Raw genomic sequence first — 228,051 nt, forward strand, 5'->3', positions numbered from 1 at the left:
ACCGGCGGTACCATGAGCTGAAAGTCCAGCTTGCCCGCATCCGGGAGGAGCAGGACCAGACCAAGCAGAACGCTGCCATTGCCGCCATGGAGCAGAATATCCGCCAGTACGAGGCCGAGAACAAGACCGGCAACCCGGTGCTGGATACCCTGCTCACCGCCAAGACCATGGAATGCCAGCAGGAGAATATCACCATCACCAGCGTGGCGGACGGCAGGATGCTGGGCTTTCTCACCATCCGGGAGCTGTGCACCATCGTGGGCGTGGCGCTGGACAACGCCATTGCCGCCGTGCGCGCCGAGCCGGACCCCGAAAAGCGGCTCATCAAGGTGGCGGTGTACAGTCAGGGCGGCTTTGCCATGCTGCGGTTCGAGCATTATACAGAGGCCGCCCCGGCACTGGATGCGGACGGTCTGCCAAAGCAGGGGTCGGACCTGAAAAGCGTCCGCACCACCGTCGGGCAGCACGGCGGCAGCATGACGATGCACTGGGAAAACAACTGGTGCACCCTGCGGATCTTATTTCCGCTGCCCCAAAAGCAATAATATTTTTACGGCAGGCATCCCCTGCCGTTTTTTGTATTTAGCAAGGTGCACAAATGCAATGCGGTGATATTTGTGTATTAGCACAATAAAATTTGAAACCTTATTGTAACTTTTGCAAATTGTGTACCCAAAACGACAGATTGTGAACAAACTGAAAATTCTCCGTCAAGTTCTGGTATCATAAAATCAAGCTGGCAGGGGTGTCCCCTGCCGTTGTCCGATTCGACAAAACAAGGAGGAGAAAACTATGTTGTCCATCAATATGGATGACGTCATCAAGGTTCTCAACTCGATCAAATCGCAGTTGATCGGCTTTGGTGTCGTAGCAGTTCTGCTGATCGCAGTCATGATCGCCTGCCGTAAGCAGAGCAAGTCCAAAAAGTATCTGATCCGCTGGCAGGCGGGTCTGGGCATGGTGCTGGCGCTGGCTATCACCGTGAACCTGATCCTGACCGGCCCCATGTACTCCATGGTCACCCTTGCCACCGGCGGCGGCAAGGTCAGCGAGGAGAACGTGGCATCCGCTACCCAGCTGTGCGAGAACATTGCCGATGAGGGCATTGTTCTGCTGGATAACGACGGCACCCTGCCCATGGCCAAGAACAGCAAGCTGAACGTCTTTGGCTGGGCTTCCACCAACCCCTGCTACGGCGGCACTGGTTCCGGTGCACTGTCCGATGCTTATCCCACCGTCACCCTGCTGGAGGGCCTGAAGAATGCCGGCTTTGAGCTGAACACCGAGCTGAGCGACTTCTACACCTCCTACCGTGCAGACCGCCCGGAGGTGGGCATGTTCTCTCAGGACTGGACCCTGCCGGAGCCGGAGGCTGCACAGTACACCGACGAGATGATGAACAACGCCAAGGCTTTCTCTGATACCGCCATGGTCGTCATCACCCGCGTGGGCGGCGAAGGTGCTGACCTGCCCACCGATGTGTCTCAGGTCACCTACGACGCAGGCCACAGCTACAACGACTTTGAGCCCGGCGACCACTACCTGCAGCTGTCCAAGACCGAGAAGGACATGATCGATCTGGTCTGCAAGAACTTTGATAAGGTCGTTGTGGTCTACAACGGCGCCAACGCCATGGAGCTGGGCTGGGTCAAGGATTACAGCCAGATCAAGAGCGTTGTCTGGTGCGCAGGCACCGGTCAGAGCGGCTTCAACGCACTGGGCTCCATCCTCTGCGGTGATGTGAACCCCTCCGGCCGTACCATTGATACCTTTGTGTACGACCTGACCCAGACCCCCACCGCGAACAACTTTGGCAACTTCACCTACACCAACATGGACGAGTTCAAGGCCAGTTCCTTTGGTGCTGATACCATCCCCGCCTTTGTCAACTATGTTGAGGGCATCTATGTGGGCTACAAGTTCTACGAGACTGCTGCCGCAGAGGGCCTCATCGACTACGACAAGACTGTGGTGTATCCCTTCGGCCGTGGCCTGAGCTACACCACCTTCACCCAGACCCTGAACAGCGTTACCGAGGCTGACGGCACCATCACTGTGGATGTCACCGTCACCAACACCGGTTCTGCCTCCGGTAAGGAAGTCGTGGAGGTCTACTATAATCCTCCGTACACCAACGGCGGCATCGAGAAGGCTTCTGCAAACCTGATCGGCTTTGCAAAGACTTCCGAGCTGGCTCCCGGTGCTTCCGAGAACGTCACCGTTACCTTCAAGGCCGAGGATATGGCCTCCTACGATACCTACGGCAAGGGCTGCTATGTGCTGGAAAAGGGCGATTACGTCATCAGCATCAACGCCGATTCCCACACCGTTCTGGACTCCAAGGTCTACAACGTGGCTTCCGACATCGTCTACGACGCTTCCAACAAGCGTGAGAGCGATGTGGAGGTCGCCGACAACAAGTTCGACTTTGCCGAGGGCAATGTGACCTACCTGTCCCGCGCCGACGGCTTTGCGAACTACGCCGAGGCTACCGCTGCTCCCGCAGACTTTGAACTGCCGGCAGAGGCTAAGGCAACCTTCTACAACAACTCCAACTGGAACCCCGAGGACTTCAACAACGCCGACGATGTGGCTCCCACCACCGGTGCCAAGAACGGCCTGAAGCTGAAGGACATGGTGGGCGTGGATTACAACGACGCCCAGTGGGATACCTTCCTCGATCAGCTGACCGTATCCGATATGGACAGCCTGATCGCTCTGGGCGGCTACCAGTCCGTTGCCGTTTCCTCTATTGGTAAGGTTCAGGCCATCGACTGCGACGGCCCCGCCTCCATCAACAACAACTTCACCCAGCAGGGCTCCATCGGCTTCCCCTCCGCTGTGATGATCGCAGCTACCTGGAACACCGATCTGGCACACGACTTCGGCACCTCCATCGGCAAGATGGCGGACGACATGGACGTTTCCGGCTGGTACGCACCGGCTATGAACATCCACCGCTCCGCTTTCGCAGGCCGTAACTTCGAGTACTACTCTGAGGACGGCGTGCTGTCCGGCGCAATGGCTGCCAATGCCATCATGGGCTCTCAGGAGCAGGGCGTCTACGCCTTCATGAAGCACTTTGCTCTGAACGATCAGGAGACCAACCGCTGCGGTATGCTCTGCACTTGGTCCAACGAGCAGGCCATCCGCGAGATCTACCTCAAGCCCTTCGAGATCTCCGTCAAGGATGCAGACTGCCACGCGGTCATGTCTTCCTTCAACTACATCGGCACCCGCTGGACTGGCGGCTGCAAGGAGCTGCTGAAGAACGTCCTGCGCGGCGAGTGGGGCTTCGTGGGCTTCGTCGAGACAGACTACTTCGGCGTCTCCGGCTACATGACTGCTGACCAGTGCGTCCGCAACGGCAACGACCTGATGCTCTGCACCACCGGCAACGACTTCAACACCGTGACCGTGCTGACCAACAGCAGCAAGCAGGCCCTGCGCGAGTCCGCAAAGAACATCCTCTACACCGTGGTCAACAGCCGTGCATACGCAGAGGAGAACCTGAACCCCGGTATGGCAAAGTGGCAGATCGTCCTGATCGGTGCCGATGTTCTGGTGGCTCTGCTGTTCGTGACGCTGGAAGTCAAGACCCTCAAGGGCTACAAAAAGCGCAAGGAAGAGGAAGTCAACGCCTGATCTAGGGCAAGACGCTCTGAACGTTTGCAGCACCTGAACTGAAACCAGACCAAAGGCCCGCTGCGTAAAAACAGCGGGCCTTTTCTGGATTTGAAAAGGCAAAGAGGAAAATGCCATGAAACACACAGATATCATCAACAGCCTGAGCCTGGAACAAAAATGCGCCCTGCTGAGCGGCGGCACGGTGTTCACCACCCGGGCGCTGCCGGGCAAGGGCATCCCGGCCATTACCCTGTCGGACGGCCCCAACGGCGTGCGCAAGCAGGCGGGCGCTGCTGACCATCTGGGCCTGAACCCCAGTGTGCCCGCCACCTGCTTCCCCACCTCGGCCACCGTTGCCAACAGCTGGGACCCGGAGCTTGGCGAGGCTGTGGGCGCAGCCATGGGCGAAGAGGCAGCGGCACAGGGCGTGTCGGTGCTGCTGGGCCCCGGCCTGAACATCAAGCGCAGCCCCCTGTGCGGCCGCAACTTCGAGTATTTCTCGGAGGACCCCTACCTTGCCGGTAAGATGGCGGCGGCCTACGTCCGCGGCATCCAGAAAAACGGCATTGCCGCCTGCCCCAAGCACTTTGCCGTGAACAGTCAGGAGCTGCGCCGTATGGCGTCGGATTCCATCGTGGACGAGCGCACCCTGCGGGAGATCTACCTGACCGGCTTCGAGATGGTGGTCAAAGAGGCGCAGCCCAAGACCATCATGTCCGCCTATAACCTTGTCAACGGCACCTACGCCAACGAGAACGCCCACCTGCTCATGGACATCCTGCGCAGGGACTGGGGCTTTGACGGTGCAGTGGTCACCGACTGGGGCGGCAGCAACGACCACGCCCTCGGCGTAAAGAACGGCTCTACGCTGGAAATGCCCGCCCCCGGCGGGGACGCCATCCGGGAGCTGATGAAGGCAGTGCAGACCGGCAAGATCACCGAAGCGGACGTGGACGCCCGGCTGGAGGAACTGCTGGAACTGGTGTTCACCACCAAGGCGGCGGTGGACGCCGCACCCGGCAAGTTCGATGCCGACGCCCACCACGCATTGGCACGCCGGGCTGCTGCCCAGAGCATCGTGCTGCTGAAGAACGAAAACAGCCTGCTGCCCCTTGCAAAGGGGGAGAAGGTGGCGGTCATCGGCGACTTTGCCCAGACGCCTCGCTATCAGGGTGCAGGCTCCAGCGCCGTCAACTCCATCAAGGTGGATTCCTTCTTGGACTGCCTTGCCGAAAGCGGCCTGAACAGCGTCGGCTACGCCAAGGGCTTTGACCGGCAGGGCAAGCCCGACGAGGCGCTGAAGGCCGAGGCGGTGCTGCTGGCAAAGAACGCCGATGTGGTGCTGCTGTGCATGGGTCTGGACGAGATCAAGGAGAGCGAGGGCATCGACCGCGCCGACATGAAGCTGGCAGAGAACCAGCTGGAGCTGCTGGCGGCTGTGGCGGCGGCAAACCCCAACGTGGTGGTGCTGCTGAGTGCAGGCTCCTCGCTGGAAAGCGATTGGGTCAAGGACTGCAAGGCGCTGGTCTACGGCTGTCTGGGCGGTCAGGCCGGTGCGGGCGCACTGGTCGAGGTGCTCACCGGCGCGCAGAACCCCTGCGGTAAGCTGGCTGAGACTTGGGCGCGCAGCTACGCCGACACTCCCGCAAAGGATCATTTCGGCGGCGACGGCCCCACTGTGGAGTACCGCGAGGGTCTGTATGTGGGCTACCGCTACTACGACACCGCCGGTGTGCCCACCGCCTTCCCCTTCGGCTACGGCCTGAGCTATACCAGCTTTGCGTACAGTGACCTGAAAGCAGACGAAACCGGCGTGACCCTGACTGTCACCAACACCGGCAGCTGTGCAGGTGCCGAGGTGGTGCAGCTGTATGTGGCAAAGCCGGATGCAAAAGTTTTCCGCCCCGCCAAGGAGCTGAAGGGCTTTACCAAGGTGCAGCTGGAAGCCGGAGAGAGCAAGACCGTCACCATCCCGCTGGACGATAAGGCGTTCCGCTACTGGAACGTTGCCACCGACCGCTGGGAGGTGGAGGGCGGCAGCTATCAGCTGCTGGTGGGCGCTTCCAGCGCCGATATCCGCTTGACTGCCGCTGTCACGGTGGCGGGCACCGGCGCACCCGACCCCTACGCAGGCAAAGACCTTGCACATTACCGCACCGCACAGGTGCAGAATGTGCCGGACGCGGAATTTGAGGCGCTGCTGGGCCGTCCCATCCCGGAGAACAAGGTGCACATCGACCGCAACATGACGCTGGGCGAGATGGGGCACGGACGCAGCCCCATCGGCTGGCTGGCGGCTGCCGTGCTGGGCACCCTGCTGCGCCGCAGCATCAAAAAGGGCAAGCCCGACCTGAACATCCTGTTCCAGTACAATATGCCTCTGCGGGCGCTGGCCAAAATGACCAACGGCGCTATCAGCATGGGCATGGTGGACGGCATCGTGATGGAGCTGCAGGGCTTCTGGATCATCGGTCTTGTGCGGGTGATTTTTGAGGCTGTGAAGAACCTCGTGCTGAACAGCCGCATGGAAGAGCGCTTGAAAAACAGCTGAAAGGAAGCAGGCTATGAATTTCTGGAATAACTTCGCGGCAAAGCACCCCGCCGCTGCCAAGTGGGTGCGCGAGGGCGGTTTGTTCGTCATCGTGTCCAACCTCATCACGGTGTTCAAGTACCTGCTGCTGCAATTTCTGCCCAAGGCCTTTGCAAGCCTGCCGGTGGTGGATTTCGGCTGGCCGGGCATCGACATCACCCTGTTTGGCGAGACCTTCAAGTGGAACATCCTCGGCTACGATGCCGCCCACGGCGGTCTGCCCTACTTCTGCGCTTACATGATCGCCATGGTCATCGGCGAGTGCATCAACTTCCCCATCCAGCGCAATTTTGTGTTCCGCAGCAAGGGCAATCTGGCAAAGCAGATCGGCTGGTATGTGCTGGCCTTCTGCGTCATCACCTGCATCGTCAACTCCATCAACTGCATCTGGGTGGCGGTGGCAGGGCTGCTGGTACCGGACTTCATCTATAACATCGGCACCACCGTGCTCAACGGCGGCATCTCCATGGTCATCTTCTTCTTTGTGAATAAGATTATCTTCCCGGAGGGCGAAAAAGCCGCCAAATAATAAGCTATTCTCCTTCATTTTCTTCTTTTCATCATAAACCAGAAGGGCTGCTCCGTTCTCCGGGGCAGCCTTTTTGGTTTGGGGAGAGAACCCTCTCAGTCACGTCTGACGGCGTGCCAGCTCCCCCCTCGGGGAAGCTGGCATCGCGCAGCGATGACTGAGGGGGTGCCTGCCGCAGCCATCTTATTTTTGTTTTTCTGCACAAAATGTTCCGCGGGCAGGGTTTTCCTCTTGACAAGCGGGCAAATGTTTCGTACTATATTTAGTAGTATGGAATCAAAGACGCTGTACGCAGGTTTCAGTGTGACCCTGTACCCGTTTCAGGCAAAGCGTGCCTGTTTGATATAAAATGGAACCGTAAAGAGAAAAGCCGTATGCTTTTGCCCGTGCCGCCGGTTTTGGGTGGTGCGTATGGTTTTGGTGTCACTTTTTGCATTGAAAGCTCTTTCTATATCATTGCCCGTGTCCTGCTGCGCAGCGTCTCCTGCTTTTAATTTTGCATTGAATTGAAACAAAGGAGAGTGAACGCAATGACCGCGATCGGAGTGATCGTGGCCTTGATCGTTGCTGTTGTCGGTGTGGCTGCGGGCTATTTTATTGGTTACAACAACCGTAAAAAGACCGCCGAAGCCCAGATCGGCAGCGCCGAGGCCGAGGCTACCCGGCTGGTGAACGAGGCGATCAAGACCGCCGACCAGAAGCGCAAGGAAGCGGTTCTGGAAGCAAAGGACGAGGCTTTCCGTCTGAAAGCCGAGGTCGATGCCCAGAAGGCAGAGGCCGACAAGGAGATCAAGCAGCGCCGTGCGGAGATCAGCCGTCAGGAGAACCGCATCGACCAGAAGGAGACAGCGCTGGACCGCAAGACCGAAGCGCTGGAAAAGAAGGAAGAAGAGCTGAAAAAGCGCGCTGCCGAGGCCGAGGAGCGTCTGGCAGAGATCGACGCTCTGCGCGCCAAGGAGATGGAGCGTCTGGAAACGCTGGCCGGTTTGAGCCAGGAGGACGCCCGCGAAGTGCTGCTGCACAAGGTGGACGAGGAGCTGACCCACGAAAAGGCCGTGCGCGTTGCCGCCTACGAGACCGACCTGAAGGAAAACTGCGATAACATCGCCCGCAACCTCATCGGACAGGCCGTCAGCCGCTGCGCTGCCGACCATTGCAGCGAGACCACCGTCAGTGTGGTGCCGCTGCCCAGCGATGAGATGAAGGGCCGCATCATCGGCCGCGAGGGCCGCAACATCCGCGCACTGGAGACCGCTACCGGCGTGGATCTGATCATCGACGATACCCCGGAGGCCATTACCCTGTCCTCCTTCGACCAGACCCGCCGCGAGGTGGCTCGCATGACGCTGGAGCGCCTGATCGGCGATGGCCGTATCCACCCCGCCCGCATCGAGGAGACGGTGGAAAAGTGCCGCCACGATCTGGAACTGCAGATGAAGCGCGAGGGCGAGCGTGCAGTGATGGAGCTGGGCATCCACGGCCTGCACCCCGACCTGATCAAGCTGATCGGCCGGCTGAAGTACCGCACCAGCTTTGGCCAGAACGCCCTGACCCACAGCATGGAAGTGGCTTGGGTGGCCGGTCTGCTGGCAGGCGAGATGGGCGTGAACGTTACCATGGCACGCCGCGCCGGTCTGCTGCATGATATCGGCAAGGCACTGGATCACGAGATCGAGGGCAGCCACGTCCAGATCGGCGTGGACATCTGCCGCAAGTACAAGGAGAACACCCAGATCATCCACGCCATTGAGGCACACCACGGCGATGTGGAGCCCAAGACCCCGCTGGCCTTCATCATTCAGGCTGCCGACGCCATCAGCGCCGCCCGCCCGGGTGCCCGCCGCGAGAACGTGGAAAGCTACGTCAAGCGTCTGGAAAATCTGGAGGAGATCTCCTCCAGCTTCGAGGGCGTGGAGCAGGCCTTTGCCGTACAGGCAGGCCGCGAGGTGCGCATTCTGGTCAAGCCCGACGTCATCAGCGACGATCAGGTCATCCTGCTGGCACGCGCTATCGCCAAAAAGATCGAGGATACGCTGGATTACCCCGGCCAGATCAAGGTCAACGTTATCCGCGAGAGCCGCGCTGTGGAGTACGCAAAATAAAGCTTTTTCCGCAGGCTGCCGTGTTTTTTGCACGGCAGCCTGTTTTTTTGCGCCAAAACGATTGCAATTCCTGTTAAAAAAAGGTATCATGGATGCAGAAGAAAGCAAAAAGAACTGCGTCCGTGCGGACGCAGACCCGCAACGACCCCGGAACGGAAAGGAGCATCGTTCTATGAAAAACTGGAAGAAATTACTGGCCTGCCTGCTGGTCGGCTTGATGGCACTGACCGTGTTCACCGCCTGCGATGCCAGCGTAGGCGCACCGATGAGCCCCAAGCGCTCGAACGCCGAAAGCGCAAAGGCGCTGTGCGATAAATTCAAAATGATATACAACGTGGAAATGACTTACAACGAGGACCTGAGCGAAAAAGCTTACAGCATTGCGAACTGGGTCGCCGGCACCTCGGTGTCCTGCTCGACCAATGCTAATAAGACCGAACTTTACCGCGTCGGTAATGCAAATAATGAGGCACGAGCATTTTTGAAAGAGGAAAACTATGCCGCCGCGTTTGAAAACCTGAGCATGGGGACTTTTGGTCTGAACGATTTTGTTCCGGGCTTCGATATCAAAACCGCCGAGTGGTCGTCGAAGGACGATTCCATCACCTTTGTTCTGCCGAAGGACGGCACTTACCCCGAAGCCATGACCAAAGCCGCAAAGGGCAAGACCAAACTGGGCGTTGCCTATGTGGTAAAGGACGGCGTAAGCTACGCCGTGGTGCTGTTTGGGTGAATTTCATTACAACAAACAAAGCAGCCGCTGCACGAGAAAGTGCAGCGGCTGCTTTGTTTGTGCTGGGATACGATCAGCCCTTCAGGAAAGCCGGCAGGGGCTTGCCTTCCTTGAGCCACTGGTGATACTCGGCGGTGGCGGCAAATTCCACGTCACCGGCAGAGTTCAGAGCGGTCTCTACCGAGTCCTGCACCACGCCGATGATAAAGCCCACGCCTACCATCTGCATGGCGATGTCGTTGGAGATGCCAAACAGCGAGCAGGCCATGGGGATCAGCAGCAGGGAGCCGCCAGCCACGCCGGAAGCGCCGCAGGCGCCCAAAGCGCTCATGGCGCTCAGCACGATGGCGGCGGGCAAAGACACCTGAATGCCCAAGGTGTTAGCCGCTGCCAGCGTCATGATGGTAATGGTGATGGCGGCACCGTCCATGTTGATGGTAGCGCCCAGCGGGATGGACACGGAGTACATATCCTTGTCCAGACCCAGCTTTTCACACAGGGACATATTCACAGGGATGTTGGCGGCAGAGCTGCGGGTGAAGAAAGCGGTCAGGCCGGATTCCTTTAGGCAGCGGAATACCAGCGGGTACGGGTTGCGGCGCAGGTAAACGAACATGATAAAGGGGGAAACGATCAGCGCCATGAACAGCATGGTGCCCACCAGCAGCGCCAGCAGTTTGCCGTACTGGGTAAAGATGGCCAGACCGTTGCCGGAAACGTTGGTGTACACCAGACCCATGATGCCGAAGGGGGCCAGATTGATGATCCAGCGCACGATCTGAGAAACGGCATCGGCGGTGTTGGCCAGAAAGACCTTGGTGCTCTCTGCGCCGATCTTCTTCATGGCAATGCCGAACATACAGGCCCAGAACAGGATGCCGATGTAGTTGCCGTTCATCAGGGCGCTGACGGGGTTGGCCACAAAGTTGGTCAGCAGGGTGCTCAGCACCTCACCCAAGCCCTGCGGGATCACATCGGACTGTGCCGCATCGGCCAGTACCACCTTGACCGGGAACATAAAGCTGGTGATGACCGCAATGGCTGCCGCCAGAAAGGTGGTGAGCATATACAGCCAGATCACGGTGCCAAAGCGGCGGTCCAGCTTGGACGAGCCCTGTGCCAGTGCGCTTGCCACAATGACGAACACCAGCACCGGGGCAATGCCCTTCAGCGCACCGACGAACAGGCTGCCCAGCTCGCCGACCCAACCTGCGCCCGGCGCAACAAGCGCCAGCACCGAACCGACTGCCAGGCCGATCAGGATGCGCAGGATCAGGCTGGTCTGGTTGTATTTTGCTACAACCGCTTTCAAGGTTTTCATATCGTAACACTCCTCTTACACTGTACGCCTATCGCGTACATTTTCCTGTTTCTTGTGCGAGAACAGTTGTCATTATAGCATATACGGCAAAAAAGAGAAAGTGTTTTCAGGCATTTTACAGCCAAAACCGGCGTTTTTTGTAAGCTTTTGCAAAACTGCCCTGAAAACTGTACTTGTATAAAATACAGTTTTGCGGTTTTGACGAGGAACAGAACCCTCTCAGGGAAGTGCCCCTTCGGTCTGCATCCCCGGCTCCCCTGCCATACCGAATTTACATATAATGCAACTTTTACTTGCCAAACTATTGTCTTTTACTGGAAAGTATTGTATACTTATCACGTTAGAAGCAAGTATTGCTTGCCAAAATGCCCGTATATTTGAAAACAAACACTTGCCAATACAGACGAGAAAGAGAGGACACCCCTATGAACGAGGCCGTAACCAAGCGTTTCCTGCTTTACTTCCGCCTGATGCTGCTGGTCTGGATCCTGATTGCAAACGCCATCATCCACCTGACCGGCATGGAGTACAGCTGGCTGATCTTCCTGAGCAACATCATGATGTTCACGCTGGAGGGCGATGTGAAGGATCGCCTTGTCACTGTGGAGCTGGGCGGCCTTGTGGGTCTGGTGCTCACTGTGGCGGCGCTGCTGTCCATCAGTGCCCTGACCCCTGTTCTGGGCGATTTCCTCGGCTTTATCCTGCCGCTGGCCGTGGTGCTGTTCATCCTCATCATCCTGCACCCCTACGCACCCAAGGTGCTGAACAACGTGGGCTTTGCCTACCTGACCGTGGCCTGCATTGATATCCCCGCCCTGACCGCCCATCTGCCGCAGTTCTTTATCACCTTCATCGTGGGCTCTGTGCTCTTTAACGGTGTCTGCGTGCTGCTGATGAAGCCCGCTAAGGCGCTGGCTGTGCGCAGCGTGGAGAAGCAGGGTGCATAAAAAAGTATATTTCTGCCGTTATCTCTTGATTTTTTTGCTCTGGCGTGCTACAATCAGCGTAGTTTCATCCTGTCCAAAACATTGATGCGGACAAACTGAAGCCCCGCTTTTCATGCCGCAGAGAGGGCTGCCCCGGGTTTCCGGGTGCTGCAAGCAGCCTGCCATGACCCCGGCTTCTACCACCGCAGAGTGCAGAGGCGAACCTCTGCCGGGCGTGCCCGTTACAGCACTGCGAGGGGCGCGTTTCCCCGCTTAGGGGCGCGCAATTCGGGTGGAACCGTGGAACGCAGACATTTGATCGGCGCTTCATCCCGTGAGTTTTACGGGGTGAAGCGCTTTTTATTTTTGTTCAACACCACATTGTCAAAGGAGAATCTACTATGAAGATCATCTACAAGGACGGTCATGTGGACGAGTGCCCGCAGGATCAGGAGCTGCACGTTATCCGTCACACCGCTGCTCACGTTATGGCACAGGCCATCAAGCGCCTGTATCCGCAGGCTGATTTTGCCTTCGGCCCTGCCACCGAGAACGGCTTCTACTACGACGTCGATCTGGGCGACCAGAAGCTGAGCGACGAGGATCTGGCCAACATCGAAAAGGAGATGCGCAAGATCGTCAAGGAGAACCTGCCCATCAAGCCCTTCATCCTGCCCCGCGCCGAGGCCGTGAAGCTGATGGAGGAGCGTCAGGAGCACTACAAGATCGAGCACATGGCTGATCTGGCCGATGAGACCGAGTTCAGCTTCTTCCAGCAGGGCGAGTACGTGGATATGTGCATCGGACCCCACCTGACCTACACCAAGGCACTGAAGGCCTTCAAGATCACCCAGCAGTCCGGCGCATACTGGAAGAACGACAAGGAAAACAAGATGCTGACCCGTATCAACGGCGTGGCTTTCCACAATCAGGAAGAGCTGGATGCTTGGGAGAAGGAGCAGCAGGAGGCCCGCGAGCGCGATCACCGCAAGATCGGCAAGGAGATGGGCCTGTTCATGACCGATGATCTGGTGGGCCGCGGCCTGCCCATGTTCCTGCCCGCAGGCTACACCGTCTGGCAGGAGCTGGAGAACTATATCAAGGAGAAGGAGCGTGCACGCGGCTACCTGCACGTTATGACTCCCTGCATCGGCACTGTGAACCTGTATAAGACCTCCGGTCACTGGGATCACTACCGTGAGAACATGTTCCCCGCCATGGAGATGGAGGGCGAGAGCTATGTTCTGCGCCCGATGAACTGCCCCCACCACATGATGATCTACGCAAATCGTCCCCACTCCTACCGTGATCTGCCCATGCGCATCGGTGAGATCGCCCACGACTTCCGTTACGAGTCCTCCGGCACCCTGAAGGGCATCGAGCGCGGCCGTCACTTCTGCCAGAACGACGCCCACCTGTTCTGCACCCCGGAGCAGATCAAGAGCGAAGTGGCTGACGTGTGCAACCTGATCTTTGAGGTGTATAAGGACTTCAACATTACCGATTACCGCTGCGTGCTGAGCCTGCGCGACCCCGCCGACAAGAAGAAGTACCACGATGACGATGCCATGTGGAACCATGCAGAGCAGGCCCTGCGCGAAGTGCTGACCGAGCTGGGCATCCACTTCACCGAGGAGATCGGCGAGGCTGCCTTCTACGGCCCGAAGCTGGACGTGAACGTGAAGCCCGCCGTGGGTGCCGAGTACACCCTGTCCACCTGCCAGCTGGACTTCTGCCTGCCCGCAAAGTTCCACCTGACCTATGTGGACAAGGACGGCTCCGAAAAGACCCCTGTGGTGCTGCACCGCGCAATTCTGGGCTCTCTGGACCGCTTCATGGCCTACCTGATCGAGGAGACCAAGGGCAAGTTCCCCACCTGGCTGGCTCCCACGCAGGTCAAGGTGCTGCCCGTGTCCGAAAAGACGCTGGAGTACGCACAGGACGTGACCGAGAAGCTGTCTGACGCCGGTATCCGCGTTGTGCTGGACGACGACAACCAGAAGATCGGCTACAAGATCCGTGCCGCACAGCAGGTGGACCGCGTGCCCTATATGCTGGTGCTGGGCGCCAAGGAAGCCGAGGCCGGCAACATCTCCGTGCGCGACCGCAAGGGCGAGACCGCCGAGATGAGCCTTGAGGACTTCATCGCCAAGGTCACCACCGAGATCCGCACCCGCAGCCTGTAAGGTATAAATGATAAGTGCCCCGGAAACGCAGACAGGCGTTTCCGGGGCACTTTTTTTCACAGCAAAAGCCCCGCTCCCTTGTGCGCAGGAGCGGGGCTTTCGACTTACGGTTGAATCGAACAAAAAAAGGAAAAGGAAAAAGGAGAACGATCTATCTGTCACGCCGGGCGGCGGGGACTGTGTCGGAGCAGCCGGACTGCCGCCGCAGCGGGAACAGCGGAGAATTTAGTGGAGCGTTACTCCACATCCTGCAGAGCGGCGTAATCTTCCTCGCCGGTGCGGATCTTGACCACGCGGGTCACGTTGTAGACAAAGATCTTGCCGTCACCAATGTGGCCGGTGTACAATGCCTTCTTGGCAGCTTCCACCACAGCGTCCACGCTGATGCGGGAGACGATGACTTCCACCTTGATCTTGGGCAGCAGGGTGGTATCCACCGGCACGCCGCGGTACTTTTCCGGCGTACCCTTCTGGATGCCGCAGCCCATGACCTGCGTCACGGTCATACCGGTGACGCCCAGATCATTCAGGGCAGTCTTGAGCTGATCGAACTTTGCCAGCTTTGCAATGATGGACACCTTATGCATACCGGTGTCGTAGACGCCATCGTGGATCACAGGCTCACGCACCACCGGCACGGCAGCATCCATCTGCTTTGCGGTCGCCTTGGTGACGTCATCCTCACCCAGATCGGTGTTCTCGTTGGGGGTCATGGCAGCGGAGTTAGCATCCGAGATGGCAAAGCCTGCATAAGCGGAAGCCAGACCGTGCTCGTGGATGTCCAGACCGTCGATCTCCACCTCGGCGGGCACACGCAGGCCAAGGGTCTTGTCAATGAGCTTAAAGATGATGAACATCACGATCACAACGTAGGCATCCACGCAGACCAGACCCAGCAGCTGAGTGCCCAGCTGTGCCAGACCGCCGCCGTAGAACAGACCGGCATGGGCGGTGTTGGAGCCGGTGGAGAACAGACCCACCGCAATGGTGCCCCAGACGCCGTTTGCAAAGTGGACGGAAACAGCACCTACGGGGTCGTCCACCTTGGCGATCTTATCGAAGAATTCCACGCTCAGCACCACAAGGATACCGGCCACAAAGCCGATGAAGAAAGCGCCGAAGGGGGAGACGGTATCGCAGCCTGCGGTAATAGCCACAAGGCCAGCCAGAGAACCGTTCAGGGTCATGGAGACATCCGGCTTACCGTAGCGCAGCCAAGTGAAGATCATGGTCACGCAGGTAGCAACGGCTGCGGCAAGGTTGGTGTTGAAGCAGACCAGACCGGTCAGGGTCATGGTGGCATCGGTGGACAGGCTCAGGGAAGAGCCGCCGTTGAAGCCGAACCAGCAGAACCACAGGATGAACACGCCCAGAGCACCGGCGGTCAGGTTGTGGCCGGGGATGGCGTGGGGGTTGCCGTCCTTATCGTACTTGCCAATACGGGGGCCAAGCATCCAAGCGCCCAGCAGAGCGATGACGCCGCCCACGTTATGCACGGCTGCGGAACCTGCAAAATCGTGGAAACCCATGCTCTGCAGCCAGCCGCCGCCCCACATCCAGTGGCCGCAGATGGGGTACACCACCAGCGAGATGGCGGCGGAGTACACGCAGTAGGCCTTGAAGTTGGTGCGTTCGGCCATGGAGCCGGAGACGATAGTGGCTGCCGTGGCGCAGAACACGGTCTGGAACACGATGTACACCCACAGGGGGATATCCAGACCCAAGTGGCTGTAATCGCCCTGAATGAAGGGATCGAAACCGCCGATCAGTGCGCCGGTGCCGCCGAACATCAGGCCGAAGCCGATGAGCCAGTAGCAGGGCGTGCCGATGCAGAAATCCATCATGTTTTTCATCAGGATGTTGCCGGTATTCTTTGCCCGGGTGAAGCCGGCTTCGCACAGGGCGAATCCGGCCTGCATGAAGTACACTAGAAACGCTCCTACGAGCGTCCAGCAGGTGTTGACGGAGCTAAACATACTTTCCTACCTCCTACGGTCGTTTTTTGCACAGGGAGCCCTCTATTCTCTCCGTGCGGCAGTATCCCCGAAAACACAAAAGGCGCTGGCGGAATTGCTTCCGTCAGCGCCTTTGCTTTCGATGGCACGAGTATAGTCTCTTTGTGCAAACCTGTCAAGTATTCATCTCAAGGTTTTACGTTTTTCACAACACGGTGAAACTCTGCCCTGCTAAAGTTTGGCAAATCTTTTGCCTGTCAGCCGTTTTTGCCGTCCTTCGGGGAGCCGGACTTGTCCTTTTCCTTGGCGTTGGCCGGGCGGTGGCCGCCCTCCATCTCCCAGTGCAGCAGCATACTCATCAAAGCGCGCAGCGCAAAGGTAGCCGCCAGCGGCACCACCGACTCCAGATTTTGCAGCAAAAAAGTCTTGGCGATCTCTGCCGACATCAAAAATTCCAGCGCGGTGGTCAGACCGCTGCTCATTTCATGGTGGAAGTCCCGGTGGTCGTTGAAGAAGGTGGCGCGGACATAGTAGAAGGTAGCCTTGGCCAGACTGGTGATGATGATGAACAGACCCACCACCTCGGCAAGACCGGCGATCATGGGCACTGCAGTTTCCAGAAAAGCATCCAGCAGGTGGGTAAGGTTCAGGTTGAACAGGGTCAGTCCTTGCATGATCTCCTCCGCAGCTTACAGCAGGGTCTTGACGTAAGCGGCCAGCTCCTCGTCCTTGCAGGAGGCGAAGAACAGCTCAGAGAACTTGGCACCCGCCACAGCGCCCTTCAGCAGCTCCTGATCAATGCTCTTCAGGCACTCGATGAGGGGCTTGAAGGTGGCAGCGCGCACGCCGTCCAGAATCTTCTTGTTGCGCTGCTCAGGCACAACGCGCTCCTTGGGGTAGCCCTGACCGTGGCCGAAGCCGAACAGTTTCTCGAAGCAGTACTCAAGGTTCAGCTCGCCGCCCCAGCCGAAGCCCTTGGCAAAGGGCATGGCAACGGCGTTGCCGTCGTTGACGTGGGCAAAGGTGTAGGCATCCACGGGGTCCTCCACATGGCCGCAGATAACACCGGGGAAGCTGTTCAGTGCCAGCATAGCGCCCTCGCCGGTGCCGCAGCCGGTAACAACGTAGTCCGCAGCGCCGCTGTTCAGCAGGATAGCAGCCAGAATGCCGCACTGCACATAGGTCAGCTGTGCAGCATCGTCGGCGGCGTACATCCCGTAGTTGACCACCTCGTGGCCCATGGGCTCCACCACCTTTTTCAGGGCGGCTTCGATGATGCCGTTCTTGGCGGCCTGACTGTTCTCGTTGATAAGTGCGATCTTCATAACAATGGTTCTCCTTCTTATTTTTCCCTGCGGTGCGCAGGGATTATACAAAGTCCTCCCGCATGGGGGTAAAGAAATCCAGCATCACGCCGCCCTCCAGACAGACACAGCCGTGCATCACGCCGTTCTGCTTGAGCAGGGTGTCGCCGGGGCCTACCTCCCGGGTCTCGTCCCCGATGGTAAAGCGGTACCGCCCGGAGACGATATAGGTGATCTGGGTGTGGGGGTGGCAGTGCATGGCACCCACGCCGCCGGTCTCAAAGGTGTTTTCCACGCACATGGCGTCCTTGTTATACGCCAGCACGCGGCGCTGCACCCCGGGGCCGCAGGGTTCCGGGGAAATTTCGGCATGGGGCACCCAAGGGATATCCTGATGTGCTTTTTCCATTATAGCATAACATCCTTTCCCGTACAAACAAAAGGGGGACTGCCACACAACGCTGTGCGGCAGTCCCCGGGTTCAGAACTGCGGAGTGCCCTCAGCGTTTACTGGGGCTGCTTGCCGATGTAGGCCAGAATGCCGCCGTCCACATACAGGATCAGGCCGTTGACAAAGTCAGAAGCCTCAGATGCCAGGAACACAGCGGGTCCGCCCAGATCCTCGGCCTCGCCCCAGCGGCCTGCGGGGGTCTTGGCAACGATGAACTGGTCGAAGGGGTGACGGCTGCCGTCGGGCTGGATCTCGCGCAGCGGTGCGGTCTGCGGGGTAGCGATGTAGCCGGGTCCGATGCCGTTGCACTGGATATTGTAAGCGCCGTACTCGGAAGCGATGTTCTTGGTCAGCATCTTCAGGCCGCCCTTTGCTGCTGCATAAGCAGAAACGGTCTCACGGCCCAGTTCGCTCATCATGGAGCAGATGTTGATGATCTTGCCGCCGCCCTGTGCAATCATATCAGGGATGATGGCCTTTGCCACGATGAAGGGAGCGTTCAGGTCAACATCAATGACCTGACGGAACTGGGCAGCGCTCATCTCGGTCATGGGGATACGCTTGATGATACCGGCGTTGTTGACCAGAATGTTGATGTGGCCGACTTCCTCGGTGATCTTTGCCACCATTGCATTGACGGCATCCTCGTCGGTGACGTCGCAGACGTAGCCGTGAGCCTTGATGCCTGCCTCTGCATAGGAAGCCAGACCCTTGTCCACCAGCTCCTGCTTGATATCATTGAACACGATGGTAGCGCCGTTGGCTGCCATAGCCTTTGCAATTGCCATGCCGATGCCGTAGGATGCGCCGGTGATCAGCGCCACCTTGCCGGTCAGGTCAAAAGATTTGGGAGTGCACTGTGCCATAATAAAGTCCTCCTGTAAAAAATCGTATTCTACACGGCGCAAATTGCAGCCGTGCTGCTTTGCAAAGCGCGTCGTATCCGGCCGTGCCGGAGTGCGCTCTTACTTGTATACCAGTCTAGCATCCTTTGCAGGAAGTGTCAAGGCACATTCTTGTGAAGTTTTATTGTACTTTCTTTAGATTTCCGCTTTTCTGCCGAAAAACAACACGAAAAACCGTCGCTTTTCAGTGCAACGGCTTGTGCGGACCGCCGCACCTTGTCACGGTGCACAAGATATTCCGGCTTTCTTTGGGCTTGTTGACAAGTTTGGACGACCTTTGGCTTTTACCCCAGCTTTTTCTTCTGCTGGCGCGCCACAATGGGCATCAGCAGGGGGATGGGCACAAGGCGCTGGGCGCTGGTGCACAGCCGCATAAAGGCAGAGGGCACAATGATGGTCTTGCGGTGCATCATGCCCAGCAGAGCTTCCTCCACACACAGCTCCGGCGTGATGCCCCGCAGGGCAAACACCACCCCGGCGTGGTCGTTGAACTCGGTGTCCACCGGGCCGGGGCAGAGGGCGCAGACGTAGACGGGGCTGTGCATCTCCCGCAGCTCCTCGGCCACGCCGCGGGTCATGCTGACCACATAGGCTTTGCTGGCGTAGTAGCCCGCCATATAGGGCCCGCCGGGCAGCAGCCCCGCAGAGGATGCCACATTCAGGATGGTGCCGCCGCCCTGCGCGTGCATTTTGCGCACCACGGCGCGGAACAGCCGCGCCATGGCGGCAACATTCACTTGGATCATCTCTTCCTCGCGGGCTTCCTCCGTTTCCAGAATGCTGCCGCAGACGCCGAAACCGGCGTTGTTGATGAAGATGTCGATGTGTTCATCAGCCAGCACTTCGCACAGGCGGCTGCACTCTTCGGCGCGGGAGAGGTCGGCGGTCTCGATGCGGCATTCCGTGCCGTGGGCTGCGTGCAGCTCCTTGGCGAGAGCCTGCAAACGGTCGGCGCGGCGGGCAGTCAGGATGAGCCGACAGCCCATAGCGGCATACCGGCGGGCGAACTCCCGGCCGATGCCGGAACTTGCTCCGGTGATCCAGATGGTCTTTTGCATGGTGGTTCTCCTTTTTCTTCTCGCCCCCAGAACGGGGCTTTCTGTACTTGTTGCCCTTATTTTAGCATAGTTTGCCCGTGCTTTCTATGCAATTTTCGTAAACGATGCAAAAGAGAACCCGAAACGCCGCAGGCGTTTCGGGTTCTCTCATAAATATTACTTCAGCAGGTTATCGTTCTCGAAGTAGTCGATGCGCATGGCCTTGCGCACCTCGTCCAGCGTGGCGGCAGCGGTCTTTTCGGCGTAGGCGCTGCCCTCCTTCAGGATCTCCACCACCTCGGGCAGGCGCTGCTCCCACTCCTTGCGGCGGGTGCGGATAGGCTCCAGCTCAGCCTGCATGACGCTGTTCAGGAACTTTTTCACCTTCATATCGCCCAGACCGCCGCGCTGATAGTGCGCCTTCACCTCGTCCAGATTCTGGTACTCCGGCCAGAACTCGGCAAAGTGCTCGGGGCGGCAGAAGGCGTCCAGATAGATGAACACCGGGTTGCCCTCCACCTTGCCGGGGTCCTGCACGCGCAGGTGGTTGGGGTCGGTAAACATGGACTTGACCTTCTTCTCGATGTCCTCCGGCTCCTCGGACAGATAGATGCAGTTGCCAAGGCTCTTGCTCATCTTGGCCTTGCCGTCAATGCCGGGCAGACGCAGGCAGGCGGCGTTCTGGGGCAGAACGATCTGGGGCTCTACCAGCGTTTCGCCGTAGACGGAGTTGAACTTGTGCACGATCTCGCAGCACTGCTCGATCATGGGTTTCTGATCCTCACCGGCGGGCACGGTGGTAGCCTTGAAGGCGGTGATATCGGCAGCCTGACTGATGGGGTAGCAGAAGAAGCCCACCGGGATGCTGGCTTCGAAGTTGCGCATCTGGATCTCGCTCTTCACGGTGGGGTTGCGCTGCAGACGGCTGACGGTGACCAGATTCTGGTAGTAGAAGCTCAGCTCGGTCAGCTGGGGCACCATGGACTGGATGAAGATGTGCACCTTGTTGGGGTCCAGACCGCAGGCCAGATAGTCCAGCGCCACCTGCAGAATGTTCTGGCGCACCTTCTCGGGGTTGTCGGCGTTGTCGGTCAGTGCCTGCGCATCGGCGATCATGATAAAGATCTCGTCATATTCGCCGGTGTTCTGCAGCCGCACCCGCTCCTTCAGAGAGCCGACATAGTGGCCAACGTGCAGGCGGCCGGTGGGACGGTCGCCGGTCAGAATAACTTTTTTCATGATGTTCTCCTTTGTCAAGGATTTGACCCCCTCCGACAAGCCTTGCGGCATTGCCGGCTCCCCCAAGGGAGCGCCTTTTCGCCTTACTGCACCGTAAAGCTGCGTGGCAAGAGGTTCCTTTTATACTTTATAGTGTGTTAAGTATAGCCCCCCGGGGCGGTGCTGTCAACAAGGCCGCCGGAAAAAGAAAAAAGCGATGGAAAATTTCCATCGCTTTGCTGGCGCCTCTTGCCTGACTCGAACAGGCGACACCCTGATTAACAGTCAGGTGCTCTAACCGACTGAGCTAAAGAGGCATCTATATAAAACGGCACATGACCGTTTTACTACTATAAAATGGTGACCCGTACCGGAATCGAACCGATGTTAAAGGCGTGAGAGGCCTCTGTCTTAACCGCTTGACCAACGGGCCATACGTCCATTTTGCATCAGGTGTTCGCACCCGACTTGGCTATTTTAGCATACCGGGTGCCCTTTGTCAACAGCAAATTTTGATTTTGTTCGAAAAAAGTAAATTTTTCCACCGCAGCCCCGGACCGGCAGCAAACACCGCGCCCGCTGCCGTTCTATGCGGCCTTTTATAAAGGAACGATAAAATGGTGAAACCTGAATTCGGATAGTTGACAATGTGGTAAAATGTGGTACTCTTAGGGGGCAAAAACGCTTTTGAGGAGGGCTTATAATATGGCTATGAAAATAGATCGTCGTGCGTTTTTAAAGACTTCTGCCGCAATGGCAGTGGCGGTATCTATGACCGGACTGCTGGGCGGCTGCAGTGATGGTGACATTGGCACTGATCTGGGTGGTTTTACGGTTGATGTGGGTAAATGGAGCGCTGTCCCTCATGATCAGGGCATAGGTACCGGGAAATCCTGGTATGCAGATTTCGCAGTGACTGTGCGCGTTCATAATCTGGATGATTCCAATGGCTTCAGTTTCCCCGCAAAATCCGTGTTTGTGCTTAAGATCGACGGTCAGAAAGTCGCGCTGCAGGGTGGAGATCTGCTGAGCAATATCACGCTGGTCATGAAAAAGGGCGAGCGCAAAACGGGCATTCTGACCTTCCGTCTGGATGAGAGCCAGAAAAATCTCTATCAGGCAATGGAAGCTCAAACCGCAGATATCAAGCTTAGGGTTGGCGTTGATCCCACCGAGACCTATACCGGTGTTTATGAAGGCTATACCTTTAAGAAGGATTCCAAACTTGCATAATTGAACCTAAACAGCCCAATACAGGAGGTGCATTGCTATGATCGACCGCAGAACATTTCTCAAGCTCAGCGCCGGGGCACTGGTGCTGACCGCCGCAGGGGCTTTGACCGGCTGCGGGGATACCGTGATCGAAAAGACCAGCGGCGTGGCGAAGATCGGTGATGTCACCTTTATCTGCGCAATGCCGTTTCCGGGCGGCGGCTTGGGCGACGGCATAGTCAAGCAGCTGACCTACTTGACGCAGTTCACCATCCAGAACAACAGCGCCGAAAGGGTAGTTATCAAGCCGGAGGACATTACCTGCATCTTCCGGGAGGCGGACACCAAGGAAACGCTGTATTTCAAGCGGAAGGAACTGGTCGCAGAGCCGGGGCAGACGGCCGTCTACAATGGCTCGCAGGAGTTCTATCTGGAAACTAAGGAAGGTGTGCCGGAAAAGAACAGCACCGGCACTTATGAACTGCGTGTGCGCTACAATGGTCAAACCGCTGTATTCCTCTATGGAAATAACGGCAAAAATGTAACGGGCCGCGTAGAGTAAAACCGAATACATCCCGCCGCCGGGCACTCTTGGAAACAGGAGTGCCCGGTGGCTTTTTTGTTTTGTGCCGCGTTACCTGTTCTTTACATTGGGGCTGGCAGTGTGCACAAAGTTTTACGCACTTTTTGCACGTCCATGGTCGCGGCAAGGGGGACAAAGCGGTAGAATAAGGCCGTTCCCAAGGAAAACACAAAAAGACAGTGCCGGGCGGGAGCCCGGGTTTTTAATGGAGGAAATTCTATCATGAAAAAGATCTCTCGTCGTTCGTTCCTGACCGTTTGCGGTGCAGCTGCTGCGGCTGCTGCCCTGACCGCCTGCGGCGGCTCTGCTTCTTCCGCATCCAGCACCGCTGCTTCTGCTTCCACCACCGCTTCTTCCGCTGCCGGGCAGGCAGCCGGCACCCTGAGCGGCAACGTTGCGACCGGCGGTTCTACTTCCATGAAGAACGTCATTGCTGCCCTGACCGAGGGCTTTGCCGAGGTCGAGCCGGGCGTCACCGTCAGCTACGACCCCACCGGCTCCGGCGCAGGCATCACCGGCGCTACCGACAAGACGCTGGACATCGGCCTGTCCTCCCGCGCCCTGAAGGACGATGAAAAGTCTGCTGTGGACGGCACCATCGTGGCGCTGGACGGCATCGCCATCATCGTGAACAAGGACAGCAAGGTCGCTGACCTGACCGTGGAGCAGCTCAAGAAGATGTTCACCGGCGAGATCACCAACTGGAAGGAGGTCGGCGGCGATGACGGCGAGATCGTTCTGGTGGGCCGCGAGGCCGGTTCCGGCACCCGTGATGGCTTTGAGAGCATCGTGGACGTGAAGGACAGCTGCAAGTACGCACAGGAGCTGACCGCTACCGGCGCTGTCATCAGCGCTGTGGAGGCAAACCCGCTGGCCATCGGCTACGCTTCTCTGTCCGCCGTGGGCGACACCGTTGCCATGGTCACCGTGGAGGGTGTGGAGTGCAGCGAGGACACCGTCAAGGACGGCAGCTACAAGATCCAGCGTCCCTTCGTGTTCGTCACCAACAAGAGCGCTGCCCTGTCTGAGCAGGCACAAGCCTTTGTGGACTTTGCCACCAGCAAGGACGCTGCCGACCTCATCCGCACCGCAGGCGCTGTGCCCGTGAACGAGTAATTGCCGGGTGGTTTGCCGGGGAGTTTCCCCAGCGAATGATCCGAGGGTGGGACCCTGTTGCCGCAGGCAATAGGGCGGGAGCTGGAAGCCCCGAATTTCGCGGGGAAAGCTCCCCGGTGAACCGCCTGCCCTGCATCTGAACAAGAGAACTGCCGCGTCGGCCTGCCCTAAAAGGCTGGGCTGGTGCGGCTTTTTATAGGATCGCGTTATGAAAAATACAACCTCTTCTCTGCGCCGGGTACGGCTGCCCCGTACCCCCGCCGACTGGCTGGAAGCGGTGATGAATTTCATCTTCTTCCTGTGCGGAATGCTGGCGGTGTGCTGTGTGGTGCTCATCTCGGTGTACATGGTGGTCTCCGGCGTGCCGGCTATCCATAAGATCGGCATTTTCAAGTTCCTCTTCGGCACAAAATGGGCGTCCACCGCAGCAGAGCCGATGTTCGGCATCCTGCCCTTCATCCTGTCCAGCGTCTACGGCACGCTGGGCGCTACCATCCTCGGCGTGCCCATCGGCCTGCTGACGGCAGTGTTCCTCTCCAAGGCCGCAAATCCCAAACTGCGCACCGTGGTGGTCACCGCCATCGAGCTGCTGTCCGGCATCCCCAGCGTAGTGTTCGGCCTTTTGGGTATGCAGGTGCTGGTGCCCGCCGTGGCAAAGACCTTCGGCAAGGCCTCCGGTGCCTGCCTGCTCAGCGCCATTGTGGTGCTTTCCATCATGATCTTACCCAGCATCGTGTCCGTGTCGGTGACGGCGCTCAACGCCGTGCCGCCGGAGTATGAGCAGGGCAGTCTGGCGCTGGGCGCTACCGACGCCGAAACATGGTTCAAGATCAGCATCCCGGCGGCCAAAAGCGGCATTGCCGCAGGCGTTGTGCTGGGCATCGGCCGCGCCATCGGCGAGGCCATGGCCGTGATGATGGTGGCGGGCAACAGCCCCAATATGCCGGACAGCCTGTTCCGCAGCGTCACTTTGCTGACCACCGCCATTGCCAAGGAAATGAGCTACGCCGGCGGCTTGCAGCGGCAGGCACTGTTCAGCATCGCGCTGGTGCTGTTCGTGTTCATCATGCTCATCAACGTTGTGCTGAATGTGGTACTGAAGGGAGGAAACCGCGATGAATAACGGCTTTTCGTCCTCCCGCCGGGCATGGAACCGGGTAATGACCGTGCTGGTCTGGGCAAGCGCAGTACTGGTGATGATTCTGGTGGCCGGGATCATCGGCATGGTGCTGGTGCGGGGCATCCCCCACATCAGCTGGAACTTCCTTTCTACCACCGCCAGTGTGCTGAAAAAGACGGACGGCATCCTGCCCGCCATCCTCAACACGCTGTATGTCATTGTGTTGACATTACTCATCGTATTGCCGCTGGGCGTGGGTGCGGCGGTCTACCTGACCGAATACGCCTCCAACCGGCGGCTCATCGAGGTCATCGAGTTCACCAACGAAACGCTGGCGGGTATCCCCAGCATCATCTACGGCTTGGTGGGTATGCTGGTGTTCAGTCAGGCACTGGGCTTCCAGACCTGTCTTTTGTCCGGCAGTCTGACGTTGGTGGTGATGAACCTGCCCACCATCATCCGCACCACGCAGGAATCCCTCAAAACCGTGCCGCAGGGCTACCGCGAGGGTGCCATGGGTCTGGGTGCAGGCAAGTGGCACATCATCCGCACCATCGTGCTGCCTTGCAGCATTGACGGCATCGTCACCGGCTGCATTCTGGCGGTGGGACGCATCGTGGGCGAAAGCGCCGCGCTGCTGTTCACCGCCGGTGCGGCAGAGGTGATCGCCAAGAGTGTGTTCAAAGCCTACACCTCCAACGGTGCCACCCTGTCGGTGCTGCTGTACCTGCGCGCCTTTGAAGACGGCGATTTCACCTCCGCATGGGGCATCGGCGCAGTGCTGCTGGTGCTGGTGCTGCTCATCAATCTGGCAGCACGGCTGGCGAAAACAAAACTGAAACAGAAGCAGTAAAAATAAAGAGGTACTCTATGGAAAACACGAATGTGCCGGTGATATCGGCAAAGGATCTGAACCTCTGGTACGGCGACTTCAAGGCGCTGAAGAGCATTTCGCTGGACGTGGGCGAGCGGGAGATCACCGCACTCATCGGCCCCTCCGGCTGCGGAAAGTCCACCTTTTTAAAGACCCTGAACCGCATGAACGACCTTGTGCCGGGCGTGCGCATCGAGGGCGATGTACGGCTGAAGGGCGAGGATATCTTTGCCCGCGAGATGGAGCTGACCGACCTGCGCCGCCGCGTGGGTATGGTGTTCCAGAAGGCAAACCCCTTCCCCATGAGCATCTACGACAACATCACCTACGGCCCCAAGCTGCACGGCGTGCGCAATAAGGCCGAGCTGGACGAGCTGGTGGAAACCTCTCTGCGGGGCGCAGCCCTGTGGGACGAGGTGAAGGATCGCCTGAAAAAGAGCGCTCTTGGCCTGTCCGGCGGGCAGCAGCAGCGTCTTTGCATCGCCCGGGCATTGGCGGTCAAGCCCGAGGTGCTGCTGATGGACGAGCCCACCAGTGCACTGGACCCCGGCTCTACCATGAAGGTGGAGGAGCTGATGAACGAGCTGAAAAAGAACTACACCGTGGTCATCGTCACCCACAATATGCAGCAGGCGGCCCGTATCAGCGACCGCACCGCCTTCTTCCTGCTGGGTGAACTGGTGGAGGTTGGCCCCACGAACCAGATCTTCAGCACGCCCCGGGACAAGCGCACCGAGGACTACATCTCCGGCCGGTTCGGTTAATGCAGGGAGGAACAAAGCAATGAGCATTCGCAAACAATACGACAGCGATCTGGAAGCCCTCAAGACCGCACTGGTGGAGATGGGGCAGAACGCCGCCGAGGCCGTGGAGAACGCGCTGGAAGCGCTGTGCACCGCCGACACCGCAGCCGCCCAGAAGATCGTGCAGGGGGATGACCGCATCAACAACATGGAGCGGGACATCGAGCACCGCTGCATGACCTTGCTGCTGCGCCAGCAGCCGGTGGCGGGCGATCTGCGCCACATTTCCACCGCCATGAAGGTGGTCACCGATATCGAGCGCATGGGCGACCACGCCTCGGATATCGCCGAGATCATCCCGCATCTTGTCACCGTGCGCAAGGAGGGCGACCCCGCCGTCAGTCAGGCTATTGCCATGGGGCGTAAGGCCTACCAGATGATCTTAGACGCCATGGATGCCCTGACCGCCGAGGATGAGATCGCCGCCCGCCGCGTCATCGCCGCAGATGACGCCGTGGACTACGACTTCAACGCCATCAAGCACACACTGGCACAGGAGATCGCCGCCGACCCCGCCAAGGTGGACGCCGCGCTGGATCTGCTGATGGTCATCAAGTATCTGGAGCGCATCGGCGACCACGCCGTGAACGTAGCCGAGTGGGTGCAGTTCGTGCGCACCGGGCGCTATAAGGACGAAAGTATGTTCTGATACTCACCCAGCCCTTTTGGGCGCGTGTTTTCCTTATTTTCTTCTGGAAAAGGCTGTCTGCCGTTTGGCAGGCAGCCTTTTTCTGTGGAGATCCCTCTACAACGAAAATTGACTAAAAAATTTTTATCTTTTCTGCAATGTTTGCGGCAGGTCATTCGTATTCAAGGTATAAGAGCCCGGAAAGGGTTCCGCAGTTATCGTGCGGCGGGTGGTCCGGCTTCCCCCAGTCCCCCGCCTGCCGCACCGTTACGGAGGACAGATACAATGATGGCAAAGCTTGAACGCTCCCCGCAGCAAGCCCGCATGGAGGCCGTGAGCCGCGATGCACTGGTGCAGGCGGCGCTGCAGGAGATCACCCAAAATTATCGTGAGGCCAGCCTTTCCAATGTGGCAAGGGCTTATGGTGTTTCGCTGGCGTATGTCAGCGAGTGCGTGCGCGCTCAGACCGGGCGCACCTACAAGGAGCTGCTGCAAAAGCACCGCATGGAGACCGCCGCGCGGCTGCTGCGCCGCAGCGATCTGAACATTCAGCAGATCATTGCACAGGTGGGCTACGAGAACACCAGCTACTTCTACCGCCTGTTCCACGAGCGCTACGGCCTGAGCCCACGGGAGTACCGGCTGGTGCGCAACGGCGCCGCTCCCCGCCGCCCCACCGCATGAAGCCCTCTTTTGTTTTGCTTCCCCCGACCGTCGTGCTGTTGCCCCGCGCACGGCGGTCTGTTTTTGCCGCGAAATGGAGAAAAATCTGGTACTTTATGGAATATTGTGTTATACTAAAATAAATGTACCCCGCGCGGCAGGGCGCGGGCAAGAGAGGATGAGTGGATATGTTTCGCGGAGCGGTAAGAGCAGATATGGCACGGATTTTGGATATCTATGCCCGTGCGCGGGAATTCATGGCGAAAAACGGCAACCCCACCCAGTGGGGGGACAATTACCCAAGCCCGGAGCTGCTGGAAGAGGATATCGACACCAACCGGCTGTTCGTGTACATGGTAAACGGCCAGATGCAGGCGGTGTTTGCCTTTGTCCTTGGCGAGGATCCCACTTACAAGGTCATTGAGGACGGACAGTGGCTCAACGACACTTTGCCCTACGGTACGCTGCACCGGCTGGCTTCGGCGGGCGAGAGCAAGGGCATCGGCAAGGCGGTGGTGGAGTGGTGTCTGGAGCACTGCGAGAGCCTGCGCGCCGACACCCACGCCGACAACAAGGTGATGCAGCACCTGCTGGAAAGCGAGGGCTTTACCCGCTGCGGCATCATCCATGTGGAGGACGGCACCCCGCGCATCGCCTACCAGCGGTTGTCCCTGACCCAGAGCCAGCTGGGGTGAGCGGAAAAACAGTTTGATTTGGGAGATCGGAAACACCTGCGGGCGTTTCCGATCTCCTTTTTCATAGATGGAGCTGCCCTGCCGCGCCCTCTCCCGTGAAAATGCAATGCCGGAGCGTCCGCAGACGCTCCGGCATTGCGCTATTAAAAAAGAATTTTTCCGCTGAATATGCGCAAAGCGCACGCGGCGCGCATTTCTGATCCTCTCCCCCCCTTCTGTGCCTTGCCACCGGCGGCGAAGCAGTGTATAATAGCCTCAGAACGCTACAATGCCGGAAACCCCGGCAGATACAGGAGGAATTGCAGATGAATAAACCGGTACTGGTCGTCATGGCTGCCGGCATGGGCAGCCGTTACGGCGGCATGAAGCAGATCGACCCGGTGGGCCCCAACGGACAGGTCATTATGGACTATTCCCTCTACGACGCCCGCCGCGCCGGCTTTGAGACCGTGATCTTTGTCATCAAGCACGAGATCGAGGACGCCTTCAAGGCAGCCATCGGCGACCGCGTGGCCAAGGCGATGAAGGTGAAGTATGCCTTCCAGCAGCTGGAAGAGCTGCCCGCAGGCTTTGCCGTGCCGGAGGGACGTGTAAAGCCCTGGGGCACCTGCCATGCCGTGCTGGCTGCAAAGCCCCTGATTGACGGCCCCTTTGCGGTCATCAATGCGGACGACTACTACGGCCCGGAGGCGTTTCAGGTGATGTACGATTACCTGTCCACCCACGCCGATGATGATTTCTACCGCTACTGCATGGTCAGCTATCTGCTGAAGAACACCCTGTCTGAGAACGGCAGCGTGGCACGCGGCGTGTGCATCAAGAACGAGGACGGCACCCTGCAAAGCGTGACCGAGCGCACCCGCATCGAGCCCTGCGACGGCGGCGCACATTACACCGAGGACGGCGGCGAGAGCTGGGTGGACCTGCCCGGCGACACCCCTGTGAGCATGAACCTGTGGGGCTTCGGCAAGAGCTTTCTGGACGAGGCCGAGCAGCGCTTTGCGGGCTGGCTGACCGAGAATCTGCCGGTGAACCCCCTGAAGTGCGAGTATTTCCTGCCGCTGGTGGTGACCGAGCTGATCGAGGAGAACAAGGCAAAAATTCAGGTGCTGCGCAGTACGGATAAGTGGTTCGGCGTCACCTACCGGGAGGATAAGCCTTTGGTGGTGGAGGCCATTGCCCGCAAGACCGCCGAGGGCCAGTACCCCGAAAAGCTGTGGGAGTAAATGCTTCGCAATAGCGGAAAAATATTTAGATCATAGCAAAGTCGGGCAGCCTGCGGACTGCCCGACTTTGTGTTTTTATGGGGTGGAACGTATTCACAAAAACCGTTCCAGCTGGATGCGGTTATCCTCTTCAAAATCCTGCAGCCGCTGGGCAAGGCGCTTTGCGCCCGGGGCGGCGTTGGGGTAGTCCTTGCAGCTTTTTACGCAGTCCACCACCCCCATGCCGCTGCCCTGTGTGAGCATCTCGGCCAGATTGCGGGTGGATTTGTCCGTAAGGGTCTTGAGCCCGATGCCCATTTTCGTGTTCAGCTTTGCCATGGTGCTCTGCCCCTGTGCGCTGCCGCCGCAGGCTTCTATGGCGGTGTGCGCCTCCTGATTCAGCTGGTGGTAGATGTTGCGCTGGCGCAGCAGCTCCGCCTTGAACTGCACATCGCTGGTCATGGGTAAGATCTGTTCCAAGGTGTTCTTGCCCATCTCGGTGTTCTGCACCACAGCCTCCAGCAGGTTGAGGTTATCGTTTTTCTGGTTTTCCATACAAAAAAATCCCCCTTTGGCACCTAGTATGTGCCCGAAGGGGGATTTTATACGTTGTTTCTCAGCAGATCTTATTGCCGCCGGAGATCTGGATGCCGCGCAGCCGCTCGTCACAGATGGCGTACAGGCGCTGCCAGCAGTTGGCGGCGCTGTCCAGCTCGTCCAGCCCTGCCACCGCGACGCTCAGGGTAAAGGGCACCCGCTTCATCATGCCCATGGAGGTGATGCACTCGTGGGGCATTTCGGCGTAAATGTTCCGCATCTGCTCGGCCAGCTGGCCGCCGTCCATGTCCAGACAGCCCACCACAAAGGTGGTGCCGGTCAGGCGGCAGACGATCTGACTGCCCGGGATGTCGAAATACTTTTTCCACTGGTTTGCCACAAAGCAGATCAGCTGATCCATCACCGGCTGACCGTAGGTGTCCCGCAGCTGTGCGCCGTGATCCAGCGACACCAGCGCCACAGCGGCCCTGCGCCCCTGCTCTGCCCAGCGATCCAGCTCGGCGGCGATCACAGTTTCAAGGTAGCGGCGGTTGTACACGCCGGAAAGAAAATCGTGGTTCAGGTCCTCGCGGCACAGCTCCCGTTCGCGGGCGCTCATGCGCTCTTCCGGCAGCAGGTTGCCTGCCAGCGGGGCAGACATGGTGATCCGCCACAGCTTGCCGTCTGCCCGCACCGTGCGGTGCAGCACGCAGCTTACCCGGCCGTTGCACAGGCTATAACTCACCTGCAGGCCTTCGTCCTGCCAGCCGGTGTCCTGTGGCAGCTCGTCCAGCAATACCGTTTCAAACGCAGCCTGTGCGCCCTCGGCAAAGGTACGCAGATCCTGCTCTGTCCATTCTCTGTCCATCTGTAATTTCCCCATCATCAGTACGCGCCGCCGCTTCCGACGGGCGAAATTCCAATTTTCCCACAAATCCGGGAACTTACGGCTATTATACCATTGAAATACAGATTTTTCCAGCAAAACGCACAAATTTTTACGGCAGTTTTTACAATTCTGTCAAATTGCTAATTCTTTCACGTTTTGAACGTCTGCATTGCAGCGGCAGTACACGGCGCACTCGGCTTTGATCTGTGCGGCAAGGGTTTTGGAGTCAAAGCCGGCCTTTGCGCGCCATGCCCAGTTGCCGCCCAGCTTGCCCGGGGTGTTCAGGTGCGCTTCGGCGCCCAGACCCAGCCAGTCGTACATGGGAATGATGGCTCTGTCCGCCACCGAGCCCAGCGCCGCCCGCAGCAGCGCAGTGCGCGCGGCGGCAGTCTTGACAGCTGCCACCTCCTTGGCGGTGGGCTTGCAGGGGGTCAGGTGCAGATAGGCCGCAGCGGTGGCCTTTTCCTTTTCGGAAGCGCCGTTCTCCCACCAGTCGGTCAGGGTGGTGTTGTCGTGGGTGCCGGGGTAGACCACGCCGTTTTTAACGTGGTTATGGGGCAGATACTCGTTGTCCCCGCCGCCGAAGGCAAACTGCAGCACCTTCATGCCCGGGAAGGTGCTGTCGGCCAGCAGCTTGCGCACGCTGGGGAACAGCTCGCCCAAGTCCTCGGCAATGATGGGCAGCTTGCCCAGTGCGGCCTCCAGTGCATCGAACAGCTCCATGCCGGGGCCGTTCTCCCACTTGCCGGTGCGGGCGGTGGTGCTGGTGGCCGGGATGGCCCAATAGGTGTCGAAGCCGCGGAAGTGGTCGATGCGCAGCAGATCGTAGATGCCCAGTGCGTGGCGCACTCGCTGGATCCACCATGCGTAGCCGGTCTTTTTGTGGTACGCCCAGTCGTACAGGGGGTTGCCCCACAGCTGGCCGTCTGCGGAGAAGTAGTCCGGCGGACAGCCCGCCACCCGGGCAAAGCGGCCATCGGCGTCCAGCTCAAACAGCTTGCCGCCCACCCATGCGTCCACCGAGTCGGCAGAGACGTAGATGGGGATATCGCCTAGGATCTGCACGCCCTTCTCGTTGGCATAGGTTTTGACTGCCTGCCACTGGACGCTGAACTTGTACTGCACAAACTTCCAGAAGCCAATCTCCTCTTCGTTTGCGGCGGCAAAGGCAGCCAGTGCAGCCTTGTCGCGGCGGCGGTAGGGGGCATCCCACTCCACCCAGTTCTTCATCTTGTTGGCTACCTTCAGCGCCATGTACAGGGCATAGTCCTCCAGCCAGTCCTCGTTGGCAAGGGTGAAGGCGTAGTAGTCGTCGGGGTAGTAGTAGCTACAGCCGTGCAGCCCGGCGCACTGGCTGCGCCATGCGGCGTAGGCCTTGCGCAGCACCGCAAAGCGGCTGACGTACAAGGTGCCGTAGTCCACTTCCAGCGGGTTTTTGCCCCAGCTTTCCGCCTTGAGGTCTGCGGCGGTCAGCAGGCCCTCTTTTTCCAGCGCTTCCAAGTCCACAAAATAGGGGTTGCCCGCAAAGGCAGAGCAGCTCTGGTAGGGGCTGTCGCCGTAGCCGGTGGGGCTGAGTGGCAGCAGCTGCCAGATCGTTTGTCCTGCTGCAGACAGGAAATCCACAAATTGAAATGCCGCCTTGCCAAAGCAGCCGATCCCGTAAGGGCCGGGCAGACTGGATACCGGCATCAGAATACCACTTTCACGCATGATCCGTTACCTTCCTCGCTGTCAATTTTCGGGAATATTCGTTGTTTCCTATCATAACATAACTGTAAACTATTTTCCACAGGCAAAAATCGTGGTATACTGGTTTTTATGGGATACCCCCTCAGCTTCGCTGCGCTCAGCAGCTCCCCGGGGGGGGGAGCTGTCGCGCAGCGACTGAGGGGCTTTGAATCGGCGGAGCCGGAAAAAACGGTTAAAAGATCTTCACGCCGAACAGGCGTGAATCTTCAGTTTTTTCCGGTGGAGCCCACTTCTTTAGGATTGTCAAGGGCGTGCAGCCCTTGACCCGTTGCGGGGTGGGTGGAGTCCAGAGGTAGGGAGGGGGGAATCGGAACACCCCTCCCTACCTCTGGCCCAGCGGAGCGTCTTTGCACGCTGAAAACAAGCAGAAAGTCACCCCGCGGAGCGCAATGCACTCTTCCGGTTCTCTTTTGGTGTCAAAAGAGAACATCCCTCGGCAAAGACTCTTACCACTATTGTCAATCGTTCTATTTTACAGGAGGTACTCGCGCTATGCAGCGCACAGAAAAATATTTTGAGCAGGATGCTTTCCGCACCGGATGCGAAAGCGTCATCCTTGCCGCAGAGCCGGACGAAAAGACCGGCGGCGGGCGCATCGCGCTGGACGGCACGGTGTTCTACCCGGAGGGCGGCGGTCAGCCCGCCGACCGGGGCACTCTGACCCTGCCGGACGGCACGGTGCTGCGGGTGTCGGACGTCCACGAGCAGGCGGGCATCATCTGGCATACAGTGGATGCCCTGCCCGCTGCCGCCGCGCCCGGCGCAGCCGTTGCCGGCTGCATCGACTGGGACTGGCGCTTTGACAAAATGCAGCAGCACACCGGCGAGCATATCCTTTCCGGCATCCTGCACCAGATGTTCGGGGCGGAGAACGTGGGCTTCCATGTAGGCACCGAGGTGGTGCGCATGGACACCAGTGTGCCCATCAGCCCCGAGGGGCTGCGGCAGGCAGAGCTTGCCGCCAACCGCATCGTGTGGCAGGATGTGCCGGTGCTCATCAGCTACCCCACCCGGGAGGAGCTTGCCGCCCTTGTTTACCGCTCTAAAAAAGAGATCGAGGGGCAGGTGCGCATCGTGACCATCCCGGGCGCGGACGTCTGCGCCTGCTGCGGTACCCACACCCGCACCACCGGTCAGGTGGGGCAGATCAAGATCCTTGCCAGCGAGAACTACAAGGGCGGTGTGCGGCTGAGCGTGGTGTGCGGTGCCCGTGCGCTGGCGGCGGCGCAGGCCATGCGCGCCCGGCAGGCGGAGATCGGTGCACTGCTCTCTGCCAAGGCCGACCAGACCGCTGTGGCGGTGCACCGGGTCTACGATGAGTATACTGCACTCAAGTTTACACACTTTGGACTGTGCAGCCAGCTGTTTGACGCCCTTGCGCAGCTGACCGCACCCGATGCGGACGCCATCCGTACCCTGCCGGGGCTGGACCCGGACGGGCTGCATCGGCTGGCTGTCCGTCTGACCGAGGCCACCACCGGCCTGTGCGCCGCTCTGACCCCCACCGAAAAGGGCACCGGTTACTGCCTTGCCCGGCGGGACGGCGATGTGCGCGCCCTGACCAAAGCACTGAATGCCGCCCTGAACGGACGCGGCGGCGGCAAGCCCGGCATCTGTCAGGGCAGCTGCGCCGCCACCCCGGAGCAGGTGGAGAGATTTTTGAAGGAGAACAACAAACTATGAGAATGCGTTTCAAACCCTATGCCCACGACGAACTGATGGCCGCGGATTTCCATGTGCACGAGCCCCTCATCTGGGGCGGCAAATGGCACGGCCAGTATGCCCGCCCGGAGCAGCCCTTTATTCTGGAACTGGGCTGCGGCAAGGGCGGCTTCATCTCCCAGCTGGCCTGCGCCCACCCGGAAAACAACTATCTGGGCATCGACATCACCGACAAGGTGCTCATCCTTGCCAAGCGCAAGATCGAAGCCGCCTATCAGGCAGCGGGACGTCCCATCGACAACGTAAAGATCATGAGCACCGATATCGAGCGCATCAAGGGCGTTATCACCCCGGAGGATGAAGTCAGCCGCATCTACATCAACTTCTGCAACCCGTGGAGCAAGAACGACTCCTCCCACAAGCACCGCCTTACCTACCCGCGCCAGCTCATCGCCTACCGCGAGTTCCTGAAAGATGGCGGCGAGATCTACTTCAAGACCGACGACGATGATCTGTTCCGGGACAGCGTGGAGTACTTCCCCGCTTCCGGCTACGACATCGAGTGGATCACCTACGACCTGCACGAGAACGAGCCGGCGTGGAACATCCGCACCGAGCACGAGGGAATGTTCACCGAGATGGGCATCAAGATCAAGGCGCTTATTGCCCGCAAAAAGCCCGGTGCCGACAGCGTGACATGGGTAGACCCTAAGGTGCTCAAGCGGATGGCGCGGGAAGCTGCCGCCGAAGCCGCCGCACAGGAAGGCGAAGGAAATGTCTGACCCCTGTGAGCTGTGCCTGAATAATGTTCAGGACGAATACGGCAGCTACTACTGCGCGCAGGGCGCTGCGCTGGATGAGGACGAGATGGCGCGCTATCTTGCCCGCAATACCGCTGCCTGTCCCTTTTTTGAGCCGGGGGACGAATATAAGATCGTATCCAAACAGAACTGAAGAACGGAGGTGCTCATGGTTAGTTTTCTCACCGGGACTATGGTATGCGGGTTCTCGCTGTACCATATTCTGGCCTATTTCCTGGTCTATTCCTGCATGGGCTGGTGTCTGGAGGTCATCTATGCCGCCGCTACCACCGGCCAGCTGGTGAACCGGGGCTTTTTGAATGGCCCGGTCTGCCCCATCTACGGCTTTGGCATGATCATCGTGCTGTTTGTCCTTACGCCCTTGCAGCACAGCATCCTGCTGCTGTATATAGGCGGCGTCATCCTGCCCAGTGCGCTGGAGCTGGTGGGCGGCTGGGCGCTGTATAAGCTCTATCACACTCGTTGGTGGGATTACAGCGATTTCCCCTTTAACATCGGGGGCTATATCTGCTTGGAATTCTGCCTGCTGTGGGGCGTGGGCACGCTGGTGGTCATGCGCATCGTGCACCCGGTGGTGGCGGACCTTGTAGCCCTCATCCCGCCCTTTGTAGGGGTCATCCTCATGTGCTTTCTGTACGCCGTGTACGCGGTGGACGTGGTGGCTACCGCCATTGCCGCCTCTGCGCTGGCCGATACGCTGGACACCATGGAGCAGCTGGGCGACAGCATCCACGCCGTCAGCGATGCTATGACCCAGCTGCTGGGCACCACCACCCTGACCGCCGACCAGAAACTGGACGAGGGACGGCTGCAATTCAAGCTTGCCGCCGCCGAGGCGCGGGACGCCGCCGGGAAACGCCCCTCTGCCCGTGAGACCATGGCCGCCATCCGCGCCAAGGCCGCCGAAGCCAGCGAAGCCGCCCGCCGCGCCAGCGAGGACGCCCGACTGAACGCTGTCGAAGCCGCCAACGCCGCCCGTCTTGCTGCCAAAGGCACTGCCGAGCGTGCTGCTGAATTGTTGCAGCTGGAACAGCTGGCGGCAGAGCTGCAGCAGCGCAGCGAGGAGATGCAGGCGCAGCTGCTGCGCACGCCCCGCATCGTGGGCCCCCGCCGTATGCTGCGTGCCTACCCGAAACTCCGGCACGGCAAAAAGCTGCGCAGCCTGCCCATATTGCGGGAGATGCTGCACCGCGCCGGGCAGGACGACACCGCGCAGAACGACAACAAGAAAACCAAATGACTCCCAATGCCGCACCGGCACTGCCGTGTGTGGCATTTTTGTTGCACTTTGCTCGAATAATGTTGTTAGAAAGTGTGAAAAACCTATTTCAAAACGGCTTAAACCGTGTTATACTGATTACAAAGTATACCAATTGACCGCAATCGACTTGTCCGTATTGAATCTATCCAAATTGTGAGGAATCGTCATGTCAGAGGAACGGAAGACCAAAACAGATGCCGCCGCACCGGCATCTGCTGCGTTGGAGCGGATCGACCGCAAGGACGCATTTTTACAGGCCCTGCATACATTCCTGACCGCGCATCAGGGAACGGAATGGGCTGTCGCCGCTGTGGATATCCAGCACTTCAAGCTTTATAACGAGCTTTACGGCACCGAAAAGGGCGATGTTCTGCTGGAGACTATGGCAAACTGTCTGCTGGGCTACAGCAAGCAGACCGGCTATCCTGTGGGCTATTTTGGAAATGATGACTTTTTCCTGTGCCTGCCGGACGAAAAAGCCGAGCAGACCGCCGTGCTTGCCACGCTGCAGGCCTGCATGGCTGCCGGCAGACAGGATGTCACCTTCTTTGTGGTAATGGGCGTGTGCCCCGTGCAGGCAAACCCCGGTGCGGATGCCGCCACCCTGTGCAACTATGCCCAGATCGCCGGTGTAACGACGGACAGCGGCTACCTGCACCGCTTTGAGCCCACCATGCTCAACGAACTCAAGGAACAGCAGCTGCTGCTGGGTGAGCTGGAGCGCGCACTGGACAACCACGAATTCTGCTTCTTCCTGCAGCCCAAGTGTAACAGCATCACCCGCGCCATCGTGGGTATGGAAGCGCTGGTGCGCTGGAACCACCCCACCCGGGGCTGTGTTCCCCCCGCCGAGTTCATGCCGCTGCTGGAGCGCACCGGCCTTGTGACAAGGCTGGACCAGTACATCTGGGAATCTGTCTGCCAGACCCTGCAGAAGTGGCAGGAAAGCGGCAGCAACCTTGTGCCGGTGTCGGTGAACGTTTCGGTGCAGGATATCCTGAACTTGGATGTGCCGCAGATCTTTGCGGATCTGGTGGAAAAATATAAGCTGGAGCCAAAGCTCCTGCTGGCTGAGATCACCGAGACCATGGTGGCCGAGGACACTCAGATGGTGGAAAACGCCATTCAGGGACTGCACCGCAAGGGCTTCTCGGTGATGATGGACGATTTCGGCAGCGGGTATTCCTCGCTGAATATGCTCAAGGATACCAACGTCGATGCCATCAAGCTGGACATGAAGCTCATCGACATGAATCAGGAGAACCGCAGCAAGGGCGTGCAGATCGTGGAGTCGGTGGTGGATATGGCGCACCGGCTGAACCTGCCCATCATCGCCGAGGGCGTGGAGACCCCGGAGCAGGTGTCCATGCTGCAGGCGGCGGACTGCCTGTACTCGCAGGGCTACTATTTCTTCAAGCCCATGCCGGTGGAAAACGCCGAAAAACTGCTGGCAGATCCCACCAATCAGGATTACTGGGATCTGCGCCGCGACCTGATGCGCCGTGACCGCCGGGTGGAGAACCCGGGCACCGAAAAGACTGCGCTGGCCTTGCAGGCCTACCAGATCTTTACCGATAACGTGCTGGAGATCTCGCTGCTGAACCTTGCCACCGGTGCGTACCGGGTGATCAAGCGGGATGCCCGCCTGCTGGGTGCGGATCTGGAAAAGGAAGAGGATTTTGTCAATTACTGCGACCGTCTGGTGAACGAAAAGATCGTGCACGAGGAGGACGCAGACCTGTTCTTGGAGCAGACCGATCTGGAAGCTTTGCGCTCTGTGCTGTACCACGCCACCGCGCCGGAGTTCTACCGCTACCGCGAGAACGTGTCCGGCCAGTATATCTGGGTCACCACAGAGGTGCTGCCCTGCCGGGGCTGCTGCGCCCAGAACCCATGGGCGACCGTGCTGGTGCGCAACGACGCACAGGCCGACCAGCTCAGCGAGGAGCTGGACTTCTCTTACAGCCACGACACCCTGACCGGCCTTGCCAACCGCAGCCGGTACGAGGCCGACCTGCGGGAGCTGCCCAACAGCGGGTACGAATCCGTGGTGTGCACCTACATTGATGTGGTCGGGATGCACGAGGTGAACGAGCATCTGGGTCACCGCAGCGGCGACACCCTGCTGTGCTGTCTGGCAAACGCCGCCCGCAAGTTCTTTGCTACCAGCCGGGTATACCGCATCGGCAGCGATGAATTTATCATCCTCACTCCCAACGAGCCGCCCTACAGCGTGTGGAGCACCGCAGACCGGATGCGCGCCTTCCTGAAGGAAAAGGACTACGCCATCTCGGTGGGCATCCAGCAGACCACCGACCTGCGCCATGTGGACGAAGCCGTGGCCAAGGCCGAGGCTGCCATGCGGCAGGACCGGCAGACCTACTACGAGCACAACGGCCGCGCCCGCCAGCTGGAAGGCCTGAACGAAAAGATGGAGCGCACCCTGCAGGAAAAGCGGGACGCCGAGCACTTTTTGAAGGTGCTTGCCCCCAAATACAAGACGGTGATCGTGGTGGACCTGCAGGAGGACACCGTGCGCCCCGTTATTGTGCCGGACGACTTCCAGTCCGTTCTGGACACCTGCGGCGGCTCTTTCCGCGCTGCGTTGACCAACTACCGCGACACGTTGGTAGCGCCCGAGGACAGAGAAAACTTTGCAAAGTTGTTCGATTTTGGCCTTGTGCACAGCACCGTGTTCAGCAGCAACCTGCTGGAGCACCGCTACCGCAAGACGGACGGACGCAGCTTCTGCATCCGTGTGACCCCCTACTCCCGTAGCGGCTCCCATATCAACGAGGTGCTGTGGATCTTCGCAGATGAAGATGTAGAGTAAAATATTCTTGTATGCTATAAAAGCAGCCAGACCGTCCGGTCTGGCTGCTTTTCTTTAGCGTGCTCGCCCTCTCAGGCGCTAACGCGCCAGATTCCCCCTTTTGTCGCTGCGCGACATCTTCCCCCGGCGCGGGGGAAGTCTTTCCTCAAAGGGAGAGCCCTTGGCAGTCCACGCAAAGTTCATCTCTTTGCCAAGGCCTCTCCCTTTGGGAGAGGTGGCACGGCGTAAGCCGTGACGGAGAGGGCGAGGACGTTTACGGCGGAAAATCCCCTTCTGTGAAAAGGCAATTCTGGAAAATCCGCAGATTTTCCAGAATTGCAAAGTTATAAATAATTATTCCGCTGAAGATGCGCAGAGCAACGCGGAGCGCATTCCAAATCGTCCCGGCAGCAAGAAGTCGCTGTCTTGCAAATGCGCCGGGATGTGCTATAATAGAAATCACTTATTTCATACAATCTATGTGGGTATATGGGCGCGCCGCCCGCTGAACCTGCAAAGCAAGGAGCTTTTCTATGCAGCATCTGTTCCGAACCGTTTCTCCCGCCCTGCCGCACCCCTGCCTGCGGGCGCTGCGGGCGGCTTTTCCGCAGACCATCCCGGTGCTGGCGGGTTATTTTGTGCTGGGGCTGGGCTACGGCATCTATGTGCAGTCCTTGGGGCTGCCGGTGTGGATGCCCATGCTCATGGGCACTGTCGTGTACGGCGGCTCGCTGGAGTTCGTGCTGGCAAGTTTGCTGCTGGGCGCGTTCTCGCCGCTGTCGGCCTTTTTAATGGCGCTGATGATTCAGGCGCGGCACCTGTTCTACGGCCTTGCCATGCTGGAGCGCTATAAGGGCTACGGCTGGCGCAGCTTTTACATGATCTTTGCCATGAGCGACGAGACCTTTTCCATCACCTGCTCGGCAACGCCGCCGGAAGGGGTGGACAAGGGCTGGTTTATGTTCTTCATCACCCTGCTGGATCAGCTTTACTGGGTGGGCAGCGCCGGGCTTGGGGCTGCGCTGGGCACCGTACTGCCCTTCAGCACCGAGGGCGTGGATTTTGTCATGACCGCAATGTTCACGGTCATCTTCCTGAACCAGTGGGAAAAAGATCAGCAGCACGGCAGTGCCCTGATCGGGCTTGCCGTGCCGCTGGTGTGTCTGATTGTATTTGGCTCCGGCAGCTTTCTGCTGCCGTCCATGGCTGGCATTCTGGTGCTGCTGCTGGCTTTGCGCCGTCCGATGGAAAAAGCAGCCGGGGAGGTAGAAGAATGACAGCAGTTCAGATGGGGCTTACCATTGCGGTGTGCACCGCCGCCACCATGCTTACCCGTTTTTTGCCGTTTCTGATCTTTTCCAGCAAGGAGCAGCCGCCGCCGGAGGTGGTGCGGTATCTGGGGCGGGTGCTGCCCGCCGCCATCTTCGGGATGCTCATCGTTTATTGCCTGAAGGGCGTTACCCCGTTCTCCGGCAGCCACGGCATCCCGGAAGCCCTTGCGCTGCTGGCGACCATCGCACTGCACAAGTGGAAGCACCAGACCCTGCTCAGCGTGGCGGGGGGCACTTTTTGCTATGTACTGCTGGTGCAGCTGGTGTTCTGAAAAGCGGCTCAGTGATAGAAGGTGTCAAAGTTCACCTGACGGTAGAACCGCTGCTGCAGCTGGTCAAAGCTTTCGCAGTTCTGCGCCAGCAGCCACATACTTTTGGTCACCACGGCCTCGATGGTCATATCGTGGGCTTCCAAAAAGCGGAAGCGGTTGCGCACCCGCTTACCCACCTCGTACACGCCCACATCGCTGCCCTCGTAGGTGACCTGCGTGGTCATGATGAGCACCTTGTGGGTGGTTTCGTAATCGCCCAGCCCGGCGGCAAAGGCGTCCATCAGCTGCTGCGGGATGCCGCCCACGCCAAAGCTTTCTACGATGACGCAGTCGTACAGACGGAAGATCTCCGGGATGAGCGCCGGGGACATCCCCGGCGTCAGCTTGAGCAGGAACACCCGGCTGTCCAGCGTGCGGCTGAACTCCACCGGCCCGGTGGGCCACGGCGAGGGGATGTACCGCACCAGCCGGTCGCCCTGCACCAGCGCCAGCTCCGGGAAGTTGACCGACGCAAAGGCGTCGTAGCTGATGGTCTTGTTCTTTTTGGCGCGGGTGCCCGCGATGACGTGCCCGCCGAACACCACCATCACGCCCCGGCTGCCCGGGTCGATGGCGCAGACTACGCTGTCCCGCAGGTTTTTCTTGGCATCCGTGATCTCGTTGGAGATGGGCTGCTGTGCGCCGGTAAGGATGATGGGCTTATCCGCGTTCTGAATTAAATAGGAGAGCGCCGCCGCAGAATACGCCAGCGTATCCGTGCCATGGCAGATGATAAAGCCATCGTATAAGGCATAGTTTTCCTGAATAGCGCGTGCCATCATGAGCCAGTGCTCCTGCCCGAGGTCGGTGCTGTCGATGCTGCACAGCGCCAGCGTTTCCGGGCAGCACAGTTCCTTCAATTCCGGCAGGTGGGCAAGCAGTTCCTCGCTGCTAAGCACGGGCTTGAGCCCCTGCTGGGTGCGCACGCTGGCAATGGTGCCGCCGGTGGTGATGAAAAGCAGACGTTGTTTGGACATAAAGCAAAAGCCCCCTGTGGCAGAAATTTCAACATGACAACAGTATAGCACACGCCCCGGGGCTTGAACAGTGCCCGCTGCCCAAAAAGTTTTTGCGACCCGGTCACAGAAATCTGCGCGGTTTTTGTGTATAATAAGGCAAAAGAACCATGCAAAGGAGCAACACCATGTCCAATATCGTTATCGTAGGTTCCGGCCCGGCGGGGGTGTCCGCTGCCCTGTACGCCGTGCGCGCCGGGGTGCAGACCACCGTGCTGACCAAGGGCTCCGGGGCGCTGGCACGCGCCGAAACAATCGAAAATTATTACGGCTTCGCCCAGCCGGTCTCCGGGCCGGAGCTGGAACGCCGCAGCATCGAGAACGCCCGGCGGCTGGGGGTGCAGTTTGTGCAGACCGAAGCCGTGGGGCTGACATGGACCGACCGCCTGACTGTGGAAACGCTGGCGGGCGCGTACCCGGCAGACGCGGTCATTCTGGCAACGGGTGCTTCCCGCGCGGTGCCCCGCATCCCGGGGCTGACCGGGCTGGAAGGGCACGGCGTAAGCTGGTGCGCCGCCTGCGATGCCTTTTTCTACCGCGGCAAGGACGTGGCGGTGCTGGGCAGCGGCGAGTACGCCCTGCATGAGGTGCAGGCGCTTTTGCCGGTGGTAAAAAGCGTCACCCTGCTGACGAACGGCGCAGCCCTGACCGCAGATTTCCCGCCCGAGGTGGCCGTCTGCACCCAGAAGGTGGAAGCCATTCTGGGCGAACAGACCGTCACCGGCGTGCAGCTGGCGGGCGGCACGGTGCGGGAGGTGTCCGGTGTGTTCGTGGCGCTGGGCGTGGCGGGCAGCACCGCACTTGCCCGGAAGCTGGGCGCTGCCGTAGAGGGCAGCCGCATCGTGGTAGACGGCAAAATGCAGACCACCGTGCCCGGCCTGTACGCCGCCGGCGACTGCACCGGCGGGCTGCTGCAGGTGGCAAAAGCGGTCTATGAGGGCGCGCTGGCGGGTACGGAAGCCGCCAAGGCGCTGCGAAAGGGGTGAGCCGTATGGCAGAAACATCTCCGCACGCCCGGTGTCTGGCCTGTGCGTTCCCGTTCTGGGAGCAGCTGACCCCGGAAGAGCAGGAGCGGCTGTGCCGCTTTACCCGCCCGGTGCACTACGCCAAGGGTGCCCGGGTGCACAGCCCGCTGGAAAGCTGCGTGGGCATTCTGCTGCTGCGCAGCGGGCAGCTGCGCTCCTATCTGCTGTCCGAGGACGGCAGAGATGTGACGCTGTACCGCCTGTTCGGCGGGGAGGTGTGCATCCTGTCCGCCTCCTGCGTGATGGATGCGGTGAACATCGACCTTTACATCGACGCCGAGGAGGACACCGAAGCGCTGTGCATCAGCGCGGGCATCTTCCGGCAGCTGATGCAGGAGAACGTCTATGTGCGCTGCTACGCCTACCAGATGACGGCAGAGCGCTTTTCCGACACCATGTGGACGATGCAGCAGATCTTGTTCATGAGCGCCGACCGGCGGCTTGCCATTTTTCTGACCGATGAGCTTGCCAAGACCGGCGGCGAGGATGTCCGCATGACCCACGACCAGATGGCAAGGTACATGGGCTCTGCCCGCGAGGTGGTGAGCCGGATGCTCAAATACTTTGCGCAGGAGGGCTGGGTGCGGCTGTATCGCGGCGGCGTGCAGGTGCTGGATAAGAAAAAGCTGCAAGCGCTGGCAAGAGGAGAATAAGAGATAAAAAACAACACCGGAGCGTCCGAAGATGCTCCGGTGTTGTTTGGTTTATCCTCAGGAGATCGCGTCCACGTCCCACTTCATGCGGACGGCGTCGGCGCCGTCCAGCTTGATGTGCATGGCACCGGCGTTGTCCAGTACCTGCTCCGGCTTGCGGGCACCGCACAGAACGTGCAGCCCCGGGATCATGCGGGCGGTCATGGCGATGACCAGCTGCGCCATGGTGCAGTCGTACTTCTCGGTCAGATCGCCCCACTTTGCCAGCAGTTCCAGTGCCTGTGCCCGGCGGGTGGGCTGGAAGCAGGGGTTCGTGTTGCGGGTGCTGCCCTCCGGGTAGGTGGTGTCCATGGTCACCTTGCCGGTCAGAAGTCCCTGCTCCAGCGGGGAGTAGGCCTGCACCGAAACGCCCAGCTCCTTGCAGGTGGGCAGCAGCTGCTTTTCAATGCGGCGGGTCAGCAGGCTGTACTTTTCCTGAATGACGTCCAGCTGGCCGTACTTGCAGTAGCCCCGGATGATGTCGGAGGTGACGTTGGAAGCACCGATGGCGCGGATCTTGCCCTGCTCCTTCAGCTTCATCATGGCTTCCATGGTCTCTTCCAGCGGATACACGCCAAAATCCGGGCTCTGCCAGTGGGTGTACAGCACGTCCAGATGGTCGGTGTGCAGACGGCGCAGGCTGTCCTCCACGTCCTCGATGATGCTCTTGGCGGAGAGGTCGCGGTACACCTGCACTCCGTCCACTACCTTGTGCAGGATGGGGGTCTCGTGCCGCCACTCCAGGCCGCACTTGGTGGAAAGCACCACCTTGTCGCGGTCGATGTGCTTCATGGCCTCGCCCACCACTTCCTCGCTGTGGTACAGCCCGTAGATGGGTGCAGTGTCGATCCACTGGATGCCCTGCTCCACGGCGGTCTGGATGGCCTTTACGGACAGTGCGTCGTCGTTATCGCCCCACCATGCACCGCCGCCGATGGCCCATGTACCCATGCCCAGAAACGGCACTGCGATACCGCTTTTGCCAATGTTGATGTTCTGCATATACTTTACCCTCCGTGCCAGCAGTGTTCCCCGCAATGGGAACCCTCATTCTGATGTCTGGCATTCTATGTTGTATTCTTGGCTGCTATATAAAAAAGGCTGCGGAGCGCAGGTGCACTCCGCAGCGCTCTTTTATCAGATGTTGCCGAACTCGCTCAGCTGCAAGCTCTCGTTGTGGGTCTCGGCCCAGCGCACCGCCCAGTCGGAGGTGAACAGCAGCAGACGGTTGCCCTTCATGTCCTCCACAGCCTTGGTGTCGCTGGTCAGGTCAAGATCCCGCAGATTGTAGGTGTCGGGGTCGTTCTGCACCCAGCGCAGCTGCTCAAAGGGCAGCTGCTGCATGCGGATCTCCACGTTGTACTCGGTGTTCAGACGGTACTCCAGCACTTCCAGCTGCAGCACGCCGACCACGCCGACCACTACTTCCTCCATGCCGCCGCCCACTTCGCGGAAGATCTGGATGGCGCCTTCCTGCGCGATCTGCTCCATACCCTTCACGAACTGCTTGCGCTTCATGGTGTCCTTCTGCTCAATGCGGGCAAAGTGCTCCGGGGAGAAGGTGGGGATGCCCGCGAACTGGACCTTCTTTTTGCCGGTGCACAGGGTGTCGCCGATGGAGAAGATGCCCGGGTCAAACAGGCCGATGATGTCGCCGGCGTAGGCCTCGTCCACGATGGCGCGGTCCTGCGCCATCAGCTGGGTGCCGGTGGCCAGCTTGATGTTCTTGCCCTCCTGCACATGGTAGGCCTCCATGCCGCGCTCGAACTTGCCGGAGCAGATGCGCATAAAGGCAATGCGGTCGCGGTGGGCCTTGTTCATGTTGGCCTGAATTTTAAAGATGAAAGCGGAGAACTCGTCCCGGCAGGGGTCCACCGGCTCGCCGGTCAGGCTGTCCACGCGGGCCAGCGGGGCGGAGGTGAGCCGCAGGAAGTTTTCAAGGAAGGGCTCCACGCCGAAGTTGGTCAATGCAGAGCCGAAGAACACGGGGCTCAGCTCACCGCGCAGCACCTTGTCCAGATCAAACTCCTCGGCAGCGCCGTCCAGCAGTTCGATCTCGTCCACCAGCTGCTGGTGCAGGTAGGGGGTCAGCAGCTCGTCCAGTGCGGGGTCGCCCAGCTCGGCCTCGGTCTCGCTGACCTTCTTCACGCCGTTGGCGCGTCCATCGCTGGAAAAAGCCAGCACCTTGCGTGCGTTGCGGTCGAACACGCCCTTGAACTCCTTGCCGCAGCCGATGGGCCAGTTCATGGGGTAGGTCTTGATGCCCAGAATTTCCTCGATGTTCTCCATCAGCTCAAAGGGGTCGCGGGCTTCGCGGTCCATCTTGTTGATGAAGGTAAAAATGGGGATATGGCGCAGGGTGCACACCTTGAACAGCTTGATGGTCTGGGCCTCAACGCCCTTTGCGGCGTCGATGACCATGACGGCAGAGTCTGCCGCCATCAGGGTGCGGTAGGTATCCTCCGAGAAGTCCTGATGGCCGGGGGTATCCAGAATGTTCACGCACTTACCGGCGTAGTTGAACTGCAGCACCGAAGAGGTAACCGAGATACCACGCTGCTTTTCAATGTCCATCCAGTCGGACACGGCGTGCTTGGCGCTCTGCTTGCCCTTGACGGAGCCAGCCTGATTGATGGCTCCACCGTACAGCAGCAGCTTTTCGGTAAGGGTGGTCTTACCTGCGTCGGGGTGGCTGATGATGGCGAACGTCCTGCGGCGTTCGATCTCTTCACGATTTGTCATAGATGATATTTCTCCTGAAATGGATGGAACTTCTTCCGGCATCGCTGCGCGATGCCGGAAGAAGCATTTTTACACATACGCACCTTATTCTATACGAAAACGCGTGATAATGCAAGGGTTTTCGTTATTTTTTCAGGATCAGGCAGGGCAGAGGGGCAGTTTCGGCCCAATTGGCAAAATCACACACCAGAACGGTGAAACTTTTCAGTGGAAGTGCCCGCAGAAAACGCAGCACCGCCTGTTTTTCGTCCGAGCCGATGACCGCCCCGCTGTACAGGATGGCGCTCACGATGCCGCCGGGGCGCACCGCCTGCAGCGCCGCCTGCAAGGCGGGGATGCTGCTCTGCGCGGTGGAGAATACCGCATGGTCCGCCCCCGGCAGCCAGCCAAAGTTGAACATGACTGCATCGGCAGTGCCTGGCTGCACATACTGTAATAAGTCGGCGTGGCTGCCGCAGACAAGGTTGTACCGCTCGGCGGGCACATTTGCCTGTTCCAGCCGGATGTGGGTGGAGCGGATGGCTTCGGGCTGCACGTCAAAAGCCAGCACCCGCCCGGTGGGGGCAGTCAGATTGCACAGAAAGGCGGTGTCGCCGCCGTTGCCGCAGGTGGCGTCCACGCACAGCTGCGGGTGCACCAGCCGGGCGGCTAAAAAGTCCTGCACGAACTTGACCGCTGTTAAGTCCGGGGTGCGGCGGCGCACCAGCTGCCCGCCCTCGGCGGCAAAGCCGAATTTGCCCCAGAAAGCAAGCTCAGCGGCGTTTTCCGGCAGCGGGGCGGTAAACACGGTGGCGGCTTCCCGGTCATAGCCGCCAAAGCTGCGCAATACTTCTTTTAACAGGTAGGAGCCGTAGCCCTTGCGCCGCCACCGGGGCAGGATGCACAGGGCGGCAAGCTGTGCGCCCTTGGGGGCGGGAGAAAGGCAGCACTCTCCGATGCAGTCCTTTTCTTTATACAGGGCAAACCCCTGCTCAGTGCGGTGCAGTTCCATAAAAAGCTCCTCCTTGACGGGTCGATGTTCTTCCCTTACAATAGCAAGCGGAAACGCTGCTGTCAAGGGCAGAAAACAGGACCGCATTTCACATATTCTTCACGGCGCAAGCGATTCATTTTCACATTTGACAGTTACAATAGGGACAGTTCAAAGGAACAGATGTCCCTGCGGACCGGCCTTTGAGGGAAGGATGTAGTAACATGGAAAACGAGAACAAGTGGGAATACGATTATTCCGCTTCCAATAACGAGACCGGCTACCCCAACGTGGGCAGCAGCGGCATGAACACGGCGAACCAGTATAACGAGCCGGAAGCGCAGCCCGCGCGTCCGGCCGATACCGCCCCGGCAGATGGCGGCAGCGTGCCGCCCACCCCGCCGGAGCAGCCGCAGTACAGCGCCCCGGAGCAGCCGGAAAAGCCCCGCCGCAAGAAAAAGTTCAACGGCGGAAAACTGGCACGCAGCGCCGTGGCACTGGTGCTGGCAGCCGCCATGGGCTTTGCGGGCGGCTTTGTGGGCGCAAAATACGGCGGCGGCAGCAAGGTGGTCATCCAGCAGGTGGAGCGCCCTGCCAGCTCTGACAGCAGCACCGACAGCACCGGCAATTCCATCAGCGCCACCAGCGGCACCGGCCTGAGCACCGCACAGGTAGCCGAGATGGTCAGCCCCAGTGTGGTGGTCATCACCACTGAGCAGGTGGTCTACTCCCAGTGGTCGTGGTACGGCCAGAGCCAGGTGGAGAGCGGCGCGGGCAGCGGCGTCATCATCAGCTCGGACGGCTATATCCTCACCTGCGCCCATGTGGTGAGCGGCGCTTCCAACATCACCGTGAGCATCGGCGACAAGGATTACCCCGCTACGCTGGTGGGCGAGGATACCACCAGTGATATCGCCGTGGTCAAGGTCGATGCCACCGGCCTGACCCCCGCCACCGTGGGCAACAGCGACAGCCTGAAGGTGGGCGAAAGCGTCATGGCCGTGGGTAACCCCTTGGGTGAGCTGGGCGGCACCGTGACCAGCGGCATCGTCAGCGCACTGAACCGCAGCGTCAGCATTCAGGGCTCCAGCTCTGTCAACACCATGTCCCTGATCCAGATGGATGCCTCCGTCAGCCCCGGCAACTCCGGCGGCGGCCTGTTCAACATGAACGGCGAGCTGGTGGGCATCGTCAATGCAAAGTCCTCCGACAGCGATGCCGAGGGTCTGGGCTTTGCCATCCCGGTGAATGACGCCGTCAAGGTGGCACAGGAGCTGCTGGAAAACGGCTATGTGACCGGCCGTCCCTATCTGGGCATCAGCTACTATGCCGTGACCGATGCTCAGACCGCCGCCCAGCTGGGCGTGAACGCCTATGGTGTCTACATCGTGGAGGTAGTCAAGGGCGGCCCTGCCGACAAGGCGGGCTTGCAGGCCGGTGACCGCATCGTGAGCGTAGACGGCAGCGAGGTTGCCACCCAGAGCGACCTTGGCACCCTGATGCAGAACCACAAGGCCGGTGACGCCATCGAGATCACCGTCGCACGCGGCGGTCAGATGCAGACCGTTAACGTCACCCTTGGCGAAAAGGGCGCAGAGAATAACTGAAAATAGTAAAAAGGCTGTTGCACGGAATGTGCAGCAGCCTTTTTTGTTGTGAAAATACCCCTTCCGTCTGCTCACTACGTTCGCAGCCACCTTCCCCAAGGGAACGGCTTTTGTGCTGACGGGGAACTTTGCGGCATCGCCATAAGGCGTCCCCTTGGGGGAGCTGTCAAAGCCGTCAGGCTTTGACTGAGGGGGTTCCCTCCACGACCCCTCCCGTGAAAAAGTAAATCGGGAAAATCCGCAGATTTTCCCGATTTACAAATTACAAATAATTTTTCCGCTGATGATGCGCAGAGCAACGCGGCGCGCATTCAAATCGTCTTACACCGCACCAAAAATAGTGGCGCTATACGGCGCAAGGGTGGTTTTGTTTGTAAAAACGCGGCTTGCCCCCCGCCACAGGCTGGAAGAGGTGCCATCGCTCAGCAGCTTCCACTGCCCGGCGGGCAGTGAGACGGTGCAGGCGGTGTCGGTGGGATTATAAAAGACGCACAAAGCGCTCCATGCTGCGCCGTCGCCCCAGACGGCGGGCAGCATCCAGCCCACCAGCGGCTGCTCCAGCGCAAAGAACTGCAAAGCCTCCGGGGCGTGACGGTCGGTGCTGCCCAGCCGGGGAAAGGCTGCCCGCAGCGCCAGAAGCCCCCGGTAGTAGTCCACGAGGGCGTGGTACTGCTCGGCGCGGTTCCAGTCCAGCCGGTTCAGGGCGGGAGAAGAGCGGTAACTGTTGCCTACCCCCTTTTTGGTGCGGGCGAACTCCTCGCCCGCCTGCATGAAGGGCAGGCCGAAGCTGGTCAGGTAGATGCCCGCCGCCAGCCGGTTCTGCGCCAGTGCCACGGTGTCCCGGGCGGTGAACTCCGGTTTTTCGTAGCGGACGCAGAGCAGCTTGTCCCACAGGGTAAAGTTGTCGTGGGCGGAAACATAGCTCACGATCTGGCTGGGCGCGTGGGGCGGCAGACGGTCGCTGCGGCACCATGCCGCCACCGCTGCGCCGATATCCCAGAAGCTGCCGGGCTTGCCCTCCACATAGCCCGGCTCGCGGGCATCGAAGCAGCCGCCCTTGATGGCGTCCCGGGTGTCATCGCAGAAGATGCCCACCCGCTCGTTGAGCATGGCAAGGTTCGCCTTGTTGGCCTCGTACCGGTGCAGCTGGCTGGCACCGCCCTGCCACGGCTCGCCGTACAGCAGGATGTCCCGCCCGCCGGGCAGGCTGTCCAGCGCAGTGCGCACCGCGTTGATGCTCTCGGCATCGTACAGGCCCATCAGGTCGAACCGGAAGCCGTCGATGTGGTACTCCTTTGCCCAGTAGAGGATGGAGTCGATGAGGTACCGCCGCGCCATGGGGCGCTCGCTGGCAAACTCGTTGCCGCAGCCGCTGCCGTTGGAAAAGCTGCCGTCCGGGTTTTGCCGGAAAAAGTAGTACGGCACGGTGCTGTTCAGAGGATTTTCGGTGCGGTAGGTGTGGTTATACACCACGTCCATCACCACCCCGATGCCCGCCGCATGGAGGGCGGCGATCATCTCCCGGCACTCCCGGGTGCGCACCTCGCCCCGGGTGGGGTCGGTGGAGTAGCTGCCCTCCGGTACGTTGAAGTTGGTGGGGTCGTAGCCCCAGTTATATTGCCGCAGCAGGGGTTTTGCCTCGTCCACGCTGCCAAAATCAAAAATGGGCATCAGCTGGACGTATTTTACCCCCAACCGCTTGAGGTAGTTCAGGCAGGTGGGGTGGATGCCATCGCCGTGCAATGTGGTGCCCTGCTGGGTAAAGGCCATATATTTACCCCGCCACGCCGGGCGCACTCCGCTGGCGGCATCCTGCGAGAAGTCCCGCACGCTCACCTCCCACACGGCGCGCTGCGCCGGGGGGATATTGGGGCGCACATCCCGCTCCCACCCGGAGGGCGCGGTGCGGGCAAGGTCTACGATCATGCTGCGGACGCCGTTTACCCCCGCCGCCCGGGCGTAGGGGTCGCCGGTCTCGCGGGTGACGCCGTCCACGGTGACGGCAAAGGTGTAATAGCGGCCGTGCTGCTCCCCGGGCAGCCAGATGCTCCACACCCCCTGCGCTCCGCGCACAAGGGGCTTTGTGCCCAGCACAGCACCGCCGTCTCCCTTGTGGTATAAGGTCACAGTGACCGCCTCGGCGGTGGGTGCCCACAGCCGCAGACAGGTGCCGCCGGGGGTGTAGTCCGGCCCAAGGGGGCCGGTATAATAGTTTTCGCGGTGGAAGGGTACGTTTTCAAACAGTGTTTTCCACTGGGCAGGCGTTTTTGCAGCCATGGTCAGTTTCATTCCTTCTTATAAGATTCGTTATATTCAGTGTATCGGACAACAGGCTCTTTTTCAAGAGGGAATCGACTTTTACCATGGAAATCAATTTTCCTAATAAAGGCTTCCCCCGCCGCGCGGCTGTTTCCGCAGGAAACCAGCGCGGCAGCTGCCGTTTGCCGTTGCAACCCCTCCCCGTGAAAATGGGGTTCAGAAACGCCCGCAGGCGTTTCTGAACCCCGAAATTATAAATATTCTTTCCGCTGAAAATGCCCAGAGCAACGCGGCGGGCATTCCAAATCGTCTCATTCCAGATACATCCGCCGCAGCCGCATCAGGCGGGCGGGGGTCAGGCCGTATTCGGCTTCCAGATAGCTCTCGGCGCTGCCGTAGTCCTGCCGGATGGTGCGCAGCACAAAGGGCGCAGTCTCCGGGTCTACCCCGGCGGAAGTCTGCCAGCGCATCCGCTGCGCCGGGTCGGCGGCGATCTCCGCCGCATGGTCAGCCATGGCCTTTTCGATCTCGGCGGCGCGGCAGAGGTTGGTGCGGGCATAATCTGCGCAGATGGTCTCGTCCGAGGCACCCAGCGCCAGCAGGATCAGCATGGCAGCGACACCGGTGCGGTCCTTGCCCGCCGTGCAGTGGAACAGGATGGGCGTCTCGCCGGCTTCCAGCGCCCGGAACAGCTCCTTGAAGGCCTTGTTGCCGGTGAGCATCTGCCGGTACATCAGCTGGGTGAGGCTCATCCCGGCGGGGGCGCTCTGCACCAGCCGCTGGATGTCGTTTGGCGAAAAATCAATTTCCTGCCCGGTGGCATCCCGCAGGCCGCAGATTTGCACCAGCCGTGCGCCGTCCGGTACATAGTCCGGCAGCTTGGCGGCTTCTGCGCTGCTGCGCAGGTCAAGGATGAGCCGCAGCCCCAGCCCGTCCAGCCGGGCGCGGTCGGCTTCGGTGGTCAGCCGCCCGGTGGGGAAACCCCGGTAGATCTGCCCCCACTTTACGGTCTTGCCCTCGTCGGCGCGGTAACCGCCCAGCTCCCGGAAGTTGTTGCCGCCCGCAAAGGGCAGCTGGGTGCCCGGGACGGGATGCTCCGGGGCAGCCTTTGCGGCGGCGCTGGAAAGCACCGGCGCGGTGTAGAAGGGCTTTGCCGGCCGACCCCGGCGGGGTGGCAGGCTGGCGGTGCTGCCCAGAACCTCTAACAGGTAGCTGCGCAGCAGGTCGATATAGGCAGAGCTGGTGTCCCGCCGCTGCACCAGCGACACGCACAGCGGGGGCATATCTTCCAGCAGCACGTCCCGCACACGATCCAGCTCCCGGCGGGCGCCGGGCTCGTAGCGGGTCAGGCAGGTGCACAGCTGCTCCTGCACCAGATAGTAGGCCTGATAAAAGCTGGGGCCGATCTCGGCATTGGGTGCAAAGCCCGCCCGGGCGCAGGCCGCCCACAGCGGGCTGAACAGATCCTGCCGCAGGCTGGGCAGCAGCACCCGCTGCCCGCGCAGCTCTGCCAGCGGGATGCGCTCCTTTTCCCAGAAGGGATGTCCCCGGGGCACCAGCAGGCAGGCGGGGTCTGCGCGCAGGGTGGTGCGCGCCAGCACCGGCGCGGCGCAGCCAAGGTCGATGACCAGACCCGCGTCCAGCTCGCCCTGCTCTACTCCATCGGCCACGGCGTCGTTGTCCAGCAGACGGAACCGCATCTCCACATGGGGGTACTGCTGCCGGAACTTGTCCAGCTGGGTTTCCAGTCCAGGCAGATAGTCCGGCACCAGCGCCACGCTGATGCCGATGCGCACCGGCTGGGCAGACTGGATCTCAGCCCGCAGGGCGGCCTGCATCTGCTGGAACTGCTCCACCACCGGGGCGGCATGGCGCTGTAAGCTCATGCCCCGGTCGGTGAGCGCCAGCTTGTGGTGGGCACTGATAAACAGCGGCCCGCACATTTCGGCTTCCAGCGCAGAGATGCTCTGGCGCAGCGCCTGCCGCGACAGGAACAGCCGCTGTGCGGCGCGGGTATAATTCATTTCTTCGCACAGGGTCAAAAAGTAGTGCAGCTGGCGGATATCCATGGTCTCCTCCCGGGAAAGTTTGTTCTGGAAAAAGAATACCGCTTTTTCGTCGGAATGTAAAGAGAGGACAGCAAAATGGGTTCAACCCTCTCAGTCTGCTCCCCCAAAGGGAATTTTATTAGTGCTGACCGACAGATGCGTAAAAGCTCCCCCTGAGAGGAACGACTTCCCCCGCTCCGGGGGAAGATGTCACCGCAGGTGACAAAAGGGGGAATCTGGCATCGCGTAGCGATGACTGAGAGGGTTCTTCCCCTTCAAAAAAGGAACACCGGAACGCCCGCAGGTGTTCCGGTGCCCCGAAGTTTAAATAAGGAAAATCAGATCAGGCTCAGAGCCTCTTCGTCAGCCACCAGAATGAAGTCCGGGTGCAGCTGCAGGATGCTTGCGGGCACCTCGGGGGTGACGGGGCCGAAGAAAGCCTTTTTGACGATCTCGGCCTTGCCTACGCCGTTGACCACCATCAGCACCTTGCGTGCCTGCATGATGGTGCGGATGCCCATGGTATAAGCCTGCTTGGGCACCAGATCCACGTTGCCGTCAAAGAAGCGCTTGTTGGCCTCGATGGTCTCCTGGGCCAAGTCCACGCAGTGGGTGCCCAGATCAAAGGCATCGTGGGGCTCGTTGAAGCCGATGTGGCCGTCATGGCCGATACCCAGCAGCTGCAGATCCACGCCGCCCACGCGGCGGATGACCTCGTCGTAGCGCTTGCACTCGGCTTCGGCATCCAGATTGGTGCCGTCCGGCAGGTTGATGTGGGCGGGGTCGATGTTCACATGGTCGAACAGGTTGCGGTGCATAAAGCTCCAGTAGCTTTCCGGGTGCTCCTTGGGCAGGCCGCGGTACTCGTCCAGATTGACGGAGGTGACCTCAGAAAAATCCAGATCTCCCTCGTTGTACCGCTCCACCAGCTTCTCATAGATGCCAACGGGGGTGCCGCCGGTAGCCAGACCCAGCACACAGTTGGGCTTCATGATGACCTGCGCAGAAATGATGTTTGCTGCCTTGCGGGACATATCAGCGTAGTCCTTTGTACGAATGATCTTCACGATAAACGACCTCTCTTCTTCATTTACTCCTTGTGGGCGGTGCACAGCGGTACACGCCCGCATCTGGTTCAAGTTTATCACATTTGCCAACAGAAAGCCACAAAACGGCACAATTTTTCCGGTTTTCCGTTTCTTTTGGAAAAAGTGCCTTAAAAACCGGTTGAAGTATCGTTTTTTTGCACAAAGGCTGCGCGCAGGGGGTCAGTCCGCAAAGCCGGCCTTCTGCAGGGCGGTGAGCAGCAGCGGGATGAGCACCAGCTGTGCCACGATGCCCGGCACGGCGGTGAACAGCGCCCCGGACAAAAAGGCGCTGAAGGGGAAGCTGCCGCCGGTCAGCCCGGCCAGCACAAACCGCACGATGCCCCAGACGATGCGCCCGGACACCATGGCGGTCAGCAGTACGGCGTACAGCGCGGGCAGGGTGTGTTTTGCTTTGCGCCACAGCAGCCCGGACACCAGCCCGTAGGTGGCCAGCTCAAAGGCCATGGAGATGGCAACCGGGAACATGGGCGGCATGCCGAACAGCACCGAGCGCAGCAGCGGGGCGGCAAAGCCCACAGCCAGCCCCCACGGGCCGCCCAGCACAAAGCCGCACAGCAGCACCGGGAAGTGCATCGGGCAGAGCATATTGCCTACCTTGGGCACCTGACCGGTGAGCAGGGGCAGCACAAAGGCCAGCGCTAAAAACAGGGCGGTCAGCACCAGCTGCCGCACGGAGGGAGTGCTTTTGGTTTTCATAAGGGTTCCTCCTTTTTCAGTCGCAAAATAAAAAGGAGCCTGCCCCGGCATTCCATGCCAAAGGCAGACCCCTTCGTGGCGTCTGTTTCAAAAAAATATTGCTTGCTGGGATAAGCGACAGGCTGCTGCCCGCCCATGCCCGGCTTCCTGCCGGAACGATGGTCAAAAGTATAACAAACCATTTTGCCCCTGTCAAGCGGGGCGGAACGTCTGCAAAATAGACAAAAATCGGTCTATTCGCAAAAAAATTTCCCCGGGGCTGTACATTTTGCTGGAAGAAGCTTGACCTTTTTGCGCAGAATGGATAATATAAAATTGAAAAAAAGCGCGCTGCGGCAATCTTGACGCCGGGGCGCTGACGAGAGGCTTTTTTGAGCGCATGAATTCTGAGGTTCATACGGGAGGACCATCATGACAAATGCTGAAAAACTTACCCTGAAAAAGCACGCCTGCCACATCCGCATGGGCGTGATCGAAGGGACCCACAGTGCAGGCTGTGGTCATCCGGGCGGCAGTCTGAGCATCGCAGACGTGCTGTCTTATCTGTACTTTAAGGAATTGAACATCGACCCTGCCCAGCCCAGGATGGCCGACCGCGACCGTCTGGTGCTGTCCAAGGGTCATGCCGCCCCGGCGCTGTACGCAGCGCTGGCAGAGCGGGGCTTCTTCCCGGTGGAGGAGCTCAAAACCCTGCGTAAGATCGGCAGCCGCCTGCAGGGTCACCCCAACATGAACAGTGTGCCCGGCGTGGATATGTCCACCGGCAGTCTGGGTCAGGGCATCTCTGCCGCCTGCGGCATGGCACTGGGCGCAAAGCACGCCGGCTCTGCCGTGAACGTTTACGCCATTCTGGGCGATGGCGAGGTGGAAGAGGGCGAATGCTGGGAGGCCTTTATGTTTGCCGCCCACTACGGCCTTTCTAATCTGTGCGTGATGCTGGACCGCAACCATCTGCAGATCGACGGCACCACCGAGACTGTCATGAACAGCGCCCCGCTGGAGGACAAGCTCCGCGCCTTCAACTTCAATGTGGTCACCATCAACGGCCACGACTTCGACCAGATCGAGAGCGCCGTGCAGGCTTTCCACGCCGAGACCGAAAAGCCCACCTGCATCATTCTGGATACGGTCAAGGGCACCGGCGTTTCCTATATGACCAATTCCGTTGCATGGCACGGCAAGGGCCCCAACGATGAAGAGTATCAGGTGGCCATGAACGAGCTGAACGCCGCCTATGCCGCGCTGGAACAGGAGGAGAACTGAGATGGCAGACGTGAAAAAGATCGCGACCCGCGACAGCTACGGCAACACCCTGAAGGAGCTGGCCGCGGAAGGCCACGATGATCTGGTGGTGCTGGACGCCGATCTGGCCGCCGCTACCAAGACCGGTATGTTCCAGAAGGCATACCCGGACCGTCACTTTGACTGCGGCATCGCCGAGGGCAACATGGTAGGCGTGGCAGCAGGTCTGGCCACTATGGGCTATGTGCCCTTTGTTTCCAGCTTTGCCATGTTTGCAGCCGGCCGCGCCTTCGAGCAGGTGCGCAACTCTGTGGGCTACCCCCACCTGAACGTGAAGATCGGCGCCACCCACGGCGGCATCTCCGTGGGCGAGGACGGCGCTTCCCACCAGTGCTGCGAGGACTTTGCCCTGATGCGCAGCATCCCCGGCATGACCGTCATCTGCCCCGCCGATGATATCGAGGCACGCGCCGCTGTGCGCGCCGCTTACGCCATGGAAGGCCCCGTCTATCTGCGCTTCGGCCGTCTGGCTGTGCCCGTGTTCCACGATGAGGCCAACTATCACTTTGAGCTGGGCAAGGGCGAGCAGCTGACCGAGGGCAACGATATTGCCATCATCGCCACCGGCCTGATGGTCAACGAGGCACGCATGGCTGCCGAGCAGCTGGCTGCCGAGGGCATCCACGCCCGGGTCATCAACATCCACACCATCAAGCCCCTGGACGAGGAGATCGTCCTCAAGGCGGCAAAGGAGTGCGGCAAGGTCATCACTGCCGAGGAACACAACGTCATCGGCGGTCTGGGCGAAGCCGTCTGCGCCGTCCTCAGCGAGAAGCTGCCCACTCCCGTGCGCCGCGTGGGCGTGCAGGACGTGTTCGGCTGCTCCGGCCCTGCATGGGACCTGCTGAAGAAGTTCGGTCTGGACGCTGCCACCATCTGCAAGACTGCCCACGAGATGCTGGGCAAGTAAGCGCTTTTTACAGCAGTACGAATTCGATTTTTAAAGCCGCCGCACAAAACACTGTGCGGCGGCTTCTTTTTGTCCCAATAACTGTCCTCTGCACAAGGACAGCAGCGAAATGAAAGTCTGCGTTTTATATCGAAAAGAAAAACGTGCGACTTGATTTATAAAATAAATAAAGCCGCTCAAAAGTAAGAAATAAAAAAGAAATAACACGATTGTTCAAGTATGTTTGTTTAAAAGTGAAATATGCTCATGGACTGAAATTGTACAAAAATCATGGGATTTCTGGGGCGTTACGTTGGACAAACCGCAGAAATGAACGCACAGCGCGGACAAATTTTGCAAAACCCCTTTTCTTTTGCGGAAAGGAGCGGTATAATGCCGTCATAGCACAAGGGAGTGCATCGTTCCGGAAGGAGGAACGGACATCCCTTGTGTATTTTTAGAACGTGATGCTTTAGCAGAGTATAAAACTAAAGCAGTAAAGAGAGGGGAAATATCTATGAGATTCGATCGTCGTATTTCGCGCCGCAGCTTCCTGGCAGCTGCCGGTGCCACCTCTGCTGTGCTGGCTCTGACGGCCTGCGGCGGCTCTTCCAGCTCGGTGGCGGCTTCCTCCGCTTCCGGCACTGCCTCCTCTGCAGCTGGCACTGCACAGGGCGGCACCCTGAATATCATGCTGGAGACCGAGGTTCAGTCGCTGGACCCGCAGGTAGCCACCGACGGCACCTCCTTTGAGGTCATCGCAGACTACACCGACGGTCTGATGCAGATGGATGCAGACGGCGCAGCAGTTCCCGCCATTGCAGAGACCTACGACATCAGTGAGGACGGCAAGACCTACACCTTCCACCTGCGGGATGCCAAGTGGTCCAACGGCGAAGCCGTTACCGCTGCCGACTTCGTATTTGGCTGGCAGCGCGCCGTGGACCCCGCCACCGCTTCCGAGTATTCCTATATGCTGTCGGATATCGGTCAGGTGGTCAACGCTGCCGAGATCATTGCAGGCGAGAAGCCCGTCACCGATCTGGGCGTGACTGCTGTGGACGACAAGACGCTGGAAGTCCAGCTGAACGTTCCCGTCAGCTATTTCCTGAGCCTGATGTACTTCCCCACCTTCTATCCGGTCAACGAGGCGTTCTACAACACCTGCAAGGACACCTTCGGCACCAGCCCCGACACGGTGCTGTCCAACGGTGCGTTCAAGCTGACCGACTACCAGCCTGCCGCAACCGCCTTTACGCTGGAAAAGAACCCCGATTACTACGATGCCGGCAAGATCGCTCTGGACGGTCTGGCCTATCAGGTCATCAAGGACAGCCAGCAGGCACTGATGAGCTACCAGACCGGTGCTCTGGACATGACTTTGCTGAACGGCGAGCAGGTGGATCAGGTCAAGGATGACCCCGAGTTTACCAGCGTGGGTGCCGGTTACCTGTGGTACATCAGCCCCAACATCGGCAGTGTGCCGGAGCTGGCCAACGAGAACCTGCGCAAGGCCATCACCTTTGCACTGGATCGTGACGCCATTACCGGAGACGTGCTGAAGGACGGCTCTGCACCCTGCTACACCGTCGTTCCGCCGCAGTTCGCCACCGGCCCCGACGGCAGCGATTTCAGCGCCGACCAGACCAAGTTTGCAGAGTTCTGCGCTTATGATGCCGACAAGGCCAAGGAGTACTACGAGCAGGCCAAGAGCGAGCTGGGCAAGGACTCCTTCACCTTCAACATGGTAGTGGATGCCGACGATGCACCCCAGAAGGTGGCACAGGTCGTCAAGGAGCAGCTGGAGACCACGCTGGCAGGCTTTACCCTGAACCTGACCGTGGAACCCAAGAAGCAGCGCGTGCAGGATATGCAGGACGGCAACTTTGAGATCGGCCTGACCCGCTGGGGCCCCGACTACGCCGACCCCATGACCTATCTGGGTATGTGGGTGACCGGCAACTCCAACAACTACGGTCTGTGGAGCGATGCCGACTACGATGCCATCATTGACGAGTGCACCACCGGCGACCTGTGCACCGACCCCGAGGGCCGCTGGGCTGCCCTGTACGAGGCAGAGCAGATCGTTCTGGAGCAGGCGGTCATCTTCCCCCTGTACGGTCAGTGCAATGCCGAGATGGTCTCCTCTGCCGTTACCGGTGTAGCGTTCCACCCCGTGGCACTGAACCGCGTGTACAAGAACGCCGCTAAGAGCGAGTAAAACTGAAAGCACACTGAACAAGGCCGCACAGTGGCCCGCAAAAAGCCACTGTGCGCCTTTTTGGCATTGTGCCTGTCCGCGGCAGACAAACGACTGACCGCGAGATCCCGGAAGGAAAAAGGGGGTCCACCCGACGTGAAAAAATATACGCTCAAGCGAATCCTGACCTCGCTGTTCACGCTGCTGGCAATTCTGCTGGTGCTGTTCATCCTGATGCAGCTGATGCCCGGTTCGCCCTTCAATGATGAAAAGCTGACGCCCGATATGCGGGCAGCCCTGTATGCAAAGTACGGCCTTGACCAGCCCATCTATATCCAGTTCTTCCGCTATGTGGGCAATATGCTCCGGGGCGATCTGGGTGTCAGCTACAATATCTCCAAAAATACGCCCATCTCCCAGCTCATCCAGTCCCGTCTGCCCATCTCCATTCAGGTGGGCGGCATGGCGGTCACGCTGGGTGCCATCGCAGGTCTGGTGCTGGGCATTCTTGCCGCTTTGAAGCGGGATACCGTGGTGGACTCCATCGCCACCATCATCTCGGTCATCGGCGTATCGGTGCCGTCCTATGTGTTCGCGCTGGCGCTGAGCTACACCTTCGGCTTTAAGTTCCGCTGGTTCCCCATGCTGTTTTCCGCCAAGGACATCTTTGGCTCCAGCGTGCTGCCCAGTATCTCGCTTTCCATGTTCACCATGGCGTCCATTGCCCGCTTTACCCGCAGTGAGATGATCGAGGTGCTGGATTCGGATTATATGCTGCTGGCCGAGAGTAAGGGCATTTCCGGCCCGGCGCTGATCTTCCGCCACGCGCTGCGCAACGCCCTGATCCCCATCATCACGGTGCTGGCACCGCTGATCGTGGATTTGATGACCGGCTCGCTGGTGGTGGAAAAGATCTTTGCCATCCCCGGCGTGGGCAGCCTGCTGGTGACAGCCATCCAGTCCAACGATTACAACGTGGTCATTGGTCTGAGCTTTATTTACAGCGCCATGTACATTGGCATCATGCTGGTCGTTGACCTGCTGTACGGTATCATCGACCCGCGCATTCGTTTGGCAAAGGGGGACGACTAAATGGCAGAAAAAGCGATCCGGCTGGGCGGCGAATCCACCGCCGATGCCATTGTCAGCGCCGTGGATGCAATGTACACGGAGCACACCTTTGCGGAAAAGGATTTTGCCCTCAAGCACAACGAGGACGAGATCAGCGTGGATACCAACTTTGCGGCGCAGAACTTCTGGAAGGAAGCGCTCATCCGCTTTTTCAATAAGAAGAGCGCCGTGCTGGGGCTTGTCCTCATCGTGATCATCGTACTGCTGGCCGTTTTGGGCCCGGGCATGAACAGCTACACCTACTCCGGGCAGGATCTGAGCCAGAAAAACTTTGCGCCCCGCGTGCCGGGCATTGAGCAGTTCGGCATTCTGGACGGCAGCGAGAAGATGAGCACCACCACCGGCACCAAGGTGACCAACGCTTATCAGGAAAAAGACAAGCTGGACGTCTACTACTGGTTCGGCAGCGACCTGTACGGCCGCGACATCTGGACCCGTACATGGGAAGGTGCCCGGGTCTCCCTGATCATCGCGGTGGCGGCGGCGATCATTGATATGGTCATCGGCATGAGCTACGGCCTGATCTCCGGCTACTTCGGCGGCAGAGTGGATATGGTGATGCAGCGCTTTCTGGAGGTAGCCAACGGCATCCCCCGGCTGGTCATCGTCACGTTGCTGCTGCTGGTGCTACAGCCCGGCATGGTGACCATCATCTTTGCCCTGATGCTGACCGAATGGGTGGGCATGAGCCGCATTGCCCGCGCGGAGATGCTCAAGCTGAAGGATCAGGAGTTCGTTCTGGCCTCCCGCACGCTGGGCGCCGGCAGCTTCTTCATCATCTTCAAGGAAGTGCTGCCCAACATCATCGGACCCATCATCACGCAGGTCATGTTCAGTATCCCGACCGCTATCTTCACCGAGGCGTTCCTCTCCTTCGTGGGTCTGGGCATCCCGGTGCCGCAGTGTTCGCTGGGTTCTCTGATCAGCGAGCTGTACAACAGCTTCACCACCCACCCCTATCAGATCATCCCGCCCATTGTGGTCATGAGCCTGCTGATGCTCAGCTTCAACCTCGTGGCGGATGGTCTGCGCGAGGCGCTGGACCCCAAGATGAAGAGTATGTAAGGAGGAACACCCCATGCCTGAAGCAAAAAAAGAACAGGTCTTGTCGGTGCGAGACCTTGATATCACCTTTAAGACCACCGCAGGCCCGGTGCACGCCATCCGCGGTGTGAACATCGACCTGTACAAGGGCGAGACGGTCGCGCTGGTGGGCGAGTCCGGTTCCGGCAAGTCCGTCACCATGAAAGCCGCCATGGGCATTCTGGCCAAGAATGCCACTGTGAACAGCGGCAGCATCCGGTTCAGCTACCACCACGCCGACGGCAGCCCGGAGAGCGTAGACCTGCTGCAAAAGGATAAAAAGTGGATCCGCCGCCACATCAACGGCAAGCGCATCGCCATGGTGTTCCAGGACCCCATGACCAGCCTTGACCCCACCATGACCATCGGCAAGCAGATCATGGAGGGCATGCTCTGGCACTTCAAAATGCCCAAGGCGGAAGCCTACAAAAAGGCGCTGGAACTGCTGGAAGAGGTGGGCATCACCGATGCGGAAAAGCGGATGAAAAACTACCCGCACCAGCTGTCCGGCGGTATGCGCCAGCGCGTGGTCATTGCCATTGCGCTCTCCTGCGACCCCGACCTGCTCATCTGCGACGAGCCCACCACCGCGCTGGATGTGACCATTCAGGCCAAAATTCTGGAGCTGATCCGCCGCATCCAAAAGGAGCGCGGCATCTCGGTCATCTACATTACCCACGACCTTGGCGTTGTGGCAAAGGTGGCAGACTATGTGGACGTGATGTACGCCGGCAAGATCGTGGAGACCGGCACCATCGACGAGATCTTCTACGACCCCAAGCACCCCTATACATGGGGCCTGCTGTCGGCCATGCCCGACCTTGACACCGCCGACGACCGTCTGTATACCATTCCCGGCTCGCCGCCGAACCTGCTGCACGAGAAGCCCGGCGATGCCTTTGCACCCCGCAACCGCTTTGCGCTGAACATCGACGACGAGATCGACCCGCCCATGTTCAAGATCAGCGATACCCACTATGCGGCAACATGGCTGCTGGACCCCCGGGCCCCCAAGGTGGAGATGCCGCCGGAGCTCAAGGAGCGCATTGCCCGCATGAAAGCAGAAGCAAAAAAGATCGAGGAGGCGGAATAAATGGCAGCACAGAGCACGACCCCGCTGCTGAAGGTCGAAGGGCTGAAGCAGTATTTCCGCGTCAATAAGAATTTCACGGTCAAGGCGGTGGACGATGTCAGTTTTGAGATCTACCCCGGCGAGACCTACGGTCTGGTGGGCGAGTCCGGCTCGGGCAAATCCACCATCGGCCGCAGCATCATCCGCCTGTACGACCCCACTGCGGGCAAGATCACCTTTGACGGGCAGGATATCAGCGGCCGTCTGAGCCATGCGCAGAACAACACCCTGCGCACCCAGATGCAGATGATCTTTCAGGACCCTATGGCGTCCCTGAACCCCCGCAAAAAAGTGGAGGACATCATCGGCGAGGGTCTGGATATCCACCATCTGTGCAAAACGCAGGCAGAGCGCCGCGAAAAGGTGGAAAAGATCCTTGCTAAGGTCGGCCTTTCCCCGGAGCACGCCGAGCGCTACCCCCACCAGTTCTCCGGCGGTCAGCGTCAGCGCGTGGGCATTGCCCGCGCCCTCATCATGAACCCCAAGCTCATCATCGCGGACGAGTGCATCTCGGCGCTGGATGTGTCCATTCAGGCACAGGTAGTCAACCTGATGAAGGATATCCAGCAGGAGACCGGCACGGCTTATCTGTTCATCGCCCACGACCTGTCCATGGTCAAGTACATCTCCGACCGCATCGGTGTGCTGCATCTGGGGCATCTGCTGGAGACCGGCACCACCGAGGAGATCTTCGAGCACCCCATCCACCCCTACACCCGGAGCCTGCTGTCGGCCATTCCGCTGCCGAACCCGGTGGTGGAAAAGCGCCGCGTGGCTGAGACTTATGACTATGCCACTTCCGGCATCGACTATTCCAAGGGCACCCGCCACCATGTGGAGGGCAGCCACTACGTCAAGTGCACGGATGAAGAATTTGCCAAGTGGTGTAAATAAGACCGAATCCAAGACGAGCGCTGCAGGCGGCCTTTTATAGTGCCGCCGTGCAGCGCACCGCCAAGGAGCAAAAGAATGCCCGCCCACCGGGCCGTTCTGGAGAGTGAAAACTCCAGTAAGGCAGACAATGCAAGGAAAAACACGGCTTTCCCGCCGGTGTGCAAAAAGTGTGCAAAAATGTGCAGACGGGCAAAACAAAGCCCAATGGACAAATCAACCACCGGTTTTATGGCAGGGTTTAGGACATCCGAACAGACACCGTTTGATATAGAAATGAGGTTCACCATGAACAAACTGCTTTCCTGCCGCCTCAATATGGACACCAACCGGGTGGAAGCCCGGTTCGAGGATGGCACCACGCTTGCCATCGACTGCATCGCCGTGGAGGACGAGTATGGCAACACCCCGGCACAGCGGGCAGAGCTGGACTGGCTGCTCTACAATAAGCCCTTGGAGTATGCACAGCTTGTGCTGGGTGGTGAGATAGAGCATCATCTTTCCCTTGGCTGCGAGCATGGCAGACTGGAAGATTAAGCCCCCCATAAAGAACACGATGCCCACCGACCTATGGTTTTCGCCATAAGCTGGTGGGCATCTTTGGTTATATTGTTTTCTTATACTCCGGGAATCTATTCAAGCTGTGATTTTCACTCGTTGCAGATTTTTTCTATCGACTCTTGAAATTCTGTTTGTCGAAGCTCTGGCACTCCGCCATATTCACAGTTGAGATACTTATTCCGGATATTATTGGCCGCATACGTTCGCTTGCGGTAATCCGATATGCATCGTATTTTTTTATCTGACGGATTATCAGGATCCACACTCAAAATATAGGTTGCCTCTCGTGCAAAACTCGCTTCCATCAACATTGTATTATGCGTTGTCATAATCACTTGACCTTTGAGAATCGGCCGAATCTCTTCCAATAATTTCTGGAACAGCAAATCGTGAATGTTGGCTTCTGCCTCATCCAAAATAACTACTCCTCCCATGCAGGCTGTTAACAAATAGCACGATATATTCAACAATTGACAGTTACCGGCAGATTCTCTTTCAAAGTCAATCCGACGATAATTGCCTGCAATATATTTTTCCTCAATCAGTTTATAGTAGATTTCGTCATCATGAAATTCTTTTTTATAAAATATCTTGCGAACGCTAAGATCAACACTCGTAAATAGTTGTGTAAAAAAATCGCTTGCATAATCTAACTCTGTCTCTCTTCGAAGAGACAGATGACCTTGCAGTGGCCGCTTTAAAACTTGCAGCTTAGAACTTAGTCCTTCCCAGCTTTTGTTGCCCATCGAAACAGCACAAGACAAACCTCGAAATTCTCTTAGCACAGTATTGAAATTCTCTGTTACATTATCCCGTCCAAATGCATTGGATTTATCTTTCATCTCATAAAGTAAAATTGCTAAAAGAGAATGCTTTCCCCAATAACGTTTTGCTGTTTCCTTTACGTCTACCAAAAAATCCTTCCCATTGGTTCCTTGAATAACTGTATCATTAATCAGAATACCATCAGAACTACAGTCAAAATAAAGTCCTCTGCGCCGATTAAGAACATATTCTAAACGCTCATGCACAATTTCATCCTGTCCAAATTCTACCCGATAGCAGCCGTTGTTACCGTTAATGTTGAACTCATACTCTGCAACTATCGGATCTTCACAGTCAATCATTCGATAGTCTTTTATGATGGCAGACATATCCCTTAAACTATGTCGCATTTGCTCGCGCATCACTTTTTCCATCTTTTCATCTTGAAAGATAGCATCTCGAGTTAGAAGCCTTTCATAGGCATCACGTACATCCATGGTGCGAGTCAACTCCGGTAGCAAAACAAAAGCAGACATTAGATTAGACTTGCCCGCACCGTTTTCTCCGTAGAGTACCGCAAGATGCTTTGGGACGTTTCCTTTTTCTGTCAAGTCAAATACGATATGGTCAAACGAACGGAAGTTTTCCAGTGTTATCTTTGTAAACATTGCAGTTCCCTCCTTAAATCTTAGTATCTCACATTTCAGCCGGCTTTTCAAGACTTAAACCAACCCAATTGCAGAAACAATTTCAATATTAGAGAGGATAATTATCGAATTTTTGAAATATTTCCAAAAAGCCCTTGACAAAAGCGTAGTTTGACGCTACAATAGCATTCAGAGATGGCAGTCGAGCTAGCCGAGTGCTATCTTTCGGGCATGAAAAAAGACGCCCGGCAAGGCGTCTTCTTCTCCGACTCTTCCACAAAGATTGTCGGCTTGGTAGTGACATACCAGTGATATTATATCACAAAAAAAGCCTCCACGCAATCGGAATCCGTCGAAAAGAACGTGCCATTCAAAGGTGCACTATCTATGATGCACACTTTTGTGCTGGGCCATGTTTCTTCATTGTTCAGCCCTTTGTTTGCCGTATCCTCTCTGTTTATACAGATGGTACGTTTTTCTATACCAACTTGGGTGCATGCTTAGGTTGGTATCCGATTGGCATAAAGGAGGTTGATTTTATGTCAAAAAAGCTTTCATTAATGTTTGTTGGCTATTTTAGGGATTTGGATAAGGATGACCTTCCCAAAAAATCTGGTGTTTATCTGGTCTATGCTGGAAAGCCAGTATCAGATAAGATCGTGTCTCTACGTAAACTCTTTTACATCGGTGAGTCTAGTAATATCCATGACCGCATTGTGGAACATAACCGGGACAAAGATTGGAAGGATGGGCTAAAAGAAGGGGAGCTTCTATATTATGCATATGCCCTCGCACCGAAGGACGAGCGTTTATTGGAAGAGGCCGCTCTCATTTACTATTACAAACCGCCATATAATACAGAGTATGTAGACAACTATCCCTTTGAAAGGGTCGAACTCAATCTTTCTGGTCCTGGGAAATCAAAGACACCGTTTGAAATGGATTCATCAATTAAAGTCAGCTAATGTAAGTCGATATTTAAAATAGTCACAAGAAAAAGGGCTATCGCACGAATTTTGTTCGATGAGATAGCCCTTTTTCTTTACCGGCATCTCTATTTATTTCGGAAAAGGCAGCTACTGTTTGTTACTCGGGATTCTTTGGCAGGCGGTCGTACAGCACTACCGTGTCAGAGGTTTCAATCTGTACCCGCTCTTTCTTGAGCAAGGCGCGGGAACGCTGGTTTGTGCGGTAGTCGCGGTCACCCTTCTCAAAGGCAGAACAACACAGGAAGTCACACATAGCATCACCCACAGAGGATTCTTTGATAATAAAAACGAACGCTGTTGGTTCGTTTTGACTGGAAATTATATAATCCGCCTTAATTTTGGTGACGAATGGGTAAAGATTTGGCACGTATGAGAATAGTTCAAAGTCTTGTTCCAATACTTCTTTTAGCCGTACCAGTGCCAAAAGCCGTGGTTCGACCATCTCACGATACTGCATACCCTTTTGTATAGCTTTATAAGTAATTTTACCAGACAGAATCATGTCTACTATCTTCCGAGAATTATATCGCGGAAGTGAAATATCTTTCAAGTATTGAAATCCTGCAAGATGCGAAAATTCATCTGCTGAAAACGTCAGGTTAATCTCATATGATTTATTTCGACAACCATATGTGAGGATATACCGATAATTCATCAGGTCCTTCCAAACAGCGGCTGCTTGATACAAAACATTTTGCTGTTCGTCCTGCACCTTTTCACCTTCCCTCAAAAAAATAGAAGCCCTGCCGAAAGGCAAGGCTCCTATTAAGCGTTTTCTTTCGATTCATCGAATCTATTCGGCTTGTGGTTTCCGCTCAACCCACGGTCGGGCTCCACAGTCGGCTGATACCGAACCAGTCTACTGTTTCATCGCCAACGATAGCTGGTCAATGCCGCTATCCTCTAACCTTATTATATCACAAAAGCGGCCAAACGCAAGTACTTGTTCTCAAAAATTTCACGTCCCAAGCCGTTACACGCAAACAATTTCAAAGAACCTATTTAAATTATTTTCTTTATTTATGATTACTCAAGATGATCTATAGCATATTGTGCTTGTGACGAAGTAAACTGTTCGCCGTAACTAGAAGTTAGTTGGTCATAGATAGCCTTTTTCGACATATCCATCTTATAATAATACTGTTTTGCTTTTTCAAGAGCATTCGCATTCCAATCAACATCTGTCATATGGTCGATGGCATACTGCGCCGCATCTTCAGAAAATCCTTCACCATAAGAAGAAGTCAACTGATCATAAACTGCTTGTTTGGACATAAATAGCTGATTAGCATACTTTAATCCCTTTGTCAACGCATTTTGATATTCCTGCGATCCACTGTCAGAAACCGAGTCTTCATCCGAATTTTTCGTACTCGGTCCCCCTGTAGTCCACCCAGAGGGAGAATGTGGCACAGGATTTTCAGCTGCTGTAACATTCGCTTTTACTCGTTCCTGTTGTTCACTTTCTGAATATACCTCAACATAATCGTTTTTTCCAAAACTATCGTCAATATGAATATCATACCATTTCCCAGCACAATAAAAGTCTCCGATTGTAGTATTTCCAAAGCTGCTACTCAAGCTCCCATACGGATCGAACGTTCGATGATATATCTCTCTAAATTCTTTGAACGTTTTTATAATTTGTTTATCGGAGAGTTCATTAAGATTAACCCCATTTATACCATCGCATCTCAAACACCACGCCTGTCTTCCCCGCATATCCTCGGTTTGAATTGCTTCTGGATTTTGAATTTCACACTGTGTTGCTAAGCATTCAATAATTTTCCGTGAAAAATCCTCATATTTTACATTATCGCCAGATAATTTATATGCTTTTTGAGCAGTGTTGAAGGCATCTTGATATTTCTGTTGTTCAAATAGCTCTTCAGCCTGCGCCATCAATACTTGCGCCTGTTCATTGTTTTGTTTTTGAATAGCTTCCATATATCCTTTTGCTGTCTCATAATTGACGTCAGTTTCTATCACACCGGAAAAACTATTATAAGCCGATATTGTATCTCCCGCTGTTTGAAACTCAATGCCTTTTTCAAAGTTCTTCTTTGAAGTTTCTAATTCCAGCAAGCATTTTTCCGCATCAACAAATGTTGCCGTTTCCCCTATCATAGATCTGTAAATATCGAACTGTTGATTCACATAATCCTTTGTCACGTCACCTGTATTATATTGTTCAAGAATGGTTTCCAACACCGGAGCCAATCCATCCTCTACCATTTTTTCAGCAGAAGAATCACCAGAAACCTTTTTCTCATAGATTTGCTGTGCCTTTGCAGCATCACCAGTCTCAATTTCTTTAAGAACTTCTTCTGCCGGATTTCCACATCCTGTAAGCATAATCATACAAAAAGCAATGAGACCGCAATCACAAGCACTTTTGAACTCATCAATTTTCTCCTTTTAGCATTTCTTTAACATCTCTTACAAGCATACTGTAAGACTATTTCCATCATTTTATCACAGAAGCATTTCATTCTCAATATTTTTGTTCATTTGCCACAAAATTTGTTTTTGCACTCTGCATTTATTCGTCAGCAGCAAGAATTTACCTCCGATATGGCTTTTCATAAGTCCTACTATCACCGCTTTACCGCAATAAATTTCGCAAGACCATCTTGACGCACCTTGCAAACCATGATACTCTCTGTCACAAATCCCACTGAATCCGCAATAAAATGCGACGCAGTGAGGGTTTGTTCCCCATGAAGATTTTTACCGCCCCGCAACACACCCGATCTATTTTGCCGCCGTTTCACCCGACAAAATCATCGCTGCGCTGCGTGGGCGGTATTTTTCTTTTTCACAAATAAAATCTTATGTAGTTGTTTAATCTTCTAAAAATTGTTTTTAGTTGTTGACTGTACAACTGAAAAGTGTTATTCTTGTGCTTGAAAGAAGCAGGCTGTAGTGTCTGCACTGCGCCCGGCTTTCTTCATACTGAACCTTGAATCTTACATAAGCCGTCTGAACGAGATACTGCGCCATGACCTCACGCTTTCTGTGGGCGAGCCGGACAACGCCGCTGCAAAACAGGGGCAGGAACTGCGTTCGGTGTGAACGGTGACCATGAGCAGGGGCTTTGCCTTTTCACACGTTTTGCTCTGCAAAATTTTCAACGTGCATTGCGGTTCGAATTCTGAAATTTTCAGTGTTGCACGGAAAGGGCAAAAGCAAGTATCGACCTGTGGCCACAAATTTTCAATGCTTGAAAAATTGCTGTCCACTCAGTCATCCTTGTTGGGGCAAGCGCTTGTCGGGGCAAAGCCCCTCCATCTGCTGTCGCAGACCGCGCTGCCACTTGAAAGCCCCAATGGGGCTTTCATTGCTTCGCAACCGTGGCCCTTCCCCAAACCCTGCTCCAGCATTGCGCTGGTTTCAGCGCAAAAGCGGCGTGTCGCATTACATAGCCCTCTCCATCCCGGAGCGGGCATTTATCATTTTCACAGGAGGTCGAATATGACTGAAATGAAAAGTCCGAATGTACACGCACGAAAGAACCGCAATGACACGCCGCGAAAACGAAAGACACACATCATCAAAGTCCGAGTGACCGCAGAAGAAAAACTGCGGATCGCATACGCCTGCAAAGAACTCCACCTCACCCAATCCGAACTCGTCCGCCGCGTCCTGTACGGCGTGAACGTCAAGCACACCGTTGTGGTGGCGCAGGGCGGCGAGGATGCACTGGCGGCGCTTGCCGCCTTGTCTGCCCAGTGCAGCAAGGTAGGCAGCAACCTCAACCAGCTTGCACGGCACTTCAACTCCGGCGGCAAAGACACCGAGCAGCTCCGGGCGCAAATTCTGGAGGAACTGTCCGCATTCACGAACTTTCGGCTGAAAGCCGAAGAAACGGTTGGTGAACTGTATGGCAACCATCAAGCAATAATCCGGCTGCGCCGAATTGGCTGTAAAAAATCACTTCCGCGATTTTTTCTAATGTAAGCAGCCTGCGGCTGCAATCAGCATGACCTCGAAAAACTCTAACTATGCCGCCGCCGAAAGCTATCTCACCTTTCAGCACAACGAGTACACCGGCCTGCCCATTCTGGACGAGAAGGGCAGACCCAAGCTGCGGGATTCGTACCTGCTCGACACCCTTGAGTGCGGCGAATCCTCGTTTGCTATGGCCTGCCTGATTGCCAACCGCAAGTACGGCAAGAACGGCGGGCGGGAGGACGTGAAGACCCACCATATATGGCGACATCCGCCAAAGCGGATGCTAATATATTCGTGCATAGCACGCACCGCTGGCCATACGAAGTATATCATCAGCTTCGACCCGAAGGACGCAGTAGAGAACGACCTGACCATGGAGCGGGCGCAAGCCCTTGGCTTGCAGTTCTGCAAGGACAACTTCCCCGGTCATCCCGCCATCGTCTGCACCCACCCGGACGGTCACAACAGTGCGGGAAACATCCACGTCCACATCGTCATCGGCAGCTTGCGTGTCCGCACCGTGGAACGGCAGCCCTTCATGGACAATCCGTGCGACTGGGAAGCAGGCAAGAAGCACCGCTGCACTTCTGCCATGCTCCGGCACCTCCGTGTCGCAGTCATGGAAATGTGTGAGCAAGCCGACCTGAACCAGATCAACCTGCTGGAAGCCCAAGGCGACCATGTTTCGGAGCGCGAGTATTGGGCGCAGCGGCGCGGACAACGCCGTCTCGACCATGCCAACGCCAAACTCGCCGCCGAAGGGCAGCAGCCCACCCAGACCGTCTACCAGACCGAACTGGACAAGCTGCGAAAGCAGATCTACGCTTGCATTAAAAACGAACTCCGCGATAACTTTTTAAGAAAACTTCGTTTGCTTTCAATAGCTTTTCATAGTATTCACGATAAGAACTGCTCAATCGCCGCATAGCAGGGATAAAGACATCATTGTACCCGTTTTCTCGATTTAACTGTGCGAATAGTTCTTGAAGTCTGTAACCCGGAGTGTTTTTGTACGCGTCAGATGCTTTGACTTCCTTATACCGCTCAAACAGCTCCCTATTATCTTTCAGATATTGTTCAGGGTCTTGTATTGCAGCAGCAACACTTGCAGCAGCTTTTTTTGACACGTCAACAAGATCAATGGTTTTCGCAGCATCGTCGAGATATTCTTTCAAATCATCCGGGATAACAATATTCACACCGTCTAAAAAATCAATTATCGTTTCAAATGCATCTTGCTGTTCGTCTGTTGCAACCCTCTCATTCAGGTACGGTGCAAAATGGAGACTGATAAATTTCCCGAAATATCCCGGAAAACGGTCAAGCAATCTTGAAAGAATAGAGCGCTTCGTTTCGAGCTGGCTCAATTGCGCCCGGGCATCCTCCCAATTCTGGTTTCTCGCAAGCATGTGGAGTAATTGTTGTTTCGCTTGTATATCCGAAATTTCCAGTTCTTTCTTGTCGCATATAGTTTGAAAGGATAAATAGTCATTCTCTGCCAAAACCGTTTTAATGTCCGATACTGATATTCCAAGCCCGCGTAAAACTGCGATTTTGTTTAATTGGATGACATCATCCTCTGAAAACACCCTGTAACCATTTTCCATAATTTGAGGGCGAGTTAAGCCTTGTTCCTCATAATACTCAATCGCCTTTTTGGTAAGGCCACATCTCTTGCAGACTTCATTGATAAGCATATTATCACCTCGTATTATAAAAGAGTAGTATTTATAGACCGCTCTCCAGCGGTATGCTACAATGTTTAGGATGCTGTGGATTGGTAATTTTCACCTACCGTAAAGACGGTTTATTGGAGGCTCCAACCACAGCCTCTTTGTTGAAATGTTAATCAGTTAGATACCGCCAGACGGTTTATTTAGAACGAGGTTACAAGAGCAAAGAAGTCTGTGGTCCTGAACAGCATCGAAATAAATATGCCGGAGGTATCAAAATGGTTTGTGTTGGAATTGATGTTGCCAAGGATAAGCATGACTGCTGTATTCTTGATTCAGACGGAATGGTTCGTGCTGACTGCTTTACCATCCCCAACAACATGGATGGATTTAAGCAACTGCTTCAAACGATTCGAAACTGTACCCAAAAGTCAGACAAAATAAAAGTAGGACTTGAGGCTACCGGACATTACAGCTACAACATTCTTGGATTTCTTCTTGACAAGGACCTGGCCGTCTATGTCATGAATCCTTTGCACACCAACCTGTACCGAAAAAGTCTCAGCCTTCGCAAAACTAAAACCGATCGTGTGGATGCAAGAACGATTGCAACTATGCTATTGTCCGATGTAGACCTCAAGTCCTACACGGATACAGCATACCACAACGAAGAGTTAAAGTCACTAACAAGATACCGATTCGATAAGGTTCGTGAAAGAGCCAAGCTGAAGCAGTCAGTGTCCAGACTGGTCACGATTCTGTTTCCAGAACTGGAGAAGCTCGTTACCTCTCTCCATATTGCTTCGGTTTATGCGCTCCTCAGTGAATATCCCGGTGCAAAACAGATTTCAGAAATTCATCTCACCAAGCTGACAAATCTTCTTGCAACAGCGTCCAAGGGACGCTACGAAAAAGAAAAGGCCATCCAGATTCGAGAGGCCGCCAGAACTTCCATTGGTTCTGTCATGTCTGCCAAATCTCTAGAATTGAAGCACACCATTAAACTCATTAAGGAACTCACCTCCGAGATTGATGAAATTGAAGATTCGATTCAGCAAATCATGGATGAATTGCATCCACCGATTCTTTCTATTCCCGGAATGGGTGTTCATTCCGCTGCCATGATTCTTGCTGAAATCGGCGATTTCTCCAACTTTGATTCTCCTGACAAAGTCCTTGCTTACGCTGGCTGCTCTCCGTCTACATACCAGTCAGGCAAACTCACAAACTGCTATGCTCACATGGAAAAACGCGGTTCTCGCTATCTGCGATACGCTCTCTACAACGCAACCAAGTACGTCTGCCACTGGAATCCCGTCTTTGCTGAATACCTTGCCAAGAAACGTTCTGAAGGAAAACACTACAATGTTGCCCTGTCCCATGCCATGAAGAAACTCGTGCGGCTGATCTATGCCTTGCAAAAGTCTGGAAAAGCGTATCTTACGGCTGCTTGATTTTCTCCAGAGCCTGAGCGAAATCCAAGAACAACTTAGCTGGCGCAGCGAACCCTTGACAAACCGAAGCATTCAAATGCTATCCTGTTTTTGCGAGGGTTAGCTGGGCTTGCTTTGCTATTCTCTCCGTCGCCCTCGCTGTCCCAAGACCAGCATTTGAATGCTGTTTGTCATGGGCAGCGAATGGTTGACGGATTTTAGGGGATTTTTTCATTTTGGGGCTTGACTTTTAATAGTTAGTCTCCACTGGTATGATAAGCCCACCCCCAAGGGGACAGTCAATAGCTTTTTCAAAAATTCTCTTGATTGGGCAAGGTGTGTACGATATGTAATGCCATTTCTGCATTTTCTTTGTCCACAAATACCTCCGTGATATACTTCGGTTTTATACCCAGCGTTCCGATTCTTGCCTGATCGAACGCATTACGCCGATTGGCATCTTTGGTTTTGCAATAAAACTTGATTCCCGCAGCCGCCAACGCATCCGTGATGCAGTTGCATTGGTAAGGATCGGAAACTGTTGCAATTTGTGATTTGAAAAGCTGCTCTAACATAAATACCCCTCCTACCGATCGTTTGAAAAGGACACAATTTCAAATGTCTTTATTGGAATAACGTAATTTAATCTCAATTTATTTCGTTCGTCCATAAATTTCCAAAAGTTTGTGTGTCTGTATATAAATCTTCTGAAAATTTGTAGCACAATCACAATGTTTTTCATTTGGATAAATCGATAGAACCACTTCGTCCGTGAAAGACCGTGACCCTGCCCGGGTGGATAATCCCTTCCTCATCGAAGAGCTGTCCGAGGAGCGTCCCGGCATCCTGGTGTGGATGCTGGAGGGGTTACACCGTCTGCTGGCGAACCGCTATCAGTTCACCATCAGCGAGCGCTCCATCCAGAACCTTGAAGCAGCCATGGCGGACAGCGATAACCTGACCCAGTTCATGCAGGCCAGTGCGTATGTCCGCTTCAAGCCCGACACCGAGGAACACTCCACCTATCTCTACCGCGCCTACACCAAGTGGTGCGAGGATAATCTGGAATCACCTGTTCCGCAAAAGAAGTTCAGCCAGTTCCTGCTGAAAAATGCGGGGAAGTATGGCCTGACCTTTTCCAAGCACATCTTTGGGGCTGCTGCTTCGGGTCAGGAGCGGCAGGCCCTTACATATTTACCGGCCCACAGGGCGCAGCTCAACTGGAGCTGCGCCGGGTCTGGAGAAGTGCAAAGGAGACATGCCTATGACGAATGTCCGCAAAAATTCCGCCAAACTGACCCGTGAGGACTTGAAAATCGCGCCCGAATCCCCTACAATGAAACGTCAGGAACTTGCAGTTCCATGCGAATTTTCTGTCAGAAATTCCATGGTAATTTCTGACGAAACTTCGGACCAAACCCCTGCCGTAGAACCTTCTGACCAGACCAGCAAAACCGTCCGACACGCCCCGCTTGTCTACCGGGTGGAGGAGATCGCCCAACTGTTGGCGATCTCCAACCGTGCTGCGTACAATCTGTGCAACACCACGAAAGACTTCAAGGTGATCCGCCTCGGTACCAGCATCCGGGTAAGCAAGCAGAGCTTTGACGATTGGTTTGCAGCGGTCTGAGGGAGGGAACATCTATGGCATCTATTATGCCGATGCCTGCCAAGGCAGGCAAAAACATATTTGCGCGTAGCGCACACTGCTAGGCATACGAAGTATGAAACGTGGCAACACGTATTCTGTCCGATACAACTACAAAGATCATGCTGGCAAGCCCTGCAAGGGCTGGGAAACCTTCAAGACCAAGGCCGAAGCGCAGGAGCGCAAGATCACGGTGGAGAAGGAACTGCTGGACGGCACCTTCCTCGTGCCCGACACCATGACGGTGGAGGAGATGCTGTACAAGTGGATCCCCATTCAGTCCAGCAAACACAAGTGGTCTCCCAAGACCTACACCCAATCTGTGGCGATGGTGCAGAACCTCATCGTGCCGTATATCGGAAAGCGGAAGGTGCAAGACCTCCGCACCTACGACATTGAGCAGTTCTACGCCACCCTGAGCCAGACCCCCTGCGGGCAGTATGTGCACGGTGTGAAGCAGGAGTTGACGGAAAATCAGAAGAAGCGGCTGTTATCCAGCACGTCCATTCACGAAGTCCACACGCTCCTGAAAACTGCCTTTTCGTATGCCGTTGACTGGGATCTAATCCACAAATCGCCTACTCCCCGTGAAGCCCCCAAGATCAACACCGAAGAACGCACCATCTGGGATGAGCGCACCATGTTGGCGGCGCTGCAGACCATCGAGAACCCTGCCCTGCATCTGGCGGTGCACATGAGCATGATCCTCTCCTTGCGAGAGGGTGAGATCCTCGGCTTACAGCCGAGTGATTTGGACTTTGACGCAGCAGACGGACGGGGAACCATCTCGGTGAACAAAGCCCTGCAGCGTGCCGACAAGGTCGCCTTGTCCAAGATCGACCCCACCCAGATCTACCACACCTTCCCGGACAGACGGGAGGGGAGTAAGTCCTCGCTGATCCTCAAGCGGACCAAGACCAAAAAGTCCAACCGCATCCTGTACATGACCAAGCCCTTGAAAGAGGAGCTTCTGGCATGGCTGGAAAAGATGAAGCAGGACGAGCAAAGCGCCCCGGAAAAGTACAGCAACTACGGTCAGCTGTTCCGCTTACCAGACGGCTTACCCATTGCCCCGGACGTTCTGACCAAGTGGTACCGTATGTGGAGGGCGGAGCACCCGGAGTTTGAGAAGATCGTGTTCCACGGTCTGCGCCATTCCAGTGCCACCTACCAGCTGCTGCAGTCTGGCGGTGACTTCAAGTCGGTGCAGGGCAACACCGGCCATGCAACCGCCACCGTCCTGATGGACACCTACGCCCACACGCAGGACAAACCCCGGTTGGAGTTGACCGAGAAGATCGAAGCCGACTTCTACTCACAGAATGTCGGCAGCAAGCCCGGTTCCGCACCGGAAAAACAAAATCTGCCGGATGCCTCTCAAATCACCCCTGAAGTGATGCTGACAGTCGTCCGACAGATGAACCCCGAACAGCGGCGTGAGTTCACCCGCCTGCTGTTCGCCTGAAAAAAGTATGGAAAAATCGCTCACGATGCACAGAATGCAGACAATGCAAGGAAAAACACGGCTTTCCCGCCGGTGTGCAAAAAGTGTGCAAAAGTGTGCAGAGCCCCAGAAAAAGGAAAATCCCACGAGGAATCTTACGATTCTTCGTGGGATTTTGGTGCGCTCGAGGGAACTCGAATCCCTGGCCCTCTGATTAAAAGAGCCCCTCGGGCTGGGTACTCTGATTTTGAAACTTTCGAGTTTGCACCATTTTTATGCAAAGCATCGTAATTTTTCACATTGTAATTTCTGCACCCTTTGTCGTATTTTGCAAGTCAGAGTACCCATTGCATCCCTTGAAACCGTGCAAAAACAGTGCAGAAACCGTGCACTTACTCTTGGACAAATAAAAAATAATGATTTTTGATCCATGACTTGGTGGCGATCTGAGTGACCACAAAGGTAAATTTGATACACGGAAAGAAGAATGCCCACTCGTCTGAGGAGTTCTCAGGAGAGTGGGCATTTTGTGTAATAGCTTGTATAGGCAAAAAGAAAACAGCCCCATCATCTAATAGAACTGTTTCCTCAAGCCTAGGTTAATCAGATTCTTTTACAGCCTTCGTAAAATCGATAAAAGGAATGTTATAACTTCCATATCGAGACCAATTTGTTGAACTTGCAACGATAGGTCTTAAATAACTCAACAACAGTGAAGGGGCATTTTTACTCAGAAGACTTTCAAGCGCTTCATCACTGAATTGACTTCCGGACCAATCAAACGTTGCTTGTTCCGATGCTTCGAGATAAAATGGATCTTTTTCTGTCTTTCCACCTAAAGTTATAGTTAAGATCACTTCAGCCTTTGATTTTCCTTCATAAGGCTTTACGTCCGTGCTCAGATTTATACGCAATTGAATTTCAGATTCTTCACAAAAAGACTGATTCGTTTCATATTCTAAGTGCACCAACTCTGGATTAGAAAATCTGAAACCACTTTTCTTACTGTTCAAATCCATCTTTGCACCACTTTCTTTAACCAGCCAGCAGCATTTCGTCATCTCGGCTGACGGCAGATTCTACAGATGAAACTGTCGCCGAGAAAGAATCTACTGCAGTTAAACTTTGTTGCTCAAACGAATCACTCGTGTCCAAACAAATAAAGTTCATTTGAGATCGAAAAGAATGCAGATTGCAGACCTCGATTGTGCTTATAAACTTCTGGATGGTTTCTATACTATTGGCCCAATCCAAAGGTTCCAGTTCAAACGTAAAACCATCATCTGTTTCCTGATAGTTCACTTCATCAAGTGCCTTATCCCGTCGTCTATTCTCTTCCACTATTTTAGCAACATTGGGATGATGCAGATTATACACAAACTGCTTTGCTTCATCGCCTCGCAAAACGATATCTTCATTCACATAACGCATAAACTGCCCTCCTTCGTTTCATTTTTATATAAGATCATTGATACAGGCCTCTTCATACCGTTCCAATTCGGCCCGATCATGGTGATAACAGTCATAATACATTCGCGTTGTAAAACCAGCATTTTCAACTGCCATTTGGCGAATCGGTTCAAAGCCAAAACTTTTGTACCACGATACTAAATCATTTACCGCATCAATAATTATAAAACGAACAGGCCACTTTCGTCCAAGCAGAGAAATCTCTTTTAGTATACCATTCAGTATCGTACTTCCGATTTTTCTGTGTTGACACGTTTTTTCTACCGCAAGATAATGAATTAAGAGACATCCATACCTTAACTCGGAATTTCCAGACCAGTTGTGGTCATTCGTGTCTTCACTGATTTCTTCTGCCGATAGTGTAATAAATGCGATTTGGTATACCGCAATCACGCGATTATTCAAAATAGCAACATACGTATATCCTTTTTCAAGAAGTGTTTCGTAGTATGCTTTCTTGATCAACTCATCAATTGACGGCTCTCCACATGAAAATCCCATCAAGCACTCGGGATCTTTCAATAATTCAACTTTAACCGTTTCTTTCATATGTCAAAACAGTCCTTTGTATGCGTTGCCAATCTGGGTATACCTATTTCTATTATACCGGAATTGTTTACTATTTTCAAGTGAATTATTCAGATTTGTTCACTATGTTATTGTAAATTCGTTAATGGCATGCTCCACAGTATGACCCCAAGAAAACATTCTGACCTAGAACTTGAGGGTATCTTAAGTAACCAATCAGAGATTCAAAAGCGAAACAACCCACTCGTCTAAGGAGAACTCGGATTAGTGGGCGGTTCTATACAATGGTGGTTCTTATATGCCTCTTGCTGCATTTTATTTTAATGTTGCCACTTTTTCAGGGAACTTGCCACTTTTAGCATAGAGGTTGCCATTTTTGAGATGAAGTTGCCACTTTTCTATGGCAGGTTTCCGCACTTTCCGCATTACTTTCCACACTTTCCATATATCATTGGATATGCCCGCCTTGCTAAACTTCTATATGAAACATTGCTATTTGGATGTAAATTGAATATAATCTTAAATGGAAAGTGGACGTCATTCCGCTGGTGTGGCTGACACCTAAAATCCGATCTGATACAAGACGTAAGGGCTTGAGGCTGGCAGGCAGCGATAAAATCCGAAAGCGATGCAGGACATAGGAGTCTGAGGTTGGCGGACAACGATAAAATCAGTCACAAGGGGCATCGGACAGCACTGCGGTGTTGTAGATGTCCTTTTTATACTGTTGGCATTCAGTTCACCACCAAGTAACAAAAGAATGCCCGCCCACCGATGGAGTTGAATCTCCACAGTGAGCGGACATTTTGCGTTTTTGTTCGATTCGAGTGAATCTATTCGGCTTGTGGTTTTCGCTAAACCCACGGTTTGGCTCTACAACAGGCTGATGCCGAACCAGTCTATTGCTTCAATGCCACCCGATAGCTGGTCAACGCCGCTATCCTCTAAAAGTATTATACACCGTTGATGTGGCATTGCAAGGAAAAAACGCCATACACGATGATATGCTCAATCGAAAGTCGATACTTTCTTGAAGCGTAATATATCGAACTCGATACTTTCTTCGTCAAAGTCGATACTTTTTACAAGAGTATAGCGAGTTTCCGCCCTCCACAGGATATGCCTCCTCGCTAAACTTTTTCAGAGATTGCTACTTTTTAAGGCGTAGTTTCTAAATCTTGCCCAAAGGATGCTACATTTTGGCTCAAGGTCGCTAAACATAGCGCACAGAAAATCCCGCAATAATATAATTAAACTTATGATAATTTGGATTATATTACTTCCTGTAAACTGCATCTTCCTGAATCAGAATCAGGTTGGAGTTCTCCGCTGCCATTTCCACCAGTCGATCTGTAAAGCCGCTCTTGGAGAACAGTCCGTACACAATTTCGTAGCCCTTAAAGGCCGCTGTAAGTTCTTTGGACTGCCCCTTTTCTTGCAAGGCAGAGTAGACCGCCACATCCACAGGTTTCGCATGGTACTTACACTCACCGAGGAACAGCCGTTTGTGCTGGTTGTCCACAGCTGCAACATCGATCTCTGTGTCTCCCTCGTTGTCGTTACACCAGTAAGAGCCAATGCGTGAAGGTTCAAAGTCAATCTGCCCCTTTCGGCACAGCTCTGCAAAGATGTTCCGGCAGATGCTCTCATAAGCGAAAGCCACGAACTTTTGCTTAAAGTCTTTGCCCATCTCGTCCAGCACGATCTGCTGGTTATCCAGTTCCAACTCCCCCTTGAATGGGTACACATAGCGGAACCAGAAGCGGATGAAGTTGTCCGAAACATAATACAGGCTTTTCCGGGAACGCTCTGGATTCTTTTCGGTGATGGGAACGTTCTTGATAACAAAACCAAGGTCGATCAGTGTTTTCAGGTACGGCGTAATAGCTGACGTGTCCTGCTCCATCGTCATACCGATCTTGCTCAGCTTGTGGTTGCCGTCCGAAATCGCTTTTAGCACGGAGAAATAGTTGATAGGCGTCTGCACTTCCTCGTTGAGCAAGAAATCCGGTTCTTCATACAAAAAGCCATTTTTCGACAGTACCACACGCCGAATCTGCTCCACCAGCGGCTCGTCCGTCTGGAAAAACTCCATATATTTCGGTACGCCGCCCGTGATGGCATACTGCTCCACAGCCTGCTCAAACGACAGGTTCTGCGCCGCATACACATCCGTAAATTGCAGCGGCATCAGCCGAATCTGTGCCGTTCTACGGCCATAGAGCGGACTGTCGTAGGCAAGTGCGTGTTTTTTCATCATGCTGATGAGGGAACCGCAGAGAACCAGCATCACGTTATGGTCTTTCAGCACTTCATCCCATGCGTTTTGCAAGATGGACGGGAAATCCGGGTTCGTCTTGACCAGATACGGAAATTCATCAATGACAAGCACCTTTTTCTCGTCCGGGTGGTCGTCTGCTACCACTTGGAATAAATCCAGCCAGTCGGTGAATGTGACCTTGCTGAGCATGGGATTCTTCGTGGTACGGGAAAGCACCCCGGCAAACCGCTTCATGCTCTGGGCTTCACTTTCTGTGGTTGCCAAAAAGTAGAACGCGCGTTTATCTTTGATAAACTCTTTAATCAGCGTTGTTTTTCCAACACGCCGCCTGCCGTAAATCACCACAAAACCGCTGCCACGCTCTAATTCTGCATTCAGCGTTGCCAGTTCGGATGTTCTGCCGATGAAGTCCATACCGTTCACCTCTTGCTTAATATAATATAATTTAAATTATGATAATATCAATTATATTATAGCTGTTCTGCACAAAACCGTCAATAGGACGAAATATCGAATTTTCAACATCAAATTCATACAATGTAGAAAACTCCGGGCTTCCCCCTTTTGCAGATTGAACCGATCCCGAAGAAACGGTATAATAACAGTATAACAAATTATTGTTTGTCGGGCTTATTTTCTCGACACGCAGGAGGAACATACATGGTAACCGGAGAACTGAAAAGCAAAATTGACAGCCTGTGGGAGATTTTCTGGACGGGCGGCCTGACGAATCCCTTGGATGTGATCGAGCAGATGACCTATTTGATGTTCATTCACGACCTCGATGAAAGCGACAACACCCACGCCAAAGAAGCCGCTATGCTGGGTCTGCCCTACAAGAGCATCTTTGCGGGCGAGGTACAGATCGGGGAGCGCACTGTGGATGGAGCACAGCTCAAGTGGAGCGTTTTCCACGATTTCCCGGCAGGCAAAATGTACTCCACCATGCAGGAGATGGTGTTCCCCTTCATCAAGAATTTGCACGGCGACAAGGACAGTGCCTACGCCAAGTACATGGGTGATGCCATTTTCAAAGTGCCCACGCCGCTGATGCTGGATAAAATCGTGACTGCCATGGACGGAATGTATGAGCAGGCGGCACAGCTTTCCAACACCGACATTCGCGGCGACATCTACGAATACCTGCTTTCCAAGCTGGCAACGGCGGGTGTCAACGGTCAGTTCCGCACCCCACGCCACATCATCCGCATGATGGTTGACCTGATGCAGCCCCGCGCTGATGATGTGATTTGCGACCCGGCCTGCGGCACGGCGGGCTTCCTTGTGGCCGCTGGCGAATATCTGCGTGAAAACCGCAAGCAGGAAGTGTTCTTTGACCGCAAAAACAAAGACCACTACATGAACCACATGTTCCACGGCTTCGATATGGACCGCACCATGCTGCGCATCGGCGCTATGAACATGATGACCCACGGCGTGGACAACCCGTTCATCGAGTACCGCGACAGCCTGAGCGACCAGAACCCCGACAAGGACAGATACAGCCTGATTCTGGCAAATCCCCCATTCAAGGGCAGTCTGGACTACGACATTGTTTCCACCGACCTGCTCAAGCTCTGCAAGACCAAAAAGACTGAGCTGCTGTTCCTCGCCCTGTTCCTGCGGATGCTGAAAGTCGGCGGACGCTGCGCCTGCATCGTCCCGGATGGCGTTCTGTTCGGCTCTTCCACTGCACACAAGGCGATCCGCAGGGAGATCATCGAGAATAACCGTTTGGAAGCCGTGATCTCCATGCCCTCCGGCGTGTTCAAGCCCTATGCAGGCGTTTCCACCGCCATCCTGATTTTCACCAAGACCGGCCACGGCGGTACGGATAATGTCTGGTTCTACGATATGAAGGCCGACGGCTTCTCGCTGGACGATAAGCGCAGCCCGACCACGGAAAACGACATCCCCGATATTATCACCCGGTTCCACAACCGGGAGGCTGAGGCCACCCGTGAGCGCACGGAACAGAGCTTCTTTGTTCCGAAAGACGAGATCGCGGGCAACGACTATGATTTGTCCATCAACAAGTATAAAAAGACCGAGTATGTGCCGGTGGAGTATCCTTCCACACAGGAAATTATGGCACAGCTGCGTGATTTGCAAAAGAAGATCGACGCAGAGATGGACGCTTTGGAAGAACTTTTGAAATGAAACAATTCTAATTTGTGGGAGAAACAGATGGCAAAACTGGGAGACATTTGCTTTCAAATTACCGATGGGAGCCATAATCCGCCTGCCGGAATTGAAAACAGCAAACATTTAATGCTTAGCTCCAAAAATATCAACGATGATGAAATAACTACAACGGCTCCACGATTTTTAACAGATGAACAATTTGACATCGAAAACAAGCGGACGAATGTGCTCTCTGGTGACTTGCTCATGACGATTGTGGGGACTGTTGGACGAGTAGCGGTTGTTCCAGAAATGTTAGCAGGTATTTGTCTGCAACGGAGTGTTGCGGTTATAAAGCCAAACCCAACAATAATAAACAATCGATATTTAATGTACCAGCTTCAGAGTATGCGAAAATTTTTGGAGTCTGAGGCTCGTGGCGTAGCACAAAAGGGCATTTACCTGAAACAAGTAGGTGACCTTTCTGTTATTACGCCGCCTTTGGACGAACAATACCGAGTAGTTGATACTTTGGATCATATTTCTGGTCTTATTCACATTTATCAGCAGCAGCTCACCAAGCTGGACGAGCTTATCAAAGCTCGATTTGTGGAGGTGTTTGGGGATATGTTACTAAACTCCCTCGAATGGCCTGAAAAGTCACTGGAAAGCCTTGCGGATATTGTTTCAGGAATCACGAAAGGGCGTAAAACAACGGAAACTGAATTAATCGAAGTGCCATATATGGCAGTTTCAAATGTAAAAAGCGGATATATCGACTGGACTACGGTTAAAACAATTTTGGCAACCAAGCAGGAAATTGAGCAGTATCGTTTGATGCCAGATGATATTTTAATGACTGAAGGTGGTGACCCTGACAAAGTAGGCCGTGGTGCTATTATCAAAAATCCATTAAAAGATTCCATTCATCAAAATCACATTTTCCGTGTGCGACTTGATAAGAGCGAACTTTTGCCCGCTTACTTTGCTGAATATCTGCAACATCAAAAAGCAAAGCGTTACTTTTTGGGTTGCGCCAAACAGACAACAGGTATTGCAAGTATCAATATGCGCCAGCTCAGAGCGTTACCTGTCTTAATTCCCCCTCTGCCCCTCCAAAACCAGTTTGCCGCCTTTGTAGCCGAGGTAGACAAATCAAAAGCTGACGTGCAGAAAGCCCTTGACCAGACACAATTACTCTTTGACAGCCTGATGCAACAGTATTTTGGCTGATAATAAGCAACAACAGGCACTTTGCCGGAGCAGGATGTTGGTACACCAGAAAAGGAGTGCGCCAATATGGAAGACAAAATCGTGAAGATCATCAACGAGATGGCAGAGTACCTGAATGTTGCACAGATGAAAAAGCTGCAAGAGGTGCTGTTGCAGACGTTTTCTGAATCCGAAGCGCAGAAAGAGCAGATCTCCAACGAGGAATATCTGAAGCTGTTCCTTGATGCCAAGAAAATCGAGGGCTGCTCTGAGCGCACCATCCAGTATTACCGGGTCACGGTGGAACGGCTGCTGCAAACCGTGGACACGCCCCTGCGCAAGATGACCACCGAAGAAATCCGGCGGTATCTGGTGGAATATCAGAAGATCAACAACTGCGGCAAAGTGACCATCGACAATGTGCGCCGGAATATTTCCAGCTTTTTCTCGTGGCTGGAAGAAGAGGACTACATCCTCAAAAGCCCCATGCGCCGCATCCATAAAATCAAGACCAAACAGCCCGTGAAGGAAACCATCTCGGACGAAGCTATTGAACGCCTGCGGGATAACTGCAAGTGTGCGCGCGACCTTGCTATGATTGATTTGTTGTATTCCACTGGCATTCGTGTGGGAGAGCTGGTGAATCTGAACATTTCAGAAATCGACTTTGAAGCCCGCGAGTGTGTAGTGTTCGGCAAAGGCGACAAGGAACGCCGGGTTTATTTTGATGCCAAGGCAAAGCTGCATTTACAGGACTATCTGCGCTCCCGCACCGATGCAAACCCGGCGTTGTTTGTAACACTGGACGCACCCTTTGACCGTTTGAAGATCAGCGGCGTGGAGATCCGTCTGCGGGAGTTGGGCCGCGAGCTGAATCTGGACAAGATCCACCCGCATAAGTTCCGCCGCACCATGGCTACCCGTGCCATCGACAAGGGAATGCCCATTGAGCAGGTGCAGAAAATCCTCGGTCATTCGCAGATCGGCACCACCATGCAGTATGCAATCGTGAATCAGAACAACGTCAAAACCTCCCACCAGAAGTTTATTGCCTGAAAAGGCAACTTCTAATTTGTGGGAGAAAACAATGCGAGTCAAACTTGAAGATGTTTGCGAACGTGGGACATCCAGCTTGATGCAAAAGGACATCGTTGATAAAAATGGAAAGTATCCGGTATACGGTGCATCAGGTCGTATTGGAAGCATGGAAACCTATCAGCAGGAACATCAAACTGTTGCTGTTGTGAAGGACGGTGCGGGCATTGGGAGAACGATGCTTCTCCCTGAAAAATCCTCTATCATCGGCACGATGCAGTATCTTATACCCAAAAACTGTATCGAACCCGAATATCTATACTATGCTGTCAAATATATGCACCTCGAAAAATATTTTTCGGGTGCAACCATTCCACACATCTATTTTCGAGATTACAAAACCGAAGAATTTAATTTGCATAATAAAACCGAGCAACAGGAAATTATTTCTACCTTAAAAAGAGTAGAAGCTGTGATTTCAAACCGCCGAGAACAACTTGCCATGCTGGATGAACTTGTCAAAGCTCGATTTGTGGAGATGTTTGGTGACCCGATTTCTAATCCTTTCGGTTTTAAAGTGAAAACATTGCAAAAGATGATAGATGATGGAACTATTATGTATCATTTAGACGGAAATCATGGTAGCGACTATCCTCGTAATGAAGAATTTGTAGAATGTGGAGTGCCATATATTAGCGCTAACTGCATTGTGCATAATGATGTGAATTTGAAGTTAGCGAAGCATCTTACCGAGGAAAGAGCATCTAAACTGCGAAAGGGAATTGCTCAAAATGGCGATGTACTATTTGCACATAATGCAACGGTTGGCCCAGTAGCTATTTTATATACTGACGATGAAAAGGTGATTTTGGGAACGTCATTGACAGCGTATAGATGTGATAAGGAACGCATGGTTCCCGATTATCTAAAAGCCTATATGCAAAGTGAAGGCTTTGTATGTCAGTATACAAAGGATATGAAGCAGACGACACGAAATCAGGTTCCAATCACCGCACAACGAAAATTCCTATTTGTTATACCTCCTCTTTCCCTCCAAAACCAGTTTGCCGCCTTTGCAGCCGAGGTAGACAAATCAAAATTGTTCGCAGAACTTTTTGCGCAAAACGCTTGCATTTTGGCTGAAAATCGTTCAAAATAGAAGCCGGGAGGTGTGAGAATTGACCAACTTTGACTTTTTGAAAGATGACCCGCAATTTTCCGGCTTTGCGGATGCCGCGATTGCTGCGGAGAGGATTCTGCCCATTGATGCGGCCACCGCTGTGCTGGACTGCCGCCGCGCCATGGAGTTTGCAGTCAAATGGATGTATTCGGTGGACAGCTCCCTCGTCAAGCCGTGGGATGATAAGCTCATCAGCCTGATGAGCACAGAAGAATTTCACGACATTGTAGACGATGATTTGTGGCGGCGGATGGATTTTATTCGCAAGCGCGGCAATGATGCCGCCCACGGAAGCCGCAGCATCAGCCGGGAACAGGCGGAACTTTGCCTCGAAAACCTGTTTCTGTTCCTTGATTTCGTGGCGTACTGCTACGGAACAAGCTATCAGGAAAAGAAATTTGACGCTTCCCTGCTCACACAACAGCCTGCTGCACCCGTTGCACAGCCTGCCCTGCCGGATGTGGACTTGGATACACTCATCAAGGAAAATGCCGAGCTCAAGGCGCAGCTGACCGCCCGCCGTGAAACACAGCAGCCCACCTATGTACCCAAGCCGCTGGAACTTTCGGAGTACAAGACCCGGAAACTGTATATTGACTCCATGCTAACCGATGCCGGGTGGGTCGAGGGCAAAAACTGGGTCAACGAGGTCCCTCTGCCCGGGATGCCCAACAAGAGCGGCACCGGCTATGCAGATTATGTCCTGTACGGCGATGATGGCCGTGCGCTGGCTGTGATCGAAGCAAAGCGCACCTGTAAGGATGTTGCAGTAGGCCGTCAGCAGGCAAAGCTGTATGCAGATATTCTCGAAAAGCAGTTTGGTCGCCGCCCGGTGGTATTCCTGACCAACGGTTTCGATACCCGCATTGTAGACAATATCTATCCCGAGCGCAAGGTCGCTTCCATTTACTCCAAGCGCGACCTTGAAAAATGGTTCAATCTGCAAGCCATGCGCACCAGCCTTGCCAATGTGGATGTAAACAAAAACATTGCCGGACGGTACTATCAGGAGGGGGCCATCAAGGCTGTCTGCGACAGTTTTGGCCGCAAGAACCGCCGGAAAGCCCTGCTCGTCATGGCAACCGGCTCCGGCAAGACCCGTACCGTCATTGCACTGGTGGATGTATTATTGCAGCATGGCTGGGTCAAGAACGTGCTGTTTCTGGCTGACCGCAACAGCCTTGTAACCCAGGCAAAGCGCAGCTTTGTCAACCTCCTGCCGGAGCTTTCCGTAACGAATCTCTGCGAGGACAAAGACAACTTTACGGCACACTGCGTGTTCTCAACCTATCAGACCATGATGAACTGCATTGATTCCGTTCACGATGCAGAGGGCAAGCTGTTCACCTGTGGCCACTTTGATATGATCATCTGCGATGAAGCACACCGTTCCATCTACAATAAATACCGCGACATCTTCCATTATTTCGATGCACCGCTGGTTGGCCTGACCGCCACACCCAAGGATGAGATCGACAAAAACACCTACGAGATCTTTGACCTCGAAAACGGTGTGCCCACCTATGGTTATGAGCTGGCGCAGGCCGTCAAGGATGGCTTTCTGGTTGACTTCCTCTCGGTGGAGAGCGAAGTAAAGTTCATGAAGAAAGGCATCACCTACGATGAACTTTCGGACGAAGAACGGGAAGCCTACGAAAACACCTTTGAGGATGAAAACGGCAACCTGCCGGCCAGCATTGATGCATCTGCTCTGAACAGCTGGCTGTTCAACAAGGACACCATTCGGCAGGTCTTGAATGTCGTGATGCAGAACGCCTTGAAAATCGACTACGGCAGCAAAATTGGAAAAACGATTATTTTTGCCAAGAGCCACGACCACGCAGAAGAAATCCTCAAAGTGTTCAATCAGGAATATCCGCACATGAACGGCTATGCCATGGTGATCGACAATCGGCTTAGTTATGCGCAGAGTGCCATTGACGAATTTTCTGACCCGAAGAAATTGCCGCAGATTGCCATCTCGGTGGATATGCTGGACACCGGCATCGATGTGCCGGAGGTTCTGAATCTGGTCTTTTTCAAAAAGGTTCTGAGCAAGGCAAAATTCTGGCAGATGATCGGTCGCGGAACCCGCCTGTGTCCGGGGCTTCTGGATGGTGAGGACAAGAAGAAGTTTTACATTTTTGACTTCTGCGGGAATTTTGAGTTCTTCCGCATGAACAAAGGAAATGCTACCCCGAATATGATTGCCGTTCAGGGTGCGATTTTCGGTTTGCAGTTTGAAATCGCGTATAAATTGCAGGATATGCAGTTCCAAACGGAAGAACTGAAAGCGTTCCGGACTTCACTGGTGGAGCACATGGTCAGTCAGGTGCAAAAGCTGAATCGTGACAATTTTGCGGTCAAACAGCATTTGAAATATGTTGAGTTGTATGCGGATAAAAATAGTTACAATGCGCTGACCTATGCAGATACCTTGATTGCCCGGGAAGAACTTGCCCCCTTGATCGAACCGGAACCGGATGACCCGAAAGCACTGCGTTTTGATGCTCTGCTGTACGGCATCGAATTGGCATACCTTGCCGGGAAGCTCTACACTCGTGGCCGCAGCGAGCTGCTGAAAAAAGCGAAAGCGGTTGCGAGCGTGTCCAATATTCCAGAGATTGATCAAAAACGCGCGTTGCTCGAAAAAATTATCCAGACCGACTATATCAAAACTGCCGATGTGAACGAGTTTGAGCACATCCGAAAAGAGTTGCGTGACCTGATCAAGTACATCCCCATCGAGCGGGTACGGTACACCACAGATTTCTCTGACGAAATTCTTTCGACAGAATGGAAAGAAGCCGAGCTGGAAAACGATGATCTGAAAAATTACAAGGCAAAAGCTGAGTACTATGTACGGCAGCATCAGGATAATGCAGCCATCGCCAAGCTGAAAGGCAACATCCCGCTCACTGCCGAGGATGTCAAGGAACTCGAAAAAATTCTTTGGAGTGAGGTTGGCACAAAAGAGGACTATGAAGCCGAATATGGCACAAAGCCTTTGGGAGAATTCGTGCGGGAAATCGTTGGTCTTGATATGGCTGCGGCGAAAGCTGCATTTTCGCAATATCTGGATGGTGCTAACCTCGACAGCCGACAGATTTACTTTGTCAACCAGATTGTCGAGTACATCGTACATAATGGTACGATGAAGGACCTCTCTGTTTTGCAGGAACCACCTTTTACAGACCAGGGAAGCATCGTAGAGGTCTTTACAGATTTGAGTGTATGGCTTGGTATTCGCAAGACCATTGAACAGGTCAACGCCAACGCAATCGCAGCGTAATAGAATATCTTCTAAAACGGTAAAGTGGATTTTATCCGCTTTGCCGTTTTTCTTTTTGTCTAAAATTGTGAAATTTTCAAAACTGTATTCCAAAACGGTCCTGCGGATTCCTATTAGTGTAGAGGCTTTCAAAATCTTTTGTAAAACGGCTTTCCGCTAGTTCTATAAGTGGATAATGAACAAAATCTATATTCTAAAATTAGGCAGTTCAACAAAATTTGAAAATCTGTATGCCAAACACCCATTTTAGAATGTTATAGGTATAGGAGGTTGTTTGAAAAAGTGAAAATTTTCAGAATTTTCATAAGCCCCCGTTTAAAAACACCCCTTTAAGTTTGTATAAGGTGTGGGAACTACTTTCAAAAGCAGTCTTACTCGCATTTTTGAAAGCCCTCAACTTCTTACAAAATCACAGTGCACCTTGAAAACCACATGATCGGCTGCAAGTCAATATGCTTTTTCGGGGAAGTGCCGCCACGACACGAGCGCACCAAGAAGAAGCCATACGCCGGAGGAAATCGGGCAGGAACAGCTTGCGGGCAGACCGACACCGAAGAAGAACCGGGCAAGCTGGCAGAGAGGACTTCGCAAAGTTTTGTCTGTCAGGTTGTTCGGCGCAAGAGTGCAGAGAGGTGCGGGTCGCCTGCGGCGACCTCAAAAGGCCACTGGCCTTTTGAAGCACCGACCGAGCCGACAGGCGAGACCGGCTCTTTGCGCGGGTCAAGGGCGGCAGTCTTGCCCAGTGGATGTGATGCCCTGCGTCATATCCTACTGGGTATTATCTGGCGCATAGCAGGCGGCAGATTTGCAGCTTCGCTGCACCGCGTTGCCTCTACCCCGCGCACAGCGTTCTCTGCGTGACCCCAGAAAGGAGAGATGGTCGCTGAAACTGACCCGACACAATGGCCGCGCCGGAAAGCACGGCACTTATAACCCAAAGCACAATGACCGCAGTTTTGAAATTGCCAACAGCGAGCATATCGACCCGGAACGTGTCCAGCAAAACATCTATTGGGATTGCTACAACGGCATCCGCTCTGCTCTGCAGCCCAAGAGTGAGGAAAGTCTGGCTGACACTTTTGAAGAAGTTGAAAAGCTCTACTACAAACTGCATTACACCAACTTCACCGAAAAGCAGAATGAGCGCAACGCCAAAATCCGGCACACGGAACGAAACCGTTCTCCCGAAGATTTGCTTACCAGCAAGAAAACCTGCCCCGAAGAAAGCATCTATCAGCTTGGAACGCTGGAGAGCCACGCTTCGCCCAAAGAGCTTTTTCAAATCGCCACAGAATTTATGGATGAGTTCCATGAGCGTTTCGGCAAACACGTTCACATTCTGGATTGGGCCTTGCATCTGGATGAAGGTACGCCGCACATCCACGAACGCCATGTGTTTGACTGTGAAAATAAGTATGGAGAGATTGCTCCGCAGCAGGAAAAGGCATTGGAAGCACTGGGTTTTGAACTGCCAAAACCAGACAAGCCCCTTGGTCGCTACAACAATCGTAAGATCACATTTGATGCAGCCTGCCGCACGATGCTATTCGAGATTGCCAAACGCCACGGCTTGGAACTGGACGAAGTGCCGGAATACGGCGGACGGGCTTATCTGGAAAAGCGGGACTATATCATGGCAAAGCAAAAAGAACAACTTGCTCAACAGGAAAAAGCCGTACAGAAACAGACCGCTCAGCTTGAAAATTTGAAACAAGAGAATGAGAAAGCACAGCATCAGCAGGTTCGCCGTACAACCTATCAGTCCCTAACACTTCTGAGCAACGATAAAAAAATTCAAAAGCAGGAAAAACAGTTAAGTGAACTTTCTCAGAAGATTGAAGATACCGAGAACTTGTTGGATGAGATTTCTGCGGTTGCCTACGACAAAGCTGTGGCTGTTGTTTCAGAAAACGCTGTGAACGATGCTTTGAAAGCAAGCACAGAACAGGTCGATATATATTTGGACTGGCTGAAAGAGCCGGGGCGAACGGCAAGCAAGGAAACATTGGACTACACCACATATCAAATCACAACGCTGCGGAAAAATATTATTGCAGCAGTAAACAGGATTACCGCAAGATTGAAAACTGTCCTTATAAAGCCGGAAATCAAAAAGCCTGCCATCGAGCAAATCAAAGAAAATACTCGTCCGTCTGTTCTACAAAAGCTGCATCAGAGGCAGGAAGAAATCAATCAGCGTGAGCAGACATGCACCAAACCGAAGAAGCGCAGTCATGGCATGGAACTGTAAAGGAGGAAAATCTTCAAGAACAACAATTTATTTGAAGTCGTAAAGCTGAATATTACCGCCCGACAAGCCGCAGAAGCCTATGGTTTTCGTCCAAACCGCAGCAGCATGATTTGCTGTCCATTCCATGCAGACCGTAATCCCAGCATGAAAGTGGACTCTCGGTTTCACTGCTTTGGCTGTGGAGCGGATGGTGATGTGATAGACTTCACCGCAAAACTGTTTCAACTGTCCCTGCTACAAGCGGCTGAAAAGCTGGCTACAGATTTTGGGCTTTCTGCAACAGGCAATTCTCCACGATTCCTCTGCAAACCCGTGGAAAAGCCACTAAGCCCGAAAGAACAACTTTACAAAATCTTGTGCAGCTATCGTTCTCTGCTAGTAAATTGGCGCATGGCCTATGCACCCAAAAATCCAGAAGTATCCCTGCATCCTTGTTTTGTAGCAAGTCTACACTATGCAGACCGTGTGCAATATCTGCTGGATATTCTTTTGCAGGAAAGTCCAAATGAAAAGCAACAACTATTGAACGGAAAGGAAGTGACCGCCCTTGGAGAAGCAATCGAACGATGCAAAGAAACCGAAGAAGCAGCATAACACACCTGCTCGGAACTGGGTGGGTGACAACGGAAAAATCATCGAACCGCTGTTTGCAGACTACTTTTTGAGCCTGCACCCCATGCGCTGCTTTCAAGGCAGATTGTTCACGGTGGATGGCATGATCGAGGATGAAGCCCCATTGAAAAAGGAAATCTATGAGCAAGTCCGCTATTACGCTACCACCAGCATAGCACGACGTATTGAACATATCATGCAGGCCATCAAGCTGGCCTGTGCATCCGAACCACCGGAGATTCAAACAGACCGCATCCATGTCCGAAACGGCACATACTTTGTGGACGGTCACTTTACCCCTGAAAAAGAATACTGCATGAACCGACTGCCCATCGCCTATGTGCCAGAAGCACCAGCACCGACACGCTGGCTGCAATTCTTGAACGAACTGCTATACGAAGAAGATATTCCGGCCTTACAAGAATACATTGGCTATTGCCTGCTGCCTGTTACCAAAGCGCAGAAAATGCTGCTGATGGTCGGCAAGGGCGGTGAGGGAAAATCCAGAATCGGGCTGATCCTGCGAGAATTGTTCGGCAGCAGTATGTACACAGGCAGTCTGCAAAAAGTGGAAACCAATCGTTTTGCCCGTGCAGACTTGGAGTACAAGCTGCTTTTGGTGGACGATGACATGAAAACTGAGGCCCTGCCGCAGACCAACAACATCAAGACCCTTGTTACACTGGAAGATAAAATCGACATTGAGCGCAAGGGTCAGCAGAGTGTGCAGGGTACGCTGTATGTGCGGTTTGCCTGCTTCGGGAATGGCAGCTTACACGCACTCTATGACAAGTCCAACGGTTTCTATCGCCGCCAGCTGTTGCTCACCACTAAGGAAAAACCTGTTGGCCGGGTGGATGATCCTTTCCTCATTGACAAGATGCGGGGTGAAAAAGAGGGTATCCTGCTTTGGGCATTGGAGGGGCTGCATCGGCTGATTCGGAACAACTATCAGTTTACCATCAGCGAACGCACTGCGGCAAATCTGAAAGAAGCAATGGAGCAGGGCAATAATATCCTGGGCTTTCTCAAATCCGAGGGTTACTTTGAAATTCGGCAGGGGACCAAGTGCAAGTCTACCGATTTCTATAAGGTCTATGAACGCTGGTGTCTGGACAATCTGGAAAAGCCACTGGCGGCTTCTACCTTTATCCATCACCTGAAAGATAATCAAAAAAGTCTGGGCATCGTCTATGATGATAAGTGCATTGGCACAAATCGGGGCTTTCACAATGTAGACGTTGACCTGTTTTTACCCGTTGATGTTCCCAGTCCGTGGGATTAAAAAATAGAATCAACTTGAAAAAGCCCTGCTCAGCCTGCTCACAGTGTGCAATAGGCGCAGGATGAGCAGAGTGAGCAGGTGATTTTGAATTTATATCAAAAATAAAACATGGAGGTTTTGCCTATGAACAAATCTCGGCCTGTTGCGACCGAAACTGTGAAATCCTTGGATTATACGAAAAATATCTTGCAGACCATTCCGAATAACGATACAATGGAAGTGGTCACTCAAACCAATGCCGTCAAGTCTCCGACTGACAGCCTGAAAGCCACAACACTGGTGTACACGGTGGAGGAAATTGCGCAGATGCTGTCCATCAGCCTGCGCTCTGCTTACAACCTGTGCAACAGCACCACCGAATTCCGTGTCCTGCGGGTCGGCGGAAGCATCCGCATCCCGAAAGGCGGCTTCGATGCGTGGCTCCGGGCAGCTTGAAAAAGGAGATAACGTATGGCATATATTACGAAACGCGGCAGCTCCTATGGCGTCCGCTATACTTACCAAGACGAGCAGGGTAAAAACTGCAACAAATGGGAAAGTTTTTCCACGAAAGAGGAGGCAATAAACCGCAAAAAACAAATCGAACATGAACTGGCAAACGGAACGTTTCTGATTCCGTCCACCATCACCGTCAAAGAGTTTTTGATGGAGTGGCTTCCCAAACAGTGCAACAAGCACAAGTGGGCACCGCAGACCTATCAATCCAATCTGGGAACGGTCCAGAACCTCATTATTCCGTACATCGGCGATATGCAGATGCAAAAGCTCAAGCCTTACCATCTGGAAGACCTGTATTCTACCCTCAGCAAAACGCCTTGTGGCCAATATCTTGAGGGCAAAAAGCAGGTGCTTTCGGAAAAACAGCAGCAGCGGCTTCTCTCTGGAACAACCATCCACGAGGTGCACCGCCTGCTGCGGACAGCGTTCCAGTATGCGGTGGAGTGGGGCATCCTCATCAAAAGCCCCGTTCCGGTGGACAGCCCCAAGAAATCGATTCAGGAGCGCGCCATCTGGGACGCGGACGAGATGTGGGCCGCACTTGCCAGCATGGAGGACCCGATTCTGCATCTGGCAGTCCATCTTACGCTGGTGGGTGCACTGCGTGAGGGCGAAGTCGCTGGTCTGACCCCGGAAGACCTTGATTTTGAGGGAGCAGACGGCACCGGCACATTCCGCATCAACAAGTGTATGCAGCGTGTCCAAAAGGCATCGCTGGCAAAAACGGGCAAGGGCTGCATCTTGCAGGAGTTTGAGGATAAGCGCGAGGGCAGCACCACAACGCTGGTGCTCAAAAAGACTAAAACAGCATCTTCCAACCGAACCATCTTCATGACGACAGTGTTGAAAGAAGAACTGAAACACTGGCTAAAGCGTTTGGAAATGGACGAAGCCGTTGAGCCGGAACGCTATCGCAACAGCGGAATGCTCCTGCGTCTGCCCAACGGTCTGGCGGTAGAGCCGATCCTCATCCGCAAGAAGTTCATCAAGTGGCAGGACGAGCACCCGGAGTTCACTCGCATCGTGTTTCACGGCCTGCGGCATTCCAGTGCCACCTACCAGCTGATGATCTCCGGCGGCGATGTGAAAGCGGTGCAAGGCACAACGGGCCACGCCAGTGCCAATCTGCTGGTCAACACCTATGCGCACATCCAGCAGGATTCCCGCAAAAAGCTGGGTAAAAAGTTCGAGAAAGGCTTCTACAAGTCGGGAACAACACCTGTGCAGGCTGCCCCGGTTGAAGCAGAACCGACCATCTCCGTGTCGGCACTGCTGGAGCTTCTGAAGGACGCAGACCCCTCTATAAAAGCGCAGCTTCGCCTTGCTCTGCTGACCTGAATTGCAAAAAATAGCACGAATTGCAGAGTAATTCACAGACTTACTCTATCTGACACGAAAAATGCGGACCGTGCAAAAACCGTGCAGAGACCGTGCAAACGGCGTACAAAAAGAAAATCCCACGAGGAATCTTACGATTCCTCGTGGGATTTTGGTGCGCTCGAGGGAACTCGAATCCCTGGCCCTCTGATTAAAAGAATCCAAGGTGCATCATTCGTCAAATTTCAAAAGTTCGAAGAAGCGTTATTTTTATCGTATCATCGCAAAACACGCCTTTGCACACACCGCATTATTTGCATACAGTGTAATGCTTTGCAACCGTTATCCAGCTATTCAGGTGTGCAAAAAGTGTGCAAAAATGTGCAGACGGGCAAAACAAAGCCCAATGGACAAATCAACCACCGGTTTTATGGCAGGGTTTAGGACATCCGAACAGACACCGTTTGATATAGAAATGAGGTTCACCATGAACAAACTGCTTTCCTGCTGCTTCAATATGGACACCAACCGGGTGGAAGCCCGGTTCGAGGATGGCACCACTCTTGCCATCGACTGCATCGCCGTGGAGGACGAGTACGGCAGCACCCCGGCACAGCGGGCAGAGCTGGACTGGCTGCTGTACAATAAGCCCTTGGAGTACGCCCAGCTTGTGCTGGGTGGGGAGGTGGAGCATTATCTGTCGCTGGGATGTGACCACGGCAGACTGAAAGATTGATTACTTTGAAAGGCCATTGCCATTTGAGTACCAATCGAATATACTATAAACAGGAGAGCGGACGTCACTCCGCTGGTGTGGCTGACACCTAAAATCCGATCTGATGCAGGACGTAAGGGCCTGAGGCTGGCGGGCAGCGATAAAACCCGAAAGCGATGCAGGACATAGGAGCCTGAGGTTGGCGGACAACGATAAAATCAGTCGCAAGGGACATTGGACAGCACCACGGTGTTGTAGATGTCCTTTTTATTTGCAAAGAAAATGATACCCACCCGCCCATGGTTTTTCCATGAGTGAGTGGGCATCGTTTTGTTAATCGAGATTTTTCGGCAAGCGGTCATACAGAACCACCGTATCCTGCGTTTCAATATGTACACGCTCTTTCTTCAGGAGCGTTCGAGAACGTTGGTTTGCACGGTAGTCACGGCCACCTTCTTCAAAAGCAGAGCAGCACAGAAAGTCACATACCGCATTGCCGGAAGGGGATTCCCGGATAATGAACACAAAGGCAGTTGGTTCGATCCGGCTGGAAATCAAGTAATCCGCTTTGATTTTGGTCACGAACGGATAGAACTGGGGCATATAGGAGAACAGATCGAACTCCTGTTCCAGTATTTCTTTCAACCGCACCAGTGCCAGCAGACGTGGTTTCACATACTCCTGATAGAGTGTGCCCTTCTTTACCTTGTCGTAGGTGATCTTATCAGACAGAATCATATCAACTGTCTTGCGTGGACTATAGCGGGGCAAGGCGATGTCTTTCAGGTAGTGGAACCCAGCAAGGTGAGGGAAGTCCTCTGGCGAAAATGTCAGCTTGATCTCGTGCAGTTCACCCTTATAGCCGTAGGTGAAAACATAGTGGTACTCGGTCAGTTCTTTCCAGACTTCTGCTGCCCGATACAAAATATCCTGATGTTCGTCCTGCACATTTTCGCCTTCCCTCAAAAAAATAGAAGCCCTGCCGAAAGGCAAGGCTCCTATTAAGCGTTTTCTTTCGATTCATCGAATCTATTCGGCTTGTGGTTATCGCTCAACCCACGGTCTGGCTCCACAATCGGCTGATACCGAACCAGTCCACTGCTTCATCGCCACCGATAGCTGGTCAATGCCGCTATCCTCTAGCTTTATTATACCACAAAAGGACGTAAGTTCAAGCGCTTAAATTTAAAAGCACTCAATCATATTATATGCTAAAGGGGTTTGGCCATTGCTACGTTTGCGAACGTCATACACCACCCTTGCCATCGACTGCATCGCCGTCGAGGATGAGTACGGCAGCACCCCGGCACAGCGGGCAGAGCTGGACTGGCTGCTCTATAACAAGCCCTTGGAGTATGCGCAGATGATGCTGAGAGGGGAGATGGAGCGTTATCTGTCGCTTGGCTGTGACCACGGCAGACTGGAAGATTAAGCCCTTATAAAGAACACGATACCCACCGACCTATGGTTTTCGCCATAAGCTGGTGGGCATCTGTTGTTCTGGTTTATAATTCACTGATGGTTGCAGTAATGGGCTGCATGAGGATTCGCCTGACCGGGTTATATACTGCCAGCACCACAGCCGCCAGCACGACTATGACGATCACGGCAAGACAGCCCCACGGCATCTGCCACGCTGCACCGAAATAATGGGTGATGAGCAGGATATACAGCTTCCGATTCAGCACAAGACCCAGCGCAATGCCCACCACAAGACCGGACACCGCATAGGTGCCAGCTTCGGCAGAGATCATGCGTTTCAGCTGTGCATCATCCATCCCGATGGCACGCAGGATGCCATACTGCTTCATTCGTGCCGACACGCTCATGGAAATGCTATTGATGATGTTCAGAATGGTGATTCCTGCAATCACGATGAGAAACGCATAGACCACCAGATGGAACGCCCAGTAGGTGCTTTGTATCATCCGATTTCCTTCGATTCGGTTGGAAAAAACAACCTGCTTGTTTAACGTGTCACTCAGCAGGGTGTGTATTTGTGCAATGGCTGCGTCTGCTGTGGTATCTTTTAGTTGAATATCGATCACCGCATAGCGGTTTTGCCCGGTCAGCTGATGGAAGGTTTCTTCGGTGCAGATAACAATCGGGGAATCGGTACTACTGAACGGGCTGTCGTTCAATACACCCACGACTGTGAGCTTTGCATCCTCCAGCTGAATGGTATCACCCACGGTCAGGGAGTTGCTTTTGTCGAATACCGTCAGCACAGGGTATGTGCCATCCTCCGGCTCCTGCGGAAGGGTTCCGCCAATCAGGTCTTTTTTCGCCCAGCCAAACTGTATAGTATCGTATGAAATCAGGTCGATGGACCCCTGTTTTCCCTGATATTCCGCCGGGAGCGGGCAAAACATCCGCCCGAATGCGTGTTTGACTTCCGGCAGAGCTTCCAGCTGCTCCACCAGTACCGGGTCAAGGACATTTTGCCCGGATGTTTCAGCCACCGATAAGTCCGGTGTGTAGGGCTGCAACGGATTCAGCGCAAATCCAACCCATCGAAGCAAAACCGAAAAGCTCAAAAACAGGAGAATGCTTAACGCAAAGGAGCCTGTCATCAAAAGCAAGTTCTTTTTGGACGAGGTTGCATGGCTCACGCCCAAAGAAAGCTCTGCACGACTTCCAAACAACCGAGCATGACACGGAGAATCCGCTGCATTTTCCACCGCATTCCCAGTTGCTGCTGTGATCGGAGAAGCTTTTGCCGCCCGCCGTGCCGGAGAAGATGCCGCGAACCAAACTGTGATAAGTCCCAGCGCAGAACCACAGATAATACCGACCGGGCTGATGCCAAGCACGGGTAAAGAGCTGAACTCCTCGCCGATAAATCCACGCAGGAAGGAACACAATCCCCATGTGGAAACGATTCCCAGCACACATCCTGCTGGAACAGCAGTTTTACACCAGAAAAGAGCTTCCAGCCGGACAAGCATCCGAACCTGATTTTTTCCTGCCCCAAGACAACGCAGCATTCCATAATAGCTGGTACGCTGCGCTACATTGCTGTTGATGCTGCCTGTGATCATAAAAATTCCGGCAAGGACGACCATGCCAGCCAACACAGCCGCTACCGCATATAAGCCTACAATATAATCGTTGTTGCTGCTTGCGTTCAACGCCATCAGGTAAGTATTTTCGGAGATTTTTTCTTCTGAAATTCCGTACTTGTTTTCGATGTTCACAATGGACTGCCGCAAATTGGTACGTGGCTTGAACTGGATGAAATACTGTGTTTCAAAGGATTCTTCTACCTGTGCGGCAATCTGAGAAAATGTACTGCGGTTCATCACCAGCACAACAGCATCATACTGGTTCGCATCGGAGGTATCCTTATTGAAACCTGCGACAGTAAGCGAAATGGTCTGTCCATCCAGGAGCGTCAGCGGAATCGCTGTACCGACCGTAACATCCAGCCAATCCCGGATGTTTGCTGTCACGAGCACTTCGCCATCCGCCGGGGCAGTGCTACACTGCATTCCCGGAAAGATTTGAAGGATCGCATCATCTGCTCCTACCAGTGCGGCACGTTTATCTCCGGCAAAGTAGTTTTCCGTAAGGGAAGCGTTGATGTCGCTATACGCCGAAAATGCAGCAACATCCTCCTGTGCGGCAAGCTCTACGGCTGTTTCAGGGGAGATGTCCTTTACCATGATATGCCAGTTTCCGTTTTTGTTCAGCTGGTTTGAGGTTTCCATCCGAATCGCCATATCTGCCATACTGAACACCGCCGTGACCAGAAACACCGCAAGGACGATGCACAAAATCGTCATGCGGTTCTGCCGTCTGCGTACCTTGGCAGAAAGCGGGATCAGGCTCAGATAGCTTTTCATTTCTGTGCTGCTCATTCCCGGCACCTCCCAAAATCGGTCAGGCAGCCGTCCGATACCTGCAACACCCGGTCTGCCGTCTGCGCAATGCTGCGGTTGTGGGTGATCATCAGGATGGTCTGCTCGTATTTCCGGGATGTTTCTTTTAGCAGGGCAATGACCTCGCTGGTGTTCTGGGTGTCCAGATTGCCGGTCGGCTCATCCGCCAAAATCAGTGAAGGGCGGGTCATCAGGGCACGGCCAATGGCTACCCGTTGCTGCTGCCCACCGGAAAGCTGGCTTGGCAGATGCTTTCGACGGTCTTTCAGATTCAGCACGGTCAGCAGTTCTTCCAGATATGCCCTGTCCGGCTTTTGGTAGTCCAGCAGCACCGGGAACAGGATGTTCTGTTCTACGGTCAGTTCCGGGATGAGGTTGAATGCCTGAAAGATAAAACCGATATTGCGGCGGCGGAAGATCGTCAGCTCCCGGTCTTTCATGGCAAAAACATCCTTGCCATCAATCAGCACCTTACCGGAAGTCGGCGTATCCAGTCCGCCAATCAGGTTGAGCAGGGTGCTTTTGCCGGAGCCGGATTCGCCAACGACCGCCACATATTCGCCTTTCGGCACTGAAAAGCTAACATCTTTCAGCGCATGGACAGCAGTTTCTCCGCTGCCGTAGGTCTTGCAGAGATGGTTGACTTCTAATAGTTCCATAGTGTATCCCTCACTTTGCAGATTCCTTCGATTCAGACGGATTATTTCTGTCTGTGCAGAAAAGGATAACACGTCAACCTTACTGCAAGCCTACACGCAGCCTACAATTTTGTAGGAATCGGAAAATTCAGAGTAAAGGTCGTGCCCTTTCCCAGCTCGCTGTCTACTTCAATGGTGCCGTGATGGGCTTCCACAACGGCTTTTGCCAGCGGAAGACCCAGCCCGATGCCCTGTGTATCCTGTGAAAAGCGGCTGCGATAAAACCGTTTGAAGATATGGTACAAATCTTCCGGGTGGATGCCACTGCCGTTGTCGCGCACTTTGATCTGAACCATGGACGGCAGTGCATTCCACTCTACCTGAATCGTATCTCCGCTCTTTGTGTGGTCAAGGGCATTCTTTACAAGATTGTCCACAGCTTCCTGCATCCAGTCACGGTCGCACCAAAGTGTAACCGCCTCTGAGCCAGACAGAACGAGCTTTTTCTGTTCCTGCTCTGCACGATAGTTATACTGCCGCGCGATGTCCTGCACCATTTCAGCAACATTTTCGTTTTTCTTCTCCAAGACGACCGAACCGGCATCCAGCCGGGTGATTTTGAGCAGATTCTGCACCAGCGTTTCGATGCGGTCCAACTCCTGTTCGGACAGGTCTGCAAACTCTTTGACCTCCGACGGCGAAACAACTTCGTCCTGAAGCAGACCGTTGTAGATATTCAACGCCGCCAGCGGTGTTTTGAGCTGGTGCGAAATATCTGCAATGGTATTTTTCAAAAAACGCTTCTCCCGCTGCTCGTTGTCTGCGTGTGCGCTCAGAACTGCCGCCAATGCATTAACGGAGTGAAACAGACGGTAAAGTTCTCCCTCCCGGTCGCAGTCCAGTCGTGCATCCGGGTTACCATCCAGACAGCTTTGGATTTGCTGGACTGCCTGTTCCAGAAGCGCGCTCTGCCTTTGGAAATAGCGAAAAAGCACGCCCCAGAGACAGCCGCCCAGCAGCAGAAAAACCAACAGTAACCCGAAAGAAAATACATGCGTTGTATGCCATACGATGCCCTGCGTGAGAGCCAATGCCACCGCCCAGACCGACAGCACTGTCCGGAACAAAATCCGGATTTCCCGGTTTGCGAATACTTTCATACGGCACCTTTACCCATTCCATTTATAGCCCATGCCGCGGACAGTCAGCAGCATCTGCGGTTTGCCGGGGTCGTCCTCAATCTTCATCCGCAGCCGCCGGATGTACACTGTTAAGGCACTGCTGTCAATGTAATCCCCATCGCAGTCCCACAGTGCATCCAGAATTTGTTCCTTGGATAGCACGGCATTCGGATGCTGCATAAAGAAGCAGAGCAGCTTGTACTCTGCGCCGGTCAGTTCCAGCAATACTCCGTTTTTGTATGCCTGCCCCTGCAACAGCCGGACGGTGATGCTGCCCGATTCCAGTACGGGTTCTCCTGCGCTGGACGCATTTGCACGGCGAAGCAGTGCATTGACCCGTGACAACAGGACACCCAGCTTGAACGGCTTGGTCAGGTAATCATCCCCGCCCAGTTCCAGCCCCATGATGATATTCATTTCCTCATCCGAAGCAGTCAGGAACAGAATCGGCACGTTGGATGTGCGCCGCACCTTCTGGCAGAAATCGAAGCCAGAGCCATCCGGCAGGGAAACATCCAGCACCAGCAGGTCATATTTTCTGTCTGACCACAGCACCTCGGCTTCTGCCAGCGTCCGGGCTGTATCCAGTGCAAAACCCTGTTTCTTGAATGCAAAGGTCAGCCCACTGATCAGGCTCAGATCATCTTCCAAAAGGAACAGTTTTCTCATGATTCCCTCTCTTTTCTGCATTTTGTGTGTCCTACAGGTTCAAAAGCATTATAAGTTTTTTCTGCGAACATTACAATGTGCGAAACGGAAATTGTTTCTTGCCGTGTGTTAAATATAAGTCCTACTATCACCGCTTTACTGAAATAAAATTTGCAAAACCATCTTGACGCTCGCCGCAATCCGTGATACCCTTTATCGCAAATCCCACCGAGCTTGTCGGGGCAATGCCCCTCCATCTTGCTTGCGCAAGACCGCTCTGCCGCTTAAAAGCCCCACTGGGGCTTTCATTGCTACGCAAACGCGGACTTTCAGAAAAGTACAGAGCGGCGAGGATTTATTCCCCATGAAGATTTTTACCGCCCCGCAACACACCCGATTCATTTTGCCGCTTACTTCACCCGACAAAATCATCGCTGCGCTGCGTGGGCGGTATTTTTCTTTTTCACAAATAAAATCTTATGTAGTTGTTCAATCTTCCAAAATTTATTTTTGGTTGTTGACCGCACAACCGCAAAGTGTTATTCTTGTGCTTGAAAGAAGCAGGTTGTAGTGTCCACACTGCGTCCGGCTTTCTTCATACTGTACCTTGAATCTTACATAAGCCGTCTGAACGAGATACTGCGCCATGACCTCACACTTTCTGTGGGCGAGCCGGACAACGCCGCTGCAAAACAGGGGCAGGAACTGCGTTCGGTGTGAACGGTGACCATGAGCAGGGGCTTTGCCTTTTCACACGTTTTGCTCTGCAAAATTTTCAACGTGCATTGCGGTTCAACTTCTGAAATTTTCAGTGTTGCACGGAAAGGGCGAAAGCAAGTATCGACCTGTGGCCACAAATTTTCAATGCTTGAAGAATTGCTGTCCACATGGTCTAGCACTTGTCGGAGTGAGACTCCTCCATTTGCTACGCAAACCGTGCTGCCACTCGAAAGCCCCACTGGGGCTTTCGTTGCTGCGCAACCGCGGTCTTGTTGGGGAGTGCCTTCCCCAAACCCTGCTCCAGCGTTGCGCTGGTTTCAGCGCAAAAGCGGCGTGTCGCATTACATAGCCCTCTCCATCCCGGAGCGGGCATTTATCATTTTCACAGGAGGTCGAATATGGCTGAAATGAAAAGTCCGAACGTACACGCAAAGAAGAACCGCAATGACACGCCGCAAAAACGAAAGACACACATCATCAAAGTCAGGGTGACCGCAGAAGAAAAACTGCGGATCGCATACGCCTGTAAAGAACTCCACCTCACCCAATCCGAACTCGTCCGCCGTGTCCTGTACGGCGTAAACGTCAAGCACACCGTTGTGGTGGCGCAGGGCGGCGAGGATGCACTGGCGGCGCTTGCTACCTTGTCTGCCCAGTGCAGCAAGGTGGGAAGCAACCTCAACCAGCTTGCACGGCACTTTAACTCCGGCGGCAAAGACACCGAGCAGCTCCGGGCGCAGATTCTGGAGGAACTGTCCGCACTCACGAACTTTCGGCTGAAAGCCGAAGAAACGGTTGGTGAACTGTATGGCAACCATCAAGCATTTGACCTCGAAAAACTCTAACTATGCCGCCGCCGAAAGCTATCTCACCTTTCAGCACAACGAGTACACCGGTCTGCCCATTCTGGACGAGAAGGGCAGACCCAAGCTGCGGGATTCGTACCTGCTCGACACCCTTGAGTGCGGCGAATCCTCGTTCGCTATGGCCTGCCTGATTGCCAATCGCAAGTACGGCAAGAACGGCAGGCGGGAGGACGTGAAGACCCACCATTATATCATCAGCTTCGACCCGAAGGACGCAGTAGAGAACGGCCTGACCATGGAGCGGGCGCAAGCCCTTGGCTTGCAGTTCTGCAAGGAAAATTTCCCCGGTCATCCCGCCATCGTCTGCACCCACCCGGACGGTCACAACAGTGCAGGGAACATCCACGTCCACATCGTCATCGGCAGCTTGCGTGTCCGCACCGTGGAACGGCAGCCCTTCATGGACAAGCCGTGCGACTGGGAAGCGGGCAAGAAGCACCGCTGCACTTCTGCCATGCTCCGGCACCTTCGTGTCGCTGTCATGGAGATGTGCGAGCAAGCCGACCTGAACCAGATCAATCTGCTGGAAGCCCAAGGCGACCATGTTTCGGAGCGCGAGTATTGGGCGCAGCGGCGCGGACAACGCCGTCTAGACCATGCCAACGCCAAACTTGCCGCCGAAGGGCAGCAGCCCACCCAGACCGTCTACCAGACCGAGCTGGACAAGCTGCGAAAGCAGATCTACGCTGTGCTGAACAAGACCACCACCTTCGAGGAATTTTCTGCATTGCTCATGCAGGAACACGGCATCGCCGTGAAGGAGAGCCGAGGCCGGTTGAGTTACTGCCCACCCGGTCGGACAAAGTTCATCACCGCCAAGAAACTGAGCAAGAAGCTGGAAAAGGAGCAGGTGCTGACCGCCCTCTCCCAGAACATCCAGCTTGCAACCGCCATCCAGCCCGCCAGCGAACAGAAGCCGGATAAGATCAGGAAACTGGTTGACATTCAGGCGAAAGTGGCTGCGGGCAAGGGCATCGGCTATGAGCGTTGGGCGAAAAAGTTCAACCTCAAACGCTGGTCGCAGACCTTGTGTCTCCTGCAGGAGAAAAAGCTGCTCAGTGAAGATGCCCTGCACCAGCGCATTGCCGAACTGAAAATCCAGCACGACGATGCACTGGCGGTGGTCAAAGACTTGGATGCCCGCATGGTCTCCCTCAAGGAGATGCGCGGGCATCTTGTGGTCTATCGGCAGTACAAGCCTCTTGCACAGAAGCTCCAGACTGTGCGGAATCCCGCCAAGTTCAAGGAGCAGCACCGTGCAGAGTTTGCTGTGTACGAGGCCGCTTGCGCCTATTTCAAGGCCAACGGGCTCAGGACACTGCCAGACCTCAAAAAACTGGATACCGAATACCAGACCCTTTCCTCGGAGAAAAACGGGTTCTACACCCGCTACAAGAAAGCGCAGATCGAACTGCGTGAACTCCGCACCGCACAACAAAACGTGGAAGCCTTCTTCCGCAAGGAAGAGCGCAGCCACGCCGTACCGCAGCAGGAGGTCAAATGAACAACACTCTGACGGATCGATGTGTGAATAAACCCAACCTCACCCACGCCCCTCACCGGGCTTCGTCCTTTCGCCTGTACCCCACCCATTGGGACGGAGGGTAGCACCTCTGTCTTTTCGGACGTAAAGAACGCCATCTCGACCCGGCAGGCAGCGGAGCTGTACGGCTTCGCCGTAAACCGGAACGGCATGATGTGCTGCCCCTTCCACGGGGATAAACACCCCAGCATGAAGGTGGACAGCCGTTTCCACTGTTTCGCCTGTCAGGCAGATGGCGATGTGATCGATTTTGTCGGCAGACTTTTTCAACTTTCTCCCTATAAGGCCGTGGAAAAGTTGAAGAACGATTTCGGCATGGCACTTGCCGACGGCAAGGTGCGGCTTGCTCCCCGCAGACCGCCCACCGTCCGGCAGCAGCTGCTGGACTATTACCGCTGTCTGCAGCGTTGGCGGGTCCGATACGCACCGCAGTCACCCACAGAAGAACTTCACCCCTGCTTCCTTGAAGCGATAAAGAACCTTGACATCGTTGAATATTATCTGGACTGTTCGGTGCTCCCGGACCCGCAGACCGAAAACGAGCTACGGAAGTATTGGGAGGGATTGCATGAGCGACTGGAAAAAGAGGAACGAAGATTGGCGTGATGAGGACGAACTGGAAGAAGAGGAAGAATGCGAATGCCCTTGGGTAGACAGCAAGGGCAAAGTGCGTGAAACCGCTTACTGCCAGTACCTTTTAGAGAAGCACCCCATGATGTGCCTGAAACAGAAGCTGTTTGACCAGAACGGCGAGGTGGACGAGGACGCACTGCTCTACGAAGTCCACAGCGACCTCCGTGACTTTGTGCTCGACAACCTTGCTAAGAAGGAGAAGCAGGTTCTGGACGCACTCCGTATCGAAACCTATACCCCTGAATGGAAACCCCAGCTTGACCGCATCCATCTCCAGAACGGAACCTACTTTCTGGACGAGCGGGGCTTTGTGCCGGAAAAGGAACTCTGCCTGAACCGGCTCCCCGTGGAATACCAGCCCGATGCCCCCGCACCGACCAAGTGGCTGGAATTTCTGGACGGTCTACTGATCCCGGAGGACATTCTGACCTTGCAGGAATATCTCGGCTATCTTCTGATCCCGTCTACCAAGGCGCAGAAGATGCTGGTCATGACTGGCAAGGGCGGCGAAGGAAAATCCCGCATCGGCTTGCTGCTGAAGAAGCTGTTCGGGGAAGCCTCTCACTCCGAATCCATCCTCCGCATCGAAACGAACCGCTTTGCCAGTGCAAATCTGGAGTACAAGTTGGTCATGGTCGATGACGACCTGAACATGGTGGCTTTGCCCGAAACACGGAACATCAAGTCCATCGTTACCGCCGAAGACCGTTTGTGCATCGAGCGGAAAAACAAGCAGGCTGTCCAAGGCCTGCTGTACGTTCGTTTCATCTGCTTCGGCAATGGCAACCTTGTGGCTGCTCACGATGACAGCGACGGCTTCTGGCGCAGACAGATCCTCATCACGGTAAAAGACCGTGACCCTGCCCGGGTGGATAACCCCTTCCTCATCGAAGAGCTGTCCGAGGAGCGTCCCGGCATCCTGCTGTGGATGCTGGAGGGGCTGCACCGTCTGCTGGCGAACCGCTATCAGTTTACCATCAGCGAGCGCTCTATCCAGAACCTCGAAGCAGCCATGGCGGACAGCGACAACCTGACCCAGTTCATGCAGGCAACGGCGTATGTCCGCTTCAAGCCCGACACCGAGGAACGCTCCACCTATCTCTACCGCGCCTACACCAAGTGGTGCGAGGATAATCTGGAATCGCCTGTTCCGCAAAAGAAGTTCAGCCAGTTTCTGCTGAAAAATGCAGGGAAGTATGGCCTGACCTTTTCCAAGCACATCGAGGGAAAGTATCGCGGCTTCCGGGGCGTATGCGTCCACCCCGCCTTTGCTGCGGCATAAAACACACGAAAAGTGAAAATCTCCCGCCCTACGCGCCCCAAATCAGTGGTTTCGACTTGTTATCGCTGTTTTCTTCGGGTTCGTGTCCGCCCCTTCCGGGCGGATGTGGGGCGGCAACACGCCCTTCGGGGCGGGAGAGAAACCAAGATGCGCCCCAAAAGGGCGCGTCCATCCCAGCCATGCGCCCCATAAAATCAACACAGGAAGGTACTTTTGTGTGGTTTGGGGCGCGTGGGGCGCGTAAATTCAAGTTCTCGCACTTTTTTGGGGCTGCTGCTTCGGGTCAGGAGCGGCAGGCCCTTACATATTTACCGGCCCACAAGGGTGCAACTCAACCGGAGCTGCGCCGGGTCTGGAGAAGTGCAAAGGAGACATGCCTATGACGAATGTCCGCAAAAATTCCGCCAAACTGACCCGTGAGGACTTGAAAATCGCGCCCGAATCCCCTACAATGAAATTGTCCGAAACCCCTGCCGTAGAACCTTCTGACCAGACCAGAAAAACTGTCCGACACGCCCCGCTCGTTTACCGGGTGGAGGAGATTGCCCAACTGTTGGCGATCTCCAACCGTGCTGCGTACAATCTGTGCAACACCACGAAAGACTTCAAGGTGATCCGCCTCGGTACCAGCATCCGGGTAAGCAAGCAGAGCTTTGACGATTGGTTTGCAGCGGTCTGAGGGAGGGAACATCTATGGCATCTATTCTCAGGCGCGGAGATTCCTACTCCGTTCGTTTCAAATACAAAGACCATGCTGGCCGGATCTGTGAAGGCTGGGAGAGTTTCAAAACCAAGAAGGAAGCGCAAGACCGCAAGATCTCGGTAGAGAAAGAACTCTTGGACGGTACGTTCCTCATACCCGATGCAATGACGGTAGCGGAAATGCTGTACAAGTGGCTCCCCATCCAGTCCAGCAAGCACAAGTGGGCACCCAAAACCTACACCCACACGGTAGCCATGATTCAGAATCTTGTCGTGCCCTATCTCGGCAAGAAGCAGATTCAGAAGGTTCAGACGTATGACCTCGAACAGTTTTACGCCACGCTGAGCCGGACACCGCGCGGACTGTATAAACAGGGTGTCAAGCAAACGCTCACCGACAAACAGAAGCGGCAGTTTCTGACGGGTGCTTCCATCCGGGAAGTTCACGCCATGCTCAAGACTGCTTTTTCCTATGCCGTTGAGTGGGGTCTGCTCCTCAAGTCACCGATTCCGAGAGAAGCCCCGAAATCGACCTCGGAAGAACGTGCCATCTGGGACGAAAAGACCATGCTTGCTGCGTTGCAGACCATGACCGACCCTACGCTCCACCTTGCTGTTCATCTGAGCATGATTCTCTCGCTGCGTGTCGGAGAGATCCTTGGCTTGCAGCCGGGAGACATCGACTTCGATGCAGCGGATGGACGTGGGACCATCACGGTCGGCAGGAGCTTACAGCGCACCGAAAAGGCTGCACTGGAAAAGACCGACCCGAATCAGATCTACCACATCTTCCCCGACCAGCGTGAGGGCAGTAGCTCCGCACTGGTGCTGAAGAAGCCGAAAACTAAGAAATCCAGCCGCACCCTTTATCTGACGAGACCCTTGAAAGAGGAACTGCTGGCTTGGCTAGAAAAGCTCCGTCAGGACGAGCTTGCCATGGATGGCAGGTATCGCAACTGTGGTCAGCTCTTCCGCCTGCCCAACGGTATGCCTGTTGCCCCGGAAGCCCTTTCTAAATGGTACCGCGCATGGCGTGCGGAGCACCCGGAGTTTGAGAAGATCGTGTTCCATGGTCTGCGCCACTCCAGTGCTACTTATCAGTTGATTGAATCCGGCGGCAACATCAAGGCCGTGCAGGGTAACACTGGCCACGCCACCACGGGCATCCTGATGGACACCTACGCCCACACGCAGGACAAGCCCCGGTTGGAGCTGGCTGAGAAGCTGGAAGCAGACTTCTACTCGCAGGACATCGGTTCCCCCAAATCCGGCTCTGTGCCGGTAAAAGAAAATCTGCCGGACAGCATCCAGATCACCCCGGAAGGGATGCTGAAAGTTGTCCGACAGATGAACCCCGAGCAGCGGCGTGAGTTTACCCGCCTGCTGTTCGCCTGAAAAAAGTATGGAAAAAACGCTCACGATGCACAGAATGCAGACAATGCAAGGAAAAACACGGCTTTCCCGCCGGTGTGCAAAAAGTGTGCAAAAGTGTGCAGAGCCCCAGAAAATGGAAAATCCCACGAGGAATCTTACGATTCTTCGTGGGATTTTGGTGCGCTCGAGGGAACTCGAATCCCTGGCCCTCTGATTAAAAGTCAGATGCTCTACCGGCTGAGCTACGAGCGCATATTCTGCGGCAAAACAATACCGCCGAATAATATTACCACAATTGGCTGCAAAAAGCAAGAGCGACACCTAAAAAAGCGGAAATTTCAGTTTTATACAACAAAGTTACTCAAAAAACCTTTGCGCCCGGCGCTGCAGCAGCTCCACCAGCAGGCCGGTATAGATGCTGACCATCGAGGGCGTCTCGCCCAGCTCCATGGCCTTGCGCTGGGGCAGGTCGGCTAAGCGTCCCTTGTACAGGCACTTCAGCTGGGGCAGCAGGGGGTAGTCGTTGGGGTGCATCAGGGTGCTGTCCTTGGGCAGCGCCAAAGCGCCGCTTTGCTCCAGCACCTCACTGACAAACTGGGAGCAGAAATAATGCCGGCGGCGCTGCCAGCGGATATGCAGCCCGCACAGGATCAGCCCCAGAATATTAAAGCTGTACTCCTCGCTGAGGCGCATGAACTCCTCGGCGCGGTGCAGGGCGCGGAAATAGGCTTCATCGGACACCTCCAGCGCATACAGCGCACAAGGGGCGTCGTCCCGCAGACGGAAAACGCCCTTGTTCAGGTATTCTTTGCTGGGACCCGCCGGGAACATGGTGTAGCCGTTTTTGCGGGTGGAGCTATACAGGCAACTCAGCTCTGCATCAAACGCCATGGAGGCGTGGGTATAGCTGGAACCGGTGGCGGCATAGACCAGTTTGGACAGCAGCGTGCCGGAGCGGGTGAGCAGAATGTAGATGGTTTTCATGGCAGTTTCCCTTATGTCAGCCCCCGGCAAAGGGGGAAAAGTATCATCTATATACAGAACCAGTATAGCATAAGTAAGGTCCCTTTACCACTAAAACGTTTCTTCTGGCCAAAATATTGCAAAAAAGGGCAAAAACAGCAGCCCAAAGCTGTTTTCAGGGCTCTGGGCTGCTGTTTCTCACAAGTTTTTCAAGCCGTCAACGGCTCCGGGGAACAGTTTACCAACCGTGGCACTCTCTGCTTGTCTCGCCGCTGCGAACATCCCATGCAGGGGATTTGTAGCCGCATCCACGGCAGACTTCCTGATAGATGCAATACTTATAGTATACCGCATCGGTTCCTGCGGTCTTATGGATGCAGGGTTCCTGGTAGGGTCCGGCCTCGTATTCGCTGATCTTCTGAATGTAGACACGCATTTCGCCGCACTTTGCACACTCGCTGCTCCTGGCAGGAACCGGCTCTGCCTCCTCCAAGGCCTCCTCGGACGTGGAAGCCGCCGTTTCTTCCAATGGATCATCGTCATAGCTTTCTGCATCCGCAAAGCCTACCAGGCAAAGGGTCAGGGCCAAAACCATGGCCAGCAGGATCGGGGCGATCTTTTTCATAGAAAAGCACTTCCTCTCTTTCGGCATGTTGGTTTCTGTTTCTCGGAGAGTCCTTTCTAGCTTTATTGTACCATGCCGCTTTATTTTTTTCAACTATTATCTTATTTTTTGTGCTCATTTACATTTTCTCAGTCTTGCACCAAAGAGCTGTCTGCTGTGTTTTTTGCCCCACCGGGGCCGGGAGTCCCACCTTGCATCCCGGTTTGTCAAACTTTTATCAAAATGTCGGTTTTTCCCCGTCCCGCCTTATTTTTCACAGTCTGCGTCCCTGCAGGGCTTCGGGAATTTACTTAATGTGGGAAAGCTTGTTTATGAAATTTGTTTCTTTTTTGCAAACAGAACCTTCCATTTATTGCTTTTGAAAAGCTTTTGTGTATAATGATAGACAGGAGAATTTGCATTGCATCGTTCTGTGCTGTCTCCCCCTTATGCGGTGTCCGTACCATAAATGGCGCTGCATCTCCTACACAGAGTTATGTAAGGATCAAACGAAAGTAGAGGTACGCAAATATGGCAAAGTTGGATCTTACCAAGTATGGCATCACCGGCACGACTGAAGTCGTGCACAACCCCTCCTACGAGCAGCTGTTCGCAGAGGAGACCAATCCCGAGCTGGAAGGCTACGAGAAGGGTCAGGTCAGCGAGCTGGGTGCTGTGAACGTGATGACCGGCATCTACACCGGCCGTTCTCCCAAGGACAAGTTCATCGTGATGGACGAGAACTCCAAGGACACCGTGTGGTGGACCAGCGATGAGTACAAGAACGACAACCACCCCGCTTCCCAGGAGGCTTGGAAGGCTGTCAAGGAGATCGCTCAGAAGGAGCTGTCCAACAAGCGCCTGTACGTCGTGGATGCTTTCTGCGGCGCCAACAAGGATACCCGCATGGCAGTGCGTTTCATCGTGGAAGTGGCCTGGCAGGCACACTTCGTTACCAATATGTTCATCCGTCCCACCGCTGAGGAGCTGGAGAACTTCGAGCCTGATTTCGTTGTTTACAACGCTTCCAAGGCTAAGGTCGAGAACTACAAGGAGCTGGGCCTGAACTCCGAGACTGCTGTGCTGTTCAACATCACCAGCAAGGAGCAGGTCATCGTCAACACCTGGTACGGCGGCGAGATGAAGAAGGGTATGTTCTCCATGATGAACTACTTCCTGCCGCTGAAGGGCATTGCTTCCATGCACTGCTCTGCCAACACCGACAAGAACGGCGAGAACACCGCCATCTTCTTCGGCCTGTCCGGCACCGGCAAGACCACCCTGTCCACCGATCCCAAGCGTCTGCTGATCGGCGATGACGAGCACGGCTGGGACGACAACGGCGTGTTCAACTTCGAGGGCGGCTGCTACGCTAAGGTCATCAACCTGGATAAGGAGTCCGAGCCCGATATCTACAACGCCATCAAGCGCAACGCTCTGCTGGAGAACGTCACTCTGGATGCCGAGGGCCACATCGACTTCGCTGACAAGTCTGTCACTGAGAACACCCGTGTGTCCTACCCCATCAACCACATCCAGAACATCGTGCGTCCCGTTTCTTCTGCTCCCGCAGCAAAGAACGTGATCTTCCTGTCTGCTGACGCCTTCGGCGTTCTGCCCCCGGTCTCTATCCTGACCCCGGAGCAGACCCAGTACTACTTCCTGTCCGGCTTTACCGCAAAGCTGGCAGGCACCGAGCGCGGCATCACCGAGCCCACCCCCACCTTCTCCGCTTGCTTCGGTCAGGCCTTCCTGGAGCTGCACCCCACCAAGTACGCTGAGGAGCTGGTCAAGAAGATGAAGGCCAGCGGCGCAAAGGCTTATCTGGTCAACACCGGCTGGAACGGCACCGGCAAGCGCATCTCCATCAAGGATACCCGCGGCATCATCGATGCTATCCTGAGCGGCGCTATCAACGAGGCTCCCACCAAGAAGATCCCCTACTTCGACTTTGAGGTCCCCACCGCTCTGCCCGGTGTCGATCCCGCCATCCTCGATCCCCGCGACACCTACGCAGATGCCGCTCAGTGGGAAGAGAAGGCAAAGGATCTGGCCGGCCGCTTCGTGAAGAACTTCGCCAAGTACGAGGGCAACGAGCACGGCAAGGCTCTGGTCTCCGCAGGCCCCCAGCTGTAAGCTGAATCCCGCATTTTTCTTCTGAACTCCATATAAAATAAGCGCCCGCCCCGTGGTTCTGCTCGAACCATAGGGCGGGCGCTTTGTTGTTTGCATTCAAGCTATCCAAACACTTTTTGCCCGGGTAAACAAAGCGTCGATTGCGTTTTGCGCGGCCTTATGCTATGCTTTTTCCAAGGGAGTTGATAAAATGGATGCCAGAACCTTCGGAAATTATCTGAGCCGGATGCGCAAAGCGCAGGGGCTGACACAGGCTGAGCTGGCTGAACAGCTGCACGTTACCGACAAGGCTGTCAGCCGCTGGGAGCGGGGCATCGGTCTGCCGGATATCAACACACTGGAACCGCTGGCAGATGCTCTGGGGCTGACCCTTGCCGACCTTATGCACTGCCGCGCTCCAGAAGATGCCGATGCCGCACCGACCATCCAGCTGGAAGATTTCTTTACCATGCTGCGTCGGCAACATACAGTAGATTGGCATTCCGTGCGCACTGCCCTGCTTGGGCTGAGCATTGCGCTTGCCCTGTGGGGTGTTTTGGCTTGCCCCGGCACCATTGCGGTGCACTGGTATGGTCTTGGCGATGGTTCTTTTCGGGCAGACGGCTGGATGCCGTCTTTCCTCATTTTCCCGTTGTGTGCAGGCATTGAATTTTTATCGCTGGAGATCTGGAACAGTTTTGAACAGACAGGCTATTATCGCCGCAGGGGCGAGATCAACCTTTTCATCATCCATGCCATGTCCTTCGGCACACGTTCTGCCAGATGGATGAAAGTTGTGCTGGATCTTTTGTTTTTCTTTTGCTTTGGTTTTATGATTCCATTTGTAGAAGCGTGGATGATTTTTTTGAATTGATGCCAACCATTTCCGTAAAAAAGGACAGCGGAACGCCCGCAGGCGTTCCGCTGTACCACATTCAAAACGATAATTCAGCCCAGCAGCTCCAGCACACCGGCCTTGGGGCGGGCGCCCACGGCCTGACGCACCAGCTTGCCCTGCTCGAACACCAGCAGGGTGGGGATGCTCATCACCCCGAACTGCGCCGCCAGATCCGGCTGCTCGTCCACGTTCACCTTGCCCACCTTTACATCGGTGCGCTCCTCGGCTACCTCGTCCACCACGGGGCTCAGCATCCGGCAGGGACCGCACCAGCTGGCCCAGAAGTCCAGCAGTACGGGCTTTTCGCTGTGGAGCACTTCCTGTGCAAAGTTTTCCTTGGTAATGTTGATGACTGCCATATTTTTTCCCTCCTGAATGGGTGTTGTGTTTTACTGACACCATCAGTATACCCCATACGCAGCCCGCTTTTCCGTGACCGGGTCACGCAGGCGCAAAAAACAGCCGCTCCGGGCGCACCCGGAGCGGCTGTTTTTGAAGGAGGTAACGAGGTAAATGAATAAGGATATCTCCCAACGCTTATCCCGGGGTGCAGGCCCCGGACAGGCGCTCAGGCAAAGAAGGAGATGATGAGGGCTACCAGGAAGCCCACACCGCCGACCAGCGTTTCCATGATGGTCCAGGTCTTGAGGGTGGTCTTTTCGTCCATGCCCACAAGGCTCTTCACCAGCCAGAAGCCGGAGTCGTTGAAGTGGGAGCAGACGGTGGAACCGCCTGCAATGGCAGCGGTGACACAGGCGAGGTACAGCGGGCTCAGCGCGCTAAGGCCGGGCATAGCGGAGATGATGCCGGCTGCCATGGTCATAGCCACGGTAGAGGAACCCACCGAGATACGCACCAGAGCAGCCACGATGAAGGCCACCAGCACCAGCGGCAGGCTGGCGTTTGCCACGGCGTTGCCGATGACATCGCCCAGACCGGAGTTCTGCAGCATGTAGCGCAGCACGCCGCCGCAGGCAGTGACCAGCAGGATCATGCCGGTGGGCTCCAGAGACTTGGTCATGATCTTTTCCAGCTGGGCGTTAGTGTAGCCGTGGCGGGTGCCCAGCAGGTACATAGCAGCGATGGTAGCCAGCAGCAGTGCCATGAAGGGCTCGCCGAGGAAGGCCAGAACAGGCTGGATGCCGGCCAGTGCGGGCACCACCTTTGCCACAGAGTTTGCGATGATGAGCAGCAGCGGGATCATGATGATGCCCACGATGGTGCCGAACTTGGGCAGCTTGCTCTCGTCAATGTCTGCCTGCTGCGCAACGTGTTCGGGGACTTCGATCATGTACTTTTTGCCGCAGATGCTGCCCCAGATGGGACCGGCGGCGATCATGGCAAAGATGCCGCAGAAGATGCCAATCAGGATGACCCAGCCAAGGTCAACGCCCAGCATGGTAGCCACCAGCACGGGGCCCGGCGTGGGAGGGATGAAGGCGTGGCCGACCGCCAGACCGGCCAGCAGGGGGATGACGTAGTACAGCACGGAGCGCTTGGTGCGCTTTGCCAGAGAGAAGGCCAGCGGGATGAGAATGATAAGTCCTGCATCAAAGAACACCGGCATGGCCACCACCAGACCCGTGATGCCCAGTGCCCACGCGGCCTTTTCGTCACCGAACTTCCGCACCATGGTCACAGCCAAGGTCTGTGCGCCGCCGGATTCTTCCAGAATGGCGCCGAACATGGAGCCCAGACCCACAAGAAGGGCGATGCCCTTTAAGGTGTTGCCGATGCCCTCGTTCACCGAGCCGATGATGTCGGACAGGGGCATACCGGCCATCAGGCCGATGCCCACCGCACCGATCAGGATGGAGATCATGGCGTGTACCTTGAACTTGATAATGAGAATGAGCAATAGGATCAGGCCTGCCACGGCAGCAAAAACCAGCCGTGCCGCATCGGGCGTTGCAACTGCTGTCATAGAAATTTCCTCCGTTTCGTGATTTTTGGTTGCACTTATCCAAGCCGTCCGGCAAAACGCACCGGACAGTTTACTTTTTGTTATTTATGCGGAGCGGTTTACTCCATGTATGCGCCCTTCATGGGGCTGACGGCGTGCTGAGAGTAGAGTTTCAGCAGACCCTTGGTGTACTTGGGAGCCTTGGGCTTCCAGTTGGCGCGGCGCTCGGCGAGGATGGCGTCCATCTCCTCGGGGGTCTTGGGCTCGCCCTTCACGCCCACAATGGCCAGCTTGCGGTTATGCACATCGATCTGGATCAGGTCGTCCTGCTCCACCAGTGCGATGGGGCCGCCCACCGCAGCCTCCGGGCTGACATGGCCGATGACCGGGCCGCGGCTTGCGCCGGAGAAGCGTCCGTCGGTAATCAGCGCTACGCTGGAAGCCAGCTTCGGGTCGGCGCAGATGGCTTCGCCGGTGTAGAACATCTCGGGCATACCGCTGCCGCGGGGGCCCTCGTACCGGATGAAGATGGCGTCACCGGGCTTCACCTCACCATGCAGCACAGCGGAGATGCACGCCTCCTCGCTGTCGTAGGGCTTGGCGCGCAGAGTGGCTTCAAACATATTCTTGGGGCAGGCGGTGTGCTTGATGACGCAGCCCTCCGGGGCAAGATTGCCTTTCAGGATGGCGATGCTGCCGTCAGTGCCCTTGGCGTTATCAAAGCTGTGGATGATGTCCTCGCGGCTGACAGGACGGGCAAAACCGGCAGTCTTTTCGGCCAGAATGGCATCGCAGTGCTGGTAGAAGCCGTTCTTCTTCAGCTCCTCCAGATTCTCGCCCAGCGTCTTGCCGGTGACGGTCATCACGTCCAGATGCAGCATGGACTTGATCTCCTCCATCACCCGGGGCACGCCGCCTGCGTAGTAGAAGTACTGTGCGGGCCAGTCGCCGGAGGGACGGATGTTCAGCAGGTAGTGTGCGCCGCGGTGCATCCGGTCAAAGGTGTCGGCGTCGATCTCAATGCCGAACTCATGCGCGATGGCGGGCAGGTGCATGGTGGCGTTGGTGGAGCCGGAGATGGCGGCGTGCACCATGATGGCGTTCTCAAAGCTCTTCTTGGTCACGATATCCTTGGCGGTGATGCCCTTCTTGACCAGCTCCATCAGCTGCTTGCCGGCATCGTAGGCGGCCTGCTTCAGCTCCGGGGCGGTGGCGGGCATCAGGGCGGTGCCCGGCAGCATCAGACCCAGTGCCTCGGCCATGATCTGCATGGTGGAGGCGGTACCCATGAAGGAGCAGGCACCGCAGCTGGGGCAGGCGTTGTGCTTGTAGTAATCCAGCTGGCTGTTGGGGATGACGCCGGTCTTTTCCCATGCGTCAAACTTGCCGATCTGCTCCAGCGTCAGCAGCTCGTTGATGGCACAGGCAGGGTCGCTGACCACATACTCCTTGGGCAGGGTGTGGGCTTCCATGACGCCGCCGGTGACCACGATGGCGCTCATGTCCTTCAAACGGCCGATGCTCATGAGCATGGCGGGCACAGATTTGTCGCAGCTGGCGATGAACACGCCGCCATCGTAGACGCTGGCGTTGGCCTGTGCCTCCACCAGATTGACGATGGCGTCACGGTGGGGCAGCGAGTAGTTGATGCCGTCATGACCCTGTGCAATGCCATCACACATATCGGTGGCAAAATAGCGGGCCGCCTTGCCGCCGTTATCGTTGACCGCCTGCACGGCCTCCTTGACGAACTGATCCAGATGGGCGCTGCCGGGATGGCTGTCGCCGAAGGTGCTCTCCACCATGATCTGGGGCTTTGCAAGGTCCTCGACCTTCCAGCCCATACCCATCTTCAGCGGGTCGTTCTCGGGTGCTAAAGTGCGGACTTCCTGTGAACGCAACTCCATATTCATTACCTCCAAATACTGCTTGCTTTCGTCCTTTTTCTGCTGGACCTTTTTGTGGCTTTATTGTAAATCCGCAGACGTCTCTTTGCAAGTTGTCACGGGTATGTCCTACTTTTTGTGCAAAAACTCTGGGATACATCATGCACACTGCCCAAATCCGGGCGAATTTTGCCCAAAATCAGCCGTCAAAGCGGCTTTTGAGAAAAAAGAGGAGAAAAAGTCATCTGATGACTTTGAGAAGGACCCTCTCAGTCAAAGCCTTTCCGGCAGCGCCGCGCTTTCGCAGAAAGCGGCGCTGCAGTTGCCGCTTCCCTTCACGACCCCACCCGTGAAAATGCAATGCCGGAGCGTCCGCAGACGCTCCGGCATTGCTCTATAAAAAATATTTTTCCGCTGACTATGCGCAGAGCAAAGCGGAGCGCATTTTCAATCAGTTTTGTGTATCAATTGACATACGCCGCCATGCCGATGGTGCCGTCATCCGGGTCCTCGCCATCGTAGACTTTTTTGATGTAGCTGCGGTTGAAGTTCAGGTGCATCACCATGGCGGCTTTTGCGCCGATGGGATCGTGGTTGGCAATGGCTTCGGTGATCATGCGGTGGGTCGTGATGGTCTCATCGATGAGCTTTTTGTGGGTGACGTTCACGAACATCATCACCGCCGTGTCGATGACCGGGATCAGCTGCCCCACCACCAGATTTTTGCTGCTCTCGGCGATGCAGGTGTGAAAGGCGATGTCGTCCTCGATGTAGCGGTCGCCCTCGTGGATCTTGGTCTCTACCCGCTCGCAGAGCCGCCGCAGCCGCTCGATGTCCTCCGGGGTGGCGTTTTGCGCCGCCATCTCCGCAATGCCCGGCTCCAGCAGCAGACGGACGTTCACCAGATCAAAAGCCAGCGCGTTTTTGTCCTGCACGCTGCGCAGGTTCAGCGGGTCGGAAAGCCCCTTGACCGTGGTCACCACATAGGTGCCGGAGCCCTGCCGCACCTCCACGATGCCCTTGCTGGACAGCAGCTTGACCGCCTCGCGGATGGTGCTGCGCCCCACCCGGAACTTTTCGCCCAGCGCAAACTCGTTGGGCAGCTTTGCCCCCGGCTCCAGCGCTTCGTCCAGAATGTAGTGGTAGATCTGGTCCTCCACCTGCTCGGCCAGCAGCTTGTTTTTTAGGTGTGAAAATTCACTCATGGAAGCTTCCTCCGCGCCCTGCGCATCTGATGGTTTGGTTACCCGCACACGCTGCCGTCCGGGGCAAAGAACTGAACGTGCTTTTGCCACTGGGTGGGGCTGATGGTGCGGCGGTAGCAGTCGGCCAGTGCCTCTACCACAGCCTCCGGGGCAAGGGAGGAACAGCCCGGGCAGTCCAGCACCAGAATGCGGAACCATGCGTCAAAAAGATGCTCGGTGTAGTGGGTGTCCCATGCGCCGCAGCGGGCGTAGAAGCCCAGACGCCGCACGGCCATGGCGGCGTCCTCGGCCTTTTCCGGCATCTCGGCCTCGATGAGAATCGCTTCGGCGTCGCCCTCCTGGGCGGGCAGCTGCGCCAGCAGCTGCGCCCCGATGCCGTGGGCGCGGTAGGCGGGTACCACGGCGAAATAATCCAGCTGGCTCACCCGGCAGCCCTCCGGCCGCACCATCAAAAGATAAGCCGCCAGCGTGTCGCCGTCAAACACGCCCCATGTGTGGGCGGTGCCCTCCGCTTCGCTGGTCAGGATCATGCTCAGGGGCTTCAGCTCCCCGGCGGGGAAATCCCGGCGCATCTCGTTCAGATACACCTCGGTCAGCTCGGGGCCGGTGAGCAGCCGCCATGTGAAGGTTTTGGTACACATACGATAAAGATCCCTTTCCGATGCCGCTTTGCGCAGCATCACATTTTTTGCCTTGTCCAGTATAGCATACCGGATGTTTTACCGAAAGTCAATCTGTGCACTCTTTCGGGCGGCAGCGCCGCCGGTTTTGCCAAGGGGCTTGCATCCGGGCGCAGAATCGGGTACTATACAGGTAACAGAATTTTTCCCTCCGGCGCTGCCGGAAGGGCAAGGATAAAAAGGAGACTTGTACTATGGAATGGACCGATATCCGCCTGACCGTGACCAAGGCTGATGCCGAAAACGCCGAAGCCGTTGCCACCCTGATCGCCGAGGGCGGCATCTACATCGAGGATTACAGCGACATCGAGCAGCAGGTGGCCGAGATCGCCCATGTGGACCTGATCGAGCAGGAGCTGCTGGACAAGCCCCGGGATACCGTGATCATCCATCTGTATCTGGAGCCGGGCGCTTCTCAGGTGGAGACGCTGGCGCTCATCGCCGCCCGCATGGAAGCCGCTGGCATCCCCTACACCGTGGAGACCGAGGGTGTGGAGCAGGAGGACTGGCAGAACGGCTGGCGCAAATACTACCACCCCATGGAGATCGGCAGCCGTCTGGCTGTGGTGCCCTCGTGGCAGCAGTACGACACCGACCGGGTCAAGCTGATCCTTGACCCCGGCCTTGCCTTTGGCACCGGCGGTCACGAGACCACCAGCCTCTGCCTTGAAGCGCTGGACGAGCAGGTGCGCGGCGGCGAGCGGGTGCTGGATATCGGCACCGGCAGCGGCATCCTTGCCATTGCCGCCCTCAAGCTGGGCGCTGCCAGCGCCGAGGGCGTGGATATCGACCCTGTGGCGGTGCGCACCGCTGGGGAGAACGCAGCCCTGAACGGCGTGCAGGATAAGCTCACCGTGCTGGTGGGCGATTTGTCCGATAAGGCCAGCGGCACCTATGATATCATCACCGCCAACATCGTGGCCAACGCCATCCTCAGCCTTGCACCCGCCGTGCCCGGCCTGATGGCCGAGGGTGCCACCTTTATTGCCAGCGGCATCATCGACAGCCGCAAGGACGAGGTGATCGCCGGGCTGGAAAAGGCCGGCCTCGCCGTGGCAGAAGTCAAGGAAAAGCGCGGCTGGGAGTGCATCGTCTGCAAAAAGGCCTGAGATTCAAATATTGTAAGAAGGAGCGCACAGTATGCCGCACCGCTACTTTACCACCGAGATCTCCGACGGTACCGCCACCCTGCGGGGTGCGGACGCCCATCACCTTGCCCGGGTGATGCGGGCAAAGCCGGGAGATACCGTCATCCTCTGCGACGGCAACGCCGTAGAGTACACCGCCACCATCACCGGCTTTGGGGAAGACAGGGTGGATTTTGCCGTAGAGCCGGGCTATCCCAGCGCCGCCGAGCCCACCGTGGAGGTGACGTTGCTGGCGGGCTATCCCAAGCAGGACAAGCTGGAACAGATCATCAAGCACGGGGTGGAGCTGGGCGCTGCCCACATCGTACCCTTCTTCAGCCGCTACTGCGTGGCTGCACCCAAAAAGGAGGAGCAGAAGAACGAGCGCTACAACCGCATTGCGCTGGAAGCCGCCAAGCAGTGCGGCCGGGGCGTTCTGCCGGACGTAGCCCTGCCGCTGCCGAACTTTGGGGCGGTATGCCGCAGCTTTGACCAGTACGATCTGGTGCTGTTTTGCTACGAGTGCGGCGGCGCGCCCCTGCGTCAGCTGCTGGCGGAGGCAAAGCCCGCCGATGGGCAGAAGCTGCGCCTTGCCATCGTGACCGGCGCCGAGGGCGGCTTTGCCGCTGAGGAGGCCGAAATGGCCGCGAGCGCCGGGGCAAAAACGGTGGGCCTTGGCCCCCGCATCCTCCGCTGCGAGACCGCCCCGCTGGCGGTGCTCTCCGCCGTCATGACCCTGACCGGGAATCTGGAGTAATAAGCAATAAGAGGCTGCTGCACAGGATTTTGTGCAACAGCCTCTTATTATTTTGCGTTATATTACGTTTTGTAAAAGCATTTTCAGGCATTTTCCTCTGCATCCGGGTGGGCATCGGTGTCCAGCAGAGCCTGTTTTAACTTGAGCAGGTTCTGGGGGCTTACCGAGAAGCTGCGCAGACCGAGGTGCAGGTACTGCGCCGTGTTGGCGGGGTTGCCCACGGCAAGGCCGCAGATGGTCACAGGGACGTGGTGCGCGCTGGCGGCATCCATCACCATGGTGATCAGTTTTTTCATGGCCGGACTGGCGGGGCGGTAGTAGTGCTCTGCGCTGGCAAGCTCCCGGTCGGCGGCGTGGGTGTACTGGGTCAGGTCGTTGGTGCCGATGACCAGAAAATCGCAGCCGTGGGCTATAAAGTCCTCCACGGTCAGGCAGGCGGCGGGGATGCTCAGCATCACGCCGAACTGGGTGTTCTCGTTAAAGGGCACGCCCCGCTCCCGCAGGCTCTGGCGGCAGTGCTCCACAATGCTCATGGCGGCGTCCCAGTCCTCTACATCGGTCACCATGGGGAACATCACCCGCAGCGGCCCCCGGGCGGCGGCGCGCAGCAAGGCGCAGATCTGGGTCTGGAACTGCTGGGGCTGGCGCAGGCTGTTGCGGATGCCGCGCAGGCCGAGCTTGGAGGACTGCGGCCCCTGATTGGCATCGGCCACGGTGCGGTCGGAGCCGAAGTCGAAGGTGCGCACGGTCACCGGGCAGCCGTTTGCGGCAGCCAGACAGGAGCAATAGAAGAAATACTGCTCCTGCTCGTCCAGAATGCGCCCGGGCAGCATCATGTAGCCGCTGCGCAGCAGCCCAACGCCCTTTGCACCGGACTGCATGGCGGTGTCGATATCCTCCGGGCCGAAGCAGTTTGCCAGCAGCTCAAAGGGTTCGCCGTCCCGCGTTTCGTCCGGCAGGCTGTGCAGCTGCTTCATCTCCGCGTCCTCGCGCTGGAGCTGGCAGATGCTGGCCTCCGCCTGCTGGCGGGCGACGGCATCCGGGTCAAGGATGCAGTTGCCGTTGGTTGCGTCCAGAATGACGGTGCGGCCGTCGCAGTCGTCCAGAAAATCCTTGCCCACCTGCACGATGCCCGGGATGTTCATTGCCCGGGCAATGATGGCGGCATGGCTCTGGCCGCTGCCCTCGGCGGTGATGACGCCCAAGATCATGCCGGAGGGCACACTGAACAGGTCGGTGGGCATCAGCCGGTCGGCGGCAAGGATCACCGGATGATCCAGCGCCAGCCACACCCGGGGGCGGTTGGTCAGGATGTTGATCACCCGGCGGGTGGCGTCCAGAATATCCACGCTGCGCAGCTGCATATAGGGGTTATCCTTCATGTTGGCAAGCTGGTCGGCGTAGCGCTGCCCCACCTGATGCATCGCCGCCGAGGCGCTGATGCCCGCATTGATGCAAAAGCGCACCTCGTTCATCATGCCCTCATCGTCCAGCATCATGCTCTGGAACAAAAAGATGGCCTGCTCGGTGGGGGCGGCGCGCTCCGCCATGGAGTCCAGTTCGTTCTGCGCCGTGTGCACGGCGTTTGCCAGCAGCCGCAGCTCCCGCTCCGGGTTGAAAGGCCCGTGGCTGAAGGTCTCCACATGGTGCTCCAGACGGCTCACCTGACCCAGCACCAGCCCAGGGGATGCGGATACGCCTTTATAAACCTTCATCTTCTGTCACCTCCGGCAAAGCCGATGCGGTCAAAGTGTGCCACACCAGCGCCTGTAAGAATGTATTGGGCAGCAAAGCGGCCAGCGCCGCCTGCCCGGCGGTGCTGCTGCCTGTAAACAGCGGGGTAAAGCTTTCCATACGCTCTTTGTCGCACGCCGTCAGAAACGCCTGGGCCAGCGTCCGGGTGGTGTAGAAATGGGTGGGGTCCACCCCGGCGTCCTCAGCGGCGGCTTCCAGCGGGGCAAGCTGGGCGTCCTTCATCCGTGCCAGCAGCAAAGCAGCGTCGGCGGTAAGGGTGACAGGGTACTTCTCCCGCACCTCCTTCTGCACTGCGTCAAAGGCTGCGCGGAAAGCTTCGGCATCGGCGCTGCTGTCCGCACCGCTGTCCACCGCGTAGGCACAGCCCCGGATGCGGCCAAAGGCGCGCAGGGTGTCGTAATAGCCCAACTCCATGTTGCGCTTTGCGGTGTCGGGGTCGAAGTGCAGGATATCGCCCAGCTCCCAGTAGCTGCGGATCATGGTGGTGGGCAGGCCGGTCAGATTGGGGCGGGTGATGCCCACGCCCTCCAGATCCACACAGACCAGCTCCTCTGCGCCCATGGTCTTGGCAAGGCCGGTGGGCATGTTATCGCTGTACCCGCCGTCCAGAAACTTTACCCCGTCGATCTGCCGTGCCCGCAATGCAGGGAAGCAGGCCGCCGAAGCCATCAGGTAGTCCCGCACCTGCCCGGCAGGGATATCCTCCAGCGTCAGCTCCCGGGGGCGCAGCCCGCGCTGCTCTACCGTCACGATGCCGAACCGGATGGGCGCTGCCCGCAGCGCGTCCTCGTCCAGCACCCGCTCCACGATCTCCTCCAGCGGGGTCACATCCATGCCGCCTTCCTTTACCACCCGGCGCAAAAACTGGTGCAGGGCAGAAAGGTCGGCGTTTTCCTCCGGCAGCTCCATCACATCCCGGCTGCGGATGGTCAGCCACATATCCCGGGCGGTCTCGTACAGATCCAGCACGAACATGGCGCCGTTCAGCCCGCCCACGCTGGTGCCGGTGATGATCTGCGGGTGCCAGTCCAGCTCCATCAAAGCCCGCCAGACGCCTACCTGATAGCTGCCGCGCGCACCGCCGCCTGCCAGCACCAGCGCCTTTTGCGTGGGTTCTCTGCGTTCCATATCAAGCCCTCCCGTGCACGTTCCCGGTATTTTCTAAAATTGTTATAATTATACCATACTTTCAGGTAAAATTCTCCCGAATTTTAAGAGATCATGCCTTTTTCCTGTGAAAGTTTCGTGCTATACTAACCGGAGATGAGTATAAAGGCGGCCCGGAGGGCGCACAACAGGAGGAACGTATGCACTGCAAACAATGGATCTTTGATATGGACGGCACCCTGACCGACAGCATGGTGGTGGTATGGGAGGGCGCCCCGGAGGCGCTGCTGGCGCGCTTTGGCCGCACCCCGAAGGCAGACCTGCACGAGACCCTGCTGACCATGGGCATGGAGGAAGGCGCACAGTACCTCATCCGGGAGTATGCGCTGCCGCTGGACAGGAACGGCTATCTGGACGTGATGCGCGAGGTGATCGCCCAATTGTACGAGAAGGTGGAACTGAAGCCCGGCGTGCGGGACACCCTTGCCCGGCTGCGGGCCGAGGGCGCACGGATGTGCATTTGCTCCAACACATGGAGCAGCCAGTGCCGCACCGTGCTGACCCGCCTTGGCATCGACGAATACTTTGATTTCTACATCGAGGCGCGGGGTGCTATGAGCAAGAGCAGCCCCGCCCCCTTTATGGAGGCGCTGCACCGCCTTGGCGGTACGGAGCCCGCCGGGTGCGCCGTGTGCGAGGATGCGCTCTACGCTGCCCAGACCGCCCATGATGCCGGCTTCTATCTGGTGGGCATTCAGGACACCACCAGCGCTGCCGACGCCCCCGCTTTGCGCCGCATCTGCGACCAGTTCCTGCCGGACTGGACTGCACTGGACTGGGCGCAGGCGTAAGGTTTCACAAAACTGCCACAGTGCGGCGCTCTTGTAATCCGGGTGCCGCAGGAGTATGATAATAATAATACTCAAATTTTGTCGTCAAAAAGGAGGCCCTGCCATGACGAACCCTCTCGTCAGCATCATTGTGCCCGTGTACAACGCCCAGAAGGGGCTTTCCCGCTGTCTGGAAAGTATTTGCGGCCAGACCTATCAGGAGCTGGAGATCATCGTGCTGAACGATGGCTCTACGGATGACAGCCTTGCCATTTGTGAGCAGTTCCGGGCAAAGGATCCACGCATCGTGGTGGTGGACAAGGAAAACGAGGGCGTTTCCTGCACGCGGAATGCCGGGCTTGTCCTTGCACACGGCGACTATATCCAGTTTGCGGACAGTGATGACGCACTGGACCCTGATTACACCCAGAACCTTGTACAGGCCGCCTTGGAGCACAACGCCGACCTTGTGATCGCCCCGTACTGGATGGTGATCCCCTCCAACTCCAGCAAGACCGGGCACGCGCTGGAAACGCTGCAGACCTCCCTTGGCATCGAGCCGGAAGCCCCCAAGACCGAGGTGCACAAGTACGGCTTTCTGCCGCAGGGCGTTTACAGCCGGGAGGACTACGCCCGCCGCCTGATGCAGCAGCCCGCCTCCTTTTACTACGGCGTGCTGTGGAACAAACTCTACCGCCGGGAGATCATTGCACAAAATCAGCTGGGCTTTGCGCCCGATGTGCACTGGGCCGAGGATCTGATCTTCAATATGGGGTATCTGGAGCACGCACAGGTGTTCGTTTCCATCCCCGAGGCCGGGTATCATTATATCCAGAACCCCAAAAGCCTCTGTCATACCCAGATCGACCTGCGCGGCATCGTAGAGAACAAGACACAGATTTTTCAGCTGTTCAAGGAGGTGTACACCCGCCTTGGGCTGTACGAGGAGCTGCAGCCCCAGATCTACAAATTCCTGTTCGCCTTTTCGGAGAGCGGGGTACCCTCGGACAGCCTGCAGGGTGCTTTGCTGGATGCAATGTCCCGCCTGAACGATGCCTCTGTCCAGCCCGAGCCCTCCCGCAAAAAGCCCCGCCGCAAGCCCCAAAAGCACGCCCGCCGCAAAAAGCCCCGGCATAAGGAAGAATAAATCGTTAAGCAAAAAAGTCGCTGCACGAATGTGCAGCGACTTTTTTGCTTTTTACCCTACCCGGGTGCAGAAAGCCTCCCGGACGGCGGCTTCCCGCCCGCGGGGGATGGGGATGCGCGCCCCGCTGCGCATCCGTACCTCGCCGGGGGACAGCAGCTGTACTGCTTCCAGATTGACCACATAGGAGCGGTGCGGCTGCACAAAGCGGCCGTCTGCAAGCAGCGGCTGCGCCACCGCAGAAAAGGGCACCCGCAGCGAGAGGGAGGCCACATCCTCCCCGGTGGTCAGGTGGAAGTGCACGATATGATGGGTGCATTCCAGATATTCAATTTCGGCATAGGTCAGCGCCCGCACGCCGTCGGCGGTGGTCACGGTAAGGGTGGGGCCGTATTCCGGCTCCACCGCCCGCTTGAGCAGGGCAGAAACTTCCGGCTGGTGCACCGGCTGCAGCAGATACTGCATGGCGTCCACCCGGTAGGCGCTGTATGCGTGCGCCGGGGTGCGGGCCACAAAAGCCAGCGGCGCGCGGCGGCCCCGGCGGCGCAGCTCTGCCGCCGCCGTAAGCCCTTCGGGCCGGGCTACCGCCGCAAGCTCAATGAGGTACAGCTCGTACCGCAGCCCGGCGGCATCCTGCTGCAAAAGCGCTTCCGGGCTTTGCAGCTGCTCCACGATGCAGGCGTCCTCCCGCCGGGCGAAGAACTCCATGCACTGGTGCTCCAGCCTGCTGCGCAGCGCCCCGTCCGGGCTGCAGATCGCAATGTGAAAGATCATGGTTTGGTTTCCTTTGCGGAAAAATCATCTTAAATCAAGCAATTCCGGGCAGACTGCGGTCTGCCCGGAATTGCATTTTTACGGCAAGAGTCAGGACGGCAAGCGGCAGCTGACTTTTGTTCTTTTTAGCATTAGCAGCCGATGGCGGCGCACTTCTCGGCCAGCCATGCGCGCTCGTCCTCGGTCAGGCGGGGTGCCAGCTGCTCGAACACCTTGCGGTGGTAATCGTTCAGCCAAGCGACCTGCTCCTTGTCCAGCACGCCGGGCACGATGGGAGAGGTAGCGATGGGCACAAAGGTGAGGGGACGGAAGGCAAGGAAGGTACCGTACTGGTTGTCGGCCTTGTGGTAGCACTCGATCTCGTTCTCGATGCGGATGCCCACCTCGCCGGCCTCGTACACGCCGGGCTCGTCGGTGACGATCATACCCGGGCGCATCAGGGTGGTGTTGCGGCCGTTCAAAGCGTGGGGGCCCTCATGGACGTTGCCCACAAAGCTGACGCTGTGGCCGGTGCCGCAGCGGTAGTTGATGAGGTGACGCCACAGCGGCTCGCGGGCGATGGTGTCCAGCATGTGGCAGTCGCAGTAATCCAGCCAGACGGCCTTGGCGATGTCGATGTGGCACTGCAGCGTCCAGGTATAGAACAGCCGCTCGTCCTCGGTCAGCTCGCCCAGCGGGTAGGTGCGGGTGATGTCAGTGGTGCCGTCCAGATAGGTAGCACCGCTGTCCACCAGCAAAAAGCCCTTGCGCTGCAGAACGGCGTGATCCTCCGGGGTGGCGTGGTAGTGCATCATGGCTGCGTTGCCGCCGTAGGCTGCAATGGTGCCAAAGCTCTCCACAAGGAACTTATCGTCTGCGCTGCGGTACTTGTGCAGGATCTCGTCCACGGTCAGCTCGGTCAGCTGTTCGCCGGCAGCCAGACGGTTTTCCAGCTCGATCTGGAACCGCACCATGGCCACGGCGTCCCGCAGATGGGACTCGCGCAGGTGTGCCAGCTCCACCTCGTTCTTCACGCCCTTCATGGCCAGCAGGGGGTCGGCGGCGTCCTTCACGGTCAGGGCGGGGTTGTTTTCCAGCACCTGATACACGGCGTAGTTCACGGTAGCGCTTTCCGCCAGCACGGTCTGCGGCTCGGTCTCGGCGGCCATCCCGTCCAGAATGCTGTCGTAGTCGGCCAGCGTTACGCCGTTGGCTTCCAGCTCTGCCTTAGCCTCCGGGGTGACCCGCGCCTGATCGATGAACAGCACGGCGCGATTCGGGGTAACATAGCAGTAGGCCATGGCGTAGGGGGTGCACTCGATATCCATGGCGCGCAGGTTCAGAAGCCAAGCCAGATTATCCAGCTTGCCCACCAGCTGGGCGGTGCAGCCCTGCTCCTTCAGTTTGCCGCGCAGCTGCTCCAGCTTTTCTGCCGGGGAGAAGCCAGCGTATTCCTTGGGCAGGATCCATGCCGGGGTAGCCGGGCGGGCAGGGCGGCCCTCCACCCACAGCTCGTCCTCCAAGAACAGGGTCTTGATGCTGCCGTGCTTGGGCTCCAGTTCCTTTTTCAGGCTGTTGACCAGTGCACAGTTGGCGGTCAGACCGCACAGACCCAGCGTGCCGCCCTCGGGCAGCACCTTGCCGCAGTATTCCTCGGCGGTGGGCACGCCCGGCTCGCCCATGCGCATCAGCTGGATCTCAGTACCGGCGATCTCCTTTTCCGCCTGCACAAAGTACCGGCCGTCTGCCCAGACGGCGCTCTCGGTCATGGTGACCACAAAGTTGGAGTTCTCACCGTGGAAGCCGGAGAAGTAGGTCAGGGAGGTGTAGTGGTCGGGCAGATACTCGCTGGAATGCGGGTCGCCCACCGGGATCAGATAGACGTCCACGCCGTTTGCCTTCATAGCGGCACGCAGCGCGGCCAGACGCTCGGGAACTGTGTTCATACTCATAACAAAAGCCCTCTTTCTGTCATTTGCCGGAAAAACGTCCGGCGGCGATGGTTTGCTGCTGCTATTGTATCATTCTGCGGGGAAGAATGCAATGCGGGGGCAAAACTCCCCCCAAAACGCCGTCAATTTGCAAAAAAAGTTACAATTTTTTCTTGAAAAAGGCCGGTTTTCCATTGACAGGGTTGTTATAATAGAGGTGTAGTATTTTTGGGTCAGCACTCTGCGGCCCTTTGCGCTAACAATTGCGAATATTGCGATAAAAAGAAAGAGGCATTTGGATCATGACTAAAATTGATATCTTCTCCGGCTTCCTTGGCGCCGGCAAAACCACTTTGATCAAAAAGCTGATCACCGAGGCCTTTGCAGGCCAGCAGGTGGTGCTGATCGAGAACGAGTTCGGCGAGATCGGCATTGACGGCGGTTTCCTGAAGGAAAGCGGCATCCAGATCAACGAGCTGAACGCTGGCTGCATCTGCTGCTCTCTGGTGGGCGATTTCCGCACCGCTCTGCAGCAGGTGGTGGAGCAGTACCACCCCGACCGCATCGTCATCGAGCCGTCCGGCGTTGGCAAGCTGAGCGATGTGACCCGCGCCGTGGAGGGCGTGGCGGAGCATCTGGACGTGCAGCTGAACAGCTTTGTCACCGTGGCCGATGTGAACAAGGTCAAGATGTATATGAAGAACTTCGGCGAGTTCTACGATGACCAGATCAGCCACGCAAGCTGCATCCTGCTCAGCCGCACCCAGACCGCCAGCGAGGAAAAGATCGCCGCTGCCGTGGCAATGCTGCGGGAAAAGAACCCCACCGCCACCATCGTGACCACCGCATGGGATCACCTGACCGGTGAGCAGATTTTGAAGGCCATGTCCACCAAGGACGACTTCAAGGCCGAGCTGATCGCCATGGCTGCCAAGGCAAACGAGGAGCACGCCCACGAGGACGAGGAAGAGGAGCACGAGCATCACCATCATCACTACGATGAGAACGGTGTGTGCAGCTGCGGCCATCATCACGACCATGACGATGATGACGACGAGGATGAGCACGAGCATCATCACCACGACCACGACGAGCACGATCATGATGACCATTGCTGCTGCGGTCACCACCACGATCATGACCATGACGAGGATGATGACGAGCACGAGCATCATCACCATGACCACGACGAGCATGATCACGAGGAGCACGAGCATCACCACGACCATGACGGCCATTGCTGCTGCGGCCATCATCATCACGACCACCACGCCGATGAAGTGTTCACCAGCTGGGGCGTGGAGACGGCCCGCAAGTTCACCAAGGCTGAGGTGGAGCACGCCCTCACCGAGCTGGATACCGGCAATTACGGCATGATCCTGCGCAGCAAGGGCATCGTGGACGGCGGCGCAGACGGCTGGCTGGAGTTCGATTATGTGCCCGGCGAGTGGGAAGTGCGCAGCCGCAGCGCAGACGTGGGCGGCAAGCTGGTGGTCATCGGCTCCAAGCTGAACGAGACCGCCATCGCCCAGCTGTTCGGCTGCTGAGAACCCCATTATTGAGAGAAGGAGCAACCATTTATTATGGCAAAAGAGATCCCGGTCTACCTGTTTGTGGGCTTTCTGGAAAGCGGCAAGACCAAGTTTATTCAGGAGACCTTTGAAGACCCCAATTTCGACTCCGGCGACAAGACCCTGCTGCTGATCTGCGAGGAGGGCGAAGAGGAGTACAACGAGAAAAAGTTCGCCTTCCCCGGCGTGACCGTGAAGGTGCTGGAGGATAAGTCTGAACTGAACCCCCAGAACCTTGCAAAGCTGGGCAAGGAAGCGGACGCAGGCCGCGTGGTCATCGAGTACAACGGCATGTGGCTGCTGCAGGATTTAGCGGATGCCCTGCCCGAGAACTGGCTGGTGTACCAGTGCATCGCCACTGCCGACGGCACCACCGCTCTGACCTACGCCCGCGACAACTCCATGCGCAGCCTGATGCTGGACAAGATCGCCCGCAGCGAGCTGATCGTGTTCAACCGCGCCGAAGCCGTGAACAACGATGACGCCCGGCAGGAGCTGCACAAGCTGGTGCGGCAGGCCTCCCGTAAGTGCGATATCGCCTACGAGTTCAAGGACGGCAGCGTAGCCTACGATGATATCCCCGACCCGCTGCCCTTTGATATCAACGCCGACCCCATCGACATCCCGGATGACGATTTCGGCATCTGGTACATGGACTGTCAGGACGAGCCCCAGAAGTACACCGGCAAGACGGTGCGCTTTCTGGCACAGGTCTGCCAGACCAACCGTGCTGGCAAAAACAGCTTTGTGCCCGGCCGCTTTGCCATGACCTGCTGCGTGCAGGACATCCAGTTTGTGGGCTTCCCCTGCAGCTACGATGGCTACAAGGCGCTGGAACAGCGCGCTTGGGTGAGGGTGACCGCCAAGGTGGGCTACAAGTTCCACAACATCTACCGGGGCAAGGGCCCGGTGCTGACCGCCGTGTCGGTAGAGCCTGCCGAAAAGCCCCTGGAAGAGGTCGTAACGTTCTCTTAACGTTTCTGTATTACAAGGAGGTTCTGGTATGAAAACTCTGTTCCGTATTCTTGGCACGGCTGCTGCCGTGGCTGTCACCGGCGCTGCCATCGTGGTGCTGGACAAGATCCTGAATCAGAAAGACCCGCTCCATGTGGAGGAGGTCGAATTCCCGGAGGAAGCCGAAAAGGACGCCGAGGAGGCCGAAAAGACCGCCGAAGCCTACGAAGAGGCCGAGGCCAAGGAAGAAGCAAAGGCTGCCGATGCCGCCGCAGAAGCTGCGGAGGAAGCCGCACCGGAGGCTCCCGCCCCTGCTGAGAACGCACCCCAGACCCAGCCGGAGACTGCCGAAGAGCGCCCGGTGTACGACCCCGAAACCCCGAACGCCAACCCCGTAGAGGCCGGCCCCGCCGTTGCCCCCAAGGATGAGAACGGCAAGATCGACGTCACCAAGATCGCCGATGCCAACGATTTCGGCGACTGGGAAGAGCAGGGCTGCAAGGGCTGAGAAAACAGCATGATCCCCGCATAGACGCGGATATCAGCTCCCCCGAAAGGGGGAGCTTTTTTGTGCTTGCAAAATGCCGCGCAGTTCACTATACTGGAAGAAAAACACCGATGGAGGGCAGCACCATGGCATATACCGATGATTGGGAAAGCTTGATGAACGGCGTGTTCGGCGCGGGCGGCAAACTGAAGTTCGGCGGCGCACAGCCGCAGCCGGAAAAGCCGCAGCCCGAAAAACCGGCGGGCAGCGGCCTGCCGGATCTGAACGCGGCGCTGCTGGAGCAGCAAAAGCAGCTGGACGAATTGCTGAAGCAGCAGAACGCCCGGCTGAAAGCGCAGGATGCTGGGGTGCAGACGGCGCTGGAGGACAGCCGCCAGATGCTGCGGGACATGGAAGCGGACGGCCTGCTGGCTAAGGGCACAGCAGACACAAAACCGGAGCAGCTGGGCAGTTTTGAAGGCCTTGCCGCCGAGGTAAAAAAAACCGTCCTCGGGCAGGATGCCTTTGTAGACAGTGTGGTGCGGGCCATGCGCCGCCCCTTTGTGCTGGGCACCGAGGGCGCAGCCGCCCGCAATGTGATCCTGCTGTGGGGCGCTCCGGGCACAGGACGGCATTTTGCACTGGCCGAGACCGCCCGCATCATGGCGGCGCGGGGGCTTTTGCAGAGCGACCGGATGGCGGTGATGGACTTGGCACTCTACCCCGACCCCGGCGCGGAAAAGCTGTTTTTGCAGGACCTTTACGCTGCCCTGCACGCCCCGGGCGAGATCGTGGTGTTCGAGCACTACGAGAGCTGCCACCCCGGCTTTTTGCGCATCCTCTCCGACCTTGCGGTCAAGGGCAGTGCGCCTTTGTCCAGCCGGTATCTGGTGAACAAAGAGGGCATTTTGGTGGAAGCTGGTACAGCGCTTGCCCCCGGCGCAGTGAGCCGCATCGACCCCTGCGGCAAGTACCTGATCTTCTTCTCCCGCAAGGGACGGGAGGCGCTGGCGGATAAATTCGGCGCGTCCTTTGTGGCGGCGGTAGGGGATGTGTGCCAGACCGCCCCCTTCACCCCGGAAGCATTGGCTGCGCTGGCGGCGCAGCAGCTGAACGCGCTGGCGCAGCGGGTGCACAGCCGTCTGGGGCTGACCCTCGCCGCCGGGGCAGACGTGCGGGACTATGTGGCGGCGCAGTGCTCCAAGGAAAAGGGCGCAGAGGGGCTGGCAGACTGCTGCGAGCGGATCTTCCGCGCCCTGAGCGAGTACTGCTTACAGACCGACACAAAGCTGTCCGGCACGGTGGCGCTGACCGCCGCGCCCGAAGGGCTGCAATTTGCGCTGAACGGTGCCGCCCCGGCAGACCTGTTCGGCCTGCTTCCGGCGGCCTACACCGGCGCGGTGGAGCAGATCCGCGCCGAGCTGGATGCGCTGGTGGGGCTTGCCCCGGTCAAGGAGTATGTGTTCGGTTTGGCAGACAATTTACAGGTGCAGCAGCGCCGCGCAGCGGCGGGCTTCAAGACCGCAAGCCTGTCCATGCACATGATCTTTACCGGCAACCCCGGCACCGGCAAGACCACCATTGCCCGGCTGGTGGCAAAGTACCTCAAGGCCATCGGCGCGCTGGGGGGCGGGCAGCTGGTGGAGGTGACCCGCGCCGACCTTGTGGGGCGCTACACCGGCCACACCGCCCCGCTGACCAACAGCGTCATCGAGAGTGCACTGGGGGGCGTTTTGTTCATTGACGAGGCGTACAGCCTGTACCGCGGCCAGCAGGACAGCTTTGGGCTGGAAGCCATCGACACCCTTGTAAAGGGCATGGAGGATCACCGGGACGAGCTGGTGGTCATCCTTGCAGGCTACACCAAGGAGATGGAGGTATTCCTCACCGCCAACAGCGGCCTTGCCAGCCGCTTCCCCAACAAGATCGAGTTCCCGGACTACACCGCAGATGAGCTGCTGGACATCACCGCCGTGCTGGCAAAGGGCAAGGGCTACCGCCTTGCCGAGGGCTGCACCTTCCCGCTGCTGGGCTACTATAAGCGCCGTCAGGCGCTGGACAGCCGCACCGCCGGCAACGGCCGTCTGGCGCGCAACACGCTGGAAAAGGCCATCTTCAACCAGAGCCGCCGCCTCATCGCCGAGCCCGCCGCTCCCCTTGACCTCATCCAGCCCAGCGATCTGGAATTTGAGGAATAAGGAAAAATTGATAGGAAAAAGGGTTCCAGAAACGCCTGCAGGCGTTTCCGGAACCCTTTTTATTTATTCGTGCTGCTCCGCAAGCCCCTGCACCATCTCGTGCAGCTGGGCGCGGACGGCGGCGGGGGCGGTGACCTCTACCTTGCCGCCAAAGCCGCACACCCAGCCGAAAAACTGCTGGCTGACGCAGATGGGCACATCAAAGTGGAAGTGCTCTGCGTCCTCCGGGCAGAACACCGGCTCCCGGCCAAAGCGCTCCCGCATGACCGGCTCAAGGTCGGCAGCACACCGCAGAGTGACCCGGTACTCGGTGCCGCCGAACATGTTGAAGTGCTTGCGCAGATAGGCGGGCAAATCGAAGGTGCGGAAGAACTCTTTGCCCCGGCGCGGCTCGTCCAGCACCAGCACCCCGGCCATCCGGTCCACCCGGTAGTGGCGCACCGGGGGTGCTTTTTCGTCCTGATAGGCGATCAGGTAATAGCAGCCGTTTTCCCATGCCAGCTGCCACGGGCTTACGGTGCGCACGGCGCTGCTGCCCTTGTAGCGGAACTGCACCAGACACCCCCGGTTGATGGCGGTGTGCAGGGCGTCGATGCTGTACAAAAGAGTCTGGCTGTCGGTCTTGGGACGTCCGTCCACATACACCTGACGCTGCAGCTGGGTGCCCTCGTAGTCGGAGCAGAGGGCTTCCAGCTTGTGGATGATGCGCTTGCTGGTGCGTGCCGAGATGACGCTGCTGGACTGTACCGCGTCCACCAGCAGCTTCAGCTCCGAAAGCTCGAATGCACGGCTTGCCATCCAGTACCCGCCGCCGCGCCCGCGCTGCAGCTGGATGTCGTAGCCCAGACTGCGCAGGGTGTCGATATCGCTGTAAATGCTCTTGCGCTCGGCCAGAATGCCCTGATTTTCCAGCAGCTGCACCAGCTGGGGCACGTTCAGGCGGTGGTTCTCGTCGGTGCGCTGCTCAAGGATGCGCAGCAGCGTTACCAGCTTGGATTTCTGTCCTTCCTGCTTGGGCATGGGGCAATACCTCCGTCACGGTTTATTCCGGCAGCTTTTTGTCAAAGGCGGCGCGGCGCTGGGTGGAAAGGCGGAACATTTCTTCCAGCTTGTCCCGGTCGTCTGCCACAAGGGCGGCGCGCATTTCCTGCAAAGCAGAATCGAACTGGTCGATCTCGCTGATCAGGTTCTGCTTGTTCCACAAAAACAGCTCTGCCCACATTTTATCGTTGATGCGTGCAATGCGGGTCAGATCGCGGAAGGAGTCGCCGGTGTATTCGCACAGCGAGGAGTTGTCGTTGGCGCACATCAGGCTTACGGCAATGACGTGGCACAGCTGGCTGACATAGCCGATCATCCGGTCGTGCTCCTGCACGGTCAGGGTGCAGATGTGCTTGAAGCCCAGCACCTCGGCCAGCTCCTTTGCCCACTGGATGCCCGCCGGGGTGTTCTTTTCGGTGGGGGTGATGATGAAGTTGGCCGGGGCAAAATTCACCTCGGCGGCGTGCTCCACGCTGGAAGTCTCGCGGCCGGCCATGGGGTGGCTGGCAATGAACTCCACCCCCGCCGGGCACAGCGCCTGCACCGGCTCCACAAGGCCGGTCTTGACGCCGGAAACATCCGTAAAGATGCACCCGGGCTTGAGCAGGGAACCGTAGGTTCGGAACCAGTCCAGCAGCGCGGTGGGGTACAGGCCAAAGATGATATGGTCGGCCTGCCGGACAAGATCCTCAAAATCGTGGGTCTTACCGCTGGCGATATAGCCGTGCTCCAGCGCGTACTGCAAGTGTCCCTCGCTGCGGTTGATGCCGTCCACATGGAAGCCGGCGCGGGTCAGCTCCAGCGCGTACTTGCCGCCCAGCAGACCCAGACCCACTACGAGATAACGTTTTGTTTTATCAAGCATCTTCTACCTCCACGCCAAGCGGCGCTGCATCTGCAAAAAAGCCGGGCCAGCTCTTCTGGATGGCTTCGGCGTCGTCCACGGTCAGGGGCAGCCCGGCGGCTGCGGCCAGCACCGCAAGGCTCATGACCACCCGGTGGTCGTTGTGGCCGTGCAGGGGCGCGGCAGGGGCGTGCAGACGCTCAGCACAGCCGTGCACCGTGATGGTGCCGCCGTCGCTTTCCAGCACGCCGCCGCAGGCGCGCAGCTCGGCTTCCATAGCCGCGATGCGGTCGCTCTCCTTCAGGCGCAGCCGCTGGGCGTTGCGGATGACGGTGGTGCCCTCGCACAGCAGGCCCAGCACCATCAGCACGGGGCCAAGGTCGGGGCAATCCGCAAGGTCGATGTCCACCCCATGCAAGGGAGCTTTTGCAAAGGTGACGCTGTCGCCTTTGCGGGTGAACACCGCGCCGCACCGGCGCAGGATGTCCAGAATGGCAGCATCGCCCTGCAGGGTGTCCGGCGCAAGGCCGGTGATGGTCACCCCGCCGCACACCGCACCCAGCACCGCCGGGAAAGCAGCCTGACTGTAATCGCCCTCCACGTTGTAGTCGCAGGGGTGGTACTGCTGCCCGCCCGGCAGCAGCAGGGTGGTTTCGTCCAGCCAGCGGCTGTGCACCCCAAAAGCGGCCTGCACGGCGCGGGTCATGTCGATGTAGCTGCGGCTCTCCACCGGAGGGATGAGGTGCAGCTGGCTGTCCCCGGGCAGCAAGGGCAGCGCGAACAGCAGCCCGCTGATGAACTGGCTGGACACGTTGCCCGCCAGCCGGTAGTCCCCGGGGGTCAGTGCGCCCTCCACGGTCAGCCCGGCGGGGAATTGCTCAAACCGTAGATTCTGCTTACGATATAACGTTTCGTATACGGACTGCGGGCGCTCCATCAGCCGTCCGCGCCCGGTAAAGGTGACCGGCTGGCCGGTCAAGCTGGCAATGGGGATCAAAAACCGCAGGGTGCTGCCGCTTTCGCAGCAGTCCACCGGGGCGGTCAGGGGCAGAAAATGCCCAAGCCCCTGCACAGTGGCATCGTCCGCGCCGGTGTCCACGGCGGCGCACAGCTGCGCGGCAGCGGACAGGGTGGCAGAGATGTCCTTGCTGAATTCCAGATGGGTGATGTGGGAGCGCCCCACAGCCAGCGCGGCGCACAGCACGGCGCGGTGCGCCATGCTTTTGCTGGGCGGCGCAGCGATCACGCCCCCGATGCCGCCGGGGGCAGGTCTGATGGTTACTAGCATAGCGGTGTTATCCTTTTGCAATTTCCCACGGGCAGCGCTTCAGGCGCCCCCTTGGGGGAGCTGGCGCGCCAGCGCCTGAGGGGGTAAACGGTTTACATCTCCCGGCCGATAGCCCAAGCCACCTGACGGCACTTTGCCATGGCCTGTGCAAAGGCGTCCGGGGTCAGGCACTGTGCGCCGTCGCTCCATGCGTGCTGGGGGTCGTAGTGCACCTCTACCTCCAGACCGTCCGCACCGGCGGCCACAGCGGCGATCATCATCGGCTCCACCAGATTGGCCTTGCCGGTGGCGTGGCTGGGATCTACCACGATGGGCAGATGGGTCTTTTCGTGGATGATGGGCACGGCGGAAAGATCCAGCGTGTTGCGGGTGTATTTTTCAAAGGTGCGGATGCCGCGCTCGCAGAAGATGACCTGCTCGTTGCCGCCGGCCATGATGTACTCGGCGCTCATGATCCACTCCTCGATGGTGTTGCATAGGCCGCGCTTGAGCAGCACAGGCTTGTGCATCTTGCCCACCGCCTTGAGCAGCTGGAAGTTCTGCATATTGCGTGCGCCGATCTGCACCACGTCCACATACTCCTCAAACTCCGGGATGCGGTCCTCGCTCATCAGCTCGGAGACGATGGGCAGACCGGTGGCTTCGCGGGCCTTTACCATGTCTAAGATGCCCTCGGTCTCCAGACCCTGAAAGGCGTAGGGAGAGGTGCGGGGCTTGTAGGCACCGCCGCGGAACAGCGCTGCGCCGCCCGCCTTGACCCCCTGCGCGATGCGCAGAGCCTGCTCAGCGTTCTCGATGCTGCAGGGGCCCGCCATGACGGCGATCTTTTCCTTGCTGCCGATCTTCACGCCGCCGCAGTCGATGACCGAGTCTGCGGGGTGGAACAGGCGGTTTGCGCGCTTATAGGGCGCGGACACGCGGGTAACGTTGTCGATCCACGGGTTTGCCAGCACGTCCCGCTCGTCGATCTTGGTGGTGTCGCCCACCAGACCGAACACGTTGTAGTCCTTGCCGGTGATCAGGGTCACGTCCAGACCCTGCTTTTCGAATTTGTCAACGATCTTTTCCAGCTCCTCTTTGGGAGCGCCTTTTTTGGTGGAGATGATCATGGGAGGTCGTTCCTTTCCTGTTTGTTTTACATCACGATATGCGCCTTAGAGGAGCCGTCGGTGCGCAGCAGCTGCGCCAGCCAGATGCAGGCGTGCAGGTAGCCCTGCGGGCCTTCGCCGATAAAATGCCCCTGACAGCCAAAGGACACCACGTCCGTTTTGCGGAAGGGCTCGCGCTCGTCCGGGGCGTCCAGCATCACCTCTACGGCGGGCACGCTGCACAGCCGCAGCGCGTCCAGAATGGCTACACTGTAATGGGCGTAGCCGCCGGGGTTCAGCACGATGCCGTCTACCCGCCCGGGGGCAGACTGGATCTCGTCGATGAGGTCGCCCTCGTGGTTGGACTGGCAGATGTCTGTCTCGATGCCAAGCTGGTCGCAGCCCGCCTGTACATAGTCCATCAGGCCGTTGTAGTCCACCTCGCCCGGCACGCCGGGCTCAGACCAGCGCGCCAGATTGATGTTGGGCCCGTTAAGAATCAAAAATTTCATCCAGTGCCTCCTGTGCAGCTGCCAGCGTCTGGGCCAGCGTGCCGGTGTTAGAAATCACCGCATCTGCGGCGGCAAGGTACAGCGGGCGGCGCTGGGCCTCCATGGTGCGCAGCGCCTCAGCGCTGGAAGAAAGCGGACGGTTGCCGCCCACAGCCAGTGCCTCCACCGGCCGGTCGATGAACAGCACCACGCCGTTCTGGCGCAGGGCGCGGACATTCTCTGCCCGCTTCACCGCGCCGCCGCCGCAGGAGAGCACAAGCCCTTTTTCCTTGCCGAAACGGGCGATCTGCGCGGCTTCCTTTGCGCGGAAGCCCTCTTCGCCCTCGGCGGCAAAGATATCCGGGATGCTGCGCCCGTCTGCCTTGACGATCTCCTCGTCCAGATCCACAAGCGGTCTGCCCAGCTGCTTCGCCAGCAGGCGGCCAAGGGTGGATTTGCCGCAAGAGGGCATTCCCACAAGGGCGATGTTCAGCGTCTCGCGGCGCAGCGCAGCGGTAATGCGCCGCACCTCGCCCGGGGCGTCCTCGAACTTGCGGCCAAGGAAGTATTCGGCGGCGTACACCGCCTGTGCCACCAGCATCTCCAGCCCGCCTACCGCCACCGGCACACCGGCGTCCTCGGCGCGGAGAATCAGTTCGGTCTTGTTGGGGTTATAGACCACGTCCACCACGGCTTCCAGCCCGGGCATGGCAGCAACGTCCAGACTGCACACGCCCACGTTGGGGTACATCCCGGCGGGGGTGGTGTTGAACACCACCTGTGCACCGCTGCGCACGGCTTCGGCGTAGCTCAGCTCGCCCTTTTCCGGGTCGGGAGTGCGGCTGACCGTCAGCACCTTGGCAGCGCCCTTATCCAGCGCCACCGCGCGGGTGGTGTTGTGAGTACCGCCGGTGCCCAAGATGAGCACGGTCTTGCCCGCAAGTTCCACGCCGTGGGCTTCGCACAGGTGGGCAAAGCCCAGATAATCGGTGTTGTAGCCGTAGAGCAGGCCGTTTTTATTTACCACCGTGTTCACCGCGCCGATGGCGCGGGCGCAGGGGTCGATGAAGGAGCAGTACTCCATCACCAGCTTTTTGTAGGGGATGGTCACATTGATGGCCTTGAACTGCCGCCGCTGCAAAAAGGCGCGGGCGTCTGCCTCGGTGGGCAGGGGGCACAGCTCGTAGCTGTACCCGCAGAGCAGCTCATGGATAGTCTTGGAGTAGGAGTGTCCCAGCTTGCCGCCGATCAGTCCGTATTCCATCTCAGTCCTCCTTCCGATAGCCGGTGGGGTCGGTCATCCACCGGGCACCGTACCGGGCGGTGAGCAGATCACCCACCGCAAGGGCGGCGGCGCAGGTCTGCACGATGGCGGCCCGGGGCACGATACAGGGGTCGTGCCGCCCCTGAATGGACAGCTGTGCGTCCTTTTTTGCGATGTAGTCCACCGTGTCCTGCTGCTTGTAGATGCTGGGGGTGGGCTTGACGGCGGTGCGGAACACCACCGGCATACCGTTGGCGATGCCGCCGTTGATGCCCGCGTTGTGGTTGGTGGCGGTGACCACCGCACCCTCTGCCGTCATGCGGAAGGCGTCGTTCGCTTCCGAGCCGCGCAGCCCGGCAAAGCCGAAGCCGGTGCCGAACTCGATGCCCTTGACCGCCGGGATGGAAAAGGCAAGGTGGGCGATCTCGCTCTCCACGCTGTCAAAGTAGGGCTCGCCGATGCCGGCGGGCAGGCCGAGAATGGCAGTTTCCAGCACGCCGCCCACACTGTCGCCCTCGGCACCGGCGGCGCGGATGGCGGCCTTCATGGGTTCTTCCACGGCGGCATCCAGCACCGCAAAGCCCTCGGTCTTACTGGCAAGCGTCTCCACCTGTGCCGCAAGGGCGGCGGGGTCGTCTAGGGCAAAGGGTGTATCTGCAAGCCCTGCGCACCGGGCGATGTGGGTGGTGATATCAATGCCCGCCCGCTGCAATGCGGCAAGCACGATGCTGCCGCCCGCCACCAAAGCAGCGGTCACCCGGCCGGAAAAGTGCCCGCCGCCCCGGGCGTCCTGAAAGCCGTGGTACTTGGCGTAGGCGGTAAAGTCCGCGTGGCCGGGGCGCAGCAGGTCGGCGGTCTTGGCGTAGTCGCCGCTGCGGGTGTTCTGGTTTTCGATCATCAGGGCGATGGCGGTGCCGGTGGTGTGGCCGTTCACCACACCGGAAAGCAGCTGCACCGCATCCGCCTCCACCCGGGGGGTGGAAAGGCCGTCGCCCCGGGCGCGGCGCTTATCCATACAGGCGGCGAGGAAGCTCTCGTCCACCGGCACACCGGCGGCCATGCCGTCCAGCACCGCACCCACGGCGCGGCCGTGGCTCTCGCCGAAGATGGTCAGCGAAAGGTCGCTGCCAAAGGTATTTTTCATGGGTCAGTCCTCCATGCCCAGCAGCGGGCGCAGCCCCTCCACAGGGATGGTCTCGGCGCGCCAGCAGCCAAGGCCGGGCACCTTGATGATGGTGATCTGTCCGTCCTGTGCTTTTTTGTCGTGCAGCATCTCGGCCAGCACCTTTTCCTTATCGTAGGCGGTGCGGGTGGGCAGACCCAGACGGCGGTACACATTGCGCACCCGCTTTTGCAGCGCCTTGGATTCGATCATGGGCAGCATGCCCAGCGCCACGCACTCGCCGTGGAACAGGCCGGTGGTGCGGCGTCCCTTGATGCCCTTCACAGCCTCGATGCCGTGGCCGATGGTATGGCCGAAGTTCAGCGCCTTGCGCATCCCCTGCTCGGTCTCGTCCTGCTCCACGATGCTCTTTTTAAAGCGCAGGCTGCGGCAGATGATGTCGCCGATGCGGTCGTCCACGTCCTCTTTTTCAAAGATGGAGAACAGCTCCGGGTCGGCCAGAAGCCCTGCCTTGACCGCCTCGGCCAGACCGTTGATGAAGTGGCGGCGGGGCAGGGTGGACAGGGTGTCCGGGTCCACGATGACCAGCTTTGGCTGCCAGAAGGCACCCACGATGTTTTTGGTGTCGCCCAGATCCACGGCGGTCTTGCCGCCGATGGAGGAATCGATCATGGAAAGGGTGGTGGTGGGGCAGTTGATAAAGTCGATGCCGCGCATATAGATGGAAGCGGCAAACCCGGCAAGGTCGCCCACTACGCCGCCGCCTACGGCCACCACAAGGTCGCCCCGGCCCATGCCGAAGTCCAGCATCTGCCGCAGCACGGTCTCCAAAATTTTAAAGCTCTTGCTGGCTTCGCCCTGCGGCACCGTGATGATGGTGGCATCCTTGCACTGGTCGGCTACCATCTGGGCGTACTGTGCAGGCACACCGCTGTCGGTGACCACCGCCACCCGGCGGTCCAGCCGGGCGAACTGATACAGGTTTTCCAGCGAGCCGCGCTTGACGATGATGTCGTAGCTGCGCTCACCCAGATTCATGGTCAGCTTGGTTCCGATAAAATCACTCATTTTGTATACACTCCTAACAGCCGCACCGTCCGGCAGGTGCGGTCAAGCTCGCGCAGCAGCGCGGCGGTCTCGCCGGCGGCGGCATCGCCCACCAGCTCTACATAAAAATAATATTCAAAGGGGACGTGCGGCATGGGGCGGCTCTTGATGGACTCCATATTGAAGCCGCTGGCACCGATGACCTGAATGACCTCCGCCAGCTTGCCGGGCTTGTTATCCACCGTGAACAGCAGCGAGAACCGGTTGCCCGCCGTGGGCTTTTCGCGGCTGAGCACGATGAACCGGGTGGTGTTGTCGCCGTCGGTATTGATGTTAGGCACCAGAATTTCCAGCCCGTACAGGGCGGCAGTCTCGGTGCTGGCAATGGCGGCCTTTGTCGGGTCTTTGCTTTCAGCCACGAACTTTGCGGCCATGGCGGTGTTTGCCATGGCGGTGGCGGGCAGACGGAACTGCTTTAAAAAGGTCTCACTCTGGGCGATGGCCTGCTGGTGGCTGTACACGGTGCGCAGCTGGGAAAGCTGGGTGCCCGGCAGCACCAGCAGGTTCTGGGAGATGGGCAGGTCGTACACGTCCACCACCCACAGCTCCGGGTGATTATAGCACAGGTCCAGCACGGCAGAAACATCCCCGGCGTGGCTGTTTTCAAAGGGCACTACGCCGTGGGCAGCTTCGCCGGAGGCCACGGCCTCGAATACCTCGTCCCATGTGGAATAGCTCACGGCCTCGGCGTGGGGGAACAGCGCCTTGAGGGCGATGTGGGCAAACGCTCCCTCCACCCCCTGATAGGCGGCGCGGTTGCGCCCCAGCACGGCAGCCTCGTACTGCTTGGCGATGTCCATCATGTGCTGGACATGGTCTTTATAGTAAGGGCGCAGCGCAAGCTGCTGAATGCGGGCTGCGGCCTTTTCCAGCACGGCGGCCTCCCGGGCGGCATCGTAGATGGGCAGGCCGTGCGCCCGCTTATATTCGGCCACCTGCAAAACGGCAGCCATCCGGCGCTCGAACAGCGCAGCCAGCTGCGCATCTACCGTGTCGATCTCGGCACGGGCTTGTTCCAGTGCGTCCATGGGGGTCACATCCTTTTTGGTCGGTTTTTGCGGGGATACCTAGTAAGTATACCATAACCGGGACAGAGAAACAACAAACCGCCCTCCATTTGAGGGTGGAGAAAATTTCAAATCAGCCATGGGTAAAAAGACAAAAATAGAAAACAGAGGCTCTCTGGTCATCGCCTGCGGCGACGACCAGAGAGCCTCTCAATCGCTGTTTTTATTTTTCAAAATATCCTCCCAGCTGCGGGCTTTGCCGTAGTAGCGCCCGTAGGGGTTGTCAAGGTCTGCGGCGCGGAGGACAGGCGGCGCAGGCGGCTGGGGCTTTGGGGTGCGGTCAAAGGTGAACCGGGCGGCAGGACCGCCGGCTTTGATGCGGAAGCGCATCTTTAGTGCCCCTCCCCGGCGGTGGAGACTGCCCCGGCGGTCAGGTTTGCCCAAAGGGGCTCGCTGTTTTCCAGCAGAGAAGCCGATTCCTTCAGCCATGCGCCCCGGATGCCGATATAGTAATCTGCCAGCAGCTGCTGGCTGTCGCCGCTGGCGCTCTGCACTGCGTCCGAGGTGTAGCTGCCAAGCTCCATCCCGGTCAGCACCGGGCAGTCCGTCCAGCGGTAGACCATATTCCACCAGTCGCTGTCGGCGTCGGACTTGGGCAGATGACCGTCCAGATATCGCAACGTGCCGGTGGTCTGCTGGAAGCCTGCGGGGTCGTAGAGGATAAAGATGGAGCTGAGGGAGCTTTGGATATCGGTGGAAAGCTTGGTGGTGCCTGTCATATCCAGATAGGCGTCCGAGTCCTCACTGTTGAAGGCCATGGTGTACTGGTTCAGTTTTACCACCACCTTGCCGTCGCCGTTGCAGTCCTCGCCGTAGGCGGCAAGCTGCTCTTGCAGGGCGGTGACGGTGGCTTCGGGCAGGTAGTAGGGGCTGACCACCGCCACGTTATAATCCGGGTGGGTGGTCAGGAAGTACTGCCCGATAAAGCAGTACGCCACGAACGCACCCGCAATGCCGAAGAGGAGCACCCATTTCAGGTTGTAGTCCCACCAGTTTGCCCAGCGCTCCCTGCGGCTGTACTGCCGCTGTTTGCGGGGCTTGAGGTCCTTGGGATCAATGTCGCGTTCGTAACGATAGCTTGCCATAAAATAGTTCTCCTGTGTGATGAAACGAGCGGGAAAGGCTGTTACTTCAGGGCAGCCAGAATGCTCTGGCGCACGGCGTCGGGCAGCTGTTTCTGCTCGGCCTTGCTCATGCCGGCGGTCTGGATGGGCGACATGATCTTGATGCGCACACTGCCCGGGCGGCAGCGGTTGCCGTTTGTCTCAAACAGGGCGCGGGCACCGGTCACAGCCACCGGCACCACCGGGGCACCGGTCTTGACCGCAATGCGGAAAGCACCGGCCTTGAACTCGCCCGCGCCGCCCTCTTCGCCCTTGTAGCGGGTACCCTCGGGGAAGATGACAAAACTGCGGCCGCCCTCCACGATGGCGGTGGCATCGTTCAGCGCCCGCACCGAGGCGCGCACATCATCACGCTGCACGAACACGCAGCCCAGCAGCTTCATCCAGCGGTTGAGCAGGGGAATCTTTTCCAGCTCCTCCTTGGCAAGGATGCCGTGGGGCTTTTCCAGCCCTGCCAGCAGCAAAGGAATGTCGTAGTAGCTGCGGTGGTTCGCCACGAACACGCAGGGGCGGTCTTTGGGGATGTTCTCCAGCCCGTCCACCGACAGGGACACACCGGTCACCTTCAGGATGCCCCGGCTCCAGCGGGGGATATGCTGGTTCACGATCTGCCCCACGGTGGCGGTATCTCCGGCGGCTGCGGCGCGCTCGGCGCGGCGCAGGATGCCGTAATGCAGGATCATGTACCCGAACAGATAAATAAACATCGCAATGGTGCGAAGAATGCTCATAATAGTTTCCTCCTACTGCAAAAAATGCCATTGTCATTGTAGCACATTTTGCGTAAAAAAGGGAGAGATAAATATTTTTTTACAATTAGCCCCGGTTGTATCTTGCAAAGTTGACAAAATACAGGTATATTTATATCTGTAAAGTTAGCACAATGGCACTTTCCAGACAAAACGCCTGCGGTGCCGGTTAAAAACGTAAGAAAGGTACCGCAGTTACTATGGGTCTTTTTCCTTCTGCCAACGATTTCAAGGCCGGTAAGGGGGTCGAAAAGGATGCCCCCCGCAAGACCGGCATCGGCCGCTTTTTTGAGCTTGTAGGCCGTGATATGAACGGGATGTTCCTTGCAAACCTGCTGACCTGCATCGGGTTTGCACCGGTTATCTGCCTGGTGTATATCGGCTTTTTGCAGAACAGTCTGCCGGTGATGCTGGGCAGCGCCGCCGTGGGCGGTCTGCTGGCGGGCCCGGCGCTGGCCGGAATGTACGATACTGTCCTGCGCGCGCTGCGCGACGAGGCGGGCTACTGGTGGGTGACCTACCGCAAGGCCTTCAAGCGCAACTTCAAGGCCAGTCTTGTGCCCGGTGTGCTGTACACCGTGGTGGTCACGCTGCAAATTTTCCTCGTCTATTTCTGCTTCAATATGCTGTACCATGGCACCAACGTGGGTGTTCCGCTGTGGGTGGCTACGGTGCTCAATCTGGTGTTGTTTCAGATGCTGTTTGCCTACATGTGGCCGCAGGTGGTGCTGCTGGACCAGCCCTTGAGCCTGACCTTGAAAAACAGCATCAACTGCATGATCGCCTTTCTGCCCCACGCACTGGCTGCTGCCATCGTGCAGGTGCTGTTCTGGGGTGTGGTGATCCTGTGCATGCCGCTGGGGCTTTTCCTGATGCTGATCTTCGGCTTCTGGTTCGTTACCGAGGTGTCCTGCCAGATCGTGTACGGTGATATCGACCGGGTGTTCCACATCGAAGAAAACATCCGTAAGCTGAAGGATGCCGAGCTGGAAGCAGCCCTGAAAGAGGACTACGCCGACGATGACACCCCGGAGGAATAAGCGATAAAACTACGGAAAGGAGCGATGTCCCATGGAACAACGGAATAATCTTGTGCTGCAGGGGACAGAGACCTTTTCCCGCGGGCAGCTGGACAACCTTGCGCTGGAAAACGGCGCACTGGTGCTGGACAGCGTGGCCGGGCGTAGCCTTTTGTACGGTAGCTACACCACCCCGGAGTTTGCCATGCCGGCGTTCTGCAACCTGAACGTCAGCTGGAACGCCCATGCACCCCGGGACACCATGGTGGAGGTGCGCTGCCGGGTGTACGCAGCAGGGGCGTGGACAGCCTGGATGAGCTTTGGCAAGTGGGCGCCGGATTACCCCCGGTGTAGCGTGTCCAGCCAGAGCGAGGACGGCATGATCTTTTTGATGGGCGATACCGTCACGGTAGCCGCCCCGGGCGGCGGCACCGGCGTACAATTGCAGGTGAACCTTTCCACCAACAACGATAAAGTTACCCCGGCGGTGCGTCTGCTGGCGGCGGCGGTGCGTCCTCTTGCGTGGGAAAAGCACAACGGCCATGCGCTGAACCGGCGGCTCTATCTGCCGGAATACTGCCTTTCCGCCCATGACCCCAGCTTTGGGCGGGAGATGGATCTGCCGCTGGTCATGGCGGCGCTGATGAACCGCTGGGGCGAAGATATCCTGCCGGAAGAAGTGGCCTACGCCATGGAGGACGGCAGCACCCGCAGCACCGGCAACACCGCCTTTGCGGCGGCCGCCGCAGGCTGCTGCGGCTACCCCTGCTGGCAGGCATGGATGGACCTTGCTGACCTGCGGGAGCAGATCCACGACGGCTGCTCGGTAGCGGTGCAGGTGGAGCGACGGGTGCGCGGTCAGCGCGACCCGGTGCGGCTGTGGATGGGGCTGCACGGTTTTGGCCACGATGACGCCGTGATGGCAGATTTTGTGCTGCTGAACGACCCCACCGCCGATACCGACGGCGCAGTGAACTGCACCATGGCGCTGGTGGATTTTATGCGTTACTTTACCGGCAAGGCCATTGCCCTGCGGCCAAAGCAGCGGGAGACTGAGGCCGACCGTCCCCGGCGGCTGCGGTGCGAGCTGCGCGCCGGCACCCAGCCGGGCGTTTACTACTTTGAGCGGCGGGGAGAGCCCGCAGACCTGCCGGAGGATTTTTCCGGCTGGATCGCCTGCGCGCCCCACGACGGCGTGGCGCACGCCACCACCGCTCACCGCACCTTTTTGCGCTGTACCCGCACCGAGGACGGCGGGGTACAGTTCCCGCCGGAGCTGCTGGCCGCAGGCGGGCGCTGCAGCGTGTATGCAGTGGACCAGACCGGCACCATGCGGGTAGCAGAGGTACGGCTGCCGAAGCCGAAGCCTGTACCTGCAAGCACAGAACCCAAAGCCAATGGCCAGACCGGGGACGCCCCGGCACAGCCGTAAGCTTTTTCAGGGCGATATATGAAACAGGAGGAACACATTATGGCAAAGACGATCATCACTTTGGGCCGTGAGTACTGCACCGGCGGACGCTACATCGCAGAGGACGTGGCAAATGCGCTGGGCATCAAGCTTTACGACAAGGAGCTGATCACCATGGCAGCAAAGAACTCCGGCTTATCGGAGGAGGCTGTTGCCGCCAGCGAGAAACGGCACACCCACAGCCTGCTGTACAGCCTGTACACCATGGGCAACGAGCTGCCGCTGGGCGATCAGGTGTTCATTCTGCAGAGCCGTATCATCAAGCAGCTGGCCGAGGAAGGCCCCTGCGTGATCCTTGGCCGCTGCGGTGACTACGTCCTGCGGGAGCGCAAGGACGTGCTGCGGGTGTTCGTGTATGCACCCAAGGAGTGGCGCTTGCAGTACGCCAAGACCAACCCCTTGGTAAAGGCCAAGGACGAAAAGGGCATCAAGGACGAGGTGGAAAAGACCGACCGCAACCGCTCGGCCTACTACAACTACTACACCCAGAACCGCTGGGGCGATGCCCATAACTACGATCTGGCCATCAACGCTGCCCTTGGCCGCGAGACCTGCGTAAAGATGATCTTAGACGCAGCTGCCGCCAAGGAAAAGACGCTGTGACCCCCAGCCAGACCCAATAAACAACGACAGAACGTGGGCAGGGCGCTTCTGCGCCCTGCCCACGTTTCCGGCAAGGGAAGTTCTTACAGAGCGTATACCTTCTGAAGGCTTCCCCCCTTGGGGGAAAGGCTTTAGTGGCTGCGGCGTTGACTGAGAGTGATATCCATGCCGCAGCATCCCCTATCCCAAGTGTTCAAAAGGAGAAATCGTGAAAACAAATCAATCGCAGACCGCACCCGCCGAGGTGCGGGAAAACATCATGGGCACCATGGAGATCAACCCCCTTTTGCTGAAACTCAGCATCCCGATGATGATCTCCATGCTGGTGCAGGCGCTGTACAACGTGGTGGACTCGGTGTTCGTGTCTCATGTCAGCGAGAGCGCTCTTACCGCCGTATCGCTGGCCTTTTCATTGCAGAATGTCATGATCGCCGTGGGCGTGGGCACCGGTGTGGGCGTGAACGCCCTGCTGAGCAAGAGCCTTGGCGAAAAGAACCAGAGCCGCGCCAACGCCACCGCAGAAAACGGCATCTTTCTTTCCCTGTGCAGCTTTGCAGTGTTTTTTGTCATCGGCCTTACCTGCATGAAGCCCTACTTCTACGCCCAGACCAGTGACTCCGTCATCGCGCAGCAGGGCATCCGGTATCTGTCGGTGTGCTGCATCTTCAGTCTGGGTCTGTTCACCCAGACCATGGGCGAAAAGCTGCTGGCGGCTACCGGCCGCACCTATCTGAGCATGATCAGCCAGCTGGTGGGCGCTGTGGTGAACATCATTCTGGACCCCATCTTCATCTTCGGCTACTGCGGCGAGGCGCTGTCCGGCACCACCGGCGCAGCGGTGGCTACGGTCATCGGCCAGTTCTGCGGTGCAGGCATGACGTTGTACTTCAACACCCGCAAAAACCCGGATATCCAGATCAGCTTCAAAGGCTTCCGTCCCAGCGCCAAGGCCATTGGCCGCATCTACACCGTGGGTCTGCCCAGCATCGCCATGCAGTGTGTGGGCAGCCTGATGACCTTTGGCATGAACCTGATCCTGATGGCCTTCTCCGCTACGGCGGTGGCGGTGTTCGGCGTCTACTTCAAGCTGCAAAGCTTTGTGTTTATGCCCATTTTCGGCCTGAACAACGGCATGGTGCCCATCATCAGCTACAACTACGGTGCCCGCAGACCGAACCGTGTGAAAAAGACCATCAAGCTGGCGGTGTGCTACGCCGAGGGCATCATGCTGGCAGGCTTCTGCATCTTCCAGTTCGCACCCCGGCAGGTGCTGAGCATCTTTGCCGCCAGCGACGCCATGCTGGCCATCGGCATCCCGGCCATGCGCATCATCTGCCTGCATTTCCTGCTGGCGGGCGTCAGCATCGTGCTCAGCTCGGTCTTTCAGGCGCTGGGCAACGGCGTCTTCAGCCTCATCGTTTCGGTCTGCCGCCAGCTGTTCGTGCTGCTGCCGGCAGCGTGGCTGCTGGCACAGACCGGCAGTGTCAACAATGTCTGGTGGGCCTTCCTCATTGCGGAATTTGTCAGCATCCTGATGAGTCTGGCCTTCTATGCCCGTATCAACAAGACCACCATCGCACCCCTGTACCACTGACCCGGGTGCGGGCAGCGGCCCTGCAAACGAAAGGAACGTGATCTCTATGGTAAAAAAGCTGAAGTGGAACCTGATCCTCATGAGCCTGCTGTATGTCGGGCTGGGCATTTTTCTGGTCATGAAGCCCGGCACGGCGCTGAACATCGTCTGCTACGCGCTGGGCGGCGTAGTGCTGGCCTGCGCAGCGGTGCAGCTGATCCGCTACTTTGTGGTGGAGCGCGGGGTGTTCCAGAGCCAGCTTACCCTGATCTCCGGCCTTATCTGCCTTGCACTGGGTGTTTTTCTGCTGCTGCGCAGCGATATCGTGGTAAGTATCCTGCCCATCGTGTTCGGCCTGTTCGTCATCTTTGACGCCATTGGCCGGGTGCAGAATGCTTTGGACCTGCGCCGCTGCGGCTACGACAGCTGGAAGGGCTTTCTGCTGCTGCCGGTGCTCAGCGTGGTGCTGGGCGTCATCCTGATCGCAAACCCCTTCGGTGCCATGGAAACGCTGGTGATGGCCATCGGCGTCATCCTGATCGTAGAGGGTGCCATCAACCTGCTCAGCGCTCTGTACACCGTGTTGGCGGTGCGCCGCTTTGCCAAGCTGCACCCGGAGACCCAGTCTGTGCTGGAATCCATCACCGGTGAGGATCTGAACGGGGACGGCGTCGTCGCCCCGGACGTGACCCGCACCGATGCAGAAGCCACTGCCGTAGAACTGGACCATGTGGACGAGAGCGCCACCGTGGAGCAGGAGAAGCAGGAGTAAGGAATAAATCCTCTCAGTCAACGCCGTCAGGCGTTGACTGAGAGGATTCTACACCAATTATCAAGAAAAGGAAAAAGGAACAAAATCATGGAAAAGTACGATCTGATCATTGTGGGTGCGGGCCCTGCCGGCATCTTTACCGCTGTGGAGCTGCTGCGCCACGGCAGCAAAAAGAAGATGCTGCTGGTGGAAAAGGGCAAGCCGGTGGAAAAGCGCCACTGCCCCAAGGCAGAGGTAGGCCACTGCGTCAACTGCCGCCCCACCTGCGCCATCACCACCGGCTTTTCCGGTGCGGGCGCGTTCTCGGACGGCAAGCTGAGCCTGTCCTATGAGGTGGGCGGCGACCTGCCCACCCTCATCGGGGAGGAGTTTGCGCAGGAGCTCATCGACTACACCGATAAGATCTATCTGGAGTTCGGCGCCGACCCCCATGTGGAGGGCATCTACACCGGTGAGGACATCAAGGAAATCCGCAAAAACGCCATCCATGCGGGTCTGAAGCTGGTGGACTGCCCCATCCGCCATCTGGGTACCGAGAAGGCACAGGAGCTGTATCTGGCCATCCAGAACTATCTGGCGGATAACGGCGTGGAGATGCGCTTCAATACCGAATGCGAGAACATCATTCTGGAAGAGGAAGGCTGCAAGGGCGTGCTGCTGAAGGATGGCGACAGCCTGCTGCCTGTGTACGCGGACGAGGTGGTCATCGGCACCGGACGCCGCGGCGCAGACTGGCTGGAAAAGCTCTGCGCAGAGCACCACATTGCCCACAAGCCCGGCACGGTGGACATCGGTGTGCGTGTGGAGTGCCGCAATGAGGTGATGGAAAAGGTGAACAAGGTGCTGTATGAGTCCAAGCTCATCGGCTACCCGAAGCCGTGGAAGAACAAGGTGCGCACCTTCTGCCAGAACCCCGGCGGCTTTGTGGCGCAGGAAAACTACGACAACGACCTTGCAGTGGTCAACGGCCACAGCTTCAAGGAAAAGAAGAGCCCGAACACCAACCTTGCCATTCTGGTGTCCCACAACTTTACCGAGCCCTTCAACCAGCCCATCGCCTACGCCCAGAAGGTGGGCGAGCTGACCAATATGCTGGGCGCAGGCCACATCATGGTGCAGCGCTACGGCGATATTCTGGATGGCAAGCGCACTTGGCAGAAGGAACTGGCACAGTCCAACGTGAAGCCCACGTTGAAGGATGCCGTGGCCGGTGATATCACCGCCGCCATGCCCTACCGCGCCATGACCAATATCATCGAGTTCATCAAGATGCTGGATATGGTGGTGCCCGGCTTTGCCGCCAACGAGACCCTGCTGTACAGCCCGGAGCTGAAGTTCTACTCCAACAAGGTGAAGATGGACGAGAACCTCGACACCAACATTCAGGGTCTGCACTGCTTGGGCGACTCCTCCGGCTGGACGCGCGGCCTGATGATGGCTTCGGTCATGGGCGTGCTCATGGGCCGCAAGCTGGCTGAAAAAGAAGGCTGCTGAAAACGATTTGAAATGGCCGCCGCGTGCGCTTTGGCCATGCTCCAAGGAATTTGATTTTTTATTTCAGTGCCCCGGAGCGTCTGCGGACGCTCCGGGGCACCCTTTTCACAGAGAGTTTTTTGCAAAAAAATAGCGGAACACCCGCAGGGTGTTCCGCTATTTTGCATTTAAAATTAGCCCTCGATGAGCTCCACGGTCTTCATCTTGACCGGGGTGGTGGGCTTGTCGTTCCAGTCGGTGCGGACAGCAGCGATCTTATCCACAACGTCCATGCCGGCAACCACCTTGCCGAAGGCGGCGTACTGGCCGTCCAGATGAGGGGCATCCTGATGCATGATGAAGAACTGGCTGCCTGCGCTGTTGGGGTTCATGCTGCGGGCCATGCTGATCACGCCGCGGGTGTGCTTGAGGGGGTTGTTGACGCCGTTAGCGGCAAACTCGCCCTTGATGTTCCAGCCCGGGCCGCCGGTGCCGGTGCCCAGCGGGCAGCCGCCCTGGATCATAAAGCCGGGGATGACACGGTGGAAGGTCAGGCCGTTGTAAAAGCCTTCCTTGACCAGCTTTTTGAAATTCTCACAGGTGATGGGGGCAACTTCCTCGTTCAGCTCGATGTCGATGATGCCGCCGTCTTCCATAGTAATGCGAACCATAACGCTACAATACTCCTTTTGTGTTGACCCCGCAGCGGGGGTGTTGGGGGGCAGAAATGCCTGCCCGGATATCCCTTATAGTATACCATAGGTTTTGCCCGTTGCAACGATGCAGATGCAACGTTTTTGTGAATTATCTGCCCAAATAGGCTGAAAATGTGCGCCGCAACCGGAGTTTACGCTCTGGTTGGTGGACGCAACCGGGCATTTGTGCTAGAATCGTGCCACAAAAAACCACAAGAGAAAGCTTCCAAAGGAGGAAACGAATATGAAAAGTGATTTTCTGACCAACCTTTTTTTCAGAGCGCTCCAGACGGTGAGCATCGCGACGATGCTTGTGCGGCTGCTGCTGCCGGTGGCCATCGTGGCTGCACTCTATCTGCTTTGGCGCATTGCCCGCAATCTGGAAAAGCCGCCGAAGCTCACGGAGGAAGTCAAGATCGTGCGCAAGTCGCTTTCTGAAATGCTCAAGGAGAACCGCACCCGCTGCAAGATGACGCAGGAGTTTGTGGCTGAGACTATCGGCGTAAGCCGTCAGGCGGTGTCCAAGTGGGAGAACGGCACCTCGGAGCCGAACACCTCCAACCTGATGGCACTGGCAAGGCTGTACGGCATCCCGGCAGAGGATCTGCTCAAGGGCGTGGAAAGCGCATTGGAAGCACAGGAAAAATAATTACAACTCCCCCTGCAGCTCCACCATATCCGCCCAGAAGCGTTTGGGGCAATGGGTCGTGCGGCCTTTTTCGTTGTGGCGCGCCTGAATTTCCAGCGTTTTGTAGAACTGCGTCCACAGCGCCTGAAACTGCCGCTCCCGCGCGCTGGGCGGTGGCAGCTCCAAGGGCGCTGCCAGCTCCAGCAGCCGGGTGCTGCGCCCCTCGTGCAGCAGCACCGCTTTGTAAAAATTCGGCTAAAAATCCTTTGCCGGGGCAGAAAGCTGGTTTATTCCATTTTTATCCGCATTGTGATGAGCTGGCCGTCCTGCACGGTGCCGTCCGAGCGGTAATACCGCCATTCGGTCGAACCGTCCGACAGCAGATATTCGACGGCAAACACCTGCCCGGCCTCGATTCGGACGGGGTAATTGTCAGACGGCAGGAACTCATGCATTTTCGGTAGATCCTTGAAGTCCTCGTATGCGTCCTCGAGCCGCCAGAACTTCCGGGACTTGTAGTCGGTGAACGCGGAGATATCCTGTTCGCCATAATAGAAGGCTGTGTAGGTTTTGCCGCTGACTTCCAGCGTGTCGATCCGCTGCGGTTCCTGCGTCAGGTCTGTGGTGTGAAGCTTTTCCCCGTAGCTCTCCTTCAGCTGCTTTGCCATATAATATTCGGCATTCAAATAGCCTGTGTTAACAATATGTGCATTCCCGTAGATCCCCATGATATCGGTGCGGTGAGTCTCTTCCAGTTCCTGATAGCTGCGCTGGAAATTCTCCACCATCCGATCTTCCCGGTACTGTTCAGCCGCCTCTTCATTGGTTTGACAAATCCGTGCATATCGCTTTCCCTGCTGAATATTCAGCAGGGCACGTTGATACTCCTCGGTGTCCATCTGCCCGGTGGATTTCAGATATTTCAGATACCGAGGGCCGGTACTATGCCAGGTATGGCCGACATCGGTGCCGTGGAACACGGTCTTTGGATAGGTCTTCTTGATCTGCTTCAGAAAGTTCTTTACGATCTCGGTGCCGCCTGCTGTGCCCTCCCAGTCTTTGAACTGCTGATCCAGCAATTCGTCATCGTCTGCCTGCATCCACAGGTTGAGGAACTGTGCATCCGTATACGGGTATTCTACAAACAGATCCCGCATTCCCTTTTTATAATATTCACCCCAGATCTCAAGTTCCCGATCCAAGATATGCGAATCGCTGTGCCATTCTCCGTAGAGGTAGATTTCGTCCGTGGAGTTGCTCGTATTATTCACATTGTTCCAGAGCAGCCCCAGCAGTGCCAAAATCAGTACCAGAATCAGTACGGGGACGGCATATTTCCAACGTCCGGTCTTTTTTCCTGTTTTCATTGTAATTTCTCCTTCATTTCCACCATATCGCCCCAGAAGCGCTTGGGGCAATGGGTCATGCGGCCTTTTTCGTTGTGGCGCGCTTTGATTTCCAGCGTTTTGTAGAACTGCGTCCACAGCGCCTGAAATTGTTGCTCCCGCGCACTGGGCGGCGGCAGCTCCAAGGGCGCTGCCAACTCCAGCAGCTGCGTCTTGTGTCCCTCGTGCAGCAGCACCGCCTGATGGACGGCATCATAGATCATGAAATCCTCCTCCGGGAAGCGTCCGCAGAAGTGTGGGCGCAGCAGGGGGAGGATATAATTTTTGGGGTGGATGACCGCGCCCAGCATGCCATCGTGCTCCTCGAACCGCACAAAGCCCTGAAACTTGTCTACCTCCCAGTCCAGACTTTTTTTCATGGCGTAGAGGGGCGCGACCACCGGATGCCCCTCCCGCTTGACCGTGCCCGGACCCAGCGCAAAGGCCAGATGCAGAAAGCGGAGCAACAGCAGCTCCTTGTCCTCCTGCCCGGAGAGAAAATCCCGGCTGACGAGGTACTCGGTCTCTGCGCCCAGCTTTTTGCCAAAGCTGGCGAATACCCGCCGGGCAACGGCGGGGTCGGTGGCAATGTCCTTGACCGGGTAGAGGGTGGCCGTTTCCCGCTGGGGCGTCCACACCGCAAAGGGGAGTTCGTGCTGGGCAAAGCTTTCGTACACGCAGCACAGAAAACCTTCAAAGCTGCCGTCATACAGGTAGACCACGTCGGCATCGTGCAGCTTGCGCGCCCCCTTGGGGCTTACAGTGCCTTGGCAAGACATTGCACTGCCTCCTCCCTTACCATGCGGACAGCCGTCCGGGGCGGCACGCCCTGCCCGATGAGGTTGTCCACGGCGGGCGGGCTGAACAGGCTCAGCTGCTCGCAGCTGCCGCTGAATACGTTGGGGTCGATGAGTGCCCGGGTAATGCGCTCCCGCCCGGCACTGCCGCGCCCCGGGTGCGCCCCGGAAAAGCCCCGGCAGGTGATGAAGTACTGCGCCCGCTTGAGCACCACGCCCATGCGTTTCAGCTCGTCCAGCCCCAGCGCCGCCTGCTTGCGGGCGCGCCAGATGCGCCGGGCGCTTTTGGGGCCGATGCCCGGCACCCGCAGCAGCATCTCGAAGGGGGCGCGGTTCACGTCCACCGGGAACAGCCCATAGTGCTGCACCGCCCAGTTGCATTTGGGGTCCAGATAGGGGTTGAAGTTGGGGTTATCCTTATCTAAAATTTCGTCCGCCTCGAACTGGTAGAACCGCAGCAGCCAGTCTGCTTGATACAGCCGGTGCTCCCGCAGAAGAGGCGGCTTGGTGTCCAGCGCGGGCAAGCGGGTGTCCTCGGCTACCGGGATGTAAGCAGAGTAGAACACCCGCTTCAGCCCGTACTTCTGGTACATCCCCTCGGTCAGCTTTAAGATGTGGTAGTCTGTCTCCGGCGAAGCGCCTACGATCATCTGGGTGCTCTGCCCGGCGGGGGCAAACTTGGGCGCGTGACGGTAAAGGGTAAGCTCCTCCCGGCTGGCGGCGCCGGATACCGCGATCTGCTTCATGGGGCGGAAGATGGAATGCCGCCCCTTGTCCGGGGCCAGCAGGTTCAGGCTGCGCTCGCTGGGCAGTTCCACGTTCACGCTCAGACGGTCGGCCAGATACCCCAGCTGCTGCAAAAGTTCCGGGCTTGTGCCCGGGATGGCCTTGGCGTGGATATAGCCCCCAAAGCGGTATTCGCCCCGCAGCAGCCGCAGCACCGCCAGCATCCGCTCGGTGGTGTAGTCCGGGGTGCCCAGCACTGCGCTGGACAAAAACAGCCCCTCGATGTAATTGCGGCGGTAGAATTCCATGGTCAGCTCTGCCAGCTCCCGGGGCGCAAAGGTGGCGCGGGGGATATCGTTGGAGCGGCGGTTGACGCAGTAGCCACAGTCGAAGGAGCAGCAATTGGTCATCAGCACCTTGAGCAGGCTGACGCAGCGGCCATCGGCGGTAAAGGCGTGGCAGCAGCCTGGGGCATAGCAGCTGCCCACCGTGCCCGGGCGCGCGGTGCGGGACGCCCCGCTGGAAGTGCAGGCAACGTCATATTTGGCACTGTCCGCCAGAATGGTCAGCTTGTCCATCAGGGTCTGTTCCATGCAGAATGCACCTCCAAAGGGGATAAAACCGGGGAAAAGGGTCAAAAAATAAAGCCATGCGCAAAACAGCAGATGGCTTTATGAAAAACAGGGGGACGTCTTTGACAAAAAGCAAACTCTTACCGAAACAAAAGCCTTCCCCCGTCCGGGGGAAGCCTTCAGCAGCGAAATTTTAAATCGCCCGGCTTACCACTTGGCTTTGGTCTCCACCACGCGGCCGGCAATGTGCAGGTGGTTCAGGTCCTCGCCCCTGATGACCATTTCATGATAGGCGGGGTTGAAGGGCTGCAGCACCACGCAGTTGCCGCGCTGGATGTAGCGCTTCAGGGTGCCCTCGCCCTCGTCGCCGTAGATCAGTACGCCCAGATCGCCGTTTTCCAGCGTGTCCTGCTTGTGCACCAGCGCAAGGTCGCCATCCTGAATGCGGGGCTCCATGCTGTCGCCGCGCACCACCAGATAAAAATAGTTGGAGGGGTCCTTCACGCGGGCGTACTCCTGCCCGTAGTCCTCTTCAAAGGCCAGTGCGCCGTAACCGGCCTTCACCGTGCCGATGACCGGGATCAGGCTCTCGGTATAGCTGCCGAAAAAGCGCTCCTCGGGGGCAGAAACGTTGCTGACCGGGCGGTACAGCCCCAGCAGATAGTCCGCCGTGGTGTTCAACAGTTCCGCAATGCGGGCCACGGTGGAGGGGTCGGGGGAGGACTTGCCGCTTTCCCACTTGCCGACAGCCTGCTGGGTGACCCCCAGTCTGGAGGCAAGCTCCGCTTGGCTGACGCCCTGCTTTTTGCGGCACTGCTTCAATAGCTCTGAAAACGACATGATGATGCTCCTTTTCCCAATGGGTGGTTTATGTTGGTTTTATTATACAACAAAAGGGTGTTTCTGTAAAGAGAAAATCCAAAAAAACTTCGAATAAAGGTTGTGATAAATGCGCCTGCTGTGCAGCTATCGTACAGAAAAAAGAAAAATTTGCATAAGGGCTTGACAGAACGGCGCAAATCTGGTAAAGTAAATAGGCATTCGACACGGCGTAACGCGAGTGTCCACAAGGAGAGATGTCCGAGTGGTTTAAGGAAGCAGTCTTGAAAACTGCCGTACGGCAACGTACCGTGGGTTCGAATCCCACTCTCTCCGCCATTTTTATTGAATAAGTGTAATGCACTTTGCTCTGGAGTAGTACTCAAGAGGCCGAAGAGGCGCCCCTGCTAAGGGCGTAGGTCGTCTAAACAACGGCGCGAGGGTTCAAATCCCTCCTACTCCGCCAAGAAAATCCCTCGTAGTTTCGTGAAAACTGCGGGGGATTTTCCTTTTTGTAGCGTTTTTACTCGTGAAAAAGGGGCTCTGAAAAGCCCGCGTTTGCGCAGCAATGAAAGCCCCAGTGGGGCTTTTAAGCGGCAGAGCGGTCTGCGCAAGCAGATGGAGGGGCTTTGCCCCGACAAGCTCCGCGGGCTTTTCAGAACCCCAAAATTATAAATAATCTTTCCGCTGAATATGCCCAGAGCAACGCGGAGGGCATTCCCGATTGTCTCGTCTTGCAGCGGTGAGCCAGCTGAACCGGAAAAGCTTTACAGCAGCAGGTTCGTGATGCCTGCCAGCACCAGCAGGTGCACCGGGTAGAACCAGTAAAAGGCCTTTTTCTGCAATGGACTGCACGCACCGCGCTGCCCGTTGTAGAACCAGACCAGCACAAAGGCCAGCGGGGCGGTGAGCTCGAACATAAACAGCAGTGCGCCCGCAAGGCACTGCCACTTGCGGTTTGTACGGGTGAGGTACAGGGCGCAGATGATGATCACGCCGCTGGCGTTGTAGTCGGTGCGGGCGGCCAGCGCCAGCGCGGCGCACCCGCCCGCCCACACAAGCCCCTGCCAGCCGGGCAGGCCGTTTTCCTTTTCAAAGCGCTTGAGCCCTGCCATAGCCAGCACGCCCAGCGCCAGCGTCCAGTAAACGTTCTGTGCACTGGGGTCAAAGGGGGTGCGGAAGAACGCAAGGTCAAAGGGTACCTCGCTCAAAATGCCGAACAGCACCAGCCGCCCAAGGTAGCCTTTGACGTTGTGGGTGTGCACAAAGCCCTCCACCAGCAGAAAGCAGAACAGGGGAAAGGCCAGCCGCCCGGTGAAGCGCAGCACCATGTCCAGCCGGTACAGTGGGTAGGCGGAAAGGGTGTCCTGCGAGAGGGTGCCGGCGTCCAGCCCGGGCGTAAGGATGCCTGCCTCGATGCAGGACGCGCCGATGTGGTCCACCAGCATGGTGATGCAGGCAATGGTTTTAAGAGCAGTGCCGCTGAAAGTGCGGCGCGGGGATAGTGCGGTCATAAAAAATACCTCGTTCAGGTCGTTAAAAATCGTTACAGGAACTATAACGGAGGAAAGGCGGCATTTCCTGCAAAAATCGCGGCAAAATCTGCACAGAACGTGCAAAAATCGGGGCAAAATGCTTGACAGAAAAGGCGCGGGATAGTACAATCAAGAAGATAATTGAACTATCTCAAATGAAAGATGAAAAAGATTCACAGAGAATCGGGCGTCTCCGAACCAGTAAAGACGGAAGGAGGCTTTGGGCATGACGCTTTTTTCCTACGAAATTTTTGATGCCGTGGCCCGGCAGGGCAGCTTTAACAAGGCGGCACAGCAGCTGCACCTGACCCCCTCGGCCATCAGTCACGCCATTGCCGTAATGGAGGAGGAGCTGGGCTTTGCCCTGTTCAACCGCGGCAAAAACGGCGTATCCATGACCAGTTACGGCGCTTCCCTGTATCCTTCTATCCGCGATGTGCTCAACAGTGACGAGGCGCTGAAGCAGAGCATCGCCCGCCTGAATGGCTTGGAAAAGGGCAAGGTGAAGCTGGGTGTATTCAACTCGGTGTGTGCATCGCTGCTGCCCGGGCTGGTGAAAAGCTTTGCGGCGCATTATCCGCAGATCGAGATCGAAGTATATCAGGGCACCTACGATGATGTCAAGGAATGGCTGCGCACCGGTCAGGTGGATATCGCTTTCCTGTCCTCCACCTGCCGGGAGGAATTCAACCTCACCGAGCTGTTCCGGGAGCCGCTGCTGTGCATCGTGCCGCAGGACTGGCCGGAGCCGCAGGACGGCGTAATGACCCCGGCGCTGATGAACGGCCAGAGCTTTGTGGTGCAGTGTGACGCCACCGACGCCGAGATGCGCCAGTTCCTCAAGAAATACAAAATCGGCACCGAGCGCCGCTGCCACGTCATCGACGACCAGTCCAATATCGCCATGGTGGAGGCCGGGCTTGGCATCTCCATCATGCCGCAGATGCTGCTGCGGGATTGCAAGGCCGCCGTCAAGGTGTACCCCATCGAGCCGGAGGAGTACCGCGTGGTGGGCTTGGCCGTGCAGCGCCCGACCTCCATGGCTCCTGCCGTGGAGCAGATGTTCCACCACATCGTGGAGTACTGCCACGAACTGGATCTTTCGCTGTAATAAAGGATATTTTTGTATCTGTCAACCGGGAAGTTCTGCGGAGCTTCCCGGTTGATTTTTTATGGAGAAGTGTAAAGACAAACGGTAGTTACAGCGCTGCGGGGTAGGAGGTGGTAACCGAGGGATGTTCTCTTTTGGTGGCAAAAGAGAACCAGAAAACCACCAGCGATTTCGACGCGCTGGAGCCACGAAAAAGGGGCTACTCGCCCCTTTTAACCCCAAAGAGGAGGGCTACACCGGAAAAAAACTGAAGATTCACGCCTGTTCGGCGTGAAGATCTTTTAACCGTTTTTTCCGGCTCCGCCGATTTATAGCTCCTCAGTCGCTGCGCGACAGCTCCCCCGAGGGGGAGCGAGCGCCCGCCCGCAGCGCCGCACTTTCGCAGAAAGCGGCACTGCAAATGCCGTTTTCCTTTACGACCCCTCCCGTGAAAAGGGGATTCAGAAAAGCCCGCAGGCTTTTCTGAATCCCGAATAAAAATCCAATTCCGCTGATTATGCCCAGAGCGTAAGCGGAGGGCATTCTAAATCGTCCCGTCTGCCGCCGCAAGTAAAAATTGCATCCAGCGGCAAAAAGGTTTATACTATAAAAAAGCGCTGCGGGGTACGATCTGCAGGGCAGGATGCGGGGGATGAAACCATGAAACGACGGGATTTTTGTAAGGGTCTTGCGGTGACCCTTGCAGCGGGGACGCTTGCACCCGCTGCGGCGCTGCCGCAGGCCGGGGCGGCTACAGCCTTGGTCGGCCGCGCCGTACCGGACGACTACTATACCCTGTGGTACCGCAGCGACCGCTGCGGTGCCGACCTGCGGCACGACTACTATTACAGCGACAGCCTGTTCGACCACCCTGCCACGGAGTACGACAATCAGCTGGCGCTGGCCACCTTGGGCATGGCGGCAGCCGCCGACTGCCCGTGGGAGAGCGACCAGCGCTATTGGATGGAGGGGGAGGTCGGCCGTGCCGACCATATCCGGGACGCCTTTGCAAAGCTGGGCTTTACTGAGGTGCAGCTGTTCAACTATACCCACAGCCTGAACGACACCCCGGACACTGTGGGTTGCGCCGTTGCCCGCAAAACGCTGGTGCGCGGCGGCAGGCAGGTGACCATTATCGGGGCGTTCCTGCGTGGCTCCGGCTACGGGGCCGAGTGGTCCGGCAACCTTCATGCAGGGCCGGGCAGCGCCCACGTCGGCTTTGTGACGGCGGCGCGGCAGCTGGTTGAAAAAATACGAGGATACGTTCAGACGTCGGCAAAGCGCCAGCCGCTGGGCACCCTGAAGCTCTGGATGGGCGGTTACAGCCGGGGCGGCGGTGTGGCCAACCTTGTGGCGGCGCGTCTGCCCGCCGTGCTGCCGCAGCTGGAAAAGAAAAACACCTTTGTCTATACCTTTGCCGCCCCGGCGTCCCTGACGGCGGCAGACTGCCCCGATTTGCAGCAGGATTATGACAACAACCACGCGGCAGACGGCAGACTGAAAAAGGACTGGGGCATCAGCAATATCTTCAATATCGTTTCCAGCGGCGATGTCATCCCCCGCATCCTGCCCGCAGAGTGGGGCTTTTACCGCAACGGCAACGACCGCTTTCTGCCCTCCACGGTCATCCCGGAGGAGCTGCAGGCACTGAACGACCGCAGCGCAGGGATGGAAGGCACGCCGATAGATTTCGGGCGGCTGGCGGTCGCCGAGGAGACCGATGCCGTGCTGCGATCCATGATGGACCTGTTCTGCGACCGTCAGACCTACTACAAGGGCTATGAGGACGCCATGCGCTGTATGCTGCAATGCGCGACCACCCGCACGGAGGAAGAGGTGACCCGGGGCATCGTGCGCGACGATGCCGCCGTGGTGGCGCAGCTGCGCAGCATGGAACTGATGCAGCGCTTCCCGCAGGAAAAGGTGGAGCGCTGCGTACAGGCAGCCTCGGCGCTGAGCCGTCCGGTGCTGGAAAAGCTGGGCAGCGCGGTGCCGCTGCAGGCGCAGCAGATCGTCATCCCCATGCTGGCGGTGGGCCTGTGCTTTGAGCTGCAGCCGGAGACGGTGCAGCTGGTGGCAGACTTTGTCCTGTCCACCATCACGGTAAAGGGACAGCTGAGCGGCATTTTAAAGACCGTGTTGTGCCACTTTCAGGAAAACTACATTACCGTGCTGGAAGCCTACGACCCTGCCGACCACGGCATGACGCCCTACACCCGCCGGGAAGAGCTATAAACAAAAGTCCGCTGCGCAGACACCGCGCAGCGGACTTTCTCGTTTTTGAAAAGAAGCTCAGAGAACAGGTTCAGCCCGGTAACGGGGTCGTACTGGCGGTCTACCGTACCGTCCAGAACATCCACCACCATCTCGCAGGTGGCGCTGACCACCGCCCGGTTCAGATGCCCGCCGAACACCTCGCCCTTGTCGTTTCCGGCGCTCATGTGCAGGTGGGTGTAGAATTCACCGTTCATGGTGTTGATGGTGCCGGTCAGGGACACGATCTCAAAGCTGCCGCTGAAGCTGTTGGCGTAGTATTGCTTCTCTGCTACATTATATACGCCTACCGTAAAGCTGTTGGTGGCGCCCAGCGCCTGCACGGCGGCAAGGCGGATGTTTTCTTTCAGGGCAAGTTTTTTGACCTGTTCTAGGATCTCCTCGTCCTTGTCGATGCGGACAATGATCTTATTGCCAAAACGTTTGTATTCCATGGGGAAGCATCTCCTTTATGTGGGTTTTTGTGCGCTGCTCTTTGCCGGGAACGAGTGCGGATTTATTGATCTTCTGAATCTAAGCCAAGTTCTTTCAGCTCTTTTTCGTTTTGGATATCTTCATTGGTTTTCTCTCCCGTGATAGCACGATACGCTTCTTTGATGCCGTTTCTCACTGCCCATTTGATAACATAATACAGCGCAATTAAAATAACAATTGCGGTTCCTCCGCTGATACCTAATTCATTCCACATGATTCAACCCTCCAAATCCAGATTTGTTGAACTAAGCCGAGTATACCACACCTGCCAAGGAAAGAACACCCCCGATAGAGTGAAATTCCCGGTTTGCTGTTCCGGGCTGGCAAATGACACAAAAAAATCCCCAGACCAAATGGTCTGGGGATGTGGTGGAGCATTGTCCACAGCACTCGAACCCAACACTTCCTCACGGGTGACCGTTTTGGCATCATCCGTGAAGTTGAAATTGAGTGCGACCCGGTCATCAAAGACGTAGACCGAGTTGACAAAGGTATCAATGATCTGCCGCTGGTGTTCCGTGCTGCCCACGTCACCCTTGCGGAATTTTTCAAGCCAGAACCGAATCCACTCACGGGTCAGGACGGGCTTTTTCAGCTCTTCTTCCAGAATGCTGGTGTTCAGGGCTTCTTTCCGGGCTTCCAGTTCGTCCAACCGCTGCTTGGTGGTCGGGGTCAGGATGCCCTGTTCAATGGCTTCCAGAAGGTTTGCCAGCCGCTTCTCTGTGTCCTTGAGCTGGTCTTTCAGGACAGGCAGCCGGGTGTTCTCCTTCCGCTGGGCTTCCATGACCAAATCTATCAGCTGTTCGATGATTTCATCGCTGAAAATCACCTTAATGGCAGTGTCCACCACGAACCGTTCCAGCGGCTCCTTGCGGATGGCTTTCAGGTCGCAATGCGCCTTGCCGTGGCGTTTGGCGTTGCCGCACTTGTAGTAATAGTAGGTGTTTCCCATGTGGCTGGTGCCGCTTTCGCCACCCATCAGGGTGCCGCACTTGCCACAGAACAGCTTGGTGGTCAGCAGATAGCTCACATCCTCTTTTGCAGGCCGACCGTGGGCGATCTTGTTCTGCTCAAAACGCTGCTGTACCCGGTTGAACAAATCCTCGTCCACGATGGCGGGAATGCCGCCCGGTGTCACGATGTCTTTATAGCGGTACTCGCCTATGTAGCGGCGGTTCCGGAAGATCTGGAAGAAGCTGTTCTTCACGAACGGCTTCCCGGTGCGGGTACGCAGACCGCGCTCGTTCAGGGATGCTGCGATCTTCTCGGCCGGTTCGCCGTCGGCATACCGGCTGAAGATTTCCTGCACGATGGGAGCCGTCTCCGGGTCGATATGGTACAGCCTGTCCTCCTTGCCAATGGTGAAGCCCAGCGGCACCACACCGCCGTTGTACTTGCACTGGAGGGCGTTTTCGCGCTCACCGCGCGCCACTTTCAGGGCGAGTTCGGCGGAATAGTATTCCGCCATGCCAATCAGCATACTCTCCACCATAATGCCTTCAGGCCCCTGCGAGATGGGTTCCATGGCAGACACCAGATGGACACCGTTCTTTTCCAGCTGGTACTTGTAGTTCACGGCATCGAACCGATTCCGGGCAAAGCGGTCGAGCTTCCAGACCAGAACCACATCGAAGATTTTCTTCGCGCTGTCCTTTATCATCCTCTGGAAGTCCGGGCGGTCATCCGTTTTGGCAGAGTAGGCACGGTCGATATAGGTGCCGACCACGGTGATACCGTTCTTCTCGGCGTAGTCCTTGCAGTCGCGCAGCTGCCCTTCAATGGACGCTTCGCGCTGGTTATCCGATGAATAGCGGGCATAGATCACAGCGGTCATAGCAGGCACCTCACTTTACACATCATTAAACGGTGAACGGTTCTTTCAAAATGTAGTTTCGTATAATATATATACCATGTTTTACAACGGTTTGCAAGAAAAACAAAACGGAAAAGTGGTGGTGCTCATCGTGAACACCACCACTTCAGAAGAAAAAAGTTCTTTGCCCGCTTATGCGTTTTAACAATTTGGAAACAATTACGGAAAATCGAATTTGAGCTTATTAGCTGAGAGCAAGAATCGTCCCGTGGCCACAAATTTTCAGTTCTTGAAAATTTCCTGTCCATCCGGGACTTCACTTCTTCAACTCTTGCGAGTTTCCGAAGTGTTCTTGTTGGGGCGTGCCTGCCCCAAACCCTGCTAGGAACGCGTGCTATAAGCTGGAATTTATAGATTCAATGGATAAAGGTGTGGCTTGTTCCAAACTCATGCATTTATTATAATAGGGCTGTGAGGAGGTGCTGGAATGAAGCAGTGTCCCATTGATTTCTTTGACCCGGAGGTGCAGCATTTGGCCGCATCTGCCGGGTGCAGACTTTACCGGATGCAAAACGACACCGGCGAAGGGCTCATCTCTGAATATCCGATCCTGTCGGGGATCGATCTTTTCTACAATGACTTTCACATGAAGGACGGGCAGAATCAGAACAAACGCCCCATGCCGGATACCATCGAAATCAATCACTGCCGGGAAGGGCGGTTTGAGTGCGAATTTCAGAACGGCGATTATCAGTATATCGGTGCGGGCGACCTGTCCATTCACCGGCTGAGCCACACCACCCGGCAGACCCGTTTTCCACTGGCGCACTATCACGGCATTTCCATCACCATCGACTTGCCGCGGGCGCAGCAGACGCTTTCTTCTCTGGAAGCCATCATGGGCGATCTTGATATCCATTTGGAAGCCATCGCCGAGCGTTTCTGCCGGGAAGAGAGCTGCTATGTGCTGCGCAGCAACCGGGAAGTCGCGCACATTTTCTCGGAGCTGTATGCCGCCCCACCGGAACGGATGGCACACTACCTGAAAGCCAAGGTACTGGAACTGCTCATGCTCCTAAACGACCTACCGCAGGAGTCCTTCTCGGAAAAGCGGCAGTTTTTCTCCCGCAGTCAGGTCACGGCTGTCCGGGCGATACACGATGCAATGATACAAGATCTCAGTCACCATTACACATTGGCTGAGCTTTCCCGGCAGTTCGGCATTGCGCAGACTTCCATGAAGCTCTGCTTCAAAGCCGTTTATGGCAGCTCCATTTATCAATACATGAAAACCTACCGGATGCAGACCGCCCGCGTCCTTTTGCAGGATACAAGCCGCAGTGTGACCGAGATCGCAGCTACACTCGGCTATGATAACCCTAGCAAATTTTCGGAAGCGTTCAAAAAGGAATACGGCATAAGCCCCACTCTGTTCCGAAACTCGCCGTCCGAATTGGATGTTTCCTGACGGTTCGGAGTGGCAGACCGTCTTTGTTTTGTTATACTTTCTGGTTAGAAGAAACTAACAAAGAAAGGATATTCCATTATGAGACGAATTCAAACCGGCGTGATTGCCGTATGCCTCGCCGCCGCTCTCCTGTCAGGCTGTGCAGGTTCTTCCGCCCAGAGTACCGCAAGCAGCACTGCCGCAAGTTCTGCGGCAGCTTCTTCCATCAGCACCACTGCTGTTTCCGCCAACTATGACGGAGGTTCCGGCACGCAGGAAGACCCCTACCAGATCAACAGCGTAGATTCCCTGCTGACCTTTGCTTCCAACGTCAACGATGGCTCGCAGGGCGGCTATGCCGGTGTTTCCTTCAAGCTGACCAGTGATCTGGACCTGTCTGGCGTCGAGTGGGCTCCCATCGGCAACATGAACGACATGGAAACACACTCCACCCTGTTCCTCGGCTCCTTTGATGGCGACGGCCATACCATTTCCAACCTGAACTATACTTCGGATGTTTACAACTGCGGTGCCGGTCTGTTCGGCGTAAGCTGCGGTGAGGTGAAAAATCTGACACTGGAAAATGCCACGGTCGCAGTAACGGAAGGCACTTCCATGGCCATTGGCGGTGTTGTGGGCTACAACATGGGCTCTGTAGACAACGTCACACTGAAAGGTGATTCCACCATTACCGGCAACAACTGTGTCGGCGGCATCGTGGGCGGCAACAACAACTCCATCACCAACTGCACGGTGGAGGGCGCTACCGTGGTCGTCATCGGTGACAATCACTTTACCGATCAGATCATCCAGGCAGACGTTGCCGAGTGCGGCGGTCTGGTAGTCGGCGGCAGCTTTGGCGGCAGCATCGACAGCTGCACCGCATCCGGCACCGTAAAAGCCACCGGCAATGAGCCGGTGGGTCTGGGCGGCATCGGTGGCTGTCTGGAAATGATGGACACCATCACCAACTGCACCGCTGATGTGACCATCGAGAGCGAAAACGGCGGTCACGCCATTGGCGGTTTATGCGGCTATGCGGGTACTCATTCCAACCCGGATATCTGCCTTGAGACGGAAGGCTTCTCCACTAAAAACTATCCCTCTGTCATTGACAACTGCAATGTGACCGTGAACATCAAGGCAAACGGTGCCACCCATGTGGGCGGCCTTGTGGGTACCGGTCTGTACTACTACGGTGAGGAGACGGTTTTCAAAATCACCAACTGCTCGGTAAAGGGCAGCATTGACGGTGCCGTTACACCCGGTACCGTTGCAGGCCGCGCCGAGGGCAGCACCATTGAAAGCTGCACTGCCGATGTGACCATTGACGAGAACGCTGGTACGGAGCAGGTCGGCACAACGACCCAGATGTACGAAAGCGCAGACCAGTAAAATGATTTTCTCCATAAGGGCAATCAAGTTCGCACAATGATAACTTGATTGCAAAGAAAAAGGCAGGATACCACCGTCATGGTGATACCCTGCCTTTGCTCGTTTACCGTTCCGAGTAGTCCCTCCGCAGAACCTCCGATAAACAAAAAACGTACCCGAACCCTTTCTCGTAAAGAATCGGGTTCGAGTACGAACTGTATGGTGGACGGTACAGGACTCGAACCTGTGACCTCCTGCACGTCAAGCAGATGCTCTACCAGCTGAGCTAACCGTCCATATTCTGTTTTGCCGAAATCAGCTAGACTATAATACCATAGCCTGTGCCAAAAAGCAAGACCTTTTTTCAAAAATTGTAAAACTTTTTTGAAAAAGCACCCCGAAATCCGGCTTCTGTGCGGTGCAACGCGGGTTTTGGGGCGGCGGACGACAGCTTTCTTGTTGCCCCCAACCAGACGTTGTGCTATAATAGAAAATTATAATAGGAGTAGTGTCGGAAAGGGAACACAGCATGAGAGTTTTGGGCATCGACCCCGGTTACGCAATCGTGGGCTGGGGCGTGGTGGAGTATGCGGGCAACCGCTTTGCGCCGGTGGATTTCGGCGCGGTGTGCACGGACGCGGGCGTACCGTTTGAGCGGCGGCTGGATGAGGTGTATACCGGCATCAAGGAGGTCATCGAGCGCACAAAGCCCGAGGTGCTTGCCATCGAAAAGCTGTTCTACCAGCACAACCAGACCACCGTGATCGGCGTAGCCGAGGCGCGCGGGGTCATACTGCTGGCGGCGGCGCAGGCGGGGCTGCCCATCTACGAGTATACCCCCATGCAGGTCAAGCAGGCGGTTACCGGCTACGGCAAGGCCGTGAAAAAGCAGGTGCAGGAGATGACCCGGGTGCTGCTGCATCTGCCCGCCGTGCCAAAGCCGGACGACACCGCCGATGCGCTGGCCATGGCCATTACCTTCTGCCACACCAACGGCAACCAGCTCAACCGCTATACCCGCCGGGTGGCGGGCCCCATCTGACCGCATACCACAGCCGCCCTGCGGGGCGGCGGGTCTTGACTGAGAGGATTCTATGATCTACTGTCTGACTGGAAAAATCGTGAAAAAAAGCCTGAACGCCGTGGTGCTCAGCTGCGGCGGCGTGGGCTACTATACCCAGTGCCCGGCCAGCGTGGCGGGGGCACTGCCCGGTGTGGGGCAGGAAACCACTCTGTACACCGTGATGAGCGTGACCGAGAACGATGTAAGCCTGTACGGCTTTGCCACCGAGGAGCAGCAGGCCTGCTTTGAGATGCTGACCGCCGTGTCCGGCGTGGGCCCCAAGGTGGGGCTTGCCATCCTCAGCGTCATGGAGCCGCAGCGGGTGGCGCTGGCCATCTCGGCAGGGGACCACAAGGCCTTTAAGGCTGCCTCCGGCGTTGGCCCGAAGCTGGCGCAGCGCATCGTGCTGGAACTGAAGGATAAGGTGGCCAAGGGCTTTGTGGACGGCATCTCGCTGGAGGATGTGGCGGGCTCTGCCGCCGACACGCCCGCGACCCAAAGCAGTGCACAAGCCATTGCGGCGCTGGTGTCGCTGGGCTACAGCCAGAGCGAGGCGGCACTGGCCATCGCAAAGATCGATGCCACGCTGCCGGTGGAAGAGATCATCAAGCTGGCCTTGCGCAGCATGGCAGGCAGGAGGTAAGCAATGCAGGACGATACCGCGCTGTACGGCGCAAAAATGATGCAACCCGCCATGACCCCGGCGGACAGTGAGGAAAATAACCTCCGCCCGCAGCATCTGGAGGACTACATCGGGCAGGAAAAGGCCAAGCAGAACCTTAAAATTTATCTGGAAGCCGCCAAGCGCCGGGGCGAGCCGGTGGATCACATTTTGCTGTACGGCCCGCCGGGTCTGGGCAAGACCACGCTGGCGGGCATCATCGCCAACGAGATGGGGGTGCAGATCCGCATCACCAGCGGCCCGGCTATTGAAAAGCCCGGCGACCTTGCCGCCCTGCTGACCAACCTGCAGGAGGGCGATGTGCTGTTCATCGACGAGATCCACCGCCTGTCCCGGCAGGTGGAGGAGGTGCTGTATCCCGCGCTGGAGGACTACGCGCTGGATATCATGATCGGCAAAGGCCCCAGCGCCCAGAGCATCCGCATCAACCTGCCCCGCTTCACGCTGGTGGGCGCTACCACCCGCGCCGGACAGATCACCGGCCCGCTGCGCGACCGTTTCGGCGTGCTGCTCAAGCTGGAACTGTACAGCCCGGACGAGCTTTCCCGCATCATCATGCGGTCGGCGGGCATTCTGGATCAGCCCATCACCCCGGAAGGCGCTTACGAGCTGGCAAAGTGCAGCCGTGGCACCCCCCGCGTGGCGAACCGCTTTTTGAAGCGCATCCGCGACTTCGCCACTGTGCTGGGCGACGGCATCATCGATCGGGATGTGGCGCTGCTGGGTCTGAAGCGGATGGACGTGGACGCGCTGGGTCTGGATGAGCTGGACCGCAGCCTGCTGCGCGCCATCATTGAGATGTACAACGGTGGCCCGGTAGGTCTGGAAACGCTGGCCGCTGCGCTGGGCGAGGAGGCGGTCACGCTGGAGGATCTGTGCGAGCCGTATCTGATGCAGATGGGCTTTTTGACCCGCACCCCGCGCGGACGCTGCGCCACCCGCCTTGCCTATGAGCATCTGGGCATGAAAGCCCCGGAGACCGGCAGCGCCGAGGAAAACGGCCAGCAGAGCCTGTTCTGATCTATCATATAAAGGAATTAAACGGAAGGAGGACGCTATGCGCCCTGCAGATACTTGGAAAGACTATGAACTGCTGGATGCCACCGACGGCAACCGGCTGGAACGCTGGGGAGAGACTTTGCTCATCCGCCCCGACCCGCAGGTGGTGTGGAAGACCCCCAAGCAAAGCCCCCTGTGGGCAAAGGCAGATGCCATCTACCACCGCTCCAATCAGGGCGGCGGCGAGTGGGAGTACCGCCGCCGTCTGCCGGAAAAGTGGAAGATCAGCTGCGGCGAGGGGGAGGATAAGCTCACCCTCATCGTCAGCCCCACCGGCTTCAAGCACACCGGCGTGTTCCCGGAACAGGCGGTCAACTGGGCTTGGTACCAGCAGAAGATCCGCGCCGCGAACCGTCCGGTGAAGGTGCTGAACCTCTTCGGCTACACCGGCGGCGCTACGCTGGCCTGTGCCGCTGCCGGTGCTACCGTCTGCCATGTGGATGCCTCCAAGGGCATCGTGGCATGGGGCAAGGACAACGCCGTGGCAAGCGGCCTGACCGATAAGCCCATCCGCTGGCTGGTGGACGACTGCGCCAAGTTCGTGGCGCGGGAAAAGCGCCGGGGCAACACCTACGATGGCATCATCATGGACCCGCCCAGCTACGGGCGCGGCCCCGGCGGCGAGATCTGGAAACTGGAGGACTGCATCTACGACCTCATCAGCCAGTGCGAAGAGGTGCTCAGCGATACCCCGCTGTTCTTTGCGGTCAACAGCTACACCACCGGCCTGTCCCCGGCGGTCATGGAGTATATGCTCAAGACCACGCTGGTGCCCCGCTTTGGCGGCAAAACCAGCTGCGATGAGATCGGCCTGCCGGTGTCTGCCACCGGCGGCGTGGTGCCCTGCGGCGCCACCGCCATTTGGGAAGAATAAGGAAAGAACTCCCTCAGTCACGGCTGTCGCCGTGCCAGCTCCCTCGGGGAGGGAGCCTTTGGCAAAACCGAAAACTTATCCTCTTCGCCAGAGGCTCCCCCTTTGGGGGAGCTGGCAAATCTGTAAAGATTTGACTGAGAGGGCGAGGACGTTAAAAATAAGCAAGCAATTTCAATAGAATGGGGTACAGCCCCTTTCGGAGGGGCGCACCACCAGAAAGAGAAACAAAGCATGAGTGATACGATTTTAACTGCTGAAAATTTGAAGTTCCGCTACGATGCCGAGCAGCCGGTCTATGCGCTGGACGGCGTATCTGCGCAGGTAAAGCGCGGGGAGTTCGTGGCGGTACTGGGTGCAAACGGCTGCGGCAAATCCACGCTGGCTAAGCACTTCAACGCCATTCTGCTGCCCGAGAGCGGCAAGGTGTATGTGGAGGGCATGGACACCGCAGACGAAGACAAGCTCTACGATATCCGCCAGACCGTGGGCATGGTGTTCCAGAACCCGGACAACCAGATCGTGGCGACCGTGGTGGAAGAGGACGTGGCCTTTGCGCTGGAAAACCTCGGCGTGCCGCAGGACGAGATGCGCCGCCGGGTGGACGACTCCATGAAGATGGCCGGCATCTACGAATACCGCGAGCGTGCACCCCACAACCTTTCCGGCGGTCAGAAGCAGCGGGTGGCGATTGCCGGTGTGGTTGCCATGCGCCCGGACTGCCTGATCCTGGACGAAGCCACCGCCATGCTGGATCCGCGCGGCCGCGAGCAGGTGATGCAGACCATCCACTACCTGAACAGGAACATGGGCATCACGGTGGTGTCTATCACCCACTATATGGAAGAAGCCGCACAGGCTGACCGTGTGCTGGTGATGAGCAAGGGTCATGTGGTGATGGAGGGCACCCCGAAAGAGGTGTTCAGCCAGACCGAAAAGGTGCGTAGTCTGCATCTGGACGTGCCGCAGGCTGCCGAGCTGCGGGACGAGCTGGTGAAGGCCGGCATCCCGATGCCGGAGGGCATCATCGACACCGGTGCCTGCGCACAGGCGCTATATGAGCTGCTGCAGTAAGGGGGGCGGACGAAATGGCAGATATCATTAAGGTAGAACATCTGAGCTACGTCTATAACCCCGGCCTGCCCACCGCAGTGACCGCGCTGGATGACGTGAGCTTTACCGTAGAAGAGGGCGATTTTGTGGGCATCATCGGGGCGACCGGCTCCGGCAAAAGCACCCTCATCACCCACATGAACGGCCTGAATAAGCCCACCAGCGGCAAAATTTACATTGACGGCCGCGATTTGTGGGCAGACCCGGAAAAGATCCGGGATTTCCGTTTCCTCACCGGGCTTGTGTTCCAGTACCCGGAATACCAGCTGTTTGAGGAGACCTGCTACAAAGACATCGCCTTTGGCCCCAAGAACATGGGCTTGGACGAAGCCGAGGTAGACCGCCGCGTCCACGAAGCCGCAGACTTTGTGGGCTTGGACCCGGCGCTTTTGGAGCGCAGCCCCTTTGAACTGTCCGGCGGTCAGAAGCGCCGGGTGGCGGTGGCCGGCGTCATGGCCATGAAGCCCCGCATCCTTGTGCTGGACGAGCCCGCCGCCGGTCTTGACCCGGAGGGACGGGACGATATCCTTTCCGAGGTGAAGGAATACCACAAAAAGACCGGCACCACCGTGCTGCTGGTGTCCCACAGCATGGAGGATATTGCCAAGTATGCCAACCGCGTGCTGGTGATGAGCAACAAGAAAATTGCCATGTACGACACGGTGGAAAAGGTCTTTGCCCGCGCTCCGGAGCTGCTGGAGCTGGGGCTGTCGGTGCCGCAGGTGACTAAAATTTTCCTCAAGCTGCGGGAGATGGGGGTGGACGTCCCGGCGGACGTGTACACCATTCCTTACGCGGTCAAGACCCTGCTGGAAGCCAAGCGCCGCCGCGATGCCGGGGAAAGTCTTGTGCTGCCCCGCAGCGCTGCCCGGAAAGGGGGTGCTGTCTGATGCTGCGAGATATCACCATCGGTCAGCACTTCCCGGGCAACAGTCTGGTGCACCGGTTCGACCCCAGACTGAAGCTTGTGCTGACGGTCGCCTATATCGTGCTGCTGTTTGCAGCCTCCAACCCCTTGGGGCTTACTTTGTCCATCCTCTTTTTGGGGGTCATGTACAAGATGGCAAAAATTCCGGTCAAGATGATCGGCAAAAGCCTGAAGCCCATTCTGCCCATCGTGCTGTTCACGGCGGTGCTGAACCTCTTCTTTGTCTCCGGCGAGGGCGACCCGCTGGTGCATTTCTGGTTTTTGAACATCTACGCCGAGGGCGTGCGCTATGCAGTGCTGATGGCGGTGCGCGTGATGGCGCTCATCGCGGGCACCAGCCTGCTTACCTACACCACCAGCCCCATCGTGCTGACCGATGCCATTGAGCAGCTGCTCAAGCCCTTGGGCAAGCTGCACTTCCCGGTGCACGAGCTGGCGATGATGATGAGCATTGCCCTGCGCTTTATCCCCACCCTCATCGAGGAGACGGATAAGATCATGAACGCGCAAAAAGCGCGCGGCGCGCAGCTGGACACCGGCAAGATGACCGACCGGGTCAAGGCGCTGGTGCCGGTGCTCATCCCGCTGTTCATCTCGGCCTTCCGCCGCGCGGACGAGCTGGCTATGGCCATGGAGTGCCGCTGCTACCGCGGCGGCACAGGCCGCACCCGCCTGAAGGTGCTGCGCTGCGAAAAGCAGGACTACATCGACCTTGCGGTCTGCATCGCCTGCTTTGCCGTCATCCTTGCCTCCCGGCTGGTGTTCCCGAATTATTAAAGAGGAGAACCCTCTCAGGCAATGCCTTGCGGCATTGCCAGCTCCCCCGAAAGGGGGAGCTTTTGGTACGGAACTTTTCTGATGAGAGAAAATGCCGCTTCCCGCTGCGGCCCCTCCGGTGAAAGTGTGTCTGTCGCGGTCCGCAGACCGCGACAGACACGAAATAAAAAACGATTTTCCGCTGAATATGGCCACAGCGAAGCGGAGGCCATTTTAAATCAGAACTATGAACTTTTTACTTACCCTTGCCTACGACGGCACAAATTACTGCGGCTTTCAGGTGCAGCCCAACGGGCGCAGTGTGGCGGCCACCTTTCAGGATGCGCTGGAAGCGGTGCTGGGCTCACGGCCCGATATCAAGGGCTGCAGCCGCACCGATGCCGGGGTGCACGCGCTGGGCTTTCGGCTGAATTTTCACGCCGACACCCGCATCCCGCCCCAAAAGCTGCCGCTGGCGCTCAACCAGCATCTGCCGCCGGATATCCGGGTGCTTGCAGTGCAGACTGTGCCGGAGGATTTCCACGCCCGGTACGCCGCCCATACCAAGACCTACCTGTACCGCATCCATAACCACCCCATCGACTCGCCCTTTGATGCCGCCTACTACACCCGCGTGCCCCGGCGGCTGGACGAATCCGCCATGCAGGCGGCGGCGCAGCAGTTCGTGGGCACCCACGATTTTCTGGCCCTGTGCGCGGCGGGCAGTTCTGCTGCCGCCCACGGGGACACCGTGCGCACCATCACGGACTGCCACGTTACCCGGCGCGGGGACGAGGTGGACATTGAAGTGACCGCCGACGGCTACCTGTACAATATGGTGCGCATTCTGGCGGGTACTTTGTGCGAGGTGGGCGCGGGGCGGCTGCGCGCTGCCGACATCCCCGCCATTCTGGCAAGCCGGGACCGCAGCCGGGCAGGCCCTACTCTGCCCGCAAAGGGCTTGTTCCTGAAGCGTGTGGAATACCCGGAAAGGAAGGAAGAGCAACTATGAAAAAGCTTCATCGCGGCGGCAGCAACCCGGACGGAGAACCGCTTTCTGCCGGACGGGTGGAATATCTGGAGGCAGCGCGCCAGCGGGTGCGCCGCCGCCGTTTGCGCCGTACTGTCATCATTCTGGCGGCGCTGATACTGGTCACCCTGTTTGCCACCGGCGCGGTGGGGGCATCCATCGCCCGGGTAAAGGATCTGGTGGATACGGTGCACATCGCCCTGTCCCCGGCGGTGGGCTGGCCGCAGCAGACCGGCCTTGGCGAGCTGACGGCCGTGCAGCCCATGTCCGGCAGCTTTGTGGCCATGGACGAGGATGCCTGTGCGGTGTACAGCTTAGGCGGCACCCGCCTTGCCAGCATCCAGAGCGGCTACGCCCGCCCGGCGCTGGCTGCGGGCAAGACCCGCTTTGTGCTGTACAACCGCTCTGGCAACGAGCTGCGGGTGGAAAGCCGCACCCAGAACCTGTACAGCAAAACGCTGGAAAACAGCATCTATCTGTGCGCCATGTCGGACACCGGCACGCTGGCAGTGGCCACCGATTCCGCCGACAGCACCGCCCGACTGACCGTGTACACCTCCACCATGACGGAGCAGCTGCACTGGGATATGACCAGCGCGCAGGGCACCCCGGTGCGGATGGCCTTTGCCGCCGACAGCCGCCGTCTGGCGGTGGCGGCGGTCACCTCCAGTGCCGGACAGTTACAGGCAAATCTCTTTGTGCTCAGCCTTGCGCAGGGCGACCCGGTGCAGCTGAGCAGCGGGGACAGCGTGCCCCAGTGGCTGGGCTGGCTGAACAACGACACCGTGCTGGCTGTGTATGAGAACTGTGCCGTGGTGTACGGTGCGGACGGCGGCGAGCGGGGGCGCTTTGACCTTGGTGGCGGCAGCCTTGTCAGCGTTTCGCAGGATGGCGCAAACGCCGCTCTGCTGCTGGAAAACGGGCAGGTGTGCACCGCCGTGCTGCTGGATAAAGATCTGAACGTGCAGTACAGCGGCAACGTGCCTGCGGCAAACCAGATCCTGCGCCGGGGTCAAAACTTTTATCTGCTTACCGACAGTGGTGTGGAATGTTTTGCCACAGATGGGGTGTATCAGTGGGGACAGGAACTTTCCGTCCGTCCGCAGGCACTCATCGCGGGCAAGCAGCTGCTGGTGCTGTGCGGCAACACGGTGCAGCAGATCGCTCCGCCGGAGCAAACGGCTTCCAGCGCCCGGTGAACGAGGGAAAAACCAGTATTTTTGCGGGGAAAGTGATCTTTATAACAGGGAAAACAAGGTATGTTCAAGAATCCGTCATTTCTTTTTGATATCCTATGTACGGTGGTCTGGCTGGTGCTGATGGTGCGCTACGCCCGCAAGGGTTTTCTGGCGTCCATCGTGCAGCTGTCCGGCAACCTCATCAGCCTGCTGGGCGCACGGCAGCTTTCTGCCGCCTGTGCGGGCTGGGTGTTTGAAAATCTGCTGGCCGGGGGCTTCCGTACCCAAATCGCCGCCCACCTTTCGGAGGACGGCGTGGTGAACCTTTCCGGCATTGCGCAGCAGTACGCGGGCTTTCTGCCCGAAAGCTTCCGCGCTTCCATCGTGGCGGCGTGCGAGCGCAGCATCAACGCTGTGCTGGCAGATAACGCCGTGGTGCTGGCCGATACCATCGTGGAAAAAGTATTGCAGCCGCTGCTCACCCCGGTGATCATGCTGGTGCTGTTCTTTGTGTTCTACGCGGTGCTGCGGCTGCTGGTCAGTATGCTGGTCACCGTGCTGGGGCTGGTGAATAAGCTCCCGGTCATCGGCACCGTCAACCGTGGTCTGGGCTGGCTGACCGGCGGCATGACCGCTCTGCTGGACCTATACCTCGTGCTGTGCGTGGTGTGGGGACTTGTGGTCATCACCGGCGGCAACTTAAATGTGCTCAACGACACTGTGATGCACAGCAGTCTTTACTATAAAGCGTTTAATGTGTTCAACCCCTTTTTGTAACAGGGGCGACAAGGAGGAACTATGGTCTGTATTCGATGCCAGAAGCGTCCGGCGATCATCTTTATCCAGCGGATGGAGAATGGTCAGATGAAGCAGGAGGGGTACTGTCTGCACTGTGCCCGGGAACTGCACATCAAGCCCGTGGACGATCTGATGAAACAATTCGGGATGTCGGAGCAGGATCTGGATAACATGGAAAACCGCATGGAGAGCATGATGGAGGAGCTGGGCGACTCCAACCCTCTTTCCATGCTGATGAATATGTCCGGCAGCGGCGAGGATGCCGATGCGGAGAACATGGACGAAGATCTTGTACCCGGCAGCAATGCCACCTTCCCGCTGGGCTTTACCGGCACGGAAAAGCAGGACGGCGACAAAAAGGCCGACCGCAAAAACGGCAAAAAGCCGCCCAAGCGCAAGTTTTTGGATACCTACTGCGAAAACCTGACCCGCAAGGCGCGGGAGGGCAAGCTGGATGATATCATCGGCCGCGACCGCGAGATCTACCGCACCATCCAGATCTTGAGCCGCCGCCAGAAGAATAACCCCTGCCTTATCGGTGAAGCCGGTGTGGGCAAGACCGCCATTGCCGAGGGCATTGCCGAGCGCATTGCCAAGGGTCAGGTGCCCATCGGTCTGCGGGATAAGGAAATTTTTCTGCTGGACCTCACCAGCCTTGTGGCGGGCACCCAGTTCCGCGGTCAGTTCGAGCAGCGGGTCAAGGGCTTGCTGAGCGAGGTAAAGGCTGCGGGCAACGTCATCCTGTTCATTGACGAGATCCACACCATCACCTCTGCCGGTGAGAGCGAGGGCGCCATGAACGCGGGCAACATCTTAAAGCCCGCCCTCTCCCGCGGAGAAATTCAGGTCATCGGTGCCACCACCTTTACCGAGTACCGCAAGTACATTGAAAAAGATCAGGCGTTGGAACGCCGTTTCCAGCCTGTGCGGGTGGAGGAGCCCAGCGTAGCCGACACCCTTGCCGTGATGAACGGCATCAAGCGCTACTACGAGCAGTACCATCATGTGCAGGTGCCCGCCGAGGTGCTTTCGGCGGTGGTCACCCTGAGCGAGCGCTACATCACCGACCGTTTTCTGCCGGATAAGGCCATCGACCTGCTGGACGAAGCCTGCGCCTGCTGCAATCTGGCGCACCCGGTCATCTCCGAGTATCTGGGAATGCAGAAGGAGCTGGACGCCCTGAAGCAGGAAGAAGCCGAGATGGAAAGCGCGGATGTGAACGAAGCCATCGACTACGAGCGCGTAGCCGAGCGCAAGACCCGCATCGCCAAGCTGGAATCCGAACTGCCCGCCAAGCAGGCCGCTGCCAGCGAAATTCAGGTGACCATGGACGATGTGGCAAAGGTCATCGAGCTGTGGACGGGCATCCCGGCGGTAAAGATTCGCGAGACCGAGTTCGTCAAGCTGGCAGGGCTGGAAGCCGCTTTGAAGCAGAAGGTCATCGGTCAGGACGAAGCCGTGCATCTGGTGGCGCAGGCCATCAAGCGCAGCCGCGCCGACCTTTCCGGCCGCCGCCGTCCCGCAAGCTTCATCTTTGTGGGCCCCACCGGCGTGGGCAAGACCGAGCTGGTCAAGCAGCTGGCAGAACAGCTGTTCGACGGCCCCGACCCGCTCATCCGTCTGGACATGAGCGAGTACATGGAAAAATACGCGGTGTCCCGTATGATTGGCTCTCCTCCGGGCTATGTGGGCTACGAGGAAGCCGGTCAGCTCACCGAGAAGGTGCGCCGCCGCCCGTACAGCGTGGTGCTGTTCGACGAGATTGAAAAGGCACACCCGGACGTGATGAACATTCTGCTGCAAATTCTGGACGAGGGCAAGATCAACGATGCGCAGGGACGCACGGTGGATTTCTCCAACACGGTCATCTGCATGACCTCCAACGCCGGCAGCAGCGACCAGAGCGCGGGCAGCCTTGGCTTTAACAAGAGCGACGCCCAGCGCAGCGAGGAAAAGACCCGCAAGGCGCTGGCACAGTTCCTGCGCCCGGAGTTCCTTGGCCGCGTGGACGAAGTGATCGCCTTCAAGCCCCTGACCGAGGAGACCCTGCAGGGCATCGCCGCCCTGATGCTGGACGAGTACAAGCCCGGCATGGAAGCCAAGGGCATCGCTTACAGCTACACCCCGGCAGCGCTCAAGGCACTGGTGCAAAAGAGTCAGGGCGGGCGCTTCGGCGCACGCGATTTGCGCCGCACCATCCGCAAGGCGGTGGAGGACCCCGCCGCCGAGCGCCTGATCGACGGCACGCTGGCATCCGGCGGCACCCTTGTGGTGGATGCCGATGAAAACGGCGAAGTCGTGCTGAAATAATCATAACCGCAAAGCACCCCGGCTGAAAACAGCTGGGGTGCTTTTTGTCTGCTCATAAAAACTTTTTGTAATATATACTTGACATTTAGAATAGTAAATGCTACTATATGTCCAGAGGATAAAACAAATGCCGACCCGGCAGGAAAGGAGCGTATCAATGCCGAAGAACCTGAAATTAAAGGCCGCCCGTGCGGAAAAGGATATGACGCAAGGCGCGCTTGCCGAAGCGGCAGGCGTTTCGCGCCAGACTATCAACGCCATTGAAAAAGGAGAGTACAACCCCACCATCAACCTTTGCCGCAGTATCTGTAAAATTCTGGATAAGACACTGGATGAACTGTTCTGGGAGGAATGAACTATGAAATTTTCACTATACAGCAAGAAAAACCAGTTGGACGAGATGCAGGAGCAGACCATGCGCAAAATTGAAAGCCATGGCTTCTGGCTGCTGTGGGGCAGCCTTCTGGCGGCGTGGATCGTGCAGATGATGTTCGGGGCTGCGGACAAGGCTGCCGGAGAGTGGGTCGTATTCATGATCGGCTGTATCTATATGGTTGTCGCGTGTCTGCGCAATGGTCTGTGGGATCGCCACCTTTCGGATACGGCCCCGGCCAATGCCGTGTATTCTCTGGTGGCTGCGGTGGCGGTTACGCTGATCTGCGGTTTTTCCTATGGATACTGGGTCGGTGCTGTTTTTGCCGGTGTTTTTACCGGCATCCTGTGCTTTGCATTGCTGCAACTGTGCGCCGCATTGACACGCAAACGGCGCGAGCATCTGGATGACCCGAAGGACGGAGAATAATATTACGCAAAAGGGCTGCTGCACATCGTTTGATGCAGCAGCCCCTTTTTGCATGGGTGCATGGTATTATCCCGCATTGACAAATCTGCGCAGAATAAGTACAATAAAACATAGCTATCCGCAAATTTTTTGCATGAGAATAAAGGAGCGTTTTTCTATGCCGAGCAATAAAGTCCGCACCCGTTTTGCACCCTCGCCCACGGGTTATATGCACGTTGGCAACCTGCGTACTGCCCTGTACACCTACCTGATGGCCAAGCACGAGGATGGCACCTTCATCCTGCGCATTGAGGATACCGATCAGGGCCGCTATGTGGAGGGCGCTGTGGATGTCATCTACAACACCCTGCGGGAGACCGGCCTTCTGTGGGACGAGGGCCCGGATATCGGCGGCCCCGTGGGCCCCTATGTGCAGAGCGAGCGCATGGGCATGTTCAAGCAGTATGCCGAGCAGCTGGTGGCAGAGGGCAAAGCCTATTACTGCTTCTGCACCGAGGAGCGGCTGGAGGCTCTGCACGCCGAGCAGCGCGCTGCCGGTGAGATGACCCACTACGACGGCTGCTGCCGAGAGCTGCCCAAGGAGGAAGTGGAAAAGCGCCTTGCCGCAGGCGAGCCTTACGTCATCCGCCAGAAGATCCCCCGCGAGGGCGTGACCGGCTTTGACGATGTGGTGTACGGCCACATCGAGGTGAACAACAGCGAGATGGACGACCAGATCCTCATCAAGACCGACGGGATGCCCACCTACAACTTTGCCAACGTTGTGGACGACCACCTGATGGGCATTACCCACGTCATCCGCGGCAGCGAGTACCTGTCCTCCACCCCCAAGTATAACCTGCTGTATCAGGCCTTTGGCTGGGACATCCCCACCTATATCCACTGCCCGCCGGTGATGAAGGACGCCCAGAACAAGCTGTCCAAGCGCAACGGCGATGCCAGCTATCAGGATCTGGTGGCAAAGGGCTACCTGACCGAGGCGGTGCTGAACTATATCTGCCTGCTGGGCTGGAGCCCCCGCGGCGAGTACGCCGAGCAGGAGATCTTCTCCCTGCCGGAGCTGGTCAAGATCTGGTCCCCGGAGGGCATCTCCAAGTCTCCCGCCATCTTCGACCCCCTCAAGCTGCGCGCCATCAATGCGGAGTATATCCGCCGCCTGAGCCCCGAGGAATTCCAGAAAAAGGCCGAGCCGTGGATCGACAGCGCCGTGCACAGCGCCATCGACAAAAAGCTGCTGTGCGCAAACCTGCAGCCCCGGTGCGAGGTGCTGGGCGAGATCCCCGAGCAGCTGGATTTCTTTGACGCCATGCCGGAGTACGACGTGAGCCTGTACGCCAACAAAAAGCAAAAGACCACCCCGGAGACTGCAAAAGAAGCACTGGAAGCCCTGCTGCCGGTGCTGAGCGACGAGGCTCTGGATTTTGCAAACCGCGATGCCGTGTTCGATGCCTGCAAGGCCAAGGCAGAGGAGCTGGGCAAAAAGAACGGCTGGCTGCTCTACCCGCTGGGCATTGCCCTTTCCGGCAAGCAGCGCACCCCCGGCGGCGGCACCGACCTTGCCTGCATGATGGGCCGCGAAAAGACCCTGCAGCGCGTGCAGGATGCCATTGCAAAGCTGAACGGTTAAGTGATATAAGTACAGTGATCTGGGAGGTGGAACCTATGATGTACCCGTTTATGACATTGGACGACGATACCGAAATCGTGCATTCCGAGATGAAGCCCGATGGCCGGGTGAAGGTGTACCTTGAAAAACCGGATGCAGAAGATTGTTTCCACTCAGCAGTGTGCTGGCTGCCGGGCTATGACTGGCAGGAGGTGCACGGTTTCACGCCGGAGGAGATCGCGCGGTATCAGAAAATCGTGGAGTCCACCGCGCATCTGATCTTGCAGTTCTCCCAAGAAGGAGGCGTGGAAAATGCCGCAGGTTTTTAAGGTTGGCTCCTACTGGGTCTACTTCTGGGCCAATGAGAACGAACCGCTGGAGCCAATCCATGTGCACGTTGCACAGGGGGCACCCAACAGCAACGCCACCAAGATCTGGATCACCAAGGCGGGTGGCTGCTACCTGTGCAATAATAACTCTCAGATCCCGCCCCGGGTGCTGCGCAACATTATGGCAGTTATTGAAGCGCGCAGCGGGGAAGTGATCGAAAAATGGACAGCCTTTTTTGGCGAGATCCGCTATTTCTGCTGAACAGTTGAAAATACCCCCAAAGCCCTGCGGCAAAATGACGGCCGCAGGGCTTTTTTGCGTCTTTGGGCGGGTTTGGGGCGGTTCTATGCACCGCGCCAAAAAGCGCCGCTGCCCCGCGTTACAGTATATGCAGACAGTGCGGGGAACAGAACAAAAATCCCCGCCGGAAAGCGGGGGATTTTTATGACAGAGCGGATGGGTGTTTTATCTTCGGACGGGCGGTGCTTGCAGCCTTCGCCCTTAGCGGCACGGGCGATGCTGCGCCCGGCGGCGCGGCGGCTGGCAGCGGTGGGCATCGGCTTTGCAGGCGGCTGGGCAGTGCTGTACGGGGCGCTGATGCCCTTTGGGCTGGGGCTGACCCTTGGGCTGGCAGAGGATTGTTTTGCGCCCTGCGCGGCAGGGGCGGCGCTGGGGCTGCTGCTCCACGGGCTGGGTGCGCTCTCGCTGCGCAGCCTGTGTCAGCTGTGTGCGCTGGGCGCTGCCGTGGCAGCCCGCTGGCTGCTGCCGCAAAAGTTTGTACCCGCCGCGCTGGCGGGCTGCGGCACATTGACCGGCATGGCGCTGTGCTTTGCGCTGGGCAGCAGCGGCGGGGCAGACCTTTTATTGTACAGTGCGGCAGACGCCCTGCTTGCGGCGGGCATCGGCTTTGGGCTGCGTAGATTTGCCCCGGAGCGCCCGGGCATGGGCACGCTGCTGGTGGGCGCAGCTGTGGCGGCGGCGCTGGGCAGTGTGCGGTGGGGGTGGTTTTCGCCCGGGGTGCTGGCGTGTGCCGCCGCAGAGCTGGCGCTGTGCTGCCGGGCACAGAAGTTTGCCGCCCTGAGCGGCAGCGCGGTGCTGGGGGCAGCTCTTTGCGCCGCAGACCCCGCCCTTGCCCCGGCGGCAGCGGGGCTTGGCTGTGCCACGGCAGCGGCGGCGGTGCTGGCACCCGGACGGCGGGTGGAGACCCTTGCCGCCTACGCGGGCGGCTGCGTATCCGGGGTGCTCTGCGTGCAGCCGCCCGGAAACGCCTTTGGGCTGCTGTTCAGCGCCTGCGGCGGTATGGCGGTGGTCTGTCTGCTGCCCGGCGGCTGGCTTGCCCCGGCAGCAGACACCCCGCAGAGCGGGGAAAACGCTCCCGCGCCCGCCCGCAGTGCGGCGGCCTCCACCCGGCTGGAAGCCGTGGCACAGAGCCTTTCCTCATTGGCGGAGACGGTGAACGCGGTCTACGAGGGGCTGCCCCGGCGGCGGGAGGGTTTCCGCTGGGTCATAGACAATGTACATGATACTCTTTGTTTTAACTGCGGGCGGCGGGAGACCTGCTGGAAGCAGGAATATACTGCCACCATGGCGGGCATGGAAGCGCTGCGTCCGCTGCTGGAACAGAATGGCAGCGTGGAGACCGCGCAGTTGCCCGGGGAATTGTCCCGCTGCATCCATCCGGCGGCGCTGTGCGCGGCGGCGGGGCGCAGCTTTGCGCTGTACCGCAGCCGCAAGGAAGCGCGCATCCATTCCGAAGCCATGCGCACCGCCCTGACCGAGCAGTACAGCGCCGTAGCCGAAGCACTTGGGGTGCTCAGCGAGCAGCTGGGACGCCCCGGCGACCCGGAGCCCTATAAATCCAGCCGGGTGGCGGAGTTCTTCACCGGGCTGGGTGCGCCGCCGCAGGAGTGCGCCGTCACGCTGGACGACCTTGGCCGCACCCATGCCGCCGTCACCCTGCCGCGCACCCGGTTCACCCCGCAGGAGCTGGCAGCGCTGGCGGGGGAGATGGGGCATATCTGCCGCCGCACGCTGGAGGTGCCGCAGGTGCTCTCCTGCAAGGGCATGACCACCCTGCTGTTCAGCGAAAGACCGGCGCTGCGGGCGGTGTTCGGTGCGGCAAGCGCTGCCGCCCGGGGCGAGGTTTCCGGCGATGCAGTGCAGCAATTTTGCAGCCCTACGGCGGCGCAGATGATTTTATGTGACGGTATGGGCACCGGACGCCCGGCGGCGGTGGATGGCAATCTGGCGGCAGAGCTGACCGCCCGGCTGCTCAAGGCGGGCTTTACCGCCGAGCTGGCGGCGCGGCTGGTGAACGTGGCGCTGGCGCTGAAAAGCGAGGACGAGAGCGGCGCAACGCTGGATCTCATCAGCGTGGACTTATACACCGGCACGGCGCGGCTGTTCAAGGCCGGAGCCGCCCCGGGGTTTCTGGTGCACGGCGGGCGGGTGCGGGCTGTGGGCGAAGCCACTTTGCCCATGGGGGTGCTGGGCGGGGTGAACGGACAGAGCCGGGTGGTGCACCTGACCGCCGGGGATTACGCAGTGCTGGTATCGGACGGCTTACTGGTGGATGGCGCGGGCTGGGTGGCAAAACAGGTGGAGCTTTCGGCGGCGGCAGGAGACGCACCGGAAAAGCTGGCGGAGACGCTGGTACAGACCGCCCGCATCCGCGCGCAAAAGACCGGCCGCCCGGATGATATCACCGCCGCCGTGCTCCGGCTGGAAAAGAGCGGATAACAGGCGTTGCATATCATGAGCAATTCTCCGCTTAAAGGCTTCCCCCGGTCGGGGAAAATCTGTCCCCAAGGGGTGAAGGCTTTTGTGCTGGCGGGAAAGTTTGTGGCATAACGAAAGGCTTCCGTTGCAATTTGCGGGAAGGAGGGGTATACTGGAAGCATATTTTTTTGCCCGGCAGTGCCGGGCGCAGGAGGCGGCTTATGCTTACCATCAATGTTGCACCCGACGGCAGCGGACAGTTTACCACCATTTCCGAGGCGGTGCTGGCGGTGCCCTACGACTGCCCTGCGGTCATCCGCATCGCGCCGGGCATTTACCGGGAAAAGCTGGTTTGTGAGAAAAAGGATATCACCCTTGCGGGCGCGGGCATGGATGCCACCCGGCTGGTATGGAACGATGGCGGCAAGCTGCCGCACCCGGACGGGCGTCCCACCCACACCTTCCGCAGCTATACCGCCTTTTTCAGCGGCGAAAAGCTGCGGGTGGAGGATATGACCATCGAGAACGACGCAGGCCCCGGCGCAAAGGCCGGGCAGGCGGTCGCAGCCTATGTGGACAGCGCCCGGGCGGCGTTTGACCGCGTGCGGCTGCTGGGCAATCAGGATACTTTGTTCTGCGCCCCTCTGCCGGAGAAAGAGCGGGAGAAGGACGGTTTTCTGGGCCCGCGCGGGCTGGCACCCCGCCGGGCAAGCGCGCAGTATTACCACGCCTGCGAAATTGCCGGAGACATTGATTTTATCTTTGGCGGGGCAGACGCCCTGTTTGAGCACTGCACCCTGCGCACGGTGGACAACGGCCTTGCGCACAGCTGGGTCACCGCACCCTCCGGTGCGGCACAGGGGCTGGGCTTTGTGTTCTGGGACTGCGATTTTGTCTCGGACTGCCCGGCGGGCAGCGTGTATCTGGGCAGACCGTGGCGTCCTACCGGCAAGACGGCGGTGCTGGACTGCCGCCTTGGGGCGCACATTGCGCCGGAGGGTTTTGCCGGCTGGAACGACCGCACCGACACGGCGCTGGCCGGCTTTGCCGAGGCAGGCAGCACCGGCGCAGGCGCAGGGGAGCGCCCCGGGTGGGTGCAGGCGTTTTCGGCTGCCGAGGCCGCTGCGCTGCTGCGCACTGCCCGGCAGAAGTGCCGCATGGAGACTACAGAAAGGATAACGGAATGAAAAAATTACCCAATGCAGTAAAATGGCTCATCATTCTGGTGGTGCTGGGCGCTATGGGCGCGATGATGTGGGCGGTGAACGACCGTGCTTCCCGGGTGGAGATGCCCGCCCCGGACAACACCTTTGGCATCTACCATACAGCAGAGAGCGGAACATAATAAAGCACCGGCAGTTTCCCGATTGGAAGAGTTGGAAAACTGCCGGTGCTTTTTCTGTGTTACAGGGGGCATTCACTTGCCCTCAAAGTCGTCCACATAGGGCAGGTCACTCATGACGAACCAGAAGGTGGTGCCCTTGCCTACGGTGCTTTGTACGCCGAAGCGAAAGCTGTGCTGCTGGAAGATGGCTTTGGTGATGGAAAGCCCCAGACCGGTGCCCTGCTTGCCCGCGTCCGAGCGGGAGCGGTAGTACCGGTCAAAGATATAGGGCAGGTCGGCGGCGGCAATGCCCGGGCCGTGATCCTCCACCTCTACCCGCACGCCCTCAGAGCAGCGGAAGGCGCGCAGGATAAAAATGCCGTCCTGGCCGATGTGGTGCATGGCGTTGCCCAGCAAATTGTGCAGCGCGCGCTGCATCATGTCCGGGTCGGCGTAGACCGGCAGCTCCTCCTCCGGCAGTTCCAGCTGCAATTGCCAGCCGTTCTGGGCGCAGATGGCGTCGTAGCGCTCGCTCACCTCGTCGCACAGCTGTCCCATGTCAAAGTGCACCCGCTCGCACTTGTAGGTGCCGCTGGTCACTTTGCTCAGCTCCATCACGCTGGAGACCAGCGCGGTCAGGCGGTCGGCCTCGTCCACGATGATGTTCATCTGCTCGTCCCGGTGGGCTTTATCGTCGCCGGTCAGATCGCGCACCGTCTCGGCGTAGCCCTTGATGAGGGTCAGCGGGGTGCGCAGGTCGTGGGAGACGTTGGCCAGCAGATCGCGCTGCATCTGCACCGCGTGCTGCACCTCCTCGGCCATGTGGTTAAAGTCCCGGGCAAGGTCGCCCAGCTCGTCGTTGCGGCGGTTGTCCACCTGCACGGCGTAATTGCCCAGCGCCATCTGCCGTGCGGCGCTGGAAAGCTGGCGCAGCGGCTTTGTGAACCACTCGCTGAACAGCCACGCCGCCGACATGGCAAAGCCAAAGATCAGCGCCGCCGCCAGCGGCAGCAGGGTGCTGAGCACCTTGCCGGCCTCGGTAACGTGCACAAGGCTGGTGGTCACCAGCACGGTATAGCTGCCGTCGGCGGTAATGCGCCCTACCAATAGCTGCGCCGAGCCGGAGAGCCGGGGCGGGTTGAGCGTCTGCACAAAGCTGCCCACGCTGCGGCACTTGCGGCGCATGGCAAGGGCAGTGGCAATGATCTTATCGTTGTTGGCAGAGTCTGAAAGATAGGTGCCGTGCAGGTTGCAGAAGGACTGGTTCTCGATCTTATAAATGGTGTGCAGGGTGGTATCCGAGATATCCACGCAGAAGCTGTTCAAAGAGCCTTTGGTGTACAGTTCCAGCGTGAGCTTATCAAAAAAATCACTGTTGACCGCAAGCTGCCCAAAAGACCAGCTGGACAGCACCTTGCCCTCGGCAATGGCATCGTCCAGCCGCTCCACGATGCTGTCGGCCTGATTGGTAAGCTGGGTCTCGATGTGTTTGGTGTACAAAGGCTCCAGCAGCTGGGTGGACAGCAGCCAGAACAACCCCAGCAGAAACAGGCAGATGAAGCACAAAAACCACATCAGCTGCCCGCGGATGCCAAGGGTATGCCGTGCTTTGGTGGTTCGCCGCATGCTCCGCACGCTCCTTCAGTCAACGGGCGGCATCGGGGTCGAACTTATAGCCGATGCCCCATACCGTAGCAATGTAGCTGCGGCATTTGCCCAGATGGCCGCGCAGCATCTTCACATGGGTGTCCACGGTGCGGTCCTCGCCGAAGTAGTCGTAGTTCCACACCTTCTGCAAAATCTTTTCCCGGCTCAGGGCAATGCCCTTGTTGGAGGCCAGAAATACCAGCAGGTCAAACTCCTTGGGGGTCAGGGCGACTTCCTCGCCGGACACCCGCACGGTATGGCTGGCAGTGTCGATGGTCAATTCGCCAAAGGTCATGGTGTCGGCGGCCTCGGTGGGGCGGGGCATGGTGCGGTTCAGCACTGCGCGCACCCGCGCCACAAGCTCCCGGGGGGAGAAAGGCTTTACCACATAGTCGTCCGCGCCGCTTTCCAGCCCGGCCAGCTTATCGTATTCCTCGCCCCGGGCGGTCAGGATGATGACCGGGGTGTTGATGTGGCGGGCGCGCATCTCCCGCAGGCAGGTCATGCCGTCCATAAAGGGCATCATCAGATCTAAGATCACCAGATCAAACCCGCCGCCGGACAGCTGTGCCAGCGCCGCAGAGCCGTCCCCGGCTTCCTCGCAGATGTAACCGGCATATTGCAGATGCTCGTGGATCAGCTCCCGGATGCGGGGCTCATCATCAACGATCAGGATCTTTGCCATAAAACAGGACTCCTCCTATCATAGTTCAATATACAACTCTATTCTAAAGCAAGAATTGGAAAAAGCTGTGAATTTTAAGTGAATGGTTTGGAAAAACAAAACCGTCTGCACCCAGTATACCACACCGGGCGGCGGGGCGGCAATCTTTTTGCGGGAATACGCGGCAAAATGCGCCGGGGAAACTTGACAAGAAAACAGGGCCTTTTGTAAAATAAGGTCGTAGAGAGCAGAGCACTTGCGACAAAACAGGAGAAACAGGCATGAGCATCCCCAAGATCATCCACTACTGCTGGTTCGGCGGCGGGCCCATCAACCCGGAGAGCCGGAAATGTATCGAAAGCTGGAAAAAATACTGCCCGGATTACAAGATCATCGAATGGAACGAGCAGAACTTTGAGATCAGCCAAAACCGCTACGCGCAGCAGGCCTACGAAGCAAAGAAATATGCCTTTGTGTCGGACTATGTGCGGCTGGCAGTGCTGTATGAGTACGGCGGCATCTATCTGGACACGGACGTGGAGCTGGTGCGCCCGCTGGACGAACTGCTGGAGCACAAGGGCTTTATCGGCATGGAGCACAGTGCGCCCTCGCCCTACGGCCGCACGCTGCTGGTGAATACCGGCTCCGGCGTGGGCGCAGAGCCGGGCTGCGAGATGATCGGCAAAATGCTGGCGGCCTACCGCAATGCCGCCTTTGTTCAGGAGACCGGCGAGCCGGATCTGCGCACCTGCACCCAGCGGGATACCCCGCTGTTTACCAAGGCCGGTTTGCAGCAGAAAGACGAGCAGCAGGAACTGGACGGCTTTCTGGTGCTGCCCACCGACTGCTTTTCCCCCTTTGATTATGTGACCGAGCGGATGCACCGGACCCCGCGCACCTTCGGCATCCACTATTACAGTGGCAGCTGGCAAAGCGGCAACAGGGTAAACCGCTGGCGCAAGCGCTTCAAGTGCACCAAAGTCGGGCGCTGGTGTATGTGGCTGCGGCAGTGTTCGCCCCGCTGGCTGCGGGAAAAACGGCGCAGCCTGCATAACCGCTGCCGCCTGCAATGGAAAAAATGGTTCGGCTGCCGGGGACTGCAATTTGGCCGCTGCATCCTGCTGGACAAAGAGCTCAAGCTGCGGCTGAACAGCGGCTCCCGGGTGACGCTGGGCGACCGGGTGGAGAGCGACGGGCGGATGTCCATCACCACCGGATATTCCAGCCAGCTGAACATCGGCAGCGGGGTCTACTTCAACGATGGCGCGGTCATCAGCTGCCTTGGAAAGATAACCATCGGCGAAAACACCCTTTTCGGCCCCGGGGTGAAGATCTTTGATAACAACCACCGCTTCAGCCGGGAGGAAGGGGTCAGCCGGGAATGCACGGCGGGCTGCATCACTGTGGGGCGCAGCTGCTGGATCGCCTCAGACGTGGTGCTGCTCAAGGGCACGGATATCGGGGACAACTGCGTCATCGGCGCGGGCTGCGTTATCCGGGGCAAAGTGCCCGCCGGTTCCCTCGTGACCCGCAGCGGGGAGCAGACCACCCGGCCAATTGAGACAAGATAAGGCATCCCCTCTCGTAAAGATGTGTTCATCGCGGCCCGTAGGCCGCGATGAACACTCAAATTTAAAAAAATCATTCCGCTGCGCATGGCCAGAGCAACGCGGAGGCCATTTGAAATCGTTGTTCTTAGAAGAACTGCTGCACAACGCTGTGCGGCAGTTCTTTTTTGTCCCGCTTGCCCTTTTTGCGCAGGAATGCTATACTTTAGCGATAAAGGACAGTGCGCTGTCCGCAAGGTTTTTCGGAGATAAGGAAAAGCGCTTATGCGAATCGGACTGATCGAATTTTTGCTCATACTGGCCATTGCGTCCCTCACGGTTGGGCCGCGGGTGGCTTTGTTCGTGGACCGGTGGATGCGCCGTGCCAACCGCGCCAACGCCATGGCGGCGCGCCGCCGGGCAGAGTATGCCGCCCAGATGGCCGCAGAACGGGACGCCATGCTCAAGCGGTTCCGCACCGCCAGCACCGTGTTCGGGGTGGGTATTCTGCTGGTGCTGGTGTACGCGCTGGGCTTCCGCCCCATCGACACCCCGCCGCAGACCTATAAAGCCCCCGACCTCCGGCAGGAGACGGGCGCTCTGCAGACGGCAGTTTCCACCGACCGCAAGACCCGGCTGGAGCTGGGGGAGTATCAGGGCGTGGACTGCATCCGCGCCAAGGACGGCCTGTTATATGCCGCTGCGTGGAACGGTGCTGCGCTGAAAAAGCGCACCAGCGACCTTGTGCGCACCGATGGCGGCCACGCTGCCGCCATCCTGAGCGTGGAGGGCGAGCTGACCGGCTTTGCCTTTGATGCCGCCGGGGATGTGTGGCTGACCCAGCTGACCACCGCCGGAGGTATCTTGTGCCGCGCAAAGCACGACAGCTGGGGCGCAGCGGTGGAACAGGTGGTCACCCAGCTGGACGGTGCGCCGCTGGGGGCGGTATCTGCCGTGGAGGTAAGCCCGGCGGGTAAGGTGTACTTTGCTGTGGCAGCGGCGGCAGGCGCGGAGAACGGGCTGGAAAGCGCCCTGCGCACCGAGCTGCTGGCGCACACCGCCACCGGCTGCGTGTATGTGTACGACCCCGCCGCCCGCACAGTGGAAAAGGTGCTGGGCGGGGTGGCAGGTGCTGCCGGTCTGGCGCTCAGCCCGGACGGCAGCACCCTGTATGTCTCCGACCTTGGCAGCCGCTGCATTTGGGCGGTGGACGCCGCTGCCCGGGAGCTGACCGCCGGGGGACGGGGCTGCACCGCTGCCTTTGCCGGTCTGCCGGGCTATCCCGGAGCGCTGGCTGCGGACACGGACGGCACGCTGTACATCAGCTACCGCTGGGCGCGCAGCAGCTGGCTGGAAAAGAACGCGGACAGCACCCTGCTGCGGGGCATTGCCCTGCGGGCGGGGCAGAATACGCAGGAGCGGCTGTTCCGGTGCACCGCAGATGCCCCCTGCGCCGAGGCGGTAAGCCTTGCCACAGGGACTTGGGAGCAGACCTTTACCGGCCTTGTACAGGACAGCTGTGCGGCGGTGTGTCCGGTGGAAAGTAAAGTATATTTCGGTGCGGCAGGGGCAGACAGCCTGCTGGCTGCAAACCGATAAGTGAGGTGTTTTTTGTATGACCGAAGCATTTGCAAAACAGATCGAGACCGAGGCACGGCAGGCTATGACCGAGCTGGTGGCTGCGGCAAAGCTGAAAAAGGGAGATGTGCTCGTGGTGGGCTGCTCTTCCAGTGAGATGGTGGGCGGTCACATCGGCAAGGATTCCAGCATAGAGGCTGCCCAGGCACTGTACGCGGGCGCTGCGCCGGTGCTGGCGGAAAAAGGCATCTGGCTGGCAGCGCAGTGCTGCGAGCACCTGAACCGCGCCCTTATCCTTGAGCGGGAAGCCGCAGAGAAATACGGCTGGGAGGAAGTGTGCGTCGTGCCCCGTCCCCATGCGGGCGGCAGCTGGGCCACTACCTGCTGGAAAAACTTCAAAGACCCGGTGGCGGTGGAGGAGATCCGCGCCAACGCGGGCATGGATATCGGCGGCACCCTGATCGGAATGCACCTGAAGCGGGTGGCAGTGCCGGTGCGGCTGAGCCTTAATAAGATCGGCGAAGCAAACATTCTGTGCGCCTACACCCGCCCGAAGCTGATCGGCGGCGAGCGCGCCCGTTATACCGAGGAGGATTGAGCGACATGGCAGAAAAAACGTTGGAAGAAATGCGGCAGGCCGTGGCCGAGATCCGGGAAAAGATGGCAGCCGCCGCCCGGGAAGCCGGGCGCGACCCGGCAGCGGTGCAGCTGTGCGCCGCCTGCAAGACCCGCACGGCACAGACCATTGCCGCCAGTGCGGCTTTGCCCATTGATGTGTTTGGCGAAAACCATGTGCAGGAGCTGTGTGCAAACTACGATGCCGGAGCTTACTGCGGCAAGCCAAGCCATTTTATCGGCCATTTGCAGACCAATAAGATCAAAAAGGTACTGGGGCGGGCAAGCCTGATCCAGAGCGTGGACAGCGAGCACTTGCTGCTTGCCATCGAGAAGGAAGCCGCCAAGGCCGGTATCGTGCAGGACATTTTGCTGGAAGTGAACATCGGCGGGGAAGAGAGCAAGACCGGTGCCGCGCCGGAATTGCTCTGGCCGCTGCTGGATACCGCCGCTGCACAACAGCATATCCGGGTCAAGGGTCTGATGGCCATCCCGCCCGTGAACGACGACGATGCCCAGAACCGCCGGTATCTGGCGCAGGTGTATCAGCTGTTCGTCCGGGCAGGGGAGCGGGGCTACCACAATGTGGAGATGCAGACCCTTTCCATGGGCATGAGCGGCGATTTTGAGAACGCTATCCGCGAGGGCGCTACCCTTGTGCGCATCGGTACCGCCATCTACGGCGCGCGGGATTACAGTAAAAAGTAACGATAAAAACGGAGGAACCATGCCGAAAACCAAAACCAACGACCCCGGGGCGCACCACGCAAGCAGCGGTGCGCTGATCCGGCGTTTTCTGCCGTATCTGGCAAACTATAAGATGGTGCTGTGCCTTGATTTGTTCTGCGCAGCACTGACCACCCTGTGCGATATCGTGCTGCCCAAGATCATGAGCACCATCACCAACTCCGCCATGGGGGTGGGCATCACCCTGACGGCGGGCATCGTGCTGAAACTGGCGGCACTCTACTTTGTGCTGCGCATCATCGACGGCGCAGCCAGCTACTATATGTCCAGCATCGGCCACATCATGGGCGTGCATATTGAAACGGATATGCGCCGGGATGCCTTTGACCATCTGTTGCAGCTGGATCACACCTACTACAACAACACCAAGGTGGGCACCATCATGGGGCGCATCACCAACGATTTGTTTGATGTGACCGAGTTCGCCCACCACTGCCCGGAGGAGTTTTTCATCGCGGGCATCAAGATCGTGGCGTCCTTTGTCATTTTGTGCCGCGCCAGCATCCCGCTGACCTTGGCAGTGTTTGCCTGTGTGCCGCTGATGGGCGTGGTGTCGGTGTACCTGAACGGCCGTCTGCGGGCGCGGTTTCGCCAGCAGCGCGTCCAGATCGGCGAGCTGAACTCCACCATCGAGGACAGCCTGCTGGGACAGGGCGTGGTCAAGGCCTTTGCCGCCGAGGACGAGGAACGGGAAAAGTTCGCCAAGGGCAACCGCGCCTTTGAGCAGATCAAGACCCTTGGCTACTACGCCATGGGCGCCTTCAACACCTCCACCCGCCTGTTTGACGGGTTGATGTATCTGGTGGTCATTCTGGCGGGCGGTCTGTCGCTGGTATACGGTAAGATCACCGCCGGCGACCTTGTGGCCTATATGCTCTACGTCACCACCCTCATCGCCACCATCCGGCGCATCGTGGAGTTTGCCGAGCAGTTCCAGCGCGGCATGACCGGCATCGAGCGCTTTGCCGAGATCATGGACACCCCGGTTGCCATCAAGGACGCCCCGGACGCCGTGCCCCTGCAACCCGGCCCCGGCGAGATCCGGTTCGAGAAGGTATGCTTTGAGTACCCGGACGACCACAACAAGGTGCTGCACGACGTCAGTCTGGACATCCGCGCCGGGGAGCGTCTGGCGCTGGTGGGTGCCTCCGGCGGCGGCAAGACCACCCTGTGCAACCTGATCCCCCGCTTTTACGAGGTGACCAGCGGCCGCATCCTCATTGACGGGCAGGATATCCGCCGGGTCACCCTGAAGAGCCTGCGGCAGGATATCGGTATCGTGCAGCAGGACGTGTATCTGTTCAGCGGCACGGTGGCGCAGAACATCGCCTACGGCAAGCCCGGTGCTACCCGGCAGGAGATCGAAGCCGCCGCCCGTCTGGCGGGCGCGGAAAAGTTCATCCTTGCGCTGAAGGACGGCTACGACACCTATGTGGGCGAGCGCGGCGTCAAGCTGTCCGGCGGACAGAAGCAGCGCATCGCCATTGCCCGGGTATTTTTGAAGAACCCGCCCATCCTGATTCTGGACGAGGCCACCAGCGCACTGGACAACGAGAGCGAGATCCTTGTGGGACAGAGCCTTGAAAAGCTGGCTCATGGCCGCACCACCCTGACCATCGCCCACCGTCTGACCACCATCAAGGACTACGACCGCATCCTTGTGCTGGGCGAGGAGGGAATCGTGGAAGAGGGTACCCATGCCCAGCTGCTGGAAAAGCAGGGCGTCTACTACCGCCTGTGGAACCAGCTGCCCGCAGAGGATGGGGAATAAAAGCCCTTGAAATACAAAAAAGACACCCGAAAGGGTGTCTTTTTGTCTCTTGTCAAGGGAAGTGAACGGGTTTCATCTCTAGGTGCCCACCGATTCATCTTGTTTGGTGTTTTGCATCCACCGCACCAGCGCTTCGGCGTCCTGTTTGCCTTTGACGTACATTCTTTCAAGGCCGGCGCGGTTCTTGGTCAGGTTGGACATTCCCTCGGTGCTGTCCGGGGCGATGATGCAGACAAGGCCCTGTCGCTCCAGCTCCCGCGCCCGCTGGACAGCCGTGTTGTACCGCCATGCCCGGCGGCGCAGCCCCTCGGCTGCAGCGGGGTAATGCGACTGCAGCAGGTGTGCCAGATGCTTGTCCCGGGCATCACTACTCACCAGCCCGATGGGCTTGGTCAGGATGAGAGCCACCCGGTCGCAGCCGTGGGCAAAGGCCCATTCCAGCGGGACGGGGTCGGCCAGGCCGCCATCAAAATAAGGCACGCCGTCGATGACGCAGGGCTGGTCGATGACCGGGATGCAGCAGGACGCCATGAGGATGCGGTAGTCGTCCGGGTGGAGGTCTGCCTTGGTGAAATACTGCGCCTCGCCGTTCTGTGCATTAGCGGCCACCACGCAGAGCTCTGCCGGGCTGCGGGCAAGCGCCGCGTAATCCAGCGGATTCTCGCCGCCTGCATTGCTGAGGGTGCCGTAGACATAGCCCAGATCGAGATAGGAGTGCTTGCGGATGAGGTTGTGCACGCTCATGTACTCCCTGCGGAAGGAGTATTCATCGTAAAAGGGCTTGTTCCGCCCATGCTGGCCTGCCAGATAGGACGCCATATTGGCGCTACCCGCCGAAACGCCGATGCAGAGATCGAAGCGGAGGTCCTCCTCCAGGCAGCGGTCCAGCACGCCAGCGCCGTAAATGCCCCGCAGGCCGCCACCCACATCGATGACACCGTATTTCATGGTCTGTTCCTCCATCGTTTAATTCCATTTCCCTCCCAGTATAACGGGACGGCGGGAAATACTCATTGAGCAAACGGCGGGATCTGATGCAATTTGCGGCAGAAAGCAGGATCTGCCGCAATGGGGGCAAACAAAAACGGCCAGCGTATCATGTGCTCTGTGATATGTACCCCGCCTGTGGAACCAGCTGCCCGCAGAGGATGGGGAATAAAAGCCCTTGAAATACGAAAAAAGACACCCGAAAGGGTGTCTTTTTTCGTATGGGCCAGGCAGGACTTGAACCCGCGACCAAGCGGTTATGAGCCGCCAGCTCTGACCAGCTGAGCTACTGGCCCATATGGGTGCTACATTGCTGCAACACGCACTAGTATAACAAAAACCGCGCAAAAAGGAAAGCATTTTCCGCAAAAATCATTTGGTGCGGTGGGCATCCAGCTTTTGCAGCATAAATTCGTCCAGCATGGCGGGCGGGAACAGCGGCTCTTTGTAGCCAAAGGCCTCCCGGATAAAGATCAAAGTCACCACGGTCTGGCGGCCGGGGTCCAGCCGCAGGGTGTACAAAGTGTCCAGCGGCTGCTGGCTGGGCTGGTGCAGCGTCAGGTGCAGCAGAAAGCTGCCGTCGTTCTCCCGGCGGCACTCGTAGGCAAAGAGGTCGGTGTCGCTGCGAGTGTCCAGACGGTCAAAGCACTCGTCCAGCGCAAGGCCGGTGCGGAACTCGGACAGGCCGGCGGGGCCGTACTGGCTGCGGCGGGTTGTCTCCCGCCGGGAGAGCAGGTACACGATGATGCCCAGCGCACAGGCCAAAAGACAGACGGAAACGACAGCGTTCATGGAAAGACCCTCCCCAAAAGAGTTTTCCTTATTGTAACACAACCTGCGGGGGTTTGTGCTATAATATTTACAATTCTTTTTTAAATTTTTCTGCAAGCCGGGCGCAAACGCCCGGGGGAGGGCTTCATGAAGCTTAAATTTACACGCAAGACCTGGTATTTCTTTTTGCTGGCTGCGGCGGCAGTGTCCATGCTGGGCGGCTTTGCCGTGCTGGGCGGGATGGATTTTTCCGGGCTGGAAATGATCGTTTTCTGCCTTACCGGCATCGCAGTGCTGTTTCTGGCGGCGCAAAAGGGCGCACCGGCAAGGGAAAAGCGCAACTACACCGGCGTGTTCGTGGTGCTGATGCTCAGCAAGCTGGGTGCCAGCGGCTGGGCGGGGGATATCTGCTCGGCGCTGGTGTGGCCTGCGCTGCTTGCCACCGAGTACGAGCGCGGCAAGCCCATCCAGCGGCAGCTGCAGCTGGTGAGCGCCGCCGAGGTGCTGCGGCTGGTGTTCTGGATGCTGACCAAGTACGCGGGCATGAGCGGCCTTGCCTTCTGGACGAATATTATGTTCGTGCTGCTGACCTGCGCCCGGGGCTGGGCGGGGCTTACCCTGTATAAGATGCAGGAGGAGACCCTGTGACCCAGCGCCGCAGGACGTCTAAAGCCAAGGCAAAACGCCGCTTTGGCCGCAGAGCCTTTCTGACCGGGGCGGGCGTTGCCGCCTGTGCTGCGGCGGGGTGGTGCCTGCGGCAGAAAAGCGATGCAGACCACACTGCTGCCTCCGGGCAGGATACGCCCCCGGCACCCAACCCCGCCCTGCCCGCCGGAGAGTGGCGGGCGGTGTGGGTGAGCTATCTGGACTGGGCGCTGCTGGATTTCTCCACCGAGGACACCTTCCGCGCTGGGGCAGCGCAGCTGCTGGACAACTGCGCCGGGCTTGGACTGAACACCGTACTGGCGCAGGTGCGCCCCTTCGGGGATGCACTGTACCGCAGCAGTTTGTTCCCGTGGAGCCATCTGTGCACCGGGGTGCAGGGAAAAGACCCCGGCTTTGACCCGCTGGATATCTTTCTGACCGAGGCACACCGCCGGGGCATCGGGGTGGAAGCGTGGGTCAACCCCTACCGCCTGCGCTCCTCGGCGGCGATGCCGCCGAATCTGGCAGAGAATAATCTGGCCAACACCCACCCGGACTGGCTGTGCACCGCCGGGGAGGGGCTGTACCTGAACCCTGCCGTGCCTGCCGCCGCAGACTATGTGGTGCAGGGGGTGGCAGAGCTTGTGCAGAACTACCCGGTGGACGGCATCCACTTTGACGATTACTTTTACCCCACCACCGATGCCGCTGTGGACGCGGCGCAGTTTGCGGCAAGCGGCGCAGCCGACCTTGCCGCGTGGCGGCGGCAGAACGTTACCGCGCTGGTGGCGAAGGTGCACCGCACGGTAAAGGCGGCAGACCCCACCCTGCGGTTCGGCATCAGCCCGCAGGGCAACCCGGACAACGACCTCGACCAGCAGTACAGCGATGTGACCGTGTGGCTGGCGGCGGGCGGGGAGGAAAAGGTCATCGATTACCTCTGCCCGCAGGTGTACTGGGGCTACGGCTTTACCTTGCAATCCGGAAGCACCCGCTTTGCCTTTGAAAACATCGTCCCGGCGTGGCTTAGCTACCCCCGGGCGGGGGATGTGGCGCTGTACTTCGGGCTGGGCGCGTACCGGGTGGGCACCGGGGACGGCGGCGCGAACCCGGACAGCGTGTCTGGCTGGAGCACCGGCAGCGCGCTGGCGGCGCAGGTAAAGGACTTACGGCAGCAGGCGGCGGGCGGCTGGGCACTGTACCGCTACGGCAGTCTGTTCGGGCCGGAGGCTCCCGCACTGGCCGAGGCCGAGTGTGCAGCGCTGCGGGCGCTGAATCCGTGAAAATTTGTGCAGAAACAGGCGGCAAACCGCACAAAATAAATGCAGGTATCTTGTGCAGAGCGGCAAAATGCGGTATACTTACCCTGTATCTGTCTGTTGGCAGAGACGCACGAAAAAGAAAAGTTTCTTTGTTTCTATGAGGAAAGCTATGAAGATGAAAAAACAGCTTTTGGCACTGCTGCTGGCGGCGGTGATGGTGCTTAGCCTGACCGGCTGCAAGGAGACCCTGAAAAAGGTAGCGCAGAAGGTGACAGGCCACTCCGAGGAAGTGCAGGAGGAGGACACCACCCGCTGGGCGGAAGCCACCACCGACCCGCTGATCATTCAGGGCATTGCGGATGCCTCGGCAAAGTATGCCACCGCCACCGCAGACGGCTGCCTGTACGCGGTGTTCAACGGCATCTGGAGCCGCAACACCGGCTACTTTACCGTGCCGGGCGGCAGTTTGAACATCATGGCCTGCGGCACCGCCGAGGGCACCCAGAAGTTCAAGGTGGCACTGTGGAAAAAGGTGGACGGCGGCGCAGAGTATGTGCCGGACAGCACCTACTACGTCAAGACCGATGGCACCGACTACCGCTGCACCATTTCCGGGCTGGACCCAGCGGCGCAGTACCGCGTGACCATCTCCTATGATTCCAGCCGGTACTACCTGTACGGCCTGATGAAGGTGGAGGGCATTGCCGGATGACGAACCAGACGAAAAATTCAATGCTGCTGATGCTGTGCGCCCTGATCTGGGGCACAGCCTTTGTGGCGCAGAGCGCCGGCTCCGGCATGGGCGCGTTCTCCTTTCTGGCAGGGCGCAGCTGGATGGCGGTTCTGGTGCTGATCCCCACGGTCAAGGCGTTTGACGCCTTGCACCACCGGCAGGGCAGGCCGGACGGCAAGCCCAAAACGACGGCAGAGCGCAAGCTGCTGCTGAAAGCCGGGCTTGTGTGCGGCACGCTGCTGTTTTTAGCCAGCGCGGCGCAGCAGCTGGGCATCACGCTGGACCCCTCCACCGCAAAGGCGGGCTTCCTGACCGCCATGTATGTGGTGCTGGTGCCGGTGTTCGGCCTGTTTCTGGGCCGCAAGGGCAGCGCACAGCTGTGGGTGAGCATGGCCATTGCCGTGGTGGGGCTGTATCTGCTGTGCATGAAGGACGGCTTTGGCAGCATCCAGAGCAGCGATGGGCTGCTGCTTTTGTGCGCGGTGCTGTTCAGCTTCCAGATCATGGCGGTGGATCATTTCTCCCCGCAGATGGACGGCGTGCGCCTGAGCCTTGTGGAGTTTTTTGTGGTGTCGGTGGAAAGCACCGTGGCGGCGTTTTTGTTCGAGCAGCCTGCCATGGCAGAGTTTGTCACCTTCGCCGGGCCCATCCTGTACTGCGGCGTGATGTCCAGCGGCGTGGCCTACACCCTGCAGATCTTAGGTCAGCGGGACCTGAATCCCGCCGTTGCCAGCCTGATCATGTGTCTGGAAAGCGTATTCAGCGCCCTGGGCGGCTGGCTGCTGCTGCACCAGAACCTCTCCTTCCGGGAATCTACCGGCTGCGTGCTGCTGTTTGCCGCCGTGGTGCTGGCGCAGCTGCCCCTTGGCCGCCTGATGCGGAGCAAGGCCTGAGATGCCGACAAAGCCGTGCACCCAGCTGCGCAGCGTGGAGGGCATCCAGTACGAGCTGGTGCGCAAAAAGGTAAAGCAGCTGCATCTGCGGGTGCGCAGCAACGGCACCGTGATGGTAAGCATCCCTTTGACGGCCAGTCTGGAGCAGGCTGACCGTTTTGTGCTGCAAAACGCCCAGTGGATCCGGGATACCCGGGTGAAGAATATCACGAAGCTCAACAAGGACAACGCCGACCTGCCGGATAAAGCCACGGCGCTGGCCTACTTTACCGCCATGAGCGATAAGGTCTACCCGGCCTTTGCCGGGGTGCTGGGCGGGCAGAAGCCTATCCTGAAAGTGCGCAGCATGACAAGCTGCTGGGGCGTGTGCTGCCCGGCTAAGCGGCAGATCACCTTTGCCTTGCAGCTGTATAACCAGCCTCCTGCGGCGCAGATCTATGTGGTAGTACACGAGTACTGTCACTTTTTGCAGTTGAACCACAGCCCAGCCTTCTGGGCAGAGGTGGAAAAGCTGCTGCCGGACTGGAAAGCCCGGCGGGAGCTGCTGAAAAGATAATCTATCGTAAAAAACGGAGGGAAATTCCCTTGGAAAACGAAAAAAAGACCGGCGATAAATATTCCAAGCTTGCCGGCAATACTTTGATCTTTGCGATCTCCAGCTTTTCGTCCAAGCTGCTCACTTTGATCGTACAGCCCTTTCTGACCTACGCCATGGCGGAGATCTCGGATCTGGGTCTGTCCAAGATCCTGAGCCAGTACGCAAACCTGCTCATCCCCTTTGTGTCCATGGGCATGTCCAACGCCATCATCCGCTTTGGTCTGGACAAGGGCAACAGCGAAAAGCAGGTGTTCACCAACGGCCTGCTGACCATTCTGGGCGGTTTTGGCATTCTGGTGCTGTGCTGGCCGGTCACCCAGTTTTTGCCGGATATGGCGCAGTACGGCCTGCTGATCTACATTTATGTGCTCATGAGCTGTCTGCGCACCCTGTGCACCCAGTTCGTGCGCAGCCGCCAGTGGAATAAGCTTGTGGCAGTGGACGGCGTGCTGTGCACCGTGGCGACCATGGCCTTCTATGTGCTGTATCTGGTGAGCTTCAAGTGGGGCGCAAACGGCTATCTGCTGGCCATTATCAGCGGCGACCTGACCAGCGTGCTGTTCTTGCTGTTCACCGGCAAGCTGTGGAACTATGTGGAGCTGAAGGGCGTCAACAAAAAGCTGTGGCGGCAGATGCTCAACTTCTCGCTGCCCATGATCCCGGCGCAGATCAGCTTCTGGATCATCAATGCGTCCGACCTGTTCTTTGTGCGCGAGATGTGCGAAGGGCTGGACGGCCGCACCGGCAACGCATGGAGCGGCCTGCTTTCCACCGGCTACTTCCTGCCCACCATCCTGACCACGCTGGGTCTGATCTTCTACGATGCGTGGCAGCTTTCCGCCGTCACCGAGGAGGAAGGGCGTGCGCGGTTCTTTACCCAGATCTTCCGCACCTATTCCAGCGTGCTGTTCTGCTGCGCGGCGGGCATTATCTGGCTGTGCCGCCCGGTGATGCACGTCATGAAGTCCAACTATTACTACGCATGGCACTTTGTGCCGTTCCTCGTGCTGGCTTCCACCTGCAGCTGCTTCAACCAGTTCATGAACAGCGTGTACGTTGTGACCAAAAAGTCGCAGCGCAGCATGGTCACCATGATGGCGGGTGCCATCAGCAACTGCATCATGAACTATTTCTTCATCAAGCTGTGGGGGCCTGTGGGCGCGACCTATGCGTCCTTCCTTGGCCTTGCGCTGGTGTTCACCCTGCGTGCGGTGGACGCCCGCCGCATGATCGGGATGCGCGTCCACCCGGCGCGGGTGCTGGCAAATGCCGCCGTGCTGGTATTTGAAGCCTTTGTGCTGCTGGCAGAGCCGCCGCTGTACGGGCTGTGGACGGGGCTGATCACGCTGGTTATCATCCTGTACAACTTTGCGGGCGTATGGGCCATGGCGAGGGTGCTGCTGCCCCGCCTGCTGGGCCGTCGGGGCAAGGCGTTGGTAGCCGCCGTGGACGGCTGGCTGAAGCCGAAAAAGGCGTAAAAATAATTATTTTAATTTTGGGGTTCTGAAAAGCCTATGGCTTTTCAGAACCCCTTTTTATGAAATGTTTTTACAATTTATGGAACTTGCTCAAGTTTTTTCCTTCTGTGGATTGACGGAATGGCCTCAAAAACGTATACTATAAATATATCTTACACAAAAGTGTACAAACAGGATACAGACGAAAGGCGGTGGACATCATTCTCAGACGATCGCTCCCCAAGCTGCGGGAAAAGCTTTTGGAGGCGCTGCAGGCGGTGCTGCCCATTGTGGCCATTGTGCTGGTGCTCTGCTTCTCGGTAGCACCGGTATCGCCCAGCATCCTGCTGTGTTTTTTGCTGGGTGCTGCCATGATCGTGGTGGGCATCATGTTCTTTACTCTGGGTGCAGAGATGAGCATGACCCCCATGGGCGAGCGGGTGGGTGCAGTCATCACCCGCAGCCGCAAGCTGCCCCTCATCCTCGTGCTCGGCTTTTTGCTGGGCTTCCTTATCACCATCTCGGAGCCGGACTTGCAGGTGCTGGCAGATCAGGTGCCCTCTATTCCAAGCGGTACGCTGATCCTCTCGGTGGCGGCGGGCGTGGGCCTGTTTCTGGTCTTTGCCTTCCTGCGTATGCTTATCGGCGTTGCGCTGCCGAAGCTGCTGGTGCTGTTCTATGGGCTCATCTTTCTGCTGGCGGCCTTTGTGCCCAAGGAGTTCCTCGCTGTGGCGTTTGACTCCGGCGGCGTGACCACCGGCCCCATGACCGTGCCCTTTATCATGGCGCTGGGCGTGGGCGTTTCCGCCATCCGAGGCGACCGCCACGCGGCAGATGACAGCTTTGGTCTGGTGGCCATGTGCTCCATCGGCCCCATTCTGGCGGTGCTGACGCTGGGCATCGCGTTCCGCGCAGCGGACAGCACCTACATCCCGCCTGTTCTGCCGGAGGTGGCAGACTCGGTGGAGCTGTGGCAGCTGTTCCGGGAGGGTCTGCCCACCTATCTGGCCGAGATCGCCCGCTCGCTGCTGCCCATTGTGCTGATGTTCGGAGCATTTCAGCTCATCGCCCTGCGGCTGGACCGCCGCACACTGGGGCGCATCGGCGTGGGCCTTGTGTATACCTATATCGGCCTTGTGCTCTTTCTGACCGGCGCAAACGTGGGCTTTATGCCCGCCGGTAACTATCTGGGTCAGGTGCTGACAGGCGGCGGGATGCGCTGGGTGATCATTCCCATCGGGATGCTCATCGGCTACTTCATCGTCAAGGCCGAGCCTGCGGTCTATGTGCTGAACAAGCAGGTGGAAGAGGTGACCGATGGCGCTATCTCGGCGCAGGCTATGGGTCTGGCGCTTTCCGCAGGTGTGTCTATCTCGGTGGGTCTTGCCATGGTGCGGGTGCTGACCGGCATCTCCATCCTGTGGTTCCTTGTGCCGGGCTATGTGTTCGCCATCAGCATCTCCTTTGTAGTGCCCAAGCTGTTTACCGCCATCGCGTTTGACGCGGGCGGTGTGGCTTCCGGCCCCATGACCGCAACCTTCCTGCTACCGCTGGCGCAGGGTGCCTGCGTGGCGGTGGGCGGCAATATCGTCACCGACGCTTTCGGCGTGGTGGCGATGGTCGCCATGACCCCGCTCATCACCGTGCAGATGATGGGGTTGGTGGCGCAGCTGCGCACCCGCAAGGCGCGTGTGGCGCAGCCCGCTGCGGTACTTGCCACCGTGTTTGCAGATCTGCCGGATGACGCCATTATCGAGCTGTAAAGGAGGCAGAACGTGAGCAGTTTGTTTTTGATGATCACCATCACCGACCGCCGCTCTACCGATGGCTTTTTGCAGCTGTACAAAAGCCACGGCGTAACGGTAAGTATGCGCACCGTTGGTTCCGGCACGGCGGTGCAGGAGACGCTTTCCACCCTTGGGCTGGAAAAGACCGAAAAGGCGGTGCTGCTGGCCGTGGTAACGGCAGAAAGCTGGCAGAAGATCCAGAAGGATCTGCGCCGCAAAATGCAGATCGATGTGCCGGGCACCGGCATTGCGTTCATTGTGCCGCTGAGCAGCATCGGCGGCAAACGGGCGCTGATGTTCCTTACCGAGCACCAGCCCCTTACATGGAAGGAGGAGAGCACCTTGAAGGATACCCGCTATGAACTGCTGCTGGTGGTGGCAAATCAGGGCTACACCGGCTCCATTATGGATGCTGCCCGCACCGCCGGTGCAGGCGGCGGCACGGTGATCCACGCAAAGGGTACCGGCATGGAGGGTGCAGCCGCCTTTCTGGGCGTGGAGCTGGTGAACGAAAAGGAGCTGGTGCTCATCGTCAGCCGCACCAGCCAGAAGAACACCATCATGAAGGCCATTATGGAGGGGGCAAACCCCAAGGCGGGCACCATCGTGTTCTCGCTGCCGGTGACCGATACCGCCGGTCTGCGGCTGATGGAAGAGGACGAAGCCCAGCCGGAAGCTGCCCTGTGACCCCCTAAAAATCGATCCCGATATCCGCATTTATCGCCGAAGGCTTGATAAATGCGGATATTTTCGTTATCATAGTAGAAGATACTTCAACTATAAACAAAGGAAGATGAAGATGACGCAATTAACACGCAAGCAACAGCAGCTCTTCAACGCACTGTCCATCGTGGTGGGCAATGCAATGTATGCACTGACTGTGGTATTATTTCTGATGCCCTCCGGCCTCATCACCGGCGGTGCTACCGGTATCGCACTGGCTTTCAACAAGGTCACCGGACTGCCGGTGTCCGCAGTGCTGTTCGTGGTCAACGTGGCCATGCTGCTGCTGGGCTGGTGGGTGCTGGGCCGCCGCTTTGCCCTGAATACTATGGCAAGCACGGTGCTCAGTCCCTTTTTTATGGCGCTGTGGGAGCGCTTGCTGGGCAATCTTGTACTGACCGATGATCTGGTGCTGAACACCGTATTCGCGGGCTTTGGCATCGGCATCTCGCTGGGCATCACCATCCGCGCCGGTGCTTCCACCGGCGGCATGGATATCCCCCCGCTGGTGCTGAACAAGTGGTTCCACCTGCCGGTGTCCAGCACCATGATGGTTTTCGACTTTATCATTCTGGCGGCGCAGGCGGCGTTCAGCCCGGTGCGGCAGTCCCTGTACGGCGTGGTGATGGCCATTATCTACACGGTCGTGCTGGACAAGGTGCTCATGCTGGGCACCACCCGCACCGAGGTGAAGATCATCAGTGCCAAGTCCGATGAGATCTGCGCTGCCATCTTTGCGCAGCTGGACCGCGGCGTGACCATCCTGCACGGCGAGGGCGGCTACCTGCGGGAGCCGGAGTCGGTGCTGCTGAGCGTGGTCTCCAACCGGCAGCTGCCAAGGCTGGAAAAGCTGGCGCACACTATCGACCCCACCTGCTTTATGATCGTGAGCCATGTTACCGAGGTGAGCGGGCGCGGCTTCTCGCTGGAAAAGAACTATCAGGCGGAGGGGTAAGCGGATTTCCCCAAGGCTCTTGCAAAACTGCCCCGGTTTGGGGTATAGTATAGAGGAACAGTAGGTTATACTGTATCTCACCCAAAACAGAAAGGAAAAGCTATCATGTTTGATATTTTCAATATGCTCAAAAAAGAGGCACACACCGCACCCAAGCAGGTGACCCGCGATACCATCATCGGCGACATTCTGGATATGGACCAGACCACCGCACCCTACTTTATGGAGATCGGGATGCACTGTCTGGGCTGCCCGGCTTCCCGCGGGGAGACCATCGAGGAAGCCTGCGAAGTGCACGGCGTGAACTGCGACGAGCTGCTGGAGAAGCTGAACACCCATCTGGCAGCTAAGAAGGCCTGAGTGCTGCCAACACTGGATGCGCGTCTGACCGCAGCGGCAGAGCTGGTGTGCCCAGGACAGCCGGTGGCGGACATCGGCTGCGACCACGGCAAGCTGACGGCGGTGCTGGCGGCTTCGGGTAAGTACCCGAAGGTCATCGGGGCAGACCTGCGCCCCGGCCCGCTGGCCAAGGCAAAACAGACGCTGGAAAATGCAGGTTGTCTGGACCGCGCTGAGCTTCGGCTCGGCGACGGTCTTTCTGTGTTGTCTGCCGGGGAGGTGGGCAGCATTGTGCTGGCAGGCGTGTCGGCACAGACCACTTGGGAGATCATTGAGAAAGCGCCGTGGGTGTCCGCCGTGGGCGGGCCGCGCCTTATCATGGTGCCTGCCACCCGGCACAGCGAGCTGCGCCGCTGGCTGTGGCAGCATGGCTTTGCCCTTGTGGCCGACCGTCCGGTGCAGGCCGCAGGCCGCTGGTACGCGGTAATGGCGGCAGAGTACACCGGTAAGGTGACCGAGCCCACCTTTACCCAATGTCTGCTGGGGAATACCGGACGCTGGCCGGAGGGCGCGGGCTACGCCGCGTGGCAGCGGGCAAAGCTGCCACGGATGCGGCTGGGCGTGCCGGACGGCAGCCCGCTTGCCGCAGAGATGGATGCCATTCTGAAAGAGGGAAACTGAAATGACCACGGTACAGCAGGTATACGAAGTAATGCAGCGGCTTGCCCCGCCGGAACTGGCAGAGCACTGGGATAACCCCGGCCTGCTGGTGGACTGCGGCGGCAATGTGCGCCGGGTGCTGGTGACGCTGGACATCACCCCGGAGGTGGTGGAGGAAGCTGCGGCAAAGCAGTGCACGATCATCGTGGCGCACCACCCGGTCATCTTTGACCCGCTCAAGCGGCTGTGCCCCGCCGATGTGCCCTATCAGCTGGTGCAGGCGGGCATTTCCGCCATCTGTATGCACACGAATCTGGATGCCGCCGAGGGCGGGGTGAACGATGTGCTGGCGGATCTTTTCGGCATTCGGCAGCGCGCCGCCTTTGCAGACGGCTGCGGCCGGGTGGGGAAAATCGACCCCATCACCGTGCCGGAACTTGCCGCGCTGGCGCAGCGTAAGCTGGCTGCCCTGTGCAACGCGCCGGACACTGGCACGGCAGTACAGGTGAAGTTTGCCGACACCGGAAAGCCGGTGCACCGGTTGGCGGTCATCAGCGGCGCGGGCGGCAGTCTGTTTGCCGAAGCCATCGCCGAGGACGCGGACTGTCTGCTGACCGGCGAAGCCAACCACCACCATGCACTGGACGCCAAGCGGCTGGGGCTTTCCCTGATTGCGGCGGGGCATTACGCCACCGAGTTCCCGGTGACCGCCGCTGTGGCGGCTGCTCTGCGCACCGCCCTGCCGGAGCTGGAGGTGCTGGTGAGCACCGAGAACCGCGACCCGTATACTTATTTATAAAGAGAAAACCCTCTCCGTCATTGCTGCGCAATGCCACCTCCCCCGAAAGGGGGAGGTCTTTCAGCATAAACCGAAAAAGAGCAAAAGCTCTCCCGCAGGCGTTGACTGAGAGGGTTATAGATAAAACGAGGTAACATTTATGGCACTGGATGCCGCGACACTGGCGCTGACGGCAGCGGAGCTGAAAGCCACCCTGACCGATGCCAAGATCGCAAAAATTTTTGAACCGACCCGGGATGAGCTGGTCATCACCCTGCGCACCCGCACCGATACCTATGCCCTGCTGCTGTCTGCCCGCAGCGGCTCTGCACGGGTGTGTCTGACCGAGGAGACCTTTGAAAACCCCGAAACGCCGCCCTCCTTCTGTATGCTCATGCGCAAGCACCTGACCGGCGGCAGACTGCTGGATGTGCACATGGAGCCGGGCGACCGCATCGTCTACTTTGATTTTCAGTGCACCAACGAGATGGGCGACCTTGTGCGCAATACCCTGTGCGCGGAGCTGATGGGGCGCTACTCCAACCTTGTGCTGGTGCAGAGCGGAAAAATTATCGACGCCCTCAAGCGAGTGGATTTTGAGGACAGCGACGTCCGGCAGCTGCTGCCGGGCTTGCCCTACACCACGCCTCCCAAGCCCGCCCGCCCGGACTTTCTGCTGGTGAGCAGTGCATCCATCGTGGCAGCAGCCTGTCAGCGGGAACTGCCGGTGGCGGATGCTCTGAACAAAACGGTGGCTGGCGTTGGGCCGGTGGTCTGCCGCGAGGCGGCATGGCGCGCCTTTGACGGGGAACATCTGCCCGCCAACGAACTGACCGATGCCCAGAAGCGCAGCCTGATGGCAGCAATCGACGAGCTGAAGGAACTGCACACGCAGGGCGGCTGTCCCTGCAGCGTCACCGCACCGGACGGCAAGCCGGTGGAGTATACCTTCTTCCGTCCGCAGCAGTATGGCGAGCAGTACACCATCCGGGAGTGGCCGTCCTTCAACGCGATGCTGGAGGGCTACTATGCCGAGAAGGACCGCGCTGAGCGGCTGCGCACCAAGAGCAAGGAGCTGCACAAGGCGGTGCACAATATGTATGACCGCGCCCTGCGCAAGCAGGCAGCACGGCAGGAAGAGCTTGCTGCCAGCGGCAAAAGCGAAAAGCTGCGCCTGTACGGTGAGCTGCTGTCTGCAAACCTCTATCTGGCGCAAAAGGGCATGAAGAGCCTGACCGTGCCCAACTGGTACGACGAGGGCAAAGAGGTGACCATCCCGCTGGATCTGCGATTCAGCCCCAGCCAGAACGCCCAGAACTTCTTTAAGAACTACAAAAAGAAGCAGACTGCCGCCCGGATGCTGGTAGATCTGCTGGCAGAGGGCGAAAAGGAGATCGCCTATCTGGAAACGGTGCTCTACGAGGTGGAAAGCGCCTCCGGCGAAGCTGCCCTGAACGAGATCCGCATGGAACTGAAAAATCAGGGCTACCTGAAGTACTACAAGCAGCGGGACAAAAAGCAGAAGCCTGCGGACTTCCTGCGCTATACCTCCAGCGACGGCTTTGAGATCCTGATAGGCCGCAACAACGCCCAGAACGACAAGCTCACCCTGCACACCGCCCGGGGCAAGGACCTGTGGTTCCATGTACAGAAAGCCCCCGGTAGCCACGTTGTGGTCATGAGCCGGGGCGAGGACATCCCGGACACCACCAAGCAGGAAGCGGCGGAGCTGGCGGTCATCCATTCCAGCGCCTACAAGGCGGGCACCGGCGCCAAGGTGGCAGTGGACACCACCGAGGTGAAGAACATCTGGAAAGCAAACGGAGCCAAGCCCGGCATGGTGCTGTACGAGGTGTACACCACCGTCTACATCACCCCGCGGGAAGGGCTGGAGGAGCAGCTGAAGAAGAAATGATCTGAACTGCGCGCCGCGCTGCTCTGCGCATCTTCAGCGGAAGAAAACTTTATAATTTCGGACTGCCGGAGCGTCTGCGGACGCTCCGGCAGTCCATTTTCACGGGAGGGAGTTCTCCTATATAATAGGTATAACCCCTGCCTTTCCCGCCCATACTGATGCTGCAAGGGGACGCGGGGGAGTTTTCCACCGGCAAAAAGCGCTGAGATTGTGCATCTTGCACAGAAAATGCGGCCATTGGCAAAACAGAGAAAATAAAAAAGAAAAATCGTAATTTTCTGCAAAAAACACTTGCCAAATAGACGAAGATGTGATAAAATATCTCTCGGCTGCAAAAGGCTTGTGCGATACAAGTCGTGCAGGCCAGCGATATGCGTTGATGCGGGAGGTTGTCATCCGGCGATAGCTGCGATGGGTTATTTCCGCGGAGTATGTCCGATCTTAGAACCGGGCGAAAAAATTACTGACAGCGATGGAATACGTTCCCTCGGCAGAGAAGTTACTCCTCTGCGAAACGGGCGGAACCAATGTTCGGATTTGATTTGCTAATATGTTTCCGGGAGAACTGCCATGCGGTTCACCGGTTTTTATAGTGCCAAATCGAGGAACACCCGGAACTGTGTAGAGCAATTTATCGGCTCGCCTAGGGCAAAAACAATTTTTCAGGAGGCGTAAGCAATGGCAGTCAAAGAGAAAATCAGAATCCGTCTGCAGAGCTATGATGCTCAGCTGATCGATGCCGCAGCAGAGAAGATCGTGGAGACCGCAAAGCGCACCGGCGCCCGCGTGTCTGGCCCTATCCCCCTGCCCACCGATCGTGAGGTCGTTACCGTTCTGCGCGCTACCCACAAGTACAAGGATAGCCGCGAGCAGTTCGAGAGCCGCACTCATAAGCGTCTGATCGACATTCTGAAGCCGTCCAACAAGACGGTCGAGGCTCTGATGAGCCTCCAGCTCCCCGCTGGCGTGGACATCGAGATCAAGCTGTAAACCGCACACGATCAAATTCGATGCCCTCGTTTCCCGAGGGGTCATGTTGGCAGTGACGTGCGCTGCCAACCAATAACCTTTACAGGAGGAAAAGAAAATGGTTAAAGGCATTATCGGCAAGAAAGTCGGTATGACCCAGCTGTTCGATGAGAGCGGCAAGGTTATCCCCGTCACCGTCATCGAGGCAGGCCCCTGCACCGTCGTGCAGAAGAAGACTGTCGAGAGCGATGGCTATCAGGCTGTTCAGCTGGGCTTCGGCGAGGTTTCCGCCAAGAAGGTCAACAAGGCAGCTGCAGGTCACTTCAAGAAGGCAAACGTTGCCCCCAAGAAGACCCTGCGTGAGTTCCGTCTGGACGACGTTTCCGCAATGAACGTTGGCGACATCCTGAAGGCTGACGTCTTTGCAGCAGGCGACAAGGTTGACGTTGCAGGCGTTTCCAAGGGCAAGGGCTACCAGGGCGTTATCAAGCGCTTTGGCCAGCACCGTCTGCGTGAGAGCCACGGCACTGGCCCGGTGGCACGTCATGCAGGTTCTATGGGCGCTATTTCCAACCCCTCTCGCGTGTTCCCCGGCAAGCGCCTGCCCGGCCACATGGGCTGCGTGCGCGTTACCGTGCAGAACCTGACCGTTGTCAAGGTTGACACCGAGAACAATCTGATCGCTGTCAAGGGTGCGGTTCCCGGTTCCAAGGGCACCATCATCACCCTGGCCAACAGCGTCAAGGCGTAAGGAGGAAAGCTACAATGGCAAAGTTTAATGTAGTCGATATGAACGGTCAGCACGTTAGCGAGATCGAGCTTTCCGACGCCGTGTTCGGTATCACCCCGAATGAGAAGGCTGTCCACATTGCTGTGGTGAACTTCCTGGCCAACCAGCGTCAGGGCACCCAGAACACCAAGATCCGCATGGAAGTTTCCGGCGGCGGCAAGAAGCCTTGGCGTCAGAAGGGCACCGGTCACGCTCGTCAGGGCTCCATCCGTGCTCCGCAGTGGACCCACGGCGGCGTTGCTCTGGGCCCCAAGCCCCGCAGCTACAACTACCACATCAACAACAAGGTCAAGCGTCTGGCTCTGCTGAGCGTCCTGTCCGACAAGGCTGCCAATGGCAACATGGTCGTCGTTGACAAGTTCGCTTGCGACGAGTACAAGACCAAGGCTGTGGTCGCTATGCTGAACGCTGTGGGCGCCGGCAAGAAGAACCTGCTGGTCAACGAGACTGTCGATGCAAAGTTCGTCAAGAGCGCTGGCAACATCGCCGGTGTCAAGACCACCTTCGCAGGCAGCGTGAACACCTACGATGTGCTGAACGCCGACAAGCTGATCATCAGCGTCGACGCAGCTAAGAAGCTCGAGGAGGTGCTTGGCTAATGAAAACCGCACATGATATCGTCCTGAAGCCGGTCATTACCGAGAACTCCATGGCTGGCATCGCTGACAAGAAGTACACCTTCAAGGTCGCTACCGATGCTACCAAGGTCGAGATCGCTCAGGCAGTTGAAGTTCTGTTCCCCGGCGTCAAGGTCGCTAAGGTGAACACCGTCTCCGTCCGTGGCCGCTTCCGCCGTCAGGGTATGCACGCTGGTTACACCGCTGCATCCAAGAAGGCTATCGTGACCCTGACCAAGGACTCCAAGGAGATCGAGTTCTTCAACAGCATGGTCTGATAGAACCCGCCGAGGGTTCCTCTATGGGGATATGACCCCGATAATAATTCATAAGATAAACAAAGGAGAATAGCACAATGGCTATCAAAAAGTATGGCCCCACTACTCCGGGCCGCCGCGGCATGACCGTCACGGATTACAGCGTCCTGACCAAGGTCGCTCCTGAGCGCAGCCTGCTGGAGCCCATGAAGAAGCACAGCGGCCGCAACAACACCGGTCGTATCACCGTCCGTCATCAGGGCGGCGGCAACCGCACCAAGTATCGTGTCATCGACTTCAAGCGTCAGAAGACCGATATCCCCGCTACCGTCAAGACTCTCGAGTACGATCCGAACCGCAGCGCATTCATCGCTCTGGTCGAGTACACCGATGGCACCAAGAGCTACATCATTGCTCCCGATGGCCTGAAGGTGGGCGACGTGGTCGTCAGCAGCAAGTCTGCCGATATCAAGCCCGGCAACTGCCTGCCCTTCGAGAACATCCCCGTCGGTACCATCATCCACAACATCGAGCTGTATCCCGGCCGCGGCGCTCAGCTGGTTCGTTCCGCTGGCAACATGGCTCAGCTGATGGCTAAGGAGAATGGCTACGCTCTGGTTCGTCTGCCCTCCGGTGAGATGCGCAACGTGCCCGTGAACTGCACCGCAGTCATCGGTCAGGTTTCCAACATCGACCACGAGAACGTCAACCTGGGCAAGGCAGGCCGCAAGCGCCACATGGGCGTGCGTCCCGGCAGCCGTGGTACCGTTATGAACCCCTGCGACCATCCCCACGGTGGTGGCGAGGGCCGCGCACCTGTTGGTCACTCCGGTCCTATGACTCCCTGGGGCAAGCCCGCTCTGGGTCTCAAGACTCGCAAGCATCATAAGCGCTCCGATAAGCTGATCGTGAAGCGTGCAGGTAAGTAAGAGAGGAGTTTAAGACAATGGGTAGAAGCATTAAAAAAGGACCTTTCGTCCAGGCTGCTCTTATGAAGCACGTTGAAGCGATGAACGCTTCCGGCAAGAAGCAGGTCATCAAGACCTGGAGCCGCGCCTCCACGATCTTCCCCGAATTCGTTGGTCACACCTTTGCCGTCCACGACGGCCGCAAGCATGTGCCTGTGTATGTGACTGAGGACATGGTTGGCCACAAGCTGGGTGAGTTCGTTCCCACCCGTACCTTCAAGGGCCACACTGGTAATTCTAAGTAATAGAGGGAGGAACACAACATGGAAGCTCGGGCAATTCTTCGTTATGCCCGCATTAGTCCTCGTAAGGTGTCTATCGTTATGGACCTGATCCGTAACAAGCCCCTGGACGAAGCGCTGGCAATCCTGCAGTACACCCCGAAGGCAGCTTGTGAGCCCCTTCTGAAGCTGGTGAAGTCTGCAGCCGCTAATGCGGAAAACAACTTCAATATGGACAAGAACAACCTCTACGTCGCCGAGTGCTTTGTTTGCCCCGGCCCGACGCTGAAGCGCATGATGCCTCGTGCACAGGGCCGCGGCTACCGCATCCTGAAGCGCACCAGCCACATGACCGTTGTTCTGAAAGAGAAAGAGTAAGGAGGGAAAACAATGGGCCAGAAAGTAAATCCGCACGGCATTCGTGTCGGCGTTATTAAAGACTGGGACAGCCGCTGGTTTGCCTCCAAGAAGGATTTCAGCGATAACCTCGTCGAGGATCACAAGATCCGCACTGAGCTGAAGGCTCAGCTGAAGGACGCTGGCGTCCCCAAGATCGAGATCGAGCGCACTGTGGATCCTTCCACTTCCGCTCCTCGCGTTAATGTTAACATCTACTGCGCTAAGCCCGGTATGGTCATCGGCAAGGGCGGCGAAGAGCGCATCGCCCTGCAGAACAAGCTGACCAAGGAGTATGGCAAGACCGTTATCGTCAATGTCATCGAGGTGAAGAGCCCCTCCACCAACGCACAGCTGGTTGCTGAGGACATCGCTCGTCAGCTGGAGAACCGCGTCACCTTCCGTCGTGCTATGAAGCAGTGCATGCGCAATGCCATGAGCCCCCGCGATCGCGCAACCGTTCCCGCAAAGGGCATCAAGGCAATGTGCTCCGGCCGTCTGGGCGGCGCTGATATCGCCCGCACCGAGAGCTACCACGAGGGCACCATCCCCCTGCAGACCCTGCGCGCCGACATCGACTACGGCTTTGCAGAGGCTGCTACCACCTACGGCCGCATCGGCGTTAAGGTGTGGATCTACAAGGGCGAGGTCCTCAAGAGCGCAAAGACCGCTCCTAAGAAGGAAGGAGGCAACAAGTAATGTTACTGCCTAAGCGTGTTAAGTACCGCCGCGTTCAGCGCGGCCGCATGACCGGCAAGGCTACCCGCGGCAACGTGGTGTGCCAGGGTCAGTACGGCCTTGTTGCTCTGGAGCCGGCATGGATCTCCTCCAAGCAGATCGAGGCTGCCCGTGTTGCCATGACTCGTTACATCAAGCGTGGCGGCAAGGTTTGGATCAAGATCTTCCCCGATAAGCCCGTGACTGAAAAGCCCGCTGAGACCCGCATGGGCTCCGGTAAGGGCTCTCCCGAATACTGGGTTGCAGTCGTGAAGCCCGGCCGCGTGATGTTCGAGCTGGCAGATGTCGATGAGGCAACTGCTCGCGAGGCTCTGCGTCTGGCTATGCACAAGCTGCCCATCAAGTGCAAATTTGTTGTCCGTGAGGACTCCGTGAAGGAGGATGGCACCAATGAAGGCTAATGAACTCCGCGAAATGCAGACCGCAGAGCTGACCAGCAAGCTGGCAGATCTGAAGGCTGAGCTGTTTAACCTGCGCTTCCAGCATGCCATCAACCAGCTGGAGAACCCCGGCCGCATCGAAGCAGTCAAGAAGGACATCGCCCGCGTGATGACCGTTCTGGCTGAGAAGCAGTAAGGAGGTTAAACGATGGAAGAACGTAATCTGAGAAAGACCCGCGTCGGCGTTGTCGTGTCCGACAAGATGGATAAGACCATCGTGGTTGCCGTTAAGGATAGCGTGCAGCACCCCCTGTACAAGAAGATCCTGAAGCGTACCGTGAAGTTCAAGGCTCGTGACGAGCAGAACGAGTGCGGTATCGGTGACCGTGTTGAGATCATGGAGTGCCGCCCCCTGAGCAAGGATGTGCGCTGGCGCCTGGTCCGTATCGTTGAGAAGGCAAAGTAATCTTTGCCCGCTGCTTTGAACAGTTTGAAAGGAGATATCTGATATGGTTCAGATGCAAACTTATCTCAAAGTTGCCGACAACACCGGTGCCAAGGAGCTGATGTGCTTCCGTGTGCTGGGCGGCACCCGCAAGAGATACGCAAACATTGGTGACGTCGTGGTCTGCTCTGTCAAGAAGGCAGCCCCCGGCGGCTCCGTTAAGAAGGGCGACGTCGTCAAGGCTGTCATCGTGCGCAGCAAGCATGGCGTGCGCCGCGACGACGGTTCCTACATCCGTTTTGATGAGAACGCCGCCGTTATCGTTATGGCCGACAAGAACCCCAAGGGTACCCGTATCTTTGGACCTGTTGCTCGCGAGCTGCGTGATGCCGGCTACACCAAGATCCTGAGCCTGGCTCCGGAATCGCTGTAAGGAGGTTTTAAAAATGAATAATCTTCATGTTAAAACCGGCGACAACGTGATGATCATCAGCGGCAAGGACAAGGGCCACACTGGTAAGGTCCTGCAGGTCAGCCCCGCTGAAGGCAAGGTCATCGTTGAAGGCCAGAACATGGTTACCAAGCACGTCAAGCCTCGCCGTCAGGGCGAGCAGGGCGGCATCGTCAAGGCTGAGGGTGCTATGTACGCATCCAAGGTCATGCCCGTCTGCCCCAAGTGCGGCAAGGCCGTGCGTGTGGGCCACGTCGAAAAGGACGGCAAGATGGTTCGCGTCTGCAAGAAGTGCGGCGCTGAGCTGTAAGAAAGGAGTAAGGAACAATGGCTCGTTTGAAAGAACAGTATGTCAATGAAATTGCTCCTGCTCTGAACTCCAAGTTCGGTTACAAGAGCGTTATGCAGATCCCCAAGCTGGACAAGGTCGTCATCAACGTTGCCTGCGGCGAAGCCAAGGAAAACGAGAAGATCCTGGAAGCAGTTATGAAGGATCTGGGCCAGATCACTGGCCAGAAGGCAGTCGTCTGCCGTGCCAAGAAGAGCGTTGCTAACTTCAAGCTGCGCCAGGGCACCCCCATCGGCTGCAAGGTCACCCTGCGTGGTGAGCGTATGTACGAGTTCGTGGATCGCTTCTTCAACGTGGCTCTGCCCCGTGTCCGCGACTTCCGCGGCATCAACGGCAACGGCTTCGACGGTCGCGGCAACTTTGCCTGCGGCATCAAGGAGCAGATCATCTTCCCCGAGATCGAATTCGAGAAGGTCGATGCTGTCCGCGGCATGGATGTCTGCTTCGTCACCACCGCCAAGACTGATGAGGAGGGCAAGGAGCTGCTGAAGGCTCTGGGCGCTCCCTTCGCAGAGAACAACTAAGGGAGGAGATTTGTACAATGGCTAAACTGTCTATGAAGCTGAAGCAGTCTCGTCCTGCTAAGTTCTCTACCCGTGCATACACCCGCTGCCGCATCTGCGGCCGTCCCCACTCCGTGCTGCGCAAGTACGGTGTGTGCCGTGTGTGCTTCCGTGAGCTGGCCTACAAGGGCGAGATCCCGGGCGTGAAGAAGGCTTCCTGGTAATTTACCAGAGGGCTGGATAGAATGTCGGATATCCGCCCCGGGGCAAACAACTTGTTTCGGGGCGGTATCATTATAAAACAAATGAGAGCTAATCTAAGGAGGTTAGTGGCAAATGCAGATTACTGATCCTATCGCGGACCTGCTGACTCGCATCCGCAACGCTAGCACTGCCAAACACCCTTCTGTAGAGATCCCCGCTTCCAACATGAAGAAGGCTATCTGCCAGATTCTGGTTGACGAGGGCTACATCAAGGGTATGCAGGTCAAGAACGACACTGTTCAGGGCACCATCGTTGTCACCCTGAAGTACCAGGCTAACGGCGAGCCCGTTATCGCTGGTCTGCGCCGTGTGTCCAAGCCCGGCCTGCGTATCTACACCAACTGCGAGGATATGCCCAAGGTCATGAAGGGCCTGGGCACCGCAATCATTTCCACCTCCAAGGGCATCATGACTGACAAGGCTGCACGTGCTGAGCACGTCGGCGGCGAAGTCCTGGCCTACGTGTGGTAAGAAAGGGGTAAAAGACAATGTCGAGAATTGGAAGAAAACCCATCGTCATTCCTGCCGGTGTCACTGTCACTGTCGATGAGGCAGCACACACTGTCGCCGTCAAGGGCCCCAAGGGCAGCCTGAATTCCAACTATCATCCCCTGATGACCGTTAAGGTCGAGGGCAATGAGGTTTTGGTTACCCGCCCCAATGACGAACCCAAGGCCCGCAGCCTGCACGGCCTGACCCGTACCAACATCGCCAACATGGTGAACGGTGTTGTGAACGGCTACGAGAAGAAGCTGGAGATCGTTGGCGTTGGTATGCGCTGCCAGAAGCAGGGCTCCAACCTGGTCATGAACCTGGGCTTCTCTCATCAGGTGAATATCCCCGATACCGAGGATTGCACCATTGTGTGGCAGGATCCCAACCACTTCTCTGTTACCGGTATCGACAAGCAGAAGGTCGGCCAGTATGCTGCAGAGATCCGCGGCAAGAAGCCGCCTGAGCCGTACAAGGGCAAGGGCATCCGCTACGCCGGCGAGGTCGTCAAGCACAAAGAAGGCAAGGCCGGTAAGGGCAAGAAATAAGGTAAGGAGTGAAAGACAATGGTTAAGCAGATCGACAAGAACGAAGCTCGTCTTCGTCGTCATCGCCGCGTTCGCAACAAGATCAGCGGCACCGCAGCACGTCCTCGCCTGGATGTTTTCCGCTCCGCCAAGCACATCTACGCTCAGATCATCGATGATGAGCAGGGCGTTACTCTGGTGTCGGCGTCCACTATGGACAAGGACTTCAACGGCAACGGCGGCAACGTCGAGGCCGCTGCTGAGATCGGCAAGAAGGTTGCAGCAAAGGCTCTGGAAAAGGGCATCACCGAGGTCGTGTTCGACCGTGGTGGCTACGTTTATCATGGCCGTGTTAAGGCCCTGGCTGATGGCGCCCGTGAGGGCGGCCTGAAGCTGTAATGAGAGGAGGAAACACATTATGGCTATGAGAAACCGTGAAGACGACGGCATGATCACCAAGGTTGTGTCTATCAACCGCGTTTCCAAGACTGTCAAGGGCGGCCGCATCATGAAGTTTGCTGCTCTGGTTGTCGTTGGCGACGGCAAGGGTACCATCGGCTACGGCATCGGCAAGTCCGGTGAAGTTCCCGAGGCTATCCGCAAGGGTGAGGCCGCTGCCAAGAAGAACATGCACAAGGTTGCCCTGAAGGGCACCACCATCCCCCACGAGATCGTCGGCAAGTACGGCGCAGGCGCTGTTCTGCTCAAGCCGGCTGCACCCGGTACCGGTATGATCGCCGGCGGCCCCGTGCGTGCCGTCATTGAGGCTGCTGGCATCAAGGACGTTCGTGCGAAGTCTATGCGTTCCAACAACCCCATCAACGTTGTTGCTGCTACCTTTGCAGGTCTGTGCGGTCTGGTCAGCGCCGAGTCTGTCGCTGAGAAGCGCGGCAAGACCGTGAAAGAAATTCTGGGTTAAGGAGGTAACTAACCATGGCAGATAAGATGCTCAAGATCGAGCTGAAGAAGAGCCTGATCGGCCGCGGCGCTAAGCAGATCGCTACCGCTGAGGCTCTGGGCCTGAAGAAGCCGGGCGACGTTACCGTTCAGCCTGACAACGCCGCTACGCAGGGCAAGATCGCAAAGATCGGCTTCCTGCTCAGCGTCACCGAAGCCTAATAGCAGGGGGTATACGCACAATGAAGCTTCATGAATTGCACGCCAGCAAGGGCGCCAACAAGCCTGTGACCCGCAAGGGCCGCGGCATTGGCTCCGGCAATGGCAAGACTGCCGGCTTCGGCAGCAAGGGCCAGAAGGCCCGTTCCGGCGTGAAGCACGCTGGTTTCGAGGGCGGTCAGATGCCTCTGGCACGCCGCCTGCCTAAGGTTGGCTTTAACAACATCTTTGCTACCCAGTATGCCATCGTCAACGTGGCTGATCTGGAGGCTGCTTTCAATGCCGGCGATGTCGTCGATACCGAGGCTCTGAAGGCTAAGGGTCTGGTCAAGAAGACTCTGGACGGCGTTAAGGTTCTGGGCAACGGCGAGCTGACCAAGGCTCTGACCGTGAAGGCCGCAGCCTATTCCGCTTCTGCCAAAGAGAAAATCGAGAAGGCAGGCGGAAAGGCTGAGGTGATGTAAGGTGTTCCAGACATTCCGTAACGCATGGAAGATCCCCGAGCTTAAAAATCGTCTTCTGTTCACGCTGGCGATCCTCGTGGTTTACCGTCTTGGCTGTGCCATCCCCGTGCCGTTCGTTTCCGGCTCTGCTCTGACGCAGATGTTTGCAAACGGCGATATGCTCTCGTACCTCAATATGATGAGCGGCGGCGCACTGGCAAGATGCACGCTCTTCGCGTTAGGTGTGACACCCTATATCAACGCCTCTATTATTGTGCAGCTGCTGACTGTAGCCATTCCTTCGCTGGAAAATCTGGCAAAGGAAGCGGATGGCCAGCAGAAGCTGCAGCAGATCAACCGGTACGCCGGTGCCGTGGTCGCACTGATCATGAGCATTGGCTACTACTTCGTGATCCGCAATATGGGTGCACTGAAGTATGTTTCCGGCGCAGTCGGCGTGTTCGCCGCTGTGGTCATCATCGCCACCTTCGTTGCAGGTGCTCAGCTGATCACCTGGGCGGGCGAGCAGATCGATGACAAGGGCATCGGCAACGGTGTTTCCCTTCTGATCTTCGCCTCCATCGTTTCCAACTGGTCCTCGCTGTACACCTCTGTGACGGGTCTGCTGACCCGCGCAGCGGCTGGCGAGCCTCAGTTCTATATCCTGCTGCCCGTTCTGGTAGTTCTGGCACTGGTCGCTGTGGTCTTTGTGGTGGTCATGACCAACGCAGAGCGCCGCATTACCATCCAGTACGCCAAGCGTGTGGTGGGCCGGAAGCAGATGGGCGGCCAGAACAGCTACCTGCCCCTGAAGCTGAACATGAGCGGCGTCATGCCCATCATCTTCGCTTCGGCACTGGTGTCCATCCCGGGCACCATCGGCAGCTTTTTGCAGATTGATCAGACCGCTCACCCGGTCTGGTATGCGTTCTTCCATACCTTCAACTACACCTCCTGGCTGTACGTTGTGATCTACCTGCTGCTGATTTTGGCATTCAACTACTTCTATGTGGCCATCCAGTACAACCCTGTTGAGATCGCCAACAATCTGCGCCGCAATAACGGCTCGATCCCCGGCTTCCGTCCCGGTAAGCCGACCAGCGATTTCATCACCCGCACCCTGAACAAGATCACCCTCATCGGTGCCATCTTCCTGGCTGCGGTGGCTGTACTGCCGATCATTCTGGGCAACCTGACCGGTATGAGCATTCAGCTGGGCGGTACCAGCCTGCTGATCGTGGTTGGTGTGGCACTGGATACCACCCGCAGCCTCGATAGCTTTATGACCATGCGCAACCACAAGGGTTTCCTTGGCTGATCTGAAGCAATAAAGATGTAAGAAAGCACTGGAAAGGAGAGTACGCTCATACTTTTCAGTGCTTTTTTGCTTTTTGTACGTATGTTTCTATAAAGCAACATATAAGAAAGGAAGCGATCCTATGAATCTGATCCTGTTGGGCGCACCCGGCGCAGGCAAAGGCACGCAGGCCGAGATCATCTGCGCAAAGCTGAACATCCCTTCCATCAGCACCGGCAACATCCTGCGCGCTGCTGTCAAGGAGGGCACCGAGATGGGTCTGAAGGCCAAGAGCTTTATGGACGCCGGTGCGCTGGTGCCCGATGAAGTCATCATCGGCATCCTGAAGGAGCGTCTGGCACAGGCTGACTGCGCCAACGGCTTCATTCTGGACGGCGTGCCCCGCACCATTGCGCAGGCAGAGGCCATCGAGACCATGGGCATCCGCATCGACAAGGTGCTGGAACTGCAGGTTGAGGACAGCGTGATCGTGGAGCGCATGAGCGGCCGCCGCGTCTGCGAGAAGTGCGGCGCAAGCTACCACATCCTGAACAAGAAGAGCAAGGTGGAGGGCGTCTGCGACCTGTGCGGCGGCAAGACCGTCATCCGCAAGGACGACCAGCCCGCAACCGTGCTGGATCGTTTGAAAGCCTACCATGAGCAGACCGAGCCGCTGGTGGAGTTCTACCGCACCCGCGGCAAGCTGGCAGAGATCAAGTTCTGCCCCTCTATCGAGGAGACTACGGCTGAAGTCATGAAGGCTTTGGAGGCATAAGCGTGATCCAGATCAAAAATGCAAAAGAGCTGGACGGTATGCGCCGGGCAAACGCCCTGAGCGCAGCTGCCCTGAAGTACGGCGGAGAGCACATCGAAGCAGGCATGACCACTTGGGAGCTGGACAAGCTGATCTACGACTTCATCGTGAAGCACGGCGGCATCCCCAACTTCAAGGGTCTGTACGGTTTTCCCGGTACAGCCTGCATCAGCCTGAACGATACCGTCATCCACGGCATCCCCTCTCACGATATCGTCATCCGCCCGGGTGACATCGTGAGCATCGACACCGGTGCCAAGGTGGACGGCTTCAACGGCGACAACGCCTGCACCTACGCGGTGGGCAAGGTGGACTTGGAAGCCCAGCGCCTGCTGGAGGTGACCAAGGCTTCTCTGTACAAGGGCATCGGGCAGGCCGTGGCGGGCAACCGCATCGGTGATATCGGCTACGCCGTGCAGAGCTACTGTGAGGACGCGGGCTTCTCTGTGGTGCGTGACTTTGTGGGTCACGGCACCGGCAAGGAACTGCACGAGGACCCCGAGGTGCCCAACTACGGCCATCAGGGCCGAGGGCCCCGTCTTGTGCCCGGCATGACCATCGCCATTGAGCCGATGATCTGTCAGGGCGACTACAAGATCAAGCAGCTCAGCGACGGCTGGACTGTCAAGACCAAGGACGGCGGACTGGCTGCTCACTTTGAGCACTCTATCGCCATCCTGAAGGACCGCACCGAGATCATGACCCGCAGCTGGGATGATCCGGATTTTGACCCGGCCACCTTCAGCCTGAAGTAAGCAACCTTTATAAAGGAGCCGCTGCACGGATGATGTGCGGCGGCTTCTTTCTCTTTTCACTCCTGCAATTTGTGCAATTGTGACAAGTTTTCGTGAAAAAGTTTCACCTTCACGGTGGAGAAACGCGAAAGGAGGACGGGACGGAAAAGAGCTTTTATACAGAATAATTTTTTATCGGAAATACGGAAAAAACCTCTTGCAAATTGACAACAAAAGGTGTATAATTTATAAATGGCTGTGGAAGCCAGATACTTCCTCGACGGACAGGCTCAGTCTGCCCGTTTTGCGGATTTTGTGCCGCAGGAGATGAAGTATGTGGCGCTCATCGCCACCTGTCCGTCTGGGAATCGGCGTGAAAGCTCTTGAAAAGAGAAGCGGCAAACTGCACAAAAACGGGCGCAGGCACGGAAGAATGCAGTGCTTTCTGTTTTTGGAGCGGGAGCACCGATGCTCAATTATGACAAACTGAGCAGATCCAATGAGGAGGCAAATAGCTTGTCTAAAGAAGACGTCATCGAGATCGAAGGCATTGTGCGTGAAGCCATGCCCAACGCCATCTTTAAGGTGGAAATGTTGAGCGAGGATAAGAACACCGGGAAGCTCACTCCCAGCGGTCACATCCTCTTAGCGCACATCTCCGGCAAGCTGCGGACCAATTTCATCCGTATCCTGCCCGGGGACAAGGTAACCGTGGAAATGTCGCCCTATGATCTTTCTAAGGGCCGCATCACCTGGCGCTCCAAATAAGCGTCAGGGCATCAACCAAAAGGAGGTTCAACATCATGAAGGTCAAGCCTTCCGTGAAACCCATCTGCGAAAAGTGCAAGGTCATCCGCCGCAAAGGCCGCGTGATGGTCATCTGCCAGAACCCCAAGCACAAGCAGCGCCAGGGCTAATTCGGGCGCCTGGGGGTCAAGTGCGTAGAGTCCCGGCGCAGACCCCGACACTGACATGGGATGATTTTTGGAGGAAACTACTATGGCACGTATTGCCGGCGTTGACCTGCCCCGCGAGAAGCGCGTTCAGGTGGGTCTCACCTACGTTTATGGTATCGGCCAGACCACTGCTAACAAGATCCTGGAAGCAACTGGCATCAACCCCGATACCCGCGTCAAGGATCTGACTCTGGACGAAGAGGCTAAGATCCGTGACTACATCGATCAGGCAAACATCCTCGTTGAAGGCGACCTGCGCCGCAACGTGGCTCTGGACATCAAGCGTCTGGTCGAGATCCAGTCCTTCCGTGGCACCCGCCATCGCAAGAATCTGCCCTGCCGCGGCCAGCGCACCAAGACCAATGCTCGTACCTGCAAGGGTCCCAAGCGCACTGTCGCAAACAAGAAGAAGTAAGGAGGATTTGAGAAATGGCAAGTGCAAATAACGCCAAGAAGGGCGCAAATGTCCGCATGAAGCGGAAAGAGCGCAAGAACATTGCTGCTGGTCAGGCTCACATCCAGTCTACCTTCAACAATACTGTCGTTACCATCACCGACCTGCAGGGTAATGCAGTGTCTTGGTGCTCCTCTGGCTCCCTGAACTTCCGTGGCAGCCGCAAGAGCACCCCGTTCGCAGCTCAGTCCGCTGCCGAGACCGCAGCTAAGACTGCGATCGAGCACGGCATGAAGACTGTTGAAGTTTACGTCAAGGGCCCCGGCGCTGGCCGCGAGTCCGCTATCCGTGCGCTGCAGGCTACCGGTCTGGAAGTCACCCTGATCAAGGACGTGACTCCCATCCCCCACAACGGCTGCCGTCCCCCGAAGCGCCGTCGTGTCTGATCGAAGGAGGAAATTGAATTATGGCAAAGAATACGCAGCCTATCGCAAAGCGTTGCAAGGCCCTGGGCATTTCTCCTGCGGTCATGGGCTATGCAAAGAAGAATACCACCCGCAACTCCAACGGCAACGTCCGCAAGAAGCAGTCTGAGTACGCATCTCAGCTGAAGGAGAAGCAGAAGGTCAAGTTCATCTACGGCGTTCTGGAGAAGCAGTTCCACAACGCTTACCTGAAGGCAGAGTCTCGCCCCGGCAAGACCGGTGAGAACCTGCTCCAGATCATGGAGTGCCGTCTGGACAACGTCGTGTTCCGTCTGGGCTTTGCTCAGACCCGCCGCGATGCTCGTCAGCTGGTGTCTCACGCTCACTTCACCGTCAACGGCAAGAAGGTCAACATCCCCTCTTACCAGGTGAAGGCCGGCGATGTGATCGAAGTGCGCGAGTCCAGCCGCAGCTCTGCAAAGTTTGCAAAGCTGACCGGTGCCGAGGCTCCCGTCGTGGCTCTGCCCGCATGGCTGAACCGCGAGACCGGTTCTCTGAAGGGCGTTGTCGCTAAGCTGCCCGAGCGCAGCGATATCGACTACGAAGTCGCAGAGCACCTCATCGTCGAGCTGTACTCCAAGTAATCCATTAAGAAGGCAGTGCCTTCCTTTTGGATGGCACGCTTTCGCATTCTTTTTTGAAAGAATTCAATAATGGGCCGGTGGAAACACCGGTTTGACAAGGAGGGCATAGATATGATGGAGATTGAACGTCCCAAGATCGAAACGGCAAGCCTGTCCCCGGACGGCCGCTACGGCAAATTCGTGGCAGAACCTCTGGAGCGTGGCTTTGGCATCACACTGGGCAATAGCCTGCGTCGTGTGCTTCTTTCCTCTCTGCCCGGTGTCGCCGTGACCAGCGTCAAGATTGACGGTGTGGTCCACGAGTTCTCCACCATTGAGGGCGTCAAGGAAGACGTTACCGAAATTGTCCTGAACCTGAAGGGTATCGCTGCAAAGCTGTACACCGATGGTCCGAAGACAGTGCGTGTTGAGGCAGTTGGTCCCTGTGAGGTCACTGCTGACAACATCAAGCAGGGCGACGACATCGAAATTCTGAACCCTGAGTGGCACATTGCAACTCTGGGCGAGGGTGCCAAGCTCGTTATGGAGCTGACTTTCGACAAGGGTCGCGGCTATGTGCCCGCAGAGCGCAACAAACAGGCTATCATCGAGAAGAACGATATCAACACCCTTCCCGTTGACAGCATTTACACCCCTGTGCTCAAGGTGAATTATAACGTCGAGAGCACCCGTGTTGGACAGGCCATTGATTACGACAAGCTGACCATTGAGGTTTGGACTGATGGCACGATCAACGCACAGGAAGCCGTTTCTCTGGCTGCCCGTGTGCTGACCGAGCACCTGAACCTGTTCGTCAACCTGTCGGACGAGGCCGCCGGCGCTGAGATCATGGTAGAGAAGACCAACGACGACAAGGAGAAGGCTCTGGAGATGACCATCGAAGAGCTGGATCTGAGCGTGCGTTCCTTCAACTGCCTGAAGCGCGCAGGGATCAACACGGTGGAAGATCTGGTCAGCAAGAGCGAGGACGAGATGATGAAGGTCCGTAACCTCGGTCGCAAGAGCTTGGAGGAAGTCATGGCTAAGCTGGACTCCCTCGGCTTCAAGCTGAACACGGATGACGAATAACTAAAATAATTTAAGGAGTGAAACGGGATGCCCGGTACCAGAAAGCTCGGTAGAACCAGCGACAGCCGCAACGCTATGATGCGCGCTATGGTTACCTACCTGTTAGAGAATGGCAAGATTGAGACCACTGTCACTCGCGCTAAGGACGTTCGTTCCATGGCCGAGAAGATGATCAGCCTTGGCAAGGCCAGCGACCTGCACACCAAGCGTCAGGTCTACGCCTACATCACCAAGGAAGATGTTGCAAAGAAGCTGTTTGACGAGATCAGCCCCAAGTACGCTGACCGCAACGGCGGCTACACCCGCATCATCAAGATCGGCGCTCGCCGCGGCGATGCAGCTGAGATGGCAGTTCTGGAGCTCGTCTGATCCTGCTCTGACTGTTTGATACAGTAACAAGAGAAACCATTGCACAGCTTTTGTGCAGTGGTTTCTTTTTTTGTGTTTTACCCCCTCAGTCGCGGCGCGCATTCAAAATCGTCCCACGCGCAAGCTTGCCGGATATGTCCCACCCCCTTTTTTGTGTCCGCAAAGTGTGGTATACTGAAAATAGTATTTTATGCCCGGAAGGAGGTTGACCGGTATGAACAGAACCCGCAGGCTGCGGCTGGTGCTGTGTACGCTGCTGTGTGTTTTGCTGTGCAGCTGCCAGACGCTGCTGCCGGCCAACGAAAAGGCACAGGTAGAGGAACTGCTGCGCGCCCCGAAACTCTCCGGCGATTACGGCGCACTGCAAACTGCCCTGAACGACTGGCTGGGGGAGAGTGCCCAGCTGAAATATCCTATTCAGGGCGAGCTGCTTTCCCCCTTTGTGCTGCAGGACTTGGACGGTGACGGTCAGCAGGATGCGGCGGTGCTGTATACCACCGCCCAGACCGCCAACGTCTGCGTAGCCATTTTGCAGCGGGATGATGCCGGAAGCTGGCAGGTGCGCCAGAGCGTGGAAGGTCTTGCCGAAACGGTGGAGAACGTCAGCCTTGCCCAATTGCAGGATACAGACAGCTGCCAGCTGGTGGTGGGCTATACCGCTGCCCAGAATGACCACTATCTGGCGGTGTACTCCTATCAGGACGGCACTCTGTCCACCATTCTGGAACAGCAGTACGAGCAGTATCTGGTGGAAAATATCACCGGCGGCAGCAGTCAGGATCTGATCCTGATGTCCACGCAGGAGGACGGCAGTGTGCAGATCGAGCTGCTGACCGCAGACCGGGAGGGCAGCTTCCGGC

The 228,051-nt window shown here is 57.5% G+C and carries 224 protein-coding genes and 7 tRNA genes (2 of these 231 running past the window's edge); 155 read left to right on the top strand and 76 right to left on the bottom strand.

The window, feature by feature from the left end; translation table 11 throughout:
• The 6 genes from MTP43_RS00240 to MTP43_RS00265 all read left to right on the top strand — a co-directional run.
• Positions 1–545 carry the end of a GHKL domain-containing protein gene (locus MTP43_RS00240; protein WP_113620622.1) on the top strand. Its footprint begins 730 nt before the window's first position, so 545 of the gene's 1,275 nt are visible here — the last part of the coding sequence; its start codon lies beyond the left edge, outside the window; the stop codon is at positions 543–545.
• A 247-nt stretch (positions 546–792) separates the two neighbouring features.
• Positions 793–3,645 (top strand): glycoside hydrolase family 3 N-terminal domain-containing protein, encoded by a 2,853-nt coding sequence (locus tag MTP43_RS00245; protein WP_113620623.1) that lies wholly within the window; start codon positions 793–795, stop codon positions 3,643–3,645.
• 115 nt (positions 3,646–3,760) lie between these two features.
• Complete coding sequence (locus MTP43_RS00250) at positions 3,761–6,178, top strand: glycoside hydrolase family 3 C-terminal domain-containing protein (protein WP_117527617.1); 2,418 nt, start codon at positions 3,761–3,763, stop codon at positions 6,176–6,178.
• A 13-nt stretch (positions 6,179–6,191) separates the two neighbouring features.
• Positions 6,192–6,746 (top strand): GtrA family protein, encoded by a 555-nt coding sequence (locus MTP43_RS00255; protein ID WP_006735322.1) that lies wholly within the window; start codon positions 6,192–6,194, stop codon positions 6,744–6,746.
• Between the two features lie 530 nt (positions 6,747–7,276).
• Positions 7,277–8,848, top strand: a complete 1,572-nt coding sequence (gene rny, locus MTP43_RS00260; protein WP_006735328.1) for a ribonuclease Y — start codon at positions 7,277–7,279, stop codon at positions 8,846–8,848.
• A 172-nt stretch (positions 8,849–9,020) separates the two neighbouring features.
• Positions 9,021–9,581, top strand: coding sequence for a hypothetical protein (locus tag MTP43_RS00265; RefSeq protein ID WP_249234959.1), 561 nt, complete (start codon positions 9,021–9,023; stop codon positions 9,579–9,581).
• A gap of 73 nt (positions 9,582–9,654) precedes the next feature.
• On the opposite strand, the gene sstT is transcribed toward MTP43_RS00265, so the two are convergent.
• On the bottom strand, positions 9,655–10,893 hold the full coding sequence (gene sstT, locus MTP43_RS00270; protein WP_207657493.1) for a serine/threonine transporter SstT: 1,239 nt from the start codon (positions 10,891–10,893) through the stop codon (positions 9,655–9,657).
• Positions 10,894–11,327: 434 nt separating this feature from the next.
• Here sstT and MTP43_RS00275 point away from each other — a divergent pair, with 434 nt between their 5' ends.
• Both MTP43_RS00275 and thrS read left to right on the top strand, forming a co-directional pair.
• Positions 11,328–11,849 carry a hypothetical protein gene (locus MTP43_RS00275; protein ID WP_249234960.1) on the top strand — a complete coding sequence of 174 codons (522 nt, stop codon included), beginning with the start codon at positions 11,328–11,330 and terminating at the stop codon, positions 11,847–11,849.
• Between the two features lie 380 nt (positions 11,850–12,229).
• Entirely contained in the window at positions 12,230–14,014 is a 1,785-nt protein-coding gene (gene thrS, locus MTP43_RS00280) for a threonine--tRNA ligase (protein ID WP_249234961.1), read from the top strand.
• Positions 14,015–14,250: 236 nt separating this feature from the next.
• Here the strand turns inward: thrS and MTP43_RS00285 are convergent, their stop codons facing one another.
• The 9 genes from MTP43_RS00285 to MTP43_RS00325 form a co-directional block, all read right to left on the bottom strand.
• The gene (locus tag MTP43_RS00285; RefSeq protein WP_249234962.1) at positions 14,251–15,990 is read right to left on the bottom strand and encodes an ammonium transporter; all 1,740 of its coding nucleotides are present in this window, start codon (positions 15,988–15,990) and stop codon (positions 14,251–14,253) included.
• A gap of 236 nt (positions 15,991–16,226) precedes the next feature.
• A complete protein-coding gene (locus MTP43_RS00290; RefSeq protein WP_015537140.1) occupies positions 16,227–16,643 on the bottom strand; it encodes a DUF1622 domain-containing protein in 417 nt (138 codons plus the stop codon).
• Positions 16,644–16,658: 15 nt separating this feature from the next.
• The gene (locus MTP43_RS00295) at positions 16,659–17,294 is read right to left on the bottom strand and encodes an RpiB/LacA/LacB family sugar-phosphate isomerase (protein ID WP_015537141.1); all 636 of its coding nucleotides are present in this window, start codon (positions 17,292–17,294) and stop codon (positions 16,659–16,661) included.
• A 43-nt stretch (positions 17,295–17,337) separates the two neighbouring features.
• Positions 17,338–17,682, bottom strand: coding sequence for a cupin domain-containing protein (locus tag MTP43_RS00300; protein WP_249234963.1), 345 nt, complete (start codon positions 17,680–17,682; stop codon positions 17,338–17,340).
• 98 nt (positions 17,683–17,780) lie between these two features.
• Positions 17,781–18,590, bottom strand: coding sequence for a gluconate 5-dehydrogenase (locus tag MTP43_RS00305; protein ID WP_006735344.1), 810 nt, complete (start codon positions 18,588–18,590; stop codon positions 17,781–17,783).
• A 323-nt stretch (positions 18,591–18,913) separates the two neighbouring features.
• Positions 18,914–19,687, bottom strand: a complete 774-nt coding sequence (locus MTP43_RS00310; RefSeq protein WP_015537143.1) for an SDR family NAD(P)-dependent oxidoreductase — start codon at positions 19,685–19,687, stop codon at positions 18,914–18,916.
• Between the two features lie 156 nt (positions 19,688–19,843).
• Complete coding sequence (gene trpS / locus MTP43_RS00315; protein WP_112091359.1) at positions 19,844–20,905, bottom strand: tryptophan--tRNA ligase; 1,062 nt, start codon at positions 20,903–20,905, stop codon at positions 19,844–19,846.
• Between the two features lie 219 nt (positions 20,906–21,124).
• Positions 21,125–21,201 (bottom strand) — tRNA-Asn (locus tag MTP43_RS00320).
• A 41-nt stretch (positions 21,202–21,242) separates the two neighbouring features.
• Positions 21,243–21,317: transfer RNA gene (locus MTP43_RS00325), tRNA-Glu, on the bottom strand.
• Between the two features lie 272 nt (positions 21,318–21,589).
• Between MTP43_RS00325 and MTP43_RS00330 the strand changes: the two genes are divergently transcribed.
• The 10 genes from MTP43_RS00330 (at position 21,590) to MTP43_RS00375 (ending at position 29,804) form a co-directional block, all read left to right on the top strand.
• Positions 21,590–22,117 (top strand): twin-arginine translocation signal domain-containing protein, encoded by a 528-nt coding sequence (locus MTP43_RS00330; protein ID WP_249234964.1) that lies wholly within the window; start codon positions 21,590–21,592, stop codon positions 22,115–22,117.
• 37 nt (positions 22,118–22,154) lie between these two features.
• On the top strand, positions 22,155–22,658 hold the full coding sequence (locus MTP43_RS00335; RefSeq protein WP_215673835.1) for a twin-arginine translocation signal domain-containing protein: 504 nt from the start codon (positions 22,155–22,157) through the stop codon (positions 22,656–22,658).
• Between the two features lie 243 nt (positions 22,659–22,901).
• Positions 22,902–23,795, top strand: coding sequence for a phosphate ABC transporter substrate-binding protein (locus MTP43_RS00340; protein ID WP_249234965.1), 894 nt, complete (start codon positions 22,902–22,904; stop codon positions 23,793–23,795).
• Positions 23,796–24,003: 208 nt separating this feature from the next.
• Positions 24,004–24,918: a phosphate ABC transporter permease subunit PstC gene (gene pstC, locus MTP43_RS00345; protein ID WP_249234966.1), complete on the top strand. Its 915-nt coding sequence runs from the start codon at positions 24,004–24,006 to the stop codon at positions 24,916–24,918.
• Complete coding sequence (gene pstA / locus MTP43_RS00350) at positions 24,911–25,768, top strand: phosphate ABC transporter permease PstA (RefSeq protein WP_215673829.1); 858 nt, start codon at positions 24,911–24,913, stop codon at positions 25,766–25,768. Before pstC ends, pstA begins: the two co-directional genes overlap by 8 nt.
• A gap of 17 nt (positions 25,769–25,785) precedes the next feature.
• On the top strand, positions 25,786–26,553 hold the full coding sequence (gene pstB / locus MTP43_RS00355; protein WP_006735359.1) for a phosphate ABC transporter ATP-binding protein PstB: 768 nt from the start codon (positions 25,786–25,788) through the stop codon (positions 26,551–26,553).
• Positions 26,554–26,572: 19 nt separating this feature from the next.
• Positions 26,573–27,241 (top strand): phosphate signaling complex protein PhoU, encoded by a 669-nt coding sequence (gene phoU / locus MTP43_RS00360; protein ID WP_113620637.1) that lies wholly within the window; start codon positions 26,573–26,575, stop codon positions 27,239–27,241.
• A 264-nt stretch (positions 27,242–27,505) separates the two neighbouring features.
• Positions 27,506–27,904: a helix-turn-helix transcriptional regulator gene (locus tag MTP43_RS00365; protein ID WP_112121616.1), complete on the top strand. Its 399-nt coding sequence runs from the start codon at positions 27,506–27,508 to the stop codon at positions 27,902–27,904.
• A 194-nt stretch (positions 27,905–28,098) separates the two neighbouring features.
• Positions 28,099–28,578 (top strand): GNAT family N-acetyltransferase, encoded by a 480-nt coding sequence (locus MTP43_RS00370; RefSeq protein ID WP_333529990.1) that lies wholly within the window; start codon positions 28,099–28,101, stop codon positions 28,576–28,578.
• Between the two features lie 305 nt (positions 28,579–28,883).
• A complete protein-coding gene (locus MTP43_RS00375; protein ID WP_006735366.1) occupies positions 28,884–29,804 on the top strand; it encodes a nucleotidyltransferase family protein in 921 nt (306 codons plus the stop codon).
• 93 nt (positions 29,805–29,897) lie between these two features.
• Here the strand turns inward: MTP43_RS00375 and MTP43_RS00380 are convergent, their stop codons facing one another.
• From MTP43_RS00380 to malQ, 3 genes are all read right to left on the bottom strand, one after another.
• Positions 29,898–30,338, bottom strand: a complete 441-nt coding sequence (locus MTP43_RS00380; RefSeq protein WP_097785222.1) for a hypothetical protein — start codon at positions 30,336–30,338, stop codon at positions 29,898–29,900.
• 61 nt (positions 30,339–30,399) lie between these two features.
• Positions 30,400–31,188 (bottom strand): GGDEF domain-containing protein, encoded by a 789-nt coding sequence (locus tag MTP43_RS00385; protein ID WP_249234967.1) that lies wholly within the window; start codon positions 31,186–31,188, stop codon positions 30,400–30,402.
• A gap of 153 nt (positions 31,189–31,341) precedes the next feature.
• Positions 31,342–32,919: a 4-alpha-glucanotransferase gene (malQ, locus tag MTP43_RS00390; RefSeq protein ID WP_249234968.1), complete on the bottom strand. Its 1,578-nt coding sequence runs from the start codon at positions 32,917–32,919 to the stop codon at positions 31,342–31,344.
• 531 nt (positions 32,920–33,450) lie between these two features.
• Here malQ and MTP43_RS00395 point away from each other — a divergent pair.
• The 7 genes from MTP43_RS00395 to MTP43_RS00425 all read left to right on the top strand — a co-directional run bounded on the left by MTP43_RS00395 (position 33,451) and on the right by MTP43_RS00425 (position 41,117).
• Positions 33,451–34,641: an alanyl-tRNA editing protein gene (locus MTP43_RS00395; RefSeq protein WP_249234969.1), complete on the top strand. Its 1,191-nt coding sequence runs from the start codon at positions 33,451–33,453 to the stop codon at positions 34,639–34,641.
• Complete coding sequence (gene trmB / locus MTP43_RS00400) at positions 34,638–35,402, top strand: tRNA (guanosine(46)-N7)-methyltransferase TrmB (RefSeq protein ID WP_112091370.1); 765 nt, start codon at positions 34,638–34,640, stop codon at positions 35,400–35,402. The genes MTP43_RS00395 and trmB overlap by 4 nt, the downstream gene beginning before the upstream one ends.
• A complete protein-coding gene (locus tag MTP43_RS00405; protein WP_249234970.1) occupies positions 35,395–35,574 on the top strand; it encodes a DUF6472 family protein in 180 nt (59 codons plus the stop codon). The genes trmB and MTP43_RS00405 overlap by 8 nt, the downstream gene beginning before the upstream one ends.
• 15 nt (positions 35,575–35,589) lie before the next feature.
• Positions 35,590–36,681 carry a putative ABC transporter permease gene (locus tag MTP43_RS00410; RefSeq protein ID WP_249234971.1) on the top strand — a complete coding sequence of 364 codons (1,092 nt, stop codon included), beginning with the start codon at positions 35,590–35,592 and terminating at the stop codon, positions 36,679–36,681.
• Between the two features lie 187 nt (positions 36,682–36,868).
• Entirely contained in the window at positions 36,869–39,535 is a 2,667-nt protein-coding gene (locus MTP43_RS00415; RefSeq protein WP_249234972.1) for a bifunctional diguanylate cyclase/phosphodiesterase, read from the top strand.
• Positions 39,536–40,047: 512 nt separating this feature from the next.
• Positions 40,048–40,791, top strand: a complete 744-nt coding sequence (locus tag MTP43_RS00420; RefSeq protein WP_249234973.1) for an AzlC family ABC transporter permease — start codon at positions 40,048–40,050, stop codon at positions 40,789–40,791.
• Positions 40,788–41,117 carry a branched-chain amino acid transporter permease gene (locus MTP43_RS00425; protein ID WP_249234974.1) on the top strand — a complete coding sequence of 110 codons (330 nt, stop codon included), beginning with the start codon at positions 40,788–40,790 and terminating at the stop codon, positions 41,115–41,117. The genes MTP43_RS00420 and MTP43_RS00425 overlap by 4 nt, the downstream gene beginning before the upstream one ends.
• Positions 41,118–41,125: 8 nt before the next feature.
• Here MTP43_RS00425 and MTP43_RS00430 read toward each other — a convergent pair whose 3' ends face one another.
• Positions 41,126–42,133, bottom strand: coding sequence for an asparaginase (locus tag MTP43_RS00430; RefSeq protein ID WP_055186189.1), 1,008 nt, complete (start codon positions 42,131–42,133; stop codon positions 41,126–41,128).
• Between the two features lie 167 nt (positions 42,134–42,300).
• Between MTP43_RS00430 and MTP43_RS00435 the strand changes: the two genes are divergently transcribed.
• Both MTP43_RS00435 and MTP43_RS00440 read left to right on the top strand, forming a co-directional pair.
• Positions 42,301–43,158 carry an NAD(P)/FAD-dependent oxidoreductase gene (locus MTP43_RS00435; RefSeq protein ID WP_249234975.1) on the top strand — a complete coding sequence of 286 codons (858 nt, stop codon included), beginning with the start codon at positions 42,301–42,303 and terminating at the stop codon, positions 43,156–43,158.
• Between the two features lie 5 nt (positions 43,159–43,163).
• Positions 43,164–43,850: a Crp/Fnr family transcriptional regulator gene (locus MTP43_RS00440; protein WP_249234976.1), complete on the top strand. Its 687-nt coding sequence runs from the start codon at positions 43,164–43,166 to the stop codon at positions 43,848–43,850.
• Positions 43,851–43,907: 57 nt separating this feature from the next.
• On the opposite strand, the gene MTP43_RS00445 is transcribed toward MTP43_RS00440, so the two are convergent.
• The 3 genes from MTP43_RS00445 to MTP43_RS00455 form a co-directional block, all read right to left on the bottom strand.
• Complete coding sequence (locus MTP43_RS00445; RefSeq protein WP_113620651.1) at positions 43,908–44,891, bottom strand: aldo/keto reductase; 984 nt, start codon at positions 44,889–44,891, stop codon at positions 43,908–43,910.
• 135 nt (positions 44,892–45,026) lie between these two features.
• Positions 45,027–46,631: a peptide chain release factor 3 gene (locus MTP43_RS00450; protein WP_006735394.1), complete on the bottom strand. Its 1,605-nt coding sequence runs from the start codon at positions 46,629–46,631 to the stop codon at positions 45,027–45,029.
• Between the two features lie 124 nt (positions 46,632–46,755).
• Positions 46,756–47,622 carry a bifunctional GNAT family N-acetyltransferase/class I SAM-dependent methyltransferase gene (locus MTP43_RS00455; RefSeq protein ID WP_249234977.1) on the bottom strand — a complete coding sequence of 289 codons (867 nt, stop codon included), beginning with the start codon at positions 47,620–47,622 and terminating at the stop codon, positions 46,756–46,758.
• Positions 47,623–47,825: 203 nt separating this feature from the next.
• Between MTP43_RS00455 and MTP43_RS00460 the strand changes: the two genes are divergently transcribed.
• Complete coding sequence (locus tag MTP43_RS00460) at positions 47,826–49,208, top strand: S1C family serine protease (RefSeq protein ID WP_097785233.1); 1,383 nt, start codon at positions 47,826–47,828, stop codon at positions 49,206–49,208.
• 321 nt (positions 49,209–49,529) lie between these two features.
• Here the strand turns inward: MTP43_RS00460 and pulA are convergent, their stop codons facing one another.
• The 5 genes from pulA to MTP43_RS00485 all read right to left on the bottom strand — a co-directional run bounded on the left by pulA (position 49,530) and on the right by MTP43_RS00485 (position 55,717).
• Complete coding sequence (pulA, locus tag MTP43_RS00465; protein WP_097785234.1) at positions 49,530–51,497, bottom strand: type I pullulanase; 1,968 nt, start codon at positions 51,495–51,497, stop codon at positions 49,530–49,532.
• Between the two features lie 281 nt (positions 51,498–51,778).
• On the bottom strand, positions 51,779–53,536 hold the full coding sequence (locus MTP43_RS00470) for a tyrosine-protein phosphatase (RefSeq protein WP_097785235.1): 1,758 nt from the start codon (positions 53,534–53,536) through the stop codon (positions 51,779–51,781).
• Between the two features lie 317 nt (positions 53,537–53,853).
• Entirely contained in the window at positions 53,854–54,582 is a 729-nt protein-coding gene (nagB, locus tag MTP43_RS00475) for a glucosamine-6-phosphate deaminase (protein ID WP_097782837.1), read from the bottom strand.
• 201 nt (positions 54,583–54,783) lie between these two features.
• On the bottom strand, positions 54,784–55,320 hold the full coding sequence (locus MTP43_RS00480) for an ECF transporter S component (RefSeq protein ID WP_097782838.1): 537 nt from the start codon (positions 55,318–55,320) through the stop codon (positions 54,784–54,786).
• Positions 55,321–55,336: 16 nt separating this feature from the next.
• Positions 55,337–55,717 (bottom strand): hypothetical protein, encoded by a 381-nt coding sequence (locus MTP43_RS00485; protein WP_143406239.1) that lies wholly within the window; start codon positions 55,715–55,717, stop codon positions 55,337–55,339.
• A gap of 14 nt (positions 55,718–55,731) precedes the next feature.
• On the opposite strand from MTP43_RS00485, the gene MTP43_RS00490 reads away from it, so the two are divergent.
• The 8 genes from MTP43_RS00490 to MTP43_RS00525 all read left to right on the top strand — a co-directional run bounded on the left by MTP43_RS00490 (position 55,732) and on the right by MTP43_RS00525 (position 64,485).
• Positions 55,732–56,583 carry a transketolase gene (locus MTP43_RS00490; RefSeq protein WP_015537170.1) on the top strand — a complete coding sequence of 284 codons (852 nt, stop codon included), beginning with the start codon at positions 55,732–55,734 and terminating at the stop codon, positions 56,581–56,583.
• A gap of 1 nt (position 56,584) precedes the next feature.
• Positions 56,585–57,532, top strand: a complete 948-nt coding sequence (locus tag MTP43_RS00495; RefSeq protein ID WP_005921394.1) for a transketolase family protein — start codon at positions 56,585–56,587, stop codon at positions 57,530–57,532.
• A gap of 496 nt (positions 57,533–58,028) precedes the next feature.
• On the top strand, positions 58,029–59,732 hold the full coding sequence (locus MTP43_RS00500) for an ABC transporter substrate-binding protein (RefSeq protein ID WP_005921397.1): 1,704 nt from the start codon (positions 58,029–58,031) through the stop codon (positions 59,730–59,732).
• A gap of 135 nt (positions 59,733–59,867) precedes the next feature.
• Positions 59,868–60,803 carry an ABC transporter permease gene (locus MTP43_RS00505; RefSeq protein ID WP_097782841.1) on the top strand — a complete coding sequence of 312 codons (936 nt, stop codon included), beginning with the start codon at positions 59,868–59,870 and terminating at the stop codon, positions 60,801–60,803.
• The gene (locus MTP43_RS00510) at positions 60,804–61,907 is read left to right on the top strand and encodes an ABC transporter permease (protein ID WP_005921401.1); all 1,104 of its coding nucleotides are present in this window, start codon (positions 60,804–60,806) and stop codon (positions 61,905–61,907) included.
• A 13-nt stretch (positions 61,908–61,920) separates the two neighbouring features.
• A complete protein-coding gene (locus tag MTP43_RS00515) occupies positions 61,921–63,018 on the top strand; it encodes an ABC transporter ATP-binding protein (protein WP_097782842.1) in 1,098 nt (365 codons plus the stop codon).
• Entirely contained in the window at positions 63,019–63,951 is a 933-nt protein-coding gene (locus MTP43_RS00520; RefSeq protein WP_097782843.1) for an ABC transporter ATP-binding protein, read from the top strand.
• Between the two features lie 285 nt (positions 63,952–64,236).
• Positions 64,237–64,485 (top strand): DUF6061 family protein, encoded by a 249-nt coding sequence (locus MTP43_RS00525; protein ID WP_044959802.1) that lies wholly within the window; start codon positions 64,237–64,239, stop codon positions 64,483–64,485.
• 113 nt (positions 64,486–64,598) lie between these two features.
• Here the strand turns inward: MTP43_RS00525 and MTP43_RS00530 are convergent, their stop codons facing one another.
• Positions 64,599–65,942, bottom strand: a complete 1,344-nt coding sequence (locus MTP43_RS00530; protein WP_005921408.1) for an AAA family ATPase — start codon at positions 65,940–65,942, stop codon at positions 64,599–64,601.
• Between the two features lie 518 nt (positions 65,943–66,460).
• Here MTP43_RS00530 and MTP43_RS00535 point away from each other — a divergent pair.
• The gene (locus MTP43_RS00535; protein ID WP_015537173.1) at positions 66,461–66,886 is read left to right on the top strand and encodes a GIY-YIG nuclease family protein; all 426 of its coding nucleotides are present in this window, start codon (positions 66,461–66,463) and stop codon (positions 66,884–66,886) included.
• A gap of 121 nt (positions 66,887–67,007) precedes the next feature.
• On the opposite strand, the gene MTP43_RS00540 is transcribed toward MTP43_RS00535, so the two are convergent.
• Both MTP43_RS00540 and MTP43_RS00545 read right to left on the bottom strand, forming a co-directional pair.
• Positions 67,008–67,622, bottom strand: a complete 615-nt coding sequence (locus MTP43_RS00540) for a PBECR4 domain-containing protein (protein ID WP_223450600.1) — start codon at positions 67,620–67,622, stop codon at positions 67,008–67,010.
• A gap of 314 nt (positions 67,623–67,936) precedes the next feature.
• Positions 67,937–69,271 (bottom strand): Ltp family lipoprotein, encoded by a 1,335-nt coding sequence (locus tag MTP43_RS00545; RefSeq protein ID WP_005921416.1) that lies wholly within the window; start codon positions 69,269–69,271, stop codon positions 67,937–67,939.
• A 1,113-nt stretch (positions 69,272–70,384) separates the two neighbouring features.
• Between MTP43_RS00545 and MTP43_RS00550 the strand changes: the two genes are divergently transcribed.
• Together MTP43_RS00550 and MTP43_RS00555 are read left to right on the top strand one after the other, a co-directional pair.
• Positions 70,385–70,870 carry a plasmid mobilization protein gene (locus MTP43_RS00550; RefSeq protein ID WP_044959804.1) on the top strand — a complete coding sequence of 162 codons (486 nt, stop codon included), beginning with the start codon at positions 70,385–70,387 and terminating at the stop codon, positions 70,868–70,870.
• 22 nt (positions 70,871–70,892) lie between these two features.
• Positions 70,893–71,792, top strand: coding sequence for a relaxase/mobilization nuclease domain-containing protein (locus tag MTP43_RS00555; RefSeq protein ID WP_249234978.1), 900 nt, complete (start codon positions 70,893–70,895; stop codon positions 71,790–71,792).
• Here MTP43_RS00555 and MTP43_RS00560 read toward each other — a convergent pair.
• Complete coding sequence (locus tag MTP43_RS00560; RefSeq protein ID WP_117530316.1) at positions 71,695–72,561, bottom strand: MerR family transcriptional regulator; 867 nt, start codon at positions 72,559–72,561, stop codon at positions 71,695–71,697. The two genes, MTP43_RS00555 and MTP43_RS00560, sit on opposite strands and share 98 nt — an antisense overlap.
• A gap of 254 nt (positions 72,562–72,815) precedes the next feature.
• Between MTP43_RS00560 and MTP43_RS00565 the strand changes: the two genes are divergently transcribed.
• Positions 72,816–73,991: an IS110 family transposase gene (locus MTP43_RS00565; protein WP_113620654.1), complete on the top strand. Its 1,176-nt coding sequence runs from the start codon at positions 72,816–72,818 to the stop codon at positions 73,989–73,991.
• A 290-nt stretch (positions 73,992–74,281) separates the two neighbouring features.
• On the opposite strand, the gene MTP43_RS00570 is transcribed toward MTP43_RS00565, so the two are convergent.
• On the bottom strand, positions 74,282–74,545 hold the full coding sequence (locus MTP43_RS00570) for a hypothetical protein (RefSeq protein ID WP_005921429.1): 264 nt from the start codon (positions 74,543–74,545) through the stop codon (positions 74,282–74,284).
• 196 nt (positions 74,546–74,741) lie between these two features.
• Here MTP43_RS00570 and MTP43_RS00575 point away from each other — a divergent pair, with 196 nt between their 5' ends.
• The 3 genes from MTP43_RS00575 (at position 74,742) to MTP43_RS00585 (ending at position 77,083) form a co-directional block, all read left to right on the top strand.
• Positions 74,742–75,275 (top strand): hypothetical protein, encoded by a 534-nt coding sequence (locus MTP43_RS00575; RefSeq protein WP_238057202.1) that lies wholly within the window; start codon positions 74,742–74,744, stop codon positions 75,273–75,275.
• On the top strand, positions 75,229–75,600 hold the full coding sequence (locus tag MTP43_RS00580) for a helix-turn-helix domain-containing protein (protein WP_117530236.1): 372 nt from the start codon (positions 75,229–75,231) through the stop codon (positions 75,598–75,600). The genes MTP43_RS00575 and MTP43_RS00580 overlap by 47 nt, the downstream gene beginning before the upstream one ends.
• Positions 75,601–75,694: 94 nt before the next feature.
• Positions 75,695–77,083 (top strand): site-specific integrase, encoded by a 1,389-nt coding sequence (locus tag MTP43_RS00585; protein WP_249234979.1) that lies wholly within the window; start codon positions 75,695–75,697, stop codon positions 77,081–77,083.
• 578 nt (positions 77,084–77,661) lie between these two features.
• On the opposite strand, the gene MTP43_RS00590 is transcribed toward MTP43_RS00585, so the two are convergent.
• From MTP43_RS00590 to MTP43_RS00605, 4 genes are all read right to left on the bottom strand, one after another.
• Entirely contained in the window at positions 77,662–78,081 is a 420-nt protein-coding gene (locus MTP43_RS00590; protein WP_162789023.1) for a protein-export chaperone SecB, read from the bottom strand.
• A 16-nt stretch (positions 78,082–78,097) separates the two neighbouring features.
• Positions 78,098–78,493 carry a hypothetical protein gene (locus MTP43_RS00595; RefSeq protein WP_113620656.1) on the bottom strand — a complete coding sequence of 132 codons (396 nt, stop codon included), beginning with the start codon at positions 78,491–78,493 and terminating at the stop codon, positions 78,098–78,100.
• 24 nt (positions 78,494–78,517) lie between these two features.
• The gene (locus MTP43_RS00600) at positions 78,518–79,081 is read right to left on the bottom strand and encodes a GNAT family N-acetyltransferase (RefSeq protein WP_113620657.1); all 564 of its coding nucleotides are present in this window, start codon (positions 79,079–79,081) and stop codon (positions 78,518–78,520) included.
• A 1,255-nt stretch (positions 79,082–80,336) separates the two neighbouring features.
• Positions 80,337–81,755, bottom strand: coding sequence for an ATP-binding protein (locus MTP43_RS00605; protein ID WP_113620658.1), 1,419 nt, complete (start codon positions 81,753–81,755; stop codon positions 80,337–80,339).
• Positions 81,756–82,001: 246 nt separating this feature from the next.
• Here MTP43_RS00605 and MTP43_RS00610 point away from each other — a divergent pair, with 246 nt between their 5' ends.
• From MTP43_RS00610 to MTP43_RS00660, 11 genes are all read left to right on the top strand, one after another.
• Entirely contained in the window at positions 82,002–83,501 is a 1,500-nt protein-coding gene (locus tag MTP43_RS00610; protein ID WP_113620659.1) for a class I SAM-dependent DNA methyltransferase, read from the top strand.
• A 27-nt stretch (positions 83,502–83,528) separates the two neighbouring features.
• Complete coding sequence (locus MTP43_RS00615; protein WP_249234980.1) at positions 83,529–84,698, top strand: restriction endonuclease subunit S; 1,170 nt, start codon at positions 83,529–83,531, stop codon at positions 84,696–84,698.
• A gap of 66 nt (positions 84,699–84,764) precedes the next feature.
• Positions 84,765–85,733 (top strand): site-specific tyrosine recombinase/integron integrase, encoded by a 969-nt coding sequence (xerA, locus tag MTP43_RS00620; RefSeq protein ID WP_118658036.1) that lies wholly within the window; start codon positions 84,765–84,767, stop codon positions 85,731–85,733.
• Between the two features lie 31 nt (positions 85,734–85,764).
• Positions 85,765–86,871 carry a restriction endonuclease subunit S gene (locus MTP43_RS00625; protein ID WP_249234981.1) on the top strand — a complete coding sequence of 369 codons (1,107 nt, stop codon included), beginning with the start codon at positions 85,765–85,767 and terminating at the stop codon, positions 86,869–86,871.
• A 19-nt stretch (positions 86,872–86,890) separates the two neighbouring features.
• Positions 86,891–90,184 carry a DEAD/DEAH box helicase family protein gene (locus MTP43_RS00630; protein WP_113620663.1) on the top strand — a complete coding sequence of 1,098 codons (3,294 nt, stop codon included), beginning with the start codon at positions 86,891–86,893 and terminating at the stop codon, positions 90,182–90,184.
• 805 nt (positions 90,185–90,989) lie between these two features.
• Entirely contained in the window at positions 90,990–92,435 is a 1,446-nt protein-coding gene (locus MTP43_RS00635; protein WP_242983861.1) for a hypothetical protein, read from the top strand.
• Positions 92,436–92,540: 105 nt separating this feature from the next.
• The gene (locus MTP43_RS00640; protein ID WP_097785644.1) at positions 92,541–93,029 is read left to right on the top strand and encodes a CHC2 zinc finger domain-containing protein; all 489 of its coding nucleotides are present in this window, start codon (positions 92,541–92,543) and stop codon (positions 93,027–93,029) included.
• Complete coding sequence (locus tag MTP43_RS00645; RefSeq protein WP_238057192.1) at positions 92,983–94,332, top strand: DNA primase family protein; 1,350 nt, start codon at positions 92,983–92,985, stop codon at positions 94,330–94,332. Before MTP43_RS00640 ends, MTP43_RS00645 begins: the two co-directional genes overlap by 47 nt.
• Before the next feature lie 123 nt (positions 94,333–94,455).
• Positions 94,456–94,767, top strand: a complete 312-nt coding sequence (locus tag MTP43_RS00650; RefSeq protein WP_113620665.1) for a helix-turn-helix domain-containing protein — start codon at positions 94,456–94,458, stop codon at positions 94,765–94,767.
• A 15-nt stretch (positions 94,768–94,782) separates the two neighbouring features.
• Positions 94,783–96,168, top strand: a complete 1,386-nt coding sequence (locus MTP43_RS00655) for a site-specific integrase (RefSeq protein WP_113620666.1) — start codon at positions 94,783–94,785, stop codon at positions 96,166–96,168.
• A 466-nt stretch (positions 96,169–96,634) separates the two neighbouring features.
• Positions 96,635–96,883 carry a DUF6061 family protein gene (locus tag MTP43_RS00660; protein WP_112121638.1) on the top strand — a complete coding sequence of 83 codons (249 nt, stop codon included), beginning with the start codon at positions 96,635–96,637 and terminating at the stop codon, positions 96,881–96,883.
• Positions 96,884–97,195: 312 nt separating this feature from the next.
• On the opposite strand, the gene MTP43_RS00665 is transcribed toward MTP43_RS00660, so the two are convergent.
• Positions 97,196–97,810, bottom strand: coding sequence for a PBECR4 domain-containing protein (locus MTP43_RS00665; RefSeq protein ID WP_223386733.1), 615 nt, complete (start codon positions 97,808–97,810; stop codon positions 97,196–97,198).
• A gap of 280 nt (positions 97,811–98,090) precedes the next feature.
• On the opposite strand from MTP43_RS00665, the gene MTP43_RS00670 reads away from it, so the two are divergent.
• The gene (locus tag MTP43_RS00670) at positions 98,091–98,294 is read left to right on the top strand and encodes a DUF6061 family protein (RefSeq protein ID WP_146746938.1); all 204 of its coding nucleotides are present in this window, start codon (positions 98,091–98,093) and stop codon (positions 98,292–98,294) included.
• Between the two features lie 73 nt (positions 98,295–98,367).
• Here the strand turns inward: MTP43_RS00670 and MTP43_RS00675 are convergent, their stop codons facing one another.
• The 4 genes from MTP43_RS00675 to MTP43_RS00690 all read right to left on the bottom strand — a co-directional run bounded on the left by MTP43_RS00675 (position 98,368) and on the right by MTP43_RS00690 (position 103,231).
• Complete coding sequence (locus MTP43_RS00675) at positions 98,368–100,722, bottom strand: ABC transporter permease (RefSeq protein ID WP_249234982.1); 2,355 nt, start codon at positions 100,720–100,722, stop codon at positions 98,368–98,370.
• Positions 100,719–101,402 carry an ABC transporter ATP-binding protein gene (locus MTP43_RS00680; RefSeq protein WP_005942816.1) on the bottom strand — a complete coding sequence of 228 codons (684 nt, stop codon included), beginning with the start codon at positions 101,400–101,402 and terminating at the stop codon, positions 100,719–100,721. The genes MTP43_RS00675 and MTP43_RS00680 overlap by 4 nt, the downstream gene beginning before the upstream one ends.
• A gap of 101 nt (positions 101,403–101,503) precedes the next feature.
• Entirely contained in the window at positions 101,504–102,541 is a 1,038-nt protein-coding gene (locus MTP43_RS00685) for a sensor histidine kinase (RefSeq protein WP_112148507.1), read from the bottom strand.
• 9 nt (positions 102,542–102,550) lie between these two features.
• Positions 102,551–103,231 carry a response regulator transcription factor gene (locus MTP43_RS00690; protein ID WP_112146629.1) on the bottom strand — a complete coding sequence of 227 codons (681 nt, stop codon included), beginning with the start codon at positions 103,229–103,231 and terminating at the stop codon, positions 102,551–102,553.
• A 343-nt stretch (positions 103,232–103,574) separates the two neighbouring features.
• Here MTP43_RS00690 and MTP43_RS00695 point away from each other — a divergent pair, with 343 nt between their 5' ends.
• The 7 genes from MTP43_RS00695 (at position 103,575) to MTP43_RS00725 (ending at position 110,351) form a co-directional block, all read left to right on the top strand.
• Positions 103,575–103,781, top strand: coding sequence for a hypothetical protein (locus tag MTP43_RS00695; RefSeq protein ID WP_162789024.1), 207 nt, complete (start codon positions 103,575–103,577; stop codon positions 103,779–103,781).
• Between the two features lie 547 nt (positions 103,782–104,328).
• The gene (locus MTP43_RS00700; protein WP_249234983.1) at positions 104,329–104,775 is read left to right on the top strand and encodes a plasmid mobilization protein; all 447 of its coding nucleotides are present in this window, start codon (positions 104,329–104,331) and stop codon (positions 104,773–104,775) included.
• A complete protein-coding gene (locus MTP43_RS00705) occupies positions 104,738–106,300 on the top strand; it encodes a relaxase/mobilization nuclease domain-containing protein (protein WP_249234984.1) in 1,563 nt (520 codons plus the stop codon). The genes MTP43_RS00700 and MTP43_RS00705 overlap by 38 nt, the downstream gene beginning before the upstream one ends.
• 192 nt (positions 106,301–106,492) lie before the next feature.
• Positions 106,493–106,945, top strand: a complete 453-nt coding sequence (locus MTP43_RS00710; protein WP_256266048.1) for a CHC2 zinc finger domain-containing protein — start codon at positions 106,493–106,495, stop codon at positions 106,943–106,945.
• Complete coding sequence (locus MTP43_RS00715; protein ID WP_006735274.1) at positions 106,908–108,254, top strand: DNA primase family protein; 1,347 nt, start codon at positions 106,908–106,910, stop codon at positions 108,252–108,254. The genes MTP43_RS00710 and MTP43_RS00715 overlap by 38 nt, the downstream gene beginning before the upstream one ends.
• A gap of 373 nt (positions 108,255–108,627) precedes the next feature.
• Entirely contained in the window at positions 108,628–108,933 is a 306-nt protein-coding gene (locus MTP43_RS00720) for a helix-turn-helix domain-containing protein (protein ID WP_097791241.1), read from the top strand.
• Positions 108,934–108,947: 14 nt separating this feature from the next.
• Positions 108,948–110,351 (top strand): site-specific integrase, encoded by a 1,404-nt coding sequence (locus MTP43_RS00725; RefSeq protein WP_112121786.1) that lies wholly within the window; start codon positions 108,948–108,950, stop codon positions 110,349–110,351.
• Positions 110,352–110,506: 155 nt separating this feature from the next.
• Here MTP43_RS00725 and MTP43_RS00730 read toward each other — a convergent pair.
• The 3 genes from MTP43_RS00730 to MTP43_RS00740 form a co-directional block, all read right to left on the bottom strand.
• A tRNA-Lys gene (locus MTP43_RS00730) sits at positions 110,507–110,582 on the bottom strand.
• 105 nt (positions 110,583–110,687) lie between these two features.
• Positions 110,688–111,314, bottom strand: a complete 627-nt coding sequence (locus tag MTP43_RS00735) for a hypothetical protein (RefSeq protein WP_117530133.1) — start codon at positions 111,312–111,314, stop codon at positions 110,688–110,690.
• A gap of 217 nt (positions 111,315–111,531) precedes the next feature.
• The gene (locus tag MTP43_RS00740; protein WP_117526965.1) at positions 111,532–111,918 is read right to left on the bottom strand and encodes a hypothetical protein; all 387 of its coding nucleotides are present in this window, start codon (positions 111,916–111,918) and stop codon (positions 111,532–111,534) included.
• A 510-nt stretch (positions 111,919–112,428) separates the two neighbouring features.
• Between MTP43_RS00740 and pckA the strand changes: the two genes are divergently transcribed.
• Entirely contained in the window at positions 112,429–114,033 is a 1,605-nt protein-coding gene (gene pckA, locus MTP43_RS00745) for a phosphoenolpyruvate carboxykinase (ATP) (RefSeq protein ID WP_005921605.1), read from the top strand.
• 190 nt (positions 114,034–114,223) lie between these two features.
• Positions 114,224–114,886, top strand: a complete 663-nt coding sequence (locus MTP43_RS00750; protein ID WP_249234985.1) for a helix-turn-helix domain-containing protein — start codon at positions 114,224–114,226, stop codon at positions 114,884–114,886.
• 74 nt (positions 114,887–114,960) lie between these two features.
• Here the strand turns inward: MTP43_RS00750 and trxA are convergent, their stop codons facing one another.
• The 5 genes from trxA to MTP43_RS00775 form a co-directional block, all read right to left on the bottom strand.
• Positions 114,961–115,269 carry a thioredoxin gene (gene trxA, locus MTP43_RS00755; protein WP_005921611.1) on the bottom strand — a complete coding sequence of 103 codons (309 nt, stop codon included), beginning with the start codon at positions 115,267–115,269 and terminating at the stop codon, positions 114,961–114,963.
• Between the two features lie 209 nt (positions 115,270–115,478).
• Positions 115,479–116,834 (bottom strand): GntP family permease, encoded by a 1,356-nt coding sequence (locus tag MTP43_RS00760; RefSeq protein WP_117928980.1) that lies wholly within the window; start codon positions 116,832–116,834, stop codon positions 115,479–115,481.
• Between the two features lie 98 nt (positions 116,835–116,932).
• Positions 116,933–118,714, bottom strand: coding sequence for a dihydroxy-acid dehydratase (gene ilvD, locus MTP43_RS00765; RefSeq protein WP_442900607.1), 1,782 nt, complete (start codon positions 118,712–118,714; stop codon positions 116,933–116,935).
• A gap of 449 nt (positions 118,715–119,163) precedes the next feature.
• A complete protein-coding gene (locus MTP43_RS00770) occupies positions 119,164–119,904 on the bottom strand; it encodes a FadR/GntR family transcriptional regulator (RefSeq protein ID WP_249234986.1) in 741 nt (246 codons plus the stop codon).
• Positions 119,905–119,942: 38 nt separating this feature from the next.
• Positions 119,943–120,545, bottom strand: a complete 603-nt coding sequence (locus tag MTP43_RS00775; RefSeq protein WP_249234987.1) for a GNAT family N-acetyltransferase — start codon at positions 120,543–120,545, stop codon at positions 119,943–119,945.
• A gap of 233 nt (positions 120,546–120,778) precedes the next feature.
• Here MTP43_RS00775 and prmA point away from each other — a divergent pair, with 233 nt between their 5' ends.
• Positions 120,779–121,693 (top strand): 50S ribosomal protein L11 methyltransferase, encoded by a 915-nt coding sequence (gene prmA, locus MTP43_RS00780; protein ID WP_249234988.1) that lies wholly within the window; start codon positions 120,779–120,781, stop codon positions 121,691–121,693.
• A gap of 31 nt (positions 121,694–121,724) precedes the next feature.
• Positions 121,725–122,468, top strand: a complete 744-nt coding sequence (locus MTP43_RS00785; protein ID WP_015537187.1) for an RsmE family RNA methyltransferase — start codon at positions 121,725–121,727, stop codon at positions 122,466–122,468.
• An 83-nt stretch (positions 122,469–122,551) separates the two neighbouring features.
• Here the strand turns inward: MTP43_RS00785 and MTP43_RS00790 are convergent, their stop codons facing one another.
• Both MTP43_RS00790 and MTP43_RS00795 read right to left on the bottom strand, forming a co-directional pair.
• Positions 122,552–124,183: a phosphoenolpyruvate--protein phosphotransferase gene (locus tag MTP43_RS00790; protein ID WP_113620672.1), complete on the bottom strand. Its 1,632-nt coding sequence runs from the start codon at positions 124,181–124,183 to the stop codon at positions 122,552–122,554.
• Positions 124,170–125,351 (bottom strand): patatin-like phospholipase family protein, encoded by a 1,182-nt coding sequence (locus tag MTP43_RS00795; protein WP_113620673.1) that lies wholly within the window; start codon positions 125,349–125,351, stop codon positions 124,170–124,172. The genes MTP43_RS00790 and MTP43_RS00795 overlap by 14 nt, the downstream gene beginning before the upstream one ends.
• A gap of 179 nt (positions 125,352–125,530) precedes the next feature.
• Here MTP43_RS00795 and MTP43_RS00800 point away from each other — a divergent pair, with 179 nt between their 5' ends.
• Positions 125,531–126,181 (top strand): HAD family hydrolase, encoded by a 651-nt coding sequence (locus tag MTP43_RS00800; RefSeq protein ID WP_113620674.1) that lies wholly within the window; start codon positions 125,531–125,533, stop codon positions 126,179–126,181.
• Positions 126,182–126,284: 103 nt separating this feature from the next.
• Entirely contained in the window at positions 126,285–127,307 is a 1,023-nt protein-coding gene (locus MTP43_RS00805; RefSeq protein ID WP_113620675.1) for a glycosyltransferase, read from the top strand.
• A gap of 51 nt (positions 127,308–127,358) precedes the next feature.
• Here the strand turns inward: MTP43_RS00805 and MTP43_RS00810 are convergent, their stop codons facing one another.
• Both MTP43_RS00810 and MTP43_RS00815 read right to left on the bottom strand, forming a co-directional pair.
• Positions 127,359–128,078: a LytR/AlgR family response regulator transcription factor gene (locus MTP43_RS00810; protein WP_113620676.1), complete on the bottom strand. Its 720-nt coding sequence runs from the start codon at positions 128,076–128,078 to the stop codon at positions 127,359–127,361.
• A 131-nt stretch (positions 128,079–128,209) separates the two neighbouring features.
• Positions 128,210–130,009 carry an aminopeptidase P family N-terminal domain-containing protein gene (locus tag MTP43_RS00815; protein WP_049929378.1) on the bottom strand — a complete coding sequence of 600 codons (1,800 nt, stop codon included), beginning with the start codon at positions 130,007–130,009 and terminating at the stop codon, positions 128,210–128,212.
• 281 nt (positions 130,010–130,290) lie between these two features.
• On the opposite strand from MTP43_RS00815, the gene MTP43_RS00820 reads away from it, so the two are divergent.
• The 4 genes from MTP43_RS00820 to MTP43_RS00835 all read left to right on the top strand — a co-directional run bounded on the left by MTP43_RS00820 (position 130,291) and on the right by MTP43_RS00835 (position 135,198).
• Positions 130,291–131,535 (top strand): GTP-binding protein, encoded by a 1,245-nt coding sequence (locus MTP43_RS00820; RefSeq protein WP_005921641.1) that lies wholly within the window; start codon positions 130,291–130,293, stop codon positions 131,533–131,535.
• A 36-nt stretch (positions 131,536–131,571) separates the two neighbouring features.
• Complete coding sequence (locus MTP43_RS00825) at positions 131,572–132,534, top strand: TIGR03943 family putative permease subunit (protein WP_005921643.1); 963 nt, start codon at positions 131,572–131,574, stop codon at positions 132,532–132,534.
• Between the two features lie 28 nt (positions 132,535–132,562).
• Positions 132,563–133,021: a hypothetical protein gene (locus tag MTP43_RS00830; RefSeq protein WP_005921645.1), complete on the top strand. Its 459-nt coding sequence runs from the start codon at positions 132,563–132,565 to the stop codon at positions 133,019–133,021.
• Between the two features lie 110 nt (positions 133,022–133,131).
• Positions 133,132–135,198, top strand: a complete 2,067-nt coding sequence (locus MTP43_RS00835) for an AAA family ATPase (protein ID WP_005921647.1) — start codon at positions 133,132–133,134, stop codon at positions 135,196–135,198.
• 63 nt (positions 135,199–135,261) lie between these two features.
• On the opposite strand, the gene MTP43_RS00840 is transcribed toward MTP43_RS00835, so the two are convergent.
• The 12 genes from MTP43_RS00840 to MTP43_RS00895 form a co-directional block, all read right to left on the bottom strand.
• Positions 135,262–136,218, bottom strand: a complete 957-nt coding sequence (locus tag MTP43_RS00840; protein WP_005921648.1) for a helix-turn-helix transcriptional regulator — start codon at positions 136,216–136,218, stop codon at positions 135,262–135,264.
• A gap of 22 nt (positions 136,219–136,240) precedes the next feature.
• The gene (locus MTP43_RS00845; RefSeq protein ID WP_249234989.1) at positions 136,241–137,104 is read right to left on the bottom strand and encodes a prephenate dehydrogenase; all 864 of its coding nucleotides are present in this window, start codon (positions 137,102–137,104) and stop codon (positions 136,241–136,243) included.
• Positions 137,097–138,371, bottom strand: a complete 1,275-nt coding sequence (gene aroA / locus MTP43_RS00850) for a 3-phosphoshikimate 1-carboxyvinyltransferase (RefSeq protein ID WP_249234990.1) — start codon at positions 138,369–138,371, stop codon at positions 137,097–137,099. The genes MTP43_RS00845 and aroA overlap by 8 nt, the downstream gene beginning before the upstream one ends.
• A gap of 92 nt (positions 138,372–138,463) precedes the next feature.
• A complete protein-coding gene (aroF, locus tag MTP43_RS00855) occupies positions 138,464–139,480 on the bottom strand; it encodes a 3-deoxy-7-phosphoheptulonate synthase (RefSeq protein ID WP_005921651.1) in 1,017 nt (338 codons plus the stop codon).
• Positions 139,481–139,506: 26 nt separating this feature from the next.
• Complete coding sequence (locus tag MTP43_RS00860; protein ID WP_005921652.1) at positions 139,507–139,971, bottom strand: type II 3-dehydroquinate dehydratase; 465 nt, start codon at positions 139,969–139,971, stop codon at positions 139,507–139,509.
• Complete coding sequence (locus MTP43_RS00865; protein ID WP_005921653.1) at positions 139,952–141,214, bottom strand: shikimate kinase; 1,263 nt, start codon at positions 141,212–141,214, stop codon at positions 139,952–139,954. Before MTP43_RS00865 ends, MTP43_RS00860 begins: the two co-directional genes overlap by 20 nt.
• 1 nt (position 141,215) lies before the next feature.
• Positions 141,216–142,358 carry a chorismate synthase gene (gene aroC / locus MTP43_RS00870; protein ID WP_005921654.1) on the bottom strand — a complete coding sequence of 381 codons (1,143 nt, stop codon included), beginning with the start codon at positions 142,356–142,358 and terminating at the stop codon, positions 141,216–141,218.
• 3 nt (positions 142,359–142,361) lie between these two features.
• On the bottom strand, positions 142,362–143,405 hold the full coding sequence (gene aroB, locus MTP43_RS00875; RefSeq protein WP_005921655.1) for a 3-dehydroquinate synthase: 1,044 nt from the start codon (positions 143,403–143,405) through the stop codon (positions 142,362–142,364).
• Complete coding sequence (locus MTP43_RS00880; RefSeq protein WP_005921656.1) at positions 143,402–144,472, bottom strand: bifunctional chorismate mutase/prephenate dehydratase; 1,071 nt, start codon at positions 144,470–144,472, stop codon at positions 143,402–143,404. The genes aroB and MTP43_RS00880 overlap by 4 nt, the downstream gene beginning before the upstream one ends.
• Positions 144,473–144,661: 189 nt before the next feature.
• Positions 144,662–144,841 (bottom strand): hypothetical protein, encoded by a 180-nt coding sequence (locus MTP43_RS00885; protein ID WP_005921658.1) that lies wholly within the window; start codon positions 144,839–144,841, stop codon positions 144,662–144,664.
• A 2-nt stretch (positions 144,842–144,843) separates the two neighbouring features.
• Positions 144,844–145,596, bottom strand: coding sequence for a hypothetical protein (locus tag MTP43_RS00890; RefSeq protein WP_249234991.1), 753 nt, complete (start codon positions 145,594–145,596; stop codon positions 144,844–144,846).
• A gap of 41 nt (positions 145,597–145,637) precedes the next feature.
• Entirely contained in the window at positions 145,638–146,366 is a 729-nt protein-coding gene (locus tag MTP43_RS00895; RefSeq protein ID WP_005921664.1) for a lysophospholipid acyltransferase family protein, read from the bottom strand.
• Between the two features lie 218 nt (positions 146,367–146,584).
• Here MTP43_RS00895 and MTP43_RS00900 point away from each other — a divergent pair, with 218 nt between their 5' ends.
• The 6 genes from MTP43_RS00900 to MTP43_RS00925 all read left to right on the top strand — a co-directional run bounded on the left by MTP43_RS00900 (position 146,585) and on the right by MTP43_RS00925 (position 153,316).
• Entirely contained in the window at positions 146,585–147,424 is an 840-nt protein-coding gene (locus MTP43_RS00900; RefSeq protein ID WP_113620678.1) for a DUF624 domain-containing protein, read from the top strand.
• 31 nt (positions 147,425–147,455) lie between these two features.
• Positions 147,456–148,835: a hypothetical protein gene (locus tag MTP43_RS00905; protein WP_249234992.1), complete on the top strand. Its 1,380-nt coding sequence runs from the start codon at positions 147,456–147,458 to the stop codon at positions 148,833–148,835.
• Between the two features lie 39 nt (positions 148,836–148,874).
• Entirely contained in the window at positions 148,875–149,477 is a 603-nt protein-coding gene (locus MTP43_RS00910) for a cytidylate kinase-like family protein (RefSeq protein WP_055186304.1), read from the top strand.
• A 208-nt stretch (positions 149,478–149,685) separates the two neighbouring features.
• Complete coding sequence (locus MTP43_RS00915) at positions 149,686–151,071, top strand: MATE family efflux transporter (protein WP_112121808.1); 1,386 nt, start codon at positions 149,686–149,688, stop codon at positions 151,069–151,071.
• Positions 151,072–151,117: 46 nt separating this feature from the next.
• Complete coding sequence (locus MTP43_RS00920; protein WP_112121809.1) at positions 151,118–151,822, top strand: HdeD family acid-resistance protein; 705 nt, start codon at positions 151,118–151,120, stop codon at positions 151,820–151,822.
• An 87-nt stretch (positions 151,823–151,909) separates the two neighbouring features.
• Positions 151,910–153,316 carry an NAD(P)/FAD-dependent oxidoreductase gene (locus MTP43_RS00925; RefSeq protein WP_005921675.1) on the top strand — a complete coding sequence of 469 codons (1,407 nt, stop codon included), beginning with the start codon at positions 151,910–151,912 and terminating at the stop codon, positions 153,314–153,316.
• 173 nt (positions 153,317–153,489) lie between these two features.
• On the opposite strand, the gene MTP43_RS00930 is transcribed toward MTP43_RS00925, so the two are convergent.
• The gene (locus tag MTP43_RS00930) at positions 153,490–153,966 is read right to left on the bottom strand and encodes a peptidylprolyl isomerase (protein ID WP_055186307.1); all 477 of its coding nucleotides are present in this window, start codon (positions 153,964–153,966) and stop codon (positions 153,490–153,492) included.
• A 268-nt stretch (positions 153,967–154,234) separates the two neighbouring features.
• Between MTP43_RS00930 and MTP43_RS00935 the strand changes: the two genes are divergently transcribed.
• Entirely contained in the window at positions 154,235–154,639 is a 405-nt protein-coding gene (locus tag MTP43_RS00935; RefSeq protein ID WP_005921678.1) for a helix-turn-helix domain-containing protein, read from the top strand.
• Here MTP43_RS00935 and MTP43_RS00940 read toward each other — a convergent pair whose 3' ends face one another.
• The 5 genes from MTP43_RS00940 to MTP43_RS00960 form a co-directional block, all read right to left on the bottom strand.
• On the bottom strand, positions 154,640–154,855 hold the full coding sequence (locus MTP43_RS00940) for a DUF4130 domain-containing protein (protein ID WP_238057160.1): 216 nt from the start codon (positions 154,853–154,855) through the stop codon (positions 154,640–154,642). It abuts the gene before it with no gap.
• Between the two features lie 50 nt (positions 154,856–154,905).
• Complete coding sequence (locus MTP43_RS00945) at positions 154,906–155,985, bottom strand: hypothetical protein (protein WP_113620681.1); 1,080 nt, start codon at positions 155,983–155,985, stop codon at positions 154,906–154,908.
• Positions 155,982–156,782, bottom strand: a complete 801-nt coding sequence (locus tag MTP43_RS00950; RefSeq protein ID WP_113620682.1) for a TIGR03915 family putative DNA repair protein — start codon at positions 156,780–156,782, stop codon at positions 155,982–155,984. Before MTP43_RS00950 ends, MTP43_RS00945 begins: the two co-directional genes overlap by 4 nt.
• Entirely contained in the window at positions 156,761–158,119 is a 1,359-nt protein-coding gene (locus MTP43_RS00955) for a putative DNA modification/repair radical SAM protein (RefSeq protein WP_015537217.1), read from the bottom strand. The genes MTP43_RS00950 and MTP43_RS00955 overlap by 22 nt, the downstream gene beginning before the upstream one ends.
• Before the next feature lie 186 nt (positions 158,120–158,305).
• Complete coding sequence (locus tag MTP43_RS00960; RefSeq protein ID WP_015537218.1) at positions 158,306–158,938, bottom strand: LexA family protein; 633 nt, start codon at positions 158,936–158,938, stop codon at positions 158,306–158,308.
• 230 nt (positions 158,939–159,168) lie between these two features.
• On the opposite strand from MTP43_RS00960, the gene MTP43_RS00965 reads away from it, so the two are divergent.
• A tRNA-Ser gene (locus tag MTP43_RS00965) sits at positions 159,169–159,256 on the top strand.
• A gap of 33 nt (positions 159,257–159,289) precedes the next feature.
• Positions 159,290–159,383, top strand: a tRNA-Ser gene (locus tag MTP43_RS00970).
• 301 nt (positions 159,384–159,684) lie between these two features.
• Here the strand turns inward: MTP43_RS00970 and MTP43_RS00975 are convergent.
• The gene (locus tag MTP43_RS00975) at positions 159,685–160,431 is read right to left on the bottom strand and encodes a TraX family protein (RefSeq protein ID WP_005921689.1); all 747 of its coding nucleotides are present in this window, start codon (positions 160,429–160,431) and stop codon (positions 159,685–159,687) included.
• A 247-nt stretch (positions 160,432–160,678) separates the two neighbouring features.
• Between MTP43_RS00975 and MTP43_RS00980 the strand changes: the two genes are divergently transcribed.
• On the top strand, positions 160,679–161,563 hold the full coding sequence (locus MTP43_RS00980; RefSeq protein WP_249234993.1) for a LysR family transcriptional regulator: 885 nt from the start codon (positions 160,679–160,681) through the stop codon (positions 161,561–161,563).
• Positions 161,564–162,202: 639 nt separating this feature from the next.
• Positions 162,203–163,777, top strand: a complete 1,575-nt coding sequence (locus tag MTP43_RS00985; RefSeq protein WP_113620685.1) for a lipase family protein — start codon at positions 162,203–162,205, stop codon at positions 163,775–163,777.
• Here MTP43_RS00985 and MTP43_RS00990 read toward each other — a convergent pair.
• The 3 genes from MTP43_RS00990 to MTP43_RS01000 all read right to left on the bottom strand — a co-directional run bounded on the left by MTP43_RS00990 (position 163,753) and on the right by MTP43_RS01000 (position 166,124).
• Positions 163,753–164,250, bottom strand: coding sequence for a PPC domain-containing DNA-binding protein (locus MTP43_RS00990; RefSeq protein WP_341458557.1), 498 nt, complete (start codon positions 164,248–164,250; stop codon positions 163,753–163,755). The genes MTP43_RS00985 and MTP43_RS00990 overlap by 25 nt on opposite strands.
• Positions 164,251–164,312: 62 nt before the next feature.
• Positions 164,313–164,504, bottom strand: coding sequence for a DUF6019 family protein (locus MTP43_RS00995; RefSeq protein ID WP_005921991.1), 192 nt, complete (start codon positions 164,502–164,504; stop codon positions 164,313–164,315).
• 3 nt (positions 164,505–164,507) lie between these two features.
• The gene (locus MTP43_RS01000; protein WP_249234994.1) at positions 164,508–166,124 is read right to left on the bottom strand and encodes a recombinase family protein; all 1,617 of its coding nucleotides are present in this window, start codon (positions 166,122–166,124) and stop codon (positions 164,508–164,510) included.
• A gap of 466 nt (positions 166,125–166,590) precedes the next feature.
• Here MTP43_RS01000 and MTP43_RS01005 point away from each other — a divergent pair, with 466 nt between their 5' ends.
• Positions 166,591–167,571 (top strand): helix-turn-helix transcriptional regulator, encoded by a 981-nt coding sequence (locus MTP43_RS01005; RefSeq protein ID WP_249234995.1) that lies wholly within the window; start codon positions 166,591–166,593, stop codon positions 167,569–167,571.
• Positions 167,572–167,649: 78 nt separating this feature from the next.
• Entirely contained in the window at positions 167,650–168,945 is a 1,296-nt protein-coding gene (locus MTP43_RS01010) for a GLUG motif-containing protein (RefSeq protein WP_097774243.1), read from the top strand.
• A 199-nt stretch (positions 168,946–169,144) separates the two neighbouring features.
• Here MTP43_RS01010 and MTP43_RS01015 read toward each other — a convergent pair.
• Positions 169,145–169,220 (bottom strand) — tRNA-Val (locus tag MTP43_RS01015).
• A 233-nt stretch (positions 169,221–169,453) separates the two neighbouring features.
• Here MTP43_RS01015 and ruvC point away from each other — a divergent pair.
• The 19 genes from ruvC to MTP43_RS01110 all read left to right on the top strand — a co-directional run bounded on the left by ruvC (position 169,454) and on the right by MTP43_RS01110 (position 187,513).
• Positions 169,454–169,966 (top strand): crossover junction endodeoxyribonuclease RuvC, encoded by a 513-nt coding sequence (ruvC, locus tag MTP43_RS01020; protein WP_005921987.1) that lies wholly within the window; start codon positions 169,454–169,456, stop codon positions 169,964–169,966.
• A 52-nt stretch (positions 169,967–170,018) separates the two neighbouring features.
• A complete protein-coding gene (ruvA, locus tag MTP43_RS01025; protein WP_055186644.1) occupies positions 170,019–170,630 on the top strand; it encodes a Holliday junction branch migration protein RuvA in 612 nt (203 codons plus the stop codon).
• Positions 170,631–170,633: 3 nt separating this feature from the next.
• Positions 170,634–171,689, top strand: coding sequence for a Holliday junction branch migration DNA helicase RuvB (gene ruvB / locus MTP43_RS01030; protein WP_055186645.1), 1,056 nt, complete (start codon positions 170,634–170,636; stop codon positions 171,687–171,689).
• A gap of 37 nt (positions 171,690–171,726) precedes the next feature.
• Positions 171,727–172,602, top strand: coding sequence for a class I SAM-dependent methyltransferase (locus MTP43_RS01035; RefSeq protein WP_005921982.1), 876 nt, complete (start codon positions 171,727–171,729; stop codon positions 172,600–172,602).
• Positions 172,603–172,833: 231 nt separating this feature from the next.
• Positions 172,834–173,673, top strand: a complete 840-nt coding sequence (locus MTP43_RS01040) for an energy-coupling factor transporter ATPase (RefSeq protein ID WP_112090966.1) — start codon at positions 172,834–172,836, stop codon at positions 173,671–173,673.
• A 14-nt stretch (positions 173,674–173,687) separates the two neighbouring features.
• A complete protein-coding gene (locus MTP43_RS01045) occupies positions 173,688–174,602 on the top strand; it encodes an energy-coupling factor transporter ATPase (protein WP_113620689.1) in 915 nt (304 codons plus the stop codon).
• Positions 174,602–175,417: an energy-coupling factor transporter transmembrane component T family protein gene (locus MTP43_RS01050; RefSeq protein ID WP_015537228.1), complete on the top strand. Its 816-nt coding sequence runs from the start codon at positions 174,602–174,604 to the stop codon at positions 175,415–175,417. The genes MTP43_RS01045 and MTP43_RS01050 overlap by 1 nt, the downstream gene beginning before the upstream one ends.
• A gap of 226 nt (positions 175,418–175,643) precedes the next feature.
• Entirely contained in the window at positions 175,644–176,408 is a 765-nt protein-coding gene (gene truA, locus MTP43_RS01055) for a tRNA pseudouridine(38-40) synthase TruA (protein WP_015537229.1), read from the top strand.
• Positions 176,405–177,625: a DUF5711 family protein gene (locus tag MTP43_RS01060; protein ID WP_113620690.1), complete on the top strand. Its 1,221-nt coding sequence runs from the start codon at positions 176,405–176,407 to the stop codon at positions 177,623–177,625. Before truA ends, MTP43_RS01060 begins: the two co-directional genes overlap by 4 nt.
• 60 nt (positions 177,626–177,685) lie before the next feature.
• Entirely contained in the window at positions 177,686–178,381 is a 696-nt protein-coding gene (locus MTP43_RS01065) for a hypothetical protein (protein ID WP_113620691.1), read from the top strand.
• Positions 178,382–178,402: 21 nt separating this feature from the next.
• Positions 178,403–180,712, top strand: coding sequence for an ATP-dependent Clp protease ATP-binding subunit (locus MTP43_RS01070; RefSeq protein WP_097785304.1), 2,310 nt, complete (start codon positions 178,403–178,405; stop codon positions 180,710–180,712).
• Between the two features lie 157 nt (positions 180,713–180,869).
• Positions 180,870–181,067 (top strand): helix-turn-helix transcriptional regulator, encoded by a 198-nt coding sequence (locus MTP43_RS01075; RefSeq protein WP_015537233.1) that lies wholly within the window; start codon positions 180,870–180,872, stop codon positions 181,065–181,067.
• A 3-nt stretch (positions 181,068–181,070) separates the two neighbouring features.
• Positions 181,071–181,514, top strand: a complete 444-nt coding sequence (locus MTP43_RS01080; RefSeq protein ID WP_097785305.1) for a DUF6773 family protein — start codon at positions 181,071–181,073, stop codon at positions 181,512–181,514.
• 157 nt (positions 181,515–181,671) lie between these two features.
• Positions 181,672–183,141: a glutamate--tRNA ligase gene (gltX, locus tag MTP43_RS01085; protein WP_015537235.1), complete on the top strand. Its 1,470-nt coding sequence runs from the start codon at positions 181,672–181,674 to the stop codon at positions 183,139–183,141.
• Between the two features lie 35 nt (positions 183,142–183,176).
• Entirely contained in the window at positions 183,177–183,449 is a 273-nt protein-coding gene (locus tag MTP43_RS01090; protein ID WP_005921958.1) for a hypothetical protein, read from the top strand.
• Positions 183,433–183,711, top strand: coding sequence for a DUF4160 domain-containing protein (locus MTP43_RS01095; protein WP_005921956.1), 279 nt, complete (start codon positions 183,433–183,435; stop codon positions 183,709–183,711). Before MTP43_RS01090 ends, MTP43_RS01095 begins: the two co-directional genes overlap by 17 nt.
• 183 nt (positions 183,712–183,894) lie before the next feature.
• A complete protein-coding gene (locus tag MTP43_RS01100) occupies positions 183,895–186,189 on the top strand; it encodes a serine/threonine-protein phosphatase (protein WP_249234996.1) in 2,295 nt (764 codons plus the stop codon).
• 200 nt (positions 186,190–186,389) lie between these two features.
• Positions 186,390–187,355: a pectinesterase family protein gene (locus MTP43_RS01105; RefSeq protein WP_249234997.1), complete on the top strand. Its 966-nt coding sequence runs from the start codon at positions 186,390–186,392 to the stop codon at positions 187,353–187,355.
• A complete protein-coding gene (locus tag MTP43_RS01110; protein WP_005921947.1) occupies positions 187,352–187,513 on the top strand; it encodes a hypothetical protein in 162 nt (53 codons plus the stop codon). The genes MTP43_RS01105 and MTP43_RS01110 overlap by 4 nt, the downstream gene beginning before the upstream one ends.
• Positions 187,514–187,585: 72 nt before the next feature.
• Here the strand turns inward: MTP43_RS01110 and MTP43_RS01115 are convergent, their stop codons facing one another.
• Both MTP43_RS01115 and MTP43_RS01120 read right to left on the bottom strand, forming a co-directional pair.
• Positions 187,586–189,118, bottom strand: coding sequence for a sensor histidine kinase (locus MTP43_RS01115; protein ID WP_223450659.1), 1,533 nt, complete (start codon positions 189,116–189,118; stop codon positions 187,586–187,588).
• Positions 189,119–189,137: 19 nt separating this feature from the next.
• Positions 189,138–189,824, bottom strand: a complete 687-nt coding sequence (locus MTP43_RS01120; RefSeq protein WP_005921941.1) for a response regulator transcription factor — start codon at positions 189,822–189,824, stop codon at positions 189,138–189,140.
• 260 nt (positions 189,825–190,084) lie between these two features.
• Between MTP43_RS01120 and MTP43_RS01125 the strand changes: the two genes are divergently transcribed.
• From MTP43_RS01125 to MTP43_RS01145, 5 genes are all read left to right on the top strand, one after another.
• Positions 190,085–191,374 carry a glycosyltransferase gene (locus MTP43_RS01125; protein WP_249234998.1) on the top strand — a complete coding sequence of 430 codons (1,290 nt, stop codon included), beginning with the start codon at positions 190,085–190,087 and terminating at the stop codon, positions 191,372–191,374.
• A 261-nt stretch (positions 191,375–191,635) separates the two neighbouring features.
• Positions 191,636–192,949, top strand: a complete 1,314-nt coding sequence (locus MTP43_RS01130; RefSeq protein WP_249234999.1) for an SMP-30/gluconolactonase/LRE family protein — start codon at positions 191,636–191,638, stop codon at positions 192,947–192,949.
• Between the two features lie 16 nt (positions 192,950–192,965).
• Positions 192,966–193,526 carry a TIGR01440 family protein gene (locus tag MTP43_RS01135; protein ID WP_117949896.1) on the top strand — a complete coding sequence of 187 codons (561 nt, stop codon included), beginning with the start codon at positions 192,966–192,968 and terminating at the stop codon, positions 193,524–193,526.
• 5 nt (positions 193,527–193,531) lie between these two features.
• Complete coding sequence (locus MTP43_RS01140) at positions 193,532–194,251, top strand: YggS family pyridoxal phosphate-dependent enzyme (RefSeq protein ID WP_005921927.1); 720 nt, start codon at positions 193,532–193,534, stop codon at positions 194,249–194,251.
• Positions 194,252–194,270: 19 nt separating this feature from the next.
• Entirely contained in the window at positions 194,271–196,061 is a 1,791-nt protein-coding gene (locus tag MTP43_RS01145) for an ABC transporter ATP-binding protein (protein ID WP_113992668.1), read from the top strand.
• A 78-nt stretch (positions 196,062–196,139) separates the two neighbouring features.
• Here the strand turns inward: MTP43_RS01145 and MTP43_RS01150 are convergent, their stop codons facing one another.
• From MTP43_RS01150 to MTP43_RS01160, 3 genes are all read right to left on the bottom strand, one after another.
• A complete protein-coding gene (locus MTP43_RS01150) occupies positions 196,140–197,009 on the bottom strand; it encodes a patatin family protein (protein ID WP_249235000.1) in 870 nt (289 codons plus the stop codon).
• Between the two features lie 261 nt (positions 197,010–197,270).
• Positions 197,271–197,344: transfer RNA gene (locus MTP43_RS01155), tRNA-Ile, on the bottom strand.
• Positions 197,345–197,420: 76 nt separating this feature from the next.
• Positions 197,421–197,840 (bottom strand): hypothetical protein, encoded by a 420-nt coding sequence (locus tag MTP43_RS01160; RefSeq protein WP_097779099.1) that lies wholly within the window; start codon positions 197,838–197,840, stop codon positions 197,421–197,423.
• A gap of 126 nt (positions 197,841–197,966) precedes the next feature.
• Between MTP43_RS01160 and MTP43_RS01165 the strand changes: the two genes are divergently transcribed.
• The 46 genes from MTP43_RS01165 to MTP43_RS01385 all read left to right on the top strand — a co-directional run.
• Positions 197,967–198,467, top strand: a complete 501-nt coding sequence (locus MTP43_RS01165; protein ID WP_249235001.1) for a conjugal transfer protein TraD — start codon at positions 197,967–197,969, stop codon at positions 198,465–198,467.
• Positions 198,464–199,747: a glycoside hydrolase family 10 protein gene (locus MTP43_RS01170; protein ID WP_249235002.1), complete on the top strand. Its 1,284-nt coding sequence runs from the start codon at positions 198,464–198,466 to the stop codon at positions 199,745–199,747. The genes MTP43_RS01165 and MTP43_RS01170 overlap by 4 nt, the downstream gene beginning before the upstream one ends.
• Positions 199,748–199,895: 148 nt before the next feature.
• Positions 199,896–200,438, top strand: a complete 543-nt coding sequence (locus tag MTP43_RS01175; protein ID WP_242993104.1) for a hypothetical protein — start codon at positions 199,896–199,898, stop codon at positions 200,436–200,438.
• A complete protein-coding gene (locus MTP43_RS01180; protein ID WP_154265557.1) occupies positions 200,435–201,352 on the top strand; it encodes a DMT family transporter in 918 nt (305 codons plus the stop codon). The genes MTP43_RS01175 and MTP43_RS01180 overlap by 4 nt, the downstream gene beginning before the upstream one ends.
• 1 nt (position 201,353) lies before the next feature.
• Positions 201,354–201,908, top strand: coding sequence for a M48 family metallopeptidase (locus tag MTP43_RS01185; RefSeq protein WP_154265556.1), 555 nt, complete (start codon positions 201,354–201,356; stop codon positions 201,906–201,908).
• A gap of 29 nt (positions 201,909–201,937) precedes the next feature.
• A complete protein-coding gene (locus MTP43_RS01190) occupies positions 201,938–203,428 on the top strand; it encodes a lipopolysaccharide biosynthesis protein (RefSeq protein ID WP_249235003.1) in 1,491 nt (496 codons plus the stop codon).
• 191 nt (positions 203,429–203,619) lie between these two features.
• A complete protein-coding gene (locus tag MTP43_RS01195) occupies positions 203,620–205,170 on the top strand; it encodes a DUF1538 domain-containing protein (protein ID WP_113620703.1) in 1,551 nt (516 codons plus the stop codon).
• Between the two features lie 30 nt (positions 205,171–205,200).
• Positions 205,201–205,881: a P-II family nitrogen regulator gene (locus tag MTP43_RS01200; RefSeq protein WP_181969036.1), complete on the top strand. Its 681-nt coding sequence runs from the start codon at positions 205,201–205,203 to the stop codon at positions 205,879–205,881.
• 112 nt (positions 205,882–205,993) lie between these two features.
• Entirely contained in the window at positions 205,994–206,872 is an 879-nt protein-coding gene (locus tag MTP43_RS01205; protein ID WP_205334581.1) for a YitT family protein, read from the top strand.
• 105 nt (positions 206,873–206,977) lie between these two features.
• Positions 206,978–207,232 carry a DUF1858 domain-containing protein gene (locus MTP43_RS01210; protein WP_005921897.1) on the top strand — a complete coding sequence of 85 codons (255 nt, stop codon included), beginning with the start codon at positions 206,978–206,980 and terminating at the stop codon, positions 207,230–207,232.
• Positions 207,233–207,892, top strand: coding sequence for a class I SAM-dependent methyltransferase (locus MTP43_RS01215; protein WP_249235004.1), 660 nt, complete (start codon positions 207,233–207,235; stop codon positions 207,890–207,892).
• A 1-nt stretch (position 207,893) separates the two neighbouring features.
• Positions 207,894–208,670, top strand: coding sequence for a Nif3-like dinuclear metal center hexameric protein (locus MTP43_RS01220; protein ID WP_113620707.1), 777 nt, complete (start codon positions 207,894–207,896; stop codon positions 208,668–208,670).
• 139 nt (positions 208,671–208,809) lie between these two features.
• Positions 208,810–210,564, top strand: coding sequence for an Rqc2 family fibronectin-binding protein (locus tag MTP43_RS01225; protein WP_113620708.1), 1,755 nt, complete (start codon positions 208,810–208,812; stop codon positions 210,562–210,564).
• A 678-nt stretch (positions 210,565–211,242) separates the two neighbouring features.
• Positions 211,243–211,554: a 30S ribosomal protein S10 gene (gene rpsJ / locus MTP43_RS01230; protein WP_005921888.1), complete on the top strand. Its 312-nt coding sequence runs from the start codon at positions 211,243–211,245 to the stop codon at positions 211,552–211,554.
• A 97-nt stretch (positions 211,555–211,651) separates the two neighbouring features.
• Positions 211,652–212,284, top strand: coding sequence for a 50S ribosomal protein L3 (gene rplC, locus MTP43_RS01235; protein ID WP_005921887.1), 633 nt, complete (start codon positions 211,652–211,654; stop codon positions 212,282–212,284).
• Positions 212,285–212,298: 14 nt separating this feature from the next.
• Entirely contained in the window at positions 212,299–212,922 is a 624-nt protein-coding gene (gene rplD, locus MTP43_RS01240) for a 50S ribosomal protein L4 (RefSeq protein WP_005921886.1), read from the top strand.
• Positions 212,922–213,218: a 50S ribosomal protein L23 gene (rplW, locus tag MTP43_RS01245; protein ID WP_005921885.1), complete on the top strand. Its 297-nt coding sequence runs from the start codon at positions 212,922–212,924 to the stop codon at positions 213,216–213,218. The genes rplD and rplW overlap by 1 nt, the downstream gene beginning before the upstream one ends.
• 77 nt (positions 213,219–213,295) lie before the next feature.
• On the top strand, positions 213,296–214,126 hold the full coding sequence (rplB, locus tag MTP43_RS01250; RefSeq protein WP_113620709.1) for a 50S ribosomal protein L2: 831 nt from the start codon (positions 213,296–213,298) through the stop codon (positions 214,124–214,126).
• A gap of 17 nt (positions 214,127–214,143) precedes the next feature.
• Positions 214,144–214,410: a 30S ribosomal protein S19 gene (gene rpsS / locus MTP43_RS01255; RefSeq protein ID WP_005921883.1), complete on the top strand. Its 267-nt coding sequence runs from the start codon at positions 214,144–214,146 to the stop codon at positions 214,408–214,410.
• 18 nt (positions 214,411–214,428) lie between these two features.
• A complete protein-coding gene (gene rplV, locus MTP43_RS01260; protein ID WP_097785327.1) occupies positions 214,429–214,764 on the top strand; it encodes a 50S ribosomal protein L22 in 336 nt (111 codons plus the stop codon).
• A 12-nt stretch (positions 214,765–214,776) separates the two neighbouring features.
• On the top strand, positions 214,777–215,481 hold the full coding sequence (rpsC, locus tag MTP43_RS01265) for a 30S ribosomal protein S3 (RefSeq protein WP_005921881.1): 705 nt from the start codon (positions 214,777–214,779) through the stop codon (positions 215,479–215,481).
• The gene (gene rplP / locus MTP43_RS01270; protein WP_005921880.1) at positions 215,481–215,921 is read left to right on the top strand and encodes a 50S ribosomal protein L16; all 441 of its coding nucleotides are present in this window, start codon (positions 215,481–215,483) and stop codon (positions 215,919–215,921) included. The genes rpsC and rplP overlap by 1 nt, the downstream gene beginning before the upstream one ends.
• Complete coding sequence (gene rpmC / locus MTP43_RS01275) at positions 215,911–216,096, top strand: 50S ribosomal protein L29 (RefSeq protein WP_005921879.1); 186 nt, start codon at positions 215,911–215,913, stop codon at positions 216,094–216,096. Before rplP ends, rpmC begins: the two co-directional genes overlap by 11 nt.
• 12 nt (positions 216,097–216,108) lie before the next feature.
• Positions 216,109–216,366 (top strand): 30S ribosomal protein S17, encoded by a 258-nt coding sequence (rpsQ, locus tag MTP43_RS01280; RefSeq protein ID WP_005921877.1) that lies wholly within the window; start codon positions 216,109–216,111, stop codon positions 216,364–216,366.
• 43 nt (positions 216,367–216,409) lie between these two features.
• Positions 216,410–216,778: a 50S ribosomal protein L14 gene (gene rplN / locus MTP43_RS01285; protein ID WP_005921875.1), complete on the top strand. Its 369-nt coding sequence runs from the start codon at positions 216,410–216,412 to the stop codon at positions 216,776–216,778.
• 13 nt (positions 216,779–216,791) lie between these two features.
• Positions 216,792–217,106 carry a 50S ribosomal protein L24 gene (gene rplX / locus MTP43_RS01290; protein WP_005921872.1) on the top strand — a complete coding sequence of 105 codons (315 nt, stop codon included), beginning with the start codon at positions 216,792–216,794 and terminating at the stop codon, positions 217,104–217,106.
• Positions 217,107–217,123: 17 nt separating this feature from the next.
• The gene (rplE, locus tag MTP43_RS01295; protein WP_005921869.1) at positions 217,124–217,669 is read left to right on the top strand and encodes a 50S ribosomal protein L5; all 546 of its coding nucleotides are present in this window, start codon (positions 217,124–217,126) and stop codon (positions 217,667–217,669) included.
• 17 nt (positions 217,670–217,686) lie between these two features.
• Positions 217,687–217,872 (top strand): type Z 30S ribosomal protein S14, encoded by a 186-nt coding sequence (locus MTP43_RS01300; protein WP_005921866.1) that lies wholly within the window; start codon positions 217,687–217,689, stop codon positions 217,870–217,872.
• A gap of 112 nt (positions 217,873–217,984) precedes the next feature.
• Positions 217,985–218,383 (top strand): 30S ribosomal protein S8, encoded by a 399-nt coding sequence (gene rpsH, locus MTP43_RS01305; RefSeq protein WP_005921861.1) that lies wholly within the window; start codon positions 217,985–217,987, stop codon positions 218,381–218,383.
• Positions 218,384–218,400: 17 nt separating this feature from the next.
• Complete coding sequence (rplF, locus tag MTP43_RS01310; RefSeq protein ID WP_005921858.1) at positions 218,401–218,952, top strand: 50S ribosomal protein L6; 552 nt, start codon at positions 218,401–218,403, stop codon at positions 218,950–218,952.
• An 18-nt stretch (positions 218,953–218,970) separates the two neighbouring features.
• Complete coding sequence (rplR, locus tag MTP43_RS01315) at positions 218,971–219,330, top strand: 50S ribosomal protein L18 (protein WP_005921856.1); 360 nt, start codon at positions 218,971–218,973, stop codon at positions 219,328–219,330.
• A gap of 19 nt (positions 219,331–219,349) precedes the next feature.
• Positions 219,350–219,850, top strand: a complete 501-nt coding sequence (gene rpsE, locus MTP43_RS01320) for a 30S ribosomal protein S5 (RefSeq protein ID WP_005921854.1) — start codon at positions 219,350–219,352, stop codon at positions 219,848–219,850.
• Positions 219,851–219,864: 14 nt separating this feature from the next.
• Entirely contained in the window at positions 219,865–220,050 is a 186-nt protein-coding gene (gene rpmD, locus MTP43_RS01325; RefSeq protein ID WP_005921851.1) for a 50S ribosomal protein L30, read from the top strand.
• 20 nt (positions 220,051–220,070) lie between these two features.
• On the top strand, positions 220,071–220,511 hold the full coding sequence (rplO, locus tag MTP43_RS01330) for a 50S ribosomal protein L15 (RefSeq protein WP_005921848.1): 441 nt from the start codon (positions 220,071–220,073) through the stop codon (positions 220,509–220,511).
• Between the two features lies 1 nt (position 220,512).
• Positions 220,513–221,808, top strand: a complete 1,296-nt coding sequence (gene secY / locus MTP43_RS01335; protein ID WP_005921845.1) for a preprotein translocase subunit SecY — start codon at positions 220,513–220,515, stop codon at positions 221,806–221,808.
• Positions 221,809–221,929: 121 nt separating this feature from the next.
• On the top strand, positions 221,930–222,562 hold the full coding sequence (locus tag MTP43_RS01340) for an adenylate kinase (RefSeq protein WP_005921841.1): 633 nt from the start codon (positions 221,930–221,932) through the stop codon (positions 222,560–222,562).
• A 2-nt stretch (positions 222,563–222,564) separates the two neighbouring features.
• A complete protein-coding gene (gene map, locus MTP43_RS01345; protein ID WP_005921840.1) occupies positions 222,565–223,356 on the top strand; it encodes a type I methionyl aminopeptidase in 792 nt (263 codons plus the stop codon).
• Positions 223,357–223,587: 231 nt separating this feature from the next.
• Complete coding sequence (locus tag MTP43_RS14395; protein WP_005921838.1) at positions 223,588–223,722, top strand: hypothetical protein; 135 nt, start codon at positions 223,588–223,590, stop codon at positions 223,720–223,722.
• A gap of 129 nt (positions 223,723–223,851) precedes the next feature.
• Positions 223,852–224,103 carry a translation initiation factor IF-1 gene (gene infA / locus MTP43_RS01350; protein WP_005937979.1) on the top strand — a complete coding sequence of 84 codons (252 nt, stop codon included), beginning with the start codon at positions 223,852–223,854 and terminating at the stop codon, positions 224,101–224,103.
• Between the two features lie 35 nt (positions 224,104–224,138).
• Positions 224,139–224,252: a 50S ribosomal protein L36 gene (gene rpmJ / locus MTP43_RS01355; protein ID WP_005921832.1), complete on the top strand. Its 114-nt coding sequence runs from the start codon at positions 224,139–224,141 to the stop codon at positions 224,250–224,252.
• A gap of 82 nt (positions 224,253–224,334) precedes the next feature.
• The gene (gene rpsM, locus MTP43_RS01360) at positions 224,335–224,706 is read left to right on the top strand and encodes a 30S ribosomal protein S13 (RefSeq protein WP_005921827.1); all 372 of its coding nucleotides are present in this window, start codon (positions 224,335–224,337) and stop codon (positions 224,704–224,706) included.
• 14 nt (positions 224,707–224,720) lie between these two features.
• A complete protein-coding gene (gene rpsK, locus MTP43_RS01365) occupies positions 224,721–225,131 on the top strand; it encodes a 30S ribosomal protein S11 (protein ID WP_005921825.1) in 411 nt (136 codons plus the stop codon).
• A 20-nt stretch (positions 225,132–225,151) separates the two neighbouring features.
• The gene (gene rpsD / locus MTP43_RS01370; RefSeq protein WP_005921823.1) at positions 225,152–225,754 is read left to right on the top strand and encodes a 30S ribosomal protein S4; all 603 of its coding nucleotides are present in this window, start codon (positions 225,152–225,154) and stop codon (positions 225,752–225,754) included.
• Positions 225,755–225,865: 111 nt separating this feature from the next.
• Positions 225,866–226,822, top strand: a complete 957-nt coding sequence (locus MTP43_RS01375; protein ID WP_015537248.1) for a DNA-directed RNA polymerase subunit alpha — start codon at positions 225,866–225,868, stop codon at positions 226,820–226,822.
• A 27-nt stretch (positions 226,823–226,849) separates the two neighbouring features.
• The gene (rplQ, locus tag MTP43_RS01380) at positions 226,850–227,191 is read left to right on the top strand and encodes a 50S ribosomal protein L17 (protein WP_005921819.1); all 342 of its coding nucleotides are present in this window, start codon (positions 226,850–226,852) and stop codon (positions 227,189–227,191) included.
• 214 nt (positions 227,192–227,405) lie between these two features.
• Positions 227,406–228,051 carry the 5' end (the start) of a hypothetical protein gene (locus MTP43_RS01385; protein ID WP_249235005.1) on the top strand. Its footprint extends 668 nt past the window's final position, so 646 of the gene's 1,314 nt are visible here — the first part of the coding sequence; it begins with the start codon at positions 227,406–227,408; its stop codon lies off the right edge, out of view.

This window comes from Faecalibacterium sp. IP-1-18 (assembly GCF_023347355.1).
Classification (GTDB): domain Bacteria; phylum Bacillota; class Clostridia; order Oscillospirales; family Ruminococcaceae; genus Faecalibacterium; species Faecalibacterium prausnitzii.

Bases quoted from the DNA above. Each gene is read 5' to 3' on its own strand.
- MTP43_RS01165 (WP_249235001.1), top strand. From the start codon at position 197,967: ATGAAGCTTAAATTTACACGCAAGACCTGGTATTTCTTTTTGCTGGCT.
- MTP43_RS00770 (WP_249234986.1), bottom strand. From the start codon at position 119,904: ATGAGTGAATTTTCACACCTAAAAAACAAGCTGCTGGCCGAGCAGGTG.
- MTP43_RS00245 (WP_113620623.1), top strand. From the start codon at position 793: ATGTTGTCCATCAATATGGATGACGTCATCAAGGTTCTCAACTCGATC.
- MTP43_RS00590 (WP_162789023.1), bottom strand. From the start codon at position 78,081: ATGGATTTGAACAGTAAGAAAAGTGGTTTCAGATTTTCTAATCCAGAG.
- MTP43_RS00545 (WP_005921416.1), bottom strand. From the start codon at position 69,271: ATGATTATGCTTACAGGATGTGGAAATCCGGCAGAAGAAGTTCTTAAA.
- MTP43_RS01065 (WP_113620691.1), top strand. From the start codon at position 177,686: ATGTTCAAGAATCCGTCATTTCTTTTTGATATCCTATGTACGGTGGTC.
- MTP43_RS00515 (WP_097782842.1), top strand. From the start codon at position 61,921: ATGCCTGAAGCAAAAAAAGAACAGGTCTTGTCGGTGCGAGACCTTGAT.
- MTP43_RS00725 (WP_112121786.1), top strand. From the start codon at position 108,948: ATGGCATCTATTCTCAGGCGCGGAGATTCCTACTCCGTTCGTTTCAAA.
- MTP43_RS00555 (WP_249234978.1), top strand. From the start codon at position 70,893: ATGACCTCGAAAAACTCTAACTATGCCGCCGCCGAAAGCTATCTCACC.
- MTP43_RS00395 (WP_249234969.1), top strand. From the start codon at position 33,451: ATGCAGCGCACAGAAAAATATTTTGAGCAGGATGCTTTCCGCACCGGA.
- MTP43_RS00380 (WP_097785222.1), bottom strand. From the start codon at position 30,338: ATGGAAAACCAGAAAAACGATAACCTCAACCTGCTGGAGGCTGTGGTG.
- rpmD (WP_005921851.1), top strand. From the start codon at position 219,865: ATGGCAGATAAGATGCTCAAGATCGAGCTGAAGAAGAGCCTGATCGGC.
- MTP43_RS00895 (WP_005921664.1), bottom strand. From the start codon at position 146,366: ATGAGCATTCTTCGCACCATTGCGATGTTTATTTATCTGTTCGGGTAC.
- MTP43_RS00685 (WP_112148507.1), bottom strand. From the start codon at position 102,541: ATGAAAGTATTCGCAAACCGGGAAATCCGGATTTTGTTCCGGACAGTG.
- MTP43_RS00775 (WP_249234987.1), bottom strand. From the start codon at position 120,545: ATGTGTACCAAAACCTTCACATGGCGGCTGCTCACCGGCCCCGAGCTG.
- MTP43_RS00335 (WP_215673835.1), top strand. From the start codon at position 22,155: ATGATCGACCGCAGAACATTTCTCAAGCTCAGCGCCGGGGCACTGGTG.
- MTP43_RS00550 (WP_044959804.1), top strand. From the start codon at position 70,385: ATGACTGAAATGAAAAGTCCGAATGTACACGCACGAAAGAACCGCAAT.
- rpsH (WP_005921861.1), top strand. From the start codon at position 217,985: ATGCAGATTACTGATCCTATCGCGGACCTGCTGACTCGCATCCGCAAC.
- malQ (WP_249234968.1), bottom strand. From the start codon at position 32,919: ATGCGTGAAAGTGGTATTCTGATGCCGGTATCCAGTCTGCCCGGCCCT.
- MTP43_RS00860 (WP_005921652.1), bottom strand. From the start codon at position 139,971: ATGAAATTTTTGATTCTTAACGGGCCCAACATCAATCTGGCGCGCTGG.
- MTP43_RS00495 (WP_005921394.1), top strand. From the start codon at position 56,585: ATGGCAGACGTGAAAAAGATCGCGACCCGCGACAGCTACGGCAACACC.
- MTP43_RS00585 (WP_249234979.1), top strand. From the start codon at position 75,695: ATGAAACGTGGCAACACGTATTCTGTCCGATACAACTACAAAGATCAT.
- MTP43_RS01210 (WP_005921897.1), top strand. From the start codon at position 206,978: ATGTTTGATATTTTCAATATGCTCAAAAAAGAGGCACACACCGCACCC.
- MTP43_RS00295 (WP_015537141.1), bottom strand. From the start codon at position 17,294: ATGAAGATCGCACTTATCAACGAGAACAGTCAGGCCGCCAAGAACGGC.
- rpsQ (WP_005921877.1), top strand. From the start codon at position 216,109: ATGGAAGAACGTAATCTGAGAAAGACCCGCGTCGGCGTTGTCGTGTCC.
- MTP43_RS01340 (WP_005921841.1), top strand. From the start codon at position 221,930: ATGAATCTGATCCTGTTGGGCGCACCCGGCGCAGGCAAAGGCACGCAG.
- MTP43_RS01180 (WP_154265557.1), top strand. From the start codon at position 200,435: ATGACGAACCAGACGAAAAATTCAATGCTGCTGATGCTGTGCGCCCTG.
- MTP43_RS01110 (WP_005921947.1), top strand. From the start codon at position 187,352: ATGAAAAAATTACCCAATGCAGTAAAATGGCTCATCATTCTGGTGGTG.
- pulA (WP_097785234.1), bottom strand. From the start codon at position 51,497: ATGAAACTGACCATGGCTGCAAAAACGCCTGCCCAGTGGAAAACACTG.
- MTP43_RS00570 (WP_005921429.1), bottom strand. From the start codon at position 74,545: ATGTTAGAGCAGCTTTTCAAATCACAAATTGCAACAGTTTCCGATCCT.
- MTP43_RS00735 (WP_117530133.1), bottom strand. From the start codon at position 111,314: ATGAAAACCATCTACATTCTGCTCACCCGCTCCGGCACGCTGCTGTCC.
- MTP43_RS00710 (WP_256266048.1), top strand. From the start codon at position 106,493: ATGTGCTGCCCCTTCCACGGGGATAAACACCCCAGCATGAAGGTGGAC.
- MTP43_RS00945 (WP_113620681.1), bottom strand. From the start codon at position 155,985: ATGAAAACAGGAAAAAAGACCGGACGTTGGAAATATGCCGTCCCCGTA.
- MTP43_RS01205 (WP_205334581.1), top strand. From the start codon at position 205,994: ATGACGCAATTAACACGCAAGCAACAGCAGCTCTTCAACGCACTGTCC.
- MTP43_RS00920 (WP_112121809.1), top strand. From the start codon at position 151,118: ATGGTAAAAAAGCTGAAGTGGAACCTGATCCTCATGAGCCTGCTGTAT.
- MTP43_RS01035 (WP_005921982.1), top strand. From the start codon at position 171,727: ATGCGCCCTGCAGATACTTGGAAAGACTATGAACTGCTGGATGCCACC.
- MTP43_RS01050 (WP_015537228.1), top strand. From the start codon at position 174,602: ATGCTGCGAGATATCACCATCGGTCAGCACTTCCCGGGCAACAGTCTG.
- rpsS (WP_005921883.1), top strand. From the start codon at position 214,144: ATGGGTAGAAGCATTAAAAAAGGACCTTTCGTCCAGGCTGCTCTTATG.
- MTP43_RS00715 (WP_006735274.1), top strand. From the start codon at position 106,908: ATGAGCGACTGGAAAAAGAGGAACGAAGATTGGCGTGATGAGGACGAA.
- MTP43_RS01130 (WP_249234999.1), top strand. From the start codon at position 191,636: ATGCGAATCGGACTGATCGAATTTTTGCTCATACTGGCCATTGCGTCC.
- MTP43_RS01060 (WP_113620690.1), top strand. From the start codon at position 176,405: ATGAAAAAGCTTCATCGCGGCGGCAGCAACCCGGACGGAGAACCGCTT.
- MTP43_RS00455 (WP_249234977.1), bottom strand. From the start codon at position 47,622: ATGGAACTGCACCGCACTGAGCAGGGGTTTGCCCTGTATAAAGAAAAG.
- thrS (WP_249234961.1), top strand. From the start codon at position 12,230: ATGAAGATCATCTACAAGGACGGTCATGTGGACGAGTGCCCGCAGGAT.
- MTP43_RS01185 (WP_154265556.1), top strand. From the start codon at position 201,354: ATGCCGACAAAGCCGTGCACCCAGCTGCGCAGCGTGGAGGGCATCCAG.
- trmB (WP_112091370.1), top strand. From the start codon at position 34,638: ATGAGAATGCGTTTCAAACCCTATGCCCACGACGAACTGATGGCCGCG.
- MTP43_RS00795 (WP_113620673.1), bottom strand. From the start codon at position 125,351: ATGGAACGCAGAGAACCCACGCAAAAGGCGCTGGTGCTGGCAGGCGGC.
- MTP43_RS01105 (WP_249234997.1), top strand. From the start codon at position 186,390: ATGCTTACCATCAATGTTGCACCCGACGGCAGCGGACAGTTTACCACC.
- MTP43_RS00500 (WP_005921397.1), top strand. From the start codon at position 58,029: ATGAGATTCGATCGTCGTATTTCGCGCCGCAGCTTCCTGGCAGCTGCC.
- MTP43_RS01010 (WP_097774243.1), top strand. From the start codon at position 167,650: ATGAGACGAATTCAAACCGGCGTGATTGCCGTATGCCTCGCCGCCGCT.
- MTP43_RS00535 (WP_015537173.1), top strand. From the start codon at position 66,461: ATGTCAAAAAAGCTTTCATTAATGTTTGTTGGCTATTTTAGGGATTTG.
- MTP43_RS00885 (WP_005921658.1), bottom strand. From the start codon at position 144,841: ATGCGCTTCCGCATCAAAGCCGGCGGTCCTGCCGCCCGGTTCACCTTT.
- truA (WP_015537229.1), top strand. From the start codon at position 175,644: ATGAACTTTTTACTTACCCTTGCCTACGACGGCACAAATTACTGCGGC.
- MTP43_RS00720 (WP_097791241.1), top strand. From the start codon at position 108,628: ATGCCTATGACGAATGTCCGCAAAAATTCCGCCAAACTGACCCGTGAG.
- MTP43_RS00330 (WP_249234964.1), top strand. From the start codon at position 21,590: ATGGCTATGAAAATAGATCGTCGTGCGTTTTTAAAGACTTCTGCCGCA.
- trxA (WP_005921611.1), bottom strand. From the start codon at position 115,269: ATGGCAGTCATCAACATTACCAAGGAAAACTTTGCACAGGAAGTGCTC.
- MTP43_RS00425 (WP_249234974.1), top strand. From the start codon at position 40,788: ATGACAGCAGTTCAGATGGGGCTTACCATTGCGGTGTGCACCGCCGCC.
- MTP43_RS00700 (WP_249234983.1), top strand. From the start codon at position 104,329: ATGGCTGAAATGAAAAGTCCGAACGTACACGCAAAGAAGAACCGCAAT.
- MTP43_RS01135 (WP_117949896.1), top strand. From the start codon at position 192,966: ATGACCGAAGCATTTGCAAAACAGATCGAGACCGAGGCACGGCAGGCT.
- MTP43_RS00675 (WP_249234982.1), bottom strand. From the start codon at position 100,722: ATGAGCAGCACAGAAATGAAAAGCTATCTGAGCCTGATCCCGCTTTCT.
- MTP43_RS01115 (WP_223450659.1), bottom strand. From the start codon at position 189,118: ATGCGGCGAACCACCAAAGCACGGCATACCCTTGGCATCCGCGGGCAG.
- rplP (WP_005921880.1), top strand. From the start codon at position 215,481: ATGTTACTGCCTAAGCGTGTTAAGTACCGCCGCGTTCAGCGCGGCCGC.
- MTP43_RS00815 (WP_049929378.1), bottom strand. From the start codon at position 130,009: ATGAGTATGAACACAGTTCCCGAGCGTCTGGCCGCGCTGCGTGCCGCT.
- rny (WP_006735328.1), top strand. From the start codon at position 7,277: ATGACCGCGATCGGAGTGATCGTGGCCTTGATCGTTGCTGTTGTCGGT.
- pstC (WP_249234966.1), top strand. From the start codon at position 24,004: ATGAAAAATACAACCTCTTCTCTGCGCCGGGTACGGCTGCCCCGTACC.
- MTP43_RS00880 (WP_005921656.1), bottom strand. From the start codon at position 144,472: ATGGACGCACTGGAACAAGCCCGTGCCGAGATCGACACGGTAGATGCG.
- MTP43_RS01070 (WP_097785304.1), top strand. From the start codon at position 178,403: ATGGTCTGTATTCGATGCCAGAAGCGTCCGGCGATCATCTTTATCCAG.
- MTP43_RS00275 (WP_249234960.1), top strand. From the start codon at position 11,328: ATGAACGAGGCCGTAACCAAGCGTTTCCTGCTTTACTTCCGCCTGATG.
- MTP43_RS01145 (WP_113992668.1), top strand. From the start codon at position 194,271: ATGCCGAAAACCAAAACCAACGACCCCGGGGCGCACCACGCAAGCAGC.
- MTP43_RS00565 (WP_113620654.1), top strand. From the start codon at position 72,816: ATGGTTTGTGTTGGAATTGATGTTGCCAAGGATAAGCATGACTGCTGT.
- rplR (WP_005921856.1), top strand. From the start codon at position 218,971: ATGGTTAAGCAGATCGACAAGAACGAAGCTCGTCTTCGTCGTCATCGC.
- MTP43_RS00415 (WP_249234972.1), top strand. From the start codon at position 36,869: ATGTCAGAGGAACGGAAGACCAAAACAGATGCCGCCGCACCGGCATCT.
- MTP43_RS00845 (WP_249234989.1), bottom strand. From the start codon at position 137,104: ATGCTTGATAAAACAAAACGTTATCTCGTAGTGGGTCTGGGTCTGCTG.
- MTP43_RS00435 (WP_249234975.1), top strand. From the start codon at position 42,301: ATGTCCAATATCGTTATCGTAGGTTCCGGCCCGGCGGGGGTGTCCGCT.
- MTP43_RS00810 (WP_113620676.1), bottom strand. From the start codon at position 128,078: ATGATCTTTCACATTGCGATCTGCAGCCCGGACGGGGCGCTGCGCAGC.
- MTP43_RS00660 (WP_112121638.1), top strand. From the start codon at position 96,635: ATGAACAAACTGCTTTCCTGCTGCTTCAATATGGACACCAACCGGGTG.
- MTP43_RS00485 (WP_143406239.1), bottom strand. From the start codon at position 55,717: ATGAACCTCAGAATTCATGCGCTCAAAAAAGCCTCTCGTCAGCGCCCC.
- rplD (WP_005921886.1), top strand. From the start codon at position 212,299: ATGGCAAAGTTTAATGTAGTCGATATGAACGGTCAGCACGTTAGCGAG.
- pstB (WP_006735359.1), top strand. From the start codon at position 25,786: ATGGAAAACACGAATGTGCCGGTGATATCGGCAAAGGATCTGAACCTC.
- MTP43_RS00420 (WP_249234973.1), top strand. From the start codon at position 40,048: ATGCAGCATCTGTTCCGAACCGTTTCTCCCGCCCTGCCGCACCCCTGC.
- MTP43_RS00980 (WP_249234993.1), top strand. From the start codon at position 160,679: ATGACGCTTTTTTCCTACGAAATTTTTGATGCCGTGGCCCGGCAGGGC.
- MTP43_RS00615 (WP_249234980.1), top strand. From the start codon at position 83,529: ATGGCAAAACTGGGAGACATTTGCTTTCAAATTACCGATGGGAGCCAT.
- MTP43_RS00625 (WP_249234981.1), top strand. From the start codon at position 85,765: ATGCGAGTCAAACTTGAAGATGTTTGCGAACGTGGGACATCCAGCTTG.
- rplC (WP_005921887.1), top strand. From the start codon at position 211,652: ATGGTTAAAGGCATTATCGGCAAGAAAGTCGGTATGACCCAGCTGTTC.
- MTP43_RS00840 (WP_005921648.1), bottom strand. From the start codon at position 136,218: ATGCCCAAGCAGGAAGGACAGAAATCCAAGCTGGTAACGCTGCTGCGC.
- MTP43_RS00310 (WP_015537143.1), bottom strand. From the start codon at position 19,687: ATGCAAAAGACCATCTGGATCACCGGAGCAAGTTCCGGCATCGGCCGG.
- MTP43_RS00365 (WP_112121616.1), top strand. From the start codon at position 27,506: ATGATGGCAAAGCTTGAACGCTCCCCGCAGCAAGCCCGCATGGAGGCC.
- rplB (WP_113620709.1), top strand. From the start codon at position 213,296: ATGGCTATCAAAAAGTATGGCCCCACTACTCCGGGCCGCCGCGGCATG.
- MTP43_RS00955 (WP_015537217.1), bottom strand. From the start codon at position 158,119: ATGGAACAGACCCTGATGGACAAGCTGACCATTCTGGCGGACAGTGCC.
- MTP43_RS00790 (WP_113620672.1), bottom strand. From the start codon at position 124,183: ATGAAGGTTTATAAAGGCGTATCCGCATCCCCTGGGCTGGTGCTGGGT.
- MTP43_RS00340 (WP_249234965.1), top strand. From the start codon at position 22,902: ATGAAAAAGATCTCTCGTCGTTCGTTCCTGACCGTTTGCGGTGCAGCT.
- MTP43_RS00370 (WP_333529990.1), top strand. From the start codon at position 28,099: ATGGCACGGATTTTGGATATCTATGCCCGTGCGCGGGAATTCATGGCG.
- ruvA (WP_055186644.1), top strand. From the start codon at position 170,019: ATGATCTACTGTCTGACTGGAAAAATCGTGAAAAAAAGCCTGAACGCC.
- MTP43_RS00785 (WP_015537187.1), top strand. From the start codon at position 121,725: ATGCCGCACCGCTACTTTACCACCGAGATCTCCGACGGTACCGCCACC.
- MTP43_RS01160 (WP_097779099.1), bottom strand. From the start codon at position 197,840: ATGAACGCTGTCGTTTCCGTCTGTCTTTTGGCCTGTGCGCTGGGCATC.
- MTP43_RS00285 (WP_249234962.1), bottom strand. From the start codon at position 15,990: ATGTTTAGCTCCGTCAACACCTGCTGGACGCTCGTAGGAGCGTTTCTA.
- MTP43_RS01200 (WP_181969036.1), top strand. From the start codon at position 205,201: ATGATCACCATCACCGACCGCCGCTCTACCGATGGCTTTTTGCAGCTG.
- MTP43_RS00995 (WP_005921991.1), bottom strand. From the start codon at position 164,504: ATGTGGAATGAATTAGGTATCAGCGGAGGAACCGCAATTGTTATTTTA.
- MTP43_RS00985 (WP_113620685.1), top strand. From the start codon at position 162,203: ATGAAACGACGGGATTTTTGTAAGGGTCTTGCGGTGACCCTTGCAGCG.
- MTP43_RS00695 (WP_162789024.1), top strand. From the start codon at position 103,575: ATGAAGATTTTTACCGCCCCGCAACACACCCGATTCATTTTGCCGCTT.
- rpsM (WP_005921827.1), top strand. From the start codon at position 224,335: ATGGCACGTATTGCCGGCGTTGACCTGCCCCGCGAGAAGCGCGTTCAG.
- MTP43_RS01005 (WP_249234995.1), top strand. From the start codon at position 166,591: ATGAAGCAGTGTCCCATTGATTTCTTTGACCCGGAGGTGCAGCATTTG.
- MTP43_RS00990 (WP_341458557.1), bottom strand. From the start codon at position 164,250: ATGGAATACAAACGTTTTGGCAATAAGATCATTGTCCGCATCGACAAG.
- ruvB (WP_055186645.1), top strand. From the start codon at position 170,634: ATGCAGGACGATACCGCGCTGTACGGCGCAAAAATGATGCAACCCGCC.
- MTP43_RS00825 (WP_005921643.1), top strand. From the start codon at position 131,572: ATGGCAAAAGAGATCCCGGTCTACCTGTTTGTGGGCTTTCTGGAAAGC.
- MTP43_RS00255 (WP_006735322.1), top strand. From the start codon at position 6,192: ATGAATTTCTGGAATAACTTCGCGGCAAAGCACCCCGCCGCTGCCAAG.
- rpmJ (WP_005921832.1), top strand. From the start codon at position 224,139: ATGAAGGTCAAGCCTTCCGTGAAACCCATCTGCGAAAAGTGCAAGGTC.
- rplN (WP_005921875.1), top strand. From the start codon at position 216,410: ATGGTTCAGATGCAAACTTATCTCAAAGTTGCCGACAACACCGGTGCC.
- MTP43_RS00525 (WP_044959802.1), top strand. From the start codon at position 64,237: ATGAACAAACTGCTTTCCTGCCGCCTCAATATGGACACCAACCGGGTG.
- rplQ (WP_005921819.1), top strand. From the start codon at position 226,850: ATGCCCGGTACCAGAAAGCTCGGTAGAACCAGCGACAGCCGCAACGCT.
- rpsJ (WP_005921888.1), top strand. From the start codon at position 211,243: ATGGCAGTCAAAGAGAAAATCAGAATCCGTCTGCAGAGCTATGATGCT.
- MTP43_RS00595 (WP_113620656.1), bottom strand. From the start codon at position 78,493: ATGCGTTATGTGAATGAAGATATCGTTTTGCGAGGCGATGAAGCAAAG.
- MTP43_RS00605 (WP_113620658.1), bottom strand. From the start codon at position 81,755: ATGGACTTCATCGGCAGAACATCCGAACTGGCAACGCTGAATGCAGAA.
- MTP43_RS00760 (WP_117928980.1), bottom strand. From the start codon at position 116,834: ATGACAGCAGTTGCAACGCCCGATGCGGCACGGCTGGTTTTTGCTGCC.
- MTP43_RS01000 (WP_249234994.1), bottom strand. From the start codon at position 166,124: ATGACCGCTGTGATCTATGCCCGCTATTCATCGGATAACCAGCGCGAA.
- MTP43_RS00385 (WP_249234967.1), bottom strand. From the start codon at position 31,188: ATGGACAGAGAATGGACAGAGCAGGATCTGCGTACCTTTGCCGAGGGC.
- MTP43_RS00530 (WP_005921408.1), bottom strand. From the start codon at position 65,942: ATGTTTACAAAGATAACACTGGAAAACTTCCGTTCGTTTGACCATATC.
- MTP43_RS01120 (WP_005921941.1), bottom strand. From the start codon at position 189,824: ATGGCAAAGATCCTGATCGTTGATGATGAGCCCCGCATCCGGGAGCTG.
- MTP43_RS01100 (WP_249234996.1), top strand. From the start codon at position 183,895: ATGACAGAGCGGATGGGTGTTTTATCTTCGGACGGGCGGTGCTTGCAG.
- MTP43_RS01375 (WP_015537248.1), top strand. From the start codon at position 225,866: ATGATGGAGATTGAACGTCCCAAGATCGAAACGGCAAGCCTGTCCCCG.
- MTP43_RS00750 (WP_249234985.1), top strand. From the start codon at position 114,224: ATGGATGCCAGAACCTTCGGAAATTATCTGAGCCGGATGCGCAAAGCG.
- MTP43_RS00290 (WP_015537140.1), bottom strand. From the start codon at position 16,643: ATGCAAGGACTGACCCTGTTCAACCTGAACCTTACCCACCTGCTGGAT.
- pckA (WP_005921605.1), top strand. From the start codon at position 112,429: ATGGCAAAGTTGGATCTTACCAAGTATGGCATCACCGGCACGACTGAA.
- MTP43_RS00560 (WP_117530316.1), bottom strand. From the start codon at position 72,561: ATGCTTATCAATGAAGTCTGCAAGAGATGTGGCCTTACCAAAAAGGCG.
- MTP43_RS00300 (WP_249234963.1), bottom strand. From the start codon at position 17,682: ATGGAAAAAGCACATCAGGATATCCCTTGGGTGCCCCATGCCGAAATT.
- rplV (WP_097785327.1), top strand. From the start codon at position 214,429: ATGGAAGCTCGGGCAATTCTTCGTTATGCCCGCATTAGTCCTCGTAAG.
- MTP43_RS00835 (WP_005921647.1), top strand. From the start codon at position 133,132: ATGGAGGGCAGCACCATGGCATATACCGATGATTGGGAAAGCTTGATG.
- MTP43_RS00650 (WP_113620665.1), top strand. From the start codon at position 94,456: ATGAACAAATCTCGGCCTGTTGCGACCGAAACTGTGAAATCCTTGGAT.
- MTP43_RS01300 (WP_005921866.1), top strand. From the start codon at position 217,687: ATGGCTAAACTGTCTATGAAGCTGAAGCAGTCTCGTCCTGCTAAGTTC.
- phoU (WP_113620637.1), top strand. From the start codon at position 26,573: ATGAGCATTCGCAAACAATACGACAGCGATCTGGAAGCCCTCAAGACC.
- MTP43_RS01040 (WP_112090966.1), top strand. From the start codon at position 172,834: ATGAGTGATACGATTTTAACTGCTGAAAATTTGAAGTTCCGCTACGAT.
- MTP43_RS00600 (WP_113620657.1), bottom strand. From the start codon at position 79,081: ATGAAAGAAACGGTTAAAGTTGAATTATTGAAAGATCCCGAGTGCTTG.
- MTP43_RS00910 (WP_055186304.1), top strand. From the start codon at position 148,875: ATGGCAAAGACGATCATCACTTTGGGCCGTGAGTACTGCACCGGCGGA.
- MTP43_RS00430 (WP_055186189.1), bottom strand. From the start codon at position 42,133: ATGTCCAAACAACGTCTGCTTTTCATCACCACCGGCGGCACCATTGCC.
- pstA (WP_215673829.1), top strand. From the start codon at position 24,911: ATGAATAACGGCTTTTCGTCCTCCCGCCGGGCATGGAACCGGGTAATG.
- aroC (WP_005921654.1), bottom strand. From the start codon at position 142,358: ATGAAAAATACCTTTGGCAGCGACCTTTCGCTGACCATCTTCGGCGAG.
- rpsC (WP_005921881.1), top strand. From the start codon at position 214,777: ATGGGCCAGAAAGTAAATCCGCACGGCATTCGTGTCGGCGTTATTAAA.
- MTP43_RS00480 (WP_097782838.1), bottom strand. From the start codon at position 55,320: ATGAAAACCAAAAGCACTCCCTCCGTGCGGCAGCTGGTGCTGACCGCC.
- MTP43_RS00405 (WP_249234970.1), top strand. From the start codon at position 35,395: ATGTCTGACCCCTGTGAGCTGTGCCTGAATAATGTTCAGGACGAATAC.
- aroB (WP_005921655.1), bottom strand. From the start codon at position 143,405: ATGAGTGATTTTATCGGAACCAAGCTGACCATGAATCTGGGTGAGCGC.
- MTP43_RS00265 (WP_249234959.1), top strand. From the start codon at position 9,021: ATGAAAAACTGGAAGAAATTACTGGCCTGCCTGCTGGTCGGCTTGATG.
- trpS (WP_112091359.1), bottom strand. From the start codon at position 20,905: ATGAAAAAAGTTATTCTGACCGGCGACCGTCCCACCGGCCGCCTGCAC.
- MTP43_RS00460 (WP_097785233.1), top strand. From the start codon at position 47,826: ATGGAAAACGAGAACAAGTGGGAATACGATTATTCCGCTTCCAATAAC.
- MTP43_RS00580 (WP_117530236.1), top strand. From the start codon at position 75,229: ATGCCTATGACGAATGTCCGCAAAAATTCCGCCAAACTGACCCGTGAG.
- gltX (WP_015537235.1), top strand. From the start codon at position 181,672: ATGCCGAGCAATAAAGTCCGCACCCGTTTTGCACCCTCGCCCACGGGT.
- rpsD (WP_005921823.1), top strand. From the start codon at position 225,152: ATGGCAAAGAATACGCAGCCTATCGCAAAGCGTTGCAAGGCCCTGGGC.
- aroA (WP_249234990.1), bottom strand. From the start codon at position 138,371: ATGCTAGTAACCATCAGACCTGCCCCCGGCGGCATCGGGGGCGTGATC.
- MTP43_RS00680 (WP_005942816.1), bottom strand. From the start codon at position 101,402: ATGGAACTATTAGAAGTCAACCATCTCTGCAAGACCTACGGCAGCGGA.
- MTP43_RS00925 (WP_005921675.1), top strand. From the start codon at position 151,910: ATGGAAAAGTACGATCTGATCATTGTGGGTGCGGGCCCTGCCGGCATC.
- MTP43_RS00900 (WP_113620678.1), top strand. From the start codon at position 146,585: ATGGGTCTTTTTCCTTCTGCCAACGATTTCAAGGCCGGTAAGGGGGTC.
- MTP43_RS00440 (WP_249234976.1), top strand. From the start codon at position 43,164: ATGGCAGAAACATCTCCGCACGCCCGGTGTCTGGCCTGTGCGTTCCCG.
- MTP43_RS00490 (WP_015537170.1), top strand. From the start codon at position 55,732: ATGACAAATGCTGAAAAACTTACCCTGAAAAAGCACGCCTGCCACATC.
- MTP43_RS00470 (WP_097785235.1), bottom strand. From the start codon at position 53,536: ATGGATATCCGCCAGCTGCACTACTTTTTGACCCTGTGCGAAGAAATG.
- MTP43_RS01090 (WP_005921958.1), top strand. From the start codon at position 183,177: ATGATGTACCCGTTTATGACATTGGACGACGATACCGAAATCGTGCAT.
- rplO (WP_005921848.1), top strand. From the start codon at position 220,071: ATGAAGCTTCATGAATTGCACGCCAGCAAGGGCGCCAACAAGCCTGTG.
- MTP43_RS00640 (WP_097785644.1), top strand. From the start codon at position 92,541: ATGATTTGCTGTCCATTCCATGCAGACCGTAATCCCAGCATGAAAGTG.
- MTP43_RS01225 (WP_113620708.1), top strand. From the start codon at position 208,810: ATGGCACTGGATGCCGCGACACTGGCGCTGACGGCAGCGGAGCTGAAA.
- MTP43_RS01080 (WP_097785305.1), top strand. From the start codon at position 181,071: ATGAAATTTTCACTATACAGCAAGAAAAACCAGTTGGACGAGATGCAG.
- MTP43_RS00820 (WP_005921641.1), top strand. From the start codon at position 130,291: ATGACTAAAATTGATATCTTCTCCGGCTTCCTTGGCGCCGGCAAAACC.
- MTP43_RS00375 (WP_006735366.1), top strand. From the start codon at position 28,884: ATGAATAAACCGGTACTGGTCGTCATGGCTGCCGGCATGGGCAGCCGT.
- MTP43_RS00705 (WP_249234984.1), top strand. From the start codon at position 104,738: ATGGCAACCATCAAGCATTTGACCTCGAAAAACTCTAACTATGCCGCC.
- MTP43_RS00960 (WP_015537218.1), bottom strand. From the start codon at position 158,938: ATGTCGTTTTCAGAGCTATTGAAGCAGTGCCGCAAAAAGCAGGGCGTC.
- MTP43_RS14395 (WP_005921838.1), top strand. From the start codon at position 223,588: ATGGCTGTGGAAGCCAGATACTTCCTCGACGGACAGGCTCAGTCTGCC.
- prmA (WP_249234988.1), top strand. From the start codon at position 120,779: ATGGAATGGACCGATATCCGCCTGACCGTGACCAAGGCTGATGCCGAA.
- MTP43_RS00250 (WP_117527617.1), top strand. From the start codon at position 3,761: ATGAAACACACAGATATCATCAACAGCCTGAGCCTGGAACAAAAATGC.
- MTP43_RS00655 (WP_113620666.1), top strand. From the start codon at position 94,783: ATGGCATATATTACGAAACGCGGCAGCTCCTATGGCGTCCGCTATACT.
- xerA (WP_118658036.1), top strand. From the start codon at position 84,765: ATGGAAGACAAAATCGTGAAGATCATCAACGAGATGGCAGAGTACCTG.
- MTP43_RS00975 (WP_005921689.1), bottom strand. From the start codon at position 160,431: ATGACCGCACTATCCCCGCGCCGCACTTTCAGCGGCACTGCTCTTAAA.
- rpsE (WP_005921854.1), top strand. From the start codon at position 219,350: ATGGCTATGAGAAACCGTGAAGACGACGGCATGATCACCAAGGTTGTG.
- rpsK (WP_005921825.1), top strand. From the start codon at position 224,721: ATGGCAAGTGCAAATAACGCCAAGAAGGGCGCAAATGTCCGCATGAAG.
- MTP43_RS00800 (WP_113620674.1), top strand. From the start codon at position 125,531: ATGCACTGCAAACAATGGATCTTTGATATGGACGGCACCCTGACCGAC.
- MTP43_RS00805 (WP_113620675.1), top strand. From the start codon at position 126,285: ATGACGAACCCTCTCGTCAGCATCATTGTGCCCGTGTACAACGCCCAG.
- rplE (WP_005921869.1), top strand. From the start codon at position 217,124: ATGGCTCGTTTGAAAGAACAGTATGTCAATGAAATTGCTCCTGCTCTG.
- MTP43_RS00610 (WP_113620659.1), top strand. From the start codon at position 82,002: ATGGTAACCGGAGAACTGAAAAGCAAAATTGACAGCCTGTGGGAGATT.
- MTP43_RS00450 (WP_006735394.1), bottom strand. From the start codon at position 46,631: ATGACAAATCGTGAAGAGATCGAACGCCGCAGGACGTTCGCCATCATC.
- aroF (WP_005921651.1), bottom strand. From the start codon at position 139,480: ATGATCATCTCCACCAAAAAAGGCGCTCCCAAAGAGGAGCTGGAAAAG.
- MTP43_RS00865 (WP_005921653.1), bottom strand. From the start codon at position 141,214: ATGGAATACGGACTGATCGGCGGCAAGCTGGGACACTCCTACTCCAAG.
- MTP43_RS00740 (WP_117526965.1), bottom strand. From the start codon at position 111,918: ATGAAAAAGATCGCCCCGATCCTGCTGGCCATGGTTTTGGCCCTGACC.
- rplW (WP_005921885.1), top strand. From the start codon at position 212,922: ATGAAAACCGCACATGATATCGTCCTGAAGCCGGTCATTACCGAGAAC.
- MTP43_RS00950 (WP_113620682.1), bottom strand. From the start codon at position 156,782: ATGTCTTGCCAAGGCACTGTAAGCCCCAAGGGGGCGCGCAAGCTGCAC.
- MTP43_RS00305 (WP_006735344.1), bottom strand. From the start codon at position 18,590: ATGGCACAGTGCACTCCCAAATCTTTTGACCTGACCGGCAAGGTGGCG.
- MTP43_RS01075 (WP_015537233.1), top strand. From the start codon at position 180,870: ATGCCGAAGAACCTGAAATTAAAGGCCGCCCGTGCGGAAAAGGATATG.
- MTP43_RS01125 (WP_249234998.1), top strand. From the start codon at position 190,085: ATGAGCATCCCCAAGATCATCCACTACTGCTGGTTCGGCGGCGGGCCC.
- ruvC (WP_005921987.1), top strand. From the start codon at position 169,454: ATGAGAGTTTTGGGCATCGACCCCGGTTACGCAATCGTGGGCTGGGGC.
- rplX (WP_005921872.1), top strand. From the start codon at position 216,792: ATGAATAATCTTCATGTTAAAACCGGCGACAACGTGATGATCATCAGC.
- MTP43_RS00905 (WP_249234992.1), top strand. From the start codon at position 147,456: ATGGAACAACGGAATAATCTTGTGCTGCAGGGGACAGAGACCTTTTCC.
- MTP43_RS00520 (WP_097782843.1), top strand. From the start codon at position 63,019: ATGGCAGCACAGAGCACGACCCCGCTGCTGAAGGTCGAAGGGCTGAAG.
- MTP43_RS00445 (WP_113620651.1), bottom strand. From the start codon at position 44,891: ATGCAGAACATCAACATTGGCAAAAGCGGTATCGCAGTGCCGTTTCTG.
- MTP43_RS00690 (WP_112146629.1), bottom strand. From the start codon at position 103,231: ATGAGAAAACTGTTCCTTTTGGAAGATGATCTGAGCCTGATCAGTGGG.
- MTP43_RS01045 (WP_113620689.1), top strand. From the start codon at position 173,688: ATGGCAGATATCATTAAGGTAGAACATCTGAGCTACGTCTATAACCCC.
- MTP43_RS00890 (WP_249234991.1), bottom strand. From the start codon at position 145,596: ATGGCAAGCTATCGTTACGAACGCGACATTGATCCCAAGGACCTCAAG.
- MTP43_RS00410 (WP_249234971.1), top strand. From the start codon at position 35,590: ATGGTTAGTTTTCTCACCGGGACTATGGTATGCGGGTTCTCGCTGTAC.
- rpmC (WP_005921879.1), top strand. From the start codon at position 215,911: ATGAAGGCTAATGAACTCCGCGAAATGCAGACCGCAGAGCTGACCAGC.
- rplF (WP_005921858.1), top strand. From the start codon at position 218,401: ATGTCGAGAATTGGAAGAAAACCCATCGTCATTCCTGCCGGTGTCACT.
- MTP43_RS00510 (WP_005921401.1), top strand. From the start codon at position 60,804: ATGGCAGAAAAAGCGATCCGGCTGGGCGGCGAATCCACCGCCGATGCC.
- MTP43_RS00830 (WP_005921645.1), top strand. From the start codon at position 132,563: ATGAAAACTCTGTTCCGTATTCTTGGCACGGCTGCTGCCGTGGCTGTC.
- MTP43_RS01220 (WP_113620707.1), top strand. From the start codon at position 207,894: ATGACCACGGTACAGCAGGTATACGAAGTAATGCAGCGGCTTGCCCCG.
- MTP43_RS01140 (WP_005921927.1), top strand. From the start codon at position 193,532: ATGGCAGAAAAAACGTTGGAAGAAATGCGGCAGGCCGTGGCCGAGATC.
- MTP43_RS01150 (WP_249235000.1), bottom strand. From the start codon at position 197,009: ATGAAATACGGTGTCATCGATGTGGGTGGCGGCCTGCGGGGCATTTAC.
- MTP43_RS00935 (WP_005921678.1), top strand. From the start codon at position 154,235: ATGAAAAGTGATTTTCTGACCAACCTTTTTTTCAGAGCGCTCCAGACG.
- MTP43_RS00930 (WP_055186307.1), bottom strand. From the start codon at position 153,966: ATGGTTCGCATTACTATGGAAGACGGCGGCATCATCGACATCGAGCTG.
- MTP43_RS01175 (WP_242993104.1), top strand. From the start codon at position 199,896: ATGAAGATGAAAAAACAGCTTTTGGCACTGCTGCTGGCGGCGGTGATG.
- MTP43_RS01095 (WP_005921956.1), top strand. From the start codon at position 183,433: ATGCCGCAGGTTTTTAAGGTTGGCTCCTACTGGGTCTACTTCTGGGCC.